The following is a 230,686-nucleotide window of genomic DNA, read 5'->3' as shown; positions in this document are numbered from 1 at the left end:
TTGGAAAACGAACCGCTGTATCGTTACAGCGGTTCGTTTTTTTCGTTTTATTTTGCAACTTTTGGCAGTTTGTTACGTCTAATAGATTACTAGATTGTCGAAGGAACGGGGGTTGTGCTGTCGGGAGAGTGATTTTTATTCATAATATTGACCTATTGCCGCTGAATTTAAATAATAGATTGCGAGTTTCACTTGAGAATCCACAATTCCGACATTACATAGAGGTGAATGATGAAATTTCCTGCATTTTGTTTGATTTTGTTAGTCTGTATGCTGCTGCTTCCATCTTACGCGCTTGGCGCAGAATCGCCTGCGGTTATCAAGCTGTTTATGAATGAGAAAAGATTGACTTCAACAGAGGTTGCCCCCCATGTCGTCAGTGGGAATACAATCGTTCCCGTGCGTATTATTGTTCAAGAAATCGGTGCCAAAGTAACCTGGAATGCAGCCGCTCGCCAAGTAACGATTGTCAAGGATGACGTGAATATCCAATTGGTGATCGATAGCAAAATGGCTGTCATTAACGGTGCAAAAGAACAGATGGAAGTAGCCCCAGTCATTGAGAATGGCAATACCATGCTTCCGCTAAGTTTCATCGGCAAAAGAATGGGTATAGAATTTAAATGGGATGCTGCGACTTCATCCGTTCATATGTTCAAGCCAGAGGATGGCGATTCCAAGCCGGTTACAGGACCCGTCGATAACGTCGATAAGCCTGAGAATGGCGGTGTAACAACGCCGAAACCGACCAAGCCAGGAACGGGGACAAATCCAAACCCAGGAACAGGCACGGACCCGACAACGCCTGATCAGAATGTGCATTTGCTTACGTCAATCTCACTTACTGACAAAGAATTGATCGTAAACGCCAAGGATGGCACGCTTGCTCCAATTATGATGAAGCTTGCTAATCCAAACAGACTTGTCTTTGATTTCCCCAATACGAAGTTGGATGAGTCACTCCAAAAATTGCTAGTTAACAACGCAGGGGAGCTGCCATCCAAGCATGCGCTTGTGCAGAAAATTCGCTTCTCCAACTTCGCGGATAATCCAGCTACGGTGCGAATTATCCTTGATTTAAAAGGCGCTGCGGACTATAAGACGCAAGTGTCGAAGCTTCCCAATCAGTGGTCGGCTTCCATTGTGGAGCACCAATTAACAGTGGTTATTGATGCTGGTCACGGTGACCAAGATCCAGGTGCTTTATCCATTACTGGGAAGCACGAGAAGGAATTCACACTTGCTACAGCGAAGAAGGTAGAGAAGCTGCTGGCTCAAGACAAGCGTGTGGTGGTCATGATGACAAGAGCGGATGACACTTTCATCCCGCTTGATGATCGTGTTTCTTTTGCCAATAACAACATGGTGGATCTGTTCTTATCCATTCATGGGAACAGTGCCAAAGCAACCGTATCAGGAACAGAAACGTACTATAACAGACCGGAAAGTATAGATTTTGCCAATGTCGTTCATGAGAAAGTGGTTGCTGCGACAGGATTTCCAGATCGTAAAGTGCGTCAAGCCGATTATCGTGTTATTACCAAAACGACGATGCCGGCTGTGCTCGTTGAGGTTGGCTACTTATCCAACAAGAATGACGAAACAGCGATGTACAAGGAAGCTTTTCAAGATAAGGTAGCAGCTTCAATCGCTGCAGCTATTAAGCAATATTTAGGCCTCAAATAAGAAAAGAAGCTGTCCCTTATGCTTCCAATGTTCATTTTGTCAGGCAAAACGTAAGGAGTGAGAGAGATGACGAAAACAAGTCGCCTATTACATGGGGTTCTGCTTGTAAGTGCCATCACGTTGACTTTAAGTGCCTGTGGTCAGAAACCTCAGCTCACAGGAGCAGCAACACCGCAACCTACAACGGCACCCATCTCGACACCGGTGACACCAAGTGCAACACCCATGCCTACACCAACACCTGATCCTTTGAAGCAAAAAAAGGTCAACGTTTTTTTTAGTGATCAAGACGAAATGAAGCTGATTGAAAAAGAAGTGACGATCAGCTACAAGCTGGATGCAGATGTGTATGAAGCAGCATTGAATGCGCTCAAGAAGTCTGACGATCCCAAAGCAGTTCCTTTGTTCGATGATTTGAAATTCACCAGTGTTGCATTTGACAAAGCCAAAGGTGAACTGAAATTGGATATGAAATTCGGTCCCAAAACGCAGCTTGGCGCGCCAGGTGAGGATTTATTTTTGCAAGCCCTCAAAAAAACCGTTTTTCAATTTCCGGAAGTGAAGTCTGTCTATGTGCTGAAAGATGGCAAACAAGTGGACAGCTTGATGGGACATCTGGAACTTCCATACCCGATTAAAAGACCTAACTAAATGGCGATGCAGAGGAGTTCATAACAACGATGAAAAATAAGAAATTGGCTAGTGCAATTGTAAGTTCATTAATCGTAACAAGCTTGGCGGGAACACCGGCATTGGCGGCAGAATCTACACAGACACCACAAACGAGTGCAACGACTGTTAAAACTTCATTTCCTGACGTAAGTACGGATTATTGGGGTATTCGTCATATATCCAAACTGGCTCTGGAAGGCATTATTGATGGATTTGAAGACGGTGCTTACCGTGCGGAGAATTCCGTTACACAGCAGGATGTATTGATTATGGCCACTCGGATGATGGGTCTGCAAGGCGAAGTCGATGCCATGACAACGTCAACAGTTTTCCCTGATTTCATGCTTGTAGATAATTATGCTCGTAATTATGTAGCTATTGCCCTTCAAAAGGGACTCATTTCCAATGAGGAAGAGAAAGAAAGAAGCGCAGGCGATAAGTCCAAGGACAAATGGGGACAAAGAAAAGCAACGAGAGAATGGGTTGCAGAAGTTGTCATCAAGGCGATTGGCAAAGCTTCCTTTGCGCAGAGTTTATCATCGACCACAACGGCGTTCAAAGATAACAGCACGATCAGCAGTACGACCCTCGGTTATGTCAATGCAGCCGTCGCACTCAAAATCGTTGACGGGTTTGAAGATGGCACTTTTCAACCCAAAGGGGCTGTGACACGCGCGCAGATGGCGGCATTTTTGAGCCGTTCGCAAAAGGAATTAGTGAATTTGCCTTCACGTGTCAAAAAAGGCTATTTGACTACTTTAACAAGCGGCAGCATTGGTCTGATGGATAAAGACGGCAATACGAGTACATATAAATTGTCCTCAAATGCTGTGTTCTATGGCAACAAGAATGATACAGCAATTGCAGCAAATACACTTGAAGAAACGTACGAAGTATCCATCGTTCAAGTCAATGGCACTGCATACTATGTTGAGATTCTAAGTGATCAATTGCAGTTGGATATTAAAGAAGGCAGCTTGCTAAAATTAAACCTGTCAACGATGAAAGCAACGTTGGATGATTATGAGAGTTATGACTTGGCATCGGATGTTAGTGTGACAGACGCTCAAGGGCGCGGGCTAAGTCTAGGGGATGTTGTTGCAGGCAGCAAGATTCAATTGCGCAAAAGCAAGATTGTAAAGACAGATAAATATACATCCATTATCGTGAAACAAGTTCCTGTAAACAAAACATCAACAGGTGCTATTCAAACAATAAACAAAGATGCCTTGCAAGTTACCATTTTGGAAACAGCATCGGGACAAGCGGAAACATATAGTTTCTCTAGCAGCCTGGTTGCAACTTTGGCGGATAACACGCTAGTGGATATCAATTCCCTGCATGTGGGAGATACCGTTGACTACACGGTGAAGAATAACGAAGTCGTGAAGGTCGTTGTCAAAAAGCAAGCGGATGTTGGCGTAAGCGTGGAGGGGACACTTAAGGGTTTAAGTGATGACAAGACCTATCTTACCATTACTAAGGCGACTGGCTCCGCATTAGCTGCTTATTTACTATCAGATAATGTTCGAGTTCAAATCAATGGTTTAGATACGGCGAGTATTTATGATATTGCGCCAGGAGATCAGCTGAAATTAGATGTGTTGAATAACAAAGTTACGTTAATTACTGTTACGAACCGTTCAATTGATAATCTCTACTTTGCTAAGATTGACAGCTATAATACTGTGTCAAAAGCATTAACTGTTATAGATAATAAAGGAGATCTACACGCTTATAAATTAACGGATACGGTTTCGATTTCTTATGCAGGAACTTCACTTCCTTTCTCAAGTTTCAGCGGAACATTTACTGCTGGGAAATATGTGGATTTATTAGTTTCCAAAAATACCGTGACGCAAATTAAAATGTCCGCCCAATTGGACGGGGCATTAACGCAATTGAATTTGCAAACGAATAATATCACTTTAAAAACGGACAGCGGTCAAAACTTAACGTTCAAGCTGACGTATGCGCCGCAAGTTGAGCTTGCCAATAAGCCGAATAGCACGCTGTCTGATTTAAAAGTGGGGGATAATGTTAGTTTGCTTCTCAGCTTCGATCAAGGGATTGTAACGAAAATTGTGACAAGCAAGACAGCCCTATACAAAACTGCAATTATTAATGTGAATAGCAAACAATTAACTGTCACCGATGAGGCTAATACGACTTTTGCCATTTCCTTAGATGGTGTACCGATTGTTAAAGCAGATCAAACCGTTGGAACACTGTCCGATTTTGCCATTGATGATTATGTGAAATTGACGTTCAAAGGGCTTGCCGTTTTGAAAGCTGAGATTATTTCTCCGGTTCGCGGTAAAGTCACAGCGGTGAATGCAGCGAGCACAAGTTTAACGATTCAGGACTTCTCTGGCAAGAATCAAGTTATTAATGCAGGCAGCAACTATGGAGTTAAATTGAATGGCGGCTTGGATTGGAGTTTCTCCTCTATCAAAGTGGGGGATCGTGTTCAAGTGATGAAAGATGCGAGCGATAAAGTGCTCATTCAAGTTGCCGTGGCTTCCAAACGCGAAGTGGACAACTACAACAATATCGTCAACCAATTTAACTTCAAAGCAACAACATCCAGTGATAAAACTACTTATAATATTTTCCCTCGAGCTTATTATCACAAAGGGACAGATCTCGTAGCGCCAACCTCTTTTGTGAGCGGTGATATTGTTACAATCTACGTCCTGGATAACAAACTTGTTGAGATTGAAAAATAGGTTTTGAACAAAACAGCATGCTCATCCGTCTGTAAGTTAGGAGCTTTTCTCCTGCTGCAGGCGGTTTTTTATTCATTTTAAAAATAAATATGGCAATTATTTAGAAAATGTTCGCATTTTGACGCTTTCAAGCATTGATTCTACCCGCACAATTCGCTAAACTGGAGAATATTACGTCCCTAAGGAAGTAAAGACATGACGCAGAAAATCGTAAGGCATATTTTGGATACCATAGCTGAACTTTTTCCGGATGCACATTGTGAGCTGCGCCATAGTAATCCGTTTGAACTCACGATTGCTGTTTTGTTGTCAGCGCAATGTACCGATGAAACCGTCAACAAGGTGACATTGGATTTATTTCAGAAATATAAGACACCTGAAGATTATTTGGCAGTTCCCTTGGGGGAGCTTGAGCAGGATATTCGTCGGATTGGACTATTTCGAAATAAGGCAAGCCATATTCAGAAATTGTGTCAGCTGTTACTGGACAAGTTTGATGGAGAAATTCCCCAGAAGCACGAGCAATTGGTCGAGCTCCCTGGTGTAGGCCGTAAAACGGCGAATGTCGTGGTATCGAACGCATTTGGTGTTCCTGCGATTGCCGTTGACACGCATGTCGAACGAGTCGCCAAACGATTAGGCCTGGTAGGTTGGGATGATTCGGTGCTAGAAGTTGAGAAGAAACTGATGAAGAAGGTGCCCAAGGAAGAATGGACGCTGACGCATCATCGTTTGATCTTCTTTGGCCGTTATCACTGCAAAGCACAAAACCCGATGTGCACGGTATGCCCGCTGTTGGATATATGCCGTGAAGGGAAGAAGCGTATGAAACCAGGCGCAATTAGGAAAACTATTACAAACAAATGATATGCAGACAAAGGATGGGATTTGAAATGAAATGCATCGCCGTATACACGAATAGCTTCGAATTGTTCTCTGATATTTTTGAGCAAGTGATTAATACACCATTAGCTGATAACGAAGAAAAAGTCATAGAAGGTGTTACTGTCAGTGAATCTGGTGAGGTTCCACAGAACTACATAGACAAAATGAAAACAAAAACTGAAGTTGTTGTTATGAAGGTCAAAGATTCCGATATCACGATCTTGCAGCACCGTGACGTTTTTGAAATTTTCTTGCCGGAAAAAGAAAAAGCCGTTATCTCCTAAATGACAAATCTCCCTCTGGGAGATTTTTTTCTGTACGTTAAGGGGTCGCAATAGGGTGAAATGTTGAATAAGGAGCGGAATGTACGAATGACGCAAGCGATAGATACAAGCATCTCGGTTATGCCGGATGCGATGAAGAAGATGCAGGTTGTTTTGCAAACGACCGGGGATCACGATAATGCGATCAAGTTAGGACAATTGCTCGATAAATTGCACACTGATCGAATGAACATTGCGTTCTGTGGCCATTTCTCAGCGGGGAAATCAACCTTGATTAACCAGCTTTGCGGGCATACCTTGCTGCCCTCAAGTCCCATTCCAACCAGTGCCAATATCGTAAGCATTCGCAACGGGGCACCTGGAGCGCACGTAAGTCATCGCGCAAAAGGCGAGGGCGCTGCTCAGCAAGAGAGACAAACAACCATCGCTTTGGATGAATTGGATGCCTATTGCGTGAACGGCACAGATATTGAAACCGTAGAAATTACATATCCAATCTCTTTTTTAGGTGAGCATACAGCGCTGTTGGATACGCCAGGTATTGATTCAACGGATGATGCGCATCACCAGTCTACGGAGTCGGCTTTGCATTTGGCTGACGTTGTTTTCTATGTGATGGATTACAATCATGTGCAGTCTGAAGTCAACCTTGCCTTCACGAAGAAAATGAAGGAGTGGGGCAAGCCGCTCTATCTTATTGTCAATATGATTGATAAGCACAAAGAGTGGGAGCTTCCCTTCGCACAGTATCAAGAAGGTACGAAGCAGGCGTTTCTTAGCTGGGGCATTGAACCGGACGGCCTGCTGTTCGTAACGATGAAGGAGCCGAGTCATCCGCATAATGAATATGCAAAGCTGCAATGGCTCCTCAGCCGTTTGATTGAGCGCGGTGATACGCTGCGCAGCTTCAGCATCGACGCCTCCGCGCGCTATCTGGCTGCTGAGCACGGCAAGTGGTTGGCTGAGCAGCATGAGCCGCAGAAAGATGAGCTCCTGGATAGGATCAGCCAAGAAGGCGACGTGCAAGAGGTTCAGGCAACAGCTGCTGCCAAGCAGGAGGAGCTGAAGGTACTGCAAGGCTTGCCGGAAGCATTGACGGCGAGCCTGCGCAAGGAAGTTGGCATGATCATTGAGAATGCCAACATTACGCCGGCCTTAACTCGGGATCAGGCTCACGCCTATTTGGAGAGCCGCAAGCCGGGGTTCAAGGTAGGTTTCTTCTCGCGGGCCGCACAGACGGCTGCAGAGACGGAGAAACGGCTAGCGGCGTTTCAGGCGGACTTGGCTGAACAGGTGGAAGCGCAGCTCGACTGGCATCTGCGCGATGCTTTGAAGAAGGCAGCGCAAAGCCAGGGGCAATACGATCCAGCGCTCATCGCGCAGATCGAAGCTTTACAGGTCGTTGTGACAACGCAATGGCTGGGTGCGCAAGTGAATGCCGGCGCTACCTTTGGCGGCGAATATACGTTGAATTACATGAAGCAGATTGCTGCTGATTTGAAACAGCAGTACCGCAAACTGGCGTTTGCGGTGATTGATCTGCTCGCGGCTGCTGTGCGCGAGGACTCCGTGCCAGCCGCAGCTTCGCTTGCGGCTGAGCTTGAGGCGCTTGGCATTCGCCTGAGCGCCTACAGGGAACTGCAGCGCCTCGAGGAATCCGAGGCGGAGGCAGAAGCCCAGCTGCTGCGCATGGCCAGCTGGCCTAGACCTCCTGCGCCGGCGCTGCCGGACGCGCAGCAGTTCACCCCCCTGGAGGAGACGGCAGCCGCCCCGCTGAGCGGGGCGCTGGCCGCGACCTCCCTGGATAAGATCCTGCAGGCCGCCGCCACAGCTTCGGCGGCCGCAGGCGTCAAGGCTGCCCCTGTGGAGGCAGCCGCGCCCGCGCCTGCCGCGTTCACCTCGGGTGAACACGGCAGGCGCATGGAGCGCAAGGCCGCCGACTTGCAGGCGGCCTCCACGCTCATCGACGGATTGCCGTCGATGCGGTCGATTGCGCGCGCCATGCGCGAGAAATCCGAACGTCTGCGGCAGCGGACGTTCACGATTGCGCTGTTCGGCGCCTTCAGTGCTGGCAAATCGTCATTCGCCAATGCGTTAATTGGCGAAAGAGTGCTGCCGGTCTCGCCGAACCCAACGACGGCGGCGATCAATAAGATCATGCCGCCGCAAGAAGGTTGGCCGCATGGCACAGCCAAAGTGAAGATGAAGAAAGCGGACGCTATTGAGCAAGATGTGCTCTATTCACTTGACATACTCGGCGTGCAAGCCGCAGATATGACATCCGCGTTGAAACGAATAAGCGCCCTATCTCCAACGGACGTTACAGCCAAAGGAAAGCCGCATTACTCCTTTTTGAAGGCGGTAGAGAAAGGCTGGTCACTTGCGCATAATCAGTTAGGCCAAGAGTTGCGGATTACCAAAGAAGATTTTCCAGGCTATGTTGCGGATGAATCCAAATCCTGTTTTGTTGAATTTATCGAATTATATTACTCCAATCCGTTAACCGATCAAGGGATCATCTTCGTGGATACACCGGGGGCAGACTCTATCAATGCTCGACATACAGGGGTAGCTTTTAATTATATTAAGAACGCCGATGCCATATTGTTCGTGACCTATTACAATCACGCGTTTTCACAAGCGGACCGTGAATTCCTTTTACAGCTTGGACGTGTGAAAGACAGCTTTGAAATGGATAAAATGTTTTTCATTGTGAATGCGGCCGATCTGGCGGCAAGCACGGAGGAGCTCGATGGCGTAATTAAGCACGTGGAAACGAATTTAGTCCAGCATGGCATTCGAAATCCGCGGATCTACCCTATTTCCAGTTACTTGGCGGCCGAAGGGAAAATAAAAGGGAATGAAGAACTGGTTGTCCAATCAGGGATTCAACCTTTTGAACAAGAATTTGTCAAGTTCACATTCAATGAACTTAGCGAAGTGGCGATTCATTCCGCCAATCTGGAGTTGAATCGAGCTATCGCTACCATGCAGCAATGGTTGGAACGCGCCCAATCCGGCGAGGAACAACGGAAAATGCAGTTGACTCAGCTGCAGAAGGATGAGCAAACCGGGGCTGATCTCGTGGCCGCAACTTGGTTTGATGCCGACATCAAAGAACTGAAAAAAGAAATCCAGGAGCTTTTATACTATGTGAAGCAGCGGACAACATATCGCTTTGGCGAGCTTTACAATTATGCTTTTAATCCGTCCACATTCCGTGATGAAGCCAGAGATCCCAAGCAAGCCCTTCAGTCCGCGTGGAATGAATTGCTGCGCATGATTGGGTACGATTTGTCGCAAGAAGTGTTGGCAACGACGCTTCGGGTTGAGAATCGCATGAATGCGATCAGCGGCAATCGAGTCAAACGCTGGGAAGAGCAGCTTCGCCAAGTCATGGATGGTTACGAAAGCGGCGTGTATGAATCAACAGCATTCGTTACACCTGAAATATCAGCGAAGCTGGAAGTCCCGGAGGTTACACTCAAGCTGCTGCAAAGTCATTTCAAAAATCCTAAGCAATTTTTCGAGGGCGATGGCAAAAGCAAATTGCGTGCAGATTTGGAAAATCGTGTTCAAGCGCCTGTCGCACACTTTATGGAACTCCGAACGTTGGAACTTGAAGAGGCTTATGCCAATCAATTGGACAACTGGCTGCTTGAGCAGAAGACGCGAATGCTTGGACAGTGGCAAGAGCATGCAGAGGGAATGCGTGATGCGCTTGAAATGAAGATCGATTTAGACGAACTTATATCCAAACAGCATCAATTAAAAGGCTTTGTATCTTGAAAAATCTAAAGGTTGGCTCTGTTCTTAGGAACTTGGCCAACCCTTTTTTTTGTATCGTCATGTAAGGGTTTACATTGGCGGTTATCGGGATGATTTTAAAGAATAGGGGGGATTCCTGCAAGATTTTGTGAAGTTATGGTCTATTAAGCGTATATATCCTGTTTTCCTCTGATTGCTCGCTCCTAGTGATGGTGTTAAGATTCATTAAGTATTAAAACGCTTACCTAGCTTTTCCAAATTATCCTTCTGAGGAGGGGACACCCGACGTGGATGTGTTCAGGCAACTGAAGCCGTATTTCTGGCCAGAAAGAAAGTTATTTTTCGGAGCAATTTTATGTTTAGCAACGGCAACTGCGCTTGGTCTCGTGTATCCGAATTTACTCAGGTATTTAATCGACAACGTAATTGCGAAGAAACAATTCGAGCTCGTTCCCAAGTTAGCCTTAGTGGTCGTGCTGGTTGTTTCAATGAAAGGAATTTTTCAATTTCTTCATGGATTATGCGGGGGAAGATTAGGCAATCGTGTTGCCTATCACTTACGGAATGCGCTCTACAACAAACTTCAGTACTTATCTTTTCAGTATTATGATCAGGCTAGAACCGGCGATTTGATGTCGCGGATGACAGCGGATTTAGAAGGCATTCGACAGTTTATCGGGTTTGGTTTTGCTCAGCTTTTGAACGTTGTCTTAATGCTTGTTTTCGGGATGGGCATGATGTTCTCGATCAACTGGAAACTAGCGCTTCTAACGATGATTACAATGCCTTTTCTGGCATTTACAGCTATTCGCTTCGAAGGTAAAATTCACCCGGCTTTCCGGATGGTCCGACAATCGCTGAGTACAATGACGACAGCGGTACAAGAAAATATCACAGGTGTGCGGACCGTCAAGTCATTTGCCCGCGAGTCGCATGAGGTAACGAAATTCTCAGCGCGAAATGAAGATTACAAAACGATGAACATCGAAACTTCCGGGATATGGGCCAAATATTTTCCGATTATGGAAGTCTTGGCGAATCTGAGTGTCGTCACCTTGCTTGGCGCAGGCGGATATATGGTCATTCAGGACACGATTACGCTAGGCGAATTGGTAGCCTGCTTCAGCTTAATCTGGTACATTATTGGACCGATGTGGGGATTGGGTTTTCATATCAATAACTTTACCCAAACGAAAGCTTCCGGTGAGAAAATTCTGGAAATTCTGCATCAGTACATGCATGTAAAAGATCAACAAGATGCCCTGGCTTTGCAAACGGAAGACGTTCAAGGACATGTGCGCTTCGATCATGTGACTTTCGCTTATCCGGAGAAACAGCCTGCGCTATATGATTTTACCGTAGACGCGCCTCCAGGATCGGTAATCGGTCTGCTGGGGAGTACGGGGTCAGGCAAAACGACAGTGATTTCCTTGCTCATGAGAGCGTATAACGTCAAAGAGGGTCAGGTTCAACTAGATGGTAAGGATATTCGTTCGTTGCAGCTAGAATCCTACCGCAATCAAATCGCAACAGTATTTCAAGAAACATTCTTATTTTCTTCGACAATTCGTAACAATATCGCCTATGGACGCAAAGAAGTGTCCATGGAAGAGATCGTCCGAGCGGCCAAATTATCCAAAGCTCATGATTTCATTATGGAACTTCCGGAAGGCTATGATACCGTTGTCGGCGAGCGTGGTTTGGGCTTGTCAGGGGGTCAGAAACAGCGGATAGCGATCGCCAGAGCCCTGCTCAAAGATCCGAAAATTCTTGTTCTGGATGACGCAACCAGTGCAGTCGACATGGAAACCGAACATGAAATTCAAGCTGGATTCGGGGAAGTTATGAAAGGGCGTACAACCTTCATTATTGCCCACCGGATTTCTTCTTTGAAACATGCGGATGAAATTATTGTGTTGGATAAGGGCCGCATTGTGCAAAGGGGCAAACATCTCGATCTGCTCCAACAGGAAGGTCTTTACCGCCAAACGTATCAAATTCAGTACGCAGATCAACCTCCCAAAGCTATTGGTGACGAGCAAGCTGCTGCCGCTAAGGAGATAGACACAGAGACAGAAGCTCATAATCAAGTCATTGCGCAAGAAAGAAGGTTAGCACATTGAGTACGCATGCTAAGCAAGCCGATGCTTCTGACAATCAGGAGCAGTCGCAAGATGGTCAACGCTTCGTCTATCAGGATGATGAATTGATTGACAAACCTTTTGATTGGGGTCAATTGAAACGTTTATTTAGCTACATGAAGCCTTACCGCAAGCAAATGCTGCCAATTATTATTGTGATGATGCTGGTTGGCGCGATTACCAAACTGACGGTTCCTTTGTTAATCCGTGAAGCGATTGATAAAGCGATCATCCCGAAAGATACCCATTTACTGCTCATCATCGTTGGTATCATGTTTGCTGTTTATATCATCCAATGGCTTGCTAATACGTTTCGTATCAAGTATACGAATATGATTGGACAACGGGTCATATACGATCTGCGTCATGATTTATTCAGCCATATTCAGAAGCTTTCGTTCCGATTCTTTGATACAAGGCCCGCTGGATCGGTACTTGTACGGGTTACGAACTATGTGAATTCTTTGCAGGATTTGTTTACGAACGGTGTCGTTAACTTATTGATCGATGTTGTTCAATTGTGCGGTATTATTATTATCCTATTGACTTATAATTTCAAGTTAGGCGCTGCCATCATCGTGACAGTACCGATTATGTTCTTGATTTCTACCAAGCTGCGCAAAAAGATTCGTCATGCCTGGCAGGACGTTACCATGAAGCAATCTCGCTTAAATGCGCATTTGAATGAGTGTATTCAAGGGATTCGGGTGACTCAAGCTTATAGTCAAGAGAAGGCGAATATTCATTTCTTTACCAAAATGAACATGGTCAATCGGTTGTCCTGGAACCGCGCTTCCATGCTCAACCAATCGTTCGGACCGTTGATTGAGATTACTGGGGCGATCGGTTATTGCATACTGTTCTGGCTAGGCGCGCATCTCATTCAAACCGAAGAAATATCTGTGGGCTTGTTAGTTGCCTTTGCTACATATATCGGCTATTTCTGGGAGCCTATCACACGTTTGGGGCAAATGTATTCGCAGCTGCTTATCGCAATGGCATCCGCGGAACGTATTTTTGAATTTATGGATGAACAGCCTAGTGTGGCTGAAATCGACAATGCCAAAGCTTTGCCAAGTATTCAAGGTCATGTGAAATTCGAAAATTTGGTTTTTGAATACGAACCTGGCCGCCCTGCGTTGAATGGCATTCAACTGGACGTACAGGCTGGTCAGTCCATAGCGCTCGTCGGACATACGGGGTCAGGCAAAAGTACCATTATGAACCTCTTGTGCCGCTTCTATGATCCGAATAAAGGAAGAGTCCTGATTGATGGTCAGGATATTCGCGAGGTAACGATTCAAAGTTTGCGCTCGCAAATCGGTGTTGTGCTGCAAGACACCTTTATTTTCTCGGGTACGATAAGAGAGAACATTCGTTTCGGACGTTTGGACGCAACAGACCGTGAGATTGAGGATGTAGCGAAGGCTGTGCATGCCCATGATTTCATTGCAGCGCTGCCGAGCGGCTATGATACGGAAGTTCAGGAGCGAGGTAATGTGCTGTCCATGGGGCAGCGGCAATTGATTTCATTCGCTAGAGCGCTGCTTGCCAATCCGCGAGTGCTGATTCTGGATGAAGCGACGGCGAGTATTGATACGGATACAGAGTTGAAAATTCAAGAAGCGCTCAAGACGCTTCTGGCAGGTCGGACATCGTTTATCGTGGCTCATCGCTTATCTACGATTCGCAATGCGGACAAAATCGTTGTGCTCGACCATGGTCGAATGATGGAGATCGGCAACCACGATGAGTTGATGAAAGAGCAGAAGATTTATTATGGCCTCATTCAAGCTCAGTATAAATTCCTGCAAGATGCGGTGTGAAGCAAGCGCAAGCCGGTTAACTGCTATGGCGGTTAATCGGCTTTTTTTAGCAAAATGTTTCAGGATAGCGAGTTTGAGGGAACTACAGGGCGCTATCACTCTGAAAACCGCCATATTCCACGCCAGAGGGAACTACGATCCGCTATGTATCCATTTCCCGGTTGGAATCGGCAGATTTGGCTTAAATAGCGGATCTCAGTTCCCTTTCATGCTACGTTTACCCCATTTCCCGCCATATAGAGGATCATAGTTCCTTTTCACACGACGCTCTTTGCCATTGCAGAGCCCAAAACAGGCATAAACACTTCTAGCGTTCCTAATTTATCCCCTCGCCAAAATGTCCAAGAACCTAGCCGCAGGCTAGGTTTAATAGGCATTGAATACGAACGAATGATCCCTTTTTGAACAGATCTGAATTGTAACGTTTGCAAAATTAGGCAAGAAGCTATACTCTTAGAGTGAATTATGCCATTTATTCGCAGGAGGGGACTTCATTGAGATCAACCCGTTACATCTGGGGGGCAATTGGCCTAACCGCATCCATTTCCACGATTGTTTTCGCTGTAGGTTTTGCATATGCGGCGAATCAGATATGGTTTCCGAAAGCATCCGGGGATCTTAACATTGTTACAGCAACTCCCAAAAAAGAAACGATGATTGAAAGTCGAAGCAAACTGCAAATTGTTGCACTCGGTGATTCTTTAACAGCTGGAACCGGCGATAATACTGGCAAAGGTTATGTAGGCCGTGTTCGCGAGAAGTTGGAGAAAGAAACCGGAAAACCGGTATTTGTGCTTAACAATTTAGCGATCCCGGGCTATAAGAGTGATCAGTTGTTGCAGGATCTTACGCTCAAAAAGACGCAAGATGCACTCGCTCAAGCGGATATTATTTTGCTGACGATCGGTGGGAATGATATTTTTGCCGGTGGGGAAGGTCTTTTTAGCGGTGAAAATCAAACTGAATTCAATCCTGAAGCGGCTGAGAAACGTTTGGGGCCTGCCTTACTCCAGATGGACAAGATCCTAAAGGCGATTAATCAAGCGAATCCTAAAGCTACCGTGCTCTATGTCGGTTTATATCATCCTTTCCTTGATTTGGATCCGAAAAAAGAAGGTTCGTTAATCGTACAGCGCTGGAATAACCGTGTATTCGAATTGACGAATCAATATCCACAAATGGTGATTGTCCCTACCTATGATTTATTTGAACAAAATTTGATCAAATATTTGTCATCGGCCGATCATTTTCATCCCAATGGTGACGGATATGAACGGATTGCTGATCGAATCGTACAAATTTTGAAATAGGGGGCGATGTAGATGAACGGATCAGGTGCGGCACCAACAACGGTTTTGTCGGTCAAGAATGTGAAGAAAAAGATCAAAAACAAAGAGATTATCAAAGGGATATCTTTTGATGTGTATGCGGGTGAGATTTTTGGTTTCTTAGGCCCGAATGGATCAGGCAAAACGACCACGATTCGAATGTTGGTTGATTTAATTCGTCCGACAGAGGGGTCGATCCAGATCTGCGGGTTTGACGTGCATAAGCAGCACGATCAAGCCATGCGTCAAGTGGGTTGTATTGTTGAGAATCCAGAGTTATATTCGTATCTAACCGGTTGGGAGAATTTAGAGCATTTCGCCAGAATGCTGCCGGATGTGGATCAGCAGCGAATCCAGGAGGTTGTCGAGATTGTCTCGATGGATCAACGAATTCATGATAAAGTACGCACTTACTCACTGGGCATGCGCCAGCGCTTGGGGATTGCCCAGGCACTGCTTGGGCGCCCCAGCTTATTGATATTGGACGAGCCTACGAATGGTCTGGATCCTCAAGGCATTAAGGAAATGAGGGAATTCATTCAGCGGCTGGCTGCAGATGGGCTGAGTTTGTTTGTGTCCAGCCATCTGCTCAGTGAAATTCAGCAAATGTGTGACCGGGTGGCGATTATTAGCCACGGCGAGGTAATTCAAGTCGGCGCAGTTCAGGATTTGATTGCACAAGGCGGTAAAGTGATCTGGACCGTGTCTCCGGCCGAACAAGCTGAGGGGCTTCTACTTGCGTCGCCGCTCGTACATGCGGTTGAGGGAATGGAACAGGACGCTTCCGCTCATGCACGAACTTTGGGCAAGCCAATCGTAACCCAGATGGATCAAGAACATGTTCCCGAGCTAAGTCGGCAATTGATGGAAGCAGGAATTAGCCTCTTTGCTGTAGAAATCAAAAATCCAACGCTGGAAGATCTGTTCTTGAGCCTAACCGAAGGTGAAACCATTCAATAGGGGAAGGTGAGAGAATTGCGTATTTTGGTGGATCTTGTCAAAAATGAATGTATAAAAATGATTAAGAAAAAACGCTTTTATGTCATCTTACTTATCCTGCTTGCGCTAATCCCTATGTTCACATATGCCCAGATGCGTGTGGCGCAAAATACACAAAAACAATTCGGGACGACCGATTGGAAAGCGGACCAACGCCAGAAAATTGCGGACTGGGAGAAGCGCTTAGGATCAGCAAGAACACCGGATGAGTGGAAGCAGCAGCTGCGTGTTCAGATTCAGGTAGCTAACTATTATTTAGATAAAAATGTCGATCCAAGTTCACCGAATGCGGTGACATTTACCCGTGAATTTGTGAAAAATGCTGTCGGATTATTCATTCCATTGATCATCATGGTGATTTCCGCAGACATCGTATCGTCGGAGCATTCTACGGGGACTATTAAATTATTGTTGACAAGACCCGTCCGGCGATGGAAAATCCTATTGAGTAAATTAATTACTGTCATCTTCTTTACTTCACTAACTGTCCTGTCCACGGGCGTGCTCAGTTACTTAATTTCGGGGGTTGTCTTTGGCTACAATGGCTGGACGATGCCTGTGTTTACCGGGATTCAGTTAACAGGATCAGATGTGGATTTCAGTCTGGTTCGTGCGGTAGATCAATGGTTCTTCCTTCTCATGGAGTTCGGGCTTGTCTGGTTCTCCGCTGTGGTGGTCGCCTTGATGTCTTTGATGCTTTCGGTCTTAATCCGTTCAACTGCCGCTGGTATGGGGGTCATGCTAGCCGTTCTAATTTCAGGTACGATCCTTTCGAACATGGTGTCTTCCTGGGAAACAGCGAAATATTTGTTTATGGTTAATTTGGACTTAACCAAGTATTTGACCGGAGGCTTGCCACCTATCAAAGGTATGGATTTAACGTTTTCCCTTAGTGTATTGAGCGTTTGGGCATTGGTTTCGCTAATTATTTCATTTACCGTTTTCTCACGCAAAGATGTATTGAATTAATGGATAAAAGAGGAGAGTCTTTGAATGGCTTCAAAGCTCCCTATATATAAAAAAGGAGGGCTTCAATGACTGAGCAGCTAGAATTTGCGAATGGAAAAGCCCCAACATCGGATTATGATGTGGATGATATACAGGTTCTCGAAGGTCTTGTCGCGGTTCGCAAAAGACCCGGAATGTATATCGGCAGTACCAGTGCTTCCGGCTTACATCATTTGATATGGGAGATCGTGGACAATGCCGTCGATGAGCATTTGGCTAAGCATTGCTCCAAAATTTCAGTCACGATACATAAAGATCAGTCCATTACGGTGCAGGATAATGGTCGTGGAATTCCCACAGGGATGCATAAAACAGGTGTTCCTACACCGCAGGTTGTCTACACCATTCTGCATGCTGGAGGTAAATTTGGCGGTTCCGGTTACAAGAAATCAGGTGGATTGCATGGCGTAGGTGCTTCCGTTACCAATGCATTGTCGGAGTGGCTTGAGGTGGAAATCTACCGGGATAGCAAAGTGCATAAAATGCGGTTTGAATACTGGGTTGATGATAAGGGAATCGAACATGTCGGGGAGCCCGTAACAGGCCTTGAAGTGATTGGGAATACGAACCGTACGGGAACCAAAGTAACGTTCAAGCCTGACAAGCGGGTATTCCAAGGCGGAACAACGATCAGTTACGATACGCTGGCAGAACGGTTGCAAGAGATCGCTTTCTTGAATTCAGGTCTTTTGGTCAATTTGAAGGACGAACGGACCGACAAGCTGGATTCTTTCCAGTATGAAGGCGGAGCAAGCCAATTCGTTGAGTTTTTGAATGAAGAGAAAACGGTGCTGCACCCTGTCATCCATTTTGCGTCTGAGAAAGATGAGATTGAAGTCGAAGTGGCCTTGCAGTACAACGATGGGTATACCGAAACGATTGCCTCTTTCGTGAATGCGATCCCGACCCGCGGCGGCGGTACGCACGAGACAGGATTCAAGACGGCTTATACGCGTGTCATGAATGAATATGCCCGTAAAGCAGGAATTCTCAAAGAAAAAGAGAAGAACTTGGATGGTACCGATCTTCGTGAAGGCATGATGGTTGTTATCAATATCAAGATGGGCGATGTCGAATTCGTTGGCCAGACCAAGGATCAGCTTGGAAGCGCTATTGCACGAAGTGTTGTAGATGCGATTGTGACAGACAAAATGACGGTGTTTCTGGAGGAGAATCCCCAGATCGCCCAAATGATGCTGCGCAAAGCGGTACAAGCGTCCAAGGCGCGGGAAGCAGCCCGCAAAGCCCGCGAAGAAATACGCAGCGGCAAGAAAGGCAAGAGCGAGAGCTCGAACCTGAACGGCAAGCTGACGCCAGCCCAGTCCAAGGATTTGCAGCGCAATGAACTGTTTGTCGTGGAAGGCGATTCTGCCGGCGGGTCTGCGAAGCAAGGACGTGATTCCAAGCATCAGGCGATCCTGCCGCTCAAAGGAAAACCGATGAATCCGGAGAAAGCCAAGCTGCTCGACATCATGAAAAATGAAGAGTACAAGGCCATTATTTCGGCCATAGGTGCTGGAGTCGGCTCTGAGTTTGAATTAGATGAGATGAATTACGGCAAGATTATTATTATGACGGATGCAGATACCGACGGAGCTCACATTCAAGTGCTGCTGTTGACGTTCTTCTACCGTTATATGAAGCCAATGATTGATGCCGGGAAAGTATATATTGCCCAGCCTCCTTTATTCAAAGTGACCCGAAAAGGCAAGAATGGCGGGCACCGATATGCATGGACAGATGAACAATTGCAAGTAGTTGTCAAAGAATTAGGCAAGAATACAGAATTACAGCGTTACAAGGGACTTGGCGAGATGAATCCCGAGCAGTTGTGGGAAACTACGATGAATCCCGAGAGCCGGACGCTCCTGCAGGTTCAAATTGAGGATGCAGCGAAAGCTGAGCGCCGTGTAACAACTTTGATGGGTGATAAAGTAGACCCGCGCAAGCGTTGGATTATCGAGAATGTCGATTTTACCGAATATGTAGAGTAGACCAAAAAGAGTGGTGACTGAAAGTTGAGCATGTTAGAAGAATTTTTACCAGCCTTTCTTGAGGAGATCGTTGGCGATCGCTTCGGGCGTTATTCCAAATATATTATTCAGGATCGTGCGATCCCGGATGTAAGGGACGGCTTGAAACCTGTACAACGACGCGTTCTATACGCGATGTATGATTCGGGGAATACCCCGGATAAACCGTATCGCAAATCGGCCAAAACGGTCGGTGATGTGATGGGGAACTACCATCCGCATGGCGATGCGTCCATTTATGACGGCATGGTGCGTATGGCTCAGCCATGGAAAATGGGGCATACGCTTGTCGACGGGCATGGCAACTGGGGTTCCCTCGATGACGATCCGCCGGCAGCCATGCGTTATACGGAGGCTCGTCTCTCGGAAATTGCGATGGAACTGCTGCGTGACATTGAGAAACGAACGGTAATGTTCAAAGATAATTTTGATAACTCGACGAAGGAGCCTGTCGTGCTCCCGGCACGTTATCCGAATTTGCTGGTTAACGGTGTGAGCGGCATTTCTGCTGGTTTTGCTACCGAAATTCCACCGCATAATCTGCGTGAAATTATCGATGCCTGCACAGCCATGATTGATAAACCGGAGATTACGGTTGAAGAGTTGATGGAGATCGTGAAGGGGCCTGACTTCCCGACTTCGGGTATTATCATGGGCGAAGAAGGCATTCGTGAAGCTTACCGCACAGGCAAAGGCCGGATTCATATTCGCTCCAAAACGGCGATTGAAGATATGCGCGGCGGCAGACAACAGCTTGTCATTACAGAGATTCCTTATCAAGTGGTCAAATCACGTCTTGTTACGGCGATGGAGAACATTCGACTTGAGAAGAAAATCGAAGGCATCGCAGAAGTCCGTGACGAGAGCGGTCGCAATGGACTGCGAATTGTTATTGAATTGAAGAAAGAAGCCGATGCGCAAGGGATTCTTGCTTATTTGCTGAAGAAAACAGATTTGCAAGTGACCTATAACTTCAATATGGTTGCGATTGTGAATAAAGCGCCGCGGCAATTGGGTTTCCGTGAGATTCTAGAAGCCTATATTGAGCATCAGAAGGAAGTTGTTACCTTCCGCTCACAGTATGAGCTTGAGAAAGCGGAAGACCGTGCGCATGTGCTGGAAGGGCTAGTGAAAGCACTTAATATTTTGGACGAAGTGATTGCCACCATTAAAGCCTCCAAGAACAGACAGGATGCTCAAAATAATCTCGTCGACAAGTTCGGGTTCTCGGAGCGTCAAGCGGATGCGATTCTGGTTTTGCAATTATATCGTTTAACGAATTTGGAAATAACAACGCTCGAAAAAGAGTTGAAGGATGTCGAGAAGACGATAGCTTATTTGCGCGGCATTCTTGGCAGCTTGAAGAAATTACTGGGCGTTATCAAAGACGAAATGGGCGAAGTTCGCAAGAAGTACGGGATTGAACGCCGCTCCGAAATTCAAGGGGAAGTCGAAGAACTGAAGGTGAATCTGGAAGTTCTGGTTAATTCCGAAGACGTCTTGGTTACACTGTCCAACGAAGGCTACTTGAAGCGGACGAGCAAGCTGTCATTCACGCGTTCGGGCGGGGAATTGGAGAACACGGGACTCAAAGAACGAGATTATCTCCGTTTCTTGCTGGATGTGAATACGATTGAGAATTTGCTGATCTTCACGAAGAAAGGGCAGTATTACCTATTGCCTGTCCATCAAGTGCCAGAGTACAAGTGGAAGGAAAACGGCACAGCGATCGTGAATGTCATCCCGATAGCCAAAGAGGATCGGATTGTGAATGTGATTCCGGTCAAAGGCTTGGATGATCCGACGAAGTCACTCGTGTTCGTGACGCGCAAAGGTCAAGTGAAGCGCACCGAGCTGAAAGAATACATGACGAATCGTTCTAACGGTATCGTAGCTTGCAAGATCGGTGAGAATGACGAAGTGCTGCATGTGCATCTAAGTGACAACACCAAAGAAATTTTGTTAGTCACGAAGCAAGGCATGAGCATCCGTTTCCGTGAGGAGGAAGTAAACCCGATGGGCCGTGCGGCCGCGGGTGTGCGCGGCATCCAGCTCAAGGATGACGACGAAGTCGTCGCTGCCGAGTGGATCTATGGGGATGAAGGGGAAGTACTCGTGATCTCGGACCTCGGGTATGCGAAGCGCTCCCTTGTTGTCGACTATCCGATTCAAGGACGCGGAGGGAAAGGTATTATGACCTTCGAATTTAAGGAAGGCAAGCGTGTTAGACCTAACGGTGCTGCTTTAATTCGGACGTTTATCGTCAAAATGGATTATCTGATTACAGCGATTATGAGCAATGGCGAGAAGCTGCGTTTCTCCACGGAAACAGCTCCTCTGGAAGATCGCAAGTCGCAAGGCAAACAAATGATTCCGGTAACCAAAACGGAATCGATCATTGAAGTCCTTCGTTTTCCTCAATCATAACTGACGGTAGGCGGATCAAGTTTCTCGATAAGTTGAAAAGCAATTTCCAATAGGACCCACAGAGGCATCGGTTCGTCCAATCGATCCAGCCACTGTGGGTCTTTCAGTATGCCGGCTGCCATGGCTTTTTGGCCTAGCTCCATTTTCCAAGTTTCCATCCTAATCACTCCTTTGTTCTGTATCCCGCTTATTACTATATGTCATTGCCCAGCAGGTTGTTAAAAGAAGTCGAAAGGCAGGAGGTCGCAGCGCAAGAAAGGACAAGGTTACCAAGGGCTCGACAACATGTCCCTTGAAGCCGCAGCATGTCCTACTTGGGCGCAGCTTTTGTCTGAAAATATTAATGGCATTAACCTTTAAACGAGCGAAAAGGCGTGCTATACTTGCATTAGGAGATGTTGGAAGCGAGTTGATGAGGATGTATTCCGATGAATTCGGAAAGCTATGGCTAAAATTATCCAAGGAATTAAAAAATCAAATGGAGGTAGGTTTAGCCCCTACCATTACAGAAGGGCAGCTGAATGTCCTGGAACTGTTGATGGCACACGAGCGGATGAAGCCTTCGGATTTAATCGAATATTTATCCACCACGCCTGCTGCTGTCACAACATTATTAGACCGGATGGAAAAGGGTGAATTGATTGCGAGGGAGCGGGATGAGAAAGACCGCAGAATCGTATGGGTCAATGTCACGGCAAAAGGAAAGACGGAATGCGAGCGAGGCACGTTAATCCGAGAACAACTGTTGGATTCGTACCTGAGTCGCGTTTCCGCCCATAACCAGAAATTGCTTATTTATTTGTTAGGGAAGGTTGCCAACTAATAGCGACCCTTCCCCTAAGAGGAATTTATCAATTTACAATTCCGGGATGGCAAATTCACTCCAAGGCCGCTGCACAGGCGGCAGCGACCGGAAGTTCATCAGCTCCTTGAGCGTTGGATGCTCGAAGGAAAGCGCCGTCGCCCACAGCGCGAGCTGCTGGCCGGGCTTGTTCACCGCGCTCCCGTAGCGCTGGTCGCCGTAGAGCGTGCAGCCGATGGCTGCCAGCTGCACACGGATTTGATGCGGCCGCCCGGTGTGAAGCTTGATCTGGATCAAGCTGAACCCGTCTTGGCTGCCGAGCAGCTTATAGTCCAGCACGGCCTCCTTGGCGTCCTGCTGGCCTTCTCTGACCACGCTAACGGTATTCGTGCGTGTGTCCTTCCATAGCCAGTGACGCAGCGTAGCGGACGGCTGTGGCGGCTTACCATGCACGACAGCGACATACGTCTTGTCGAGCTGTCGTGTTCTGACCGCGTCCGATAACCGTGACGCGGCTTTTGACGTTTTGGCGAAAACCATCACGCCGCCAACCGGACGATCAAGACGGTGTACAAGTCCGAGGTATACGTTTCCAGGCTTGTTGTAACGCTGCTTGATATCCTCTTTCAGCGCAGTCAGCAGATCCAGATCACGTGATTCATCTTCCTGCGTGGGCATGTTGACGGGCTTCTCAACCACAAGAATGTGGTTGTCTTCGAACAAGATCGGGATTTGAGATGCTCCCGTGACATCCTTCGATCGGCTCACGTTACGCCTCCCAGCGTCCCAGAATGCCGCACGGAAGCTTTAATCCGGAATTCGTAATCGGCAAGCCGATTTCTCCGCTGGAGATCGTGCCGCCATGCTTGGCTTTCATCGCCATGGTCAAGATATTTTCAAGTACGGTTGACGAAATGCCTGTTGTATACGAGTTGATCAACAGGAATAACGGATCGTCCGTCAGAATCGTCTTGCACGTTTGGATGAAAGGGAAGAGATCATCTTCCAGTTTCCAAGTCTCACCATTAGGGCCGCGTCCATAAGATGGCGGATCCATGATGATCGCATCGTATTTACTGCCGCGACGCTGCTCTCTTTGGACAAATTTGAACACGTCATCTGTAATGAAACGTACAGGGCGGCTGCCCAGTCCGCTAAGATGCAAATTCTCTTTGGCCCATTGAACGACGCCTTTGGAGGCATCCACATGACAGACCTCAGCCCCGGCATAAGCGCAAGCAAGCGAAGCACCGCCCGTGTAAGCAAACAGATTCAATACTTTGATCGGACGTCCAGCATTCTGGATCTTGTCGATCATCCATTTCCAGTTGACAGCTTGTTCCGGAAATAAGCCAGTATGCTTGAAGCTGGTTGGCTTAATATAGAACGACAGCTTCTGGTCGTAAGTAATCGTCCAACGCTCAGGAAGCTCCGCGTTTTGCTGCCATTGTCCGCCGCCGCTGGAACTGCGGTGATAATGGGCATCCGCTTCACGCCATTGCGGGGTTTCTTTTTCTAACGGCCATATAATTTGGGGGTCCGGTCTTCTCAGAACGATGGTTCCCCAACGCTCCAGCTTTTCGCCGCCGCCTGTATCGAGAAGCTCATAATCTACCCAATCTTTTGCATAAAACATTGCTGTAATCCATCCTTCAACTTGTATACTTTAACAAACATCCATTGTACACCATTTATTGACTTAAATCGATATTTTCAATCAAGTCTTTCATTTCTTTTTCCGAGAATTGTTGGAACTGTTCTTGCTCCAGCGCGGTTCTCAACTGCTCTTTGACCGCGTCAAAAGATTTCACGGATCTGCTGTCCACTTTGATCAGATGGTAGCCGAATTGCGATTCCACAGGTTCGCCAACAGTGCCAACCGGCTGCTCGATCGTGGCTTTCTTGAATTCAGGTACCCATTGATTCACATCAGCATCTGCGTACAAGCCGCCTGTATCTTTGGAACCTGGATCATCGGAATATTCTTTGGCCAGCTTCGCGAAGTCTTCCCCATTTTTAAGTTTTTGCTGGACGTCTTTGGCAATTTTAAGCGCTTCTTCTTTGGTACGCGTCTTGCTGGTTTCCGTTCCTGCGTTGAGACCAATCAGGATATGACGGACAGAAGCGATCGTGAATGCATTTTTATCCAGTTTGAGGGAATCCTCATATTTGGCTTTCAATTGTGCATCTGTGATGCTGGATTTGATCACATTTTGGGCAGTGAGGTTGCCTACCAAGAAGTACTGGAGCTGGGCTTCCGTGACATTGACCTTTTTCAAATCTTCCTGGAACTTCGCGTCACCGAATTGTGCTTTCCAAGCGCTGACTTGCTTCGCAGCACTATCTTTGGCCGCACTTTGATCAGCACCTGAAGATCTGCTGTACAGGATGCGATTTTGGATTAATTGGGTTACGATGCTTTTTTGATATTCGGGATCATCCTTGGCTGTACTGTGGTTGCTGTTAAAAAGCGCTTGCAATGCAAAAAAGGTATCAAAGTCGCCTTTCGTAACGTTGCCGCCTTTATATGTAGCAATAATGTGATTCGGATTGTTGCCTACCCAGATCGTTTCGTTTGCTTCGTCCCATTCGACTTTTTTGCCTAGTGCTTCACTTACGAAGCGAAGGGGTACATAGGTAGTGCCTTCATACACGAAAGATTTGCCGTCCGCAGGCGTTTTCTCAACACCATCGAACATGTACTTCAGGCTGCGGAAAGCCACTTCAATTTGACTGCTTGCGGCGAAGGCGACAGTCCCGCTTATGAGGGAACCGATTGTCAAACCTACGATAAGTCCTTTTACTTTATCTTTCATCATTTTATTTCCACCTTTCGATTGATTGTCATTCTACTAATTCACCTGCGGCTGCGTATTTTCCTTTTTTTAATCTGAGGGAATTGAAGGAATTCTTTGCCTGCTTGTTGTATTTGTAGAGTAAGCATTTCTTACTGCACAGAGATTGGAACCAAAACGTTTGATTCAGGGAGGTTAACATGGGGGCAAATGTTGGTATACCCAGCTCAGAAGACTTATTTCTGCTTCATGAAGGTTCCCTTTACCAAAGCTATCGCATCCTAGGGGCACATGTGAGCAAGCTAGAAGGCCATGCAGGAGTACGCTTTACCGTATGGGCACCGAATGCCAAACAAGTTCATGTGCTTGGCGATTTCAATCAGTGGCTGTCCGGGATGCATCCCATGGAGAAAGTAAGTACACTTGGCGTTTGGATGGTCTTCGTACCGGAAGCAAGTGAAGGTGATTACTATAAATACGAAATTCAAAGTGAGACGGGTCAGATCCTATTAAAAGCGGACCCTTATGCGTTCTGTTCGGAACTGCGACCAGCTACAGCATCGCGTGTTGTGGATTTGGATGGCTACGCATGGCAGGATCAGAATTGGCAAGCGCAGAAGAAAGAAGTGCGGGCTTATAATAAGCCGCTTTCGATCTACGAAGTTCATCTGGGAACTTGGCGCAAAAAAGATCGATATAATGTTGAAGAATTATATACCTATGATCAACTGGCAGACGAACTCGTGGATTATGCGGCTGAGATGGGCTACACACATATTGAGCTGATGCCGCTAGCGGAGCATCCATTTGATCGTTCTTGGGGCTATCAAGCAACGGGTTATTATTCAGTTACGAGCCGTCACGGTTCACCCAAAGCGTTCATGCGTTTCGTTGATCGCTGTCACGCCAAAGGAATCGGCGTTATCATGGACTGGGTACCCGGTCACTTCTGCAAAGACAGCCATGGACTTCGCCAATTTGACGGCAAGCCGCTTTACGAATATGAAGATCCACGCAAAGCCGAGAAGCTGGAATGGGGAACGCTGACGTTCGATTTCGGCAGACCAGAGGTTCAGAGCTTCCTCATCTCCAATGCCGTATTTTGGATGGATGTGTATCATATTGATGGGATAAGAGTTGATGCGGTTGCCTCCATGCTGCATTTGAATTTCGGAAGGTGGAATGAGGAGCCGCTGATCAATCAATGGGGCGGGGATGATAATCCGGAAGCGGTCGCTTTCCTGCGTAAATTGAATCAGGTCGTATTCTCCTACTTCCCCGATGCGCTGATGATGGCGGAAGATTCAACCGATTGGCCGCTGGTAACGGCGCCCGTTCATGATGGAGGACTTGGTTTCAACTATAAATGGAATATGGGTTGGATGAACGATATGCTTCGCTATATGAAGCTGGACCCCATCAACCGCAAATATCATCATAAGTTAATTACGTTTTCGTTCATGTACACATTTAGTGAGAATTACGTACTTCCTTTTTCACATGATGAAGTCGTACATGGCAAACGTTCACTCTTACATAAAATGCCTGGTGATTACTGGCAGAAATTCGCAAATCTTCGCGTCCTCTACGGTTATATGTCGGGGCATCCCGGTAAGAAGCTGCTGTTCATGGGCAGTGAATTCGGTCAATTCGACGAATGGAAGGATCTCGAGGAAGTGGACTGGTTCCTCCTGGAGGATTATGAGAAGCATCAACAAATGCATCATTATGTGAAATCGCTCAATCAGTTTTATTTAGGCGAACCAGCGCTCTGGGAACTGGATCATTCGCAGGATGGATTCCAGTGGATCAATCCGCACGATGAGAGTCAAAGTGTAGTGACCTTTATGCGCAAAGGGAAATCACCTGATGATGATGTCATACTGATCTGTAATTTTACACCTGTCGTTCATCCTGATTACCGGATTGGCGTACCCAAGCATGGCGTCTATGACGTTATTTTCAACAGTGACGCGCCTGAATATGGCGGCTCTGGACAAGGAAATAAACTGCCGATTACGAGTGAACCCCGTCCATGGCATGATCTGAGCTATAGTCTATCCCTGTGTATTCCGCCGCTTGCGGCTGTCTATATAAAATGTAGTAGTGAATTCCAAACTGTGATTGACGAAGTTGAAGGGGGAAATCAGATATGCGCAGTAAAGAGTGTGTTGCCATGCTCCTCGCTGGAGGAGAAGGACGAAGATTAGGCGTTCTGACGAACAATTTGGCCAAGCCAGCCGTTCATTTTGGCGGAAAGTATCGGATTATTGATTTCACCCTTAGCAATTGCACGAATTCAGGAATCGACACTGTCGGTGTCTTGACCCAGTATCAGCCACTCGTACTCAACACGTATATCGGTATCGGCAGTTCATGGGATTTGGATCGCAAGTATGGCGGTGTCACCGTATTGCCTCCGTTCATGGAGCAAAAAGGCGGCGATTGGTACAAAGGGACAGCGAACGCCATTTACCGTAATATTGGATTTATCGAGCAGTATGATCCCGAATATGTACTGGTCATTTCAGGTGATCACATCTATAAAATGGACTACGATCTCATGCTTTCTTATCACAAAGAAAAACAAGCGGATGCTTCCATTGCTGTAATTGAAGTGAAGTGGGAAGAAACGAGCCGTTTCGGCATTATGAGTGTCAATGATAAGCAAGAGATTACTGAATTTGCAGAAAAACCAAAAGAAGCGAACAGCAACTTGGCTTCGATGGGTATTTATATTTTTAATTGGAGCGTATTGAAAGCTTATTTGTTGGAAGACGAAGCGAATCCGAACTCCAGCAAAGATTTTGGCAAAGATATTATTCCTATGATGCTTAAGGATGAGGCCCGCATGTTCGCTTATCCATTCCAAGGCTACTGGAAAGATGTCGGTACGATTGACAGCCTCTGGGAAGCAAATATGGATCTGTTGGATGATGAGAATGAACTGAACTTGAATGATAAAGATTGGCGTGTCTATTCGCAGAATCCTTACCAACCGGCTCAGTATGTAGCCCCAACAGCGAACATTAAACGATCGCTTGTGAACGAAGGTTGTGCGATTTTTGGAGATGTCGATCATTCTGTTTTGTTTTTCGGTGTTCAAGTTGGCGAAGGCAGTCAAATCCGCGATTCCGTTATTATGCCTAATGCCAAAATCGGCAACAATGTAACAATCAACAAAGCGATTATCGGTGAAAATACGGTCGTTGAAGATGGTGCTGTCGTGGATGGCAACGGGGAAATAATACTCATTGGTGGCAATGAACGGGTTCCAGCGAATGCCATTCAGAAGGGATGATGTCAGATGAAACAAGTGATGGGTGTCATTAATTTGGTGAATGAACCGGATGATTTGGAGGAACTGACTTATTTCCGCTGCCCGGCTTCGGTGCCTTTCGGCGGTCGCTATCGGTTAATCGATTTTACACTTTCGAATATGGTGAATTCAGGCATTGATAATGTGGCGGTATTCACTCAGCACAAATATCGTTCCTTAATGGATCACTTGGGATCTGGAAAAGAATGGGACTTGGACAGAAAGCGCGGCGGATTGTTCGTGCTGCCATCCGTATTGGATGAGCCAACGGGCATATCCCGCGGTGATTTGTACCAATTCTACTCCCATCGCGACTATTTCTATCGCGGCAAAGAAGAACTGGTCATTATTTCGCGCAGCCATATGGTTTGCAATCTCGATTTGCGTGATGTTGTACGTTACCACGAAGATTCACAAGCCGACATTACGGTTATATATAAACAGACGGATGAAGAGATTCAAGGCAAGTTTCGTCGCCTGGCAGTGAAGGACAATGGGCAAGTAACCTTGATGGAAGATCACACGGGACGACTGCGGACGAACAATATTTCGATGGAAATGTATGTGATGAGCAAAGCGCTGCTTCTCGATATGGTGGAATCCTGCCTAGCGCAAGGTTACGATCATTTGGTTCGAGATGGGATCATGAAAAACATTGATAAGCTTAGCGTATTTGGCTACAAATTTGAAGGTCATGTCGGGATCGTGAATTCGATTCAAGGCTACTATAAGCACAGCATGCAGCTTCTGAACCCAGCGATTTGGCGTGAGTTGTTCTTCCAGAAAAATTTGATCTATACCAAGGTCAAAGATGAGCCGCCGGCCAAATACTCGGATTCGGCCGCGGCCAAAAATACGCTAATCGCCAACGGGTGCATCATCGAAGGCAAAGTCGAGAACAGCATCTTGTTCCGTGGTGTGAAAATCCGCAAGGGCGCCTATGTGAAGAACAGTATCATTCTTCAGAACTGTGAGATTGAGGAGAATGTCATTATCGAGAATGCGATTCTGGATAAGGATGTTTTCATCAGCCGCGGCCGCGTGTTAACAGGCGATAATAAAGCTCCGTTCATCGCGGCGAAAACGAAAGTGATCTAAAATTTACGATTTGAAAAGATAGCTTTCAAACAGCTAAGGGGCTTGAGCGATGCGCAGGTGGCGCGTCGCTCAAGCCTCGCCACTGACCAATTAACTGAATAGCTTCGTTATCCGGGTGGCTTTTCAAATATCCATTGGAGGAGTGGGAAGATTGAACATATTGTTTGCTGCATCAGAAGCTGTGCCGTTTATTAAGACCGGAGGTTTGGCTGATGTCATTGGGTCCTTGCCTAAGGAACTGACGCAACAGGGGATGGATGTCAGAGTCATTCTGCCCAAGTATGGGGACATCCCAGCCAAATACCGGGAAGCGATGACCAAGGTCGTTAGGTTTGATATCTATGTGGGTTGGCGCAAGCAATATATCGGAATTGATGTGCTAGAGCATGACGGCGTCACGTTTTACTTCGTGGACAATGAATTTTATTACAAACGGCCTGGCATCTATGGATACGGGGATGAAGCAGAACGTTTCGGATTTTTCTGCAGGGGTGTGATCGAGGCCTTGCCGCTGCTTGATTTCCGGCCGGATGTGATTCATTGCCATGATTGGCAAACCGGGATGATTCCGGTTTTGCTGAAAGCCCATTATCAGCATCTGCCATTCTTTAGCCAGATCAAAACGATTATGACCGTACATAACTTGAAATATCAAGGTGTGTTCGATCAGTCGCTCTTGAAAGATTTATTCGGTTTGTCTGACGATCATTTCTCGGGAACAGCGCTGGAACTGCACGGTGGGGCCAGTTTTCTCAAGGGCGGACTGCTGTATTCGGACCGATTGACTACCGTGAGCCAGACGTATGCGGAGGAAATCCAAACGCCATATTATGGGGAATATTTGGACAGCTTGCTGCGTCACCGCCATGATCAGCTGACAGGTATCGTGAACGGAATCGATTATGATATTTTCGATCCGATGACGGATCCTCATCTGGTTATGAATTACCGGGACTCCTTACCCAAGAAGCAGATGAATAAATTGGCTCTTCAGGAGCGCTTGGGTTTGCCAGTGAGTGGCGAAGTTCCGATGATCGCTTTAGTGACGCGGCTCGTGCAGCAGAAAGGGTTGGATCTCATCCAGCATGTACTTTCCGAGATCTTAGCGCTGGACATTCAACTTGTTGTTCTGGGCACCGGAGAAGCGGGCTATGAGCAAATGTTCCGTGACGCGGTGCAGAAGCATCCGGGCAAGGTGTCAGCCCTAATCAATTTCGATGAAGCTTTGGCGCATCAAATCTATGCGGCCTCGGATATGTTCCTGATGCCGTCTCAATTCGAGCCGTGCGGGATAGGTCAGTTAATAGCATTGAGATATCGTTCGGTACCTGTCGTGCGAGAAACCGGCGGACTCAAAGATACCGTACAGCCGTTCAATGAGTTCACGGGCGAGGGAACAGGCTTCTCATTCAGCCATTACAATGCACACGATATGCTGCATACGATTCGCCGCGCAGTATTTTTCTACAAGAATGACAGGGACTCGTGGTTGAAAATTCAGCAAAATATGAAAAAAGGCGATTTTAGCTGGAAAAAATCGGCCCAACAATATATCTCCCTGTATCGCGAAGTGTTGAAATAAATCACGGATTCTGGATGGACTGGAGGCTCATCGCTTCCAGTCTTTTCTTCATGTTTTCTCTTCATTAATTGAGCTCTCCTGACGATAAATGGAGTACCGGATGAAATTATTGAGGAGAGGCAGTTGTTCAGAATGAGCCGGACGGATGAATGTTTAACAGATGCGGATATGTACCTATGCATGCTATTTCAAAAGCCTGTAGAGGTTTGGTTTGACGGTGAACTGGAGGACTCTGGCACCTATATTGAAGCGTATTCCGACGAAGTTATTAAAGTGGGCGGAGTCTTCTATTTAAGGAAACTGTGCCTGATTAAAAAAATAGCATAACGCTGCTGCACCCCTTATTCACCTTCCGGTGTGTAAGGGTTTTTTCGTATTTGTCATATTTGAGGTATAATGGTCGTATTCGGACAATCTAGATGTGGAGTTGAGTTATGGACTGGATATCACACGCACTTACTTTCTTATTCGTCATTAATATTATTTTGGCCATAACCGTCGTTTTCCTGGAACGCCGCAATGTAGCCGCAACATGGTCATGGTTAATGGTTTTGCTGTTCATTCCGATTCTCGGATTCATTCTCTATGTGGTTTTTGGACAAAACTTAAGCCGCAGAAAGCTGTATAAGTGGAACCGCCTCATGCTGGAAAGAGTGCAGACCGTCATCTCGGAGCAGCGAGAACAGCTGATGGATGGGACTCTGCCGTATATTGACCCCATGGTAAGCGAATATCGAGATTTGATTTATTTGAATGTAGCCACGAATGATGCCTTCTTGACGCAGGATAACGGCGTGCATATTTTCACGGATGGTGTAGCTAAATTCAGTGATTTGCTTATGAAAATTGAGGCTGCTGAATCCCATATTCACATGCAATATTACATCGTCAAGAATGATTCGTTGGGTCAAAAGATTATGCAGGCGCTGACCAAGAAAGCGGAGCAGGGCGTCTCAGTCAAATTTCTGTACGATGATATTGGATCGAGATCGCTCAAAGATGCCTTTTTTCGTGATTTCCTGAAAGCTGGCGGGCAAAAGGCTGCTTTTTTTCCATCACGCATTCCTTATTTGAACTACCGAGTGAACTATCGAAATCATCGAAAACTTGTCATTATTGACGGTCAGATCGGATATATGGGCGGTTTTAATATCGGGAATGAATATCTGGGGCTGGATCCGAAATTTGGCTATTGGAGAGATACGCATCTGCGTCTAACGGGCAGTGTGGTGCGAGCCTTGCAGTCGAGATTTATACTGGATTGGAATTTGGCTTCTTCGACCATGATTGAAGTGGATTCTCATTATTTCCCTGAACCGAAAATTTCCGAAGAGACGTCCAATGTTCCCATGCAAATCGTCGCGAGCGGGCCGAACGAAGCTTGGCCTCATTTTGTTTATACGTTTCTGAAAATGATTCATATGGCGAAGAGTCGAATTCTTCTCCAAACGCCTTATTTCATACCGGAAGAGAGTATGCTGAATGCGCTTAGGATCGCCGCACTATCTGGCATCGATGTGCGAATTATGATCCCAGAAAAGGCCGATCATCTGTTTGTGCATTGGGCTTCGTTATACTACGTAGGTGAGCTGCTCCGTGCAGGAGTGAAATGCTATCTATACGATCAAGGCTTTTTACATGCCAAAACGATTATTGTTGATGGGAGAGTAGCTTCGGTTGGGACAGCTAATTTTGATATTCGCAGTCTGAGGCTGAACTTCGAAACGAATGCTCTGATGTATCATGCAGAGACAGCCAAAAAGCTGGAGAACACGTTTTGGAAGGACATGGAGGGATGCATGGAGTTGACGCTTGAGGAATATGACAAGCGTTCTCTGCGTATTCGTTTTCTGGAATCTGTTTCGAAATTGATATCGCCTATTTTGTAGCGGGGGGACAGTTGAGAGTGACGCGTTCCCAAGTTTGCGCTTTAGTTAAAAAAACGAGCCTCTAGAATCGCTTCTAGGGCTCGTTTTAATTTAAGTATGCTTAATAAGTTTCGCCGCTATCGAGGTTAAATTGCCATTGGATGCCGAATTTGTCTTCCAGGTTTCCGTAGCACTTGCTCCAAGAGGTTTCTTGCAGCTCCATACGTATGTTGCCGCCTTCTTTCAGCTTGTGAAAGGCAGATTGGACTTCAACTAAATTTGGGCTTACGAGCGAAAGACTGATATTGTTGCCAACAATATAAGGCATGCCTGGGAATGTATCCGAAAACATCAGCGTGCTGCCGCTGATCGAAAGTCGCGCATGCATGACCAAATTTTTGGCTTCCTCGGGTATCGGGTAATCAGGATTCTGCGGCCCGTCCCCAAAGGAGATAATGTGGGGTTTTTCTAAACCAAACACCTCTGCATAAAACTCAACAACTTCACGACAATTTCCGTTAAAATTTAAATAGGCATCTAAAGACATTCAATTCACTCCTCCGCTTGTTGGGTAGTCGTTTTACCTTTTAAATTGTAACATTTTATAGTTCTAAATCCAATTATTGAAGCATATGTACTGATGTTTTGCTGAGCATAGGTTTTGGGTCACTTATCATGATGACAATACGATGTAGTCATTTACTGTGGAGAGGGATGGTTTCTGCATGATCATTCAGAAGCTGCAGCAGTAAATCCCGCAACTGACTGCGTGACTCCGGTGATAGACAGCCTAGCACCGATGCCGAAGCTTCCTGCATGGCTGCCCGGGCTTGACTTAATAAAGGCGGCGCTAACTCCGTCAGCTGCAAATAAGTCGCGCGTCGATCATCAGGATCCGGCACGCGTCTAAGGAGGTCCTCCTGTTCCAGGGAATCGACGAACTGGGTAACTGTACGGGCTTTAATGCCTAATTTGGCAGCCAAATCACTCATCTTGATTCTGCCTGCCTCTGATACGACGATAAGCAGTCGCACCCTGGGACCTGTCAAGTAAGAAGGGATGCCAAGTGCTGTTAACTGGGCTTCGAATTGATGGTGCAGCTGATGGGTCGTTTGGATCAATATTTGCAGCACTTCTCCGGCAGAAGGAATGTTGGCGGAAGGAACTGTTGTGGACATGCGGATAGAATCCTCCTTGACACTTAAATATTTAGTGAGTATACTCACTATGAGTATTGGAACAAAATATCGATACTACTCATTGTAAGCTAAAGCTTAGCGATTGAAAAGTATTTGAATAAAGGATAAACAAGGAGGCGTGCCAATCATGTCAGGAAAAATGATGCAAGCGGTACGGTACCATCAATTTGGAGGTTCCGAGGTATTGCATGTAGAGGAAGTGACGATTCCAGAACCTTCGGAAAATGAAGTTCTTGTTCGCATTGTCGCCGCAGGTGTGCTGCCTGTCGATTGGAAAATTCGCAAGGGAAGGCTTCCTATGCCGATCCAATTTCCCTATCTTCCGGGGACCGCATTCTCAGGGGTAATTGCGGAAGTAGGGGCTGGTGTAACCGATTTTCAAATTGGGCAGCAAGTATTCGGAAGAAGCACGAAGGGAACCTACGCTCAATACACGACTGCTCCAACAGCAGCGATAGCGCTGAAACCTTATTCGCTTAGCTTTGACGAAGCAGCCGCTATATCTGGAGGAGCCACGACAGCTTGGCGAGCAATCGTTGAGGATGGAAATGTACAGGCAGGGGAGCGTGTGCTCATTCATGGTGCCGCAGGAGGCGTAGGGCAGTTTGCAATCCAATTCGCCAAATGGCGTGGTGCCTATGTAATAGGAACAGCTGGATCAGGCAATATTGAATTTGTACGATCTTTGGGCGCTGATGAAGTTATCGATTATAACGCTGCACGATTTGAAGAAACGGCGAATGAGATGGATCTCGTCTTGGACACGGTTGGCGGAGAAACACTTGAGCGATCTATGTCTGTTATTAAACGCGGAGGAAGATTAATTACGATTGCAGATCAGCCCTCCATGGAAAAGGCGAAGGAGTTGGGCATCAAGGTCGTGAGGGGGAGTCTCGCGACGAGCAAAGATTTAACAGCAATTGCCCGTTTGATCGACGAGGGGATCGTACGGACAACGATCGGTCCAGCCTATACGCTGCACGAAGTGCGTCAAGCCCATGAACGCAGCGAAACGGGACATGGGAGAGGAAGAATCGTCCTTCATATCGAAGAATAACAACGAAAAGACTAGTAGGAGTGAAACCGTGTCAAGCACGATCATATCGGCAATTACGAAAGCTAACAGCAGGAAATCGCTATTTCACTTCACGAGAACGACCAATTTGCCAGCTATTGCTTATTTGGATAAGTTATTGTCCAGTTATGCCTTATATCCTGAGTTTGCAGGGGAACGAAGAACAACTGCAAAGCAAGTCCGCTATCAAAATTATCAAGTGACAATCAATGCACATTTAAGGATTTCCGAAGAGATGATAGATCCTGCTAGCACATTGGAACAATTCCGTGCATGTTTAGATCAGCATGTCTTCTTCTGGCCTACGGCGAAGGATTGCCGGAAAATGGTGGAGACATATGCCGGAAGAGAACCGGAGCAAGGCTTTGCGGTCCTCGAATTTGATGCTATTTCCTTGTTAACCGCGTACTTCGGAAGAGTTAAGCTGTCCAAATATGATTCCGGAAGCTCGCCCCGATTCCCAAAAAGCTGCACATATAGGAAAAGTCCAGCGATGTTTCTGCCGCTTGGCCAATTCCAAACGATCAACAATAACCTAGTTCCAACCAAGCCTTCTGATATCAAAGAAGTATTAATTAAAGATCATGTCAGCGACGTGTCCCATTATTTGCGTACCCTTTATATGGATGATACGAGGAATGTGCCCCCACATTGGGGCGCTCAGACAATGCCCTTGGCAAGTTTGTGAAAAAAGCATAACATCGCACCTTTAACTTAAAGGTCGTGTTGTGCTTTTTTTATGTAGAATCCTATATGTTTTTGGGTGAACGCAGAGTTACTCCAGCTTCTTCACGGCGAGGGAGGGAACTACAACTACAGAGCGGTATTATAGCAAAAAGTGTTACTATAGCGAGGTTAGGGAACTACAGTACGCTATTATAGCAAAAAGTGGTATTTTCTCGAGCGGGAGGGAACTACAGTACGCTATTTTACTGTTTTCTGGGAAATTTAGCGCTTTTCGTGGAAATAAGGCCTTGTAGTTCCGCTACTACCCTTGCATTCCTGCTTTTTGCCTAAATAGGGTACTGTAGTTCCCTAACAGGATTTGTGCCTTTTAAGAGGCTGATATCACTAGGCACCGAAGCATAACGCATAGGGAGTTAGTTAGATTTTCAAAATGCCCGAAATTTGATCAAATAACGGTTATTGAGAGCAGTGTATGAAAGGATATTTGCCTGGGCCTGGGTAGATCGTTTATTTCGGAATTTCCGGACATTGTTTGAAACCTAGGAAGATTCAGCGTCGTAATACATACTAGTTATTTTTGAATAGGGGGATTATAGGCATGGCTTTTTTTAAGAAGATGTTAGCTCGCGTCGGTATTGGCAATATTGATCTGGATACACAGTTCCATACGGAAGAATTTATTCCCGGTGAAATTGTTGAAGGCGTCATTATTGCAAAAGGTGGAAGCGTCGAACAAAAGGTGGACCGCATTTATTTTCAAATTATGACGGAATATGTGAAGCCAGTAGAGACAGACTCGAATCGCGATGGCCGAGTAGAAGTGAGAATGCAAAAGGAGAACGTAGTCGTAGCTAATATTTTGCTTGGTGAGAGCCTTATTTTTGCGCCGGGCCAAACGATCGAAATCCCTTTTGATTTCGTCCTGCCGCATGAAACACCGATTTCAATCGGCGTCAGTCCGATCTGGGTTCGAACGGGAATGGATATTGACAATGCGATAGATCCTTCTGATCGTGATGATATAGAAGTTTTGGCGCATCCGCATGTGGCCGTTATTTTTGAAGCGCTGGAGGAACTAGGCTTTCATTTGCATAAAGCGGAGAATGAATATTATCCGCAGGCCAATTACCATCTGCCATTCATACAGAACTTTGAATTTATTCCATATCAAAATGGCGAGTATCGGAGCTCCGTGGATGAGGTTGAGCTTATTTTCTACCCGGATGAGGACGGGGTTGAAATCATCCTGGAATTCGACCGCAAAACGCGCGGTTTCAAGGGGCTAATGGCAGATATGCTGGATCTGGATGAGTCCCGTGAGCGCTACTATTTCGATGCAGAGGAGCTCGAAGAAGGAGCTGAATCTGTTGCGGATCGGTTTAGAGAGATTTTTGACGAGCTGCTGGAGGCATAGTGGAGTCTAGCATCGACCTTACATAGTGACGAAGTGAAGAGGCTGTCTCGAAAGGTTAATAACCTAGCGAGCAGCCTCTTGTTCATATAAGGAGGCGTTGTATCGCCACCGCATGGCGGCTGTTAGATCCTGAAGAGTCTAACAGGAATTCCTCCTGCTATTTATCTGTGAATTGCTATAAACTGCCATCTAGCGGGAAAACCTCCCTATAATTCGGGGGTAAATCGCTGTTCAGCGGGAAATCAGCCGAATTAGCTGGAGCTTTTCCATGCAACCCCGTTTTTTCGGACAGAAACGCTCGCAATAACGGTGGATTTTCCAGTTAGCGGGGAGAAGGACTGTGAAGTTCCCTCCCCGTTTACAGATGCAACCACCAGTAAACGGGAACAAACAACAGAGACGTGACGATGCCTGCGACGCCCATGGCAAAACCGCTCAGGCTGCCTTGCAGCTCCGAATCTTTGACAATCTTGGCGGTGCCGATGCCGTGCGCGGCGGTGCCAATGGCAATGCCGATGGAGATGCCATCCTTCACGCCAAGCCAGCGCAGGATCTGTTTGCCGAACATGCTGCCAAACAGCCCTGTAAGTACCGTCAACACGGAGGTGAGCTCCGGCAATGCGCCTAAGTGGCGCGATATTTCGATCGCGATAGGGGAGCTGACGGATTTGGGCATCATGCTGAGCATGATGTCGCGGCTGCCGCCCAACAGCCCAACGAGCAGAGCAGCGCTCACAATCCCGGTAAGTGATCCGATTGTGACGGAAATCAGAATGCCAGTCATATGTTTTTTGATCAAACCGGCATTTTTGTAGAGAGGAACTCCCAGTGCGACTGTCGCTGGTCCCAGCATAAGCGTCAAGACGTCGCCACCCGCTTTGTAAACGCCATAAGGGATGTGCAGCAAGAGCAATAAAATAATAATAAAGCCGGAACAGACGAATAGCGGATGAAGCCACCGCCAACGTTGGTAGATCAATTGCGCGCAGGCGTAGGCGATTACACTGAGTGCGATGCCAAATAAAGGTTGATTTAACCAAGTTTGCAGGCTCATGAGGACTCACCATCGGTGCTTTTGCGTTGTAACTTGGAAGTGAGAAAACCTGTGATAAGCAGAACCGCAAGCGAGCTTCCAATGAGGCTAATGCCGATGGACAGCCAGTTGGATGCGATCAATGGGAAGAAAGCCATCGTGCCCACGACAAATGGGATGAAGAATAGCATCATATGTCCCGTAAGCCAAGAGGCTGTCGATTCCACCCACGCCAGTTTAATCCATTTCGCGAATAAGCATATTGTAAATAGAATGAGTCCGATAACATTGCCAGGGAGCGGCACATGCAAGCTTAACTGCATCCAGATGCCAATCAAATTAAAGCTTAGTAAAATAGCAAATCCTAACATAAATTCTCCTATCACATGATGTAATGGCTTAAGCAGGGATACGGATGATAACGGTTGTTCCTTTGCCAAGTTGGCTATAAATGTCCAGGCCATATTGCTCTCCGAAATAGAACTTAATGCGATCATGCACATTCTTGATGCCAATATGCTCTTCGTCAAGAGTATCCGATGGCTGGAATAAGCGTAAGCGCGTCTGCTGAAGTTTCTCTTCTCCGATACCAACGCCATTATCTTTGATGATAATGAGCATGTCGTTCACCGATTTAACCGTAGATACCTCAAGTACGCCAGGTCCATTCAGACGTTCCAGGCCATGAACAATGGCATTTTCGATCAAAGGCTGTAAGGAGAAATGCATGACTTGCAGAGATTCGCTGCCCGCATCCAACCGCTCCGTATATTGAATTTTATCCCCAAATCGCAGCTGCTGTATTTTCACATAGAGCCGAATATGTTCAAGTTCTTCCCGCAAAGTAACCGTTTCTTTCCCGGTCTGAATGTGAGTGCGGAATAATCGGCCAATCATGCCAACCATGTCACTGATCTCACGTTGTCCATTGATGACAGCTTTCATTTGAATGGATTCGAGCACATTGGCTAGAAAATGCGGGTTGATTTGGCTTTTCAGCGCACCAAATTGGGCGACTTTCTGCTGGACCTTGGCTGTGGAGGAGCGCTCGATATAGATTTGCAGGTCTTCGACCATTTTGCGAATCCCCTGATACAGGACGCCGAATTCATCTTGCCGGTCGCTGCTCAGATCCACATCGAATTTCCCGAGACCGACCAATTTGACTTGCCTGCTCAACAAGATAATCGGCTTTGTCACACGGGCAGACAGAATAAACATGAACAATAATGCTGTACCTAAAGATAAAAATGCAAGGGTCAGAACAATTTTGATCAAAATATCGGCTTGTTTGGTCATTTCCTTCTCATCGATATATTGAATGACTTTCCACCCTGAATAGGGGGAAGTGACGAAATTGATAAAGGAGTCAGCTGCGGAAAAATGCGCATAAAAGCTGCCCGATTGCTCTTTTAAAACGTGTTGAATAGTTGGGTCCTGCAGGTTCGTCGAAATATTGGAAATCACCTGGTTGCGGTCAGAATTGTAAATGACGCCGCCCTTGTCATCGATGATAATAAAATTGCGTTTGCTATCTTCCGATAGTTTGAGGATTTCCCGCAAGGAATCCAGGCGGATGTCAATCAGCATAGTCCCGATAGGCTGTTTACTGCCTGCCTTGTTAATCACTCTTGCTATGGAAATGACGGATTCCTTCGCATTCACACGATGAAAAGGCACGTGGGCTCCGAAAAGCACGATGCCGCCATTTTTCTGCTGGGTCTGCACGTACCAATCCTCATTGGCGAAGTCTTTGACATCATAGTCGGAACGGTTGAAATTAGTCGAGTAGAAGACGCGTGAACCTGCGTAAATTTGCACGCTGTCTACATTCTTAATGGTCATTTCAATCGAACTAATGAAGTGTTCAATGATATTGCCATAGACGATTTTTTGATCGTTCCCATTGTCGGGATCTAACGTCCAATTCTCTAGAGCGCTTTGAAGCTGGCTGTCCGTCTGGGCATTGAGCGTGCCCTTTTCAATACTTTGCAAATATTGGTCAATGTTAAAGGATAAGTTCGTCAAGATTAAGTTAGAACTGCTTTGATACTCATTTTTAACAGCTTGGATCGAGAATAAATAAATAATAACCGAGATGAGCAAGAGTGGGACGGTAATAATCAAGATCATTAGAATGAAAATTTGATGATTGACATGCTTCATCCGCAGGCGCTTTCTCCAATGTTGCCATCTGGACACTTAGGACCATCCCCATTTTTTTCTGTAATCTGTTGGCGTCATTTGGGTAAGCAGACGAAAGGTTTTCACGAAATGCTTATAGCTTTTGTAGCCGCACATCGTACATACATCCGTTACTAAATACTCCGGTTTTTTCAAACATTCCTGGGCATAGGCAATTCTGATTTCGGTGACAAATCGCATGTAATTCTTGTCTAGCTTCCGCTTGAACAGCCTGCTCAAATAAGAAGGGTTGTAGAAGAAGCGATCAGCTACCATCTGCAAGGTGACGTCCTGATCAATATTTCGTTTAATAAATGATGCGATATGTTCGAAAATAAGCACATCTTGCTGATTGGTTAGCGAGGAGCCATGTTGGTAAATCGTTCCCAAATGAGACATCCAAGCCCCCAGCCAGTCGAACAAGGCGTCAAGTGTTGGGAAATCGTCGACACATGTAAGGTTCAAAAGCTTGTCACTGTATACGCCTTCAAAGGGAATACTGTTTTTATTGGCAAAACGGATTGCCGTGCTGATGATTTCCTGTAAGTAAGACAACCATTTGGCAGTTGCAATATGCGGCATCTGGTTTTGAATTTCTCCTGATAACCGTTTTAGCAGCTCTTTGATTTCAGCTTCGTTGGCATGTTCAATGCTTGTGAAAATTTGCTTTTTGTCATGATCATCAAGGAGCATGACGGGAGCTTTCCCGTTGCTTTCATTGTCATTAGCAGAAGTGATAAATAAGCAAAGATCTGGCCCGGCATATCGCCGCAATAGGGCTTTATCCGTTTGATGCAGGGAAGGGCGTATTTCGGATAAATCGTCTGTCGCCTTGCCAATAGCGAGAAACCAAGTCGTTGAAGTCGCTTTTCCAGCCTCACGGACAAGTTGTTCTACCTGCATAGTCAGGTTGTCATCCGCAAGCGAATCATTGGAGGCATCTGCAATGGCTATTGCATATAGTTTTGACCTGTACATATACGTTAAAAGTTGTCTTGTTGCTTGGCTGGGATGTAACAAGGCGAGCACAGCATCGATCAGCTGCAAGGCTTGTTGTTTCATTGTTTTTTGGGAATACGGGAAACTGGCATTAATCGGTAGACCAGTCAGCACATATGGCTGATAGACGTATTGGTTACTCTCGAATTCATAGAGCTGGCTCAGACTATCCTCATGAATGACGCTTTGTTCTTCTTCGTCCAGCAGTTGTTGAATCCATTCACTGCCTTGGAACTGCTTGCTTTCTTTGGACATTTGGGCGAATTCAACATAGGTTCGCAGATTTTGTTGATTCTCGGCAACTTGCTTCATACAGGCATGAATAGTGGCTACGCTTTCTTCGTATTCTAAAGGCTTCAACAGAAAGGCATGCACGCCGCCTAAGCGAATAGCCTTTTGGGCATACTCAAATTCATTAAAACCGGTCAAAATAATAAATACCGTATTCGGAAGCTTGGGACGAATCATTTCGATCATTTGGAGTCCGTCCATCTCTGGCATACGAATATCGGTTATCACGAGATCAGGCTGCTCCTGAAGAGCTGTAACCATGCCGCTCATCCCGTTGTCGGCTTCAACGATGTGGCTGACGCCAAGCGCCTGCCAATCAAAGTAATGTTTAAGACCTGTTCGAATAAGTGGTTCATCCTCGACAATCATCAGTTTATACATGAATTCCCCCAGAAGATTAAGACCTACTCTTTTCTTTACCTAAATTATAACCTAAAATCATCTTGCATCGAGGTTGTAAATGCTAGAAAAACAAATAGGTCAGAATACGACCATGGAAGTAAAGACACAGGGATTCTACCACATTTGAAATTACACTATGCTTATGGCAAGGGATGAGAGATTCCCTTTATTGCAAAAAAAATATCAGGGGGTACTTAGATGAGGGCTATGAAAAAAGGTTTAATGACTGTAGTAGGCGTCGCACTTGTAGGATCGCAATTGGTTGCATGTTCGAATAATGCCAATCAGAGCACACCAGCAGCTACGCCGGACGCTTCGAAGCCGGCAGCTACGCAAGCTGCTGCCAAACCGGCAGAAATTACATGGTGGAACTTTCCGAATTTCCAAACATTAGACGGCGAAGTCGGCAAATACGAAAAACAAATCATTGCTGCATTTAACCAAAAGCATCCTGAAATCAAGGTAAACTTGGAAATGATTACGTTCGATGGCGGCCCGCAGAAATTAAATGTGGCGATTGCCTCGAATACGGCGCCTGACGTCATCTATGATGCTCCTGGTCGGATTATTGATTGGGGCAAGAAAAAATTGCTGGCTCCTTTGAATGACATCGTTACAAGTGAAGTCAAAAATGATATTGCTCCAGCTTTTTGGAAGCAATCGATGGTTGGCGATCAAATCGTCATGTATCCATTGAATACAGGCCCCTTCATGATGGCGGTCAACAAAACCGTGTTTGAGAAAATTGGCGCTCTGGATTTGCTGCCATTAAGCAGGCCGGATCGTACTTGGACCGTGGCTGAATATGAGAAAGCGCTGCAAGCTGTGAAAGAGAAAGCACCGGAAATCATCCCAACTGGCTTCTTTGCCAAGAGTACAGCAGGTGATCAAGGTACACGTGCCTACCTAGCGAATATGGGGGTTTCACGATTCCTTTCAGAAGACAACTCCAAAGTTGCCATTAATACAGACAATGCAGGCAAGGCATTGGATTGGGTTGTAAAGGCTACCAAAGATAAAATCAGCGTTGCTGGTGCTGCTTCGCTGGCAGCTGCCGATGTCAATGATTTGTTCCTGCAAGGGAAATTGGCATTCACGCTGAATTACTCGCCAGTGCTGAAAGCGCAGAACGTTTCCAACAAAAAAGTGCAATTCGAAGATGTACTGCTGCCTTTCCCAACGCTGGATGGTTCCAAACCAAAGCTTGAGCCATTCCTTGGCGGTTTAGCTATTTTCAACAACGGCAATGCCGACAAAATTGCAGCATCGAAGAAATTCATTGATTTCGTTGTCAACGATCCAGAGTGGGGCAAGAAGAATGTGATTCAAACCGGCGGGTTGTCAGCACGTACGTCCGTAACAGGTTTATACAATGATCCTGAATACAAATACGCTGATCTGGCTCGTCAATTCATTACAGATCCTCCGACCATTGCTGACGGTTACGCGGAAATTCGTACGTTCTGGTTCCCTGAGCTTCAACGTGCATTGACTGGCGGAGCGACAGGCAAAGAAGCGCTGGATGCTTTTGCCGCCAAAGCCAATGAAGCGATTACGAAAGCCAAAGCGCAAGTTGCAAAGTAAACGAAATTTGGAGGGAGGAGTAGCGCAGGCAAGAAGCGCTGCTCCTTTCATTAAACGAAAGAAATGGGGAGAAGGAAATGGAAGCAGCGGTTAGCAAATCAAGAAAATTCGTCATACGCGACTGGCTGATGAGCTATATCTTTTTACTTCCGGCGTTTGGATTTTTTCTGGTTTTTGTCGCATATCCGATGCTAAGAGGGATCTATATTAGTTTTTTTGATTATTCATTGCGGAATTTTGATTTTATCGGATTCGATAATTATGTTTCCTTATTTCACAACGAAACATTTCTGAAATCGATGCGCAATACGATACTGCTGGTCGTTATCGCTGTGCCGATCGTCATCGTTTTTTCTATCTTTGTAGCTGTTAATATTTACAAAATGAAAGAGTTCTCCCGCTCCTTTTTCCGTGGCGTGTTTTATTTGCCCGCTGTCTCCTCCGTCGTTAGTATTACGGTAGTGTGGGGCTGGATCTATCATCCCAACTACGGAATTCTCAATTATCTGACTGGTATGCTAGGCTTTGAGCCGATATCTTGGCTGGGTGACACAAGAACAGCTCTATTAGCGATTATCGCCGTTCTAATCACAACATCCGTAGGTCAGCCTATCATCTTGTACGTAGCTTCGCTGGGCAACATTCCGACTTCTTATATCGAAGCAGCGGAAATTGACCGTGCGACGCCGTGGCAAATTTTCCTCAAAATCGTATGGCCGATGCTCATGCCGACCAACCTCTATGTGATTGTCATCACGACGATCAATACGTTCCAATGCTTTGCCCTCATTCAATTGCTGACTTCGGGCGGTCCTGTCTACAGTACCTCAACGGTTATGTACGGTGTGTATGAACAAGCATTCCTTCTCGGGCATTTTGGGCTCGCTTCCGCCATGGGCATCCTTCTGGCGATTGTTATCGGAATCATTTCAACGATTCAATTCAAATACTTTGGCAGCGATGTAGAGTACTAGGAGGCCAACATGACATCAAATGCACATTTGCAAAGACAGCCGACAATCATTCGACAAAAGAGTAAATCCAGTTTAAAACGAGAATGGACCCCGATGAAGGTGCTTTCCACCCTTCTTTTACTTATATCAACGCTCGTCTTTATTTTTCCGTTTTATTGGATTGTGACGGGAGCCTTCAAGATTCAAACTGTCGCTACGGCGATTCCGCCGGAATGGTTTCCCTTGAAACCAACCGTCAGCAATTGGCTTGAACTTTTCAAGAACCCCATTTGGCGCTGGACGCTGAATAGTTTCATCATCTCTGTCGTTGAAATGATCGCGGTATGCCTCGTTTCTTCAACAGCAGGGTATGTGCTTGCCAAGAAAGTATTTCCCGGAAGAAAGATCATCTTCACGATGTTCATTGCGGCTATGGCGCTGCCTAAGCAAGTCATCCTGGTTCCGCTCTTTACGATGTTGGCGGATTTCGGCTGGGTCAATACGTATCACGGGCTTATTCTTCCGGCTATCGGTTGGCCTTTCGGCGTGTTTCTGATGAAACAATTCTCGCAAACCATTCCGGGAGAGTTGATTGAAGCGGCGAAAATGGACGGATGCTCGGAAATCCGCTTATTTTCCACCATCATTTTACCATTATTGAAGCCCGCTCTAGGGGCGCTGGCTATCTTCACCTTCATCGCTTCATGGAATGATTATTTCAGTCAACTGATTATGGTTCGCTCCACGTCGATGATGACATTGCCTTTGGGCGTGTCAATGATGACCACGCAAAGTGAATTCATGACGAATTACGGGGTCCTGATGGCAGGCGCTGCGTTAGCTTCTGTACCGATGATTGCGATTTTTCTTATTTTCCAAAAGGCATTTACACAAGGAATCACGATGGGCGCTGTTAAAGGGTAATTGCGGCGTTAAACATGAAATTGGAGGTACTATCAGATATGTACACTTATGATTTGGATAGATTCAAAGGGATCACGATTGCGATGTATTCCTGTTACAACGAGCAAGGGGAGATTGATCAAGCAGCGGCGCGAGCTCTAGCTCGTTATTACGCCAATTCAGGCGTCAAAGGGCTGTATGTTGGCGGAAGTTCAGGCGAAGGCATGCTGCAATCCGTAGCTGAACGTAAACAAATGCTTGAAGCAGTAATCGCAGAAGTGGGCGAAGAACTGACCATTATTGCACATGTTGGCGCTCCTGCAACGCGTGACAGTGTTGAACTAGCCGTGCATGCTGAGCAAGTTGGCGCACATGCCGTATCTGCGGTGCCGGCGATTTATTATCGTTTATCTCCGCAAAGCGTGGAAGCGCATTGGCAAGCCATCGTCGATAGCACATCGTTGCCTTTTATTATTTATCATATTCCACAAACGACGGGCTTTCAGTTATCCAAAAGCCTCCTGAGCACAATGGCTCAGCAAGATAAAGTCATCGGTGTCAAAATATCGGCGGAGAGCACGTTTGAATTACAGCAGTTCAAAGCTGCCGGAGGCAAGGATTTCCTCGTGCTCAACGGTCCTGATGAACAGTACTTAGCTGGGAGAAGCATTGGCGCAGACGGCGGAATCGGTGGGACGTATGGCGTTATGCCGGAACTTTTCCTGAAGATTGAAAGCTGCTATGTGCAAGGCGACATGGCAGAGGCACAGAAATGGCAGTTTATTGTCAATGAACTCATTGTGGAATTATTATCCTTCCCATCTTTATACGGAGCTTGCAAAGCAATATTAAAACTGCGTGGCTATGACAACGGCGAGCCAAGGCTGCCGCTATTGCCTATCGCGAGCAGCGATTTGGAACGCATTCAGGCATTGAATGACCAAATTTTATCCTTTATTTCGCAAGCCAAAGGGATGAAATAATCATGGCCAGTTATCGTGAAATCTTTCCGGCCAAAGGCCTGATTGTATCCTGCCAGGCACTGCCGCATGAGCCGCTTCACGGCGGCGACACGATGGCCAAAATGGCCAGAGCAGCCGTAGGTGTCGGCGCCATCGGGATTCGCACCAATGGTGTAGCTGATATCCTCATGATTAAACAAGAGGTGAACGTGCCTGTCATCGGCCTCATTAAACGAGATATCGAAGGCTCTGAGATTTTTATTACGCCGACTTTGGATGAGGTGAAGGCAATTGTGATGGCTGGCGCAGACATCGTGGCCTTGGATGTAACGAATCGGGAAGGCCGCTTGGCAGCGGTCAAGCCGTTGATTGCTTGGGCGCATGAGATGGGTGTCGCTGTTATGGCCGATATTTCGACCTTCGAAGAGGGTGTGGCAGCGGAGGCATTAGGCGTTGATTATATCGGCACGACATTATCCGGTTATACCTCATATAGTCGGCAAGCGGAAGAGCCTGACTTTGAGCTGATTCGGCAATTAGCCGAAACCGTGAATGTGCCTGTTGTTGCTGAGGGGCGCATTTGGACGCCGGAGGAGGCAGTCAAAGCGATGAACTGCGGAGCAACTTACGTGGTTGTTGGCAGTGCGATCTCTCGGCCCCAGCTAATTACCGAGCGTTATATTCAAGCGTTGAACAAGCTTGAGGGATAGGAAGGGGATAGCGATGGAGTCAACCTTATATGATCCCACTTCCGATTATGCTATTGGCGTAGATATTGGAGGTACCAAAATCAATGCTGGTGTGGTGAACGCCAAAGGTGAAGTGCTCTATAATGTGAGCATGCCTACGGGCGCAGGCCAAGTGAAAACGGTGGATCGTGTTCAGATGACGCTGCAACAATTGTTGACTGAAGTTGAAATTAAGCAGCCGGGTTTGCGCTATAAGGGCATTGGCGTTGGTAGCGCTGGGCAAATTGATTGGCAGAAAGGGCAAGTTCGATCAGCCTCTGACATTATTCCCGGTTATGCTGGAACCCCATTAAGAAACTTACTCAGCCAGCAGTTTGGTCTTCCTACTTTCGTAGATAACGATGTGAATGTACTTGCGATAACAGAGAAGCACTTAGGATCGGGCCGTGGTGCCCAGTATTTCATTTGTCTGGCGCTCGGTACTGGAGTAGGCGGAGCTATCGTTGTTGGCGGGCAGCTCGTTCATGGCAGTTGGGGCGCTGGCGGTGAGCTTGGCCACGTAAGTGTAGACTTCAATGGCGTACCTTGTTTATGCGGAGGAATCGGCTGCCTCGAGCAGTATGCTTCAGGTACGAATATTGCCCGGCGTATGCGCGAGCTGCTGGCGGAGCAGGGAAGTCCTGATGAGCAGGTGGATTCCCGCGAGGTGTTTAAACGCTGGCATGCGGGAGATAAGCTTGCAACGAAGGTCATGGAGGAAACGATGGCAGCACTAGGGGCTGCCGTGGCTTCATTCATACATATCTTTAATCCCGATTTGATTGTGATCGGCGGCGGAGTTGCGGAAGCAGGAGATCGTCTAATGAATGGCGTCCGAAGCGAGGCAATTCGCAGAACAATGCCATCCATGCGCGAAGGTGTTCGCATGGAGCTGGCTTATCATGGCAATTGGAGCGGCATGATCGGTGCTGCTCTGCAGGTGTGGGAATATCCATCCCCAGCCTGATCACAACGAAGGCTATCCCTTTCTTTCACAAGGAAAGACGGGGATAGCCTTTTTATCTCCATAAATCGCTATACGAGAGCGAGATGTTTGACTTCCAATTTAACAGTCGTTAAATACGTCAGTTCGGGTGTGGAGAAGACAACGGCTAATCGGCGAAGCCGCATGTAAATGGTTCTCAACCGAACAGAATCCATTTCGGTAATCAAACTGCGGTTAGCCACGAAATCACGGATGCCAACCTTGATGAGATCATCGCTTTCACGCAAATCGGTCGTCATATGTTTGGCAGGATGTTCGTCATAGTTCACGATATACTTGGTTTGATCCAAGGCAAGCTGGAACAATTCCACACATCTTTTTGATATCTGTATTTGCTTTCTGGCCCCCAAAGAATCGGTCACGGTCAACAACTGCTTAGCTGCATCCAAAGCGCTTTTTTTCAAATAAACGATGTCATGCGCTTCAATTCCTTCAACAAGCAATCGAATAATAATAGCATCTTGCGGATTCAGGCAGTGTGCCTCAATTGAATGGATTTTTTCTAATGTAAGAATACGAAATCAGCTTCCCTTCACGTGGTCATGTGGATGTTTCTGCAAAACTTTCATCTCGCTTTCAGCAATAAGCAACTATAGAAGATATGCGGGTTGGGAAGGGGTTATGCCACATTATTGGAAAAACACAGATGATCCTTGGATTTCTACAATTATTTCTTGCCTTCCTATGATATTGTTTTCCAAACAATTCCATGTCTGGAGGGATAGCTAGTGAAGTTAAGCACAAACGTAGATGTCAGGAAAGAGCCCTTTCACTTGAACCATCATAAAGCAAGCCCGAAACCAATATGGGAAATTCATCATGCTCATTCATGCATGGAGTTCCTCTATGTGTATGAAGGGAGTGGCCAGGTGGAAGTGAATAAGCAGCTCTTTGATATCCAGCCAGGCACGTTGCTTGTATTTCAACCCTTTCAGATGCATCGTATTGTCGTACAGGGACCCTTCGTCCGTTCTGTGCTAATGTTTGATCCCTATTTGCTGGATGCTGGACTGACGCCTTTTAACGGAATGCGCAAATGGCTGCACATTTTATGGAAGCAGCCCTTGCGGAGCCAAGTCGTGCAGCAAATGCTCGGCATCGTTGGACCGCTGGAGCGATTGCATCAGAAGCTGACCCAATTACCTGTATCGAGACATCAGGAGTCGTTTATTTTGTGTTTGTTAGCGATTCTGCAACTGCTGGAGCCTTACGAAAACGAACTGTACAACAGGATGCTGAGCAAGCCTAGCCCGCGTTATTCTCATACGGCTTTGCAAATGATTGATTGGATTGAGCTTCACTATAAGGAGAAGTTTGATTTGACTCAAATGTCGGAGGATTTGCACTTGTCTACCTTCTATTTGTCACATGTATTTCGGGAATCCACGGGAAGCACGATTACGGAATTTATTATTTCCCGGAGACTTAAGGAAGCTTGTTTGCTTCTCGAAACTACGACCAAAACAGCGGGCTTCATCGCACAAGAGGTTGGTTTTCTGAATGCTTCTTATTTCTGTCGTGTTTTTAAATCTATTCTCGGGATGACTCCCATAGCCTATCGGCTTCAGGTGTGAAAGACCGCAACACAATGCAAATTCTGAACAATAGACTGGTACATGGAAGTGAATGGATCTCTTATACTTATCATTGTAAGCGCAATCAAAAAAGACGAGAGGATGATAATTATGTTTAAGCCTTTGAAGCGTCTGAGCAGCAAAGTGTGGACGATAGGGTTGATTTCAACGTTAATGGTGACGACTTTGCCGGTTCTTGCAGGAGCTGCTGCGACCTCGATGCTTAGTCCTTCGGACGATACCTACGTCTACCAGAGCAATCCATCAACAAATTTTGGAACAGCGACATCGCTTTTTGTGAAAAATGATGCCTCCGCCAGCCGATATGCTTTTCTCAAATTTGATCTGGCGGGCATAAGCGGTGTGACAAGCGCAAAATTACGCGTGTATGGAAGTGCCTCCTCAACGACAGTCCTTTCCGCCTATCAGACGACGGATAGCTGGACGCAGTCCGGACTGATCTGGACGAATAAACCAGCAGTTGGCAGCTCGGCAGGAAGTGTCTCGATCAATACAACCAACACGTATAATGAAATTGATGTGACCTCTTACGTGGCCGCTGAAGCTGGAAGCGATCATACGGTTTCATTTGCCCTGCAGGAAAGTGTTGGGAAATACACGACGCTAAACAGCAAGGAGAATGCGGTTAATAAACCGCAATTGGTTGTTGTCAGCGGAGGAGGAAGTCCGGGAGATACGCAGTCACCAACTGCGCCGACAGGTGTAACGGGAACAGCCGCATCGAGCAGTCAAATTAATATCAACTGGAACGCTTCTACGGACAATGTGGCTGTGACAGGGTATGAGGTGTATCGGAACGGCACGTTGATCACAAGTGTTGCCGGCATTTCCGCCATGGATACAGGGTTATCATCTTCCACCACATACAGTTACTATATCAAAGCGAAGGATGCCGCAGGCAATGCTTCCGCACAAAGCAGCACCATCACAGCCACGACGTTGGCAGGGTCAACGCCAAATGGCTGCACGAATGCACTGAATTCCACTACGGCTATTCAAAATGCAATGAAAAATGCTTCCGCCGGCACGGTCATTTCGATTGCTCCAGGTACTTATTATGGGGATCGCGCAACAAGTGGGGATCCAGGTGGACAGGGGCTGTTTTTCTCCGACAAAAACGGTACTGCTGCCAGTCCGATCATTCTGAAAAGCTGCGATGCTGCCAATCCTGCTGTACTCAAAGGGGCAGGTGTCAACGATGGTTCCTATGGCATTCATCTCACGGGAGATTATTGGCAATTGCGTGATATGGATGTGAATACAGCTCAAAAAGGGATTATTATCGATAATGGCAATAGGAATCTGCTGAATAATGTAAAAGTCCACAATGTGGGGGACGAAGGTGTTCATTTCCGTGATGGAAGCTCCTATAATACGTTGGAGTACTCCCTTATTTATGACACAGGAAAATATCAAGCAGGCTATGGCGAAGGCGCTTATGTCGGGTCGGATTCGAGCTCCAATTATGAACATGTCGTCACAGGCAATGTGATTAGCCATACGAATTTCAATGGTGGTATAACAGCTGAGCATATTGATGTCAAAGAAGGCGCAAGTGGTACGATTATCGAGTATTGTACTTTTAACGGTACTGGCATCAGTGGCGCGAACAGCGCAGACAGCTTCATTGATGTAAAAGGTGTCAATACGATAGTTCGTTATAATCAAGGCTACCGCAACGGAAATACGAATGTCGTAGATGCGTTTCAGGTTAGGACACACGGGACGGATTACGTAACGGGCACAAACAACTCCTTTGATCATAATACAGTTAATTTGGATAACTCCGCGGGGTACGTTGTTTATGCCACAAGCGCAGCAACAGGTACGACAGCCCAGAATGATACCCGAACAGGCGGCGGGAATCTTTACAATTCAAATGTGAATAAATAAGCAGTGAATAGGAGGAGCCCGTTCTTGGGCTTCTTTTCTTTGTATTTAAACGTTCTCTCTATATCGACATTCTGTAATGAATATGGGATTATGAAGGAAAGCGCGAGGAACTAGGGGGCAATTATGCATAAAAATACAAAACCAACTGCCTTGGTGACAGGAGCTTCAAGTGGGTTTGGGCTGCTTACTGCCATCACATTAGCGCAGAAAGGGTTCCAGGTAATCGCCTCTATGCGTGATCTGGGCAAAAAAGATCAGTTGCTTGAACGTGCCAAGCAGGCAGGTGTTCAAAGTGAATTAGATGTGGTAGCGCTGGATGTCACGAAACACGACTCGATTGAACAAGCGGTTTCTGCTATCATAAGTAAGTATGGAAGAATCGATGTGCTTATTAACAATGCAGGCTTTGCTGTTGGCGGTTATGTGGAAGATGTGCCGATGCATGCTTGGAGAGCGCAGTTGGAGACGAATGTGTTCGGCAGCATAGCCGCATCGCAGGCTGTGCTTCCCCATATGCGCAAGCAGCAATCAGGATGCATCGTTAATGTGAGCAGTGTAAGCGGGCTGTCCGCTTTTCCGGGCTATGCGCCATACAGCACATCGAAATTTGCAATCGAGGGTTTTAGTGAGTCACTTCGCTTGGAGATGAAGCCTTTTGGCGTACGGGTCGTGCTTGTCGAACCTGGAGCTTATAACACGGATATATGGCGAAAAGGGTTCGAGTCCATTCACACGACAGAGGAGTCCCCTTACTGGCTAAGGCTAAGCAAGATGCTGGACTACTCGCATAAAGTCTCGGCCTCAGCGCCTGATCCCCAAGAAGTAGCTGACAAGATCGCCTGGATCGTGGACAATCCACGTCCCAAGCTGCGCTATGCCATTGGTCGCGGAGTCAAGGCGGGGCTTTGGGCAAGGCAGCTTTTGCCATGGAAGTGGTATGAAGGCGTGCTCACTCGATTATTGAAATGAAGACAAGCAAAAGTGTTATTAACCTGAGGAGTGAAATGGATGTCTCGCAAGTGGGAACGAATGGTCAGCAAAAATGCTAAAAAAATTAACAAAGATCGATCCAAAAAAGGGATAGCTCCGATTTCAACAGACCCTGATCGAGCTGTAGTATTCAAGGGGAGAAGTATTATTTTGGCCGCATTTTTCGTCTTGGTTTCGCTCTTTCTATTAGCAACTTTAACGAAAACAGACGGTGACAAAATGTATTGGTACACGACTTGCAGCTACTTGATCGTTGGCTTGTTTATTTATTTCGTGCGACGTCCTTATTTGAAAGTCAGTAAGACAAGCCTTTCGAAGCGCGGGCTGGCGAGAGAACTTATCTTGACACCCGAGAATATTAAAGAAATCGTTTATTCCAAGGGACAAGTTATCATTGATCTGAATGGTAAATCACCGCGCTGGGTATATACGCAAATGCTGAATCGTTTTGATGTAGCGGCGATGGCGCAACGGTTGAAGAAGTTTGCTGAGCAGAATCAGGTTGCTTTTGTAGATAAAACGGTTTAATAATAACGGGCCTATAAAGGAGATCCTCTATGAAGGTTAAACGCATTGTGACCAATGTGCATACGCATGATATTGCTGCTGCCAAACGTTTCTATCAAGATATTCTTGGGCTTGATATCCAGATGGATCATGGCTGGATTGCGACATACGGCTCTTCGGAGGAAATGAATATCCAGATCAGTTTTGCTTCTCAGGGTGGCTCCGATACGGCGACACCGGATCTTTCTATTGAAGTAGATGATGTTGATACTGCTTTAGAGCGCATGGTGAATGCGGGATTCTCGATTGAATACGGACCGGTTGATGAAGTATGGGGCGTTCGGCGATTCTACGTGAGGGATCCATTTGGGCAACTTGTTAACATTTTGGCTCATGTGACAGTGGAGTAATTTCTGGAGAAAAATAGGAGTCTTTCGGGGCTTCTATTTGCTTCAAAAGTAGTGATTGAATGCTGATAAAAGTCTCTAGGAGTCTGTCCGACGAAAAGAATTAAAAGAGCACTCCATCGTGAAACTGAACGATGAGTGCTCTTTATGTGTAGCTTTGTAGCTTTTCCCTATTCAATCTGGTTTTTCCGTAGCCTACTCCCTCTCATCCAGCCACTCTTTGTTTACGGGCAGACCTCTCCCGTTTGTACAAAGTGGCTGGTTTGGGATACTTCGCCGCATGCAATTTGCGGATGTTGTGGCTTAGAGAGAGCAGTATGAACTCCCCAGATACTTTATCCTCGCCCCGCAAATGGAATTGACGAAATCCTTGAACCTCCTTCAACTGCCCCCATATCGGTTCAACGATCGCCTTACGCATTCGGTAAACGGCTGTTCCCTCATCACTTTGCACTTTCGTTCGCATTTCCTCTCGCAGGGGATCATGCTCGCTACGTGTGATGGAACGCTTCCCTGTTTTACTTTTTACACACTCGTCTCGAAAAGGACATTCGCTACAGACGCTGCATTCATAAACCCAAGTCGTTGGCTTATCTGCATCATTCGCATGCACGGTTCGTTTCCGTGTAAGCTCTTTGCCAGCAGGGCAGAGATAATAATCTAGCTCAGGTACATAAGTGAAGTTGGTCTTGTCGTAGGCATTATTCTTTTTTTTGTTTTCGCGATCGGCAGCAATGTAGGCATCCACTTCAGCCTCCAGCGCCGCTGCAATGTTGGACGCACTAAAATACCCTGCATCAGCACTCAGCTTCTGAGGCCTATCTCCTGTCATTGTTTTCATGGAATGAAGCACGTTTTCAAACTGCTGTTGATCGGTTGTTTGGTTACTCATTTGAAGTCCAACGATGAAGCCATGATCGCTGTCTACGGCAATTTGTGGATTGTAGCCTTGAATGACACCTTGGTTCCGCGTGCTCATGATGCGAGAGTCGGCATCGGTAAAATTAAATTGATCGCTCTGAGGAGATTCGGCCTGTTCCGCTGGCCGCTGTTCTTCCAAATTCTCCAGCGCAGATTTTATTTGCGCGATGCGGGCATAGCGTTCCTCCAACGATAGGGAAGGACTCGTCGGATGGGGTTCCTCCAACATTTCCTCGGTAGCAGAATACTCCAATGCTTGCCGGACTTCGTCTTCCAATTGAACGAGGCGTTTTTGCATACGCTCACGTGACATCGATTTATGTTTAGAGGCGCTTGCCTTTATTTTAGAACCGTCAATGCTCACATGCCCGAGCGAGATATAGCCCAGTTCCATAGCGATTTGTATGACTTGTTTGAATAAACCTGGAAGGGTATCCAGGTGGTTCTTCCGAAAGTCACTCAGCGTACGAAAATCTGGCAGGTATCCGCCACATAACCAGCGAAAAGGAATGCTTTCTTTCGTAGCTATTTGAAGTTTCCTAGACGTGAAGACGCCTGTCGCATACCCATAGAACCACAGTTTGAGCAGCATGGCAGGATGATAGGCTTCTTCTCCACGCTTGGAGTATTTGTTAGTAATGGCAGATAGGTCTAACTGCTCGACGATGTCGCTGACAAGTCTAACTTCATGATCATCTGTTACCCACTCGCTTAAATAGATAGGTAGAAGTTCACCTTGCTCTGTGGTATATGCTTTGAATTTAGCCATGCCTACGACACATCCTTTTACAGTCTTACTACTACTTATTCGGAATTGTTTGACTAATTCCTGTTTCGTCGGACAGACTCCTAGAGACTCTTAAACAAGAAATCATAGAAGAAAATGTCCTTCCCTGAGCAAATAAGGGTCTCCAGAAGCTTCTATTCACGTAAAATGAGGCGCTGAAAGGCAAATAAGAGCCTTTGGAGCATCCTATGTATGGGTGAGCAACAACGAGGCTGTCCAATCAAGGTAGTAACCTTGGGTGGACAGCCTTTTGGCGTTTTCTATCGGCAAATATGTAGCGGTTAATCATACTTGTCATCATCTGTTCGCTCAACATTATCGATGATCAATTCAGCCTCGGTTTCGAAATTCAAATGCAGCGGAGCGGGAAGCAGGTCGAGGATTTCTTGCACCATTTCCAAGCCCATCAAGGCTTCTAAGGTTTCGGGTTTCGAATCTAACCCGAGCACCCATGCGCGGAAGACATCGATAAATACGTAAAACGAGGATTGGAATTGATCGGCAACCGCTTCTTGCTCATCACTTTGGTAAGCGGTCATTGCTTGCCAATTGGCTAGCGTTGTTTGCAGGGCTTGTTCTACGTTTGGATCCATGGCTCCTCCTTCAGGGGTTGTGTCGATGTCCGAATTAGCAATTCGGAGGGGAAGATTATTTTGCGAATCTCTTGTGCCGGGTCCCCTTCAATCCGATCGATCAGCAGCTGCATGCCAAGCAAACCGAATTGGTAAGCCGGCTGCGACGCCACGGTTAAGAACGGATTAATGGCGCCGGCGGGGCCAAAATCGTCAAAGCAGACGACTGATAAATCGCCTGGCACTTGAAGCCCGCGCTGGCGCAGCGATTGAATAATGCCAACTGCGAGCATATTATTGGCCGCGAAGATAGCTGTTGGCGGATTTTCGTGAGACAGCAGCGCATCCAAGGCCGATTCATCGTGGAAATCGCGATAATTCAGATGCACGACTAAGGAATCCTCGATAGGGATGCCGCTCAGCAAATGAGCTTCGCGATAGCCAGTGTAACGCAGCCTTGCTGTGGATACATCAGGTGAACCATTGATTAGAGCGATCCGGCGGTGACCTAGGGCGATCAAATGGTCAACGAGCTTTCTGGCGCCTTCTTTGCTGTCTCCGAGAACGAGATCAGCTTCGATACCGGGAATTTCCCGATCCAGCACGACGAAAGGAATCTGATGCTTCTGCAACTGCTGCAGATTCTCTAGCGACTGATCTCCGGTCGGAGCGAAGAGGACTCCGTCGACACGCGTGGACAGAATCATATCCACATAATCTTTTTCTTTCGTGTAATCCTCGTCACTATTGGCAAAAAGCAGGCGGTAGCCGGCACGTAGCGCTGCATCCTCGGCACCGCGGGCAAGCGTGGTATAGAAAGGATTCGTAATATCCGTAATCAGCAGGGAGAGAATATTCGTCTTCTGCAGGACTAGACTGCGCGCCATAGAGTTCGGGATATAGTGAAGGTCTTCCATCACTTTGCGCACTCGTTTGCGGGTGGCTTCGCTGATGCGACCTGTGTTATTGATAACTCGTGAGACCGTCATGGCGGACACGCCGGCTTTTGCAGCTATATCATAAATTGTAATCATGATCTGTTCACCTTTACATCTCTTTCTATTTGTCTATTGTATAGAAAATAAGGATTGACAGCAAGGCTTAAAGTTGTTAGTTTTGAGTTATCGATAACACAACATATAACAAGGAGGTTTTGAATATGCTGAAAGGGATACCGTCCATCTTGTCGCCGGAGTTATTGAAGGTGCTGATGGAAATGGGACATGGGGATGAGCTGATTATTGCCGATGGCAATTTCCCTGCTGCAAGCCATGCGAATCGTTTGCTGCGCTGCGATGGGCATGGAGTACCAGAATTGTTGGAAGCGGTTTTATCCTTATATCCACTCGATACTTATAGTGAACAGCCTGTTGCTTTAATGGCTGTTGTTCCTGGAGATCAAGTTGAAACTCCGATTTGGAAGATGTATGAAGATCTGATTAGCAAGCACACCGCGCCTGCGATTGAATATGTGGAACGGTTCGCCTTCTATGAACGTGCCAAGAAAGCCTATGCAATTGTAGCTACGAGCGAGAAGGCGCTATATGCCAATGTTATTTTAAGAAAAGGTGTAATTTAGGCTCAATTGAATTATCGATAACTCTATTAATTTAATTTGGCAAGCGGATTTTCACTGTTAGAACAGGAAAATCCCTGATTTAAGGAGGATGAAGCAAGATGGCGAACAGTGATTACAGATGGAAGCAAGAGTTTCCTAAGATTGGCCTACCGTCCTTCCTCAGAAGTGCTTATGCATTTGTTTTGCTATCGCGTTAATCCAGCTATGAAAGCAATCGTACACACGCATCCGGCTTATTGCATTGCTCTAACGTTAGTTGATGATGAGCTTCCAATGCTGTTCCCGGATCAAGCCGCACTGGTCGGTGATGTAGCATTTGTACCGTATGTAGTTCCAACAACAGACAAACTTGCTAACCTCGTTGCCGAAAAAGCAGATCGGTACAGCTCGATTTTGCTCAAAAATCACGGGCTAGATTCAAGGTTTGGAAAGCGAAGCTTACCGTGTCAATTTATTGCAGCAAATGAAATAATCAGTCTTGCACCAGCTCTTATCGGCGACGATGGGAGCTTTTTTGTGTTTGAACGGATAAAGTGGGACGGGTATCCTCCAGTGCGCTGGTCAGGAGAGGGGCGTGGGTCCAACTTCGTGTTCGTGGCAAATAAGGCAGCGGCAGGTGCTTATTTGTTGGAAATGCTCCTTTTCTGGATGTTCATTAATTGTTCAGTTTAATTAAGTAGAGTGAATTCGAGGAAAAAAATGTCATTTGTCTAATCGAACGGCATATACTATTTCCTGGTTCATGTTCAAGTAGTGGAAACAATAAAAATTAGAGGAGGTTTACTTTGAATTCATCATTAAAGAAGTACACAGCAGAATTGTTGGGAACGTTTATTCTCGTGCTATTCGGGTGCGGCTCAGCTGCTACAGCTGGAGGGAATCTTGGTTACTTGGGGATTGCGTTTGCCTTCGGGTTATCGATTGTGGCTTTAGCTTATGTGATTGGCCCGATTTCGGGGTGTCACATTAATCCAGCCGTCTCCTTCGCTATGCTGCTTACCCGGAAGCTGTCTGGTAAGGATTTTATTGGTTATGTCATCTCGCAGCTTGTTGGTGGTTTTGCAGGGGCCGGGCTTCTGTACGGGATTATTCATTCAACAGGCAAATCTGTGACTAATCTGGGGCAAAATGGTTTTGGCGCGGGATACGGAATCGGAATTACCGATTTGATGGCCATCGTGGTGGAAATTGTGTTAACGTTTGTATTTATTTATACGATTCTGGGCGTTACTTCTTCCGCTAGCACTAGTGCGATTGCAGGACTTGTGATTGGTTTGACGCTTACTTTTGTACATATTCTCGGCATTGGCTTAACAGGAACATCGGTTAATCCAGCGAGAAGTCTTGGACCTGCGATAATCTTGGGCGGCACGGCTTTTAGTCAGGTGTGGGTATTCATTCTTGCGCCATTGATCGGTGCGGCACTTGCTGCCGGAGCCTATAAATGGTTAAACAGTGGTGTGAAAAACAGTTGAGTTAGCAAGGAGCGAAGAAGAGGGGCTGCCCTAAAGCATGAGGCATGCCCCTCCCTCTAACGAACTCCCCAACCGTTATTTGATCAAAATCGCTCGTTCTGAAAATCTAACGAATCCCCGAAGTGCTATTCCATCCAAATGATCTCCATTCCGCCTAAAATCTACTTGATAACGCCAACTCAGTTCATTAGATTTTCAAAGTAGCCATTTTCCCCTGTATAAGCATCATACAGTTCATTAGAAATATAGATGAGTTGGCGACGACTCGGCAGATTAATTGTGCGGGGAAGTGGCGCTGGGCGGAATGGAGGTTTGGTGTGTTGTCGTGCTGTGCTGTGGTGTCGGTGGCCACGGGAACTCGGAGACCGGTAGGCTAAGAACTGCCTGGAACTGCCTGGAACTGCCTGGAACTGCCTGGAACTGCCTGGAACTGCCTGGAACTGCCTGCAACTGCCTAGAACTGCCCAGAACAGCCTGTTAACGCTGTTATCCAACTTGCTGCTACCTCTCTAGCCACAGATATTGAAGCTGTCGTTTAAGTCAATGAACCATGAGGCAAGTCCCTCTAACGAACTCCCCAACCGTTATTTGATCAAAATCACTCGTTCTGAAAATCTAACTAATCCCCGAAGTGTTATTCCATCCAAATGATCTCCATTCCGCCTAAAATCTACTTGATAACGCCAACTCAGTTCATTAGATTTTCAAAGTAGCCATTTTCCCCTGTATAAGCATCATACAGTTCATTAAAAATACAGATGAGTTGGCGACGACTCAGCAGATTAATTGTGCGGGGAAGTGGCGCTGGGTGGAATGGAGGTTTGGTGTGTTGTCGTGCTGTGCTGTGCTGTGGTGACGGTGGCCACGGGAACTCGGAGACCCGAATGTACTCGGAGGCCGGTAGGCTAAGAACTGCCCAGAACTGCCCGGAACTGCCCGGAACTGCCCAGATCCGCCTGTTAACGTTGTTATCCAACTTGCTGTTACCTCTCTAGCCACAGATATTGAGGCCGTCGTATAAGTCAATGAACCATGAGGCAAGTCCCTCTAACGAACTCCACAACCGTTATTTGATCAAAATCGCTCGTTCTGAGAATCTAACGAATCCCCGAAGTGTTATTCCATCCAAATGATCTCCATTCCGCCTAAAATCTACTTGATAACGCCAACTCAGTTCATTAGATTTTCAAAGTAGCCATTTTCCCCTGTTTAAGCATCATACAGTTCATTAGAAATACAGATGAGCAGGCGACGACTCGGCAGATTAATTGTGCGGGGAAGTGGTGCTGGGCGGCATGGAAGTTTGGTGTGTTGTCGTGCTGTGCTGTGGTGACGGTGGCCACGGGAACTCGGAGACCCGAATGTACTCGGAGGTCGGTAGGCTAAGAACTGCCCGGAACTGCCCAGATCCGCCTAGATCCGCCCAGAACTGCCTGTTAACGCTGTTATCCAACTTGCTGCTACCTCTCTAGCCACAGATATTGAGGCCGTCGTATAAGTCAATGAACCATGAGGCAAGTCCCTCTATCGAACTCCACAACCGTTATTTGATCAAAATCGCTCGTTTTGAAAATCTAACGAATCCCCGAAGTGTTATTCCATCCAAATGATCTCCATTCCGCCTGAATACTACTCGATAACGTTAAATGAGTTCATTATTTCTTCAAAGTAGCCATTTTCCCCTGTATAAGCATCATACAGTTCATTAGAATTGCAGATGAGTTGGCTACGACTCAGCAGATTAATTGTGCGGGGAAGTGGCGCTGGGCGGCATGGAGGTTTGGTGTGTTGTCGTGCTGTGCTGTGGTGACGGTGGCCACGGGAACTCGGAGACCCGAATGTACTCGGAGGCCGGTAGGCTCAGAACTGCCTAGAACTTCCCATAAATGCTCAGAACTGCCTATATCCGCCCAGAACTGCCTAGAACTGCCCAGATCCGCCTGTTAACGCTGTTATCCAACTTGCTGCTACCTCTCTAGCCACAGATATTGAGGCCGTCGTATAAGTCAATGAACCATGAGGCAAGTCCCTCTAACGAACTCCACAACCGTTATTTGATCAAAATCGCTCGTTCTGAAAATCTAACGAATCCCTGAAGTGTTATTCCATCCAAATGATCTCCATTCCGCCTGAATTTTACTCGATAACGCCAACTCAGTTCATTAGATTTTCAAAGTAGCCATTTTCCCCTGTATAAGCATCATACAGTTCATTAGAAATACAGATGAGTTGGCGACGACTCAGCAGATTAATTGTGCGGGGAAGTGGCGCTGGGCGGCATGGAGGTTCAACGGTGTCCTGGCGCGAGCGCTTCTCAGCGACCCGGAGTTTCGGAGGTGCCCAGTGCCCGGAAGGCCCGATTGTTCTCAGTGTTGTCGTGCTGCGGGTGTAACCGTGGTACAGGTTGTCTCCGGAGGCCTAGTCCAGGCTCAGCACAACCCAGCACAACCCGCAAAGCTGTCATCCAGAGCCGCAGCCTCTTTAACCACTTTTGGTTTTGCCATCGTAGTGAAAGCAGTAAAGTTGAACATCATTTCCATAATATTACACATCGTCCTGCTGCAAGCGCCTCCATATACTGGAAGATAGCAACTCATTTTATCTATCCATTGGAGGTATGAAAGGGTTATGTTGAAGTTGAAACGTTTGCTTCTCATTTGGATGGCGATATTGCTCATGCTGCCTTTCCAGAGTCATGCTCACGCGGCGGAAGGGCCTGCTCGGAATGAAACAGGGGCTCTTGGTTCATCAGGTGGGGCGACAACTTATGTGAAAATAAAAAATAAATGGCAGAGCAATTATTTGTATGAAGACAGCGAAGGCGTGATTCGTTACGGGGTGACGAGTTTAGCGGATCAAAGCGCTCATTGGGTTATTGAAGATGTGCCTGGTAACAGCAGTTACAAACGGATTCAAAATCGTTCGACAGGTCATTATATTGTGATGGGAAATTCACCTGTCAGAAGAGATGCACTTCGCAGCGCAGCCGTATCCGTGAGCACAGCAGCTGATCAGTGGCAGTTCCGTAACGGGACTAGCGACCGATTTATCACGATGAGGAGTGTAACAGATCTTACGCAGGATTTTTTTATTCATGAAGAAGATCAGCTCGGATTTGCGCAAGTCAGCAGTGATATTAACGCGGCATTCGATAGTCCCCAGTGGCAGCTTGAACCGGTTACGGACGAGGTGCCTGTGAGAATTTCCAACTTGTACAGAGAAGGGCAATACCTGCTTGAGGATCAGGAAGGTACTATTAAATTTGCCAAGCTGCCCATGGAGGACAGAAGCAGCTACTGGATTGTGGAGCAAGTTCAGGATGGCGAAAGCGGCACGCGAATCGTCAGGTTGAGAAATCAGCAAACGGGACATTACATAACGCAAGGCACGCTATGGGCACCGATTAAAGGTCTTCCTTTGACCAACACGACTAAAAACCAATGGATAATGGCTCAGGGAACGTCGGAGGGCTTGCTGACCTTCAGTAATGTTTATGCCAAAGGAACCGATCGCATCCCCGGTGATACCGATGAGATTGATGCCGGCAGCCAAACTTATGTGTTGAACACACAATTCGAAGATACATCAGCGCGTTCGAACAATTGGTCTGTTCTGGACCGTGCCAACGCGCAGTGGCGCATCGAGCTGGTATCGGAGAACAAGCCCGTTCGTATTGCGAATTATACGTTGGAACAAGTGAGTGATAAATACCTTTTCGAAGAGCAAGGCATTGTGAAATACGGCGCTTTGGCAGCAGGAACCGTTACAGGCGCAGTGTACCAATGGGTTGTGGAAGATTTCAACGGAAAGAAGCGTATCCGCAATGTAGGCACCGGTCATTACATGACGGAAGCGAACGCTGCACTGCCTGGCAGTCCTTTGCAGAGCTTGGATGGCGCAAGCGGATTGGCGGTCGGTCAATGGTCCATAGCGGCGTCCAAACAATATGATGACTATGCGACGGTACAGAGTGCAGTTTATGCGAATAGTTATTTGCATGTCATGAATGGTCTTGGATTCGCGCAGTCCAGTCCAGTGAACCCGGATGCTGATGCCGCACAGTGGCTTTTCGAAGACCCATCGGTCATCGCTGGAGTTGAGCAGTTCGTGCAAATAACAAATGCCTGGAATTCCCTGACTTTATTCGAAGATCAAGATGGAAATTTGAAATACGGCAATGTCCAAGAGGACGATCAGCGCGCGCATTGGGTGATTGAGAAGTTCGCTGGACGCAAGCGGATCAAGAATCGGGCCACAGGCCATTTTATCAATATGGAACATCCGGTGAATGGTCATTTGCGGGTGACACCTGTAGAGGATGGCTGGAAGAGCGCGATTTGGGTCATTGAAACGATCAATGGAAATACGAAGCAGATTCACAGTGTAAGTGATCTAAATCAAGATCCCAATCATCAGAAATTTATCAATGTGCAAAATGTAATCAAATATGCGGAATACAGTGAAATCCCCGCTGCCTGGCAAAGCAAAAATTGGCGTTTCGTACCGGTCTCAGAGGGAGTTCCGAAACCAGTTCGCTTTAAAAATAAAGCAACAAATCAGTACCTCTATGAAGATGGCAATCATTCGCTTAAATACGGGGATAAACCCGCTAACAATCTAGCTTCCCTGTGGTTCCTGAATCCATCGCAGAATGACGCAACTTATAAATACTTGGTAAATGCCCAGACTGGATACGGGGTTACATTGGAAAATGTGGTTCCACATATTGACCAAGATTCGCCGCCTGACGCTTTGATTACTTATCAAACGATAGCGACTAATTGGGCAAGCGCGAATTGGAGTATTGAGCAGTCCAGTGTTCCTGGTTATGTAACTTTCAAAAGCGGATGGACGAAAGCCCATTACATCTATGCAGATGTGAACACGCAGGACTTCAAAGTAAGTAAAGTGAAGGGCAATGAGGATAGCGCCTTATTTGCTGTAGAAACCGTAACCTTGCCGCCACAGCTCCCAATCGGGCAGAAACGGATTAAGAATGTAGACAATGGGAAATATCTCTACGAAAACAACAGAGGGATTGTGATGTACGGCTCTCCTGCTGTGAACGATGGCTATTCATACTGGATCATCGAGTCTGCTAATGGGGTGCAGCGTTTCAAAAATGCGGTAACAGGTCACTATATGACCATGAATACAGCCTATGAATTCATTGCTTCCCAAGCCAGCGGCGACGTTCAAGCCTCGCAATGGATTATTGAAGACATCGCCGGAGCAGGCAAGTTCTGGATTCGCAGCAACAATGGGGCTTTCAGTGATGAGTATTTAAATGTGGTAAACAACGCAGGGTACCCGGAAAGAGGATTATTCGCCCGCAATGCCGGCGGCAATGAGAAGAAGCTGCAATGGATGTTCGAGGAGGCTAAACTGCCGTTCATTGTGCCGGATCAATCGGAGGTTCGCAATGACAACACAGCCACACCTGTTATCGACGATTCCAATTTTATTCGGATTCGCAATAAAGCGACACATCGACTTATTCAGGAATCACAGGGGGTATTGTCGACCGTTGCAACCGTTGATGGTGAGACATCTGTCAGCACTCAGTGGCTTCTTCAGGACTACAATGGACATAAACTGCTTAAGAACAGAGCAACAGGTCATTTGCTGCAAGCAATAAGCGGCACAGATGGCGTTGTAAGCAGTACCACGGATGTCCCGAATTTGAACAATCAATGGGTTGTAGACGATTTTCTTGGCTATAAGCAGATTAGAAATACTGGCAATGCGCACCATCTATTCGGTGAGGCATCGTCCGTCAAGCATGGCGAAATAGAGGGGCGGCTTGATTCCGCTCAATGGCTTTTTGAGCCCGTAATTGGTGATGCCGTCTATGAGGCTGAGAGTGCTTTTGTTGGCAGTGGCGTTGTGGTGGTAGCGGATGCTGCGTCTTTCGCTGGTACGGGATATCTCGACCAATTCGCGACTGTCGGGGCAAAAGCGATCTTGGCTGTGAATGCGCAAGAAACTGCAACATATCAAGCAACTATTCGGTTTGCAAATCCAACGGCTGCGAATCAAACACTAACGCTTGTGGTCAATGGTTTAAAAATCAAGCAGCTAATCTTGTCCGCGACATCCGGTTGGCAGGATATGGAAGTGGCGCTCCCTTTGCGTGCTGGTTACAACTCCGTTTCATTTGAATTTTTGGTTGGTGACAGCGGTCATGTGCTGCTGGATCGCTTGACTGTGCATAATGCTGTGAACAAACCTTATCGTGGGGCTATTGAACCTTACACGACGTATGAAGCTGAGTTTGCCCGGACAAACGGCAAGTTGATCGGACCATCCCGAGTCTACAGAGAACTCGCAACGGAAGCGTCAGGCCGACAAGCGGTGCAATTGGAGCAAAACGGACAGTTTGTCGAATTTCAATTAGCTCAAAAAGCCAACTCGCTCGTCCTGCGTTATTCGCTTCCCGATAGCGCGGATGGAGCGGGGATGGATGGCAAGCTGGGTCTTTACATCAACAATGTGAAAATAAAAGATTTGGGTTTAACTTCGCGTTATGCGTGGGAGTACGGCAACTATCCGTGGTCCAACGATCCAGGGCAAGGGAGTGCTCATCGCTTTTTTGATGAAATTCATGCTTTAATCGGTCAGGTACAGGCTGGTGACACAATTAAACTCCAGAAAGATGATGGCTCCAGTTTCATTCCCTATGTCATCGACTTGATTGAGATGGAGCAAGCGCCAGAGACGGCATATCCGATGCCAAATGGATTCCTCTCTATAACGGATTATGGCGCCGTAGCGAATGACGGACAGGACGATTCACAAGCCTTGAAGGATGCGATAACTGCTGGCAAGGCGCAGCACAAAGGCGTCTGGATACCTGCTGGTGTATTCAATCTCGCCAATGACCATGGCAGCATTGACGCTGCCCTAAAAGACGGCGAAGCAGATACCACCCAGTTATTCATCTTGGATGACGTTACCATTCGCGGTGCGGGGATGTGGTATACAACGCTGAAGGGCGCTAAGTTTTTCGCCAACGGGAGCCGCATCAGCGTGTATGATTTGACCATTGACGGTGAGCTTAATGTACGTAAGGATGATGCGCATACGAATGCTTTTGAAGGCGCGTTCGGCACCGGATCCACGGTTCAGCATGTCTGGATCGAACACACCAAAACAGGCATGTGGATTGCCAGACCTCAGCTTGCTTATGGGTTAAACAGCAATAACTACACCAATGAGTTCTATGTAGGCGGTTTAAGAATGCGCAATCTTATGGCAGATGGCATTAACTTTAGCACGAATACGAAGAACAGCATGGTGGAGCAGTCCAACGTGCGCTATGCCGGAGACGATGGACTGGCGATGTGGTCCACAGTCATCAAAGGCGCCTATCCGGATGATTTCACGGAAAATAATACATTCCGTTTTGACACTGTACAACTGCCTTGGTTGTCTAATAATATGGTCGTGTTCGGCGGTAAAGATAACAAAATGACAGATAATATTTTGAAAGATACCATTGGCTTAGGCGGCGGTATTGCCGTATCTACACGCTTTAGTCCGCTTACACCGTTCCGTGGAACAACCCGCGTGGAACGCAATACACTCATTCGCACAGGCAGCCGTGATGCAGGGCTGAACAGCAACTTTGGAGCGATTTGGGTCTATGCGGATACGAAAGCGATCGACAGCGATGTACTTATTCAAGACAATGTCATGCTGGATAACACCTACCAGGGCATTTCAATCCAAGGAACATCGCCGGTAAGCAAAGTGCTCTTCAAAAATAATGTGATCGATAAAGCAGGTACGAATGGATTGGAAGCAGCAAGTACGGTAACGGGATCTGTCCAAGTAGACAATGTCATTATTCGTGGTGCCGGAATTCAAGATGTGGCCAATAGTGCGGGGACGAATTTGACCCTTGTGGAAACAGGGAAAGGCTTTTCCAGCACACATCCTGAAACGCCGATCATTCCTAACCAACCGGGTCAAAGCTCTGGAGGTGGCGGATCAATAGCAGCGCCAATTGTCGTGAAGATCGACGACAAAGTGCTAAGTGACGCTATTGCGAATAAGCAACAATTAATCGAGATATCGAGTGGTTCGACCAATGCCACTGTAGAAATCGAAGTGACACTTGCTTCCTTGTTAAAAGCAGCAGCCAAGCTGCCAGGGGCTCATGTTATTTTCAAGCATTTGGATGTGAGTTACGAACTGCCTTTAGACATTTCCAAACTGCTAACTGTTGAACAGGTTAATTTGCTGCAATCAGCAGGCGGTATTCTCAGAGTGACGATAGAGAAGGTATCCAAGGAAGAGTTGAACAAGATCAAACAAAGCGCTATTGACCACAAGAGTCAACTGCTTGGCAATCCGGTTCGATTTGAAATAACCCTTGTGAGTGGTGGCCGAGAAATCTCATTGAATTATTTTGGGGATAGCTATGTCACACGTACCATGAAGCTTGAAGGTTCCATCGATGGGGCGACTACAACAGCGGCTATCTATGATCCTGGAAGCGGAGAGTTTCGCTACGTTCCTGCCGTATTCCGCGCGGATAACGGGCAAACGCTGGTTACCATTCACAGCACAAGCAACTCTATCTATGCCGTTATTCAGCAAAAGCGCTCTTTTGCCGATCTTGCCGGTCATTGGGCGCAAAAAGATATTGAGCTGCTTGCTTCGAAGCTAATCGTTAATGGCCAAACAGATGCGCTCTTTGCACCGGATCAGGCGGTTACGAGAGCCGAATTCTCGGCACTTCTAGTTCGTGCTCTTGGCTTGACGGTAAGTTCTGCTGGCAGTTCCCGTTTTGGTGATGTCAAGCCTACGGACTGGTATCATGAGGCCGTCCAATCAGCAGCCCAATTCAGACTTGTCAGCGGGTACGATGACGGCACTTTCCGGCCGAATCAATCCATTTCGCGTGAAGAGATGGCTGTCATGGTAACACGCGCCTGGAAGCTTCGAGAAGGAACGCCTGGAGATTTAGCGTCGCGGGATCTCTCCGCCTACACAGATGCCTGGGCTATCAGCACTTGGGCCAAGGAAGCTTTGGCCCAAGTCGTATCCAGCGGCATTATCCAAGGCAAATCAGCGACCATTCTTGATCCGGGCGCGAATGCCACTCGCGCAGAGGCGACTGTCATTTTGCAGCGTTTGCTGCTGCTTATGAAATTGATGTAATGTGCTTTCGAGTTCGAGTTCGAGTTCGAGTAATCATCCGAATTGAGAGTGAAACGTCGTAATAAGTGATCTACGTTTCCCCAAATGCGGATTCTCGCTGAATTTAACCCGAATAAGGTCTCTACGTTCCGCGAGACTGCGGCACAATGAGAGGAAAGGACCGTCAGGCTTGCCCTGGCGGTCCTTTTTCTATAGCATGCATCATATCTCCCAAGTCCTAAGGGAGTCTTTTTTGTGGTTTGATACGGTAAGTAAGGCGCTGAAAGTGCTTATTTGCATGAATGGCTCCTTTTCTGGATGCAAGCCTGGAGTACTTATTATTGGCTAATGTGCCCTGAATGCGACGTTGTGCTGCAGATAAGCACACCCAACCCAACCCAACCCAGCCCAGCCCAACCCAACCCAGCCCAGCCCAACCCAACCCAGCCCAGCCCAGCCCAACCCAACCCAGCCCAACCCACCCGCAGAAAATCTAGCTGCAGGCTGGGTTTTTCTTTGAAGACGAAGATAAGTGCTTCTCCTCCCCGCCACCAGCGGGGAAAGGAGCATAAGTAGCCAAAAAAGAGCAGAGATACCGGCAAAGCGACGCAAACGAACTGAAAACGAGCTCATTAATCCTAACGAACTGCAAACGCGCTAAATGCGAGAACAGCGAGCTCTTTGACCTAACGAACTGCAAACACGCTAAAAGCGAGAAAATGGCCTCGCAATTTTTCTAACGAACTCAAGCGGTGCTAAAGCGTTACTTAGGAGCGGAAAGATCAGCTTTTGCGTGGTATAGCGTTATTCCAGTTCGTAATTACTTTAAATGAGCCGAATTTGGTCATATAGGGGGTATTGAGTTCATTAGACGCGCCAGACACTAATTCAATAGAGCTTTCGGCACATTTGTCTGAACGCGGGCGCGGACTCCGCCAGCCCAAAAAGAGCAGAGATCCCGCCAAGGCGACGCTAACGAACTGAAAACGAGCTCATTGACCTAACGAACTGCACACACGCTAAAAGCGAGAAAATGGCCTCGCAATTTTTCTAACGAACTCAAGCGGTGCTAAAGCGTTATTTAGGAGCGGAAAGGTCAGCTTTTGCGTGGTATAGCGTTATTCCAGTTCGTAATTACTTTAAATGAGCCGAATTTGGTCATATAGGGGGTATTGAGTTCATTAGGCGTGCCAGACATCCATTCAATAGAGCTTACGGCACATTTGTCTGAACGCGGGCGCGGACTCCGCCAGCCAAAAAAGAGCAGAGATACCGGCAAAGCGACGCTAACGAACTGCAAACGCGCTAAGTGCGAGAACAGCGAGCTCATTGACTTAACGAACTGCAAACACGCTAAAAGCGAGAAAATGGCCACGCAATTTTTCTAACGAACTCAAGCAGTGCTAAAGCGTTACTTAGGAGCGGAAAGGTCAGCTTTTGCGTGGTATAGCGTTATTCCAGTTCGTAATTACTTTAAATGAGCCAAATTTGGTCATATAGGGGGTATTGAGTTCATTAGGCGCGCCAGACACCAATACCGTCACCTCCCATATATCAGACACAATAAACGTAATATTAAACCTGTTCAGCGCCACATGTTGTACACTAGAATAGGATTGATGCATAAAAGAATGACGAGGTGGCCGCATGGTTAATATTTTGGTTGTGGATGACGAACCGATGATTTGTAAAGGCGTTGCTACCATATTGAAGCAATCGAAGCTGGATATTGGGGAAGTATTCATCGCATATAACGGATTTGAGGCGTTGGATTTTATTCATTTAGAGAAGATTGATTTGGTGTTTACGGATATCCAAATGGAGAAAATGAATGGCATTGAGCTCATTGAAAATATATTTATGGAAGATCCGTCGATTCCGATTGTTATTTTATCCGCGCATGGGGAATTTGAATATGCCCAGAAGGCGATTCGTTTCGGCGCTAAGGAATATTTGGTTAAACCGATCACGCCGCCTCACTTGGTCAATGTAGCTGCGAAGCTGCTGAAGGAGAAGGAAGAGAAGCAGCAGCATTTCTCCAATTGGGAAGGCAGCGGCGGTCTGCCGGAGCATATTTCACTGGAGTTGAATTATTACCTGAATGAGCTTGTGACCAGCACCCTGCATGCCTCCGAAGTGCCGGCTATCATGGAAAAGCTGGGCAATCGCATGACAGGAAGCTTCTATAGCATGCTTGTGATCAAGTTATCGCTCAGCCGGGGCGGTATCCACGATGAGGAAATCGCCACGCTCAAGGATCGCAGTTTGTTGAAATATGCCGCTTTGAATATCATCGAAGAGACAGCCAAACAGTGGTGTCATCTCTTGTTCAACACGCATAATTCAACGTTTTCGCTGCTGATGCAAATTCCGCAAGAGGAGAATCGGGGTACCCAGAGCATTAATCAACTCCTGATGGTGGCCCAAATGATTCATACCAATTTGCAGAAATACGTCAACGTCAAATGTCAGATCGGGATTAGCCGCATTCGCGAGGGTGTGACGGAGTGGCCAGTTATCTATCAGGAAGCGACGGAGAGTTTGGCATGGAGTGAGACCAATAAAGGGCACTACATGTTCTACATTGACGATATTGGTAAAACAACGAATGAACAAAATTTATCCAACACGCAAGTGGATGAAGCGAACAATCGCATTGTTTATGAAACTAAAACCTATATTGAAGGTCACTTCAGCAACAAAGGCCTCAAGCTGCAAGATATTGCGGATGCGGTTCATTTGAGCCCGAATTATTTAAGCTATTTGTTTAAAAGAGTAATGGGGATCAACATTTGGGACTATGTTACCCAACTCCGCATGGAGAAAGGCAGACAATTAATTCTCACCACGGATAAGCGCAGATACGAAATTTCCGAGGAAATCGGTTACGAATCGCCGGAACATTTTAGCAAAATTTTTAAAAAGCATTTTGGCATGAATATTTCCGAAGTGAAGCAAACGGGACCGTAACATGTGACATGATTAGCGTAATACCGCACATCGCCTGTCAAGTCCGTTCCCTTTATAATCGAAATTGTAGCAGCAAACTTATAAGGTAACGATTGAAAGGGGAACTACACATGAGAAAAAGAAACGCTTCTGCACTAGGCGCAATTGCGCTCACGGTCCTATTGGCCGGATGCGGCACAAACTCAACTACCACGACAACAAGTCCTAGCCCGGCAACAACGGCGGGGAGCACAACCGCAGCTACAACCGTTCCTGCGGCAAAAAAGGTGACAATTACAGCACAAGGCTTCAAGCCGGATCAAAAGGAAAAAAATGATCAATTAGACCAGCGTATCACCCGCTTTAAAGCCAAGTTCCCGACGGTCGATTTCAAGAAGGACGACTGGCAGTACAATCCGCTGGAAATTGGTATCAAAATGGCCTCGAACAGCGCCCCAACGGAATATACAACGTATGCCACAGAGGGGAAAGTGCTTGTCGACAAGAAATGGGTAGCCGATATTACGGATTCCATCAACAGCTGGGAACACGCCAAGGATATGAATGATCTACTGTCAAAACCATTTGTCGTGAACGGTAAAACGTACGGTGTGCCGATCGATGGTTACGTGATGACGATTACGCTTAATAAGAAATTGTTCAAAGAAAAAGGCGTGGACCTTCCGCCTATGGATTGGACTTGGGACGATCTGTTGACGGCTGCCAGAAAAATCAATGATCCAGCCAAGGGCATTGCCGGTTTCATCCCAATGGGGAAAGGTCCTGAGGCAGGTTGGAACTGGACGAATTTCCTTTATGCCGCAGGCGGGGATGTTCAAAAGCTTGATAATGGCAAAGTCGTTGGACTATTCAATTCTGAAGCTGGTTTGAAAGCGCTCGAATTCTACAAAAAACTCAAGGATGAAAACTTGATCCCGCAAAACTGGGCGCTCGGCTACGGGGATGCTTTGAATGCCTTCTCGCAAGGTCGCGGTGCAATGGTCATGTGCGGAAGCGGCAACGCAGCAGATACAGCCATTAACGAGGGCGGCATCAGCAAAGAGGATCTTGTTGTCTACCCAATGCCTTCCATTACCAAAGGCGGTAAACATACTGGCGTGCTTGGCGGCAACTACCGTGTTATCAATCCAAAAAGTGATAAAGACCAACAGCAAGTCGCGTTCAAATGGATTACAGATGAGTACTTCACAGACGATTTCTTGAACTCCACGAAGAAGGAAATCGAAGATCGCAAAGGCAAGAATCGCGTTTACATTCCGCAACCGATCAACTACTGGAAGGATTCTTCCGATTTCGGTAAAAAATACACGGATTTGTTGGCTAAATACGATAACGTTTTCAAATATGATCCGCAATTGATCAGCCTTTGGGACGGTAAACCAGAAGCTCAGTACGAAGCGCAAAAGTACTACACAGAGCTTGCCAACGTGATTCAAAAAGTGTTCACAACTAAGGATGTTGATTTGAAAAAGACGTTGGAAGAAGCTTCCAACAAAGTTCAAACCGAAGTTTTTGATAAAGTGAAGGTCGAATAAGGACGGGAACATCGGATCTAAGCCGTTTACCGGTTTAGGTCCGATTTTATAAGGAGTGTTCAAGATGGAGACAGAGCTGAGCGTAAGACCAATTGCAGCCCAGCGTGCTGCCAAGAAGAAAATGAACTGGTATTTATGGGGAACGCTGTTTATCCTTCCGGAGATTGTGTTGTTTATTATTTTTCTATGGGTGCCTATTTTCAAAGGGATCTTTTACAGCTTTTACACGATTGATTTCGTGGATGGCAATCATTTTATTGGGCTGGACAATTACGTAAGCATCTTCAAAGACAGCCTTTTATTTACTTCGATAAAAAACACCCTGTATTATATGATTTTAGGTATTGTACTCGGTTTCTGGATACCACCATTAATTGCGATCATTATTACTGAATTAAAATGGTTTCAGGGAGCAGCTCGCATTATCGGTTATTTGCCAAGCGCGGTTCCGGCTATTGTGCTTTATGGGATGTGGCAGTGGTTTTTTGATGCTGTAGGCCCAATCAACAGTTTTTTGCAGACAATTGGCTTATCCAAAATTGAATTCTTCAGCCCCAAGATGGCTACGATTTCAATCGTTTTGTTGGAAACGTGGCAAAATTTCGGCTCAGCAACGCTGATCTATATTGCGGCTGTCGTCGGCATCCCGAGAGATGTCTACGAAGCGGCTGAGATTGACGGCGCCAGCGTGTGGCAGCGTATTCGCCACATTACTTTGCCAAGCATCAAAACGTTGATGCTGCTGCTTTTGCTGCTTCAAGTGATCACAACGTCGCAGAACTTCCAGGCGCAATTGTCCATGACGGACGGAGGACCTGACAACGCGACACTGACGTATCTGCTGTGGATGAACCATACCGCATTCCGCGATCTTGATTTTGGCAAAGCGAGCGCGATGGGAAGCTTAATGTTCTTCTTCCTAGTGTTGTTGTCCATTATCTACAACTTGATGCAGCGTAGGGGGGAAAAGGCATGAAGCCAGCAGAACGGGGCATTATTTCGAGTTATGATATGAAAAAGGGGACGGTCAGACTCGGCTACTTCTTGATGATTCTGATCATGATCGCGATTGCGATTACGACGCTGTATCCCTTCTTTAATACATTCTTTGGTTCTCTTAAAACGCGGGAAGAATTTTTCTCCTTTCCACCAACCTTTTTTCCGAAAAACTGGATTTGGACGAACTACAAAGATGCCTGGAGCGGGTTCGATCTGCCGCTGCTGACCTTCTTGAAAAACACCATCTTCATTTATGTGGGGAATGTTGTCTGCTCGCTGCTGCTGATCGGATTAGCCGCGTACGCGCTTTCTCATCTGCGGGTTCCTTTCAAGCGAGTCATCACGCTTTTCTTCTTCTCCACATTATTAATCCCGCCAGCAACCTATATCGTTCCTAACTTCCTGAATTTGCAAAGCTTGGGGATGATTAATACGTACTGGGCTTTCTGGCTGCCAGCCGCAGCGAATGCCTATTTCATGCTGCTGCTCAAAAACTTCTTCGATGGCATCCATAAAGAAATTCTGGAAGCCGCCCGAATCGATGGTGCAAGCGAGTTTAGTTCTTTTATCCGGATCGCAGTTCCGCTCTCTACGCCTATTATTGGGACGCTGTTGATGTTAACTTTTTCGACGACATGGAATGAGTTCTACTGGTCCAGTATTGTGATGACCGAGAAGAGCATGTATCCGCTTGCGACTGGGATTTACAGATATGTGATTTATTCTACGTCGGTCATTCCATGGAGTGTGCGATTCGCGATTTTGACCATGGCGATGGCGCCGCCGATCCTTTTTTTCCTTATTTTCCAAAAGTTTATTATTCGCGGTTTATCGGTATCAGGAGTGAAAGGGTAAGGCAAAGAACGCCCCTCAGAATATCTATTCTGATGGCGTTCTCTTTGGCGTAAAGGAGAATGCTTCCGTTATAGCGAAGCTAGATGTACAGGGCTTGGCACGGAGCGCCATCTCCGATGATTTGGTTTGAGAGGAAGGTATGCCCACATGCTGAACAGGCTGCGAAATATGAACCTGATGAAAAAGTTGATCGTTCTGCTGATTCTTTTCGTCGTTATTCCAATCTTGGTTCTGGATTTGCTTGTCGCCAAGAAATTGGAGTCGATTACCGAAGAACAAGTAGGCAATGCCTTGCTGCAATTGGTGGAGGGCAGTCATCTGACATTGGATCGTGAAAGCAGCGATTTTGATGAAAAAACAGAGAAAATTATGATCTCCCAGGAGATCCAGTCGCTGGTCAGCATTTCAACCTCGTCAGAGTACGAGCGTTTTGAGACGTTTAAGGCGCTGGACAAATACTTGAACAACTATTCGACGAATGCCGTGCGCTATTCGCTCTTTTTTTCAGATACCGATAAGCAGTACTCTTTTGTGCCTAATTCCGACTTGCTGAATAATGGTATTTTTTATTCGACGAATCTGAATGCGCTCTCTTGGTTTAAGGAAGTCAGTCAAGCCAAAGGCAAAGGGGTTATCAGCGTAATTGATAAATTCGGATATAATCCCTACAACCAACAAACGGTGGCTTATTTGCGGCAATTGAACAGCATATATAACGGCGAGGGCGTCATCGGCTATTTGGCTGTGTCCGGTATCGAAACGCCGCTGCAGATGGATTTTACTCCCTTCGATCGCTATGCGGATGGGGAAGTGATGATGCTGAAAAATGACAATACTGTCCTTGCCACGAACACGGATAAATTCCCGATAGGCGCCAAAGCCTTTGTGCCGGCTGACAAAACGGAAGGTGTGTATAAGCTCAAGGAGGCCGATGGCGTCGAATTCATGTGCGTGCTGCATACGAGCGAAAACACGAATACAAAGCTGCTTATGCGCGTGCCGGTTCAGTCTATTATCAGCGATCACATCAGTGTACAGCGTCTTGTTGATCTCATTATGTTTATCTATTTCTTGATTTTGATTTTGGCCAGCATGTATTTCATCCAGTCGATCCTGAAGCCGATTTCACGACTGGCGCGGATTACGAATTCGTATCATCCAGGCAGACCGCTGGCGATTGCCCTGCACTCAGATAGCAAGAATGAGATCGTGCTGCTGAATAATCAATTTATCCGCATGACGGATCGCTTGAATCAGACTATTTATGATCAATATGAGCTCGAATTGAAGCATAAGGAGATTGAATTATCAATACTCCACACGCAAATTAATCCTCATCTCCTGTACAACACGCTGGAATCGGTGTATTGGCATACCCTCATGGAAGGGGCCTCGGAGTCAGCGGAAATGATTAAAGATCTGTCGCTGATTATGCGCATCGGGCTTAGCAAAGGGAAGCTGCTCATCCCTGTTATGGAAGAAATGAATCATGCGGAGGCCTATGTTCGTTTGCAGCTGTTCCGGTACGAATATGCTTTTCAGGTGCATTGGGATATGCAAGAGGAGGCTAAATACTATTTAATTCCCAAAGTAATTCTCCAGCCGATTATCGAAAATGCCATTCTGCATGGCATTAAAAATATGAGTCAGGACGGAGAACTCTGGATAAAAGTGCGCAAAGCGGACGAGAAACTCATAATCAGCATTGAAGATAACGGATATCGCCAAGCGAATGTTGAGATGCTCAATGCAATCTTGAAAGGCAAGGAAAATAGTCGCGGCTTCGGTATTATTAATGTGCAAAAGCGGATTCAGCTGCACTTCGGCGAGCATTATGGCCTGCATTACTCCCTAAGGGAAGGGCAAGGCGTGCGGGCATGTCTTGAGCTTCCGGCTTTAACGGATGAGAGCGGACTGAAATAGCCCGTATGATCTGGGGCGCTGCCATTTCTTCCGGTAAGCAAGCGGCGTGTCGCCTGCGCGATCTTTGAACAAGTTGATGAAATGGCTGACATTGCCCACGCCGACGCTTGCAGCGATTTCGGAGACGGGCATATCCGAATATTTGAGTTTTTCCTTCGCATGCGTCATGCGAATTTGAATCAAGTACTCATGGGGGGGAATAGCCTGTAGCTCGTTTGAATTGCTTGGCCAAATGGTAAGACTTGCTGCGGCAATGAAAATCAGCGATATCCTGGGCGCCTGGCGGCAGCTTCTCCGAAATCGTCGTGGTGGATTACATCGACGAGACGATTCTGCTGGGCCATGACGGACCGTTCCATATCGCGATTTCCGAAGGAAAGCCGATTCTGCGCGGCATGGGGCTGTATCACGGGAAGCAAGGCACGGGCGTTTCCGTGGAGGCGAAGGTGAAGACCGGAGCCATCACCACGCTGAATGTGACGCAGACAGGTGACGGCAAGCTCAAGTTGATCTCCAGTGAAGGCCAATCCACGAATGGGCCGATTATGAAAATCGGCAATACGCAGACGCCGGTGAAGTTCCGTGATCATCCAGACGTGTACATGACGCGCTGGTTTGCCGAGGTGCCGACGCATCACTGCGCGATGTCGATCGGTCACAATGCATCCCAGTTTCAGAAGGTCGCAGAGCTGATGAAGCTGCATCATGTGAGCTTATAGGTTGCTGGGATCGTTGATGAAGCTTTCAAGAAGATAAGAGCCTTTCAAAGCTCTTAATCGCCTGATTTATGAACGTAGTTTGTAAATAGCGGTCAGGCCCCCTAATTCCGGAGAATCGGTTGTACAACAAGGTGTTATCTTCGTATTGCTTGTTTTTTGAAGCGCTGTCGGCTTCTTTTGCTAGTTAAATGGCGAGCACATAGCTGGACGTATCCATCGATGCTTTTTCTACCCACCTCATAAATGCGGCTGGCGATCGTTTACCGAGGCTTCTATGCATGCGACGATTATTATAAAAATCCATGTACGTATGAATAGCTCGATAAGCTTCTTCAAACGTTTCAAAGCTTTCTTTCCTCAATAAGTCACGCTCTAATGTGGCATGGAATGATTCGATATAGGCATTTTTATTGGGCGTTTTGGGTGGAATCCGCTCGTGAATCATCGTTTCATCCTCACACATGTCTCCAAAAGCCTTGCTAATAAACTGAGGACCGTTGTCTGTGCGAATAATCGGCTTGCTTGCACCTGATGCTATGCGTGAACGTAGAGCGTCTTTAACCGCTTGGCAAACATGCTTAGCTTCGCAGCTGGATCCAAGATGATAGCCGACGATGCTTCGATCAAATACATCGATAATATCCGCGAGATAAAAGAATTGATCATAGCCTGCTACGTACCCATATTTGATGTCTAATTGCCATAGTTGGTTGGACGCGTTAATGGTATGATTGCGGGCTAAACGTCTCGGATAATGAATCTTTTTGCGCCGCTGCGGATTTAAAATACCGAGCTTCTGACATAACCGATACACTTTCTTTTTGTTGATTACAAGGCTATGTTGAACGCGCAAACACTCCGTCAGTAGAACGTAACCATAACTATGCTCCTCACCCGAAACTAGCTCTAACAGCCATTCCTCAATCTGGGCATTGCTTACGATTTGACCCGTATGCGTCTTCGAGTGAAGTGTGGCTGGACGCCCCCTTCCAGGTGCTGAAGGGCGCTTTAGCGAAGAACGCATAACTTTGTGACGGTCGTAGTAGGTCGAAGAAGCCACATTAGTTAGGCGCAGTACAGTCGTTATGGGATGTCCCTGCTCGATGAACGTTTGGGCAATGTTGAGTTTATCTTCGAGGCAGGGCTGGACTTTTTTACAAGTTCTCTCAGAATATTGTTTTCCAACTCTTTCTCTCCGAGTGCTTTTAGCGCACAAGCATATTTTTCTTCCAGTTCAGCTAGGCGCTTGGATTCAGCCATACGTTCATCTAATGTTGGTAACGCATCATCCCCAAAGGTCTCTTGATATTCCTTTACCCAGTTACGGATGGTTTTTGGCGATACATCATATCTTCGCGAAAGAACACCCGTCTTAATTCCACCAAGCGCTTCTTGAGCTACCTTGAAACGCACTTCTTCAAACACCTTGTTACGTTGTTGCACGGTATTCGCCTCCCTAATAAAAAGTGTACCTTATTTCCCGTGGTATTCTCCAATCTAATTAGGGGGCTTAATAGATAGAAGCCTTCAAAGACTCGTATGAGCTGAAAAAATCGGCTATTCCGCTGAAATTGTTGGGATAAGAGTCTTTGAAGACTCCTAATCGCTTCGATATACGCTTTTTCATGGAGATAAGAGCCTCTGGAGGCTCTTATTCACATGAAAATTATTAATTCTGCGGCAACCCAGGCTCCGAATGATCCTCCGAACGCCTATTCTGGCTGTTTTCTGTGACCTCAACAAAATTATCGACGGTATCCAGAACCTGGCTTAACTGCCACCTGCTGAATACAATACGGTCGGAGAACTCGGCGTTATATATGCTTTCTTGTTTGCTGATTTTAAAACCACGGTAGTTTTCATAGATCGTTCTCATTCTGATCTCTCCCTCGCTTTGGTGTATCTCTTAAACTACCACCAATCGCTGCATTTTGGTAGAGGTGTAAAATGATAGAAATTGTCTTCTTTTGATGACGACAAATTAGTTCAGATTAGTTGATTTTCTGCATGGATGTCGATAGTTGGTGTGCGGAATGCTAAATAGAGGATTTGCACAATCCTCATCTTTCTCCATTTCCACGGTTGACAATTATTGGGCGGGGGTGCTACAATTCATTTACACTTATAAACCCAAGTAAACTCATTGGAATTTAACAATATTTAAATTAATCTAATTCTGACCGGAAAACCGGAAGCGTGGATGCTACTATCCATGCTTTTTTTATCTAAAAAAACGGAGGTGTAATTCATGGGACTCTTATTGGACTCCATAAAACTGCTTAATAAACAAGCCGTGATTACCGATTTGGCACTTGAACATACATTTATACAAAAGGAACTATTCCAAAAACGACAAGGCACAGCATCGGCAGTGTCAACGATTCCAAAAGGTGGTTATGCCAAATGAACAGTACGAACATTTCTTATAATGATGTTCCTGTTGTCGTAAACCTGATCGGTACGGATATGAAGCTGATCCCGTCCTTATTGTCCGCATTGAAACAAAATAAAATCACGTTATCCTCAATCCAGCATGCACCGCACCAAATTGATCTGTTTAGCTCGGAGGCGCTGCTGTACTCAGATGAGGGGGATACCTACCGGATTCCCATTTTTTAATAGAAATCATGGAACCATGCCATCTACAAAACCAGACAACTGGAGGTGCATTATCCTAAAAGGGATGGATGTGCCTCCTTTTTAATTGTGATTGTTTAATAGTAAAGGAGGAAATGTCATGAAAATCGAGTGGACTTTTTCAATGAATCAGCCTTGGACGATCGATCGCGTCTTGGATTTTGTGAGCATAGCCAATCGCTATTCGTGCCAAATTTATGTAGGGTCTCAGGGGAAAATGCTGAATGCCAAAGGCTTGTTGGGCATTGTTTCGCTAAGTTTGTCGCTTGGCGCCAAATCATCGATTCTGCTGCAGTTGGATGGAGCGGATGCACAGGAAGCTTTCGAACAAGTGTTCATTCACTTGCAAAGTGGAGAGCGCCTGAGCGCAAACGTCTTATCACATAGTTCGTAGTCGCTTAACCGAGAGAGGAAGATTAGCAGGCATGAACATCGAAAACATTGAAGCGTTCGTCTATGTCATCCATTTTAACAGCTTCAACAAGGCAGCGGACGCATTGTTCTTATCTCAGCCGTCGGTAACGGCCCGAATTCAATCCTTGGAGCGGGAATTAAATACACTGCTTTTTGAACGAGAAGGCAGGAACTTTTCGATTACGGACAAAGGCAAGCAGTTCTTGCCCTATGCGCAGCAAATTCTTCAAACGTATAAGAAGGGAAAACAGCAGCTGCTCAACTTGAATGCCGCCCCCAATGAGCTGAGAATAGGGAGCACGGTTTCGGTTTCCAACTATGTCATCCCCGATATTCTTCCGATTATCAAAAAAAAGTATCGCAACCTTCAAATTAAACTAACGACGGCGCCGACAGAGGTTATTCTAGAAAAGCTTCTGAATAAAGAACTGGATATTGGTTTTGTTCGTAATGTGACGCATCCGCATATCGATTGTACAGGATTCTATGAGGACCCGATCCGACTTTTCGTGCATCAAGGGCACCCCTTTGTGGGTAAAGAGCATATTACGATTGAAGACGTAAGCCGTGAAGCGCTTGTTTTTTTTGAATGCGGTTCATTGGACTGGATGAAAATTCACCGATTATTCGCGGCATTGGATCATCCGCCCAATATCGATTACCAGATCGATAATTTGGAGACCGCCAAGAAGCTGGTAGCCAAAGGAATGGGGATTTCATTTTTGCCTGATCTATGCGCGCGCAAAGAAGTAAAGGAAGGTTTGCTTGTGCCGATCCATGTTCCTGCGTTAGGCGGATTATCTTTGCGCACGAACCTTATTTCCCTAAAAGAATCAACCGTTGACTTCTCGCCGATCTGTTTGGACGCAGTCAAACAAATCATCTAGCCAAGAAAACTTGCATAGAACATTTCTATCTTACAATAGAACAACCTAATACCAAATTGACCGCACTTAGGAGCGGTGATACAGTAAGTAATAATACCGACAAAACCAATTGGAATTATAGTTTATTGTTTGTGAGGGGGCATAACGTGGGTATTCGATTAAGCATTCTGGATCAATCTCCAATCGCAGAACATCAAACGTCTGAGGAAGCTTTTCAACAGACGATAGAATTCGTGAAGCAAGCGGAAGCGCTCGGGTATCATCGATTCTGGGTGTCTGAGCATCATGACTCCGAGGCCGTTGCGGGCTCATCGCCAGAAGTGCTCATCTCCTACTTGTTAGCTCAGACACATCGTATTCGGATAGGCTCTGGCGGTGTCATGCTGCAGCACTACAGCCCCTATAAAGTGGCAGAGAACTTCAATGTGCTTGCTTCTCTAGCGCCTGGCAGAGTGGATTTGGGAATTGGCAGAGCACCGGGAGGGCTGCCCCGATCGACGCAGGCATTACAGCAAGAATTCACAGGCCAAGGTCCATCCCTCGCCGAGAAAATCGTGCTGTTAAATCAATATATCCATCATTCACTAGATGAAAATCATGAATTTTATGGCGTCAAAGCAGCGCCCCAACCTGATGAACCCGCCCAACTATTCTTGTTGGGCGGAGGGGGAACAAGCACGGAGCTCGCTGCCAGCCTCGGGATTCCTTATGTGTTCGCACAATTCATTACAGGGGACGAATCGATCATAGAACGATCCTTTACTTCGTACAGGGATCATTTCTCAGCTGATGCAGTCGTGAAGCCGCAGGCATTGCTAGCTGTATCGGTGATTATCTCAGATACCGATGAAGAAGCCGAGGCGCTTGCCGCAGGCATCGTTAATACGAAAGTTCATCTGGCAAGCGGTCGCAGCGTGACCGTCAAAACGGCCGAGCAAGCCGAGGAATTCGGCAAACAGTCCGGTGAGCCTTATACGATCGAGGAGAAACAAGCGAACATCATTCACGGCTCCAAGGAGACCGTTAGAAAGAAATTGCTCCATTTGCAAACGAAATATGAGTTGGATGAAGTGATTATTACGGTTGCCATGAAGGAATTCAAAGAGAGACTGCGTGCGATTGTTCTTTTGCAAGAAGCATTCTCGGAACAGACTGTCTAACCATTGAGGAGGAATTACCATGTCCAAAACGAAACAATTGAAACTCGGCGCCATTATTCATGGTGTTGGAGGTAATATGTCATCGTGGAAGCATCCTGAAGCTATTGTTGATGCCAGCGTGAACTTTCCCTATTACAAGCAGCAAGCCCAGAAAGCGGAAGCTGGTAAATTTGACCTCTTATTCATCGCAGATGGATTATTCATTAATGATAAATCGATTCCGCACTTTCTCAATCGGTTTGAACCGATCACTATTTTATCCGCATTAGCGGCTGTAACTTCCAAAATTGGGCTAGTCGGCACGTTATCGACTTCCTATAGCGAGCCTTTCACAGTGTCCAGACAGTTTTCATCCTTGGATCACATCAGCAGCGGCAGAGCTGGCTGGAATGTCGTGACTTCGCCGCTTGAAGGCTCTGCGCTCAATTACAATAAGAAGCTTGAGGAACATCCCGATCATCCGAAGCGCTACCGGATTGCTTCTGAATATTTGCAAGTAGCCAAAGGTTTATGGGATTCCTGGGAAGATGACGCATTTGTGCGAAATAAGGAGTCAGGCGTCTTCTTTGATCCTGAGAAGCTTCATCGCTTGGATCACAAAGGAGAGTTCTTCTCCGTACAAGGTCCGCTGAATATCGGAAGATCCAAACAGGGCAGACCGGTTATTTTCCAAGCAGGGTCTTCAGAAGATGGTAAAAATTTAGCAGCCAAAGAAGCTGACGCGATCTTTACCGGACATCCGACAGTGGATGACGCCAAGCGGTTCTATGACGATGTGAAAGGAAGAGCGGCAGGATTCGGCCGAAACCCGGATGAAATCGTTGTGATGCCTGGTATCGGACCTATCATCGGTGCAACGGAGGAGGAGGCGGAGCGCAAATATCAGGAAGTCGCCAATCTCGTGACGATTGAAGAAGCGCTTGCTTATCTCGGAAGATATTTCGAGCATCATGATTTTACGCAATATGAGGTCGATGCGCCATTCCCGGATCTAGGTGAGCTAGGGAAGAATAGTTTCCAGAGCACAACGGACCGCATTAAGCAAAATGCCAAAGAGCAAGGGCTGAGCTTGCGTCAAGTTGCCTTGCAAGCGGCAACGCCTCGTCCGCTTTTCATCGGCACGCCAATTCAAATTGCCGATCGCATTCAAGCGTGGTTTGAGAGCGGAGCAGCAGACGGCTTTATCGTGGGTTCAGGCGTTCCGAATGGGCTGAATGATTTCGTGGATTTGGTCATTCCGATCTTGCAAGAACGCGGCATTTATCGGACGGAGTATGAAGCCGATACGCTTCGCGGCAATCTAGGCCTGCCGTATCCAACGAACCGTTATGTGAAGGAAACAGTAACGCACTAATATTTTAATTCCGACTTATTCGATAAGCATAGTATTGAGGGGGAGTCAGCATGGGAAAACAAAGGAAATTAAAGCTAGGAGCTAATATAAGCGGTGTCGGAAACAGTATGTCACTGTGGAGACACCCCGACGTTGCGAATGATGCCAGCGTGAATCTGGCTTACTATCAGCAGCAAGCACAAATTGCAGAAGCGGGGAAATTGGATTTTGTGTTCATCGCTGATGGCTTGTATATCAATGAGCATTCGAATCCGCACTTTTTGAATCGCTTCGAACCGCTGACCATCCTGTCTGCACTAGGGGCGGTGACGTCCCATATCGGGTTGGTGGCTACGCTGTCGACTTCTTACAGTGAGCCTTTCACAGTTGCCAGGCAGTTCTCATCCCTGGACCATATCAGCGGAGGGCGTGCCGGATGGAATGTAGTTACATCTCCGCTGGAAGGCTCCGCCCAGAATTTCGGCAAAGGCAAGCACCCGGACCATGCGCTGCGTTACCGCATTGCTGAAGAATATGTGCAAGTAGTGAAAGGTTTGTGGGATTCGTGGGAAGATGATGCTTTCGTGCGGGATAAAGAATCCGGTGTTTTCTTCGATCCTGCCAAGCTGCATACATTGAATCACAAGGGAGAATTCTTTTCGATTCAGGGTCCATTGAATATTGCTCGTTCAAGGCAGGGGCATCCCGTTGTGTTTCAAGCGGGTTCTTCGGAATCCGGTAGAGATTTGGCGGCCAGAACTGCCGAAGTCATCTACACGGCACATGAAACTATTGAAGAAGCGCAGCTGTTTTATCAGGATATCAAAGGGCGGGCAGCCGCTTATGGGCGAAATCCGGATGAAATCCTGATCTTTCCAGCGTTTAATCCTGTTATCGGACGAACGCAGGAGGAGGCGGAACGCAAATATCAGGAGGTTGCGGATCTGGTCACGATCGAGAGTGCGCTCGCCTATTTGGGCCGCTATTTCGAGCATCACGACTTCTCGCAATATCCGCTGGATGAGCCGTTCCCTGACTTGGGCGACTTAGGAACGAACAGCTTCCGAGCCACGACGGATAAGATAAAAAGTGAAGCGAAGGAGCTTGGTCTGACGCTTCGCCAAGCAGCGCTTAGAGCGTCGACGCCAAGAGGTGCTTTTGTAGGCTCAGCGGAAACGATTGCCGACTTGGTGGAAAAGTGGTTCACGGAAGAAGCGGCAGATGGGCTGGTCATTCGTACGACGATTCCCCAAACCCTCAATGATTTCGTGGAGCTCGTCGTCCCGATTCTGCAAGAGCGGGGCATCTACCGTACGGAATACGAAGCAGATACGCTGAGAGGCAACTTAGGCATCTCTGTTCCTGCAAATCGCTATGCCAAAGAGACTGTTCAACAATAGAGGGTGTAAACCTACATAGGGGAGTGTTTGATTTTGAAGAGAGCAAAGGGTTGGGTCAAGGTAAGTACGTTTGCTTTAGCGATGATAATAGGATTAACGGGATGCGGTTCAACGAATAATGGCAATGGGAAGTCAGCTGAGCCAGGGAAACAAGAAGCCAAGCAAGCAGCAGTCGTAGGTGGGGATCTAACCTATGCGTTAGCCACTTCGCCGGATTCCTTGGATCCGCATCGCAGCGGTCTTGCCGTAGCGGTTCGGGTGCTTCGAACGATCTATGACAGCTTGGTAGTACAGCTTCCTGATGGTTCGATTAAACCATGGCTTGCCACGGAGTGGACGACAGCTCCAGATGGTCTCAGCTATACGTTCAAACTGCGCAAGGATGTGAAATTCCACGACGGGACGCCGTTTACAGCGGAAGCTGTTAAGTTCAGCTATGATCGTATCTTGGATCCGGCTACCAAAGCTGCTAATTCTGTAGCTCTGATCAAGCCGTACAAATCGTCCGAAATTATTGATGATTATACGATAAAAATTAACCTGGAAACGCCGTCCAGAGCCTTCCTCGGCAATTTAAGCCAAGCGCTGCTAGGGATTGTGTCCCCAACATCAGCCAAGAAGTTCGGCGACCAGTTTGGCAAAAACCCGGTGGGGTCAGGGCCGTTTACCTTTGTGAAATGGGAGGAAAATGCCACGATTCAAGTGAAGCGCAATCCAGATTATGCCTGGGCGCCTGAACTTGTAGAGAACAAAGGGAAGTCGTATTTGGATCAAATTACGTTCAGCATTGTGCCGGAAGAAGCAACACGAATCGGCAGTGTGCAAAGTAAACAAGTATTAGCCGGTGAGACCGTGCCTCCACAGAACATTGTTTCCTTGAAATCGGATACGAGTGTGCAGGTTCATCAAGTTAATACGACAGGATTACCGTACACCTTATTTATTAATCAACGTAAAACACCTTGGAATGATGTCAAAGCCAGACAAGCGCTGCAAGCGGCAATTGATGTAGATGCAATTGTGAAAACACTGTATTTGGGCACTTATCCGCGTTCTTGGTCACCCCTTACACCCGGAGTTATCGGTTATGATGCCTCATTGGAAAATGGTATTAAACCAGACGTAGCGAAAGCAAATAAGCTTCTCGATGAGCTTGGGTGGGTCAAAGGCACGGACGGCGTTCGTGTGAAAGACGGCAAGAAATTAACGCTGCACTATGTCGATGGCTCGCCGAATCGCGAGAAACGCAATGATATTGCCGTCATTATCCAACAACAATTGAAACAAATCGGCGTCGTCGTTGAAGTGGAAATTACCAAAGATACAGCCAATGTTGTTTACACCAAAGGGGACTATGACATTTATGGCAATAGTCAGGTCAACACGGATCCGAATGCGTTATATGCGTTTTATCATACTGGTGACCCCAAAGCCCGTCCAACGCTGCCAGGTCTCGCTGATCCGCAAGTGGACAAATGGCTGGAGCAAGGGGCTATTGAGCCTGACGATAAAAAGCGTGTAGACCTGTATAAACAAGTTCAAAAAGCGATTATTGATCAAGCGGTGATCATTCCGATCTATGTATTCCCGTATACCGTAGCCGCATCCAAAACAGTTAAAGGTCTGAAGTTTGATCCGCTCGGATATCCACTCTTCAATGATACGTTTATCCAAAAATAACGAAATGAGGCGTTTATCACGATGGCCAGGATCATAACAGAAAGGCTGATTGTTTCCTTGCTAGTCATTCTCGGTTCTTTAGTCCTTGTTTTCTGTATCCTCTATCTGCTTCCGGGAGATCCGGTTCTGTCTATGATTGATCCTTCATCTATGACGCCAGAGGCGATAGCGAATCTAAGGAACCAGCTAGGCTTGAATGAGCCGTTCTATGTCCAATTTGGCCATTATGTCTTCTCCATGCTGCATGGAGATTTCGGCAAGTCATTGCTGAATAGTGAACCTGTTTTGCCCAAAATACTCAAGCATCTGCCTGCGACTTTGGCCTTAACATTGGCTAGCACTTTGATATCCACTGTCTTAGGCGTCGGACTGGGTGTGCTGTCGGCCATTCACCGCAATCGTCTGATTGACGTTGTGGCGCGCATTGTTGGCTTGTTTGGGATCTCGATGCCGACTTTCTGGTCAGGGATTCTCTTGATTCTCATTTTCTCTGTTTCCTTGGGATGGTTTCCGGCGATGGGGTCCAAAGGGTTGATCACGCTCGTTCTTCCTTCTCTTGCTCTTGGCTTTGTCGGTGCGGGATTCATAGTTCGGATGGTGCGAAACTCGATGCTCGAGGTTATCAACGAACATTTCATTGTGACCCTGCGGGCCAAAGGGGTATCGGAGAAAATAGTGATGTACCGCCATGCGCTGCGCAATGCTTTAATTCCGGCGATCACGATTATCGGGATTCATATCGGTGATTTGTTGGCAGGTACGGTTGTCATTGAGACGGTGTTCTCTAGACAAGGGATCGGCCGAATCCTTGCGGATGCGATTATGTCCAAAGACTTGCCTGTTGTTCAAGGGGTTGTTTTTTTCTCAGCCATCATCTATGTCTTGGTAAATTTGTTAGTCGATATCTCCTATGTATTCATTGATCCTCGAGTTCGGAGAACACAGTAAGCATACACGGAACGGGACATGGTAAGACACAAGAGAGGAGAAAGAGGATGAAAGAAGCTGTTTCTACACGGGCTGTCTGGCAAAAGGGTCATTGGCAGCTTCGTTTTCCCAAATTGACCCGTAAATTGAATGCGACGGAAATACTCGTTTATTTGGCTGCTATCGTCACTTTATTCATTATTGGCTGTGCGATATTTCCGGGTTGGATTGCTCCCTATGCGCCAACGGCCATGATGACAGATCAAATCCTGCAGGCGCCGAGCAAAGCCCACTTATTCGGAACAGACTATTTTGGCCGAGATATATTTAGCGTCGTTGTGTTCGGCAGTCGGGACTCGTTGTTTATCGGTTTTGCGTCTGTGCTTGCAGGTGGGCTAGTTGGCGGGATCATTGGTTCAATTGCTGGCTACATTGGCGGTGTGCTTGACACGATCTTTATGCGGATCATCGATGTTCTGATGACGATACCGGGCATATTGCTGGCTTTGGCTATTGCTGCTGCACTCGGCCCTCATTTATTCAATCTGATTTTTGCTGTAGCTGCCGCCTCTGTTCCCCAATATGCCAGGGTTATGCGTGGGCAAATCTTGAGCATTAAAAACCGCTCTTTCATCACGGCTTCGCGCTCCATTGGCGCTTCAAGGGGGAGAATATTTTTCCGGCATGTGCTGACGAATGCTTGGTCTCCGCTGCTTGTGATGTCCACGATCGGACTCGGCTCCTCGATCTTGGTGGGCGCAGGTTTAAGTTTCCTCGGGTTAGGTGTGCTCAAAGAGGTTCCCGACTGGGGGACTTTATTATCCCAAGGCAGAGGTTACTTAACGGTTGCTTGGTGGATATGTACGTTTCCTGGCCTGGCGATTACTGCTTTTGTGCTATCGGTCAATTTAATCGGAGATAAGCTGCGCGACGCCTTGGATCCAAAACAGAGAAGGTCATAACTAGGGGGCGGGCAAGGTGAAGCAATTGCTGGAGATTGCGAATTTAAGTGTTGAATTTACTTCTCATTCCGGCGTTCTTAAGGCGATTGAGGACGTGTCTCTAACGATTGGGCAAGGGGAAACGGTTTGTCTTGTGGGCGAATCCGGCAGCGGCAAGTCGGTTACATCAAAGTCGGTCATGCGCTTGATTGATTATGAGAACGGCAAGATTTCCGAAGGTCAGATTTGGCTGGATGGGGATGAATTGACGCGATTGCCGCAGAAAGAACTGCGGGCGCTGCGTGGCAAGAAGATGGCTATGGTTTTTCAGGAGCCAATGGCAGCCTTCGATCCCGTGTTTACCATCGGGAGTCAAATTATTGAAGTGATCATTCAGCACAAGCAAGGGAATCGACATCAGGCTTGGGAGCGGGCTGTGCATTTATTGCAGCGTGTCGGCATCCCGGAACCGGAAATTCGGATGAAGCAATACCCCGGTGAAATGTCAGGCGGCATGCTGCAGCGCGCCATGATCGCTATGGCGCTTGCTTGCGGCCCGCAACTGCTTATTGCCGATGAGCCGACAACCGCGCTTGATGTGACGATTCAGGCACAAATTCTGCATTTGCTGCAGGAGCTCAAAGCGGAGTTTAATATGTCGATCCTGCTCATTACGCACGATATGGGGATTGCTGCCGAGATGGCCGATCGCATTATCGTGATGTATGCCGGGCAAATCGTGGAACAGGCTACTGTGCAGCAGTTGTTTACAACGCCTCATCATCCGTATACACGGGGCTTGCTGCGTTCCATTACAACGATAGACAGCGATCGTTCTTCGCGGTTGTTTTCCATTGAAGGGACCATTCCACCGTTATCGGAACTGCCATCGGGGTGCCGGTTTCATCCGCGCTGCCCTTATGCGTCAGATCATTGCAGGCAGGAAAGTCCACCGCTCCGTCAAGTGAATGACCGTTTAACCGCTTGTTGGCATGCGGAAGAATTCGTTCGGCTGGAGGAGTGGCAAGCTGATGGGAAGGCGTCAAGCGAAACGGTTCTCCTGGCCGATCATCCGCGCTCAGAAGGGCAAGAGACGGTAAAGGAGACTCTTTTCGAAGTCAAAGGGTTAAGTAAATTTTATCCGCTTGGCAAAGGGGCATTCAACCGTTCTCAAGCATCCATCCGAGCTGTGGAGGATGTCTCATTTACGATTAAGAAGGGGGAAACCTTCGGTCTGGTAGGTGAATCCGGTAGCGGCAAGTCCACACTGGGCAGGGTGCTGCTGCAGCTTGAGAAGGCCACGGAAGGCAAGGTGTTTTTCGGCGGACAGGATTTATCCGAGCTCTCTACCAAAGGGCTTCAGGAAGCAAGACGCGAGATGCAGGTCATCTTCCAAGACCCTTACGGTTCGGTGAACCCGCGATGGAAAGTCGGCGACATTATCGGAGAACCCTTTGATATTCATCATGCTCTGAGCCGTGCGGAGAAACGTGAGAAGGTCGAGCAATTATTGGAACTTGTCGGCTTAAACCGGACCAGCTACGATCGGTATCCGCATGAGTTTTCAGGCGGGCAGAGGCAGCGAATTGGCATCGCGCGGGCGATTGCGCTCAATCCGCAGTTTATTCTGGCCGATGAGGCGGTATCTGCTTTGGATGTATCGGTGCAAGCGCAGATTGTGAACTTGATGCAGGATTTGCAGAAAAAGCTTGGGCTGACGTATTTATTTATCGCGCATGGCTTAAATATTGTGCGGCATATCTCGGATCGCATCGGTGTCATGTACTTGGGCAAAATGGTCGAAATTGCACCGAGTGAGGCGCTATTTCTTCATCCCACGCATCACTATACCAAAGGATTGCTTTCCTCGATCCCTTCACCGGATCCAACCCGGAAACGGGAGTGGCTTGCGATTGAAGGTGAAATTCCATCCCCAGCGAATCCGCCATCCGGGTGCAGATTCCATACCCGCTGCCCGGCAGCTACAGCCAAATGCCAAGAGGAGCAGCCGGAATTGCGGCAAATCCGCGAAGAGCATTGGACGGCTTGTCATTACCCTTTGTAAGAGGCAGATCTTTCATATAACCGGGGAAACCGGTTTTCTTTTCGATTTAATACATAGTTTATCAATTGGAATAGTGTAGTATAAACATAACCCTTAGGAGGCAATCCACAATGAAAAAATTAACTATTCTTTCTTCCCTTATCCTTACCGCTGCTTTCGCTGCAGGCTGCGGTGCTCAAACGAAGACCGCCAACACGGCACCGTCAGCGGCGGCAGCCACGGCGGCTGCTGGAACGTCAGCGCCATCCACGCAAGCAACCGCTGCAGCAGCGGCGCCAAAAGCGGTGAAAAAGATTGTGGTGGGCACAGGAACACAGTTCCCCAATATTTGCTTTATTGATGATAAAGGCAATCTGACTGGTTATGATGTGGAGCTTGTCAAAGAAATTGACAAGCGGTTGCCCGAGTATGAATTTGAATTGAAAACGATGGAATTCAAAAATCTGCTGCTTAGTCTGGAGACGAATAAAATTGATTTCATTGCGCACCAAATGGAAGTGAACGACGAGCGCAAGCAGAAGTTCCTTTTCAACGATGAGGCCTACAATATTTTTCCGAATAAAATTATCGTTCACAAAGACAATAACGCGGTGAAATCAATTGATGATCTCAAAGGCAAAAAGCTGCTGGTCACCGCCACAAGCAATGCCGCTGTGTTGGCTGAAAAGTATAACAAGGAGCATAACACAGGCATTAACATCGTGTACACGGCAGCTGGTGAAGATGCGAAGACACTGATCAAGCAGGGGAGGGCCGATGCTTCGATCAGCACGCAATTTGCCATCGACTTCGTGAATAAATCCGTAGATGCCCAGTTAAAAACAGTTGGAGAGCCTTTATCCAACTCCAAAGTGTACTTTATTCTGCGCAAAGATGGCGATGAATTGAAGAAGAAAATCGATGAGGCCGTGAAAGCGATCAAAGCCGATGGGACATTAAGCAAACTGAGTACGCAGTGGCTGGGAGCCGACTACACTGTGGGGAATTAGATGGGAAAATCATTCGATATCACCCTAGTCGCGGATTTCCTGCCTAAGCTGTTGTATTATTTGCCCTTGACCTTGCTTATTTTAGCAGCTTCCCTTGCTTTGGGGCTTATTCTAGGAACACTTATAGCCATTACGCGTTTGTATCGAATTCCGGTGTTAAATGAAATCTCCATCGTGTATGTTTCCTTCATTCGGGGAACGCCGATTCTGATTCAATTGTTTCTTGTGTTTTACGGCTTGCCGATGCTGCTGGAAATTGTCCATATCAATATTTCCAGGTGGGACCCGATCTACTTCGTCATTATTACCTACGGGTTAAGCATTGCAGCGTTTAAATCGGAAAATATCCGGGCGGCGGTCAACGCCGTCGATCGGGGGCAGACGGAAGCCGCTTATGCGGTTGGCATGACGGGGACGCAGTCTTTTGCCCGGATCATAGCGCCCCAAGCGCTGTTGATTGCTTTTCCCAACTTTGCCAATTCTGTCATTGGCTTTCTGAAAGACACCTCGTTGGCTTTTTCCATCGGAGTCATGGATATGATGGGGCGCGGTCAAACCTTGATTGCGGCTACCGCTCATACGTTGGAAGTGTATATCAGCTTGACGATTATTTATTACGTGACCGTACTTGTGTTTGAGAAAGTGTTCCGGGTGACGGAATTCAGACTGCAAAGGCATGAACGTCCGCTAACGGGGTGAGGTAAGGGATATGAAAATTGATATTGTATTCATTTATACGGCTTTTTTTGAGATTCTCAAGGCGCTTCCGCTGACCCTTGTACTGACCTTCATTCCGCTTGTGATTGGCTTCGGTATTGGTTTATTAACCGCTTTCGCTCGCATATACAAAGTGAAATATATCTATAGGCTGCTGGATTTCTATGTTTCCTTTCTGCGGGGAACGCCGATCTTGCTGCACATCACGGTCATTTATTTCGGGCTGCCGCTCGTAATTGATCGATTGTCCGCTTATTACGGTTGGAGCTTCAAATCGTCCTCCGTGCCTTCCTTGCTGATTGTTCTGACGGCTTTCTCCATCACCGCCGGGGCGTATATGTCGGAAATCATTCGTTCTGGTATACTGTCGGTGGATCGCGGCCAGATTGAGGCGGCTCATTCCATTGGGATGTCGACGCCGCAGGCGCTTTGGCGTATTGTTGCGCCGCAAGCCATCGGGGTGATTTTACCGAATTTATGCAACATTTTTGTAGGCTTTCTGCATACGTCGTCGCTGGCCTTTACCGTATCTCAGATGGAACTTCTCGGCAAAGCAAGCGTTGTGGCGTCGGTCAGTTTAAAATTCTTGGAAGCCTATATTGCGGCAGCTTTTATTTATTGGGGTTTGACGCTGTTGGCTGAACGCTTGACGGCATTTTTGGAGAAAAAAGTCACCGTGTACAATCGAGGGGGTGTTGTATGATTCAGTTAACGAACATTCATAAGGCTTTTGGCAAAAATAAAGTGCTGAACGGTATTCATTTAACTGTTGAAAAAGGCGACGTTGTGGCGATCCTGGGGCCAAGCGGTTCCGGCAAAACAACGCTGCTGCGGTGCGTGAATTTCCTTGAGCGTCCAAATGAAGGCGAAATTTCGATTGGTGATTTTAAAATTAGCGGCAAACATCCAAGCAAGCAGGATATCCTCCAACTGCGGAAGAAAACCGCGATGGTGTTTCAGCATTATAATCTGTTTAAACATAAAACCGTCCTGGAAAATGTGATGGAAGGTCTTGTTATTGCTCAAAAACAGCCCAAAGAAGAAGCAAGGCGCACAAGTCTTGAGGTGCTGAACAAAGTCGGGCTCTCTGACAAAATTGATGCCTATCCGAGTCAGCTTTCTGGCGGCCAACAACAGCGTGTAGGCATTGCCCGCGCACTGGCGCTTAATCCAGAAGTCATTCTATTCGATGAACCGACCTCAGCACTGGATCCGGAATTGGTAGGCGAGGTGCTGTCGGTGATCCGCAAGATCGCGGATGATGGCGTCACGATGATTATTGTGACCCACGAAGTTAGCTTCGCGAGGGAAGTATCGAGCCATGTTGTGTTTATGGATGGCGGCGTGATCGTAGAGCAGGGAGAACCTGAGGATGTTTTTGTTAGACCTAGAGAGGAGAGAACGAGGCAGTTCTTGAAGCGTGTAACACCGGATTGGAGTTATGTGATATAAAGGAAAGCAACGAGTGGAATTAGAAAAGGGGTGAGGACGTATACCAACCTCATATGATGTCATTATCATTGGCGCAGGGTCCATGGGAATGAGTGCCGGATATCATTTGGCGAAAAATAATGTCAAAGTGCTGCTGATAGATAAATTTGATCCTCCGCACACCGCGGGCAGCCATCATGGGGAAACGCGGCTGATCCGTCATGCTTATTCAGGCAGTGGAACTTACACGGCAATGGCGCTTAGAGCGGATAAGCTGTGGACGGAACTGGAAGAAGACTGCGGACAGCAATTGTTGGTCCGCAGCGGTGTGCTCAATATGGGTGCCGCGGAATCCGCGAATTTGGAAGTCAAACGGCAGGCGGCAGTTGATTTCGGAATTCAGGTAGAGCAGCTGGCTGCGGATGAAATTCGCAAACGCTGGCCCGGAGTTCAGCCGCCTGACACTTATGTGGGCTTGTATGAATCGAAGGCAGGTTATCTGAACAGCGAGGCTTGTGTGCGTGCCTACCGTCAGCAAGCCTTAGCGGCAGGTGCGAGACTTCTGGTGAATACGCAAGTTACCAACATTCAGGTGCACACTAGCGGTGTTACCGTGCATACCTTGGATGGCGCTTATCACGCTGACCAGCTTGTTCTCTCTGCGGGAGCTTGGTTCGGAACATTGGAGGACATCGTTAAACTCCCCATTCGCTCTGTACGCAAAGCGGTAGCCTGGTTTCAATCGGATCAAGCGCTGTACGACGCCTCCGTCTTTCCAGGGTTTACTTTCGGGGCCGATCATGGCGGCTTCTACGGATTTCCGAGCATTAACGGCTCCGGCGTGAAAATCGGTCGGCATGATGCAGGCCAAGTGTGGAAGCCTGGGCAGTTGTTCGCGCCGTTTGGTGCGTATCCGGACGATGAACAGGATTTGCGCCGAGCGCTGGAAGCCTTTCTGCCGCAAGCAGCAGGGAGAGTGGTTCGCACGGCTGTATGCAAATATGAAATGACGCCAGATGAACACTTCATTATTGATCGTCATCCCGTACACAAGCATGTGCTGCTTGCGGGAGGTTTCTCTGGCCATGGCTTCAAATTTGCCAGTGTCGTCGGTGAAATGTTAAAGGATTTGATCCAGAAGGGTCAAACGAATTATGATATTTCCTCCTTTGCCTTATCCAGGTTTCAGAGTGCGGAAAGTGTCCAATAAATAGGAAGGTGATGACATGAGCGAGGTGTATCGTTTAGCAACGATTGACGATGCAGAAGAACAATTTCAAGTTATTCATCATGCGTATGCGTCTATCCGCGAGCTGGGCATTACGTTTCTTGCTGCGAATGCGGATATTGACCTCATTAGGGATAATTTGCTGAATAATACCAGCTATGTATTAGAGATTGATGGTGCTATTGCCGCTACACTTTCCTTAAAAAATTTGCCCGAACTGACTGAGCTGCCCTTCTTATATTGGTTTGCAGTTTCACCAGCTTACAAGAATCAAGGTATTGGCAACCGGCTGCTCGCGTATGTGGAGGAAGTGATTGTGCGCGATACACTGCTCGCAGACGGAGTCGTCCTTGCTACTTCCCAGAAACATCCGTGGCTGCTTACGATGTACCAAAGAAAGGGTTATGAAGCCTTCTTCCAAAGGCCGCTTGGGGATTCGGATACGTTAATCTATTTGAAGAAAAAGTTGTTAAAGCAGGCTAGTCTTGCCCAATAAAAGATGAAGTGAGCAGTCGTTAGCAAGGGGAACGGCTGCTTTTGCTATTCTGTGCTTATTTGTGTTACAGTTAGTTTAGAGGTGATGTAGATGTTGAAATTGGGGATTTTGGACCAATCACAAATAGGCGAAGGCCGTAATGCCGCAGAAACATTAGTTGAAACGACAGAACTGGCGCAAGAAGCAGATCAACTTGGTTATACACGTTATTGGGTATCCGAGCATCATGCCTCTCAAGCGCTGGCTCATTCCAGTCCAGAAGTGCTAATTGCTCATCTGGCGGCCAAAACGAAGCGGATTCGCTTAGGCTCCGGCGGTATTATGATGCCGCATTACAGTGCTTATAAAGTTGCAGAAAATTTCCGTTTGTTGGAGGCTCTTCATCCTGGACGAATCGATGTAGGTCTGGGGCGTGCGCCAGGCGGGATGCCGATTTCTACACGCGCTCTGCAAGAGGGCAAGTATACAGGCGTTGATCAGTACCCGCAGCAGGTGGCGGATTTGACGGGCTATCTCCATGATGCGCTGCCGGGGAATCACCGATTCGCCGGGCTTCATGCGTCGCCTGTCATCAACACAGCACCAGACATCTGGCTGCTAGGTTCCTCGTATGACAGTGCCCGAATTGCCGCGGATCAAGGTGCTGCTTTTGGTTTTGCGCAATTTTTCGGCAATGCAGATTGCGAACAAGCTTTGCGCATTTATCGGGAGCACTTTAAGCCATCGATCTTGAATGCACAAGCCCATTCTCTGGCGGCCATTCTGGTTATTTGCGCAGATACGGAAGAAGAGGCCAAGCGTTTGGCGACGAGCACGGACCTATTCTTTCTCTCGCTGGGCCGCGGCGCGCTGCTGCCATCTTTCCCTTCTGTAGAGACGGCGATGAACTATCCGTACACGGAATCAGATCTGCAACTGATCCGCGGCCGTCAGCACAAACGGGTTGTCGGAACGCCGGAGCAAGTGAAGGCGGAAATTCTCAAATTGAATGAAGCGTACCAAGCGGATGAAATTATGGTCGTTTCGCCGATACATGACGTGGCGGCACGTGTTCATTCTTATCGCTTACTGGCGAAAGCTTTCGAACTGCAAGGATAAACTTGTGTAGAGAGTTCACAATTTGCAGCAAATATTTGCGTTTTTCCGCGCCTGCCTTTACACTTAAAACAAAAATGGAGTGGTGAAATGAGTAAAGGCAGAGTGTGGAACAAAGGAAAACGCAATGGCGGCGGCGGACCTGCGCCGGGAACGAGCTACAAAGAAAAGCTTGAAGCTACCTTGAAAGAAGAAGGCAAGTTTGTTGAAGTTATTGATCTTAAAAATCCGATTAACCAAGTGAAGCGGATGAATCGTGACAATTGGGTGGAACGTCCTGTTCGTGTAATTGGGCAGAAGCCGAAAGTATAGGTACGGCAATTTACCAAAGAGCCTCAATTCATCCGTGATGATGATTGAGGTTTTTTTATATGTTTTGGAGTGAGCACGGAGTGACTCCGGCCGCCTTGTGCGAACAGAGGGAGGGAACCACAGTCCGCTATTCTAGCCAAAAGTATCCATATAGCGGGGGTGTGGGAACTATAGTCCGCTATTTTGCTGTTTCAAGGCAATTTCAGCGTTTTTCGTGGAAATAAGACCCTGAAGTTCCGCTAATACCCTAGCATCCCTACTATTTGCCTATATAGCGCCCTCTAGTTCCCTTAACAGGTTTTGTCGCTACGAAGAGGCTGATCTTTCAGGGCGGCGAAGCCGTTTTTCATTATCTGTTGCTGTGGAAAATGTCCATGTACATTGATTCCATATTACTTATAATTGGGGTAATGGAACCAATGCAGTAAATAATTAATAGAGGTGCTTACGATGGAGAATGGTGAGAGATGGTGTCAAATTGACAATAAGATTGATAGCAATTGTTCGCTAACGCTGGAATTGAATCATATGTATAAATCCTCTTGGTTTGATCAAATTGTCAAGCTGCCTGAACAGATGGGGCAAGGATATTGGCAGCGAGTGCAACCCAATTCATTTTTGGAATTGGTTATTTGTGATGTTTCCTTTCATGACAATATGAAAATGAGCAGCAAGGAAGGGGGAAACAGCTTAAACCTTGGATTTTGTCTAGGGGAGAGCATACATTGGAGCGTTGCTGGGCAGCCAGGGGAGTTTGGGCTGGAATCTGGCGGGGTATCGGTATATGGGGATAATGAAGCAAGCAATAATTGTCAGTATGAGCGAGACAGACGGTTTCAAGGATTGACGATTAAATTCAATCATACGGAGTCGAATGGCGCGCTGCAGCATCTTCCCCTGCACAAGCTGTCTGCGGTGTTAGCGGCTAATTGCGGACTGTATTATAACACGCAATCGACACCCGCTCTGAAGCGGGTTGTTCATGAGATCACGCATTGTCAGTACCACGGGGATATCAAACGTATTTATTTGGAAGGAAAAGTTATGGAGTTAGTTGCTATTTATTTAAGCGAATCTTTGATGGAGAAAAATCTTAGCAGCACGTCCACCTCAGGATTATCCCGAACAGATATAGCAAGCCTGCAACGTGCCAAAGACATCGTCGATGCCAATTTGATTTCTCCTCCTAGTCTGGCGGCGCTTGCCCAACGTGTTTGCCTTAACGAATTTAAGCTCAAGAAAGGGTTTAAGCTGTTATTTGGCCTGCCCGTTTATGCTTATGTAATCGATCAACGACTGGAAAGAGCTTTTGGATTGTTAAGAGAAAGCCACATGACGATTACGGAGGCAGCTTACGCCGTCGGTTTCGGTAAAGCGGGCCATTTTTCGGAACATTTCAAAAAGAAATTCGGTGTCAATCCTTCTGATTATTTCCGACATCTGAAGCGCTAATGAAGCATTCAATCCGTTTTCGTGTCTTAAAACTCCCGATTGGGGTATCTCCTTCCAGAACATCTGTGAGATAGTAGATTGCGACAACTGATCATGACGAATAGAGAATGAACTTTTTTTTGAGTTCCATTGATAATGATTATTATTATCTGTGAGTTGAGGATCAGAAAATGTTACAACTAGAGGAGATACAGGGAGGAGAAAGTCAATGAGAAACGTAATGAGATTGGCCATTGTATGTTGCATTCTGGTGTTGGCGGGATGCGGGATTACACAGACAAACGGAGGAAAGGAACCTTCCAAACAACAGGTAATTGTTAATCCGAACGGGCAGAAGGTCACGGTTCCGATAAATCCAAAGCGTATCGCCGATCTTTCGGGATCAACCGAGGAACTTTTGCTGCTCGGGATTAAACCCATTGCCTCAGCGAATGCGGATTATGGAGACCGGAAGGTATTTTCCCCTACAATTAAGGATCTTTTGGGGAAGGATACAGTTAATCTCGGATGGTATGGGGAAGCAATCAGTGTAGAGGCCGTGATGTCAGTTGAACCGGATTTAATTATTCTCGGCAGCTTGTTCAATCAGGAAATGTACGATCAGTTATCGAAAATCGCGCCTACCGTAATTGTCCCGTACCCTTATTATGAGTGGAGAAACCGATTGGATTTCCTAGCCAAGCTTCTTGGAGAAGTAGAAAAGAAAGACAAGTGGTTAGAAACCTACGAAAGCAAGGTCGCAGCATGGAAGAAGAAGTTGGAACCAATTCTTCAAGGTGAGACATTAGCCGTCATTGAAACTTATCCCAAAAATCTAGTCGTCTATTCTTCCACAGGAACGGCTGAGCTTGTTTACATGGATCTGGGCATCAAGAAGGCGACGGGAATTCCAGAACCAGAAGCTTGGGGAGGCATTCAAATCGCTCTGGAAGGATTATCTACGATCAACCCAGACCATTTGATTCTGATGGAGAACAGCGAGAACAAAATGAGTGACAGTCAGGTATGGACCAATATGAAGGCCGTACAGAAGAAGAACATCTACAAGATCACGAATGTTGATAACTATAATTATTCTTATACAGCGTTGGGTCGCATGGTTCTATTGGATAAGCTTGGACAGCTAATTCTGGATAAACATAAACAAAGCTAGGACGAACAGGGAGGATGAGAAATGGATTCGAAAGTTGAAATGAGGAGCTTACTGCAAATTGCCAGTGAGAAAAAAGGGCTGCTGATCGTGGCAAGCTTGTTTTCAGTCATTTCCAGTTTGCTGCAAATCGCTCCTTTTGTCTCTGTGTACATCATCGTTCAAGAGCTTCTGCAGCATGCTGGAGATCCAGCGGGCGCTGATCAGGCACTTATTCTGTATTGGGGTATCTTTGCCTTGGTGGCTTTGATTGGCGCTTTGGTCGCACTGTATATCGGGGGCATGTGTTCACATATCGCAGCCTTCCGTATTCTTTATGAGCTGAGAGTGCGGCTTACGGAGCATATTGCTAAGGTGCCCATGGGTTTTCATACCTCAACAGCAACAGGCGAATTGAAGAAGATTATCGAGGTAAGCGTTGAGAAAATCGAGAAATTTATTGCCCATCAATTGCCCGATATCGTTAGCGCAGTTATGATTCCAATTCTGTTGATTGGCTATTTGTTCTGGATGAATTGGAGTTTGGCGCTTGTGCTGCTGGTCCCCATCGGCATTGGCTTCTGGCTGCAAAGCAAGTTATTCGGCAGCGCGAGCGGTCAGCAAGCTTACCGCGAGTTTCAGCATGCTGTAGAAAACATGAATGCGACAGGCGTGGAATATATTCGGGGCATGCCTGTGGTGAAAATATTCGGGATCAAAGCAGATTCCTTTCTAACGTTCAAGCAAGCGGTTGTCGAGTATCGAAACATTTCGTTGCGAATAACGGATTTATATAAGATACCGTATGGTCTATTTTATGTGATTGTCAGTTCGTTATTCACTTTCGTCGTCCCTGTTGGCATTCTACTCTCAAGCGGCAATGCTGGCAGCCAATCGTTCGCTATTACTTTTCTGCTCTTCATTATTCTTACCCCCAGCTTATCAGTACCCTTGTTGAAATTAATGTTTGTGGGCAGCGGAATGAGAGAAGTGGTGGAGAACAACAAGCGGATCGAAGCGGTTTTCGCGGAATCTATCGTAATGGAGCCGGCTTCACCACAGATCCCAACTGCGTATGATATCACTTTCAAGAATGTCTCCTTCGCCTATGAACGCACAACCAGCAAGAATTTCAAACCGATCTTGAAGGATGTTCATTTTATGGCAAAAGCCGGCGAAATGACGGCCTTAGTTGGTCCTTCGGGCGGGGGCAAATCAACAATTGCCAGTCTATTGCTGCGCTTCTGGGACGTTCAGGAGGGAGAAATCGCAATAGGCGGCGTATCTCTTCGCGATATGGGTACGGAAATGTTGATGGATAAGGTTTCCTTTGTTTTCCAGGACGTGCATCTGTTCTATGATACGATCGAAGCGAATATTCGAATGGGCAATACGGATGCATCCGAAGAAGAAGTGATTGCGGCTGCCAAGACGGCCTGCTGTCATGAATTTATTACGAAGCTTGCTCAAGGTTACGCCACCAAGATCGGGGAAGGCGGCACCTACTTATCTGGTGGCGAGGCGCAGCGAATTGCTATTGCGCGGGCCTTGCTGAAGAATGCCCCCATTCTGGTGCTGGATGAAGCGACAGCCTATGCAGATGCAGAAAATGAAAAGAAGATCCAGCGTGCTCTGGTTGAACTTGTCAAAGGGAAAACGGTTATAATGATCGCGCACCGTTTGTCCACGATTCGTGCTGCCGAGCAGATACTGGTCGTGAAAAAAGGAGAAATCGTAGAGCGGGGAACACATGACGAACTACGGGCCTTGAGCGGATTATATGAACAGATGTGGCAAGCCCATATCAGCTCGGCTTCATGGAAGTTGGGCGTGAAAGAATCTACGCTGACGGATCGCAAGAAGGAGGGCTCAAGCCATGAATCGTTACTTTACTAACATTTCGGGAGGGAATATTCGAAGTTTGTGGCCTTCTGCCTTGGCCGCAATATTGGATGGGATCGTTAAAGTGATTCCAGCGGCGCTGTTAGTTGATCTTTTCAACACATACTACATTTTCATTGCTGATCCCAATAAAGCTTTAAATGTCAGCAGGCTTTGGATGGACTGTATTATTTTGTTCGTCTGGCTATTGGTATCGTATGCTACATTTGCGCTGCTGTACGATAAGTCGTATCGCGCAGCTTATACCTTAGCTGCCGAGGGAAGGCTTAAATTGGCCGAGTATCTGCGTCATTTATCCCTAGGCTACTTTGGCAAACGTGATCCCGGTGATTTAACGAATTTATTGTTAGGCGATTACGCGCAAGTGGAGCATACGATTTCTCATAATGTGCCGCAACTTATCACGGCCATTATGCTGCCAATCTTAGCGTTAGTTGGCTTGGTATTCCTCGATTGGCGAATGTCACTGGCCATGTTTATGGCTATACCGTTGGGCGTGCTGCTATTATGGCTGACAGACACGCTTCAGGCACAGCTCAGCAGGAATCATGTTCAAGCCAAGAATGAAGCAGCAAGTCGGATGCAAGAATATTTAACTGGCATTCGTGAAATTAAAGCACATAATCTGGGCGGGAAAAGATTCGAACGATTGCGTTTGTCCTTTGATCGCTTGATGCGTGCATCTATTCGCCTGGAAGGTATCATGGGACCCGTGATTATGGGAGCCATGCTGCTGACTCGGTCCGGGATGACAATTATGATTGTTGTCGGCAGTTATCTATTGGCAAGCGGAACACTTACACTTCCCGTCTTTCTCCTATTTTTGTTGGTGGGGAGCCGAATTTTTGAGCCATTGACCCTGGTGCTGATGAGCTATGGCGAAATGCGCTATTCCGCTTATAGTGCGCAGCGAATTATGGATGTGCACAGGGAACAGCCGATGCAGGGGACTTACAGCATAAAGCCGTATGGCTCGATTGTTTTCGATCGGGTAACCTTTGGTTATGATGCTCATTCGCCTGTGTTGAAAGACATGTCTTTCACCATTGAGCCCCGAACGATCACAGCCTTGGTGGGGCCTTCTGGCAGCGGGAAGAGTACCGTAACCCGCCTCATTGCCCGCTTCTGGGATGTAGATCAGGGGTCGATCAGCATTGGCGGGCAATCGCTCCGTGATGCCGATCCAGAGAAACTTTTCAAGCATATTTCGATGGTATTCCAAGATGTGTATCTGTTCCAGGATACCATCGGCAATAACATCCGAATCGGGAATATGGAAGCTACTCAGGAAGAGGTAGAAGAAGCAGCCAAGCGTACGTGCTGCCACGAATTCATCTCCCAATTGCCACAAGGTTATGACACGCCGGTGGGAGAAGGTGGCTCCACGCTATCAGGCGGGGAGAAGCAGCGACTTTCCATTGCGCGCGCATTATTGAAAGATGCCCCGATCGTGCTGCTTGACGAAGCGACGGCCTCGCTCGATCCCGAGAACGAATCCGCTGTGCAGCAGGCCATTAATGAGTTGGTTGCGAATAAAACTCTGATTATCATCGCCCACCGCCTAAAAACCATTCAAAACGCAGACAGCATTCTAGTGCTGGATCAAGGTCAGCTTGTTCAAAGAGGCACGCATAGCGAGCTAATCTCGCAGAATGGTATTTATGCGAATCTATGGAATTTGCAGCAGGATTCTGATGGTTGGCAAGTGAAGTAGCGGAAGATGTGCAGCTTTTTTGCTCCTCCTCCTAAGCTAAACAGGAAAAGCTCCTGCTATTTTATCGATTTCCGCCTGAAAAGTTGGATTACATGGAAAAGCTCCCTCTACTTCTGATGAATGCTCGCTGAATTGCGATATTCTCAGAAGATAGAGGGAGTTTTTCCCGTTAGATGGCGGAATAGAGTGGTTTTGACAAAAATAGCAGGAGGAATTCCTGTTAATAGTTTTGTAGATATCACAGAATATAGCCCTGCGCGATAGTAAGGATAGTCCATCTTCACTTGTACTTGCTGCACAAACCCGGAATCCGTAAGGGATTCAACGACAAACAAGCCTAAGTAGCGGAAGATGTGCAGTTTTTTTGCTTCTCCTCCTAAGCTAACAGGAAAAGCTCCCGCTATTTTATCGATTTCCGCCTGAAAAGTTGGATTAAATGGAAAAGCTCCCTCTACTTCTGATGAATGCTCGCTGAATTGCGATATTCTCAGAAAATAGAGGGAGTTTTTCCCGTTAGATGGCGGAATAGAGTGGTTTTGACAAAAATAGCAGGAGGAATTCCTGTTAAATTAGTTTTGTAGATATCACAGAATATTGCCCTGCGCGATAGTAGGGATAGTCCATCTTCACTTGTACTTGCTGCACGAACCCGGAATCCGTAAGGGATTCAACGACAAACAAGCCTAAGTCGAGCGAGGCCGAAACGCCGCCTCCGGTAAAGAGATTTCCGTCTTTGACAAGGCGTGTTTCGATAACCTCCGCACAGTAAGGGGCTAATAATTCATAAGCTGATGGATTGGTTGTGGCCTTCTTGCCTTTAAGAAAACCGGCTGCCCCAAGCAGCAATGCGCCTGTGCAGACAGAAACTTTGTAAGTCGCGGCAGATGCAGTTTGGAGCCATGCGATAAAGTCAGCATCATATCGTAGTTGACGGGTTGCAAATCCACCGGGGACAAATACCAAACCATAACCGGAAAGATCGGGAGAGACACGATTAGCTTTCATTGTTAACCCGCGATCATCGGTTATTTCCTCTTGCATGGCACAGAAGTCCCAGGAAACATCAGCTTTTGCCCCCAGTATCCGCAGCCAAGTAATTGCTTCATAGAACCCTGTGAAGTCTAGCGTTGTTACACCATCAAACAAAACGAAGGCAATTTTCATAGTGATGCACCTGACCTTTCTATTGTCCATAAAACAAAAAAAGCACTTGATCTGTGATCAAATACTTTGCCCAGGCGTACGGCTGTCTGCAATGTGCTCCCTCATGGTACCCCATGTTTACGCCAGTTACACATCGGTTCAATTACAAGTATTTTACAATTGTTATCCTAAAACTTCAATCTCATTTTTCGAACGAACAGCAAGACTTATTCCTGTGTTATCCCCATATGAATGGAAGAGGAGTTTGCACTCAGGCGAATAGGAGTTTACAGGGAGGAGGGGGTCCATGCATGAAATCCGTATTAAAATTGGAATTAGAAGAAGCGAAGGTCATGATAGAAGCGGGTATTGAAGCAGCAAGAGCGGCCGGCACAGCGGAGACGATCTGCATTGTCGATGATGGCGGGTACTTGATTGCGTTGGAACGAATGAATGGCGCTCGGAATACGAGTCCGGACATGGCGATTGCCAAAGCCTTCACCGCCAGCGGTCACAGGCGTTCGACGCATTTATTCACGCAGCCTGGGGGGCCGGCGACGATACATGGGGAAGCTTTTGGCATACATGCGATGATGCCGGGCAAGTTTGCTATTTTCGTTGGCGGCATTCCTATTGTGGTTAATGGAACTGTCATCGGGGGTGTCGGTGTCAGCGGAGGGGCCGGGGAAGATGATATTGCTGTTGGTGTTGCTGCACTGAAGGCGCTGCAGCGTCATTTGGGGAATTCTTATACGGTTCTAACGGAGCCGGATATCAAAAAGTAAGCGATTTAACGAGCCCCAAAGGGGCTGCTTTCAAGTAGATATAACTACTTAAAGGCAGCCCTGATTTTTATCCCAGTAGACCTCTTACATATTGAATGGTGGCATCCAAATTATCATCGGAGACCATCTCTAACGAAATATCAACGCCTGGCTTGGCTTGATGAAGCTTGTCCAGAAAGGATTTTGTTTGGAAAATACCATGCCCTGAGCGCACGGCCTCGAGTGTATCACTTTGCACGTTAACATCCTTCAAATGAGCAAGAACGATCCGGTCTCCGAAGGCAGCAAAAGCTTGATCGAGAAATGCTTCCTGCGATTCAATTGCCGCGATCGGGAGCAAGTTGACCGGATCAAAGACGACGCCCAGATTGCTGGAGGGAACTTCTTCCAGAATCCGTGCCATTTTTGCACTGCTGGACAGTGTATGTGTGGCAACAGGCTCCAAACCGATGAAAACACCCCAGCGTTCCGCTTCCTCTGCTAGTTCCTCGACGGTTTGTTTAAGTGTCGTCCAGCCAATATCTTCATAACGCTCAGCATCGTGAGCGAGATAAGTCGTTAATTCAGCGGTTTCTGTTGCGACGATGGAAGTCCCGAAATCTCGGGCAAATCGCAGATGCTCTTTGAACCGATTGATCTCAAGACGCCGCTGCTGCGGGTCTGGATGAATCGGATTGATATAGCAGCCGAGTACGCCGATACGTATGCCAGAACGATGAAACTGCTCGCCGATATGGTTCGCTAGTGCGGGACTGAGTTTGCCAATACTTGTGTCGATATCACGAATCGCTTTGCTGAGCGCCAATTGTACGAAGTCGACGCCTCGTCCGCTAAGCTTCTCCGTTAGTTGCTTCAGTGGCAGCTGTCCGACTGTATGAGCTAACGTGCCAATCCCCATTATCTCGCCATCCATCCGCCGTCCACGCAAAGCACGTGACCGTTCATATAGTCTGAAGCTGTGGAGGATAAGAAGACAACCGGACCTTTGAGATCCTCCGGAGATCCCCAACGACCTGCCGGAATACGATCGGTGATCGATTGTGTGCGTTTCTCGTCTTTTAGAATTGGTGCTGTGTTGTTCGTTGTCATATAACCAGGAGCAATCGCGTTGATCTGAATGCCTTTTCCAGCCCATTCGTTGGCTAGCGCTTTCGTCACGCCGGCAATCGCATGTTTGCTCGCTGTATAGCCAGGCACGTTAATACCGCCTTGATAAGTGAGCATGGAGGCGATATTGATGATTTTGCCGCTGCCGCGTTCAATCATATGGCGTCCAATCAATTGGCATAAGAAAAAGGCGGAGTTCAAGTTTAAGTCAATGACGTCATGCCAATCTTGACGGCCATGATCAACAGCTGGCGTACGGCGGATGATGCCCGCATTATTCACGAGAATGTCGATACTGCCATAGAAACCGATTGCTTTATTCACAACATCCTCCAGGATGTCTTCGTTGCTAAGATCTGCCGCTATCAGTTCGGCTTTGCCGCCCAACGCGCGGATAGCTTCTACAGTTTGTACGCTTTCGGAAGAGGAAACGGCAATCACATTCGCGCCAGCTTCAGCAAGTCCGATGGCCATCGCTTGACCAAGACCGCCGGAAGCGCCGGTTACGAAAGCTGTTTTGCCTGCTAAATTAAAAAGTGTCATGAACAATGCTCCTTATCACTAGTGAGTTACAATCGGAACGCCTGCTTCTGTAAACTGTTGGGCTGTTTCGGCGGGGAGCGAACGATCCGTTAGGATCATGGCTACCTCAGATAGCGCCGCAAAGGTTCGCAATGCGCATTGACCGAATTTGTAATGATCGACAACGCCATATACGATAGCACTGGACTTAATCAAGGCACGCTTATAATCGACAAGATCACTTGTATAGATCGTAAAGCCATGCTGCAAATGAACGCCAGTGGCAGAAATAAATGATTTCTGAATGTTGAGCTTGCTTATATACTCCGAAGCTTCAGGACCTGCAAGCATGTTGCGAAGCCGGTAGCCTCCCGGTACCACCAAGCGGATCTCATCTTTGTGGACAAGCTCTGAGATGATATAGAGATCATTGGTGACAACAGTAAGCGGCTGATTATCCAGCCGCCTAGCAATTTCTAATGTTGTGCCGCCGCCGTCGAGGGCAATAATGTCTCTGGGCTGAATGTAGCGCAGAGCGAGCGTGGCAATCTCCGATTTCTGATCGGCATGCTTGATATTCGGCTCTTTGGCCGAAAGGATGCCCAGCTGATCGCTCTGGGCTAGCATCGCGCCGCCGTGAATGCGGAGAAGCAGGCCTTTTTCCTCGAGTTTGGCGAGATCCTCGCGAATCGTTTTGCCTGTCACATCGAGTCGCTCGCTAAGCTCGTTAACGGTGACTTCTTTCTGTGACAGCAGGATTTCCATGATAGTTTCATACCTGCGTAATGGGTTCATTGGTTGTCTATTTAAGGTCTTTCATCGCGACTGGGTCCATATCGTCGAAAATTTGATTTTCGCCGGCCATACCCCAAATGAATGTGTAGTTATTCGTGCCTACACCGCTATGGATGGACCAGCTTGGGGAGATTACCGCTTGCTCATTGCGCATAACAACGTGGCGCGTTTGTTGCGGCTCGCCCATCATATGGAAAACAACCGCATCTTCCGGCATATCGAAGTAGAAGTACACTTCGGAACGGCGGTTATGCGTATGAGAAGGCATCGTGTTCCACATGTTGCCCGGTTTCAACAGCGTCATGCCCATAACGAGTTGACAGCTTTGTGCGCCGCCTGTGTGGATATATTTATAAATCGTGCGCTCATTGGACGTATTGATACTGCCTAAGTGAGCTGGTGTAGCTTCACTGATGGAGATTTTCACTGTTGGATACGTTTGGTGCGCTGGTGTAGAGTTGAAGTAGAATTTGGCTGGATCAGCGGCATTGTCACTTGCAAATGAGATTTCTTTGGAGCCAAGACCGATAAAGATGCCATCCTTGGATGCCATGTTGTATACGGTGCCGTCAACTGTAATTGTACCAGGACCGCCGACATTGATGATGCCGATCTCGCGGCGCTCCAGGAAGTAATCAGCGGCCATTTCTTTCTTGTCTGCTTGCAGTTGAAGCGAACCTGTAATCGGAAGAACACCACCGATAATGAAACGGTCTACGTGAGAGTATACAAGTGTAATCTCATTAGCTGTGAACAGCGAATTAATTTGAAACTCAGCTTGAAGGCGTTCCGTATCAAATTGTTTGACTTCATTAGGGTGGGATGCGTAGCGAATATCCATGGGTTAATCTCTCCTTAGGTTGGTTTATTTGTGTTGATATACGTTCATATAGGTTTAATTTACTCCAATCACCCAGATTAAGCAAGGGTTTTCCGTTTGTTGTTTCAAATCTTGCCTATTCGGTGAATAAAGGGGACAGAAGATGTAAACAACAACCTTACAGGAGGTTATTCTATGGATAAAAGTCATTATTTTGATCGTGTATGCAACGATACGATTCCAACTCAACCAGATGAAGAGGGTACGACATCCACGGATATGGTGAGTGAGGCTGTCGAGGAAATCATGGATAATGTAAAAAAAGCGTTCTCGACCGACGATCCTGAAGATCGTGATTAGAACGCGAATCGGAATAGGGACCGTCAGGGGTGACTTTCAACCTCCTGACGGTTTTTTATTTGCGGCTGCTCCAAATTATGGTTGAATAAATATACTTATAAATGTATAATTATGCAATGTTGTTTATAAATAAACATTCAGAAAGGTGATGTCAGCGTGGAAAATGTCAAAGAGCGTACAGAGGAACTTCTGCATGAAGCGAACTCATCAATTTTATTTGTAGCAAATCGGCCTCAGATCGTGATGGAGCATGGCGAAGGAATGTATGTCTGGGATACGGAAGGGAAGAAGTACTTGGATTTTATCGGCGGTTGGGCGGTCACTGCATTAGGGCATTCTCCCAAAGTCATTGCAGATGCCTTAGTGCAGCAAGCGGGCAAACTGGTTAATGTGAGTCCGGCTTTCTATAATAAGCCGATGATTGAGTTCGCCCAGTTGCTTACAGGGCTGAGCGGGTTAGAGCGTGTATTTTTTGGCAGCACGGGGGCTGAGGCCAATGAAAGTGCTATTAAGCTTGCACGCAAATATGGCTCCGTCCGTAAAGGCGGAGCGTATGAGGTAATCACAGCGAACCGCAGCTTCCATGGCAGAACACTGGCGATGATGGCGGCTACCGGCAAACCTCAGTGGGAGCAAAAGTTTACTCCGCAGATGCCTGGCTTCGTCAAGGTGCCTTTTAATGACATCGAAGCTGTCCGTTCAGCAATAACACCTAAGACATGTGCGGTTATGCTGGAACTTATCCAGGGAGAAGGCGGCGTTCATGAGGTCAGTCTGGACTATGTGAAGGAACTGCGCAGTCTCTGTGACGAGCAAGGAGTGCTGCTGATTTTCGATGAGATCCAAACCGGACTTGGTCGAACAGGCCGGATGTTCGCTTTCGAGCACTATGGTGTAACCCCGGATGTGCTAACTTTGGCCAAAGGAATTGGCGGCGGGTTCCCGCTTTCAGCAATGCTGGCCAAAGAAGCGTTTAATTTGTTCGAACCTGGGGATCAAGGCGGCACTTATACAGGGCAGCCGCTGGGGATGGCTGTAGGGTTGGCCGTTGTGGGCGAGTTGATCGAGCGTAAATTGCCAGCGCAAGCGGCCAAACAAGGTGCCTATTTGCAAACTAAGCTCCGTGAAGTTCAGGCCAAGTATGGCTTAAGCGGTATTCGCGGCAAAGGCTTGCTGCTTGCTTTTGATCTTCCAGAGCCTCGTGGTGAGGAATTGGTAGCAGCCTGTCTAGAGGCTGGATTATTAATTAATTCCTCAAGCCCGCAGACGATTCGCTTAATGCCAGCTCTTGTCGTTACCGATGAGGAGATCGATCGGATGATGAGCATTTTATGCGCTGTGATGGACCAGCTCATCTTGACATGAGAGTAAGAAAATCCCTTCCGTCGGAAGGGATTTTCTTTTTACCTAGGGGCAGTTACAATGGCTTTACTAATGTAGTGCAATGTGAACGCGATTGCAGGTGAAAGGAGCTCCTTATGACCGATAACGGAAAGCTTTTCCCGGCGCTGGAGTCAGCGGCGCCGAGCCATCCGCAAGTGATGGCGTACTATTTTAAACAATGGCTCGGCTTCGATATGCCTTTTCATCGGCATGATGCGGTTGAAATCATGTACACGATTCAAGGTTTCTGTGTCGTAGAAATTCAGACTAATGCCTCGCAGGTGGACAGTGTGAGTCTTAAAAAGGGCGAATTTATTATCATTAACGCAAATGTCCCGCATCGTTTGATCGTAGAAGAGGAGAATCCGTGCCGGATGCTCAATGTAGAGTTCCGCTTCATGGAACAGAAGGGCGTATTTCCTTCTATTCAGCAATTGGCATCGGAAGAGAGCTTATTGGCTGCTATTTTGGGCGTGGCTTCGCCCTATTTGGTGCTTCGTGACCCGGATGAAGTGTACCATATCATGAAAAGTTTGGTGCTCGAATTGGACAAATCGCCTGCGAAGAGTGACACGATGGTGCAATTGCTCATTGCACAGTTGTTGATTCGGATAGCGAGACTTTGGCGTGAAGCGACGTCCGGCGGTTTGGCGCAGAGCGAATGGTATGTGAAGCAAAGCCTGGATTATTTGCATCAAAATTATGACCGGGACATTCAGGTAAAGGATATTGCGGGCGCCGTTAATTTGCATCCAGGCTATTTGCAGCGCATTTTCAAATCGGTCACAGGGCAAACCTTGATGGCTTATTTAACAGGGATTCGGATGGAAAAAGCCAAGATGCTCCTGCTGGAAACCGATGTGCCAATCGCTGAAATCAGTGATTATATCGGGGTTGGCAGCCGGCAGTATTTCCATATGCTGTTCAAAGACTACACGAACAGTACACCGACAGAATTTCGCAAATCGATGAATACTCATCAAATGAATTATCCGAAAGAAAGTTAGAATTTTTGACAACTTTTAGCTGAGGAAGTTAGGAATTTGATAACGTTATCTCTTGGCCGCTTGCTACAATATGACTTGTAGAACAAACGACAGAGAGGACGATTCAGATGTCATTTAAAGTAGCTTTTATCGGTGCAGGCAGTATTGGTTTTACACGGGGACTATTGCGGGATTTGCTCGCAGTGCCAGAATTTCACGATGTACAAGTAGCGTTTACAGACATTAATCAACATAATTTAGATATGGTGACCGAGCTTTGCCAAAGGGATATCCGCGAGAATGGTTTGTCTATTAACATCCAAGCAACGACGGACCGCAAAGCAGCTTTGCAGGATGCGAAGTACGTATTATGTACAATTCGTGTGGGGGGCTTGGAAGCCTTCGCAACGGATGTGGATATCCCGCTGAAGTATGGCGTGGACCAATGTGTAGGCGATACGCTGTGTGCCGGCGGAATTATGTACGGGCAGCGCGGCATATCGGAAATGCTTCGCATTTGCCAGGATATCCGCGAGGTGGCTTCGCCTGATGTTCTGTTGTTGAATTATGCGAATCCGATGGCGATGCTCACTTGGGCTTGCAACAAATACGGTCAAGTGCGGACCATTGGCCTATGCCATGGCGTCCAGCATGGACATAAACAAATTGCCGAGGTATTCGGCTTGTCCCAAAAAGAAGTAGACATCATTTGCGCCGGGATCAATCACCAAACGTGGTATATCCAAGCTAGCCATAAGGGCAAGGATTTGACGGGCGATCTGTTGGAAGCTTTCGAGCAGCATCCGGAATTTGCCCGAACCGAAAAAGTGCGTATCGATATGCTGCGTCGCTTTGGCTACTACAGTACGGAATCGAATGGTCATTTGAGTGAATATGTGCCTTGGTACCGCAAGCGGGCGAGTGAAATCCCGGATTGGATTGATATGGGCAGCTGGATTAACGGAGAAACAGGCGGCTATTTGCGCGTTTGTACAGAGGGACGCAACTGGTTTGAAACCGATTTCCCGAATTGGATGAAAGATCCGGCCTATGTTTATGCAGCGGAGAAACGCAGTGAAGAGCACGGCTCCTATATCATTGAGGGACTGGAAACCGGCCGTGTGTATCGTGGACATTTCAACTTGGTCAATCGCGGAGTCATTGCCAATTTGCCGGATGACGCGATTATTGAAGCGCCAGGATATGTCGACCGGAACGGCATCTCGATGCCGCATGTAGGCGACCTGCCTCTTGGACCAGCTGCTGTCTGCAATGTCAGCATTTCTGTTCAGCGCCTGGCCGTTGAAGCGGCTGTGCATGGTGATGACAAGCTGCTGCGTCAAGCTTTTATGATGGACCCGCTCGTAGGCGCCGTGTGCAATCCCAAAGAAATTTGGCAGATGGTGGATGAAATGCTGGTTGCGCAGGAAGCATGGCTGCCTCTATACGGCTCTGCAATTTCCGAAGCCAAAGCACGCCTTGCCGCTGGAAATTTAGTGCCGACGCGCAGTTATGAAGGCGCCGCTCGCGTCAAAGTGAAAACCGTGGAAGAAATGCAGCAGGACCGTAACGCCGCGAACAAAAATGCTGGTGAAGCGGATAAGGGCAAGGATCGGGCGACAGTTAATTCGTAATCTGGATGTTCGTTTACATTCAAGTATGTTCATTTAGGTTCTTTTGAGGTATACTAGCTGGGTGAGTGAAGGACCGCTTGCGGTCCTTTTTTGTTTGGAACTAAGAAGTTGCTACAACGAAAGGGGAAAGTTAGATGTCTAATATTGGCGTATGGGAAGCAGCTGAGCCTGGCGTAACACGCTGCATTCTGAAAGCGGAAGTTGGTTTAATGATGATGGAAGTTCACTTCGAGCCCGGTGCCATCGGATACCAACACAGCCATGTCCATGAGCAAATGTCCTATTGTTTAAAAGGTAAAATAGAGTTTACCATAGATGGTGAAGTTACTGTCATTACACAAGGCCAGACCGCGTACATCCCGAGTGGAGCGAAGCACGGTGTTACTGCCTTGGAAGAATCCGCTTTGCTAGACGTATTTACTCCGATTCGTGAAGATTTGGTGAAACGCTAATCAGCTATGCGGAGATAAGCTCTTGCAGCTTTTGCAGATGGCGTATTCGCCATCGAACAGCCACTTTTAATATGAACCTAGCCTGTTGGCTGGGTTCTTTTTTTTGGCAAGAGTTACAACAATTGATAGCCCATATACAGCGCTACGCCCCAGATCAAGCAAGCCGATACTTTATTTAGTTTGGCGAGGAAAAGTCCGCTGAAATCCCGTTTCCCTACTACGCGCCCCGCAAAAGCCAAGCCGCAAAACCAAAGCCAAGAAACCAGAATGACGCTGAGTGTGAACAGCCATTTGTCGCTGCCGGTATAATGCAAAGAGTTCGTGCCTATGACACCGATCGTGTCCATAATGGCATGCGGATTCAGCAACGAAACGGAGGCGGCGAAGACGATTTGTTTGCCTGGTGTGCTGACTTGCTGAGCTGATGAGGCACCAGATTTGCTTTTCCACAACACCCACCCCATATACAACAAGAAAATGAATCCACAGCCGTAGAGTATGACTTGCAGCCAAGAAAAACTTAGCACTACGAAAGACATGCCCAGAACCGCAGCTAAAATGAGGCATGTATCGCAAATCGACGCTGTGAAAATAGCTGGCAATGCCCGGAAGTAAGTGCGCTGACTGGCCCCTTGATTGAAAATAAACACATTTTGTACGCCGACGGGTAAAATAAGCCCTATGCCCAGCATTAATCCATGTAATACGGTGGTTAACACGTGAAACGCTCCTTTACGTAAATCTTCAATAGCTCAAGTATAAAGGAGTTCGCCTGTTTGTCTCCCTCCAAATGGATGGTGAATGACCCAACCAAATGATATAGTAATGCAGGAAGGAGGGGTTCAAATGGATTGGAAGCCTGACTTCTCGTCAGAAATCCCATTATATGTGCAGATTAAGGATAGTATTAAACTTAAAATATCACTTGGCGAATGGGCGGTAGGAACCAAAATTCCATCGCAGCGGACATTGGCTGATCAGCTTGGAGTCAATCGCAGCACCGTAGTAACGGCACTGAGCGATTTGATAGCTGAGGGGTTATTGGAAGGCAACACCAAGGGCGGGACGAGAGTCGTCAGTAATGCTTGGAATTTGCTTGCCGCCTCGCCGCCGCCGGACTGGAGCTCCTATGTGCAGGCGGGAACTTACTATCCGAATCAGCCGGCCATCCAGCAGATCAATCGGGCAGAATTCCAAGAGGGGATTATTCGTCTGGGCACCGGCGAGCTTTCACCTGATTTGCTGCCATCCGCACAGATGAAAAAAATCTTTGAAGAAAGCTCGGTAAATCCCTTCGTTCTGGGCTATGAGGAGCCGAAGGGAAATTTGTATTTGAGGAAGCAGATCGCCGCATATTTGCAAGGAATCGGCATCCATACTTCGTCGTCCGCTATTTTGATCGTATCGGGAGCGCTTCAAGCGTTGCAGTTGATTTCGATCGGACTTTTGCAGCGAGGATCTTCCATTCTTCTGGAAAGTCCATCTTACTTGTACTCAGTACACGTGTTTCAATCCAGCGCTATGAAGCTGATCGGGTTGCCTATGGATGAAGAGGGCGTGCGAACCGATCACATCAGCCGCTACAAAAAAGGCCACAACGCTTCGCTGCTCTATACAATCCCTTCTTTTCATAATCCTACAGGCACCTTAATGACAGAAGCTAGGCGTCAAGATCTGATGACCATCTGCGCAGATGAAGGGCTGCCCATTATTGAAGATGATGCTTACCGGGAGTTGTGGTTCGATAACCCGCCACCATTGCCGCTCAAGGCCAGGGATCCTAATGCTTTGGTTCTCTATCTAGGGAGCTTGTCCAAGACATTGAGTCCAGGTTTGCGAATTGGCTGGGTGGTCGCTCCAGAGCCGGTAATTGAACGATTGGCCGATATCAAAATGCAAAATGATTACGGCTCAAGCTCCGTATCCCAGTGGGCTGCCGCAGAATGGCTGGGCAGAGGCCTCTATCAGGAGCATCTCGTATTTGTTCGGAAGCAGCTCCAAATAAGGCGTGATCATACGGTGCAACTGCTGCAAAAGCATTTCAAAGACATTGCCGAGTGGTCAGTCCCGGCAGGTGGTTTCTATATTTGGCTGCGCCTTACCTTAGACATTCCGATGCATATGTTGTTCGAGCGAGCTTGCAAAGAGGGGATATTGCTGAATCCCGGTTCCATTTATAGTCGGCATACGGGCAACTATTTGCGGATTTCATATGCCTATGCGAAACGAGAGGAGCTTGAAATAGGGTTAAAGCAGCTTGCTATATTAATCAAATTGCTGCACAGGGAGTGAGCGGGTTTCGTTATAGAAGAATATTGACGTGACGCTGCTGCCGCAGTAAAGTAACATTATTGAATTTTTGATTAAAATTCGAAATGGGGATATGGTGAGCAGATGACGAACAGTGGTAAATTCGCATGGACATGGACAATCCGAGAAGAAGATTTGGAAGAATACGTTCGCATGCATTTGGCTCCTTGGCCGGAAATTATGGAGGAACACAGCAAAGCTGGAATCAGAGATTATTCCATCTTCCAGAATGGCGCGCAGTTTTTCTACTGCTTCCTGTGTGATGATATCGAGGCCGCATTCGCCTATTTAGCGGAGAGTGACGCTTGCAGTCGCTGGAATGCGATTACGTCCAAAATGGTTGTCGGTTCCTTCGACTTCCGTGAAGCTGTGCCGATTCAACCGATGGCCGAGGTTTTTTATTTGAAATAAGGTAAGCCCAGGGAAGTGATTGCTTCCTTGGGCTTTTATGTTTTGGGAGTGACTCCTGGCTGTAGGCCCCCTAGCTGTGGGCCCCTTAGCTGTGGCCACCAGCCTCTGCCCTAGCCTAGCCCCTGGCCCCCCCGACCTCACCATTTTGGGCCTGACGCGTTGGAAATAAGGTAGCTGAACTTGCTTATTTGTAGCGGCAGACCGCAGGCTGGTTCTCTTTTAAGCAGGACCGTAAGAGTGAAAAACAGCGTTAAAGTCAGCGCTGAGCCTGAAAGCACCACTGTAAGACTGAAAAACAGTCTTATAGCAAAGGAAAAACCCTGCAAAGCAAAGCCAGCAGGGCAATAAGTGCAAACAGCAGCGTCGCTGCGCTCATCCTCCTAACTAGGCTGCGTGATTGTCCAATGCCTTCATCAACATTGGAATGTCGATCCACGCGGGTTCCAAAAACTATGAGCGCGCCAATTCAAACCGCTTCCTGCATCAGCCGATTTCCCGCCATCCGGAACAGATCCTTGGGGGCTGGAACTCGCTGAATGAACGTCTGGATTCTACGGTTGCTGCTGAAACGCAGAAATTCACAGAGGATTGGAAGAAATCCGTCACAGTGAATCATCCGTTGGAAACTTTCACATTTGATGATTCCAAGGTGAAGAATGAAGTGACTGCGGTCAGCAATGTGATGGATAGTTACGGGAAGCCGCTCTTCTATGGGGTGGTTGATCTATCGGCAAATGCAAAACGCACTACATCGCAACGCACACGGAGCAAGCTTTCCTGCATCAGTTCTAAAAGCAGGTTGCGTTGGAAGCGGGAATTGAACTAGCAATCACGCATTGCTGAACGATATAAGGATGTTCGGGAGTTGATTCCGGCATCCTTTTTCGTTACCCTTAGAGGATTAAGCGTCACTCATCACGAAGAAACCCTCCAATCCAGTCCTTATTCAGCCAAGAAATGTGGTGAAGCTCTCATGAGATCCGGTATCCGTCTGTGGTTTAATCAAATACGCAATTTACGCATCAAAGCGAAACTGTTTCTGTTGATAACAGTCTCCATGGCTGTCAGTTCAAGCATATCTCTGGTAGGGCTGCAGATCGCCTATTCAATATACGATCAGCAAATTTATGAGAAGTCAGCACAAGTGCTCAACCTTTCCTCAACATTGATCGAAAATGAATTGAACAAAGTGGAGAGACTAACCTTCAGCATCATGTCGGACGAACAGATTCAGCAGAATCTAGTCGTCATGAACACAAGCGAATCCGACTATACGCGGATACAATCACGGGCTAAACTTGTTGATCGATTGGTTCAATATATCAATTCCGAGACCTATATTACCGCTGCAGACATTGCGGATCTCCGGGGAAACAGCTATTCCAGCGGCAATTTGACAACGCTTTCTCCGGAGCGGCGCGCGCTCATTACGCGTGTTTCCGAACTGGGCGGCGGCAGTTTGGGCTGGGTCCCGCCTGACACGCTGGATTACAGTTTGATTGCTACCAGGCAAATTCGTTCCTTTGATAATCTGGATTTAAACAAACTAGGCACCTTGGTGCTGCATGTGAATTTAGATAAGATCGTCAATCAATATGCCAGAGAAGCTGTTACGCGGGATGGCGAGCTCCTCATTGTCTCTGAGGGAAACATGATTTATCCGCATACTGCCGCTATGAAATGGATGGTCAATGAGAAATTGTCAGTGGAGTCCGCTTCCAAGGGATTTCGCATCATGGAGCAAGATGGCGAGAAATATTTCGTGTCGCATATTCATTCCGACTATTTGGGGTGGACCTATTACAACACGCTGCCCTTCCAAACGATATTCAGCCATATTTTGCTGATGAAAAATTGGATGATCGCTGCCTTTCTGATTAGCTTTTTCCTCCTTGTAGGCTTCGGTATGACCGTAGCGCGCAGTGTGACACGGCCGATCGAAGGCTTGATCAGCAACATGCGTGGACTGCAAATCAGTGATCTGGAGAACTCCGAGCTGCCAACGTTAGCGCCACTGTCCCAGCAAATGGATGAAGTGGGGCTGCTCCAACGCACGTATCGGATGATGATTGTCCGTATTCAAGAATTAATTAAAGAGAATTACACGAAACAACTGATCATCAAAGAAACCGAATTCAGATCGCTGCAAGCACAGATTAATCCGCACTTTTTGTATAACACTTTGGAATCCATCAACTGGATTTCGAAGATGAATGGCCAAAAGCAAGTGTCCCAAATGGTAGAATCCCTCGGCTATTTGCTCCGCTCATCGATCAGCATGAAGCAGGATATGATTTCGGTGGAAGATGAGCTGCAGCTAGTCCAGCACTATATTACGATTCAACGCGTCAGATTTGAAGAACGGCTTGATTTCAGGCTGGATGTTAAGGCGGATTTATTAACGCAAAGCATTCCTAAGCTTACGCTCCAGCCGCTCTTGGAGAACGCGATTAAATATGCGGTAGAGGTGATGTTGGAACCTTGCGTAATTCGAATTAGCGGCCAAACGGAGGGGGACACGGTCCTGTTAGTCGTCGAGGATAACGGTCCTGGCATTGATGAAGCCTATTTGGAGCAAATATTGACCGGCGAGCGGAAATCCAAAGGCACGGGAATTGGTCTGAAAAATATTGATGAACGCATTAAATTGACCTTCGGAGATGAATTTGGATTACAGGTTGAAAATCGTTTGGACGGCGGGGCGCGTATCACAATCCGTCTGCCCATTATGAAAAGAGGATAATCGCTTATGTATAAAGTGCTGCTTGTTGATGATGAACGGATGATTCTGGAGGGGATATCGACGATTGTAGATTGGCCATCCGTCGATACGCAGTTGATCGGAACCGCGCGAAACGGTATTGAAGCGTATGCTTTTGTAGGTGAGCATGCACCAGACATTATTATCAGTGATATTCGAATGCCTGGCATGGATGGTTTGCAGTTGGTGGCCAAAGTGAAGGAAACCCACCCCCATACTCGTTTCATCATGCTATCCGGGTTTGACGAGTTTGAATATGCGCAAATTGCTATGCAGTATGGGGTGAAACATTATTTGCTGAAGCCTTGCAACGAGAACAGCATTCTGAATGCGCTGAGTGAAATTGTCGCGGAGTACAAGCAGGAGGAAAGTAAGGAAGGTTTCGTGCAATCGATGAAAGCGAATTTGCAGAAGGTGCTGCCGCATGTCAAAGAGCAGTTCCTCAAGGAGTTCGTGACGAATAAATCGTATGGTAGCCGCGACTGGGATTATTATCAGGATCTGTTTGGGCTGCAGGTTAGCGGGAGGAAAGTCCGGCTATTGCTGTTCCGATTGGACGGCAAGTTTGAATACGAGCATCTCTTTGCAGTGAAAAATATTGCCGAAGATTTGCTGGATGAGCCGCTGCTCAGTTCAACCATCGCTGAACAAATTCTCATTCTGATCGAGGATCAGGTAGGAATTGAGCGATTGCAAGAGCAAATCAAAGAGATTCGGCGTATTTTCACGCTATATTACAAAATGGATGCGACCGTAGCTCTCAGCGAAGCCGGAGAGATCGTGGAAGCGCGCCGTCTGTATCTGCAAGCGCTGGATTGTCTGAGCCATCGCTTCTATCTTGGCGAAGGCGGGTTGATTACGATGCGGGATATTCTGGATGCGAATATTCCCAGCAAAGTGGATTTCGTTTACGACGATGATCGGATTCTGCTGCCAATTCGGGCTGGCAACTGGGAGGAAGCTGAAGTCAGCATCGATGCTTTTCACGATCAACTGATCCATTCCAGACTTCCGATCCAGACAACCAAGTCGTATGTTATCCAGTTATTTATTTCGATTACACGGCTCTGCAGCGAGCAGCAAATGAATATTTATATGGGCCTTATTGGACAAATATCGCAAATGGAAACGATGCAGGCGATCATTCAGCAGCTCAAACAAATGGCCTCCGAAATTACCCAGACCAACTTTGAGCAAAATAAAAACAAACACTCGCAAGTGGTCCAGAAAGTGATCGATATTGTGAATACTGAGCTGGGCAATGCCGAGCTTTCCCTGAACTGGGTCGCGCATCGCATGCTGTATATGAATCCGGATTATCTCGGGAAATTGTTCAAGAAAGAAACCGGCGAGCGCTTCTCCAACTATGTCGTTACCGTAAGAATCAAGAAGGCGATGGAACTTATCAAGCAGAATGACGATGTGAAAATGTTTGAATTAGCCGAGCAGTTGGGCTTTGGCGACAATCCGCAATACTTCTCCCAAGTATTCAAAAAGATCGCGGGCTGCGCCCCCTCAGAGTATAAAAAGCTGTCGACGTAGACATGGTTTTCACTGTTTTTTAAACATTTATCGCGGTTAATTAGATTCAACTTTCGCTCCCGGAAGTAGATAATAAGACATGTGGAGCGCAGGTGACGCATAAGGGGAAACGAACTATGAAACGCATAATGATCTCAATTCTGCACCTCGCTCTTCTATTCACGACAGTTATAGGATGCAGCTCGAATGGGCAATCAGCGAATGGGGGAACAGGGACACCACGGACGATTGAAACGGGGAAAAGTGGAAGCAAACAGGAGGTCAAGCTGCGCATTGCCTGGTGGGGCGGTCAAGCACGGCATGACTATACGTTGAAGCTGATCGCGATGTATCAAGATTTGCATCCTGAGGTTCAGATAGATACGGAATATGCGGGCTTTGATGATTATTGGAAAAGGCTGGCTCCGCAAGCCGCGGCGAACCAACTTCCGGATCTGATCCAGATGGATATTTCGTACTTGACGCAATACGGCACGAAGGATCAATTGGAAGATTTAACGAGCCTGACGAGTAGTGGAACGATCAACGTTCGATCTGTTGAATCAGCTACGATCAATACCGGACGAGTCGGCGGCAAGCTCTATGGCATCCCACTTGGGATGAATGCGATGGGGGCGACCTTCGATGCTGCCATGCTGGAGAAAGCGGGCATTTCATCCATTCGACCGAATTGGACCTGGTCCGATTTGGAGCAAATTGCGAAGCGGATGAAGTCGCAAGGCAAGGTGCTCGACCATATGCGATTCGATCAGTTTTTTCCATACTACTTGCGAACGCAGAATCAGCACTATTTTAGCTCGGACGGTACGAGTCTTGGGTATAGCGATCCCCGCTATTTTATAGATTACTTCAAGATGTACCTTAGATGGTATGAGGCAGGGTATATGCGCGAGTGGGATAAAGAGGCATTATCCAAATTGACACCTGAAGAGAATCCGGTTGTACTGGGCGATGGGTTTATGACGATGGCTTGGTCCAATCAATTTGCTTCCTTGCAGGAGGCTGCTAAAAAACCGCTAACGCTGATCGGTCTTCCGGGACCTAATGAGAAGCTGGGGCTTTATTTGAAACCAACGATGCTGTTCTCCATTGCCAAAAGCTCCAAGCAAAAGGCAGAAGCAGCCAAATTCATTTCGTGGTTCCTGAATGATGTGGAAGCGAACAAACTCATTAAAGGTGATCGTGGTATTCCGATTTCCAAAGATGTGAAGGAAAGTTTGAAGCCTACATTATCAGAGGGAGATCAGAAAATCTATGACTACATGGCATGGGCGGAGCAAAACAGCAGCAGCATGGATCCACCAGATCCGATAGGTGCAGCGGAAGTTAGCAAACTGCTGCGGGATATGCAGGAGCAAATTTTGTACAAAAAGCTTTCAGTCGAAGAAGCAGCTGCCAAATTCTCCACAGAAGCGAGTGCGATACTGGTCAGAAACAAGAAATAAGGGTGTGAAGTGGGTGGTTTTCGGTTTTAAGCGAAGCCGCCTGCACCCAATAAACAGAATTTAACGAACGTGAGGGAGTGGAACTATGAAACTACGTGAAAATGATCACATAGTCGGTTATGTGTTTATATCACCTTTCATCCTGGGATTTCTGATTTTCACGCTGTTTCCGATGATTTCATCGTTATACTTTTCATTTACGGAGTATGATTTATTATCAGCCCCAAGGTGGGTTGGGTTCGCTAATTACGAGAAAATGTTCACGGATGATGATAAAATATGGGATTCGATCAGGGTGACGCTAACCTATGTATTGACTTCCGTTCCACTGCGATTGATTATCGCCTTGCTAGTCGCTATGCTGCTTAACCGCGCTGTGCGCGGCATCGGTCTTTACCGGGCTACCTACTACCTGCCTTCCTTAATAGGCGGAAGCGTCGCGGTATCCATCATGTGGCGTCAAATTTTCGGTGACAAAGGGCTGATCAATGCTTTTCTTGACAACATTGGCATTCACACGACGATCTCTTGGATCGGCTATCCGGCAACAGCACTTGGCACGTTAGTCTTGCTCTCCGTATGGCAGTTCGGTTCCTCCATGCTGATCTTCCTGGCTGGCCTCAAAAACATTCCAGGTACGTATTATGAGGCTGCAAGTGTAGACGGGGCAGGACCTATTCGCAAATTTTTTCACATCACACTGCCTTTGTTAAGTCCGATTATTCTTTTTAATCTCATCTTGCAAACGATTTCAGGTTTCCTGACGTTTACGCCTGCCTACATTATTTCCAATGGCGAAGGCGGGCCGCTGAACAATACGCTGCTGTACTCGCTCTATTTATTCCATCGGGCATTCGTTTTCTTCGAAATGGGTTATGCTTCAGCGATGGCTTGGTTCATGCTCATTTTAATCGGCGTCATTACATTGGTTATTTTCAAAACTTCGAAATATTGGGTTCATTACGAAAGCTAGGAGGGATCTGACATGGTGTTATCTAGGAAAAGTGTAAGAACGGTGCTGTACCATCTCCTTGTATGCTTGATCGCGATCACAGCGATTTATCCGATCCTATGGTTGGTTGCCAGCTCACTGAAACCGAATGAAGAAATCTATACGACAGCGACCAGTTTGATTCCGAGCCGACTGGAGTGGAACAATTATGTTTCAGGTTGGAAGGGTTTTGCCGGCATAACATTTGCAACTTTCATGAAAAATTCGTTCATTATCGTTATCCTTTCGACGATTGGTGCGGTCGTTTCCTCCGCCTTGGTCGGTTATGGCTTTGCCCGCATTAAATTTTTTGGTAGCAAATTCTGGTTCGGAGCGGTTATGCTGACGCTGCTGCTTCCGCAGGATGTCACGATCATTTCGCAATACATTTTATTTGCCAAAATTGGCTGGCTATCCAGCTTCAAACCGATTATTATCCCGCAGTTTTTCGGAATTCCGTTTTTCATCTTTCTGATCATGCAATTTATTCGCACCATTCCGCCGGAATTGGATGAGGCTGCCAAGATGGACGGATGCAGTAAATACAGTATCTTTTACAAAATCATCGTCCCGTTAATTGTACCTGCACTCGTGACCTCCGCAATTTTCTCCTTCTATTGGAGATGGGATGATTTCTACACGCCACTGCTGTATTTGAACAATCCAAGCTTGTATCCGGTTTCCTTGGCTTTGAAATTATTTTTGGATAGTGAATCCCTCAACAACTGGGGCGGCATGTTCGCCATGTCGACGTTATCTCTGGTTCCGATCTTCGTTGTGTTCATCATCTTCCAGAAGTATATTGTGGATGGGATTTCGACGAGCGGATTGAAAGGATAAGAAAGCATGCCTACGGATATAGACAATACGATGCAACAGGGAGGAAATGAAGAGATGCCAGCCTTACAATTTGATGCCGATGAAATTCGCAAAGTGATTGACCGCGTAGTGCGCAGAACGTTCCGTATGGACTTTAATTGGGATTGGCCGGGCGGTGTGGCTTTCTATGGCGTAACGGAAGCCTTCGAAGCGACGGGGAATGAGGAATATCTGCAATTATTGAAAGAATGGGTGGATGAGAAACTGGAGGATGGACTGCCTAAGCTGTCAGTTAACGGGATCTCGATCGGTCATTCGCTGCTCACCCTGTACAAAGAGACTGGTGAAGAGCGGTATATGGACATCGCGACCCAAATGGCTGAATTCCTCACGCATGAAGCTGAACGCTTCGGCGAAGGGATTTTCCAACACACCGTGAATTCGGAAACCTATAATTTTCCGGAGCAGGCTTGGGTGGACACGATGTTCATGGCTGGGTACTTTTTACTGCGGATTGGCGCCATGCTTAAGCGTGACGATTATTTCGAAGATGGACTGAAACAATATCATGGACATGAAAATTATTTGCAGGACCCTACGACGAATTTGTATTATCATGGTTGGGATAACCTCGCTCAGACTCATATGTCTGGCATGTTCTGGGCTCGCGGCAATGCTTGGGCAGCCATTACGATGGCACGCGCGCTGCGTTTGGTCCATGTAACGCATCCTTCTTTTATGATTCTGGAGGGCTCGCTGCGAGATCAATTAAGCGCTCTGGTTCGTTTGCAGGACGAAAGCGGTTTGTGGCATACCGTTGTTACGGACACATCGTCTTATCTGGAAACCTCAGGTTCCGCCGGAATCGCAGCGGCGCTGATCGGTTCAGGACCGCTGTACAACAAATATACGAATAAATCGATTCAAGGTATTCTTTCAAGGATTACGGATGATGGAACAGTAACCGGCGTTTCAGCAGGAACAGCTGTGATGAGAGATATTGACGGCTACAGAGGTGTGCCATACAAGCGTATTCAGGGCTGGGGACAAGGCCTGGGACTTACCTTCCTGTCTTCCTTGCTGAATCGCAAAGATTGGTAGGTCGATTCCGATGAGCGTACATTTGCGGTTTGATTTCGGCCCGGAAACGAGCGCTGCTAAGGAAGGCTATACCAAAGTAAGCTCCAGCACGGTCTATGACGAAGCCAGCGGCGATAGCTTTGGCTTCCTCTCTGGCAGCAATGTGTACGAGCGTGAAAGAGGCCGTCCGGAGGCGCTGCGGCAAGACTTCTGCATTCCGGTTGGCGCTGCTTTCATTGTGGATGTACCGAATGGGAATTACACGATCCATACGGTGATGGGCGACCAAATCACGGCCACATGTACAACGTTGAAGGCCGGATCCGGCCGCTTGCTGCTATCGGAATTCGTGACTGCTGCTGGTGAATTCGCCAGCAACAGCTTCACCATTCACGTGTCGGACGGGCGATTGCGTTTGGTTTTCTCTGGCGTAGCGCCGCGGATCAATGCGCTGGAGATTCTCGCTGCTCCGCAGGCAGCAACGCTGTACTTGGTCGGGGATTCCACCGTGACCGATCAGCCAGAGGACGGCTACCCCTACACGGGTTGGGGGCAAATGCTGCCTCTGTTTGTGAAAGCGGATGCTGCGGTAGCGAACTATGCCGTTTCCGGCCGCAGTTCAAAAAGTTTTTTGGACGAAGGGCGGCTAGCGCCAATTCTGGAAAACCTGAGTGCGAATGATTACTTGATCATCCAGTTCGGGCATAACGATCAGAAGCTGGACGCGGAGCGGGCGACGGCGCCATTTTCAACGTACAAAGAGCATTTGTCCATCTATCTTCATGAAGCTAGAAAACGTGGAGCCACTCCGATACTTGTCACTTCTGTCCAGCGAAGATCGTTTGACGCTTCGGGTAAGATCATAGATTCACACGGGGATTACCTGACGGCCATGAAACAGCTGGCTGAGGAAGAGGATGTAGCTCTAATTGATTTGGCCGAAGCAAGCAGACAATTGTTTGAAGCGCTCGGAGAAGAGGCGACGAAATCCTTGTTTATGTGGGCCTATCCCGGTGAATTCCTGAATTTCCCCAAGGGGGCTGAGGATAATACACATTTTCAAGAACTCGGTGGGATTGCCATCGCTAAGCTTGTTGCAGATGACATCAAGAAGCAGCAGATTGATCCGCTTGTACGTTATCTGCGTTAAAAGATTTTGTTTGCTTAACCAGTCAAATTCCGGTCTGTTTCCAGACTTGGAGGGGACTGGTTTTTCCTATTCTAGTGGCAATAGAATCGTCTTGAAACAGCTGGGTAACGTTCATCGGCGCAATTGCGGCCCATTTATTTCCCATATATGATCAATGATTTATGGGGTTTTCGCAATGGGAACGATACTGCTGCCAGAGAACAGCATCCACCATCAGGGGGAGTCGGGCACCTCCCAAGCCGCAGCTGCTCATAGGAATAAGAGTCTCCAGGAGCTTCTATTTGCGGGAAAATGGGGATTTTGGGCGGGATAGAAGTCTTTGGAGACTCGTATCTTGTCTCGGACAAGATAAATTGCAGCTACTCCAAGGAATAAGAGCCTCCAGAAGCTTCTATTTGCGGGAAAATGGGGGTTTTGAGTGGGATAGAAGTTTTTGGAGACTCCTATCTTGTCTCGGACAAGATAAATTGCTGCTACTCCAAGGAATAAGAGCCTCCAGAAGCTTCTATTTGCGGGAAAATGGGGATTTTGAGCGGGATAGAAGTCTTTGGAGACTCCTATCTTGTCTCGGACAAGATAAATTTCAGCTAATCCAAGTAATAAGAGCCTCCAGGAGTCTGTCCGACGAAACAGGAATTAGTCAAACAATTCCGAATAAGTAGTAATAAGACTTCAAAAGGATGTGTCGTAGGCATGGCTAAATTCAAAGCATATACCACAGAGCAAGGTGAACTTCTACCTATCTATTTAAGCGAGTGGGTAACAGATGATCATGAAGTTAGACTTGTCAGCGACATCGTCGAGCAGTTAGACCTATCTGCCATTACTAACAAATACTCCAAGCGTGGAGAAGAAGCCTATCATCCTGCCATGCTGCTCAAACTGTGGTTCTATGGGTATGCGACAGGCGTCTTCACGTCTAGGAAACTTCAAATAGCTACGAAAGAAAGCATTCCTTTTCGCTGGTTATGTGGCGGATACCTGCCAGATTTTCGTACGCTGAGTGACTTTCGGAAGAACCACCTGGATACCCTTCCAGGTTTATTCAAACAAGTCATACAAATCGCTATGGAACTGGGCTATATCTCGCTCGGGCATGTGAGCATTGACGGTTCTAAAATAAAGGCAAGCGCCTCTAAACATAAATCGATGTCACGTGAGCGTATGCAAAAACGCCTCGTTCAATTGGAAGACGAAGTCCGGCAAGCATTGGAGTATTCTGCTACCGAGGAAATGTTGGAGGAACCCCATCCGACGAGTCCTTCCCTATCGTTGGAGGAACGCTATGCCCGCATCGCGCAAATAAAATCTGCGCTGGAGAATTTGGAAGAACAGCGGCCAGCGGAACAGGCCGAATCTCCTCAGAGCGATCAATTTAATTTTACCGATGCCGACTCTCGCATCATGAGCACACGGAACCAAGGTGTCATTCAAGGCTACAATCCACAAATTGCCGTAGACAGCGATCATGGCTTCATCGTTGGACTTCAAATGAGTAACCAAACAACCGATCAACAGCAGTTTGAAAACGTGCTTCATTCCATGAAAACAATGACAGGAGATAGGCCTCAGAAGCTGAGTGCTGATGCAGGGTATTTTAGTGCGTCCAACATTGCAGCGGCGCTGGAGGCTGAAGTGGATGCCTACATTGCTGCCGATCGCGAAAACAAAAAAAAGAATAATGCCTACGACAAGACCAACTTCACTTATGTACCTGAGCTAGATTATTATCTCTGCCCTGCTGGCAAAGAGCTTACACGGAAACGAACCGTGCATGCGAATGATGCAGATAAGCCAACGACTTGGGTTTATGAATGCAGCGTCTGTAGCGAATGTCCTTTTCGAGACGAGTGTGTAAAAAGTAAAACAGGGAAGCGTTCCATCACACGTAGCGAGCATGATCCCCTGCGAGAGGAAATGCGAACGAAAGTGCAAAGTGATGAGGGAACAGCCGTTTACCGAATGCGTAAGGCGATCGTTGAACCGATATGGGGGCAGTTGAAGGAGGTTCAAGGATTTCGTCAATTCCATTTGCGGGGCGAGGATAAAGTATCTGGGGAGTTCATACTGCTCTCTCTAAGCCACAACATCCGCAAATTGCATGCGGCGAAGTATCCCAAACCAGCCACTTTGTACAAACGGGAGAGGTCTGCCCGTAAACAAAGAGTGGCTGGATGAGAGGGAGTAGGCTACGGAAAAACCAGATTGAACAGGGAAAAGCTACAAAGCTACACATAAAGAGCACTCATCGTTCAGTTTCACGATGGAGTGCTCTTTTAATTCTTTTCGTCGGACAGACTCCCAGAAGCTTCTATCCGTGGGAAAGCAACGCTTTCACGCGTAATAGCAGCCCTTGGAGACTCTTAATCTTACTCCATTCGCACGATCGATACATCATCAATCTGCAGCGAAGTCAGCCCGGGGGAATCGATATAGAAGCCGACATCCAGGCTGCCACTGATTACTTTAATGGTGGACTGGATCAGTTGATAACCGCTGCTTGGCAGAATGCTGTTGTACACGGCTTTCCCGCCATAGCCAGCTAGCTCCATGCGAACGGTGCTCGGTGTCTTCCCGTACACGGTTTCTTTGACCCATGCGCTGATTGTATAAGTGCCGCTGGGCAGTGCGCTTAATTTCTGGTGGACGCTCATCTTGTAAGCTTTCGGATCCCAGAAATAAAGTTTGAAGTTCCCGCTATGCACATCGTAGCTGTCGACACCATACTTGGCAGTTTGACCAGCAGGATGCCATTCTGTCCAACCCCCGATCGTGCCCTGCTCAAAGTTCCCATTCGCAATCAGCGGCGTTGCCGCATTCGTTAAACGATCAGTGTCCAAGACCATGCCATCCAAATGGATGTTGCCATTGTCCGAAGCGGTATGTTCCAACGTGATGAAGTTCACGCCTTTCTTCAAATGGATGCGATCCTTCTGACTCGCCCATGACTGCCATCCTGCGGTCGGGGCGAATGAAACCAGATGAGAGGGATCAGCCGTAACTCCTTTCCCATCGGTTGCGCTTGCATGAAGGCTGCCAGTTGCTCCTGACCCATTGGCATAACGGTAGGAGAGTGCGTAATCACCTTCCTCAATAGCTTGCACGGCATAAACAATTTTAGCGCCCGTAATTTGTAAGCCGTCGACAAACCCAAAACCTTCATAACCCGCATAGTTATTGTTAAAATGGGTGCCATTCATCCAAGTTGCGACTTCAGCCGCGTAGTTGACCTTGGTGCCAGCCGGTTCAATCTTGACCACCTTGGATGCATGCTTGGCAAGTGAAGGGCTGTAGGCAGATAAGCTGCCGAGATTTGCTCCCGTCCATAGCTCTGTCGTCTTCGCTGATCCGACAATTCCCAAATCATTCAAATAGTTCACCGCACGCACAGCGGTTTGATCCGAGCGGTTGAACAACCCGACAATCCAGCTTCCGTCCGCTGTTTGTCCCAGCCATTTCTCTGAATTCCTCGCGTTAGGGTCGCTGCTGAACGAATTCCCATTGTTATAGTATGGTTTTCCGACGAAGCCTTGATTGTGCAGTTCGAGCATATTTTTGTTGGTATAAAAGCTGCCGTTCTGTCCAATCGTGGAATATTGATCAGCAATCGCAATGGGCGATCCGGCCATCGTAAATAAATTAATGATCGTTTTGCGTTCTTCATTGGTTTTGAACGTATGCATGCGGATAAAATCGCCATCAAGAATCATGTTGGAGCCGCGTCCAGCAATATCCGAAAATCCGGTGAAGCCCTGGAAGGGGTTGGCCCATTGGGACCAGCTGTTCACCCAATTCTGCCGTTGACCGCTCAGATTTTCCCACCCGCCATGCGCCAGGTCTTCATTGATTCTAACCATATCGCCATAAGGCAGTTCACCAGCGCCATGGTTATTCAAATGCGGCATAACGAGACTTAGTTCCATATCATCGCCAGCAGCCTCCTGCATCCAGCGCAAAGCGGTTTGATAGTTCTCAGCACCATGATTAACGCCAATCGTTTTGCCTTTATCTGTGCCAGTTTCATACCAAGACAGAAAGTCTATGCGAAGATAAGGCACCCCGAGCTGTTTGAAAAAATTTACATACCCTTGGATATAGGCTTTAGCACCAGGCTTGGTCACGTCTACCCAATATAAATCATCATTGAATTTATCGGCAGAACTGGCAATATCACCGATTTTATATGTGGTTCCAATCACCGTTTTCGTTGGATCTTCAGCCGCGCTTCGTGTAACCCAAAGGGGATTATAGTAAACGCCCAGTTTCATGCCTTTATTATGGATATAGGTAGACCAGTAGGACCAATCATGCTGCCACCTATCGTTATGCGATAGAATGTAACCGTTATCATTTGTGCGCTGAGCACCCTCAATCCAGCCATCTGAAGCGATCATATCATAGCCGGAATTTTTGTAATCGCTTGCAATCCAGTCGATATTTTTTTCCCATTCGGCTTCATCCATAGGCGCGTTTCGCGTGTATTGATACTCATAAGTACTCCAATACAGAGGGCCTGTTCCATTTCGCGTATATTGACTTTCCCTTGCTTCTACGGTTTGTGCAGTGATTGTTGCTAGGAATAGAAGTGCACAGCTGAAAGCTAAGAAATGAACAAGTTTGTTTGGGCGCAAAGAGGTTATCATCATGGTCGTTGTTCCTCACTTTCCGTTGATCATTCGGTATATTCTCATCATAACGGAAAGCTGGCTAAGTAACTATGACCTGATTTAACCAGTATATTTTTTGAGAAAAAGATAGATGTCCGTGGCAATACTGAGAGATTTGCATACGTTGAACATAAAGATTATTTCATTTACTTGAGAGATGGTGAGAGGTTTGAAGATTCGAAAAGCGGTCATCCCAGCAGCAGGTTTGGGTACGCGATTCCTACCGGCGACCAAGGCATTGCCAAAGGAAATGCTGCCTATCATTGATAAGCCGACTATTCAATATATTGTTGAGGAAGCGGTAGCTTCAGGCATTGAGGAAATCATCATTGTAACAGGGAAAGGGAAACAAGCGATCGAGGATCATTTCGATAGTTCCTTTGAGTTGGAGAATCATCTGAAAGCAGCCGGAAAGCTTGAGCTGTTGCAGCGGGCACAGGAACCGACCCAGTTAGCCAAACTTCATTATATCAGGCAAACAGAGCCCTTAGGTTTGGGACATGCTATCTGGTGCGCTCGGGCGTTTATTCAAAATGAACCCTTTGCTGTGCTGCTCGGCGATACGTTTTTTGATGCACAAATACCGGCTTTGTCACAGTTGATTCAAACTTATGATCGCTATCAGACTTCTATTATCGGCGTGCAGGAAGTAGATGCACAACTAGCATCCAATTATGGTGTCGTCGAGGCGAAACTTCTAAATGAAGGAATTTACCTTGTTTCGAATTTGATAGAGAAACCAGCGCCAGAAGAAGCAGTATCGAATCTCGCCATTCTCGGGCGTTACATTCTGACACCGCGGATTTTTGACTTGTTAGCCAAGCAGCAAGCAGGCATTGGCAGCGAGATACAATTGACAGATGCCTTGCTGGCGCTTAACCAATTTGAAGCCATGTATGCGTGTAAGGTCCAGGGCGACTGGCACGATATTGGCAATCATCAAGGTTATATTGGAGCCATTCTAGCCGAAACAAACAAAAGACCTAAGCTCAAACAATGGCTTCATGAACGCCTGTCACATATGTTAAGAGAAACGGAGTGAACTCTAATGAAACGGCTTCATATTATTCAAGTTATCTCTAACTATCCGAATGCCCAGAAGCTACCTCCAACCAATCAGGGAGGAACGGAGAAGGTCGTCTATGAACTGACGGAAAATCTCGTGAAAAGAGGTCATCATGTGACGGTTTTCGCAACAAGGGGAAGCCGCACAAGAGCCAAATTGAAGCCATTCCCCAAAGGTCTTCGTGACAAAGGAATTGCCAAATATGTGATGGGCAACTTGCCGCGGCACGTAGATGTTATTCATGACCATACCTTCGGTTCTGCGCTTGGGAAGTTAAAACTGCGAATTCCAACCGTATGCACGCTCCATTTGCCAGTTAAACATCGTGTGAAGCATCCCGTTTATGTTTCCAAGCGAGCCAAACAAGTCATGGGGAAAAATCGCGGTGATTATGTGTATAACGGGATTAATCCGAGCGAGTATGAATTCAGTGACAAGAAGCACAATTATATGGCTTTTATGGGGCGGATTTTACCGGCAAAAGGTGTCCTGCAAGCGATAGAAATTGCGGAAAAAACGAATAAAAAACTGATTATCGCGGGTCCAATCAAAGATAAAGCATGGTTTCGCCGTGAATTGGCCCCTCGCATCCGGCGCAATCCCAATATCCATTTTGTCGGACCGATCGGCGGCCAGAAGAAGCAAAAACTTCTGAAATATGCGCACTGCGTCCTGTTTCCCTCTCTTTGGGAAGAGCCGTTTGGTTTAGTGATGATTGAAGCGATGGCTTGTGGAACGCCGGTCGTAGCGCTTAATCGCGGCGCTGTTCCCGAGGTGATGGCTGGTTTCCCACAGTTAATCTGTAGATCAGTTCCTGAAATGGTTGCCAAAGTCCGGCAAGGGAACTTCCCAAAACCACATGAGCTTAGACGCTATGTCATTCGTCGGTTTACAACCTCTCGAATGACCAAACGCTATGAATCTATTTATAGGCGAGTCATGAACAAATAAGGCAGCCTTAAGGTGCTTATTTGTTCAAATGGCTGCTGTTGAACCTAACCTAGCCTACGGCTAGGTTTTTTGGCACGCTCTTGCCCATGGGTGAATATACTGCCTTTAATTCCGTCACTAGGAATCGAGGGAGGTAACCGATGCGTATTTACAAAGTAAAACGAGATCAACGTGATTTTCGTGATTATTTTTATCGCAGTGCTAATTATGTTCATGAATCGCAACTGCCTCGGCAAATGGACTTGCGGAAGCAGTTATCACCTATCGTGAATCAAGGGCAGCTTGGCTCATGCACATCCAATGCCATTGTAAGTGGACTGCGTGAATATTGGCTGCGCCGCGAAAGCGATTCTAACATTCGGTTGTCTCGCTTATTCCATTATTGGCATGAACGGAAGCTCGAAGGCAGCGTCAATCAAGATGCCGGAGCAACTGTCCGTGACGGGATGAAGGTGCTGCACAAAGTAGGCGTGTGTCCTGAAACGGAGTGGCCATATCGCATAAACCAATATAAAGTGAAGCCGGATGAAGAAGCGGAGCAAGCGGCAAGCTCCTATCGTATCGGCAGTTACCATCGCATCCATGACTTGGCTGGCATCAAAGCGGCTCTAGCAGACGGGCAGCCTGTTGTATTTGGCATAAGGCTGTACGAATCTTTTGAAGGTGCTGCAGCGGCAAGAACGGGGAAAATTCCTTACCCTAATCGCAAGAAAGAACTGGTGCTAGGCGGACATGCGCTGTTGGCTGTCGGTTATAAAGACGGCAAGAGCAAAGGCAAGGGCTACATCATCGCTCGAAATTCTTGGGGGAAAGCTTGGGGAGACCACGGTTATTGTTACTTGCCTTATGCATTTTTCACAAACAAAGCGCTGACCTTTGATTACTGGACCGGCAAATAAGAAAGGGGATTGCTCCCATGTTAAGTGTAGAAGATGCGAACAAGGTGATTGCCTTTTTGTCAGCAGCTTATTTTGCAACGAATGACCAACAGGCAAGAGCGGAGTTTAATCGGTTGGCCAATGAGCTGAGAAAAGCATCCGGCCAGCCCGTGCAATAAGCAAGCAAATCACCCGGAAACGAGGGCGGCTTTTATGCCAGAAGAGTTGCAGAAAGAGGAACTCATTCTTCTAATCTTAGTTTTGTATGTCTTGCTTACTTTGTTGCTTATTTGTTTTTTATAAAATAACAATAAAAACAGCCGCTCGCGCATCTCGCGCAAGCGGCTGTTTTGGCTTGTTTAGAACCCTTTATATTGAGGTTCTTCATTTTCTAATTGCTGGACACGGGAAGAAACTTGAGTGACGATGTCTTGGGTGGATTTGGCCGCAGTTTCATACAACTGCTTAGCTTCTTGATTTTGTGTGCTGAGCGCGAATGTTTCTAAGCTAGCTTGTGCGCTTTTTAGAGAAGCCAACGTTGTTTTTACCTGTGCGGACACGGTCATGAAGGTTCACCTCGTAATAGAATTTTGCAGCAAGAATGATATCTGTGGTGTCAATCACCTTGTTTGCGCTATTTAATATGCCCCGATTTGCCTTTTACATAAATAACAAATAAACCCATTGCAAATTAATGATACTTGACCTCCAAAAAGCACATAATGACATGGATTGGAGTGATAGGTAAGGGAGGATACGGCGATGCCGGATTGGTTGCATATTGTAGTAAGAGCTACGTCAACTTTGGTTTTATTGTTTGTTTTAACGAGGATTTTAGGAAAAAAACAGATATCTCAATTAACGTTTTTCGAGTATGTGATCGGGATTACCCTTGGAGACCTGGCAGGGGTGATTTCCACGGATGTGGAAGCGAATTTCGGACATGGCGTTATCGCCATTCTTGTTTGGTGCTTCGTCCCCCTTGGAATGGAATTGCTCACGCTGAAAAGCAAAACCTTGCGCAACTGGGTTGATGGCAGAGGGACTGTCCTGATCAAAGAAGGGAAAGTACTGGAGGATAATTTGAAAAAAGAAAGGTTTACGGCGGACGAGCTGTTGGAACAATTGCGCACCAAGAGCGTCTTTCGCGTTGCGGATGTGGAGTTTGCCATGCTGGAAGCCAGTGGAGATATCAGTGTGCTCCTCAAAAGCGAGCTGCAGCCCTTGACACCGAAGCATTTGAACATGAAATTAGTAACGGAAAAGCCCACGCAAACGGTCGTGATAGATGGTGAAATTCAGAATGAGCCGCTCGCTGCGGCAGGCAAAGGTCGTGGATGGTTGCATGAGGAACTGGATAAAATAGGCGTAACCATAGAGAATGTTTTCCTTGGCCAAGTAGATACCCACGGGGAGCTCACCGTAGATTTATTTGATGACAAACTCCAGGTTCCGGCGCCAAGTGCAAGACCCATGCTGCTTGCCACCTTGAAAAAGTGTGAAGCGGATTTGGAGCTATTCTCACTTACGACGAAGCATGAGCAAGCCAAGATGATGTATGAGTCATGCTCCGAGCAGCTAACGAAAGTCATTCAATCAGTCACAACCATCTTGAGAAGCTAGGCACTTGGATGAATTGGAGGGAAAGGCATGGCGAACAACAAGAAAAAAACATTGACCATGACGCAGCAGGAATATCAGAAGTTGGCGAAGGAGCAAGAACCCAAACGCCCTGTTTTGAAAAATTGCGTGCGCGCCTTTTTGGTCGGAGGCGTTATTTGTTTAATTGGGGAATGCTTTATGCATATGTATGTCAGCTGGTTTGGCTTTACGGAGAAGACGGCCGGAAATCCGACGGTGGCTACCATGATCATCATTTCTGTCATTTTAACAAGCTTTGGCGTCTACGACAAAATTGCTCAATGGGCAGGGGCAGGCAGCGCGGTGCCTGTTACCGGTTTTGCAAACTCCCTATGCTCCGCAGCGATTGAGCACCGGGCAGAAGGGCTTGTTCTCGGGGTTGGCGGCAACATGTTCAAATTAGCGGGCTCAGTTATTGTATTTGGAACCGTTGCTGCTTTTTTCGTTGGCATTGTGCATCTCATTATTATGGGCGGGAGTTGACCATATGCTCAAGGGGCATCAAAGCTGGATTTTTCCAAATCGGCCCGTCATCCTATCGACGGGTACTGTTGTCGGGCCTGACGAGGGAAAAGGGCCAATCGCGGATGATTTTGATCTTGTGCATGACGATTTGACGATGGGCCAAAAAACATGGGAGAAAGCGGAAAAGGTCCTGCTGGAAGAAGCCGCACAGCGTGCATTGGATAACGCAGGGCTGACTGGCGGCCAGATTCAGTTCTATCTTGGAGGGGATCTGATGAACCAGATCATCTCCAACACGTTCGCTGCCCGCACACTGGGGATGCCGTATCTTGGCTTGTTCGGTGCTTGCTCGACCTCCATGGAAGGTCTGGCACTCGCCGCACAGCTGGTCGATTCAGGCGCCGCCAAGCATGTGATGGCAGGCACCTGCAGCCACAACTGCACGGCGGAGAAACAGTTCCGTTATCCGACGGAATACGGCTCTCAGAAGCCGCCGACGGCGCAGTACACCGTAACCGGCGCTGGTGTCGCCGTGCTGGGCACGTCCGGTGACGGACCTGTCGTCACCTCAGCTACGATCGGTCGGATCGTCGATATGGGCATCACCGATCCGTTCAACATGGGCGCGGCGATGGCGCCCGCAGCCGTGGATACGATCCAGGCGCATCTCCGCGATCTCGATCGCGAGCCTGGCTACTACGATCTGATCATCACCGGAGACCTGGCGGAGGTTGGGGTGAACATTGCGCGGGAGCTGTTCGCCAAGCACAAGGTGCCGATCGAGCAAACGACCTACAGCGACTGTGGTTTGCTCGTCTACGACAGGGAGAAGCAAAGCGTTCAAGCGGGGGGTAGCGGCTGCGGCTGCTCGGCAACCGTCACCTATGGGCATTTGCTCAAACGGATGAAGAAGGGCGAGCTCAAGCGTATTCTCGTCGTCGCGACGGGCGCATTGCTTTCTCCGCTTTCCTTCCAACAAGGGGAGAGCATTCCTTGTATAGCGCATGCAGTTTCTATTGAGTCTGGGGGGTTGTACGCATGAGTTTTGTATGGGCTTTTATTATCGGCGGCGCGATTTGCGTGTTCGGGCAATTGCTCATGGATGTAGGGAAACTGACACCTGCACATACGATGAGTACGCTCGTCGTTTTAGGAGCAATCGCGGATGGTTGCAACTTGTACGATCCTTTCATTGAATTCGCTGGTGCTGGCGCTACCGTTCCGATCACCAGCTTTGGCAATGCGCTCGTGCACGGCGCCCTTGAAGAGCTGCACAAAGATGGCTATATCGGCATCATTACCGGTATTTTCAAGGTCACAAGCGCGGGGATTTCGGCAGCCATTATCTTCTCTTTCATAGCTGCCGTCTTTGTGAAACCCAAAGGATAAATAAAGTGATAAACAAGCCCTTTTGGATCGAACCGAAAGGGCTTGTTTTGCGTCTAAACAGCATGGTTAATTTTAACAAATAAATTTAGAGGAATTACAAGTATACGGACGAAAAGCTTTGCTGTAAACTGGATTTACGCACTTTTTGTAGTTATTCCAACCTAATTTGGACATAAGGGCGGAAATTCGCCCAATGGCAACGCAAACTTTAAGGAGGATCAAGACATGGAAACTGCCACCCATCATCATGTAGAAGTTCTGGCTAGGCTGAAAGCGAATTTAGAATCCTGCATACTTGGCAAGAGCTCTGAGATTGAATTATTACTTACTGCGATGCTGGCCGGCGGACATGTTTTGCTGGAAGATGTTCCTGGAACAGGCAAGACAGTCCTTATCAAAGCACTGGCTCGCTCAATAGACGGTCAATTTCGCCGCATTCAATGCAATCCCGATTTACTACCTTCGGATATTACCGGTGTTTCTATATATCATCCCAAAGAAGAGAAGTTTCTGTTCCGTTCAGGACCGATTATGACGAATATTTTACTCGTCGATGAGATCAATCGGGCTACGACCAAAACCCAGTCAGCGCTTCTGGAAGCGATGGAAGAACAGCATATCACGGTTGACGGGGATATTCATGAACTTCCTTCGCCGTTTCTGATGCTCGCTACGCAGAATCCGATTGATTTCGAAGGCACATACATATTGCCGGAAGCACAGTTGGACCGTTTCATGATTAAGCTAAGTTTGGGATATCCGAGTGAAGCTGCCGAGAAGCTGATGATTGCTTCCCAGAGCAAATTGCACCCGATGGAGTCGCTGCAAGCTGTAATGAACACCGCGGAGGTGCTCTCGATTCAAGATCAGGTAAAGCATGTTCATCTGGATGAAGCTGTTGGCGATTATTTAGTGGCCATAGCTCGCAAAACACGCGATCATCAAGCTGTGTTCCTAGGAGCAAGTCCGCGAGCTACACTGTCGCTAGTGCTTGCTTCCAAATCATTTGCTTTTCTGCAAGGAAGAGATTATGTCATTCCGGATGATATTAAGTACCTTGCTCCCTATGTGCTCGGCCATCGGATGATTCTTCATACGGAAGCCCGCATGGACGGAGCCACGATCTCTTCCGTTCTCGGCGCGATTTTCGAGCAGGTCCGCGTGCCGGTACGATTGGAGAAGTGAGCCTATGAATCGACCGGTATTCAAACGATTCGGGGCGCGTCCCCGGTTTCCGGCACCTCTATGGCTTCTGATCGCCTGCTTCACCGCAAGCTTGTTCTTCCTGCTGTTCCAAGGCGGTAAGCTTGCTTCCATGCTTTTTATCATCATAACGCTCTTATCCATCTACCTGCTATCAGGCAATTGGAGCGGCATCAGACGCGCACAAGGAACTCGCAAAATTTCCAATTTAGGGCAGGAAGCCCAACTGGAAGCAGGGCAATCCTTGCAGATCGGAATTGGCGTGCAAATCCCCGGCTTTTGGCCGATCCCGTATATGATGATCAAGGACCAACTCATCCGTCTGAATGGCGAAGAAACCATTTTTGAAGGATCGCTTGTGCCAGATTGGAAAAGGAAGGGGGAATTGCTGTACAGCACACCGCCTTTGCGAAGAGGGTATTATAAGTTTGGCGCTACGGAGTGTTTGACAGAGGATATTTTTGGCTTCTTTCAGCATAAAGGCCGTTTGGATCTTACGCAGTCGCTAACGGTATATCCGCAAACCATCGTGATTCGGGAATGGGCGCAATTTCACCAAATGCTCAAAGGAATGCAGCATCACTCCACAACGACGAGAGCGCACCGCGAGACGACGCAAATCAACGGGGTGCGGGAATATATTTATGGGGACCGGCTATCGCGGATTCACTGGAATGCCACAGCCAAAACAGGGACATGGAAGTCCAAAGAGTTCGAGCGTGAATCGCTTCCCAAAACGATCATCTTGCTGGATCGCACCGCCCGTGCTTATGGGGATGTAGCTGAATTTGAGCTGGCAGTATCTGTAGCTGCTTCGTTATTTCGCTACGGTGCCAGTCGCGATTTGGCGTTAGGCTTACTTTCCATCGGCAAGGAATCCACGTTCTTTGAAGCGAAACAAAGCCAGAATCATCACAAACACATTCTCAAGCATTTAGTCGGTGTCGAAGCAGATGGCTATCGCCCTTTGAATCAGATCCTCAAGGAACATACACGTGAGCTGCCAGCTGGCTGTTTCTTCGTTATCATTTCTCCGCAAAAAGGAGCCGTGATGATGCAGGTATTAACGCATCTGGAGCATTTGCAAATGAATCCTTGTCATATCTGGGTCCATGATAGGTCTCCTCAAGCTTTCAAACCACTGGGTGCACAGCAGGATAAACAAGAAGATTGGATTAAAGCTATCCGTGCGCAGGGTTATATGGGGTATGAGGTCAACCAATTAACGGATTTGCCCAATCTGTTGGGAGGGGCGAAACGTTATGCCTAACTCCATCTGGAAAAAGTTTCTGTTTGCCGATTGGGAGCAGCGTGTCAGCGCCATTCTGACCGGGGTTTTCCTTTATCAATTCGTGATTTGGATTATGAAAGAGGATGGCTTGTGGCTTCCCCAAACCGTTTCTTTCGTCACAGCTTCATTATGCCTGATCGCGTTTACGTACTTCTTGCCTCGACTGCACGGCGTATGGCGTTTCATTCTGCAATTCCTGTTGATTGTATGGCTGCATGGCTGGGGAATGGGTTATCACTTCGTCGCTGTGCATGTGACATCATGGCATGAAACTTTGCGCTGGATTGCTTTAAATGCCGGGCAATTGGAACCTTTCATTTGGTTCAGCCTATCCGCTTGGGTCACGTATCAATTCGCCATGTGGTCTGTTCAATCCAGATTGCGGATCGTCGTGCTAATTTTCGTCAGTGTTATGTTTTTTGCCATCCGTGATTCCTTCAGCACGATTTTTCTATGGCCACAGGTTGCCATCGTTATTCTTTGCGGCTTTTCGCTGTTGATGCTTCGCCACATGGCCCGCTTGAAGGAACGCGCGCCTGTGATTTGGGAAACCATCACTGATTACCCGTCAGCGCTGATCGTACCCGTTGTTTTGATTGTTGGTGTAACCTTTCTGGTTGGACTTGTTGCCCCAACGGTGAGTCCGATTATCACCGACCCCTACACAGCCTGGAAGGTCAGCCGCGGAGAATCCGTTCCGCTCCTAGGCAAAGGCATCAGTGTTACAGCTTCTACGGCTGATGCTTCCTCTGGCTACAGCCGAGATGATAGCCGGCTGGGAGGCGGCTTCCGTTATGATTACACTCCGGTCATGACGGTTGAAACAACGAAGCGAACCTACTTCCGTGGAGAAACGCGTGCATTATATAATGGAAAAGGGTGGGAAGCTAGTCCTTCTGAGCGCAAACTTCCGGTTAATCGCGTTAATTTGAACCCGCTTCCGCTTGACCCGCGATTCGATCAGTCCTTGCTGCAAACGCAAGAGGTGAAACAGAAAGTTGTCATGCAGCGGGAAGAGGTATTTCCCGTGCTGTTCGGAGGATTTGCTATTCAGAAAATAGACGAAGTGAATCAAGGCGAGAATCCGTTTCAACGAATTTTATGGTCACCTCGTCAATCGGAGCTCCGTTTTACAGGCAAAAGCAATTATCCCAAAGATTATGTCATAACGACGCAAGAGCCGATTCTGGAAGAAGCCTTATTGCGCGAAGTGAAAGCCGATTATACGAACAAACCGGATTGGGCTGAGTATTTGCAAGTGCCGACTGATTTACCTGAACGTGTGAAGCAATTGGCACTTGATATTACCAAGTCGGCAACAAATCCGTATGATCAAGCCAAACTAATCGAAAAGTATTTGTCCGAGCACTATCCGTATACGAACACACCGGATGAAACAAAAGGCAAGAGCAAGGATTTCGTGGATCGCTTCTTGTTCGAAGTGAAGCAAGGCTACTGTGATTATTATTCAACCGCTATGGCTGTCCTTACGCGCTCGATCGGTCTTCCTACACGTTGGGTAAAAGGGTATTCATCGGGCGTCTCACCAGTACCTGACCAGATCAGGGACTTCGGTATTTTGGGTCAATTGGGAGCTGAAATCGATGCAAATGCTGAGGGGACGTACACGATCAGAAATTCAGATGCCCATTCGTGGGTAGAAGTTTATTTTGAAGGTTTCGGCTGGATTTCTTTTGAACCGACTTCAGGCTTCAAGTTGCCGAATCTATTCCCTGAGGTAACGCCGCCTCCTGTTCCGTTAACAACAGAAACGGACCCATTGCCTGAAGTAGAGTCAACAGAAGCGGCGCCAAGCTTTACATGGCTATGGCTAACTTTAAGCGGTATAGCAGCAGCTTTTGTGGTTGCTTCCGGCTTATACTTCGCAATGAGAAGCGAGGTCTGGAGCGCTTGGCGAACACGGCGCAAAGAATTACAAGTGATTAATTTTAATCAAAAAATTATTGTTGAATTTGAAAAACTGCTGCGATTAAGCCGCCGCAGAGGCTATTTGCGTCTGGAACATGAAACGATGAGAGAAGCGGCAACACGGTGGGCGAATCAAAGCAAGTGGATGAAAAAAGAGCTGGAAACGGTGATCGAGCTCTTTGAACGAGCCAAGTATAGTCAGTTGAGTTCTACAGAAACGGATTACCAAACGGTTAATCAGTCGATAAGCCGATTAAAAGAACAGATGAAATAGCAGTAGAAGCCACTTCCCTAATAGGGAGTGGCTTCCCTGTGAGAGGAGATATTCATATGGCGTTTATAGATTGTCACTTTTTTTCAGATTCTCTTGGTGTATCTGCATCGATGCACGTTATTTTACCGCAAGTGGCGAAAAGTCAAATTGGGTTGGCTTCATCTGTTTATGGGGACAAGCATCCGACACTTTATTTGCTCCACGGTTTGTCCGATGATCATACCATTTGGATGCGCAGAACGTCGATTGAACGATATGCTTCAGAGCTTGGCATTGCGGTTGTCATGCCTGCTGTGAATCGCAGCTTTTATGCCGATATGGCGTCGGGACCTAACTACTGGACGTTCATCAGTGAGGAGCTGCCTGCTCTCGCCCGTTCCTTTTTTCCATTAGCCGAAGAAAGAGAATTGAATTATGCGGCAGGACTTTCCATGGGCGGTTACGGAGCAATGAAGCTTGCGCTAACGCATCCAGATCGGTTTGCTGCAGCGGCTAGCTTATCCGGAGCTTTGGATATTTCCGGCCGGGCCATCAGTTTTCCGGATGATTTCAAACTGATCTATGGCGATGTTACGAAGATTAAAGGCAGCGGTGACGATTTATTTCATTTGGCAGATCAACTGTCGGTGTACCAAGGGGTTAAGCCTGAACTCTATCAATGCTGTGGCACGGAAGATTTCCTGTATGAAGATAATATCAGGTTCCGTGATTATTGCCGCGATTTGAAGCTGAACCTAACCTATGAAGAAGAGCCAGGCACACATGAATGGGGCTATTGGGATCGCAAAATTCAAAATGTATTGAACTGGCTGCCGCTTCCGGCGCGTTCCTAGAGCGAAAATATGTTCTTTTTCTTTTTGCAACAAACGGGTCACTATGGTATAGTTTCACGTATATGTCGAGGAAGCAGTTGGAGGGAAGTTGTTTGCTGAAAAAGCTCATACCCAGACAGTCCGTACATACAATCTATGATATTGATGCCAATCACCTTTGGGATTTTGGCGTTCGCGGAATCATTACAGATCTCGATAACACACTGGTAGGCGCGCGTGATCCGCATGCGACTCCTGAGTTAATAGAGTGGTTGAAACAGCTGCAGAAGATGGGCTTCAAGGTGGTCATTGTGTCCAACAACAACCATGGCCGCGTTTCCGCCTTTGCCGAGCCTCTGGGCATTTCGTTCATCCATCGTGCCAAGAAACCTACGAACGTCTCATTTCACAAGGCTATGAAGCTGCTTGGTACGAACGTTAGACAAACAGCGGTCATAGGCGATCAAATGTTAACAGACGTTCTTGGCGGCAATCGAATGGGGCTTTATACGATCCTGGTTCAGCCGATCTCCATAGCGGATGAAGGTTTTTTCACGAAAATTAATCGCCGTATTGAGAAGTGGGCATTGAAGAGGATGAAGAATTAGGAGGTTTCATGATTACAGAAACAGTGAATCGTTGTGCAGGCTGTGGTGTCCTTCTGCAAACGGAAGAAAAAGGCAAGCTCGGTTACATACCAGCCGAAGCGATGGACAAGGAGCCGCTGATTTGTCAGCGCTGCTATCGCATTAAACACTACAATGAATCTTCGAGTATCACTCTCCAGCAGGACGACTTCCTGAAATTGTTGGGACACGTCGGTCAAACCAAAGCGCTGGTTGTGAAAATCGTAGATATTTTTGACTTTGAAGGCAGTATGATCAGTGGTCTAGCCCGCTTTGTTGGCTCGAATCCGGTTCTGCTTGTCGTCAATAAAATCGATTTGCTGCCCAAAGTAACGAACGCCAACAAAATTATTAATTGGGTGCAGCGCAGAGCCAAGGAAGAGAATCTCAAGGTCGTGGATATTGTTCTTTGCAGCGCGAAGAAAAATATTGGCTTTGATCGTGTAATTACTGCTGTTCAAGAGTATCGCGGCAACATGGATGTCTATGTCGTTGGGGCCACGAATGTGGGCAAATCAACGTTGATTAACCGTTTGATCAGCGATTACAGCGACTTGGATTCGGAACTTACGACATCACAGTACCCAGGCACTACGCTGGATCTCGTGAAGATCCCGTTAGATGACGGGAAATTTATCGTGGATACGCCGGGGATTGTTCATAAGCACCGGTTAACAGAAGTGGTGAAGAAGCGCGACTTAGCCCGTATTATGCCGGATAAGCCGCTAAAACCGATGGTTTTTCAATTGAATGAAGCCCAAACATTATTTTTTGGCGCTTTAGCCAGATTTGACTTTATTAAAGGGGAGCATCAGTCCTTTACTTGCTATACGTCCAATGCGGTGCAAATTCACCGTACCAAATTAGAACGCGCGGATGAGTTGTATGAGGAGCACAAAGGTGTCATGCTGGCGCCTCCGAATCTAGCAGATCTGGAAGAACTGCCTAAGCTTGTGAAGCATCCGCTGCACATTCCTAAGGGGAAACAGATGGATGTGTTGATCTCAGGCTTGGGTTGGATTCGTGTCAACAGTATCGCTGGAGCAGATCTTGCCGTTCATGCACCTAAGGGGATTAAAGTTATCGCGCGTGAAGCATTGATATAGGGAGACCGGAGGAAACCATGGAGAAGAGCCGCACAATTGACAGTCATACGATTCTATACGGGGTATTCGGAGATCCGATTCGGCACTCCCGTTCCCCGATTATGTTAAATCGGGCTTTTCAAGAAGCCGGAATTAATGCGGTATACGCAGCTTTTCATGTTCGTCCTGATGAGTTGGGTAACGCGGTTCGTGGAATTCGGGCATTAGGCTATCGTGGAATCAATGTAACCATTCCACACAAAGTGGAAGTCATGTCATATCTCGATGAAATTGATGAAGGCGCCAGCATTGTTGGCGCGGTGAATACCATCGTGAATGAAGCTGGCAAGCTTGTCGGCTACAACACCGATGGCATCGGCTATGTAAGATCGCTTAAAGAAGAGACGGGTATTGTGCTGTCAGGTAAACGTGTGCTTCTCCTTGGGGCTGGCGGCGCGGCAAGAGGTGTTGCTTATGCGCTTGCCAAAGAAGGTGTAGCCTGTATTTATATAGCAAATCGCACCAAGGAACGTGCCATTGAACTTGCGGAAACAATCAGCGTCTATACAAAGACTGTTGGACTGGGACTTGATGAGCTTGGGGATATTGTGGATGAAGTTGATTTTGTACTCAATACAACATCAGCTGGCATGCATCCTCATGTCGATGAGCTTCCAATGCCGGTAGAGCTGCTGCGCGAACACCATTTAGTCAGTGATTTGATTTATAATCCGCGGATCACGCGGTTTTTGCGTGAAGCGGAAGCCAAAGGTGCCCGCATCCATGGCGGACTTGGCATGTTTATTTATCAAGGCGCATTTGCCTTCGAATATTGGACTGGTACTCCTGCGCCCGTAGCGGCGATGAGACAGGTGGTAGAACAGTCGTTAGCTGAATAAGAATGAATAGAGGGACATCGATGTTATCAGGCAAACAGAAACGTTATTTGCGCTCCATGGCGCACCATGTAGATCCAATTTTTCAAGTTGGCAAAGGCGGAGTGAACGAACATTTGATTCGTCATATCCAAGAAGCACTGGAAGTGCGTGAACTGATCAAAATTACCGTGCTCAACAACAGCGGCGAAGATCGCGATGAGGTAGGTACGGAGCTTGCGGAGAAATCCGGGGCTGAGCTTGTGCAGGTTATTGGCAAAATGGTTGTGCTCTACAAAGAATCGCGTGACAAGAAGAAGATCGAACTGCCGCGCTAAAGAGGTGGAAGCATGCTGGTCGGAATTATGGGAGGCACCTTCGATCCGATTCATACCGGGCATTTAATAGCCGCAGAGCGGGCGAGGGTGGAAGCAGGTTTGGATGAAGTTTGGCTGATGCCGGCTAATGTGCCTCCGCACAAGCCAAATGCCCCAAAGGCATCCATCCAGGAGCGTTGGGAAATGGTTTGCCTTGCCGCTGAAGGCAATCCTTTTTTTCGGCCGATTGATATCGAAATTACCAAAGGCGGCGTATCTTATAGTATCCAGACCATTGAGCTGCTGCTCAAGGAATATCCGGATACAGAATTTGCTTATATTATAGGTGCAGATATGGTTCAATATTTGCCGCAGTGGCATCGCATCGATGACATCGTGCGGCATATTCGTTTTATTGGTTTAGCAAGGCCTGGCTATGCACTCGATATGGAACAGCTTCCCCTGCCTATTCGTAGTCGGGTGTCGCTCGTTCCGATGCCGCAAGTAGATATTTCTTCAACGATTATTCGCGAGGAAAGGCAGCGCAAACGCTCTGTTCGCTACTTGGTTCCAGAGGCTGTGAATCGTTTCATGGAGGTGAACCGATTGTATGAATCGTGAGAAGCTGATTGCCGCTGTCAAGGAGCAAATGCCTGAAAGACGCTGGCTGCATACGCTTGGCGTCATGGAAACCAGTGTAATCTTAGCCAAGCGTTTTGGCGGAGATCCGGAAAAAGCGGACTTGGCGGCTATTTTGCACGATTATTGCAAGTATTGGCCTGTACAAGAGCAAGCTAAGATTATTAGGGACAACGCATTGCCGCAGGACTTGTTGCAGTTCGACAAAGAACTATGGCATTCCCATGCCGGAGCCTTTATCGCCAAATCCCAATTTGGGATCGTGGATGAAGAAGTTTTGGATGCCATTCGTTACCATACTTCCGGTCGTGAGGCGATGACATTGCTCGATAAAATCGTTTGTCTGGCAGACTATATGGAGCCAGGACGCGACTTTCCCAGTGTTGATCGTATTCGTGAACTTGCCGAGATCAGCTTAGAGCAAGCATTGATTGCCGGGTTTGATTCTACGATCGCTTTTTTACTTGCCAAAGGCAAGCGGATTTATCCATTGACCATTTTGACACGCAATGATTTGATTCAGCAAATAAACACTTAATATTTGGAGGATGATTGAATGAGTAAAAACCCAGAGGAAATATTGGCATTTGTCGTAGAAGCAGCCGAGGATAAGAAAGCGGCAGATGTTGTCACGCTTAATCTGCAAGGCGTATCGCCGATTGCGGATTACTTCGTTATTTGTCACGGCAACAGTGAGACACAAGTGCAAGCCATTGCTGGAGAAGCCCGCAAAAAAGCGCATGAACACGGTGTGAACATTCGCGGTTTCGAAGGTATTGATACAGCAAGATGGGTCCTGCTTGATCTGGGGGATGTTGTCCTTCATGTTTTCCATCGCGATGACCGGGAATATTACAATATCGAAAGACTTTGGTCCGATGCCAAGGTTGTGGAGCGCGTATGAGACTGGAAGCAGGATCCCTTGTTACCCTCGAGGTAGCAAGGGAAGTTCCGCCTAACGGTTACTTTCTGAGCGACGGCTATCAGGATGTGTTGCTGCCTTATGCGGAAATTGTAGGGAAGATTAAGCCTGGGGATCAAGTGGAAGCTTTCTTGTTCCACGATACACAGGATCGATTGATGGCGACTTTGAAGCGTCCGCTGATTCAAATGGGTGAAGTGGGCTTGCTTGAAGTTGTTGATATCCACCCGAGATTTGGTTATTTCCTCGAAATGGGTTTAGGCCGCAATCTGCTGCTTCCATATCGGAACGTGCCGGAACTGGAAGAACTGCGCCCACTCGTAGGGGACAAAGTATTTGCCACCCTGGCGCATGATCGGCAAGGGCGTCTAATTGCCAAATTAGCGCTGGAAGAGGATCTAGCACCTCTATGTGTGCGTGCTCCTTCGAGTTGGAGCAATCAGTGGGTCAAAGGGCGTGTATATCGGCCGCTGCAAATCGGTACGTTCGTCATTTGTGAAGCCGGTGTGCTTGGCTATGGGGTTATCGGCTTGATCGCTGCACCGGAACGCACACGCTTGCTGCGTGTGGGGGAACTGGTTGATCTGCGCGTTGCTTTTGTGCGGGAAGAAGATGGACGAGTGAACTTGTCGATGCGGCTTCCTAAGGAAAAAGGCCGTGATGAAGACGCAGACAAGATACTCAGTGTCCTGCGTGAGCGTCCAGGACATGCAATGCCCTTTTCCGATAAAACATCGGCTGACATCATCAAAGATCGATTTGGCCTTAGCAAAGCAGCTTTCAAACGCGCTCTGGGCAAGCTGATGAAGGATGGGCTCATTTATCAAGAAGAGGACTGGACCTATCTGAAGCCAGAGGAGACGCAAGGCTGATATGAGCTACCAAAAATTTGCCTATACGTATGACCGTTTAATGAATAATATGCCTTACGAGGATTGGCTTCGTTTCGCTAATGAAGGCTTCGAGCGGTTTGGTCTTCAGCCCTCAGTAATTGTCGATCTTGGATGCGGTACCGGCAATATCACGATTCCGTTAGCCGCAGCAGGCTATCAGATGACGGGCATTGATTTGTCAGAAGATATGCTGGCTGTCGCTGAGCAGAAGGCTGGAGAGCATAAAATGCCGTTTCGCGGCGGCGCGATTCGTTGGGTGCAGCAGGATTTGCGGGAATGGGATCTGGGCGAGCAAGCTGACGCGGCGCTTTCTTTCTGTGACAGCTTGAATTATTTGCTAGAGGAAGACGAGATTGTCGATGCATTTCGTCACACATACGAAGGACTTAAATCAGGCGGGTTGTTTCTTTTTGATGTGCATACGCCCGAGCAGTTGTTCGCTTATGCGGAATCTCAGCCTTTTTTCTTAAACGAAGAGGATGTTGCCTACATATGGACAAGCGAGCTCGACGAGGAAAGAGTCCAAATCGAACACGATTTGACCATCTTCGTCAAAGATGAAGGAAGCAAGGGAGCATTTCGAAGAATCGACGAAATCCATCAACAGCGAGCCTATCCTCTGGAATGGCTGCAACAAATGCTGCTGGAAGCCGGTTTTGCAGAGGTCCACTTAGCTGCTGACTTCACTTGGGAACAGCCGACCCGTGCGACGGAGCGCGCCTTCTTTATAGCCAAGAAATAAACCTGAGAAATCGGGCGCCGCTTGACATGACGGCATTATTTTACATATAATCAAAGCTAATCAGATGTGCTTAAAGCTAAGAAGAGGATCAGTAACTTGTACAACATCTCTCAGAGAATCGGTTAAAGGGTGGAAGCCGGTAGATGTTAGTCTTGTGAACTCGCCTTGGAGCTAGAAGGTGAACCACCAGCAGGCTTGGTGCTAGCCGGATCGTCTCACCCGCGTTAAGGGGCAGAGTGAACACAAGCAAAGTATGCTTCGTGTTAACTAGGGTGGTACCACGGGAATCTAACCTCTCGTCCCTAGCGATATCCGCTAGCGATGAGGGGTTTTTTGGTGCTTATAGCACTTTGAACTTAGGGAGGAATTCAGACATGACACAGGAAACCAAAGAAACGAGAGAGACGCAAGGCTATAATCCGCAAGCCGTGGAATCCAAATGGCAGGGTTATTGGGATACGAAGAAAACATTCAAAGTTTTGGAAAATTCGGATAAGCCGAAATTCTATGCACTGGATATGTTCCCATATCCGTCCGGGGCGGGTCTGCATGTCGGGCATCCGGAAGGCTACACGGCAACGGATATTGTTTCACGTTTTAAACGGATGAGAGGGTATAACGTGCTTCATCCTATGGGGTGGGACGCTTTCGGACTTCCTGCGGAGCAGTATGCGCTTGATACAGGGAATGATCCGCGCGAGTTCACCAAGAAGAATATTGACACGTTCCGCCGCCAAATTAAGTCACTCGGTTTCTCGTATGATTGGGATCGTGAAATCAGCACGACGGACCCGGAATACTACAAATGGACGCAGTGGATTTTCATCCAACTGTACAACAAAGGGCTTGCTTACGTAGATGAAGTTCCGGTCAACTGGTGTCCGGCTCTGGGCACGGTGCTTGCGAACGAGGAAGTCATTGATGGCCTGAGCGAGCGGGGCAACCACCCGGTTATTCGCAAACCGATGCGCCAGTGGATTCTGAGAATCACGGAATATGCGGAGCGGTTGCTGGAAGATCTGGAGGAGCTGGATTGGTCCGAAAGCATCAAGGATATGCAGCGCAACTGGATTGGGAAATCAACAGGGGCAGAAGTGCATTTTGCGATTGAAGGCCAGACAGAGCACAAGCTGACCGTGTTCACAACACGTCCGGATACGCTTTTCGGTGCAACGTATTGTGTATTGGCGCCGGAGCACGAACTGATTGCACGCATTACGACAGCCGATCAGGAAGCTGCGATCAAGGAGTACCAAGAGAAGGCATCCCGTAAGAGCGATCTTGAACGTACAGACCTTGCCAAGGATAAATCAGGCGTATTTACGGGCGCATATGCGATAAACCCTGTGAATGGCGCTAAGGTACCGATTTGGATTGCTGATTATGTCCTTGGCGGATATGGAACTGGCGCCATTATGGCTGTGCCAGGGCACGATCAACGTGACTGGGAGTTTGCTAAACAGTTTGATTTGCCGATTATTGAAGTTGTGCAAGGCGGAAACATTGAACAGGAAGCCTATACAGGCGATGGGGCTCATGTGAACTCCGAACCGATCAATGGCTTGAACATTGAGCAAGGAATCAGCCACATGATCGCTTGGCTGGAGCAACATGGCAAAGGACAAGGCAAAGTGACCTACCGCTTGCGCGACTGGCTGTTCAGCCGCCAACGCTACTGGGGAGAGCCGATTCCGATTCTCCATCTGGAAGATGGCACAATGAAGCCTGTTCCTGTGGATCAGCTTCCACTTTTGCTGCCGCAGGTTGACGAAATTAAGCCTTCAGGCACAGGAGAATCACCGCTGGCGAATGTTTCGGAGTGGGTGAATACGATTGATCCAGAAACAGGCATGAAAGCTCGCCGCGAGACGAATACGATGCCGCAATGGGCTGGAAGCTGCTGGTACTACCTGCGCTTCATCGATCCGCATAATGACAAGGAGTTCTGCTCGCACGAGCTGCAGCAGCAATGGCTGCCTGTCGATTTGTATATCGGGGGTGCGGAGCATGCCGTGCTTCACTTGCTGTATGCGCGTTTCTGGCACAAAGTGCTCTACGACCTTGGCTTCGTTCACACCAAAGAGCCATTCCATAAGCTTGTAAACCAAGGGATGATCCTTGGGGAAAATATGGAGAAAATGAGTAAATCCCGCGGCAATGTGGTGAATCCAGACGATATTGTCAGCGATCAAGGTGCGGATACCTTACGTATTTACGAAATGTTCATGGGACCTCTGGAAGCAACCAAGCCGTGGAACACGACGGGTGTAGATGGAATCTACCGTTATTTGAATCGTGTATGGCGTTTATTCGTAGATGAGAATGGGCAAGTTCAAGCCAAAATCAGTGCGGACGAACAGTTGGGCAGCGATAGCTTCAAACGTACATGGCACCGCAGCATCAAGAAAATTACCGAGGATTTCGAAGCTCTACGATTCAATACGGCAATCAGCCAAATGATGATTTTCGTCAATGAAGCGTACAAGACGGAGCGTTTGCCGCTTGAAGCAATGAAGAACTTCGTTCAAATGCTGTCGCCGCTTGCTCCGCATCTGGCTGAAGAGTTATGGGAGAAGCTGGGCGGTACAGAGTCCATTACGTATGAGCCTTGGCCAACATATGATGAGGCATGGACAGTGGATAATGAAATTGAGATCGTCGTTCAAGTTAACGGCAAGATCGTTGATCGTGTACTGATTTCCAAAGATACAGATGAAGCGGCGATGGAAAAAATTGCTTTTGATCTCGACAAAGTCAAAGAAGCGACCGCCGGAAAGGCCGTTCGCAAATTGATTGTCGTCAAAGGGAAGTTAGTTAATATCGTTGTAGGTTAATAGATCAAGATGACGACGGAGAAGGTTACTGCTTCAATGTAAAGCGATGCTCTGCCTTCTCCAAGTCTTCTTCATATTTGGAATGAGTTGCGAGGATGACACGTGAGAATACCCCGGCAAGTTCCTCCTCCAAGATGCGGAGGCCCTCTTCTGTAATACCCCCGGGAACGGAAACTCGCTTTTGCAAGGAAATAGGGTTAAAGCCCCCCGTTGTCAGTAATTTTCCTGTGCCCAACGTCATTTCACTCGCAAGCATTGTGGCTTCCTCATTAGAAATTCCTGTCGCTTCAACAGCGGCATCAATGAACGATTGCAGAAAATTGGCTAGAAAAGCCGGCCCGCAGCTCGATAGATCGGAAGATATGCGCGTATAATTTTCAGATACGGATATTGGCGAAGAGATGTGTGCAAAGAGGTTCTCAAGCCACTCTTTATCCTCTGGCTGCATGCGATTGCCATGAATGCACAAAGTAGCTCCACTAAGGACATAATTCGTAATGCTGGGTATAACTTTACTTATTTTCGCTGGAAGAAGACCTTCCAAATGCTTAATGAGGACAGGACTTGTGATGGATACAACAAATTGTGAGGGAAGCACGTCCTCTTTAATTTCATCAATAACCTTTTTAAATTCAGATGGCTTCACGCAAAGAAAGATCAGATCGCTCTCCTGCACAACTTCTCTATTCGAGCGGGCTACTTGAAGCCCAGGATATCTCTCCGCTAGCATCTCTACTTTATGAATCGTTCGATTCCCAGCAATAATTTGCTCCGGATTGAAAGCCCCAGAATGAATAAAAGCTTCAATTAGAATACTTCCCATACTCCCAGTGCCGATGAATCCTGCTTTCATCTAGTAATCCCTCCCGAAAAAATCAGTCACTTGTGTTCCTATTTATCGCTCTGAGTCCGTATTTATTGCCATTCGGATGCTTTTTCATATATATGTCTGCGGTTCCGCTATTATGCTGGGGGAGGATAATTCGTGGATTTATTTCGTTACAATAAATCGAGGCTTCTGCTGATTGTGGCTGCGATTAGTTTATTTATGTTTGTTGTGTGGCCTTTTATTCTTGGGGGCAGATCTCGCATCGAGACGAAGTTCGAACCGATGAATCGGCAGATGCAAGTTATGATTGACCAACAAGAAGAGGGGCCGGGCGCTTTGCCTGACGATCAGCCATCCAAATTACTGGAAGCTGCATCAACGGCTGTTTCAAGGAGCAAGCCTCAAACAGTTGCTCCGGATATCAAAGGCAAGCTGGATTTAAATATCATGACTTTCGAACAATTAAAGGATCTGCCGGGAATTGGCGATAGCAAAGCACAAGCTATTCTGGACTATCGTTCACAGAAAGGGAGTTTCACTCAGGTAGAGGAATTAATGGAAGTAAAAGGGATCGGGGAGAAGATGTTAGTTAAGTTAAAGCCATTGCTGTATGTGGGTTCACCGTAGTTCATCTTTTATTTTGAGGGGAAGTATGAGAGAATACTAGAAATGAAAAAAGGAATTCAATGTCAGTGTCATTGAAGATTTGAGGAGGAAATAGCTCCGTTATGAGCATTCGTAAAGATTGGGATACGTATTTTTTGGATATTGCCTATATGGCCTCTACACGTTCCAGGTGCAATCGACGTCATGTTGGCGCGGTGTTGGTACAAGGCAAGAAACTGCTGGGAACGGCCTACAATGGTGCTCCTATGGGGGTTGCGGATTGTACAGAAGCAGGTTGTATGCTGGTAGAAGAAATTGAACTGAAAGTCGTGGAAGAGATAGAAGAAGTGATTCGCAAGCAGCGCTGTATTCGAACGATTCATGCGGAACAGAATCTGCTGTTGTTTACGGATCGCGAAGATCGCGAAGGCTCTACCGTCTATGTCACGGATCAACCCTGTTGGACGTGTGCGAATATGCTGGCGAACAGCGGCGTAATGGAAATCGTGTTTCACCGGGGGTACCCCAAGGATCATGAGAAGGTCAGTCAGTTAATGGACGCCAGAGGGATAACTTTCCGGCGTATGGAAGCTTATGAGCCTCCGCCAGGTACGGTGTCTGAGGTCATTAATTAGAAATGCAATCCAATCATACAATTCAGTGATGAGGAAGAACCTCTTTCTCGCTTGTGCCTTCTTAGAAGGGTGAGCGGGAAAGAGGTTTTTCTACTTCTGGCCAGAGAGGGGGAAGAGCGATAGATATGTTATTGAAACGACCAGTTGTTCTAGGTTGCTGTCTGTGGATAACTGGTTATGTGATTGCGCTCTATAGTGAGCTGCGATGGTTGAACTTCACGACGAGCGCGCTGATGATTGGTGCGCTCATCGTAATTTCTGCGCTGCGCCTGCCCTTCAGGCAGCCGCTGTGCGCTCTGTTGCTGGTCGGTGCAGCCTATGGCTACTACCAAGGGGCCGACCAGCGCAACGTCACCCTGCTGCCGCTGGCGCAGCAGCAGCAAAGTCTTGACGGCAGCGAGGTCACGCTGCTCGGCCGGATTGGCAGCCCTGTCACCGTCGACGGCGACAGGGCCAGCTTCACTGTGGAAGCGGCGTCCGTCCGCTTCCAGGACACCGCTTTCCCGCTCGGCGGGGAAAGCGTGCAGGTCTCGCTGCGCCTGCTGGAGCAGGCGCAGCAGGGTGTGGCGTCGGGCTGGCGCCGAGGCGACGCCCTCACGCTGTCCGGGACGCTGCGCAGCCCGTCCCTGGCCCGCAATTTCGGCGGCTTCGACTACCGCCGATACCTGCGCCTTCACCACACCCATTGGCTGCTCTCAGCCAAAGGAGTGGATCAGGCGCAAGTGGAGCCTGCGGCTGCGCGCATTAGCGTCGTCCAGCTGCTGCGCTGGAACGACGAGTTGCGTGGCAACCTCAGCAGGCGCATGGACATGATCTTCCCCTCGCCGCAGGCGGGGTTTATGAAAAGCATGCTCATCGGGCTGACGGATGATCTCGATCCAGAGCGGTTTCAGCAGTTTTCGGAGCTGGGATTGACGCATATACTAGCGATTTCCGGTTTGAATATTGCCGTTTTTCTGGGGGTATGCATCTGGCTAATGCGCCGAATGAAGCTGACCAAAGAAACCTATCTGCTGATTTGCGTGGGCTTATTGCCCTTCTTTATTCTGCTGACAGGAGCATCTCCCTCTGTTATAAGGGCAGGGCTGATGTCGATCGTGGTTCTGCTGGCTGCCCGAAAAGGGCTGATCAAGGATATTTTGCACATCATGGCCCTAGTTGCTTGGATCATGCTGCTATGGAATCCGTATTTTCTGCTGGATGTCAGCTTTCAGCTGTCTTTTTTGGTCACCCTCGGTCTCATTCTTGGTGTACAGCGTATCAACGAGCTGCTTCTGCCCTGGCTGCCTTCTTCTTTGATACGAAACAGCGCCTCAATCACCTTGGTTTCTCAGTTGGTTTCTTTTCCTGCCTCGATTTATTATTTCAATCAGTTTTCTTTATTATCATGGCTGGCAAACGCTATTCTGGTTCCTGTGATCAGTATGGTTGTGTTTCCGGCTGGTCTGCTTGCTTTGGTTGTAGGTCTCGTATATGTTCCGGCAGGTCAAGTCATCGGTTGGTTGATTTCTTGGCTTAATGAACTGATATTTTGGTGCACGGACAAGCTCCAGCAGCTGCATGGCTTTAAGCTGATTTGGGCAACACCGAGCTTGGCTTGGATTGCCTTCTATTACGTGCTGCTAGTCTGGATCTATTGGTTGTGGTGGCGCTTGTCGCAAACGAGCTCGACGATGTTTCCGATTATGCTTGAAGTGATTCCAAACAGAAGGAAAATGAATCTGCCTCTATGGTTAGGCACAGCGCTGTTCAGCTTTCTTTCATTGCTTGTCATGGGGTATTATCCGGAACGATTCAGCCATACAGGGCTTGTGCAGTTTATTGATGTAGGTCAAGGAGATGCCATTCTGATTCGCACTCCAAATGGTAAACATATCTTGATTGACGGCGGGGGAACACTGACATTCCGAGAACCGGAGGATAGCTGGAAGGCGAGGAAAGATCCTTACGAAGTAGGGACTAAGCTGCTCGTACCGCTGCTCAAGAAACGTGGTGTTCATCAACTGGATCTTGTTGTGCTCTCCCATGAGGATGCCGACCATAGTGGAGGTTTGCAAGCCGTAGCCTCGCAGATTCCAGTCAAACAGTTTCTATTTAACGGCACTTTCAAACCAGGTGATCAAACAGCTAAGTTATTTAGAACCTTGTTAGCGCGCGATGTTCCGCTCTTGCCTGCGCATGTTAGCCATTGGATTCAGATCGATCCGCAAACGCGACTACAAGTGCTCTATCCGGTTGGAAGCAATGAGCAGAGGCTTAAGATTGTGAAAGAGCAGAATGCGCAATCGGTGGTCTTTTTATTAGAAATGCAAGGAACCCGCTGGTTGTTCACCGGGGATATGGAGATGGAATCCGAAGCGAAGGTGTTGGCGCAGCTGCGAGACCATCCAGATTTACTTGATTTGAATGTGAGCACGAGCGGCAGTAGGCCCAAGATTGATGTACTAAAAATTGCTCATCATGGCAGCAAGACATCAACCACGCAAGAGTGGTTAGATTATTGGAATCCCTCTTGGGCAGTGATTTCTGTTGGGGCCATGAACACGTACGGCCATCCCGCGCCTGCCGTTCTTGAGCGTCTGCTTAATGAGCAGATTGCCGTCTTTCGAACGGATCAGATGGGAGAGATTCAGGTGGATGTCCGCCCCAAAGGCCTCTTTTCACGGATGAAATTATCTGGGTCCTAAGACTTAGGTCATTTGGCGCACGTAACAAGGGATGTTACATAAAAATGATTGAAATGATCATTTTTGCAGAAGGGATTTATTGAAATATGTCGAAATTGTAAATTAGCTGTTAATTAATTACATTAATCGACTTGGTGGTGAAGTTGTTTATGTCAAAAAAATCCAATGCATGGCAGGCGAAATTGCAGTCAGTTGGGGTTAAGCTTAGTTTATCAATTATTGCCAGCAGTCTATTTTTTGTTATTTTTATGGGAATCACCTCTTACCAGATTTCTAAAAATGTGATGCAGACAAAAGTCACCGATGCTTCGCTGCAAACCATTGTGCAGGCCGGTCAAAAATTGGATTTTTTGTATCAATTGTATCAGAAGCTTGCCTTACAGCTTGTGATGGATGCTCCACTACACCAACAGGTGAGCAAGGCTTCGACATTAAGTAAAGATTCTCGGGAATACAATGAGAATATGTCTACGCTGGAAACAACGTTATCCGCTTACATTTACTCCAATGATGGTATTCAGTCGATGGAATTGTTCACACCTGCAGGAGATATCATCCAGACCAAATCAAGTTTGATGTCACAGAAAAACTATGCAGATCAGGACTGGTTCAAAGCTATTGTAGCCAAGGATGGAGACCCGGTGTGGCTGTCTTCGAAATTGAAGGATAATCGAATTTCATCACCTGTTATTACGGTTGGCAGCTTGATTCATCAAGCTAACTCCGAGGAATTTTATGTGGCACTTTTTGATGTCAGCCTAGACATTGTCAAAAATCAATTAACGCATATTCAACTCGGCGATACGGGGATTATTCAAGTGCTGGATGGATCAGGCTTGGTCATCTATAGTCAAAATGCGGCTCAAATGGGAGCAGCCACAGGGTATCCGTTAAGCGTGGAAAGCATGAGCAAGAAGAGTGATTCTTTCCTTTCGAGTGATGGGAATCAACAGATTGTTTTGTCCAAATCAGAAGCGACAGGTTGGTTTACCGTAGGTATAATTCCCATTGATGATCTAACCAAGGATATGAAAATTATTTATAATTTAACGATTATTGTCTCGTTATGCGCGCTTGTTCTGGCAGCTGGCATTGGTTATTTGGTCGCAAGAATGATTGGGAAACCGCTTAACCATATTCGGAATTTAATGGAGGATGGGGCTGGCGGTGATCTGCGAATTCGCGTGCAAACTAACGCTAAGGATGAGATTGGCCAGTTAGGAACGAGCTTGGATACCATGATGAAGCAAATTACAGAACTTTTCAAACAGACAACGCATTCATCAGAGGAAGTGTTGGTCACAGCCGCGGAATTATCCGCATCATCCAAACAAACAGCCGCATCTGCCAGCGAAATTGCAGTAGCCATCAATGAAATTTCCAGTGGCGCATCCGGCCTGGCTTCGCAATCGGAGCGCGGCAACGAGCTGACCATTCATATTGGACAACAAATCTCCAGTGTTGTGCAGGCAAACGGGGTGATGGGCATTGCGGCAGAGGAAATGCAAAGCTCAAGCCGTATCGGTACGCAGTATATGGAAGAGGTTATCGCCAAAACGAGCATGACGGAAGAAATCACGCGTTCTATGGTTGAGAAGGTTGATAAGCTCAAGGAGAGCACCCTTTCGATTCGCAAAGTGCTGGATATCCTAAGCCAGATGACGAAGCAGACCAACATTCTATCCCTGAATGCTACCATTGAGGCGGCACGCGCCGGAGAAGCAGGGAAAGGGTTCATGGTTGTCGCCGATGAAATTCGTAAGCTAGCTGATCAGTCCAGAAAGTCGATTGAGACGGTTGGTCAAATTACGGAAACGATTCAGAACGAGATTATAGATACAGTAGCCGTTCTCTCCGAGGCCTACCCGATCTTCCAGGAACAGATTCATTCTGTCAAAGAAGCCGACTTGCTATTCAAGCAAGTACAGGGCAGAACGGTCAGCTTCATCGAACAATTGGGCTCTGTCAGCCAAACGGTCTTGAAGTTGGAAGAATCGCAATTCGTGCTTAGTGATACGATGATGAACGTAAGTGCGGTCTCTGAGCAATCTCTGGCCAATTCGGAACAAGTGGCTTCCTTGAGTTCCGAGCAGTTAAGCATAAGCAAAGGCTTAGTTCAATTATCGGACAAATTAGAAAAGCTTTCCGTTGCTCTCCAGGATTCTCTATCCAAATTTAAAGTTTAAACCCTAGAATAGCCCCAGCTGCTAAATCCGTAAAGGATGATCCAGCTAGGGCTTTCGTGTATGCTCATTATTCATTTGTTTTTAAAGGCCCCTTACCGTCCGCATCTTTCTCATCTGTCTTTAGCTTCCAAGGTGGATCGCCATATTCATGGAGTTTTTGATTGAAGGTGTAGATGCCAAATGGAACAACAAAAGAGAGCAGGGCGCAAAGAATGACCAGCCCAGAGGGCATGGAACCAATAAATCTAGACCACATTTTGATTATCGCTCCTTTGAAGATTGGAAAATATTTCCTACTCTTCGTATCGTTACTTTCGCTTGCACTTCGATGTCTGTTTTGGCGAATATATTTGCGCCTTGATCCCAATTATCCGCGATTGGCTTCCATATTTTATAGTGATTTTGATAGAGAAAAGCACCCATTCCTAAGGCATCTTTTTTGTACGTATGCTGCATTCTGGTGATCGCTTTATTGGCATTTTTTACAATCAATTCTTCTAAGCTTTTTTGTAATTTATCGAGCGTTTCGGTTTCTGAAGGATCCCCGGCGGCTATGGATTTGTCTAGAACTCCCTCAGCACTCAACTTAACAATAAACTTAAAGTGATCTGGGCTTAGTTGTTCTACAATAAATTTGCGTTTTGTACCTTCAACTTTGAATCCTACAGTTTCCTTTTCGAAAATCGATTCTAAAACGCCTCCTTTTACCTGTTCCGTAATGAAATTAAGCCCTTGTGTTTCCTCCCCATTCAAGAATCCTAATAACTGATTGCTAACGCCATCGAACAAGGCGGCACCGTTTAATGTGATACCATCCTCGACCTTTTTTACAGTTTGTATGACAAAGCTTTCTGTTTGAATTAATTTTTCATGAACATCTCCAATGCGTGATTGGGGTAGCATGTAGTTGCTCTTTTTGATATTTTTGGCAATGGATGAAATATAATCGACGGGCGTTGCTTCATTATTGGGCGCGATGTTTAATATGTCAGAGGCTTGTCCATCTGCAATCAGGATTTGAACACCTCTGCGCATTTCACTGTTTCTAAGAAAAAAATCCATCATACTAGGGAAAATGTTTTTGCTTTTGGCGATTTCACTTGAAACAATGATGACTTTTAAATGTTCAAAATAGGGTGAACGACTAGTTCTTGAAGACATTCTGGCGGCTACAGCAGGCATTGAATTTTCCGTAGTAGCGATATTGAAAAAAGCTTGTCCGCCATGAGACATACTGCTGCTTTGCGCATTGCTTTGTTTCAAACCGGCTGGAACTATCACTTGATAAGTACCTTCATACTTATGCTTGTCATTCCCCTTATTAAAATCAATGGCAACCCCTACAACAAAGCCGCGTTCATTAATTTCTACGCGATCCCAACAGCCGGTGAGCAGGCATATTGTGAAGATGAGTACTAGCAGGCAGATTATCCTTTTAAACGACATCACTTTTCACTCCTCGAACCTTCGCTATCACATGAATGATAATGGGGAACAGGATGCTGACGACGACTCCAATATAACTGATGTACATGCTGTACTTACTGAAATCCGTCAAGTTTTTGGGAAACATGCAAGTCAGGTAAATAATAGGACTTAGAATGAAAATCCAAGTCACATGCTTTCGCTTCGGAAATACAGAGTAAAGCGCGTAAACAGCACAATCATACGCCATAAACGTTGTCGTAAACACAGCCATAATCCATATGGTGAAGAAGATGGACTCAAAACGCTCGAAGAACTCACCTGGAATTTGCATTTCCTTGGCCAATTCAACAGCCGGGTAAGTGATTTCTTGCAGTGCCATTTGTGAAAATACCCCAACGCATACCAGATAGATAGCTGTATATAAAATAACGGGCAGGAATACGCCGATCACCGCGGCTTTAGGAGCATGCTGCGGACGATTCATTAAAGAAATATAGAAGAGAATGACCTCGAATCCGAGGAATGAAAAGGTCGAATTTTTCATGCCAACGGTTAAAGATTTCAAATCAGTAATGAAAAATGGTTTTAAATCTTTGGAATCAGCTATGCCCAGACTAAACAAAAGGACGAGGATGGTAATGAAAATCACAATGGGGATGAATAAAATGTTTAACCGGATAAGACCAACACGACTGCCTGTTACCGCGTAAATTACGACAATTAAGAAGGTGAGGGAAATCACCTCTACAGGTGTATTTTCAAATAAATATTGCTTGGAAATATTAGCGATTGCCCTGATTTCAAATGCAGTAAAGAGAATAAAGTATAAAGCAAGTGAAAGTAAAGCGAAGATCGCGATAGGCTTTGTTACGGCTGCGGTGGCATAGCGATAATAGCCTTGTTTACTGAAATGGGTCGCTATGTAGGCAAGTGTCCACGCGCAGCCGGCTGCGATCAGACCGGCAAATAAGAGCGAAATCCAGCCATCCGAAGATTCCACGGTTTTGGCCAAGTCGCGTGGAAGTGTGATGACGCCAACCCCAATAATCATCGAGGAAATCGTGATCGTCATATCAAAAAAACCTATTTCACGATCTCCATACTCGAAATATTTCATCCTATTTTCTCCTTGGTTTCATACGTTCTTCATTTTTGGTTTGCAGCATTTGTGGTCGTTTTCTCAGAAAGAAAAGGGGGGCTCTGAGAATGAGATCCTTCCAGTCGCGAATGAACAATGGAGCGAACGGTGTCGAGTAAGGAATGCCGAAACTTTTAAGATTTACAATATGAATGTTGATCATAATATAGGCGAGAATAACGCCGTAAAGCCCTAGGAAAGCGGCGCAGAGCATAATGCCAAAGCGCATCATGCGAAGTGAAATGGCAAACGAGTAGGAGGGCAGTGAGAACGATGAAATGGCTGTAACCGCTACGACAATGACCATAACAGGGCTGACCATACCTGCCGCCACAGCTGATTCGCCAATGACTAAGCCTCCGACAATGCCAATTGTTTGACCAATCGGTTTGGGGAGTCGCAAGCCTGCTTCACGCAGCAGCTCTAAGGTGAATTCCATCACGAAAGCTTCGATAACAGCCGGGAAGGGGACTCCTTCTCGCGCGCCGGCAATGGAGAAAGCGAGTTTGGACGGTATCATTCCGTGATGAAATTCGAGTAAGGCAATATAGAGCGCTGGCAAAAAGGTCGCAATAAAAGCTGAGATTAAGCGTAAAACCCGGGTTAAGGTGCTAATCAGCCAATTTTGATAGAAGTCCTCGGGAGACTGCATGCTGGAGGCGAACGTAATCGGTAAAATAAGTGCGAATGGATCGCCGTCGATCATAACCGCCAGCCGTCCCTGGAGAAGGGAACCCGATACTTTATCGGGCCGCTCCGTATTCAAAATAACCGGGAAGGGACTCAGGTAGCTGTCTGTGATCCACTGTTCCAGAAAACCGGAGCCCTCAACATCATCGATATCAATGGTTTTAATTCTTCTGGTGACCTCTTTGACCAAATCGGGATGGACGATGTCCGCGATGTAAGCAATGATGACCTCTCGTTTGGATCTTCGTCCGATTTGATACGTGTCGAAAACAAGGTTAGTATCCTTGATCCTTCTGCGCAGCATAGCGGAGTTTGTGCGGATATCCTCGGTAAAACCTATTCGCGGCCCCCGTATAATCGATTCCGTTTGTGGTTCTTCAACCGCGCGTGCCTTCCATCCGCTGCTTGATATCAGAATGCCCTTGCTTATATCTTCCAATAGCAACAGGGTATTCCCAGACAGAAGCGCAGTTAAAACGTCCTCCAGCAAATTCTCGACTTCCAAATCATAAGTCGTTAAGATTTGCTGCGTCAAAATGGTCAAAAGCTCAGTTGGGGACTCCGCATTATGGTTGTAGGAATGCATCATTGGCTTGAGCAACTGTTCATTGATCAGGGTTGTGTCCACCAAACCGTCAAAACTAACCAACGCGCAAGGGTGCTGTTCCTCACCGATAGTGAATTTGCGAATCATTAAATCACTTGGATTATGCAATATTTGTTTAATTGTGGTTAGATTTTCTTCTATACTTACAGCTAAAGTCGGTTCAGGAGTGGAAGCGGGTGGTGTTGGTGCTGAAGCAGGCGCAGCTGCTCTTCTTATCGGTTTTCTGCCGAATAATTGTTTAAACATGATCTGCTTCCTCCTCCGCGTTGCAAACTACTAACCTCAATATTTACCGTTTTGCCCTAAATTAACCGAGAATGACATTTGTCATCCGAAATTGATGATAGCTGTGAATGAACAAGTAATTTTGATTGCGTTAAGATAAGACAATAACTAACACATAGCGAGGTGGAATATGAAGTCAATCATCCAAGTGGATCAAGTAACCAAAGAATTTAAAGGAAAACCAGCTGTAGATGATTTGTCTTTAACAATTAATGAGGGCAGTGTTGTTGCGCTACTGGGTCCCAATGGTGCTGGGAAAACGACCGCGGTTTCAATGATGCTGGGACTTCTGCAGCCTACTAAAGGAAAGATTCGTATTCTTGAGGGCCATCCTCAAGACAAAGCGGTTCGTAATCGTATGGGCGCCATGCTGCAAGAAGTCAATGTGATTGACGGTTTGACAGTCCTGGAGACGATTGATTTATTTCGGCATTATTACTCGAATCCGCTGCCGCTGCATCATCTGCTGCATATTTCTGGACTCGAGCCAGAGAAAAATAAAAGGGCTTCTGCGCTATCCGGGGGACAAAAGCGGAGACTGGGTTTTGCGCTTGCCTTAGCAGGGGACCCGGAATTGCTTTTTTTGGATGAGCCAACAGTCGGGATGGATATTACGGCGAGACAGCAATTCTGGGAAACGGTCCGGACCATGGCAGCTAAAGGCAGGACCATCATTCTGACTACCCATTATTTGGAAGAAGCGGACAGCATTGCAGATCGTATTGTCGTGATTAACAAAGGGAGATTAATTGCTGACGGCACTTCCGCAGAAATTAAAGCATCCACGAATCGGAAGACGATTCTGTTCACCGCAGGCGCAAATTTAACAGAGGACCAGCTCTCATCGCTCCCTTCCGTGGGGGAAATCGTGTGGAGCGGCCGAAAGGTCAAGATTACGAGTCCAGACACCGATGAAGTTATCTTCGCTATGATTCAAAGGCAGTTGGATATTAAAGATATTGAAATTCATGCTGGCGGATTAGAAGATGCCTTTCAATTTCTTGTTCAACAATAAACTTCCATGTAAGGAGATGACAATGCTATGCGAGCTATGATTGCACAGTGTAAAGCGGAACTTTTAAGAACCTTTCGGAATAAGCGTTTTTTCATGTTTTCTTTAATCATGCCAGCCATTTTTTACTTTATTTTCTCCTCGACAGTCGGGGATAATACAGAAGTTGGTGGGGTTTCCTGGAAGGCTTACTATTTGATGTCGATGACTGTTTTCGGGGTGGTCGGAGCCTGTGTGAATACGTTAAGCATTAAATTTGCCCAAGAAAGGACGCAGGGTTGGCTGCGTATGATAGAAATCACGCCGCTCCCTTCTAGCGCCTATGTGCTATCCAAAATTGTGTCGCATTCCATCATAAATCTGGTAACGATCATCTTTATGTTCTTGCTGGGCGGCATTGTCAAAGGAGTAGATCTTACTTTCATGCAATGGGTAGGTTGCGGCTTGTGGATATGGCTGGGCTCTCTTCCCTTTATGGCACTAGGGCTGCTGATCGGAACCTGCAAAAGTGTCGAGGTCACACAAGTCGTGGCGCAAATCATCTTCATGGGAACTTCCATACTTGGCGGACTGTGGTTCCCCACGCAAGCTATGCCCAAGATCATGCAAAACATTGCCCAGTTTGTGCCTACTTTCCGCTATGGTCAAGGAGCATGGAATATCATTTCGGGCGCCGGGCTTACTTGGAGTGGAGTACTGTTATTGAGCGTGTACGGGATTGTTTTTGTGGTATTATCTACGTATATCCTGCAAAAACAGAAAGCGGCCTAATGGATGAATAAATCTCCGGGTAATCGGAAAAAACCTTTTGACCTTTGGTATTTGTGGTTCTTTTATTTAATATTTCCCGTGATGTCTCTGTCGTCAACGCCGCTTCCACAAATGTGGATCGGCTTTGCTTTGTTAGCATTTTTTGCGCTTTGTGTCACACTTGGCTTCAAAGATGCAAAGCGAAGGTTGATTTATGTTGTGCTCATCTGTTTGTTGGTCATGTATTTTGCCACAAAGTATAGCCCCTATCTGATTTATATGTTTTTCTATGCGATACCTTTAATGGGGCTGCTACCGACAACAAGGCAGTTCATATCCACGCTCGTCACATTGGTGGCAACGGTCGTGTTTATAATCTTACTGGATTTCGATCAATTCTACGGAGATGGTCTTTGGTACTTCTTGCCTTCTCTCGTTGTTATGCTCGTACTTCCTTTCGGCATTCGTTCACGCATGAAAGCGACAGAATTGAAGATGAAGTTAACGGTAGCCAATGATGAGATTACCCGTCTGGCTATGCTGGATGAACGGCAGCGGATTTCCCGTGATTTGCATGATACACTGGGGCATACGCTTTCTTTGATTACATTAAAAAGTGAATTAGCAGAGAAGTTGATTTTCAAAAATCCAGAGAAGGCCCTGCTTGAAGTGAAAGATATTCAGGCTACATCCAGAGCTGCTTTGAGACAAGTGCGTGAATTGATATCCGGGATGAACACGGCCTCTGTTCTGGAAGAATTAAAGAAGTCGGAAGAGATTCTGCAAACCGCGGGAATTGTGTTAGTTCTTGACAATACGATGGACCTATCTGTCGTACCTCCAATCGTTCAAAACATTTTGGGAATGATCTTGCGTGAAGCGATAACGAATGTTATTAAACACACAGGAGCGACCAAGTGCACTTTGCGGTTATGGGAAGCAGCGGATATCTGGGGGATGAGCCTGTCTGACAATGGCCCTGCCTGCGGACAGTCCAAACCAGAGCAGCCTTCATCAGGGCGAGGACTTTTGGGCATGAAGGAACGTTTGGCATTCATTGAAGGAACGATGTCATTTCATAAAGGAATGGATATTGAAACGAAGCTTGTCGTTCAAATCCCTCGAATTATTAAACATTCATAAACGGAAGAGGAGAACATGAGTGAGAGTTATAGTTGCTGAAGATCAAGGAATGCTGCGAGGAGCTCTGAGTGCACTGCTGGATCTAGAAGAGGATATTGAAGTTGTCGGTCAAGCTGCGAATGGGGAGCAGGCACTGGACATGATTCAATCGCTGAAACCGGATCTGTGTATTATGGATATCGAAATGCCTAAACTGACAGGACTGGACGTGGCTGAGAAAATCAAACAAAACAATATGGCATGCCGCGTGGTCATTTTAACGACATTCTCTCGTTCCGGCTACTTTCAGCGAGCTATGAAAGCCGGCGTCCACGGATACCTATTGAAAGACGCGCCCATTCAGGAATTAAGCGAGGCGCTGCGCAAAGTAGAGCAAGGGGGCAGGGCCATTTCGGCTGAGCTTGCTTTGCAGTTCTGGGAAGCTGAGAATCCGTTAACCAGCAAGGAACAGGACATATTGAAGTTGATCGCACAGGGGTTATCAGCGGGCGAGATGGCTAAGCAGCTATTTCTTTCAAGCGGAACCATTCGCAATTATGTCTCGGAAATACTGCAAAAGTTGGAAGCCAAAAACCGGATCGATGCGATTGCGATTGCGGAGAAAAATGGTTGGCTTTCATGAGAAAAGCTCGTGACTCCGCGTTTGGAGTTCACGGGCTTTTTCAATATCGGTGGTACTAGATAAACATAGTACTATCCCAACTTTTAAAATGACTTACAATGAATAATAATTTGAGGTTTTAGAAAGGGAGGCGCGCAACGAGGAAAAAAGCCGAAACTTATCCGGCTGATTTACGTCTAACAGGTGTATTTATTTATGAAAGTTTGTTATTCTGGTAGTTGCAAGTCGCCATATTAAATTATTCTAAAAGATTTGCAACCTTATGAGCCGCAGCCGCGTCTGTAAGATTGCAAGAGGGAGGGATCCCAGTGGTAGCACCCGAACTGGTTAGATCAGCTCAAGCCGGTGATCGTGATGCTCTCATTACCCTATTGCGAGAAATTGAATCTCACGTCTATCGAACCGCTTATTATATTTTGAATAATGAACAGGATGCCCTTGATGCTTCACAGGAGGCGCTCCTTCGGATTTATACAAAAATTAATTCGTATGAAGAAAAAGCGTTATTCAAGACGTGGGTGCAGCGGATAGTTACCAATATCTGCATCGATAAATTTCGCAAGGCGAAACCTACGGTTTCTATTGATGAGCATGATATGACCTTTACTGCAGAGCATAATGTTGAATATGAAATTATGTCTGGCTATTTAGCCAAAGACATTCGAGAGGCAATTGATAAGCTTCCCGAACACCATCGTTCTGTCGTTGTTCTTCGTTATTTGCAGGACTTTTCGTATCATGAAATTGCAGAATCGCTGAACTTGCCACTGAATACGGTGAAGTCATACTTATTTCGAGCGAGACATCAGTTACAGTCGTTGCTCCAAGACTATCAGAAGGGAGGTGTTCGGGGATGAATTGTCAAGAGGTGATGGAACTTATGCAAAGACAGCTGGATGGTGATCTGGAAGCACATGAGCAAGATGAGCTGCACGCTCACTTAGCATACTGTTTGGACTGTGCACAGATGTTTGAACGTTTACAGAGATTGTCCGATGAGTTGACCCAATTACCCAAGGTTGTTCCTCCATACAGTTTAGTCGACGCTATTATGCCGCAAATATCCGAATTGGATAAGCTTGCCGCGGCATCCATTACCGACAAGGTGGCTGTCTTCAGCACGAATGCAAGTCAGATGGATCATGGACAGACCTCAAAACTCCCTAGGACACGCCGAGTTGGATCACAATTCTCATGGAAATTCGCAGGCGGGATCGTGGCCGCGGGCCTTATCCTTGGATTCTTCGCATTTAATATGCAGCATCCTGTCATAGATAATGCCGATGGACTTCTACCAGCAAGAAGCAGTGCAGAATCCAAAAGTTCAGAACAAGCAGCGGGAGCTGATCGCAAATCGGTAACGACCGATTCGGTGATCGAGAACAAAGATGCCAATCCAACCGATGTCGTGCCGGTTCCATCTAGTCAAGCACTGACGGATACGATGGAGAAGTCAGACAACAAACAAGCACCTGCTGCTTCTGGGGCAGGGGTGACAGGGCCTCAAGCAACGACGGACGCTAAGCTTGAGAAGCCGCAACCCATTACGCAAGACACAAACAGAAGCACGAATCAAATGAAGGTTGCTCCTTCGACATCCGAACCGGCACGTATGCAGGATCCTGCCCAATCTTCCGTTGGGGAGAAGAAGGACACAGAGACCAGCTTAACAAACCAGTCTACGTTAGGTGGCGCTGTTAATAGTCCTGAGAAACAGGTCGATCCCAAAGAAGCTGCTTCATCGAAAGCGGGAGAGCAATCCCCTCCGCCGCTTGCCAAGAAAGGGGCGGATTCCAGCGATGCAGTAGGATTCCAATCTTTGTACGCGGCTCCTGCGAATGAACTGCATTCCAAAACAGATGTTTATGTAGCGGTAGTTGAAAAGCAGCACGTCATTATTCGCAGCAGCAAGACTCTAGAAGTGGTATTTGAGTCCAAACAAATTTGGAAAACCGATGATCCCATCACGCTGGTGGAATGGTCTAAGGATGAGATCTTGTTCTATCAAGTAGAGAGCGGAGGCTCCCTACACACGAGTCGCATCGATCTCAAAAACAAAACAGAAGTGTCTCCATAAAACTTGTGATACGAATGCACCAGAAGAGTTACTTTTGCATATGCTGTAAGAAATCTAAGCAAGCAAAGCAAAATAACGGTTCGTCCACACGGTTTAAGGTTTCTAGAGCCTTTCGCCGGTGTTTAAATAGACTAACAAGGGGATTGCGGCAAAGTCTTAGGGCTTTGACGTAGTCCCTTTGTTGTTGGTAGAATGAAGGCAAGGAGTGGACGCTAGCCATGGACGCCAAAAGAGCATTAAAAGATATTCAAGCAGGCCGCCCTGCACCCGTTTATTTGTGCTATGGGCCTGAGAAATATAAAATGCGGGAATTTATTCAGGTATTAACCGATTTGCTTATTGAACCCGAACACAAGGAATTTGCTGTCAGCAAATTCGATCTAAGTGAAATCAGCCTTTCAGCCGTTCTGGAAGATGCTGAAACGCTTCCCTTTATGGTGCCCAAGAAGCTGGTTATAGCCAAGAACGCTTTGTTTTTTACAGGCGCCAAGGAGAGCACGAAGATTGAACATCATTTGGATCGCTTAATGGATTATTTGAAATCTCCGGCCGAGCATACCGTGGTCGTCTTCACAGTGGACGCTGACAAATTAGATGAGCGCAAGAAGATTGTCAAGGCGCTTAAGGAGCTGGAAGCTGCTGTTCCGTTCCTTTCCTTGAATGCAGATGAGCTGCAAGTCTGGGTGACGGGACAAGCCCGGCAGCGCGGCTTTACTTTCGTGAAGGAGGCGGCTGACCAGCTGATTCTCTATACTGGAGGCAATTTACAGTCTCTGTCTGCTGAGATTGAGAAGATCTCTTTGTATGTTGGAGCAGGCTCGGAGGCTACGGTTGAAATCATTGACCAACTTGTGGCGCGCAGTACGGAGCAGAACGTATTTATCCTTATTGAGGACATCGTAAATGTCCGTTTGGAACGGGCGTTTGTAATTCTGGAGGAATTGCTCAAGCAGCGTGAGGAGCCGATTAAGATCGCCTCGTTAATTGCGCGGCAATTTCGGATCATGCTCCAAGTCAAGGAGCTTGGCAAACAGGGGTATTCCCAGCAGCAGATGGCTTCGCAGATCGGTCTGCATCCTTTTGCGGTGAAGATCGCTGAAGGGCAAGCGAGGCGGTATGATATTCAAAAGCTGAGTGAGATTATGTCCCAGCTGGCCGATTTGGACTATCAGATGAAAACAGGCAGAATCGATAAAGTGTTAGGGTTGGAACTATTCCTTCTCAGGCTGGCCGCCTAAAATGGAATAATTGCCGAAATAGGGGATGACTCTCACATGGCTTTTAAAGCTTTGAGAGCATCCTCCTCTTCGGTATTCCCTAACCAACAGCGGACAAAACTTCTTCAGCGAACAAATAAGAGCCTCCAGAGGCTCTTATTTGCGCAAAAAGCAGCTGTTTCTCTAGAATAGAAGTCTTTGCAGACTCCTATCTGCAGCCAAACAAGTCCAAACTCCTCGGGACGAAGCAATAAGAGCCTCCAAAGGCTCCTATTTGCGCCAAAAGCAGCCGTTTTGCATTTAGACTTAACAGTGGACACAGCGAATTGGGAAATTAGATAATAGACCTATCTAAATGACGAGGTGTCCGAGATGAGTGAATTCCGCCAACGGTACAATCAAAAGTTCAAAGAAGAAACGGTTAAGTACATTCAACAACATAGTAAATCGATTCCGGATATTGCAAACGAACTGAACATTCCAGCGAAAACATTGAGCAGTTGGGTCAGTAAATATCGCCAATTTCCAGATGAGCCCTTCGTAGGAAGTGGCAATCTACGTAGCCATGACCAGATCATGAAAGACTTGGAACAACGCAACAAAGACCTAGAGGAAGAACTAGCTATCTTAAAAAAGGCGCTGCACATCTTCAGCAAAGACCCGAAGTGAGATTCAAGTTCATTGATGACCACCGTTCAACATTTCGAGTTGAGAAGATGTGCAGCGTACTAGGTGTATCCAAGAGCGGCTATTATAAATGGCGAACCACACCCCCAAGTGAGCGGAAAAAGTACCGCGAAGCGTTGGCTAAAGAGGTGGAAAAGGAGTACTTGGAATCGGATCGGAATTACGGGAGTCCGAAAATTACAAAGGAACTGAGAAAGAAAGGTTTCAAAGTCGCTGTCAAAACGGTTGGGCGTATCATGAAAAAGAAGGGTTTACGCTCACAAGCTATAGGGAAATTCAAGGTGCAAACAACGGATTCCAATCACAGCCACCCGATTGCGCCAAATTGGTTAAATCAGCATTTTGATGTGTGTACAAGACCGAATCAAGTATGGGTTACCGACATCACGTACATCCATACACGTCAAGGAAACCTTTATTTAGCAAGCGTTCTTGACTTGTTTACCCGCAAAATCGTTGGCTGGCAGCTGGGCAATCGCATGACCGTGGAACTGACGCTAGACGCCTTAAATCAAGCATACGAAGCCAAAAGGCCGCCTAAAGGCCTTATCCATCATTCAGACCGGGGATCGCAGTATGCATCTAATGAGTACCGTAAACAACTGAAAGAATACCATATGATTCGTAGTATGAGCCGTAAAGGCAATTGCTACGATAACGCTTGTATAGAGGCTTTTCACAGCATTCTCAAGCGGGAATTGGTGTACAGATATAAATTTCAAAGCCGCCAAGAAGCACACCAACGAATCTACTGGTACATTGAGTTTTTCTACAACAGGAAACGTACGCACAGCAAGCTTGGCTATTTGTCTCCAGACAAGTTTGAATCCCAGTACTACAAGCAAATAAAACTGATTTCTTAGCTCTTTTTTTTGTGTCCACTCTATTGACTCAGATACATTTCTCTAGAATAGAAGTCTTTGCAGACTCCTATCTGCAGCCAAACAAGTCCAAACTCCTCGGAACGAGGGATTAAGAGCCTCCAGAGGCTCCTATTTGCGCCAAAAGCAGCCGTTTCTCTAGAATAGAAGTCTTTGCAGACTCCTAATCTGCAGCCAAACAAGTCCAAACTCCTCGGAACGAAGCAATAAGAGCCTCCAGAGGCTCCTATTTGCGCCAAAAGCAGCCGTTTCTCTGAAATAGAAGTCTTTGCAGACTCCTATCTGCAACCAAACAAGTCCAAACTCCTTGGAACGAAGCAATAAGAGCCTCCAGAGGCTCTTATTTGCGCCAAAAGCAGCCGTTTCTCTAGAATAGAAGTCTGAAGTCTTTGCAGACTCCTATCTGCAACCAAACAAGTCCAAACTCCTTGGAACGAAGCAATAAGAGCCTCCAAAGGCTCTTATTTGCGCCAAAAGCAGCCGTTTCTCTAGAATAGAAGTCTTTGCAGACTCCTATCCGTAAGAGTACGGCCAAATAAATGCAAAAGAGGTTGCCCTCAAGTAGAATGATCTACATTGAAGGCAGCCTCTTTGTTTTTATGTCCTTGTATTACGCTTGGGCCGTAAGAGCGTTTAGCTTTTTAGCCAGACGGGACTTCTTGCGGTTAGCGGCATTTTTATGGATTAAACCTTTAGAAGCAGCTTTGTCTAATTTCTTAGAAGCAAAAACTAGAGCCTCAGGGGTTACAGCAGTTTCGAAAGCTTTCACCGCAGTACGCAGAGCGGACTTTTGGGAAGCGTTACGAAGACGGCGCTTTTCGCTAACTTTTACTCGTTTAATAGCGGATTTAATGTTTGGCATGAAATTCACCTCCTACTTACAAAACACGGTTCAACGTTACATTTGTATGTTTGCTGACAACTTTAAGTATTCTACCATGCAACAAGTGAAAATGCAAGACCTGCCAATAGCTTTTAAGAGGGTATCGTTTTTGCATAAGGGCCCAAAATTCATCACACAATATAGGATGCAAGGCACCTGAGAAAGGGGAACTTCTATGGACTTAGGCTCATTTACAACACATACCGATCTCGCGCTCGACGCAAGGGACATGGCGCATGCCGCCAATCAGGGGCAGCCCATTCCCGGCATTCAACAAGAATCCTCCCGTGAGAATGGTGTCAGGGTTACCAAGATCAACGTTCTGAACGAAGAAGGCTCCAAAGCGCTTGGTAAGCTTCTCGGTCACTATATAACAATAGAAGTACCTGCTCTTCGGGAGAAGGACAGCCAATTGCAGGACCGCGTCGCCACGAAACTAGCCCAGGAGTTCGAACAATTTCTGCGTGAAATCGGGATTCCCAAGAATGCCAAAGCCCTCATCATCGGGTTGGGCAATGCCAATGTAACACCCGATGCGCTAGGCCCCTTGGTGGTCGAGAATGTGATGGTAACGAGGCATTACTTCGAATTAGTTCCAGAGGATGTGAGTCCCGGCTACAGAGCCGTCAGCGCCGTAGCGCCCGGGGTGCTGGGAACGACAGGTATAGAAAGCAGTGATATTGTACAAGGGATTGTAGATATGTCTAAGCCTGATTTCATTATTGCCATTGACGCATTGGCTTCCAGATCCTTGGATAGAGTCAATACGACGATTCAAATTGCTGACACAGGCATTCACCCAGGTTCCGGCATCGGGAATAAACGCAAGGGATTAACCAAAGAAAATCTAGGCATTCCCGTTATCGCAATCGGGGTTCCAACCGTTGTGTATGCCTCAACGATAGTGAATAATGCCTTTGACCTTATGCATAAGCATTTTAGCGAGCAGACAAGCAACACAGGGCAAATTCTCGGCCTTCTGGACAATATCCATGAGGATGAGCGATTGCAGCTTGTAAAAGAGGTGCTAAACCCAGTAGGGCACGACTTGCTCGTTACGCCTAAGGAAATTGACCAATTTATTGAAGACATTGCCAATATTATTGCAAGTGGCTTGAATGCCGCCTTGCATGATGCGGTAAGTGTTGAGAATGTTGCCGCATATACGCACTGAAAATGACGGAGAACGGTGTCCACGGTTGTGGTGGATGCCGTTCTTTCTTTTTGTCCAATTTCAGAAAATATGGAAGGAGATAGGAGGTCTGCGTCGAAATAACTGACGATGATCTCTATGTTAGGAAGTGATTCTATTGAGCAGTGCGCAGCGAGCGAAGCTATTTATCGGGTCATCTGCGGAAAGTATTGAAGTGGCAGAGGCCTTGCAGTCTAATTTACATTTTACATTCGATGTTACGATTTGGAGTCAGCTCCTTTTTCCGCCTTCACATACCACACTCGCTCCGCTAATTAAGCAAGCGAAAGCCAGCGATTTCGCCGTGTTTGTTTTTCAACCGAACGATTTGACCTTATTGCGAGATTCACTGGTCAGTTCGGTGCGGGACAACGTCATCCTTGAGCTCGGTTTATTTATTGGTCAAATTGGTTTGGAAAGAACCTATTTTCTCATTCCCGAAAAAGAGGAACTGCATATTGCTACAGATTTGATCGGATTGACACCGCTTACTTATCATGCGAACCACCCCTCTGGGTTAATGGCTGGTCTTGGTCCAGCATCCTACACAGTGAAGCAAATGTTGGGGGAGTTAGGATTGAGGGCAAAATGAAACCTAAATTGTTCATTGGCTGCTCCCAAGCGGGCACACTTTGGGGGGAATTCTTTCAATCGCAACTGACAGCAGTCTCGGAAGTCACACTGATTAATCAGGGGGTATTGACGGCTTCCCAGCAAAAATTAAAGATGCTTAAGAGACATATTGAAGAGTGTGATTTCGCCCTGTTGGTTGTAACGAACACAGATCGTCATGATCCTCCGAACTATGCGAATATACTCGTATTGATCGGTCTGTGCATCGGTGAATTGGGTCATAGCCGGACGTTCATTCTCCAATCACAAGGTAGTCAACTGCCTGACTACTTGGAAGGGTTCACGCCTTTGCTCGTGGATGACGGTCAGGACGCAGCGCCGCTTGCCGAACTGGCAGGGCCTCATCTGTATCCGATTAAACTTAGCATGAGTCAGCAGAAGAAACGCTTCAAAGCGTCTGATATGAGAAAAAATGAGGCGATCCGCAGTTTTTTGTTTGATGCTTTGGATTCGCTTAGTGTATCCAGTGTAGATTATGACCGTGTGTTGGATAAATTCCATAAGACATTTGATACCAATTGTGGTATAATCGAGCTTCAAGAAGTGACTGCAGCAACGCTCTTTGAACTTCGGGATGACGGAGTGACCTTACAGCAGTTCGGTCGAGCCGGTCAGGTAAGCAATAATCACAGTTTCCACGTGAACGACGCCAACAGTTACCTAGCCGAATGTTACCGCAGCCAAGATACGAACATCATCTTAGGCCGTGCCAAAGACAAAGAGGATGGGGAGTTTGAATATATCTACTGCGTGAAGCTGCATCCAACGATTGTTTCCTCCATCCATTTCAAGACGAGAACGGATATTCCGCCGCGCAATCATCATCAGGTGATGATGGAACTATCGGAAAAAAATGCGAAGCTCGTGTCTTCACTTAAATCCATTGTGAAAGGAAGGATGCTTTATGCTGAAGCACATGAAGAAAGTTCGTAACCGATTAACCCCCAAGAAAGAACATCAAACCAGTGACAAGTCACTGCTGAAACTATACACAGGACCAACCGTATTAAACAAAACAAGCGGGGTAACGATCGTAGCCAAAGGCTCCTTCGATTTTGAATCTCTCGCGTAATCATAGGCTCGAACAAGATTAGGTCGTCCACAGGTTATTAACCTGAAGGGCGGCCTTTTTTGTGCGCAACCGTATTCCCCAGGTACAAAATTTTATGTTTTGGAGTGAACGAGTAGCTACCCAAGCTGTCTTGCTCAGAGGTATGGGAAACGCCAGGCCTCTATTCTAGCAAAAAGTGTCATTACAGCGGGTAGTATCCCTGCTATTTGCCCAATTAGCGCCCTGGTGTTCCCTTATCAGGATTTCTCGCTTTGAAGAAGCTGAATTTCTCCTATCTCTATTAGAAATTTTCTAGTGTTTTGGGTTCTATCGAAGAGGCCCGATTCATAGATTAAAGTAAGATAGATTAGGAGGAATCAAACTATGAAATGGACATCAGCTACATTGAATCTCAGCCATGTTCGAAAAACGTTTCAGAGCGCAAGTTCCGTCGGAAAAACCTTTTTCATATTAAGTTCAGCCACCCTCGCCATTTTTGTGCTTATCGGTCTAGGAGGGGTCCTGCAAAATAGATTTATGACGACCTCGCCTGTTTCCTCTATGAAAAGTCTTGCTGCTTCGGTCACGAATCAATTTTTCATCGATATGCTGGGCATGGAAGTGCCTCATCTAAATAAAGAACAGAAGAAATTCACCTTTTCCCAGCACAATGTTTTTCATTTTGCTTTTCAGTTCATGACGGACATCAATCCCAACGATCCGAGAAGTTTAGTCGCGAGTGAAGTGCCGGGCATGGACGCGACGAAATCGACCGTATTGGTGAGAGGGAGCGAAACCAATTCCAGCGATCCGATTGATTATACGCCAATTACGCAGGATTTGGAGGCGGAGGCAATCAACGGCCATACGGCGCCGACACCTCAACCATCAGCGTCAGCAAGCCCTTCGCCAGTGGCGAATCCGCTGGGGCAGCCGCCGAAATCAGCTGGTGACAATGTAGCCTTCATTTATCAGACACATAGTAATGAATCCTTTTTGCCCGAGCTCAAAGGCGTCACGAATCCTGATAAAGCATACAGTGATAAAGTGAATATTATTTCTGTAGGTCAACGCCTAGCGCAAAATCTAGAGAAGGATGGCATCGGAGCTGTTCATTCTCAAACGGTATATCCGAGCACGGTGAAAAATTTCGACTATCCTTACTCGTACAAGTATTCCTTAAAGACGCTGCAAGAAGCTTCTGTTGCTCACCCGGATCTGCAATATTTCTTTGATATTCACCGGGATTCAGCCGTCCGCAACAAAACGACAACGACGATAGACGGCAAGGATTATGCGCAGGTGTACTTCATCATTGGCGGCAAAAATCCAAACTGGAAAAAGAATGAGGAATTCGCAAGCAAAATTCATCAAGTCTTGGAAGCGAAGCATCCCGGTATCTCCAAAGGGATTCATGCGAAGGAAGCAACAGAAGGGAATAACGGGTTATATAATCAAAACTTTTCGGAGAATTCGATCTTGATTGAAGTAGGCGGTCCTTACAATACGCTCGAGGAGTGCTACAGAACGACGGATTGGTTAGCGGAAGCGATATCTGAAGTGATTTTGAACGCCAAAAAAGTGGATGCACCGATAACAACGCCCAAACAGTCTTAATTTTTTGGAAATTTGGAGGAGGTTGGTCTGATGAGGGTGAGGCGATTTTATCTCAAAATGGGACTGTTCGGACTATTGCTGTTGTTCTGTATCTTGTTCGGCGTCAGTTTGGCATCCAGCGGTATGGATCGCATTCAAGGTCCGCAGCCTTCATCCAAAGCTGGACAAGTGGTTTCGAGCCCATCTCCGGGCAAAGCGGCAGACTTGAAGACATCGCCAGCACCAACCGCCAAAACCAAGGGAGAGCAACCGACGAAAGGGCAATCTGTCGCGGCACCAGTGCCTACGACCAAATCGGTGCCTGTCGCGGATCACGATAATTCTTTGAATCATGTCGGCAATAAATTGGGTGATCTTTTGCAGATTGCGTCACATCATGGCATCCGCTTATTTGTATCCCTATTTGATGCTTTACTGGGTAAAGGATAGAACGTACATTGCTGCAACTTCACACAACTGCTATAATGAAAATTATTTGCATGTAGTGGGGGTTAGTACTTTAGCATGACAGACATTCGAGCAAGACAACAACGAATTCGCAACTTTTCAATTATCGCCCATATTGATCACGGCAAATCTACACTTGCCGACCGCATCTTGGAATATACAGGCGCACTCTCTTCTCGTGAGATGCAGGAGCAGGTGCTTGACCAGATGGATTTGGAGCGGGAACGCGGGATTACGATTAAGCTGCAGGCGGTTCGGCTAGCTTACCGCGCAGACGATGGCATCGATTATATCCTCAATTTGATCGATACACCGGGGCATGTCGACTTTACATACGAGGTTTCTCGAAGCCTTGCGGCATGTGAAGGCGCATTGCTGGTCGTGGACGCGGCTCAAGGCATTGAAGCGCAAACATTGGCTAACGTGTACTTGGCGCTAGAAAATAACTTGGAAATTTTACCTGTTATTAATAAAATTGATTTGCCGAGCGCTGATCCGGATAAGGTGAAGCAGGAAATCGAGGACGTGATCGGACTGGATGCAAGCGAAGCGGTTCATGCTTCCGCCAAGGCCGGGATCGGGATCAAAGAAATCATCGAGCAAATCTGTCAAAAAGTGCCGGCGCCACAAGGCAATCCGGACAATCCGCTGCAAGCCCTAATTTTCGACTCCCATTATGACAGCTACAAAGGTGTAATCGTGTATGTGCGTGTCATGGATGGATCGATCAAAGCGGGCTCCAAGATTAAAATGATGGCGACCAATAAAGTTTTTGAAGTTATTGAAGTCGGCGCTTTCATGCCGAGAATGTCTTCCGTTCCTTCACTTGAGGTTGGAGATGTAGGTTTCGTAGTAGCGGGCATCAAAAATGTCGGAGATACGCGGGTTGGGGATACAGTGACCGAGGCGAATCGCCCGGCGCCTGAAGCGCTGCCTGGATATCGCCGGATTAACCCGATGGTGTTCTGCGGACTGTATCCGATCGAAACGACGGATTACAACGATCTGCGCGAAGCTTTGCAGAAGCTGGAACTTAACGATGCATCCCTTCGTTTTGAACCGGAAACATCGACAGCTCTAGGCTTTGGTTTCCGCTGCGGATTCTTAGGACTTCTGCATATGGAAATTATTCAGGAACGTATTGAGCGTGAGTTCAACATTCCGTTGATTACGACGGCACCAAGCGTTATCTATCGCATTACGTTGACGAATGGTGATACGATGGAAATTGACAACCCATCGAATTATCCGGATCCGCAGCGTATCGATTTTGTGGAAGAGCCTTATGTGAAAGCTTCGGTTATTGTTCCCAATGATTATGTAGGAACGATTATGGAACTTTGTCAGGGGAAACGCGGCGAGTATTTGAACATGGAATATCTGGATACGAACCGGGTAACTTTGACGTATGAAATTCCGTTATCCGAAATCGTTTATGATTTCTTTGATATGCTGAAATCAAGAACCAAAGGATATGCTTCGTTTGATTACGAAGTTTCCGGTTACAAGAGATCCAATCTTGTGAAGATGGACATTCTGCTGAATGCGGAGCAAGTCGATGCGCTTTCCTTCATTGTTCACCGGGATACAGCCTATCACCGCGGCAAAATCATTTGCGATAAGTTGAAAGAACTGATTCCGCGGCAAATGTTCGAAGTGCCGATTCAAGCGGCCATCGGACAAAAGATTGTGGCTCGTGAGACGGTAAAAGCGATGCGCAAAAACGTTCTCGCCAAGTGTTACGGCGGTGACATTTCCCGGAAACGCAAATTGCTCGACAAGCAAAAAGAAGGTAAAAAACGGATGAAACAGGTGGGCAGCGTGGAAGTGCCGCAAGAAGCCTTCATGGCCGTTCTCAAAATTGACGAATAGATGCAAATGAATGAGAAGCTGGGGTGGCAGAGTACTCTGCCCTTCGGCTTTTTCTCAATAGAAAGGAAATACCCCTTATGTTAGTAACCTATGCAGCCCCGACAGCTGTGTATATCCATATCCCCTTTTGCACAAACAAATGCCATTATTGTGATTTCAACTCCTACGTCCTCAAAGGCCAGCCTGTCATGGAGTATCTGGACGCGCTGGAACGCGAAATGGAACTGACGGTGCGCCAGCATCCCCCTGCGAAGGTAGAAACGATTTTCGTTGGCGGGGGAACGCCGACCGTGCTACTGCCTGATCAAATGGAGCGGTTCCTGCGCATCGTCCGAACTTATTTTCCAGCGGACCCCGCAGAGGTTGAATTCTCGATGGAAGCTAATCCGGGAACGACGGATGAAGATAAGCTCGCTGTTATGAAAGCAGGCGGTGTCAATCGAGTCAGCTTCGGTGTCCAATCGTTTAATAACGAGATTCTCGCGACCATCGGACGCATTCACAATACAGACGATGTGCATCGCAGTATCCAGAATGCCAAAAAGTTGGGGTTTGACAATCTGTCGATTGATCTGATGTTCGGACTTCCGAAGCAAACCGTAGACATTATGCAGGCTACATTGGATGAGGCGCTCTCGCTGGATCTACAGCATTACTCGATCTACAGTTTGAAAGTAGAAGAAAACACCTTATTTCATACCTTGTTCAACAAAAATCAGCTGCCACTTCCAAGTGAAGATGAAGAAGTAGATATGTATGAACTGATCATGAAACGATTGGAAGCAGCCGGTTACAAGCAATATGAAATCAGCAACTTTGCCAAACCGGGCCGTGAGAGCAGACACAATTCGATGTATTGGCGCAATCGTTCCTATTACGGACTTGGCGCTGGCGCGCACGGCTATATGAATCGTCAGCGGCATGTCAATGTGAAGGGGATTCAACCTTATATTGACGCTACGAAGGCAGGCTTGCCGATCATGGAGCAGTTTGAGGTGACACAGCAGGAAGCGATGGAAGATTTCATGATGGTTGGTCTACGCCTGCTGGAAGGCGTAAGGAACAGCGATTTCATGGATCAATTTGGGATTACCATCGAATCGCAATTCGGAGAAACCTTAAAAGGGTGGCTGCAAAAGCAACTGTTGGAGCAAACGCCGGATGGCTACCGACTATCCAAACAGGGAATCTTACTTGGCAATGAAGTTTTCGCTTCCTTCCTAACCTAGCTGGCAGCGAAGCGATTCCTGTATACGGGACAAAAAAACCTTGTGCAAATATACGGTTTGATGTATATTTATACATGAATCCACAAGCGATAGAGCGGTAAAGCCGCGAGGACGCTAGCGTGGGTTTTATGCATTTTTGTAACGATTGGTGGGATAACCGTGAATTCATCAACGACTGTATCCGTAAGAAAAGCTTCAATCCGTGATATTGAGAAGCTTTATGATATTATACAAGGCTATGCCAAGCAGGGAATCATGCTGCCGCGTACCAGAGAGATGCTGGAGGATCAGATCGATACCTTCGTTGTCGCTGAATACGACGGTCTCTTGATAGGCTGCGGTTCCTTGACAAGGCTTGGACCTGATCTAGTCGAGATTCGCTCGCTGGGCATGACTCCAGGGTACAAAGGTCAAGGAATTGGCGGCAAGCTTGTTAATTTTCTGGTCGAAGAGGCCAGAAGCCAAGGGATCAAGAAAGTGATGGCGCTGACGTACGAGGTCGCCTTCTTCCAAAAAAACGGCTTTACCCTAGTGCCAAAAGAGATTTTTCCCGAGAAGGTTTGGAAAGATTGCATGCATTGCAAAAAACAGTATTGCTGCGACGAAATCGCCGTACTTAAACGTTTGGATTGACTTGACAACAGACCTTAGGGTCTGTTATTTTTGTATTAGGATTTAGCACTCACTAAATACGAGTGCTAACGAAAGTGAGAAACAGCGATTGTGAAGAGGAGGGGTACTTGTGCTGACAGAACGCCAGCGTATGATTTTAAGTGCTATCATTGATGATTATGTTCGTTCAGCTGAACCGATCGGTTCACGAAGTATTTCAAAGCGGGGGAATGTTGGATTCAGTCCGGCTACCATTCGTAATGAAATGTCCGATCTCGAAGAGATGGGTTACCTGGAGCAGCCCCATACGTCCGCAGGCCGTATACCCTCGCACAAAGGTTATCGCTATTACGTCGATCACTTGATGCAGCACGGCGCTTTGCATGAGAATGATTTGGACTCTATGAAGGGCGCATTTGCGGAACGGATTCAAGAGATGGAAGGTGTCATCCAGCATGTTGCCGGTATGCTCTCCAGTCTTACGAATTACACATCCATCGTGCTTGGTCCCGAGGTGTTCAGTACGACGCTGAAGCATCTGCAGATTATCCCGCTTTCGGACACGACGGCAGTGGCGATTATTGTCATGAATACGGGACATGTCGAAAATAAGACGGTCACGATTCCGGAAGGCATTAAAATGTCGGAAATTGAAAAGGTCGTTAACATTTTAAATGCAAGACTTAAGAATGTGCCGCTGATTCAGTTCAAGTCCAGACTTTACAATGAGATTTCCGAGGAATTAAGCAAGTATGTGAATGGGTATCAAGAACTGCTTTCGGTCGTTGAAAGTGTGTTGCAAAGCGATGAGAAGGATCGGGTGTTCCTGAGCGGGATGACGAATATGTTGACTCAGCCGGAATTTAAGGATGTGGAGAAGGTTAAGAGCATTTTTGACCTCTTCGAAGAAGCACCGACTCTGATCAAGTTGTTTACACCATCAAATGAAGGCATTGAGATTAAAATTGGTGCTGAAAATAGTATTGAAGCAATTAGTAATTGCAGCTTAATAACAGCTTCCTATTCGATCAGCGGGCAGCCGCTCGGGACGATTGGAATTCTAGGGCCAACACGAATGGAATATGGCAGGGTTATTAATTTAATGGAGCACTTGTCCAAGCATCTCGAGGTCGTACTCGGACGTTGGTATGGCAAATGAGCGTGAACAAGGCGGTTCACAGTGAAGGTGAAGAGCGTTATTCCACGCTTGTGAATAATGCGGCGGCTGTAAGAGCAATTTGCTCTGCCGTTGAAGGAACATTAGGCCCCAAAGGACTCGATACGATGCTCGTAGGCGGCCAGGGCGAAGTGATTATTACCAATGATGGAGTGACCATCTTGGAGAAAATGGATGTTACTCATCCTGCTGCGCGGCTGATGATTCAGGTAGCTCGCAGCCAGCAACGCCAAATTGGCGATGGCACGACGACAGCAACGGTACTTGCCGGAGCGTTGGTGCAGGAAGGCGTAGCTCAGGTCACACGAGGCGTACCTGTCGCGAAGGTTGTAAGCGGGATGCTGCAAGGGATCGAGTTGGCTGTGACAAGTTTGCAAGGGCGCAGCCGCGCCATTGCAGGCCTGGATGACAGCGCCCTGAAGCGGATTGCAATTACGGCAGGCAGAGAGCAGGCGGATATCGCCGGTCTCATCATTCAAGCTGCCGAAGCGGTCGGCGAGCCGAAGCTTCGCGAAGAAGGCTATCGCTTCGCGGACAGCGTGCTCGCCCACGAAGCGGCGAGCAGTGAGGTGTGGACCGGCATTCTGCTGAATCAGAAGCCGATGAACTTGCATCTCGAAGATGAGGCGCGCCGAGATCTGCGCATTCTCGTGCTGCATGATGCTCTGGAGCCTGAGGCTGTCAGCGAGGAATCGCTGGTCACCGAGGCAGGCTTCCAGCGCTACATGCAGCTGCGAGAGCAGTTCCGCAGCAGCTTCAGCATGCTGCTTGAACTTGGCGTCGGACTGATTGCCAGCGACCGCGGTGTTGACCCGGAGGCGGAGCAGTTCTGCTCCGACCATGGCATTCTCGTGCTGCAGCGGCTGTCCCGCCGGGACTTGCAGCTGCTGAGCGAGCACACCGGCGCTAGGCCGGTGCGGCGCACCGCGCTGCGCAAGAGCGCGCCGGAGCTTGGCGCCGCGCTCGGGCACGCCGGCTACGCCGCGTACGACGAGCGCCTCGAGCGCGTGCGCGTCGCGGGGGGCCGAGGCGATCAGCACGTGACCGTGATCGTCGGCGCCGCGACACGCGAAGCGGCGCATGAACGTTCGCGCATCGCGAAGGACGCAGCCTCGGCCGTGCAAGCTGCCGTGCGCGGCGGGTACTTGCCCGGGGGCGGCGCTGCCGAGATGGCCGTCGCCCATGATCTGGACCGCGCCCGCGAGACGATGAAGGGCATGGAAGGCTTCGGTGTTGCCGCTGTCGCGGGAGCTCTGCGCAAGCCATTGGCTCAGATTGTTGTGAACGCAGGCTACAATCCGCTGGAGAAGGTCGAGGAGCTGAAGGCGGCTCAGCTAGCGCTGGAAACGGACAGTCTCGGCATTGACTGCGATACCGGGCAAGTGACAGATTTCGTCCAAGTCGGTATTGTAGATCCCGCTGACGTTAAGATTCACGCATTGCAAGCAGCTGGGGAAGTTGCTGCTGCTGTCCTGCGTATTCATACAGTAATCAAGATGAAACAGCCTTTTGAAGAGGCCTAAAGCTGGGCAAACTGACGTTAGAGCGAATATATTGTATTATGTTTAGGAGGTGAAGGACAATTGAGTACAGGAAATAACAAAACAGAAGAGCAAGATGTGAACACTACATACGCAGCTGAAGGCGAGCAAGCCGCAGATCAGCAAGAAGCGGCAAGTCAAGATTCGCAAGGCGAGGTTTCGGAAGAAGCCAAAGAAGTTAGCGAATTGGAAACAGCGCGTATGCAAGCAGAAGAAAACTATCAGCGTTTATTGCGCGTTCAAGCGGACTTCGACAACTTCCGCCGCCGCGCAAGAGCGGAGAAGGAAGATTTCGCGAAATACGCTTCGCTTAAATTGATTGAACAGCTTTTACCGATTGTGGATAACTTCGATCGCGCGCTGTCTTCAAGCAAAGAGACGAAGGATTTCGATGCGCTGGTGAAAGGTTTGGATATGACTTACCGCGGTATCGATCAACTGCTTACAGCAGAAGGGCTTAAACCGATTGAATCCGTTGGTCACCCGTTCAACCCGGAATATCATCAAGCGGTTATGCAAGTTGAATCCGACGAACACGAAGAAGGTATCGTTGTTGAGGAATTGCAAAAGGGATATATTCTCAAAGATAAAGTCATCCGCCCAGCAATGGTTAAGGTAAGTGTGTAAGGATCTTATTAATCTAAAATTCCAATAAACCAATATGTTCCCCAGGAGCAAAAGGAGGCAGCTTTAACATGAGTAAAGTAATTGGTATTGACTTAGGTACAACAAATTCTTGCGTTGCCGTAATGGAAGGCGGCGAAGCCGTCGTAATTCCGAACCCGGAAGGTAATCGTACAACCCCTTCTGTCGTTGGTTTCAAAAAAGATGGCGAGCGCGTTGTCGGTGAAACAGCCAAACGTCAAGCGATCACAAATCCAGATAAAACAATTAGCTCCATCAAGCGTCACATTGGTACGAACCACAAAGAAAACATTGATGGCAAAGATTACACGCCACAAGAGATTTCTGCGATCATCCTGCAAAAGCTGAAAGCTGATGCTGAAGCTTACCTTGGCCAAACAGTTACGCAAGCCGTTATCACGGTTCCAGCTTATTTCAATGACAGCCAACGTCAAGCAACCAAAGATGCTGGTAAAATTGCCGGTCTGGAAGTTCTTCGTATTGTCAATGAGCCGACAGCAGCAGCGCTTGCTTACGGTTTGGAGAAAACAGAAGACCAAACAATTCTTGTTTATGACCTTGGTGGCGGTACATTCGACGTATCCATCCTTGAACTTGGCGATGGCTTCTTCGAAGTTAAAGCGACAAGCGGAGACAACAAACTAGGAGGAGACGATTTTGACCAAGTCATCATCGATTACCTCGTAGCTGAATTCAAAAAAGAACAAGGCATTGACCTTAGCAAAGATAAGGCAGCTGTACAACGTTTGAAAGATGCTGCGGAAAAAGCGAAAAAAGAACTTTCCGGTGTTCTGACAACGACGGTTTCCCTGCCGTTCATTACTGTAGCTGACGGCGTTCCTCAGCATTTGGAGCTTAATCTGACTCGCGCGAAATTCGAAGAGATTTCCGCTGGACTTGTAGAAAGAACTCTTGGACCAACTCGCCAAGCGTTGACGGATTCCGGCTTGTCCACAAGCCAAATCGACAAAGTTGTTCTTGTTGGTGGATCCACACGTATTCCGGCTGTTGTTGAAGCGATCAAAAAATTGATCGGCAAAGAGCCGCACAAAGGCGTTAACCCGGATGAAGTTGTTGCCCTTGGTGCAGCTGTTCAAGCGGGTGTATTAACAGGTGAAGTGAAAGACGTTGTTCTTCTTGACGTAACGCCACTTTCCCTTGGTATCGAAACTGCAGGCGGCGTATTCACGAAAATGATCGACCGCAACACAACTATTCCTACAACCAAATCACAAGTGTACTCCACTTATGCAGATAACCAAACAAGCGTTGAGATTCACGTGCTTCAAGGTGAGCGCTCCATGGCTAGCGGCAACAAAACACTGGGCCGTTTCATGCTTGGTGATATTCCTCCGGCTCCACGCGGCGTACCGCAAATCGAAGTTAGCTTCGATATCGATGCCAACGGTATCGTTAACGTATCCGCTTTGGATAAAGGAACTGGCAAAAGCCAAAAAATCACGATCACTTCTTCTAGCGGTTTGAGCGATGCAGAAGTCGAGCAAATGGTGAAAGACGCAGAAGCGCATGCCGAGGAAGACCGCGTTCGCAAAGAGCTTGTAGAAGCTCGCAACGAAGCTGACCAACTCGTGTACTCTGTTGACAAAACGATCAAAGATCTTGGCGATAAAGTAGACCAAGGCGAGATCGACAAAGCGAATGCAGCCAAAGAGAAAGTGACAGCAGCACTGGCTGGCAACGAACTCGAAACGATCAAAAAAGCGACAGAAGAGTTGACAGAAGTCATTCAACAACTTTCCGTGAAGCTGTATGAGCAAGCGTCTGCAGCGCAAGGTCCTGATGGTGATGCTGGCGGAAACGATGCTCCTAAAGGCAGAGAAAATGTTGTTGACGCTGACTACGAAGTAGTTGACGATCAAAAGAAATAAACATATCCTAACTTAATAGGAAGTGTAACAAGCTGACTAGTCAAAGCCGTCCGGAACTGTTCCGTGGCTTTGACTTTCCGTTTGTAGTCTTGAACATGGGAGTGGAACAATGAGTAAACGTGATTATTATGAGGTCCTTGGTTTAGGCAAGGATGCTTCGCCAGATGATATCAAGAAGGCTTATCGTAAAATGGCGCGTCAATATCACCCTGACGTGAACAAAGCCGCGGATGCGGAAGATAAATTCAAAGAAGCGAAAGACGCTTATGATGTACTCAGCGATGATCAGAAGAAAGCCCAATACGACCGCTTTGGTCACGTAGATCCGAATCAGGGCATGGGTGGTCAAGATTTCGGCGGCGGTTTTGGCGATATTTTTGATATGTTCTTCGGTGGCGGCGGCGGTGGAAACCGTCGTAACCCGAATGCTCCACAACGTGGGAACGACTTGCAATACACGATGACCATTGAGTTCAAGGAAGCAATTTTCGGGAAAGAAACCGATATTCATATTCCTCGCACAGAAAATTGTGATACGTGCAGCGGAAGCGGCGCTAAGCCAGGCACGAAACCGGAAACTTGCGGAACATGTCATGGCAGCGGTCAGCAAGAAGTCGTACAGAACACAGCTTTTGGCCGTATCGTCAACCGTCGTGTTTGTTCGACATGTAACGGTCAAGGGAAAATCATCAAAGAGAAATGCGGAACGTGTCATGGCGCCGGTAAGGTGAAGAAACAACGGACCATTCACATCAAGATTCCAGCAGGCGTCGATGATGGTGCTCAACTTCGTGTATCTGGCGAAGGGGAAGGCGGTACGCGCGGAGGCCCGGCAGGTGATCTCTACGTTGTTATTCGCGTGAAATCGCATGAGTTCTTCGAACGTGAAGGAAACGATGTGTACTGCGAAGTTCCATTAACGTTTATGCAGGCAGCGCTAGGTGATGAGATCGAGATCCCTACGCTGACAGAGAAAGTGAAACTCAAAATTCCTGCGGGCACACAAACCGACACCTATTTCCGCTTGAAAGGGAAAGGCGTGCCTCATCTTCGCGGATTCGGCCAAGGGGATCAGCACGTCAAAGTGATCGTGATGACGCCTACGAATCTAAGCGATGAGCAGAAGGATCTGCTTCGTCAATTTGGGAAGCAGAGCGGCGAGCATACCCATGAGCAAAATCAATCGATTTTTGAACGTATGAAAAGAGCCTTCTTAGGCGATTAATTAAATAAGGTTCCTTCTGAGCACTCCGCTATAAGCATGTACAGATTCTCATCTGTATGTGCCTAAGCGGGGTGTTTTTTTTTGATATAGAGCCCCCCTAGCCAAGCAGGCACCAGTCCTATGACGGAGAATGCGTCATGTTCAGTGTTCAGCTACCATGATAAAACAAGACTTCTTTGCTGCGGTGGTTTTCGGTCTCAAAAAGCATCTAATGAATTGTAGGATGCTTAAAGACGAGAAAATGGCCGCTTTGGCGATTTAATGAACTGAATTGGCGTTATCGAGCAGATTTTAGGCGGAAAGGTGATCGTTTGCTTGAAATAGCGCAACTGGGATTCATTAGATTTTCAGAATGAGCGATTTTGGTCGAATAAAGGGTATTGAGTTCGTAAGGGGGCTTGAGCTTGCCTCAAGGTTCATTGACTTGGTGCCTAGCCGCAGGCTAAGTGTTTTTTTTGTTTTTTTATTTTAACATTCCGCAAATAAACGTCGAAATATTTTACATAGCGTAGATGTTCCTATGACTTTCTCTTAATCTCTGAGGCTTATGCTAGTTAAGGTGAAATACTATTTTTGGAGGGAATACATTTTGAAGAAAAGTCTAAAACAAATCGTGGGTTCCGGTTTATCTGTTTCATTACTGGCTCTAAGTGTTGCAGGCGCAGCATCAGCTGCTGAGACCACTACAACGGCAACAACGCCTACAACGCCAGCAGCACAATCCAAAAATTTAATTGTTCTCATCGGCGACGGCATGGGCCCTGCTGAAGTAACGGCAGCCAGATATTATTCCAAAAAGTTTTTAAATAAAGATCGACTAGAGCTTGATGGCGGCTATTACGTCGGCAAAGCAACTACATATTCGCAAGCAGGTCCGTATACATCAGAATCAGGAGCTGTAACTGACTCAGCAGCAGCTGGAACTGCTTTCTCGACAGGCAATAAAACCTATAATAACGCAATCAGCGTATCCAATGGAGAAGTAGCTAAACCATTTGCTTCCGTCATTGAAGCGGCTATGAAGCAAGGCAAAGCTACAGGACTTGTGACAACAGACAGCATTGTTGGCGCAACACCAGCGGTATGGGCTTCACATGTTCGTCAACGCAGCAACCAGAACGCGATCGCAAGCCAATACCTGACGAGCGGTGTAAATGTCTTGTTCGGTGGCGGTAAAGTCAATTTCGTAACCAAGGATGAAAAGGGCAAACGGACAGACAAGAACCTCATTCCTGATTTTGAGGCCAAAGGATTCAAAACCGCTTATGATAAAAATGGATTGGATGCTATCCCGGCTACAGCAGGCAATGCTCTTGGACTTTTTGCAATGAACGAAATTCCTTATGTGCTTGATCGTGATGCAAGTACGCCAAGCTTACCGCAATTATCCCAAAAAGCGCTTGAACTTTTATCCCAAAATAAGAATGGTTTCGTCTTGCTGGTAGAGCAAGGCCGGATCGACCACGCAGGTCATGCGAACGATCTTCCGTCTAACATCCAAGAATTGTTGGAGCTCGACGCTACGTTCAAAACACTCGTTGATTTCGCGAAAAAAGACGGCAATACGTCTGTTGTCGTAACAGCGGACCATGAAACGGGCGGATTGTCCCTGGGGATTAACAATGTGTACGAGTTGAACGTGGATCTGTTCAACAAACAGAAACATTCTTACGAGTATTTGGATGGTATCCTAAAAACAGCGCAAACGGCTGATGATGTTCGTAAAATTGTCGCTGACAACATTGGTTTCACCGATTTGTCCGACGAGGAAATTGCTTTGATTTTGAAAGGTGACGGTTCTTCATATGGGCGTTCCGGCGGTTATAACGCGGTAATTTCCAAACGTCTTGCTGTAGGTTGGACAGGACATGGTCATACTGGTGTTGACGTAGGCGTATGGGCTTACGGTCCGATTGCTTCCCTAGTCAAAGGGGATATCGACAATACGGATGTTGCCAAAAGTGGAGCTAAAGTAATTGGCGCTGACTTGGCAGCTGCAACGAAAGAGCTGCAAGACAAATACTTGTACCCTCTTTTCAAAGTTACCCGCGATAATAAAACATTGTTCACAGCGAAATCCTTGGCTGAGGCTTTGGATATCAAAGTAACATGGGATGAAGCAACGAAATCCGTTGTTTTGGCAAAAGACAGCCAAAAATTAACGGTGCTTGTGGAAACAGGCGCAATTACCGACAATGGAGCTGCTAGCGCGTTGGTTGGCAATGTCGACAACGGCAAGCTTTACTTGCCGCTGGATGCTTTCACGAAATTGACTGGCAAAAGCTTGACTTGGGATGCGGTTAACGAGCGTATCGTTAAAAACTAAAAAGCCAGAGGAACAGCATGGACAGGGGATTATAATGCCCTTGTCCTCTTTTCCTTTTTAAGACAGTTGATGTTGGAGGACCATTATGATTGCAATTAAGGGTGTTACTAAATCGTTTGCGATGCATGGCAAAAGCTTGCCGATTCTGAGCGTTTCGGATTGGCAGGTTGAACAGGGTGAGCGAATAGCGCTCACAGGACCTAGTGGAAGTGGGAAGAGCACACTTCTGCATTTACTTAGCGGCGTAATGACGCCTGATCAGGGTGAAATTTGGGTACACGGTTTGCCAATACACCAATTATCGGAAAGCAAGCGAGATCGCTACAGAGCGGAGCATGTCGGTTATATTTTTCAAGATTTCCATCTTATTGCGTCGCTGACAGCAAGGCAGAATGTGGAACTTATTGTGCCGCACAATTGGACGAAAAAGCAGGCTAAAGTTCAAGTGGATGACTGGTTTGAACGCGTCGGCTTGCAAGATCGCCAGCATCATCGCCCTGCGGAATTGTCACGCGGTCAACAGCAACGCGCGGCGATCATACGCGCTATTATAGCTAAGCCGCAGCTGATTTTGGCGGATGAGCCAACGGGCAGCTTGGATTGGGAAACAGCAGGAGACATCATGTCTTTGCTGCTGGAGATATGTGAAGCGGAGAAGCTCACTTTGCTGACGGTTACACATGATTTGCATTTAGCTGATATGTACCCTAAACGGGTTCATATTCAAGAGATTAATGAACTGCCAAGGAGAGAAGCGGGATGAACTTAATTTCTTTATTGTGGCGTAATGTGCTTCATCGCAAAACGCTCTCCCTCCTTACGGTTATGTCGGTTGCTGTCACAGTCGCCTTGGTTGTTTTTCTGCTGCTCTGCAGCGACGGTATCGAGAAAGGCGCCGAGAAAGGGTATGGTCCCTTTGAAGTGACGATTGGCGCCAAAGGCAGCGCCACGCAGCTTGCACTGAATACCTATTATCATATCGGCGCTCCGACAGGAAATGTGCCTTTTAGTTTGCTGGACGAGGTTCGTAAAGATGCGGCAGTCGATAAGGCTTTTGCGATGACAACTGGCGATAATTACAATGGTTTTCCGATAGTCGGCATGGAAGTCGATTATTTCTTAACTCGGTATGGGACCGATAAACATATGGCGAAAGGCAAATTGTATGAGAAACTTGGCGATACGATCGTCGGTTCTCACGTAGCCAGTGAATTGGGGCTTCATGTGGGTGATAAATTTCAAGGCGCGCATGGTTTGGTCAAAGGTGCAGTAGATGACGATGGAGATCATCATGAGGGGGAAGAGGAGGAAGCTGATCATCATCATCAGTTTACATATACCATCGTCGGTATTTTGCCGCCACTGCTTACCTCAGATGATCGGGCAATCTTTACGACACTGGATTATGCTTGGGCGGTTCATGAGAATCAGCAGTCGGCTGCAAAGGAAATTACAACTATTCTGGTTAAGCCCAAAACCTTGCTAGGGGCGCAATCGGTTAAAACCAAATTTGGACAAATGAACAATGTCCAAGCGATTTATACAAGCAAGGCTGTAGCCGATGTTGTCAATGTGGTAGACAAAGGCACGCAAGCGCTTAGTGTTGTGACAGTTATTTGCATATTCCTGGCAGCTGGTTCAATTCTGCTCTCCCTAATTGCCGCCGTCAATGAGCGGAAGAAGGATGTAGGATTACTACGGCTTATTGGCAAATCCAAAAGTTATGTGTGGTTTTCATTGATAGGCGAAGGTGTTCTTCTCACCTTCATTGGTCTTATAGGCGGGTTAGTCATAGGCCATGCTGGCGGATATTTGAGCCGTGAAGCTGTGTTTGAGTATTCAGGCTTGCAAATCCAGAGCTGGCATTACATGCCTGGCGAGGGCTGGCTGGTCTTAGGCACATTGTTGATTGGTGTTTTGGCTTCCATCGGTCCTGCTTTGCAGGCTTATCGCGTGGACCCCTTGCAATTATTTAAATCTTGAGGTGAACCAGATGAGAAAAAAGTTATCGATCGCAGGACTGAGCCTTCTCATGGGCGTTGTCATCATAACCGGCTGTGGTCAAAAGAAAACGGAGATGGCTGGCCAGTCCTTTGGCAGCGTCTCCCATACGGGAACCGTGTCAGCCGAGCCTTCTGTCAGTCCTAGCCCTATGGCTGTTTCAGAAGCATCGCCTTCACCGTCGCTTTCACCGTCGCCGTCCCCATCTCCAGCACCGAAGACGGAAGTTGAAACAGTAGCGACGCCAACTCCAGCAGCTAAAATAGCGGATAAGCCTCAACCTGAGCCGCTTTCGTCGAAAGCGCCCAAGGAGGCAGTTAGGGAAGCTGTACTAGCAACAGAGGCGCCGAAGCAGGAATCCAAGCTTAACGATGAGAAGCCGCAAAGTGACAAACCGCTGAGTGACAAGCAGAAGCCGGCAATCTCATCCAATTTGATTCATTGGGACCAATTCTTCGATGACGATAAGCAGGATAAGCCGTCCAATGCATTCTGGGATAAAAGTGGGAAAACCGTGCAGATCAAAGGGTTTATGGGGGAAGTGCTGTCATTCGATAAGCACTGGTTCCTGCTTATTCCGCAGCCGGGCGCGGAATGTCCTTTTGATAATGGGGATGAAACCTACTGGAATAAAATCATGATCGTTTTCGTTCCGGATTCGGTGAAGCTTCGCTATACTTCTGGGCCGCTGCTTATTACAGGGAAATTGGATGTTGGCATTAAGCTGGATGAATCAGGCTATAAAACGATGTTCCGCCTCTACGATGCCTCCTTTGAGAAGATCAAGGAATAATCGCAGACTGGAATAGGTATAAAAAGCATTGTTTATCGCAAACTAAAAACTGGATTTTACTATAGAAGGTTTTTTAGGAGGGAAAGCAATGAGCAACGTTAACGAGCAGCAAGAGCAGCAAAGTCAACTGCCTGTAGTTAAAAATGAAGATGTTGAATTCGCGGCAGAGTCGGCTGATCAGGATGATTTCGAAGCGGCTGAACGCGCCCAAGCGGCAGATCACAGACAGGAAGACAACTAAGATGGCGGAGAAAGCGATTCTCGCGTATTTTCACTCCCCGGAGCAGGCCCATGGTGCGGCAGCCAAGCTGAAAGCGTTAAGAGCGGAAGATGTGCAAGTGGATCGTTTTACTAATGATATCGGCCATGGATTGGAATCGGCGATGGCCGATAGCATGCTGAGCGACAAAGGGGATTTGGGTGCAGTTGGACTTGATATCATCCTTGCGGCAGTGATTGATGACAGCGTGTATGAACAAGCAGTACGTGTCATAGAGAGCGCTGGCGGCACGATATAAAGAGCTTATTACAGCAGCGAATACGAAAAACAAAGGAGCTAAGCCACTTGTATGTGTGCTTTGCTCCTTTGTTTTTTGGCAACTTGGAACTCTCTCAGTTATGCTCGTTCATAATTTGAACAAGCTGATCCGGTGAGTTGGTAATGATGCTTGACACTCCGAGAGTCAACATTTGTCTCATCATGGATTTGTCATTCACCGTCCAGACGTAGACTTCCTTATTATGCTGAGAAGCCTGTTTCATGAACTCTTCATTAACCATGGGGTAGGCAGCGGAAACGACATCATAGTCTTGGTTTGTCCAAAGCGTGTCCGGTTCTGATTTTTGACTTACGATGAGCCCTGTTTTAATCTGCGGGTTGAGCTTTTTGACCGTGTGGAGCAAATTAACATCAAAGGACGTGACGGTGCACTGTTTCACAAATCCATGATTCTGTATGATGGCGACGGTTTTCTCGGCAAGCTGCTTGCCGTGACCATTATTTTTCATTTCAATATTCAGTTTGATATAGTCTTGTGCGATCTCGATCACTTCATCTAAAGTAGGGACGCGTTCGTCCTTAAATTTGGCGTTGTACCATGATCCGGCATTTGCAGTTTTAAGTTCATCGGATGCAGCTTCCCACATATTTTTATTAAGGCCAGTGGTGCGCAGGGCGTTGTCATCATGCATGACCATAACGGCGCCGTCGGCTGTTTCTTGGACATCGAGCTCCGCATACCCAGCCTTGTCAAGGATGGCTTGTCGAAACGCGCTTAATGTATTTTCAGGCATGTGAGCCGAACTGCCTCGATGTGCCGTGACCTGGCTGTAATTGTCAGCGTGCAAGGTTGTCGTTGTGAAGGGAGCGACGAGTTCGAAGGAAAGAATGACAAGGAAGACAAGGAGCGTTCGGATCATAGTAAAACTCCATTCTGGATTGATGTAGGACTTGCTCATAACAGCTAGGAATGACTACTTTTTTAAATTATCACGAAGTTATTAAGAAGGTGTTAGGTTTTCAAAAATAGTTTATAGCGCTTTCAAAAGGGCGGCTATTTTACCCATGAAGCGAAGTGTAGTACAATAAACATTGTGAAAATAGCCCTCTAGGGCTTTTTTTAGGCAAAGGTGATAACCGACAGGAGGAGCACGAGGAATGCTTTGGCAAGAAGTAACTGTACATACGACAGAAGAAGCAATAGAAATGATTACGAATTTTGTTCATGAATTGGGTGCCGGGGGCGTATCGATTGAGGAATCAGGTACGTTAAATAAAGAGAGAGACACCTCTTTTGGCCAATTGTACGAGACGCCGTTTAACGATATTCCGGAAGGAAGAGCCGTGATTAAAGGTTATTTCTACCATGGTATAGATATGGAACCGATTATGGCTGATCTGAAGGCGTCCGTAGCACAGTTGACCGAGTTCGATATTGATACGGGCAATCCGACTTTTGAACTGCGAGAAGTAGATGATGAAGATTGGGCGCACGCGTGGAAACAATACTTCAAACCCATTCGGGTAACCGATCGTTTGACGATCAAGCCGACATGGGAGGATTACACAGCTTCGCCTGGTGAGTTGATTTTGGAACTTGATCCTGGGATGGCGTTCGGTACGGGGACTCATGCGACAACGTCACTGTGTCTAAAAACATTAGAGCAAGTTATGAAGCCTGGGGACGATGTCATTGATGTTGGAACCGGATCAGGCATACTGTCCATCGCAGCTGCGAAGTTAGGCGCGAAACACGTGCTGGCTGTGGATTTGGATCCTGTCGCTGTTACAAGCGCGCTGGATAATACCAAACAGAACGAACTGGAAGACAAAATTACGGTAAAATTGAGTGATTTGCTAGGCGTATTGAAAGAAAGTGAAACCGAAGATGCGGCTCAGCTTGGTGTTGCCATTCCAGTGCAACTGGTTGTGGCTAATATTCTGGCGGAAGTGATCGTGCTTTTCGTGGATGATGTGTATGAAGTGCTGGAACAAGGCGGGTATTACATCACGTCAGGAATTATTACCAATAAGGAAGCAGATGTAGAAAAAGCGCTGACTGCAGCTAAATTCACAATTGTAGAGAAAAACTATGATTCGAATTGGGTTGTGATCGTAGCTAGAAAGCTGTAGGTGCCACGCTATGGGCGGATTATTATTTTATGATTGGAGTACACTGCCGTTTGTCATTCTTGTTCTCGTGATTTCCTTTACGGTTCATGAGTTTGCGCATGCTTACAGTGCTTACAAGTTAGGAGATTCCACTGCATACCAGTTTGGAAGAGTTTCCTTGAATCCGATGGTTCACTTGGATTTGTTCGGAACGATCATGCTGTTAATTGCTGGATTTGGTTGGGCGAAGCCTGTTCCTGTCAATCGCGGGAATTTCAAAAATCCTCGTTTGATGGGGATTATCGTAACGGCAGCAGGACCGATAAGCAACTTGATTTTGGCATTTATCACGATATTTGTTGCAGTTTTGCTACAAAAATATGGTTGGCTGGAAGGCATATCCAGTGGCAGTTTGAAAGCGATTATTCTTTTTTTGCAACTGATGTTAAGCATTAATATCACCTTGTTTCTGTTTAACTTGATTCCAATTCCGCCATTAGACGGCTATCGGATTATTCAAGATTTAGTCGATCTGAGATATAGTGAATCCTTGCAAAAGTTCGAACAGTGGGCATCCGTTATTTTTCTTCTGGTTGTGTTTGTAAGACCTCTGCGACAAGTGACGCTGGATCCCTATTTAAGCTTAGGTTCAGATATTATTCGTTTATTATCAATGCCCATTAATTGGATTCTAGGTATGTAAGCTCACAATAAACCAAGGTAGATTTTCATGACCAAAAAAGGTATGATGGTGAGTGGAACTTTCCATTAATCACAGACATGAACGTAGATAGAGAGGCTTTAACTATGCAGCGATATTTTCTCCCGCCTGAGCAGTTTCATCTGACAACACAGACCGTCACCATCGAGGGCGACGACGCCCATCATTTGGCGAGAGTCATGCGCGCAGAAATCGGCGACAAAGTCATATGCAGCAATGGTGTGGACCGTGAGGTGCTTGTGCGTATTGCGGAGCTGGACAAAGGACGTGTCACCGCAGAAATCGTGGAAGAGCTGACGATGGACGCGGAAGCGGCCGTTCAGGTGTGGATTGCGCAGAGCTTGCCGAAAGGCGACAAAATGGAAGTGATTATTCAAAAAGGGACCGAGATCGGGGCAGCCCGGTTTCTTCCTTTTTTATCAGATCGAACGATTGTACAGTATGATGCCAAGAAAGAAGCCAAGCGTTCGGAACGTTGGCAAAAAATTGCCAAGGAAGCTGCCGAACAAGCGCATCGGAATCGCGTTCCGCAAGTCGAGTCGGTGCATTCATGGAAGCAGCTGCTGCAGCGGGCGAAGGAAGCCGATGTGGCTTGGATTTGTTACGAGAAAGAAGATGGACAGCAACTAAGGCCGGCCATTCAACAGGCGCTAGCCCAAGGCAAATTGGGAGCAGGACAACAAGTCGTGATCGCAGTAGGGCCGGAAGGCGGATTTACCGAACAGGAAATCGTGCAAGCTGAAGAGGCGGGATTTCAATCGGTGTCGCTGGGATCACGTATTTTACGCACGGAGACTGCTGCAATGGTAGGGCTTACGTGTCTTTTCTATGAAACCGGAGAGATGGGAGGATAAGCGTTATGGCAACGGTAGCGTTTCATACACTAGGATGCAAAGTAAATTTCTATGATACAGAGGCCATTTGGCAGTTATTCAAAAATGAGGGTTATGAGCAGGTTGACTTCGAACAGACCGCGGATGTGTATGTCGTTAACACATGTACCGTTACAAATACAGGTGACAAGAAGAGCAGACAGATGATTCGTCGGGCAATTCGCCGGAATCCGGAAGCGATTGTTGCGGTAACTGGCTGTTATGCACAGACGTCACCTGCGGAAATTATGGCGATTCCGGGCGTAGATATGGTCATTGGGACACAGGATCGCGAGAAAATTCTTCCTTTGATCAAGCAATTCGAGCAGGATCGTCAGCCGATTAATGCGGTTCGCAATATCATGAAAACACGTCAGTTTGAGGAATTGGATGTACCTGATTTCGCAGATCGGACGAGGGCGTTTCTGAAAATTCAAGAAGGCTGCAACAATTTCTGCACCTTCTGCATTATTCCATGGTCGCGGGGTCTGATGCGCAGCCGTGAGCCTCAAAGCGTCATAGCGCAAGCTAGACAGTTAGTGGCGGCAGGATATCAGGAGATCGTCCTGACGGGTATCCATACAGGCGGTTATGGCGAAGATATTGAGGATTACAGCTTGGCGAAGCTGCTTTGGGATCTGGATAAAGTCGAAGGATTGAAACGAATTCGAATTTCGTCCATCGAAGCCAGCCAAATTACAGATGAAGTCATTGAAGTTTTGAAGTCGTCGGACAAAATGTGCCGTCATCTCCATATCCCGCTGCAAGCAGGGGACGATCAAGTTCTGGCTCGTATGCGCAGAAAGTATACAACGGCTGAATTTGCCGGGAAAATTGAGCGTCTGCACGAAATTATGCCGGATGTTGCGATTACAACAGACGTCATTGTCGGGTTCCCTGGCGAGACAGAGGAAATGTTCCGCGAGGGCTTAGCTTTCATGGAACGTATGAAATTCTCTGAGATGCATGTATTCCCTTATTCCAAGCGGACAGGCACACCTGCTGCTCGTATGGAAGATCAAGTTGATGAAGAGATCAAGAATGCTCGCGTTCATGAGTTGATTGATCTTTCAGAGAAGATGCAGTTGGCTTATGCGCAGAAGTTCGTGGGTGACGTGCTGGAAGTTATCCCAGAACGTGCTTACAAAGGTGCTCCTGACAGTGGTTTATTCAGCGGATATTCGGATAACTATGTTCAGCTAGTATTCGAAGGTTCTGAAGACATGATCGGTCAAGTATGCAGAGTGAAAGTTACAGAAGCCGGCGTTAATGAAAGCAAGGGGCAGTTGGTTCGCGTGATGGAAACAGCTGCAGTTGTTAATTTATAAAATATTTTCAGCGATAAAACCTACCTCTAAGCGTGGTCGCTCATTCCCGAATGACTACGATAGAGGTTTTCTACTTGAAGGATGACCCTAATCAAACCAATATACGTAAAGAGGTGCTTTTCCATGGCTACATTAAGCGCAAAGGAAATTGCAAAATATATTGATCATACGTTGTTAAAACCGGATGCAAGTACAGCTGCCATTCATACATTGTGCGAGGAAGCTGCGCAGCATCAATTTTTTAGCGTTTGTGTAAATTCACAGTTCGTTGCGACAGCGGCCAAAGCGCTCGAAGGCACAGGAGTGAAAGTTGCTGCTGTCGTTGGATTTCCGCTTGGCGCAAGCTTAAGTGAAGTGAAAGCTTACGAAGCGGCCAAGGCTGTGGAGCAAGGTGCTGCTGAAATCGATACGGTATTGCCGATCGGATTGCTTCTTGAAGGCGACTTCGAGGCTGTTCGATCCGATATTCAGCAAGTGGTTGAAGCCGTTAAAGGCAAAGCGATCGTGAAAGTTATTATGGAAACCGGATTCTTGAATGACGAGCAAAAAAGGGCGGCTTGCCGTCTTTCCGAAGAAGCAGGCGCTCATTTCGTGAAAACGTCGACGGGCTTTGGTCCAGGCGGAGCGACAGTGGAAGACGTTCGCTTGATGCGTAACAACGTATCCGATACGATTGGTGTCAAAGCATCCGGTGGCGTCAGAGATTTGCAAACTGCTATCGCGATGATCGAAGCCGGTGCAACAAGATTAGGAACCAGCTCCGGTGTAGCTATTGTGAACGGAACTCAAGGCGCTTCCACATATTAAGATAACAGAGCGGCAGGGCTAGCAAAGAGCAAGCGACATTGAAGATCGTTTGAGATCTGGCGATTTGTTCGGACGGATCATTGGCGAGCAGGGCTGAAAGGCTGACCAGTTGGTGGATGAACGGGTAGAAGAGCACTGCGCCTCCGACATTCAGGAGGATATGCGACCAGGCGACGTATCGTCCGGCGCGTGAACTGCTCATCCCGGCGATCAGCGCCGTTACACAGGTGCCTACATTGGCACCGATGGTAATGGCAACGCCAAGTTCGACGGGGATGCCTTGCACCGCGGCGAGGCCCATAGCCATCGCAATGACCGCAGCGCTGCTGTGGACTAGCGCGGTGACCGCAGCGCCGGCGATGATGCCCCACAGCAGACTGGTTTGCGCTTCCTGCACGAACCAGGCGAAGAGCCCGCGGGACTGCAGCGCAGGCCCGATGGTTTGCATGATCTCGATGCCGAGCAGCACGAGAGCAAAGCCAGAGACCGCCAGCGATCCGTAGCGGATGCTGCGCAAAGGTCCTTGCGTCGCAGAAGGGCGCAAGGGTCCGGCAAGCCAGCTGGCGAGCCAGACGCCAGCACTTGCGAGCAGGATCGGCACGCCGATGCCTCCGAGGCTGAGTCCGATCAGCTCGGTGGTGAGGCACGTGCCGATGTTCGTGCCGAGAATGACGCCGAGCGTTCTCGGGAAGGTCAGGACGCCAGCGCCGACGAGGCCGATGGCTATTACGGTAATGGCGGTGCTGCTCTGCAGCGCCGCCGTGAGCACGGTGCCCGTGGCGAGGCCGCGCACCGGCGTACGGGTAAATCGCTCCAGCCACAGCTGGAGGCGTGGGCCTGCCCAGGATTGAAGCGCGCTTTCCATCAGCTTCATTCCAAAAAGAAACAAAGCTAAGCCTGTTAACACAGGCACGATAATCGTATTTAACATCGTAGAGGTCTCCTTCGTGGGCGAACTACTTTTTTCAACCAATATATGTGACCGTACAGACAAGCATGACAAGCAAGCTAGCGAGAGTGAACGGGTTCACGCAAAGGACGGCTAAGATCACCATGGCAGCAGTATTTCTATTTAAAAAACGCAAACCCCGTTTGGAGCAAGGTCATCCCTGGGTGTACAAAAGTGAAATCGAACGCGTGGACGGAGAAATTGAGCCTGGGCAACTTGTCCCGGTTCAAACGCATCAAGGGCAATATTTGGCAACTGGTTATTTTAACGAGGCATCGCAAATTACAGTTCGAATCGTCTCTTATAAACCACTTGAAGCGATGACAACTGAGTTTTTCGTGGAGAGATTCACTCGCTGCTATCAGCATCGCTCCCGGTTCGTGAAAGGCGCGCAGTCGTATCGATTGGTGTATGGGGAAGCGGACTTTTTGCCGGGACTGATCGTTGATAAATTCGAGGATACCCTGGTTGTTCAGATTCTGACGATGGGGATGGATCGCTGCAGAGAGCAGATCGTTAATGCTTTAATTCAAGTCATGAATCCTAAAGGCATCTATGAGCGCAGCGACGTGCCGATCCGTGAGCTTGAAGGGCTGAAACAGATCAAGGGTTTACTTTATGGCGAGTGCTCCAAGCATGTGGATATTTGGGAGAACGGCCTGCGTATTCGTGTCGATATCGAAGAAGGTCAGAAAACCGGCTATTTCTTTGATCAAAGAGAGAATCGGGCAGCAATAGCTCCTTTGATGACAGGATGGGGCCATCGCAGTGGGATCGCCCTGCAAGACATCGAGGAAAATGGCACTAAACAGACACTTCCGGTTAACGCCAATGGCAAAGTCGTTACATTCCAGCATTGGGATGGCGCGTCCGTCTTGGAATGCTTCTCCCATACGGGAAGCTTCACGCTCAATGCCTGTAAATTCGGCGCGAAAAAAGTGACGTGCTTGGATATCTCTGAGCATGCCATCGAAAGCGCGCGAACGAATGTGGCTCTGAATGGCTTTGAAGACCGCGTGGAGTTCGTGGTCGCCGATGCCTTTGAATATTTGCGCACACAGGTTAAAGGTCTAGATGAGCGCAAAGTTCGTGCGAACGCGGGCAGTGGCGCAGCCAAAGTGGACACATCAAAACCGGTGGCCGCAGGTGGCCGCACTTGGGATGTCGTCATCTTGGATCCACCGGCTTTCGCCAAAACGAAAAGCGCCGTCGAAGGCGCGTGCCGCGGCTACAAAGATATTAACTTGCACGGGATGAAGCTAGTGAATGAAGGCGGCTATCTGGTCACCGCCAGCTGCTCGTACCACATGCATCCAGAATTGTTTCTGGAGACGATTCATGCGGCTGCAACAGATGCAGGCAAACTTTTGCGCCTCATCGAATTCCGCGAAGCCGGTATGGATCATCCCCGTATTCTCGGTGTGGATGAGGGACATTATTTGAAATTCGCAATCTTTGAGGTGCGGAGCAAATAATCTCCCGATCCTGCTGAAAGTGGAACGACGATCCCTATGGAGCGGATCTGTAGCCGAATTTGTGCTATTGGTGGAGCTGGATAGAGGGTTGGGAGAGCGCATAGAGTAGGTGTACGGAAAAGTAGCTGATTAGATTGGACGGTGCGGCAGCACGTCCAGCTTAGAGGAACGACGATGCCGCGGAAGCTTTGTTTTGCATGGCTGCAACCGAAATAGAGGAACGACGATCCCTTAGGGGCGGATCTGTAGTCGAATTTGCTCTGTTGGTGGAGCTGGATAGAGGGTTGGGAGAGCGCATAGAGTAGGTGTACGGAAAAGTAGCTGATTAGATTGGACGGTGCGGCAGCACGTCCAGCTAAGAGGAACGACGCTCGAGTATCTCACGCAAATCGGCCGATTTCGAAGCCGGAAGAGTGAAATAAGAGTCTTTGAAGGCTTCTATCCGCGCCAAAAACGGGAGTTTGATCAGAATAAGAGCCTCCAGGGGCTCTTATTTGCCGTGTTGCACCCGAAAAGCCCGCCGGCTGCTCAGCGAAATAAGAGCCCTCAAAGGCTTCTATCCGCACCAAAAGCGGCAGTTTGATCAGAATAAGAGCCTCCAGGGGCTCTTATTTGCTGTGAAACACCCGAAAAGCCGGCTGCTCAGCGAAATAAGAGCCCTCAAAGGCTTCTATCCTATTAAGCCCCCTAATTAGATTGGAGAATACCACGGGAAATAAGGTACACTTTTTATTAGGGAGGCGAATACCGTGCAACAACGTAACAAGGTGTTTGAAGAAGTGCGTTTCAAGGTAGCTCAAGAAGCGCTTGGTGGAATTAAGACGGGTGTTCTTTCGCGAAGATATGATGTATCGCCAAAAACCATCCGTAACTGGGTAAAGGAATATCAAGAGACCTTTGGGGATGATGCGTTACCAACATTAGATGAACGTATGGCTGAATCCAAGCGCCTAGCTGAACTGGAAGAAAAATATGCTTGTGCGCTAAAAGCACTCGGAGAGAAAGAGTTGGAAAACAATATTCTGAGAGAACTTGTAAAAAAGTCCAGCCCTGCCTCGAAGATAAACTCAACATTGCCCAAACGTTCATCGAGCAGGGACATCCCATAACGACTGTACTGCGCCTAACTAATGTGGCTTCTTCGACCTACTACGACCGTCACAAAGTTATGCGTTCTTCGCTAAAGCGCCCTTCAGCACCTGGAAGGGGGCGTCCAGCCACACTTCACTCGAAGACGCATACGGGTCAAATCGTAAGCAATGCCCAGATTGAGGAATGGCTGTTAGAGCTAGTTTCGGGTGAGGAGCATAGTTATGGTTACGTTCTACTGACGGAGTGTTTGCGCGTTCAACATAGCCTTGTAATCAACAAAAAGAAAGTGTATCGGTTATGTCAGAAGCTCGGTATTTTAAATCCGCAGCGGCGCAAAAAGATTCATTATCCGAGACGTTTAGCCCGCAATCATACCATTAACGCGTCCAACCAACTATGGCAATTAGACATCAAATATGGGTACGTAGCAGGCTATGATCAATTCTTTTATCTCGCGGATATTATCGATGTATTTGATCGAAGCATCGTCGGCTATCATCTTGGATCCAGCTGCGAAGCTAAGCATGTTTGCCAAGCGGTTAAAGACGCTCTACGTTCACGCATAGCATCAGGTGCAAGCAAGCCGATTATTCGCACAGACAACGGTCCTCAGTTTATTAGCAAGGCTTTTGGAGACATGTGTGAGGATGAAACGATGATTCACGAGCGGATTCCACCCAAAACGCCCAATAAAAATGCCTATATCGAATCATTCCATGCCACATTAGAGCGTGACTTATTGAGGAAAGAAAGCTTTGAAACGTTTGAAGAAGCTTATCGAGCTATTCATACGTACATGGATTTTTATAATAATCGTCGCATGCATAGAAGCCTCGGTAAACGATCGCCAGCCGCATTTATGAGGTGGGTAGAAAAAGCATCGATGGATACGTCCAGCTATGTGCTCGCCATTTAACTAGCAAAAGAAGCCGACAGCGCTTCAAAAAACAAGCAATACGAAGATAACACCTTGTTGTACAACCGATTCTCCGGAATTAGGGGGCCTGACCGCTAGCGGCAGTTTGATCAGAATAAGAGCCTCCAGAGGCGCTTATTCGCATTACATCCATATCTATAAAATTATATGATCAATAAATTATATTTATTAAATTTAATTTATCGAACTGAGAAGAAACGCCAATTGGATGATTCAGCGCTAACCGACTATGATGAGAAAAAGAGAAATCTCTTCTCATCGAAAGGAAGGAAACGCGTATGGCTTCAGTAACCGGTTTGGAAGGTGTAATAGCAGCAGAAACAGAAATTTCCTTGGTGGATGGACAAAAAGGATATCTGGTCTATCGCGGGTATGAGGCGAAACAGTTGGCGCTTCAAGCGAGCTTTGAAGAAGCGGCTTATTTGCTATGGCAAGGGAAGCTCCCAACGCCGGAAGTACTTCAAATATTCAAAAAAAGGTGGAGCCCATTGCGTGTTATCCCTGAAACGCTGAAAGCAGTAGTGGATCTGCTTCCGCCTCAGAGTAATATGATGAGCGTACTGCGTACTGCAATTTCTGCTAAAGGGGCTGAACAGCATAAAGCGTGGCCCCCAAGTGAAGATGATGTTTTGGCTTACACGGCTATGCTGCCTACGCTGATCACTTATCATTACCGGAAATCGCTAGGTCTCGAGCCTGTCGACCCTCATCCCGATTTGGATCATGTAGCCAACTATTTGTATATGCTGACAGGTGCAGTCCCTCAACCAGCGCATGTGAAGGTACTGACGGCTTACTTTGTGTTGGCAATGGAGCATGGTATGAATGCTTCTACTTTTGCGGGACGAGTAGTTCTTTCTACACAGTCTGACCTTGCTTCAGCGCTCTGCGCCTCGATTGGCGCGATGAAAGGCCCGCTGCACGGAGGAGCCCCGTCTGAAGTGCTCGATATGCTGGATCAAATAAGCAGCAAAGATCGTGCTGTATCTTGGTTGACCGAAGAGTTGGCATCGGGTAAACGGCTTATGGGCTTCGGACATCGGATTTACAAAACAAACGACCCCAGAGCAGAAGCCTTGAGGCAAATCATGACGGAACTAGCTTCCGCAGATCCCTGGTTTGAGCTAGCTGTGCATGTTGAAAAGGTCGCTGTCGATCTCTTGGCTGAATATAAGCCTGGCAGAAAATTATATGTCAATGTGGAGTTCTATGCCGCAGCGGTGATGCGCGCTATATCTTTGCCGCCGAGTCTATTTACGCCAAGCTTTACGGTTAGCCGGATGGTTGGCTGGACGGCACATCTGCTGGAACAAGCAAGCTGTAATCGAATCTTTCGGCCGCAATCCGTGTATGTGGGTGAGCTGCCAACTACACTTTCATAAATTGTATTTGCAATAGATAGCTGCATGTCAACTCAATACACGGAGTTGGATGCAGCTTTTTGGTCTGCAAGCCCATCATCTGCCACGCCTCTTTTCTACCAAAAGTATGATAGAATAGGAAAGATAGAGAAGTAACAATGAGGAGGCCCTGTATGTCTATTCGATTCGTAATCGGCAGAGCCGGTAGTGGCAAAAGTGAACGTTGCTTAATAGAAATGAAACAGCAGCTGGCGGCGGAGCCAGAGGGCAATCCGCTCGTTTTATTGGTGCCTGAGCAGGCAACTTTTCAAGCGGAGCATGCGCTAGTCTCGGATCCCGGGATTCGCGGGATGATTCGCGCCCAAGTGCTAAGTTTTCACCGACTCGCTTGGCGGGTCATGCAGGAAGAGGGTGGCACAGCCAGATTGCCGATTGATGATACGGGTAAGAAACTGCTGTTAACAAGCATTTTACATAAATACAAAGAAAAGCTTCGACTGTTTGGACATTCGGCTGAACAGATGGGCTTTGTGGATAGACTTAATCAAATTTTTACGGAAATGAAGCGCTATTGCGTCACAGCCGAACAACTCATGAATCATGAAAATAAGCGCATAGCTGCACTTGGAGAAAGTGGGTTGCTGCGGGATAAAATGCATGATATTCAACTGGTTTATCGCCAGTTTGAAGCGGAATTAGCACGTCAATATCTGGATGGCGAAGATTATCTGACACTGCTCGCTGAGCAGATTCCGAACTCGGTCTATTTGAAGTCAGCTTCGATCTGGATTGACGGCTTTCATGGCTTCACACCTCAGGAGTTTGCTGTTCTTGGCGCTTTGTTCGCCAATTGCAAGCAGGTGACCGTGACGCTTTGTGTAGACCGTGAATGGCAAGCTGGTGATTCGCCGGATGAGCTGGATCTCTTTCATCCTACGGCAACAACGATGGTCCGCATGCAGAATCTCATCTGGCAATTAGGCCTAGAAGCAGCAGAGGTACATCATCTGGCCCCAGAGAATTCCCCGCGATATGAGGATAGCCCGGCGCTTGGTTATTTGGAGCGTCATTTCGACCGCCGAATTGGCGGGGCCGCACAGCGGTACCAACCAGCAGCTCTGGAGAAGTTAAGCGATCAACTTGTCATCAAAGAAGCGGTGCACCGCCGTGCAGAAGTGGAAGGCGCGATCCGCGACATGCTGCTGCTCGTCCGCGAGCAAGGTGTTCGCTGGCGGGAGATTGCCGTCATGGTGCGCAATATGGAAGGCTATCAGGACTTGTTGAGAGCGATTCTGACTGACCATGAGATTCCTCACTTTTTTGACCAAAAGAGGTCAGTCCTGCATCATCCGTTGGTTGAATTTATTCGTTCAGCGCTGGAAGTCGTGCTCCATAATTGGCACTATGATGCTGTATTTCGCTGTGTCAAAACCGACCTTTTAATCCCGGCAGATGCAGCCTACCAGCGAACAGAGCTGGATAAACTGGAGAATTATGTGCTGGCGTTCGGTATCCAGGGTTATCGCTGGACAGATGGCAAGCCTTGGACATTTAAGTTTCGAGCTAACTTGGAGCAAGCGGAAGATCAGCTGCTGGAGCCAACTGACGAGCTGGATGCGCTAAATACGAGCAAATCATGGGTTGTAAAGCCGCTGCTTGCTTTTGCCAAACGTTTGCAGCAAGCCACAACGGTTAGAGATCAAGTCACTGCGTTGTATGATCTGCTGGTAACGGTGCAAGCACCGGAGAAGCTGGAGGCATGGAGTCAGCAAGCGATTCATGAAGGCAAACCGGAAAAAGCCCGCGAGCATGGCCAAATGTGGGACAGCGTGATGGACATGCTGGACCAACTGGTGGAGACGATGGGTGAGGACGGCTTGTCTTTGGAACTGTTTAACGGTCTTATTGAGACTGGGATGGAAAGTATGAAGCTTGGACTGGTACCGCCTTCGATGGATCAATTGTTAATCGGAAGCATGGACCGCACTCGCTCGAGCGGCATCCGGTACGCCTATATACTTGGTGTCAATGATGGGGTAATCCCGGCTCAAATGGCAGAGAAAGGTGTTCTGACGGAAGCGGAAAGAACCGTTCTGACAGACTCTGGATTACCGATGGCAGACGGCAGCCGCCGCAAGCTGCTGGATGAGCAGTTTATTGTTTATACCTCTTTAACGGTGCCGGGCAAAAGGTTGTGGCTGAGCTATCCACTAGCCGATGAAGAAGGGAAATCGCTGCTGCCTTCGGAGCTTATCAAGCAGATTCGCCAGCTTTTCCCAGGAACAGAAGCGCCGCTCTTGCTCGCAGAGCCATCCAATGAAACGCCAGCGCAGGAGCAAGCTGCTTACATTGCCCATCCGAATCAAACGATTTCCTATCTGGCAGTCCGCATGAAGCACTGGATGTTGGGAGGGCGAATCGATGACCTCTGGTGGGAGACGTATAATTGGTACGCGAATAAGCCGATCTGGCATATGAAACTGCAATCCGTCGTTCAGGCTTTACAATATACGAATAAAGAAAAGGGTCTTAGTCCCCGAACTAGCAAATTACTGTATGGTCAAAATTTGCGGGCGAGTGTTTCCAGAATGGAGAAGTATGTGGCCTGTCCATTCTCGCATTTTGTATCCCATGGGTTAAGGCTGCAGGAAAGAAGAGTATACCGGCTTGATGCTCCGGACATTGGACAGCTGTTCCACGCGGCATTGAATCAATTTGTGCAAAAGCTTCAGCAGGATCAACTTGATTGGGGTTCGTTGACGGCTGAGCAGTGCATGGAGCGTTCCGCTCAGGTGGTGGATGAGCTTGCGCCAAGGCTGCAAGGGGAAATCTTGCTCAGTTCCAGCCGGTATGCCTATATCGCGAGGAAATTGAAGCAGGTTGTAGGCAGAGCGGCTGTCGTGCTTGGCGAACATGCGAAGCATGGGCAGTTTGAACCGCTAGGTCTGGAAATTGATTTTGGACCAGGCAAAGACTTGCCGCCACTTACCTTTGAACTGGAAAATGGCTGTACGATGGAAATTATCGGACGAATTGACCGTGTTGATCGTGCAGAAGGCGAGCAGGGCGTTCTTTTACGGGTGATTGATTATAAATCGAGTTCAACTTCTTTGCAGTTGTCAGAAGTGTATTATGGGCTGTCGCTACAAATGTTGACGTATCTGGACGTTATTATTACGCATGCGGAGCAGTGGCTGGGAATTGCGGCCAAGCCGGCAGGCGTCCTGTATTTCCATGTACATAATCCGATGCTGCAGCAAAAAAATGCGCTCGATTTGGATCAAATTGAAAAAGAGCTGCGCAAACGTTATAAAATGAAAGGCTTAATTACTGCGGACGCGGAAGTTGCCGGTTTGATGGATGATGAATTGCTGAAAAGCGCCGGCCACTCGCAGTTGATTCCGGTTGCCTTGAAGAAAGACGGCAGCTTCTATTCGACTTCGTCAGTCGCTACAGATGAACAGTGGGACACACTGCGCAAATATGTACGCAAACAAGTGAAGCAGATCGGCACGGATATCACGGATGGCCATGTGGACATCAATCCTTACCGTTTGGGCAAAAAAACCGCTTGTCTGCACTGCTCTTATAAATCGATTTGTCAGTTCGATCCCTTATTTGAGGGCAATGAAGTACACGTATTGAAACAGCGGGCCAAAGACCAGCTCTGGTCCGAATTGGAGCAGAATGTCAAGGCCTAATCAAGCCGGAAAGGAGATCTCTTCATGAATAAACAACAGCCTAAGCCTCTCGGAAGTACATGGACGGACGATCAATGGGACGCCATTACACTAAAGGGTCAAAATATGTTGGTCGCAGCAGCTGCGGGTTCCGGTAAAACGGCCGTCCTCGTGGAGCGGATTATCCGCCGAATTTCGGATGAATGGGAGCCTGTGGACGTGGATCGGCTGCTAGTCGCAACCTTCACCAAAGCGGCTGCCTCGGAGATGAAGCATCGGATTCGCGAAGCGCTGGAGAAAGAACTGATGAAGCAGCCGCATTCGCAGCATCTGCGCAAGCAGCTTGCCTTAATGGGACGCGCTTCGATTACGACGCTGCACTCCTTCTGTTTGGAAGTCGTGCAGCGCTACTTCAGTCTCATTCGTTTGGATCCCGGCTTCCGGATCGCGAATGAAACGGAAGCCGAGCTGTTGCGCCAAGACTTGCTTGGCGACATGCTCGAGGAATATTACGCCGCAAGCGGAGAGAACAGCGCCTTCTGGAGGCTGGTCGATTCGTTCAGCGGCGAGCGCAACGACGACGCCATCATGCAGCTTATTCAGAAGCTGTATGATGTGTCGCGCAGCCACCCGTGGCCGGAGCATTGGCTAAGGGCTACGGCTTCGATGTTTGGTCCTCCTGCACCGAAGATGCAGGAGGGAATGGAAGAAAGTGCCTTCATCTTCGAAGAGGCACTGCCTTATGTTGCGGCTGCCGCTGCGCCGGTCGATTATTCTCGCTGGGAGCAGAGTTTGATTCGCGACCTGACGCTCGATTTGGAAGGCACTGCGGACTTGCTGCGTCAAGCAATCGTCATTGCGGAATCGCCTGGCGGGCCGGCCCCGTACTTGGACAATTTGCAAGAGGATTTATTGCTCGTGAATAATTTACTCGAAACTACTACCTATCCATGGGAAGTTCTGTATCGAGGTTTTCAAACTGTTGAATTCGGGAAGCTCAAAGCTTGCCGAGGCGATGATTATGACAAAGGCATGCAAGAGGAAGTCAAAGAGCTTCGGAATAAAGCCAAGGACCAGATCAATACAATCCAGGAAGAACTGTTCGGCCGAACTCCGGAACAATTTCATCAGGAGATTGCTGAGATGGCGCCGCTGCTGCATACGCTAGTAGACTTGGTGGTTGATTTTGGAGAACGATACCAAGTAGGCAAGCGAGCTAAAGGCTTAATTGATTTTGCCGATCTGGAGCATTATTGTCTGCAAATTCTAAGCGCTCCGGGTTCGATCCCGGGAGAACTCGTGCCTTCTGAAGCGGCTAACTCGTATCGGCAGCAATTTGTGGAAGTGCTTTTGGATGAGTATCAAGATACGAATCGCGTGCAGGAAGCAATTGTTGAATTAATCTCGCAGGCGAAGCCAGGCAACCGATTTATGGTTGGCGACGTGAAACAAAGTATTTACCGGTTCCGCCTTGCTGAGCCAGGACTTTTTCTGGAGAAATACAAGGCTTACCGTTCCAATAAAGCTGAACCTACGTTAAACACATCCCCGGGCGGGCGCATCGATTTGGCGCGGAACTTCCGGAGCCGTCTGCAAGTGGTTGATGCGGTGAATTTTGTGTTCAAACAAATCATGAATGAATCTGTCGGTGAAATCGCCTATGACGAGCGGGCAGAACTTGTATACGGAGCGGGATACCCGCCATCTGCCTCAGATTGTTCGGTCGAAATGCTGCTTATTGACCGCGCAGCGGATGCACCCGACAAGACGGAATCATACGCTTCGGGAGATGAGGATGAAGAGCTGAGTGCGGACTTGGGAGCTCAGGGGGAAGCGCTGCCTCCAGACCCTGTTCTGGAAGCGCAAGAGCTTGAAACAGCCCAGTTGGAAGCCCGAACCATCGCGCGGCAAATCAGAGGATTGTTGGGTGCAGGGGGACAGGAAGTTTTTCAGGTTTTTGATAAAAGAACTGGAGGAGATCGGCCTGCCACGTACCGGGACATCGTGATTCTGCTGCGGGCAACACAGATGTGGTCGCCGATTCTTATCGAGGAGCTCAAGAAGCAGGGGATACCCGCGTATGCGGAGCTAAGCACGGGCTATTTCTCGGCAACGGAAGTGGAAGTGATGCTTTCGTTATTGAAGGTCATCGATAACCCGTATCAGGATGTCCCTTTGGCAGCGGTGCTTCGATCGCCAGTTGTTCAATTAACGGCTGAAGATCTGGCGCAAATTCGTGTCGCGGACAAAACCTTGCCATTTTATGAGTCCGTACTACAACTGGTTAGTGGTGAAAGGCTGCCTGGCAATGAAGTCTTATTCGGGAAGCTAAGTTACTTCTTGACCTTGCTGGAAAAATGGCGAAATGAGGCAAGACAGGGCTCGTTGGCTGATTTAATCTGGTTGATTTATCGAGAAACGGGCTACTACGATTTCGCAGGCGGTTTGCCGGGGGGCATGCAAAGACAAGCGAACTTGAGGGCGCTGTATGACCGGGCTCGGCAATATGAAAGCACATCCTTGCGCGGATTATTTCGATTCCTTCGTTTTATTGAACGTATGAAAGAAAGCGGCGGCGATCTGGGAACAGCGCGAGCGCTCGGCGAGCAAGAGGATGTTGTGCGGATTATGTCTATTCACAAAAGCAAAGGGCTGGAATTTCCTGTTGTATTCGTCGCTGGCATGGCCAAAATGTTTAACCAGCGAGATTTGAATGAAGCGTTTCTGCTGCACAAAGAGCTTGGTTTTGGGCCGCGATTTGTCGATACCGCACTGCGGGTTAGTTATCCGACATTGCCTTCGCTGGCGATCAAGAGACGCATGAAGCTGGAGCTATTGGCTGAAGAAATGCGAGTACTGTATGTCGCCTTAACCAGAGCGAGAGAGAAGCTTTATTTACTGGGAACGGTGAAGTCGCTGGACAAGCTGCTGCGTGGCTGGGGACGTCATCTTGCCAGAACAGAATGGTATTTGCCTGACTTTGAACTAGCCAAAGCCAAAAGCTATCTGGACTGGGTAGGTCCTGCCTTGCTTCGTCACCCGGATAGTACGCTATGGAGAGAGCGGCTAGGGATTAGCGAATCCTCCTCGGGTGTGCGGCTTCTAGCTGATTCTTCCAGGTGGAAACTTACGGTTATTGTGCCTGAGGACTTGCAGGACGTTGAATTGCTGGAAGAAGAAAGCTATATTCCCGACGGGAATCGGATGGAAAGTATCCGTCAGCTGGAGCCTGTGGCTGCATCAGGAGTTTGGAAAAGTTGGTTGGAAGACAAGCTTTCGTGGGATTATGCCTACCCGGATGCTCCCAAACTTTTTGCCAAAACAACGGTTTCCGAAATCAAAAGGTTGTCGGAGATGAATCGGATTGCCGATGAAATGGAGCTTCCTTTTGGCGGCGATGTGGCGTCATTGGAAGGGGAGGCTGCTGTCGTAGGGACCAGTAAAACGGCTTCTGCCTTGTGGCGCAGACCTAGGTTTATGGAAGAAAAGAAGCTGACCGCAGCCGAAAAAGGAACGATTGTTCATGCGGTCATGCAAAACCTGTCTTTGCAGGAAGCGCCGACAGAGGCTAGCATTCGAGCTACTTTAGCAGAGATGCTTGACAAGATGACGCTAACTTTGGAGCAAAGTGAAGTCGTAGACATTCCCGTTATGCTGCAATTTTTTCAGACCGAGGTTGGAAAACGGATGGTCCGGGCTGCGAATGTGCAGCGTGAGGTGCCGTTCAGCTATGGGTTGCCTGCCGAAGAAGTGTATGCCGGCATTGATCGTTCCACGACAGGTGAGACCGTATTGATCCAAGGGGTTATCGATTGTTTATTTGAAGATGAACTCGGGCTTGTGCTTGTTGATTATAAAACTGATGCCGTCAAGGGCAGCAGTGATGCGGAGCTTCAATTGCGTTATGAGAAGCAAATATCGCTGTATTCGCGGGCTGTGGAACATATCTGGAAGCGGCCGTTAAGCGGCAAGTTCCTGTATTTTTTTGACGGAGCCAAATTGCTGGAGATGTAGAGCGGGGGTTGAGGTATGCGGATTTTACACACGGGGGATTGGCATTTTGGGCGATCCCTTGAAGGACGAAGCCGTTTGGAGGAACAGACGGCTTTTGTGGATGAGCTTGTGCGTATCGTTCAGGATGAGGCGATTGATTTGGTATTAATTGCAGGGGATATCTACGATAGTGTGAATCCGCCTGCGGCTGCTGAGCAGCTCTTTTATGAAGGTATCGCGCGCTTGGCAGAAGGCGGGAAGCGGCATGTAGCGATTATTTCCGGAAATCATGATCACCCGGATCGGCTTGCCGCCGCAGGTCCACTTGCCGCCAAACAAGGGATAACGATTATTGGACTTCCGATACCTGAAATTCAGTCGATTGGCATAGCTAAGACTGGCGAAATGGCGCGCTTAATTGCGCTGCCCTATCCTTCGGAATCCCGTTTGAAGGAGCTGCTGTCCGACATCGCCGAAGAAGAGGTACTGCGCAGCAAGTATTCGGAGCGGGTTGGAGCGCTGATTCGCAAACAGGCCCAATTTTTCCAGACGGATACGGTGAATTTGATTATGAGTCATTTGTATGTACTTGGCGGTCATGAGACGGAATCTGAGCGGCCAATTCAAGTAGGCGGAGCTTATACGGTGGATACGAATGCACTGACGGCAGGCGCCCAGTACGTGGCCTTGGGGCATTTGCACAGACCGCAGAATGTAAAAGCGGCCTCCCCCATCCGCTATTGCGGATCACCGCTCGCCTACAGCTTCTCGGAAGCTGGACAAGCGAAGTCCGTTACGATCCTGGATCTGGCTCCCGGACAAGCTGCTGAGCCGAAGGAAATTTATCTGACTTCCGGCCGGCCGCTCGTAAGCTGGAAAGCCAAAGATGGCATCGGTCAGGTGCATCAATGGCTGGAAGAGGGGCGAGATGCTTCAGCATGGATCGATCTGGAAATTACGATGACTTCAGCAATGTCTATTGAGCAGATTCAAACGCTGCGCAAAGCCTATGAGGGCTTTATTCACATTCGTCCGATATATCCAGAGATGGAAACGGCTCGGGCAGCTGTAGCCAAAGCTGATTTAACGATGGAGGAGCATTTTACCCGGTTCTATGCGCGTCAAACCGGTGGTGCGCAGCCTGAACCGGAATTAGTGCGGTTGTTTCTGGAATTAGTGCAGGAGAAAGATCTGACTGATTCATTCGGGGATTAGGAAACTAGAAGGATGAAAGGAGATCTTCGATTTGCGTCCAATTCAGTTGCAAATGTCAGGGCTTCAAAGTTATCGCGAAATGCAGACGATTCAGTTTGGCCAGTTAGTGGACGCGGGCGTTTTTGGCATATTCGGGCCGACGGGCAGCGGGAAATCATCGATTTTGGATGCGATCACACTAGCCTTATACGGTAAGGTTGAGAGAGCCAGCGGTGGCACGCAAGCCATTATGAATCATGCGGAACAAACGTTATTCGTTTCCTTTACATTTGAACTTACGAATGCGATCGGCACAGAACGATACCATGTAGAGCGGCAATTCAAGCGTGGGACGGAAATGTCCATCAATGGCACGATAACACGCCTTTTACATATGAAAGAGCAGGAAACGATTGTACTTGCCGACAAATCAGGTGAAGTGAATCAGCAGGTACAGATGATATTGGGGCTGTCGATGCAGGATTTTACGAGAGCGGTCGTGCTTCCGCAGGGGAAATTCGCTGAATTCCTCACGTTGACGGGGAAAGATCGACGGCAAATGCTGCAGCGATTATTTCATTTAGAACCATATGGCGATCATTTAAGCGCCAAAGTCAGCTCCAGGGTGAAGGAAACCGATAGTTCCGTGAAACAGCTCGCTGCTGAGCAAATGGGCCTTGGGGATGCTTCGGAGCAAGCTTTGCAGGAAGCTAGTGAAAGACTTGCACAAGCGGAGGAGGAAGCCGTTCGCAGTCGATTGCATCTTGCCCAGCAGGAAGCGAACTACGAGCAGTACAAACAGCTGTTTGAGTGGCAGCAGGAGAAAGAGAAGCTGGAGCTAGACGCGCAAAAGCAGCAAGAGCAGGAATCAGCGATTCGGGAGAAAGAGCATCTGCTCCAAAAAGCTGAGCAAGCTGATCGCGTTAAGCCTTATTTGGATCAGCACAGTCTCGCTCTCGATGACGTTCGAACGAGCGGGATTCAGTTGGAGCAAATGACAGCCCATCAGCAGGCAGCGGAAATCACGCATCAAACTGCAGCCGAGAAATCCGAGCATGCCCAGCAGGAATTAGCGCGGGAAGAAGGTCCGCTCATGCTGCGGCTTGACCAATTGGAGCAAGCGCTTGTTATCGAGCAGGAGTTGAATCAGGTGCAAACGCAGATTCAAACGGCTCGGCAGCAAGAGGGTGAGGCCCAATCGAATATAGCAAGGCTGCAGGCTGAAATCACGAAACAGGAAGAAACGAAGCAAAAAGCGATTTTGAAACAAACGGATCTCAAAGAAAAACTAAAAACGGTAGAGACGAGTGCGGCAACCAGGCAACTTCTGCAAGGTGCGGTTCATGAGAAGAAGACGTTTGAACAGCTTCAATTGCAAGGGGCGGAAGCTCATAAAAGTAAAGCGGATAAAGCTGATGCAGTGGCGGTTCTGGAACGGAGCAAGCAGCAAGTGCTAGCTCTTCAAGAGAAATTGCAAAGCGAGTTAGCCGTATGGCTGAAGCAATCCGCGCAGACTGGGGCAGAAATTCAGAACCAACTCAAACAATTCTCGGCGTTCATTCCGAATCTGCAAGATGTGCTGGACGTTCAGAAAAGACGGATGAAATTGGAAGAACGTCATGCCTTGGCTGCCATTTTGGCCAATGATTTGCAAGAAGGTGAACTTTGTCCTGTTTGTGGTTCCACGGAACATCCTTTTAGTCACGCAAAGGGAGGGCAAGCAACCGCAACTGAGGCGGGCAAGCCGGATTCAGCAGAAGACCAAATTCATCAATCCGAACTCCTGTTCCAGCTAGTGAAGGAGCATGTATTTACACATAATCAACTGCTGCGCAAATGGGAAGCTGTTCATCAGCAAGCTTGGGATATGTCATCTTCTCCTCATTCAACAACGGTAGAGCAAGCATCTCTTACTTGGGAGCAAGTTGCTGCGGCAGCGACAGTACCCTCAGCAGGAAGATGGGCTGACGCGCAAGCAGGTATAACATTAGAGGTGCTTTTGCTGCAATGGAAGGAAATGGCGTCGTTTGCGCAACAGCAGCAGTCGGCTTTTGATGAATTGGAAAGCATCTATGCCCGTCTTCATAAAGATCAGGTTCGCTATGACCAGCAGCTGGTGCAAGTGAACGCTCAATTGGAAGCGGCTGGAAATCTGTGGCAGGAAGCGGACGGCAAGCTGAAACTTTTTCAGATTGCTTTGGATGATCAGCGGAAGAGATGGCAAGAGACCTATGCTGAGTTGGTTTGGGAAAAGGTTGAGCAGCAGCTTGACTTGCTTCTGGCGGATGAGCGTCTTGCCGATGAACTTCGCAGCCGGATTGAGAAGAGCATTCCATTCCTTGAGGAATTGATGAGCACGATGCAAGGGCTCCAGCGCGAGCTGTTGGAGCAGGATCGAACGGCGCTGCAGCTGCACGAGCGGCTGCAGGGTTTAGCGCAGCTCGCCGCCGACAAGTCGCGGCAGCTCGCTTTGCGCGCGCCAGGCGCGGCTGTGCCGCAGCTCATCGCGGAGGCGACCTCCGCGCTTGCGCGGCTGCGGCAGCTCGCGCAGCAGACCAAGCTCGCGCATGCGCAGGCGCAGCGCGAGCAGCTCCAGGCGGCGCAGCGCTACAGCGCCGCCGCCGAAGCCGCTGCCGCCGCGGCGCGGCAGCTCGCCCAGACCGAGCGCGCGCTGCATAGCGCGCTCGCAGAGAACGGCTTCGCGTCGCGCGAAGCCGCAGCGGCTGCGGCGCTGGCGCCTGAGCAGCGCCGCCAATGGGCGCTGCTCGCGGCGGAGCATCGCGAGCGCGAGCAGGCGCTGCGCGCCCAGCTGGCGCAGCTAGCAGCGAAGCTGCAGGGCCGCGTGCTGAGCGCGGCCGAGTGGGCGCTCACGCAGGCGCAGCTGAGCGCCGCCAAGGCCGCTGCCGAGGCTGCGCTGGAGGCGCGGGCCACAGCGGCGCAGGGCGCCAGCGAGCTCGCTGCGCGGCATACGCGTTGGCGTGAGCTCGAATCGCGCCGTCTCGAGCAGGCGGCGCAGCTGGAACGGCTTGGCAAGCTGCAAGCCGTGCTCAAAGCCAATGCCTTCGTCGAATACCTGGCCGAAGAGCAGCTCATGCAAGTCAGCCGCGCGGCATCGGAGCGGCTCGGTGAACTGACGCGTCGACGCTATGCGATTGAAGTCGACTCAGGCGGCGGCTTTGTCATCCGCGATGATGCCAATGGCGGGGTGAAACGGCCGGTCAGCACATTGTCCGGAGGGGAAACATTCCTTACCTCCCTGGCGCTGGCGCTCGCTCTTTCGGCGCAAATTCAGCTGAAAGGGGAATACCCGCTGGAGTTCTTCTTCCTCGATGAAGGCTTCGGAACGCTGGATCAAGATCTGCTCGATATGGTGATCGGGGCGCTGGAGAAGCTGCATATGGACAGCTTGGCTGTAGGTGTTATCTCCCATGTGCCTGAGCTGCGAGCTCGACTGACGCGCAAATTAATCGTCCATCCTGCCGAACCATCCGGTCGCGGCAGCCGTATCGTTTTAGAAGAATTATAGATTTCTATACCAAGGTTAACGTCGCATCAGCGTCGTTAGCCTTTTTTGCTCTCTATCACTCTCTTTAGGTGAACGCATCACGCCAATTCGTACAAGTTGGCATAGACTGCAACATCTTTAAAAAAGAGGAGAATGCAAATGGCTACTTTTCACGAGGCTCTAAAACATAAGAATAGAATTTCGCCCGTCCTGTTAAAAAGAGCTGAGGTTACGGCCGTAGGAGTAGGTTATGCCGACCCTAATAAACCGGCTCTGGGGGCAGGCGTGATCGTTTATACGCATCAGAAGATCGTCCCTTCCAGTATGAACAGCCTCAAAGGGACATTAGCCAAAGCAGGAAGTGCAGTTCCCATACGTTTCGTGCATGCCGGCAAATTCAATTCCCATGCGCAGAGTGCCAAACCTAAGGGAGCGAAAGCTAAGTTGTTCACAAGTCGAGTGCGTCCTGTTCCCGGAGGCGTAAGTATTGGCAGAGTGAATCCAGCTGCTACAGGAACAGCGGGTCTCATCGTGATTAAAAATAATCAACTGTATGTGCTCAGCAATAACCATGTGTTAATCAGAGACAATTCCACTTCCTTCACATCTACGCTGCAGCCTGGTCCAGCTGATGGCGGCGTTGCAAGCAGAGATACAATTGGCAGAGCCTTTCAATTCGTTCGATTAATTCCGGGAGGCGTTAATTTTCAGGATTCAGCCATAGCGATCCCGAATGCCAATAGTTTGTTAAATCCCCGTTACCAAATTAGCTCATCTGGACAACTGATTACAGTTCCAGGTCATCTGCTCAGCTACCCCGTTGGTCTGCAAGTGATGAAGTCAGGCCGGACAACCGGTTTCGTCAGAGGAACGGTTGAAGCCAATAATGTGGATATTCGGGTTTCCTACGGAGGCACTTTGGGTGATTTGCTATTCCGCAATCAATCTGTCATTCGCGGTAATAACGGACCTGTGTCGCTTCCCGGGGATTCCGGCTCCGTATGGCTCCGGGCAAGCGATCGGTTCGCAGCCGCACTTAATTTCGCGGGAACACCAGACGGTGTCCGTTCGATCAGTAATCCGATTGGCTTGGTCATGTCCACGTATGGGTTGCGTGTGGCGATCCCTGCAGCAGGTCAATCGTACAAGGGGGGGCTGATTCGCGGTGCGGCGCCTATCGGAAATCATGCTTATGTACAGCCGTTAACACAGCAACAACGAAAACGAATAAGAGCTATCCTGGTGAAATCCAGATAACGATTAATAGGAGGGCTGTTCGCTAGGTTGTTAACCTGGTGAGACAGCCTCTCTTTTTTGTATTTTTATGAAAAGTGCTACTTTCGAGAGTTCTTGACGTATTCACTTAATGACAACTCACAGACAACACAGAAGAAGGGAGTCAATTGATTTGAAAAAAGCAACAAGAAAAGTAAGCATTCTAACATTAGCTGTTGGTTTATTGGCTGCTAGTATCGCAGTTTCACCAGCGCCTGTACACGCCGACATCGTGTGGGATCATTGGCAGAAAGCGGAGTCGCTTCGCGCAGAAGGCAATCAAGCCGAGGCCGTTCCACATTGGCAGTTCCTTGCTAATCATTATGCAAGCATAGGGGAATGGGAAAATGCCGCACTCTTTTGCGGGAAATTGGATGCTTACTATGATGCAATTGGGAACTATGACCAAGCGATTTATTACTATGAGTTAGAGAATCAATATTGGGTGAAAGCAGGAAGAGATTGGGGAGCCGTCAAACTGCAGCGCGCGGATCAAATTCGAACGACGATTGAATTATATAGAACGGAACGTGATCCCTCTGAGCTTAAACGGCAGGCTTTGCCGCAAAGCGGTCGTCTCGCCAAATTTGAGCCCGCCTATGGGACGTACCTGGGTATGTATTCGGAGCAGGATCCTAAAGTAGGGAACCTTTTTACGAAAACAGAATCCGTTTATGGTAAAAATCATGCGATTTACTTGGCTTACGCTCATTGGGGGCAAGGCTTCCCTGCTACTTATGCGAAGCGGGCGAAAGAGGCTGGCGGAGCCTTGCAGATCGCTTGGGAACCGGATGATGGTCTGGATCCTGTGGCGGACGGAACGTATTTGCGCAAATGGGCACAGGATGCCAAGGCTGCGGGTATCCCCATTTTCCTGCGTTTTGCAGGTGAGATGAATGGCGCTTGGGTCAAATGGCACGGCAACCCTGCGCAGTACATCGCCAAATTCCGCATGCTGCATGATGTATTTGCCTCAGAAGCGCCTAACGTTGCCATGGTTTGGAGCCCAGGCGATGTGCCTGCGAACGATATCGACCCTTACTATCCTGGAGACGATTATGTAGATTGGGTCGGGGTTAGTTTGTACATAGAACCTTACGAAAACGGGGATCCATCTCTGCCGACAATGATTTCTACGAGCAACGTCGAAAGGCTCACGAGACTATATAACACCTATTCGGACCGAAAGCCTTTGATGCTCAGCGAAACGGGAGTTCCGCATTATTCACATGCTGCTGACGAGGACTTTACAGAATGGGCCAAGCTTAACCTGCAGCGTCTATATGAAATTATGCCGTACAAATATCCGAGATTAAAAGCGATTACTTATTTTAATGTGGATCAAAAAATGACGAATGCGAAGAACGACTACTCATTGTCGGACTCTTCAGAAATTCAGGCGTACTATAGCAAGCTTATTGCGAATCCTTACTTGCTGTCCAAGGTTGCCGATGGTGCTCAACCGTCAGATAAGCTGGGCTATGTACCAGTAAATGCCAATCACCAAGCGTTCACTAAACAAGCCGAATTCATTCCGTTCGTCAAAATTCCTGACGTTTATATAGGCAAAGTGGATTATGTCTTGAATGGACGGGTTATTGCCTCACAGACAGACTTGCCCTATGGGCTCACGCTGAAAGCAGGTGAAGTGCCCGAAGGCTCTGTCATGCAGATCAAAGTTTACAACAAAGCGGGAGCTCAGGTTGCTTTGCGTACGTATGGCATCTCGTCGCAAGTATCCGTCGAATTAGACGGCAAGGAACTGACTTTTGAGCAAGCGCCTGTTATTAGGAATGGCTCAACGCTGACACCGCTTCGGGCTATATTTGAAGCGATGGGAGCGACCGTTGAATACGAGGCGGCAACGAGATCGGTTACAGCCAAAAAGGGCGGCACGACAGTGAAGTTGACCCTTGATCAGAAGACGGTTTATGTGAATGGCCAAGCCCGGCAGTTAGACGAAGCTGCCCAGTTAGTTAACGGCTATACGTTAGCACCAGCTAGGTTTGTAGGTGAAACCTTCGGAGGAACGGTAGGTTGGGACGGGTCAAGCAGAACCGTAACGATTTCTAAAAAATAGTGAATTAGTGAAACCGCTCCATGATCTGACTTGATGTCAGGGATTGGGGCGGTTTGCGTTTTTGCCAGGTTATCGAAATAGACATTAAACTTTATTTAGTTAAACGCATAACTTATAAATGAATTTAATGGGCAAAAGATAGCGTTATCATATTGTAATTTCAGGAATTCCGTCTTATAATCTAGTTAAACGTGTAACTAAAGAGGGGAACTCATGAAAAAACCAACAATCAAAGATGTGGCAAAAGTCGCAGGCGTTTCAGCAGCCGCAGTTTCCTATGCATTGAATGGCAGGACGGATAAGGTCTCCAATGAAACGATCGAGCGCATTAAGAAGATTATTGACACAATGAACTACATACCTGATTTCTCGGCGAGAAGCTTGGTCAAGAACCAATCTAAGCTGATTGGCATTGTGATACCACAGACGGAATCTCATAAGCAGCTTATCCTTGAAAACCCTTTCTATAGTGAAATGATCAGCGGGATAGAGGGCAAGCTGCGCGAGTACGGTTATCATCTTTTGTTATCAGGGGTGAATCAAGGCGAGAGCTATCTGGATTTATCCGTTCAGCGGAATCTGGATGGCGCCATCATGATGGGGATATATCCGGAACAATTTTATGATGGCTTTAAGAAAATTAACATTCCGATTGTGCTGATCGACAGCTACATTAACGATAGTTACTTTAAGCGGATTGGCATTGATGATGAGTATGGCGGCTATTTGGCGACAAAGTACTTGATCGATAAGGGCCACTCGAACATTGGACTGGTGACAGGAGCGATTCGCAAGGATGGCGTCGTCGAGAAAAGGTTTCTCGGCTACAAGCGAGCGATTCGCGAGGCGAATTTCTTTTATAATCCGGACTATGTGTTTGAAGAATCTATGAGTTACGAGCATGGCGTGGCGGCGGGTCAATTGATAGCCAAGAAATTCCCGGAAATTACGGCTGTGTTTGCAACTGGCGATATGGTGGCATTCGGAGCGATTCGGAGTTTGGTGGATCAAGGCAAAAAGGTGCCGGAAGATATTTCAGTTATTGGCTTTGATGACATCACCATGTCCAAAATGTTTATTCCGCCACTCACCACGGTCCGCCAAAATATTACGGAAAAAGGTGCAATTGCTGCTGAGCATCTCATTCATATGATTCAAGGCGGTGTGGAACAAGAAGCGAATGAAATTATGCTGCCGCTCACGATTGTGGAGAGAGCCACAGTGAGAGTCAAGGACTAACCATCATGTGGGGAACCGGAAAAGGAGATTGTTGTCATGGTAGGACAAAATAAACTATCCAAAGTGGTTGTTATTATCGGATTTTTACTTCCAAGCTTAGCTGGGCTGCTGCTCTTCCAACTCGTGCCGATGCTCTCGTCGGCCGTTATCAGCTTTACGAATTGGGATTTGCTAACGCCGGCAAAGTTCGTTGGGATCGATAATTACAGCGAAGCTTTGCAAGACGAGAAAACGCTTACATCCTTGCTGAACATTTTACAATATATCGTTGGTTACATCCCTTCTGTCTTGATCTTTGGCTTGCTGTTTGCTGTTCTATTGAATAGAAAGCTGACGGGGATAAAGCTGTATCGCATATTTATCTTTGTGCCAGTAATTACCTCATGGGTAGCTGTTTCCATTGTCTGGCGCTGGTTATTGAACGGACAAAGCGGACTGATTAACTACTTATTGTCACTTATCGGCGTTCAGGGCCCCGTTTGGCTGCAAGATTTCGGGTGGGCGATGCCTTCGATTATTGCCGTGAGCGTGTGGAAAGATATCGGTTATGTAACGGTCATTCTTCTCGCTGGGCTGCAGGACATTTCGGAAGACTATTACGAAGCGGCGACGATCGATGGCGCTGGCGGTTTTCAACAATTTTTCCGTGTTACACTCCCGCTGCTGACACCCAGTATATTTTTCGTGCTCGTTATTTCGCTGATCAATGGCTTCCAGTTGTTCGATCAAGTGCTTGTCATGACAGGCGGCGGACCGGCAGGGCAAACGAGTACACTTGTGCAGCAAATTTATGGGAACGCTTTTCAAAGCTATAAGATGGGCTTTGCTTCCGCGCAGTCCTGGATCTTGTTTGTAATCATTTTCGTTGTGACGATCATTCAGCAGCAGCTTCAGAAAAGGTGGGTTACTTATGACAGATAAATATATGCCGTATCGCAACCTGCTTTCACATCTCATCTTGATCGTGGCGGCTGTTGTCCTCATGTTTCCTTTTGTTTGGATGCTTTCAGGCTCCTTCAAAGATAACCTGGAAGTCGTCCGGATGCCGCCGAATTTGATACCTGACACGTTTAAGTTCAGCAATTATGTGGAAATCACCAAATACTTTCCAATCTATCGATTTTTGGGCAATAGTGTAGCCGTTTCATTCGTAACGACAATTGCACAAATCGTTGTATGCGCGATGGCGGCGTTTGTTTTCGCGAAAATTCCTTTTCGAGGGAGGGAGACGTTATTCGTTCTGTATCTCATTACGATGATGATTCCGATGCAGGTCACGATGACACCGCTCTTTATCGTGTTTCAGAAGCTGCATTTAACCAATACGTATTTGGGACTCATTTTACCTGGTATCTTCAGTGCTTACGGTACTTTCCTGCTTAGACAGCATATCATGACGATTCCCGATCCGTTGATTGAGGCGGCCAGAATGGATGGAGCTTCTTATGTGAGAGTGTTTGCAAGTGTCATACTTCCGTTAAGCAAACCTGCGCTCGCGACTTTGGCAATCTTTGCTTTCATGGCTTCTTGGAACAATTTTTTGTGGCCGCTGATTATTACAAGCGATAAGGAGTTGATGACGCTTCCTATTGGGCTCAGTAAACTTCAGGGCAGATGGGCGACAGAATGGAACATTTTGATGGCGGGCAATGTGATTAGTTTTATTCCGATATTCATCGTGTTTTTGTTTGCATCCAGATACTTCATTAAGGGAATGACCATGAGCGGTGTCAAAGGTTAAGGAGAGGGGTGATGTGCGGCAGAAGATGAGAATTGCCATCGTGTAAGGAATTGTCGAAGAAAATTTGAGATGAAAAGAGGGTTTATACATGGTAGTGAAAAAAGCGGGATGGGTCGTAGCATTAAGTGTTGTCGTTACTCTTGCGGCAACGGGGTGTGGATCGGACAAAAAGCCTGGGGAAGCATCAGCAGCGCCTAAGCAAGAGCCAACGTCCGCAGCAACAGCAGCGGCAACTCCGGAGACAAAGAAAGATCCGGTTACACTCAAGTTCATGCAGTATACCGCAAGCGGCTCACAAGAGCAGACATTAAGCGATATGGTGAAAGCGTTCGAGACGGCCAATCCTGACGTGAAGGTCAAAGTGGATATCGTCGACTACAATAACTACTACACGAAACTCAATACGCAGCTTGCATCGGGGGATGCGCCTGACGTATTTGAGGTCGGATATGAAAACTTTGTCTCTTATGCTGCAAAAAATACATTGAAAGACTTGACGCCGATCATTGCGAAGGACACGACGTTCAAGCCAGAAATCTACAAAGGTCTTGCCTATGACTCATTCAAATATCAAAACAAGCAATATGGCGTCGTAGAGTCATTTTCGGACGTAGTTCTTTTCTATAATAAGGACTTGTTTGACAAAAAGCAAGTTGAGTACCCGAAGGCCGATTGGACGTGGAAGCAGGAGCTTGAAGCGGCTCAGAAGCTGACAGATGCCAAAAGCGGTGTCTGGGGAACGTACTCGCCGATTCAATTCTATGAGTTTTATAAGACCATTGCTCAGAACGGCGGCGGGATTTGGAGTGCTGACGGAAAACCGACCGTAAACAGTAAAGAAAATATCGAAGCTTTGAACTGGATGCTCGATAAAGCAAAGAAATACAAAGTCTCACCTGCGCTTAACGATGATACGTTTAACCAACCGGACGCTGACTTGAACGCGTTCAAAGCCGGCAAAATCGCGATGCTTCGTGGCGGGATCTGGAACTTCAGCCGCTTTGCGGATGCACCCTTCAAATGGGATATTGCCCTGGAACCAGGCAACACGAAGAAAGCTCACCATTTCTTTGCCGATGGATTAGTCGTATCTGACAAAACGAAAAATGCCGACGCGGCATGGAAATTTATTAAATTCATGTCCTCAGATCCTGCGGTTGTCAGCAAGCGGATTGAGAAAGGTTGGAGCGTGCCGGCTGTCTCCGATGAAAAAGTGATGGAAGCTTATTTCAAACAAACGCCACCTGAATCAAAGAAAGTCGTTCTTGAAGCCTTGAATTCTCTTGTATTGACCCCTGTTGGGCCAATTCCGGACAAATGGAATGATTTGACGAAAGCAATCGGTGATGAATTGGATAAAGCGAAGCTGAAATCCGACTACACAGCAGAAAAAGCGCTGAATGAAGCGCAGGCCAAAATTGAGAAGCTAGTAGCTAAATAGAAGAAAAGCAGGCGTAGAGTCAGCAAAAAAAGGGGCATTGTTGCGGCAAGAGCCCCTTTATTTAAATATAAGAGTTTATATGGTTTTGGAGTGAACGCGGAGTTATTCCAACAGTCTCTCGCGGAAATAAAGGAACTACGATGCGCTATTCATGCTAAAAGTGTCATTTTCGGGAGGGTGAGGGAACTACAGTACGCTATTTTGCCGTTTCATGGGAATTTTCAACGTTTTCGTGGAAATAAGACCCTGTAGTTCCGCTATTACCCACGCATCCCTACTTTTTGCCTAATTAGCGTCCTCTAGTTCCCTTACAAGGTTTTGCCGCTAAGAAGAGACTGATCTATCAGGGCGGCGAAGCCGTTTTTCTTATTTAACTTTTAAGTGAAACAGGAGGCTTATTGTGCAAACACAACATACACAATCTAATCTGGATTTCGTTCTGGATGAACATACAGGTCAAGTAACTATAACTGGGCACAGGGCTGCCAATCGCGATCTGGTGTTTTTGAGCTATGCGCTCATTCAGCGAGGCGAGGCTGATCGTGCCTTGCCGCTGCTTCGGTTGTTGCAAAGCAGATCAGGTCAAAAGGAAGATCGAGATCATGTTCTACCGACAGATGCTGCGCTCGTTCTATGGGTGGTTGGAGAATATGTGAAGGCGACGGATGATCTGGCTTTTAAAGCGGAACTGGGCAGTTATGCGGCGGCAACGACGCTTTATTTGGAGGCGAACTGGCAGAGGCCGCAGACTCATTGGCTCAAGGATGAAAGCGAGGGTATTTATTTAAGCCACCTGGCCATATATTTCGCTGCGCTGCAAGTCAATGTTCAGAACGGCATTGGTGAACGTGGCGTGCGTCTGCTCAAAGCGATTCGTGAACGCCTGTTTGCCAGCATGATTAAAGACGGACGAGTAATCAGTCAATTGGGGGATACCGCAATTCATGGCGATATTGTCACTGCAGCTATTCCATTCGGATTACTGGGCATTGAAGATCGAATATTAATTGAAGCGTTGTACGAATTGGAAGAGACGTTAGTTGAACAAGGCGTGAGATTTAAAGTAGGCGACACGTCATACGGCGGTTGTGAGCGACCGGATCTGACCTGTTTGCTCGCTTGGTACTACGCCAAGAAAGGGGATACCGTAAGGGCCAAGGAACTGCTTGCGCACGTAGAGAACTTACTTGATAAGATGGGGTGGCTGCCTGAAGTGGATATCGCCACAGCCAAGGAGTCTTTGCTTCTGACGCATTCACTAGAACGCTATGGTGAGCCTGATGTAAGCGTCTGGAGCTCTATCTTGGTGACACTTACGCAGGCTTCGCTGCTTTCTGGCAAGTCCAACAAGGAGGAACTGGACAGTGTTCGTTTGATTCATCAACCAACGGGTTACGATGATCCGTATGTCATCTTGCCTTATGAGCGTTTTCCCCGGGAACCCCAAGCGGGGGATACGGTGATTGTGCGATTGCTGACTCAGCCTTTTCAGGCGAGTCAGATCGTATCTGTGCAGGCTGCCGTGAATGGCGTTCCGGCAGCTGAGGCCGTTCCCGCCGTCATGAAAGTGATGGATGGCGGAGAAAAGGTCTGGGAAGCGCAGTTGGGCCCATACCTCGCAGGTGACGAGGTGAGCTATGCTTTCGCGCTTCAACAGGGAGGCAAGTCGCAGCGATCGGCGACTTACAGCTTTCACGTGCGGGCTTGGGTGCCGCTGGCGCACGTCCGTGCATTGGAGACGACGGAGGACGGCTTCGTCGCCTTGTTGGCCTACGGCGCGGAGGCTTCGCGCACCGCTGCCTTGACGTTCCGCGCCGACGCGAGCGGCGCTGTGCAGGTGACGTTCGCCGCAGATGGCGAACCGGCGAATGGTCAGCCGGCGCAGCAGGCGGCTGTTGCGGTTGGGCGCGCACGGCTGGAAGCCAGCGTGCGCGAGGGCAAGCTGGCGCTGGTGCTGCGCAGCGCAGAGAGCGAGCTCATGGAGGGCTTCGCCGCCGAAGGGAAGCCTCTCGTTGAGGCGCTGATCGACGGCGCGGGCTTGCTCCATAAGCTGCGGCTGAACTTCCGGACGAAGCCGGAGCATCGTTGGTTCGGGATGGGGGAGCGCTTCTCTCACTACGAATACTCAGGTCAAGAAGTGGACCAATATGTGTACAATCAGTACCGGGATCAAGGTTTGAAAACGTACATGCCGGTTCCGTTTGCGATATCCTCCGGCGGGTATGCTCTCTTCGTGGATACGCCGCTTTACTCGACATTCCGTTTTCATACACGGCTATCTGATTTGGTTGAAGTGGAAGTCGATGTATCAAGCGCCACGCAGCAAGTCGTGGCTTACCTATTTGCCGATGAACCGCTGGCTATGGTTGGGCAATTTACACAGCTATCCGGAAGGCCGATGCTGCCGCCAAAATGGTCATTTGGCCCTTGGATGTCCAGCAATAACTGGGACTCTCAAGCTGAGGTTCTGAAGCAAGCGGAGCTGACCGCCCGATATCAAATTCCGTCTACGGTGCTTGTTATTGAGCAATGGAGTGACGAGGCGACCTTTTATATTTTCAACGATGCGCAGTACGAGGTCAAAGATGGCAGTGAGCCTTTCCGCTATGACGATTTCGAGTTTCCGGAGTGGGGGCGTTGGCCGAGCCCCAAAACGATGGTTGATGAGCTGCATAACCAGGGCTTGAAAGTGCTGTTATGGCAAATTCCGATCCACAAACATATGTATGGTGTTGCGCATGCTCAGCGCGATCAGGATGAAATAACCCTCCTGAAACAAGGGTATGAGGTAAAGACAGCAGCAGGTGAAGCATACACATTACCGTACAACTGGTTTAAGGATAGTCATATTATCGACTTTACGAACCCGGAAGCGTCGAAGTGGTGGTTTGATAAACGCCAGTATCTTGCAGAAGAAATCGGTGTGGATGGCTTCAAAACCGATGGCGGTGAATTTGTTTTCGGTCATGATTTGCAGTTTTTTGACGGTTCGACGGGCCGTGAAATGCGCAATTTATATCCCAATTTGTATGTGGGCAGCTACTACGATTTCATTGGGAAATATGCCCGGGATGGCGGCATTACATTCAGTCGAGCGGGCTACACGGGCGCGCAGCGGTACCCCTTGCATTGGGCTGGAGATGAGCGTTCAACCTTCGAGGCCTTCAGATCCTCTATGATCGCCGGTCTATCCAGCAGTATGTCGGGGATTCCGTTCTGGGGTTGGGATTTGGGCGGCTTTCATGGAGATATTCCGACGGCAGAGCTGTTTGTGAGATCCACGCAAATGGCTGCGTTTTGCCCAGTGATGCAGTATCATGCCGAGACCAAGGGGGAGTTCAACCAAGACAGGACGCCTTGGAACATCGCAGAACGTACGGGGCAGCCGCTCGTGATCGATTTGTATAAGAAATACGCCGATATTCGGATGAATCTCTTGCCGTATATTTACGAGCAGGCGATCCGTACCAGCCGAACTGGACTACCGATGATGCGGGCAATGTCGCTGCAATATCCTGCGGATCCGCATTGTACAGAGCTGATCAGCCAGTACATGTTTGGCGAAAGTTTGCTGGTGGCTCCTGTCATGGAAGAAGGACATTTCTCCAAGGAGGTTTATTTTCCTGAGGGGATGTGGCTTTCCCTGCAAGAGCAGGAAGAGATTCAGGGGGCATGTTTGTTGAAAGTAGCTGCTCCTCTAGCGAACATTCCTGTATATCAGAAGCAAAATAGTGTGATTGCCCTTCATTTGGGGGACGATTATTCGCTGGGCGATCATGTCGGCAATCGGGTTGATCGCTATGAGCATTTGTGTTTGCGAATTTATGTGACTTCAGAACTGGAAACGGAGTTCGAGGATGACTTGGGTAACCATTTGGTTATGACGGCGAAGCGCGATCATGCTAAGGTTCAGCTGCAATGGTCCGGCCAAATTAATCAAGCGGTTACGTTCATGCTGTACCAACCGGATGGGGTATCACATGTGACGTCATCTGGAACTGAGTTATCCACAGTGGATAATGTCGAACAATTAAAGCCGGGACAGTATGTCTTTTTCCGTAAAGATGTGGTCATTGCGACGGAGGAATCGGCAGGAAGTCTGGTGATAGAAGGGTGATTCTATTCGGTTTTCCTCACTGTGGTGATTTCTCGGAGTCCTATCATGCTTGGAGCAGCGAATTGCCTGCGAGCATAAGATTCCATGGTGTGGAGCTGCTGCAAACCGGATTGTCCATGCGTGAGGTGTACTCTGCCCGCTGGGAACAAGCGCTGGAAGAAGCTGTGCTATCCATTAACAAGCAGTTGGTGCCTAATGAAGAATATGTCTTCGTAGGCCATTGCTGGGGGAGTTTACTTGCCTTTGAGGTTAGCCATCGCTTAAGGGGGGCTGGTTTGAGGGAACCGAGCCACTTGTTTCTGTCTGGATGCAGCGCTCCGCATCTGCTGCGAACCCGCAGTGAAGCAGGCGGGCTTCATAAGGAGGATTTTGGCTGCCAGCCTATGGGGGAATATCGTCCGCCGGTCGATCGTGAGCAGCTTCGTTCGAGAATAAGTGTGTTCACTGGGAATAAGGATGAACATGCGATGATTGATCAACTATCGGAGTGGAGTCGTTATACGTCCAAAATCTGCGACGTGCATGTCTGTGAAGGGAATCATGCCTTCTGGCAAGCAGATGCTATCCGGTGGCTGCAGGTAACCCAAACGATTGTGGAAAGAGAATACATGGCATAAAGAATCGGCGGTTCCAAGCATGGAGACTCGGAACCGCTATACACGTGAAAGGGGTGATGCCTGGAGCTGCGCATAGATGACGAGTAGGCAAGTCGGTTGGTGACTCATCGTGGTGCCCGTTCAGAGGAACAAAATTTGAGTGCGAAAGGGGAAAAAATTATGCATGTAAGAAAGCTGCCTGCACTGATGCGATTTGGATTTTCGTTTTTGCTTTGTTTTTTCTTGGTCGTCCCGTCGATCTACGCTATCGATGGTGTGTATCATGCTCCGTATGGTATTGATGATTTGTATGAGATTCAGGCTACGGAACGAAGTCCAAGGGATCCTGTCGCAGGTGATACGGTTTATATCAAAATAACGACTTGGCCTATTGAATCCGGACAGAGCGTGTGGGTAACCTGGACCAAAAATAGTGTCAGTCAAACGGCGGTCGGAGCGGCATATAAATACAACAGCGGCAACAATACGTATTGGGAGGCCAATCTCGGCAGTTTTGCCAAAGGGGATGTGATCAGCTATACCGTTCATGGCAACAAGGATGGCGCGAATGAAAAGACCAATGGCCCCTATACGTTCACTGTGACTGGCTGGGAGTCGGTCAGCAGTGTAAGCTCGATCACGAACAATACGAATCGTGTTGTGCTGAATGCAGTTGCAAATACAGGCACAATGACGCCTAAGATCAATCTTTCCTTTGCAGCGGATGATGTGCTGCGAGTGCAGGTTTCACCGACGGGTACCGGCACTCTAAACACTGGTCTTAGCAACTATACGGTTTCAGATACGGTCTCAACGACTTGGCTTACAACGTCCAAATTGAAGGTGAAGGTGGATAAGAATCCATTCAAGCTTAGTGTGTATAAACCGGATGGGACTACGCTGATTGCCCGTCAGTATGACAGCACCACGAATCGCAACATTGCTTGGCTGACCAATGGCAGCACCGTCATCAACAAGCTGGAAGATCATTTTTATTCCCCGGCAGCCGAGGAGTTTTTCGGCTTTGGCGAGCACTACAACAACTTTCGCAAACGGGGTACGGATGTAGACACCTATGTATACAATCAATACAAAAATCAGAATGACCGAACGTACATGGCGATTCCTTTTATGCTTAACAGCAGTGGTTATGGCATCTTCGTTAATTCAACGTATTACTCCAAATTCCGCTTGGCTACAGAACGAACCGATATGTTCAGCTTTACAGCTGATACAGGGGGCAGCGCAGCCTCTACACTGGATTATTATTTCATTTACGGAAATGATTTGAATAATGTGGTAGGCAACTATGCCAATATTACAGGCAAGCCGACGGCATTGCCGAAATGGGCTTTCGGTTTATGGATGTCAGCCAATGAATGGGATCGTCAGTCCAAGGTGTCGACAGCCATTACCAATGCGAATACCAACAATATTCCTGCAACGGCTGTGGTTCTTGAACAATGGAGTGATGAGAACACATTTTACATTTTTAATGATGCAACATATACACCTAAGACGGGCAGCGCTGCGCATGCCTACACGGATTTCACGTTCAATGGCAAATGGACGGATCCTAAAGCCATGGCCGACAACGTGCATAATAATGGG

At 47.5% G+C, this 230,686-nt stretch carries 193 protein-coding genes, 1 pseudogene, 1 riboswitch and 1 other annotated feature (1 of these 196 running past the window's edge); of the genes and pseudogenes, 160 read left to right on the top strand and 34 right to left on the bottom strand.

Annotation, left to right across the window (positions count from 1 at the left end; genetic code table 11):
• Positions 1–228 precede the first annotated feature (228 nt).
• The 13 genes from LOZ80_RS16945 to gyrA all read left to right on the top strand — a co-directional run bounded on the left by LOZ80_RS16945 (position 229) and on the right by gyrA (position 21,786).
• Positions 229–1,686, top strand: a complete 1,458-nt coding sequence (locus LOZ80_RS16945; RefSeq protein WP_238172469.1) for an N-acetylmuramoyl-L-alanine amidase family protein — start codon at positions 229–231, stop codon at positions 1,684–1,686.
• 66 nt (positions 1,687–1,752) lie between these two features.
• Positions 1,753–2,337, top strand: a complete 585-nt coding sequence (locus LOZ80_RS16940) for a GerMN domain-containing protein (RefSeq protein ID WP_238172468.1) — start codon at positions 1,753–1,755, stop codon at positions 2,335–2,337.
• Positions 2,338–2,366: 29 nt separating this feature from the next.
• On the top strand, positions 2,367–5,087 hold the full coding sequence (locus LOZ80_RS16935; protein ID WP_238172467.1) for an S-layer homology domain-containing protein: 2,721 nt from the start codon (positions 2,367–2,369) through the stop codon (positions 5,085–5,087).
• A gap of 195 nt (positions 5,088–5,282) precedes the next feature.
• The gene (nth, locus tag LOZ80_RS16930) at positions 5,283–5,954 is read left to right on the top strand and encodes an endonuclease III (protein ID WP_189017763.1); all 672 of its coding nucleotides are present in this window, start codon (positions 5,283–5,285) and stop codon (positions 5,952–5,954) included.
• Positions 5,955–5,980: 26 nt separating this feature from the next.
• Positions 5,981–6,256 carry an NAD/NADP transhydrogenase alpha subunit gene (locus tag LOZ80_RS16925; protein WP_189017760.1) on the top strand — a complete coding sequence of 92 codons (276 nt, stop codon included), beginning with the start codon at positions 5,981–5,983 and terminating at the stop codon, positions 6,254–6,256.
• Between the two features lie 87 nt (positions 6,257–6,343).
• Complete coding sequence (locus LOZ80_RS16920) at positions 6,344–10,045, top strand: dynamin family protein (protein WP_238172466.1); 3,702 nt, start codon at positions 6,344–6,346, stop codon at positions 10,043–10,045.
• 266 nt (positions 10,046–10,311) lie between these two features.
• Positions 10,312–12,147 (top strand): ABC transporter ATP-binding protein, encoded by a 1,836-nt coding sequence (locus LOZ80_RS16915; protein ID WP_238172465.1) that lies wholly within the window; start codon positions 10,312–10,314, stop codon positions 12,145–12,147.
• Positions 12,144–13,991, top strand: coding sequence for an ABC transporter ATP-binding protein (locus tag LOZ80_RS16910; protein ID WP_238172464.1), 1,848 nt, complete (start codon positions 12,144–12,146; stop codon positions 13,989–13,991). The genes LOZ80_RS16915 and LOZ80_RS16910 overlap by 4 nt, the downstream gene beginning before the upstream one ends.
• 494 nt (positions 13,992–14,485) lie before the next feature.
• A complete protein-coding gene (locus LOZ80_RS16905; RefSeq protein ID WP_238172463.1) occupies positions 14,486–15,301 on the top strand; it encodes a GDSL-type esterase/lipase family protein in 816 nt (271 codons plus the stop codon).
• Positions 15,302–15,313: 12 nt separating this feature from the next.
• Positions 15,314–16,279, top strand: coding sequence for an ABC transporter ATP-binding protein (locus LOZ80_RS16900; protein WP_238172462.1), 966 nt, complete (start codon positions 15,314–15,316; stop codon positions 16,277–16,279).
• Positions 16,280–16,294: 15 nt separating this feature from the next.
• Positions 16,295–17,287: a DUF2705 family protein gene (locus LOZ80_RS16895; RefSeq protein WP_283214770.1), complete on the top strand. Its 993-nt coding sequence runs from the start codon at positions 16,295–16,297 to the stop codon at positions 17,285–17,287.
• 65 nt (positions 17,288–17,352) lie between these two features.
• Positions 17,353–19,320: a DNA topoisomerase IV subunit B gene (gene parE, locus LOZ80_RS16890; RefSeq protein ID WP_238172460.1), complete on the top strand. Its 1,968-nt coding sequence runs from the start codon at positions 17,353–17,355 to the stop codon at positions 19,318–19,320.
• A 24-nt stretch (positions 19,321–19,344) separates the two neighbouring features.
• A complete protein-coding gene (gene gyrA / locus LOZ80_RS16885) occupies positions 19,345–21,786 on the top strand; it encodes a DNA gyrase subunit A (protein ID WP_238172459.1) in 2,442 nt (813 codons plus the stop codon).
• Here the strand turns inward: gyrA and LOZ80_RS16880 are convergent.
• Complete coding sequence (locus LOZ80_RS16880) at positions 21,777–21,944, bottom strand: hypothetical protein (protein WP_189017738.1); 168 nt, start codon at positions 21,942–21,944, stop codon at positions 21,777–21,779. The genes gyrA and LOZ80_RS16880 overlap by 10 nt on opposite strands.
• A 260-nt stretch (positions 21,945–22,204) precedes the next feature.
• Here LOZ80_RS16880 and LOZ80_RS16875 point away from each other — a divergent pair, with 260 nt between their 5' ends.
• On the top strand, positions 22,205–22,609 hold the full coding sequence (locus LOZ80_RS16875; protein ID WP_238173009.1) for a MarR family winged helix-turn-helix transcriptional regulator: 405 nt from the start codon (positions 22,205–22,207) through the stop codon (positions 22,607–22,609).
• Between the two features lie 33 nt (positions 22,610–22,642).
• Here the strand turns inward: LOZ80_RS16875 and LOZ80_RS16870 are convergent, their stop codons facing one another.
• From LOZ80_RS16870 to LOZ80_RS16860, 3 genes are read right to left on the bottom strand one after another with little or no spacing between them, the layout of a single operon-like run.
• Positions 22,643–23,356: an RluA family pseudouridine synthase gene (locus LOZ80_RS16870; RefSeq protein ID WP_283214769.1), complete on the bottom strand. Its 714-nt coding sequence runs from the start codon at positions 23,354–23,356 to the stop codon at positions 22,643–22,645.
• 1 nt (position 23,357) lies between these two features.
• Entirely contained in the window at positions 23,358–24,224 is an 867-nt protein-coding gene (locus tag LOZ80_RS16865) for a class I SAM-dependent methyltransferase (protein WP_238172458.1), read from the bottom strand.
• Positions 24,225–24,279: 55 nt separating this feature from the next.
• On the bottom strand, positions 24,280–25,407 hold the full coding sequence (locus LOZ80_RS16860; protein ID WP_238172457.1) for a peptidylprolyl isomerase: 1,128 nt from the start codon (positions 25,405–25,407) through the stop codon (positions 24,280–24,282).
• A 176-nt stretch (positions 25,408–25,583) separates the two neighbouring features.
• On the opposite strand from LOZ80_RS16860, the gene glgB reads away from it, so the two are divergent.
• From glgB to cls, 6 genes are all read left to right on the top strand, one after another.
• Positions 25,584–27,593 (top strand): 1,4-alpha-glucan branching protein GlgB, encoded by a 2,010-nt coding sequence (gene glgB / locus LOZ80_RS16855; RefSeq protein WP_238172456.1) that lies wholly within the window; start codon positions 25,584–25,586, stop codon positions 27,591–27,593.
• Positions 27,536–28,684, top strand: coding sequence for a glucose-1-phosphate adenylyltransferase (locus tag LOZ80_RS16850; protein WP_238172455.1), 1,149 nt, complete (start codon positions 27,536–27,538; stop codon positions 28,682–28,684). Before glgB ends, LOZ80_RS16850 begins: the two co-directional genes overlap by 58 nt.
• Positions 28,685–28,690: 6 nt before the next feature.
• Positions 28,691–29,800, top strand: a complete 1,110-nt coding sequence (gene glgD / locus LOZ80_RS16845; protein WP_238172454.1) for a glucose-1-phosphate adenylyltransferase subunit GlgD — start codon at positions 28,691–28,693, stop codon at positions 29,798–29,800.
• 151 nt (positions 29,801–29,951) lie between these two features.
• Positions 29,952–31,382 (top strand): glycogen synthase GlgA, encoded by a 1,431-nt coding sequence (glgA, locus tag LOZ80_RS16840; protein ID WP_238172453.1) that lies wholly within the window; start codon positions 29,952–29,954, stop codon positions 31,380–31,382.
• A 123-nt stretch (positions 31,383–31,505) separates the two neighbouring features.
• Positions 31,506–31,709, top strand: a complete 204-nt coding sequence (locus LOZ80_RS16835; RefSeq protein ID WP_238172452.1) for a hypothetical protein — start codon at positions 31,506–31,508, stop codon at positions 31,707–31,709.
• Between the two features lie 107 nt (positions 31,710–31,816).
• Positions 31,817–33,271, top strand: coding sequence for a cardiolipin synthase (gene cls / locus LOZ80_RS16830; RefSeq protein ID WP_238172451.1), 1,455 nt, complete (start codon positions 31,817–31,819; stop codon positions 33,269–33,271).
• Between the two features lie 100 nt (positions 33,272–33,371).
• Here cls and LOZ80_RS16825 read toward each other — a convergent pair whose 3' ends face one another.
• Positions 33,372–33,797, bottom strand: coding sequence for a VOC family protein (locus LOZ80_RS16825; RefSeq protein ID WP_189017713.1), 426 nt, complete (start codon positions 33,795–33,797; stop codon positions 33,372–33,374).
• Between the two features lie 148 nt (positions 33,798–33,945).
• Positions 33,946–34,428, bottom strand: coding sequence for a MarR family winged helix-turn-helix transcriptional regulator (locus tag LOZ80_RS16820; protein ID WP_238172450.1), 483 nt, complete (start codon positions 34,426–34,428; stop codon positions 33,946–33,948).
• A 148-nt stretch (positions 34,429–34,576) separates the two neighbouring features.
• Here LOZ80_RS16820 and LOZ80_RS16815 point away from each other — a divergent pair, with 148 nt between their 5' ends.
• The 3 genes from LOZ80_RS16815 (at position 34,577) to LOZ80_RS16805 (ending at position 37,625) form a co-directional block, all read left to right on the top strand.
• Positions 34,577–35,506 (top strand): NADP-dependent oxidoreductase, encoded by a 930-nt coding sequence (locus LOZ80_RS16815; protein WP_238172449.1) that lies wholly within the window; start codon positions 34,577–34,579, stop codon positions 35,504–35,506.
• Positions 35,507–35,534: 28 nt separating this feature from the next.
• Entirely contained in the window at positions 35,535–36,212 is a 678-nt protein-coding gene (locus tag LOZ80_RS16810) for a DUF7002 family protein (RefSeq protein WP_238172448.1), read from the top strand.
• 597 nt (positions 36,213–36,809) lie between these two features.
• Entirely contained in the window at positions 36,810–37,625 is an 816-nt protein-coding gene (locus LOZ80_RS16805; protein ID WP_238172447.1) for a sporulation protein, read from the top strand.
• A 358-nt stretch (positions 37,626–37,983) separates the two neighbouring features.
• On the opposite strand, the gene LOZ80_RS16800 is transcribed toward LOZ80_RS16805, so the two are convergent.
• From LOZ80_RS16800 to LOZ80_RS16785, 4 genes are read right to left on the bottom strand one after another with little or no spacing between them, the layout of a single operon-like run.
• Positions 37,984–38,679, bottom strand: a complete 696-nt coding sequence (locus tag LOZ80_RS16800) for an LrgB family protein (protein ID WP_238172446.1) — start codon at positions 38,677–38,679, stop codon at positions 37,984–37,986.
• Positions 38,676–39,029: a CidA/LrgA family protein gene (locus LOZ80_RS16795; RefSeq protein ID WP_238172445.1), complete on the bottom strand. Its 354-nt coding sequence runs from the start codon at positions 39,027–39,029 to the stop codon at positions 38,676–38,678. Before LOZ80_RS16795 ends, LOZ80_RS16800 begins: the two co-directional genes overlap by 4 nt.
• A gap of 28 nt (positions 39,030–39,057) precedes the next feature.
• On the bottom strand, positions 39,058–40,860 hold the full coding sequence (locus tag LOZ80_RS16790; protein WP_238172444.1) for a cache domain-containing sensor histidine kinase: 1,803 nt from the start codon (positions 40,858–40,860) through the stop codon (positions 39,058–39,060).
• Entirely contained in the window at positions 40,861–42,513 is a 1,653-nt protein-coding gene (locus LOZ80_RS16785) for a response regulator transcription factor (RefSeq protein ID WP_238172443.1), read from the bottom strand.
• A 219-nt stretch (positions 42,514–42,732) separates the two neighbouring features.
• Here LOZ80_RS16785 and LOZ80_RS16780 point away from each other — a divergent pair, with 219 nt between their 5' ends.
• The 6 genes from LOZ80_RS16780 to LOZ80_RS16755 all read left to right on the top strand — a co-directional run bounded on the left by LOZ80_RS16780 (position 42,733) and on the right by LOZ80_RS16755 (position 48,631).
• Entirely contained in the window at positions 42,733–44,118 is a 1,386-nt protein-coding gene (locus LOZ80_RS16780) for an extracellular solute-binding protein (RefSeq protein ID WP_238172442.1), read from the top strand.
• Positions 44,119–44,195: 77 nt separating this feature from the next.
• Positions 44,196–45,092 carry a carbohydrate ABC transporter permease gene (locus LOZ80_RS16775; protein ID WP_238172441.1) on the top strand — a complete coding sequence of 299 codons (897 nt, stop codon included), beginning with the start codon at positions 44,196–44,198 and terminating at the stop codon, positions 45,090–45,092.
• A gap of 9 nt (positions 45,093–45,101) precedes the next feature.
• A complete protein-coding gene (locus LOZ80_RS16770) occupies positions 45,102–45,995 on the top strand; it encodes a carbohydrate ABC transporter permease (protein ID WP_238172440.1) in 894 nt (297 codons plus the stop codon).
• A 38-nt stretch (positions 45,996–46,033) separates the two neighbouring features.
• Positions 46,034–46,957: a dihydrodipicolinate synthase family protein gene (locus tag LOZ80_RS16765; RefSeq protein WP_238172439.1), complete on the top strand. Its 924-nt coding sequence runs from the start codon at positions 46,034–46,036 to the stop codon at positions 46,955–46,957.
• 2 nt (positions 46,958–46,959) lie between these two features.
• Positions 46,960–47,646: an N-acetylmannosamine-6-phosphate 2-epimerase gene (locus LOZ80_RS16760; protein ID WP_238172438.1), complete on the top strand. Its 687-nt coding sequence runs from the start codon at positions 46,960–46,962 to the stop codon at positions 47,644–47,646.
• Positions 47,647–47,659: 13 nt separating this feature from the next.
• Positions 47,660–48,631, top strand: a complete 972-nt coding sequence (locus LOZ80_RS16755) for an ROK family protein (RefSeq protein WP_238172437.1) — start codon at positions 47,660–47,662, stop codon at positions 48,629–48,631.
• 68 nt (positions 48,632–48,699) lie between these two features.
• Here the strand turns inward: LOZ80_RS16755 and LOZ80_RS16750 are convergent, their stop codons facing one another.
• Positions 48,700–49,113 carry a phage lytic cycle repressor MrpR family protein gene (locus LOZ80_RS16750; RefSeq protein ID WP_238172436.1) on the bottom strand — a complete coding sequence of 138 codons (414 nt, stop codon included), beginning with the start codon at positions 49,111–49,113 and terminating at the stop codon, positions 48,700–48,702.
• 285 nt (positions 49,114–49,398) lie between these two features.
• Here LOZ80_RS16750 and LOZ80_RS16745 point away from each other — a divergent pair, with 285 nt between their 5' ends.
• From LOZ80_RS16745 to LOZ80_RS16725, 5 genes are all read left to right on the top strand, one after another.
• Positions 49,399–50,244 carry a helix-turn-helix domain-containing protein gene (locus LOZ80_RS16745; protein WP_238172435.1) on the top strand — a complete coding sequence of 282 codons (846 nt, stop codon included), beginning with the start codon at positions 49,399–49,401 and terminating at the stop codon, positions 50,242–50,244.
• Positions 50,245–50,355: 111 nt separating this feature from the next.
• Complete coding sequence (locus tag LOZ80_RS16740) at positions 50,356–52,158, top strand: CBM96 family carbohydrate-binding protein (protein ID WP_238172434.1); 1,803 nt, start codon at positions 50,356–50,358, stop codon at positions 52,156–52,158.
• 123 nt (positions 52,159–52,281) lie between these two features.
• Positions 52,282–53,127, top strand: coding sequence for an SDR family oxidoreductase (locus LOZ80_RS16735; RefSeq protein ID WP_238172433.1), 846 nt, complete (start codon positions 52,282–52,284; stop codon positions 53,125–53,127).
• 39 nt (positions 53,128–53,166) lie between these two features.
• Complete coding sequence (locus LOZ80_RS16730) at positions 53,167–53,676, top strand: hypothetical protein (protein ID WP_238172432.1); 510 nt, start codon at positions 53,167–53,169, stop codon at positions 53,674–53,676.
• A gap of 29 nt (positions 53,677–53,705) precedes the next feature.
• Positions 53,706–54,065: a VOC family protein gene (locus tag LOZ80_RS16725; protein WP_238172431.1), complete on the top strand. Its 360-nt coding sequence runs from the start codon at positions 53,706–53,708 to the stop codon at positions 54,063–54,065.
• Positions 54,066–54,267: 202 nt separating this feature from the next.
• Here LOZ80_RS16725 and LOZ80_RS16720 read toward each other — a convergent pair whose 3' ends face one another.
• The 3 genes from LOZ80_RS16720 to LOZ80_RS16710 form a co-directional block, all read right to left on the bottom strand.
• Positions 54,268–55,752, bottom strand: coding sequence for an IS1182 family transposase (locus LOZ80_RS16720; protein ID WP_238166762.1), 1,485 nt, complete (start codon positions 55,750–55,752; stop codon positions 54,268–54,270).
• 299 nt (positions 55,753–56,051) lie between these two features.
• The gene (locus LOZ80_RS16715; RefSeq protein ID WP_238172430.1) at positions 56,052–56,363 is read right to left on the bottom strand and encodes a hypothetical protein; all 312 of its coding nucleotides are present in this window, start codon (positions 56,361–56,363) and stop codon (positions 56,052–56,054) included.
• Positions 56,348–57,376, bottom strand: coding sequence for a LacI family DNA-binding transcriptional regulator (locus tag LOZ80_RS16710; RefSeq protein ID WP_238172429.1), 1,029 nt, complete (start codon positions 57,374–57,376; stop codon positions 56,348–56,350). The genes LOZ80_RS16715 and LOZ80_RS16710 overlap by 16 nt, the downstream gene beginning before the upstream one ends.
• Before the next feature lie 125 nt (positions 57,377–57,501).
• Between LOZ80_RS16710 and fucU the strand changes: the two genes are divergently transcribed.
• The 9 genes from fucU (at position 57,502) to LOZ80_RS16665 (ending at position 76,825) form a co-directional block, all read left to right on the top strand.
• On the top strand, positions 57,502–57,921 hold the full coding sequence (gene fucU, locus LOZ80_RS16705; protein WP_238172428.1) for an L-fucose mutarotase: 420 nt from the start codon (positions 57,502–57,504) through the stop codon (positions 57,919–57,921).
• Between the two features lie 108 nt (positions 57,922–58,029).
• Positions 58,030–58,593, top strand: coding sequence for a class II aldolase/adducin family protein (locus tag LOZ80_RS39520; protein ID WP_443147036.1), 564 nt, complete (start codon positions 58,030–58,032; stop codon positions 58,591–58,593).
• Positions 58,594–58,706: 113 nt separating this feature from the next.
• Positions 58,707–59,396 carry an MIP/aquaporin family protein gene (locus LOZ80_RS16695; protein ID WP_238172427.1) on the top strand — a complete coding sequence of 230 codons (690 nt, stop codon included), beginning with the start codon at positions 58,707–58,709 and terminating at the stop codon, positions 59,394–59,396.
• A gap of 2,628 nt (positions 59,397–62,024) precedes the next feature.
• Positions 62,025–68,564: an S-layer homology domain-containing protein gene (locus LOZ80_RS16690; RefSeq protein ID WP_238172426.1), complete on the top strand. Its 6,540-nt coding sequence runs from the start codon at positions 62,025–62,027 to the stop codon at positions 68,562–68,564.
• 1,626 nt (positions 68,565–70,190) lie between these two features.
• Entirely contained in the window at positions 70,191–71,513 is a 1,323-nt protein-coding gene (locus LOZ80_RS16685) for a response regulator transcription factor (protein WP_238172425.1), read from the top strand.
• A 110-nt stretch (positions 71,514–71,623) separates the two neighbouring features.
• Positions 71,624–73,048: an ABC transporter substrate-binding protein gene (locus LOZ80_RS16680; protein WP_238172424.1), complete on the top strand. Its 1,425-nt coding sequence runs from the start codon at positions 71,624–71,626 to the stop codon at positions 73,046–73,048.
• A gap of 64 nt (positions 73,049–73,112) precedes the next feature.
• Positions 73,113–74,024 (top strand): carbohydrate ABC transporter permease, encoded by a 912-nt coding sequence (locus LOZ80_RS16675; protein WP_238172423.1) that lies wholly within the window; start codon positions 73,113–73,115, stop codon positions 74,022–74,024.
• The gene (locus LOZ80_RS16670) at positions 74,021–74,902 is read left to right on the top strand and encodes a carbohydrate ABC transporter permease (protein ID WP_238172422.1); all 882 of its coding nucleotides are present in this window, start codon (positions 74,021–74,023) and stop codon (positions 74,900–74,902) included. Before LOZ80_RS16675 ends, LOZ80_RS16670 begins: the two co-directional genes overlap by 4 nt.
• Positions 74,903–75,049: 147 nt before the next feature.
• Complete coding sequence (locus LOZ80_RS16665) at positions 75,050–76,825, top strand: sensor histidine kinase (RefSeq protein ID WP_238172421.1); 1,776 nt, start codon at positions 75,050–75,052, stop codon at positions 76,823–76,825.
• Here LOZ80_RS16665 and LOZ80_RS16660 read toward each other — a convergent pair.
• Positions 76,799–77,026: a helix-turn-helix domain-containing protein gene (locus LOZ80_RS16660; protein ID WP_283214792.1), complete on the bottom strand. Its 228-nt coding sequence runs from the start codon at positions 77,024–77,026 to the stop codon at positions 76,799–76,801. The two genes, LOZ80_RS16665 and LOZ80_RS16660, sit on opposite strands and share 27 nt — an antisense overlap.
• 194 nt (positions 77,027–77,220) lie before the next feature.
• Between LOZ80_RS16660 and LOZ80_RS16655 the strand changes: the two genes are divergently transcribed.
• Entirely contained in the window at positions 77,221–77,544 is a 324-nt protein-coding gene (locus LOZ80_RS16655) for a hypothetical protein (protein WP_238172419.1), read from the top strand.
• 184 nt (positions 77,545–77,728) lie between these two features.
• On the opposite strand, the gene LOZ80_RS16650 is transcribed toward LOZ80_RS16655, so the two are convergent.
• The 3 genes from LOZ80_RS16650 to LOZ80_RS16640 all read right to left on the bottom strand — a co-directional run bounded on the left by LOZ80_RS16650 (position 77,729) and on the right by LOZ80_RS16640 (position 79,420).
• Positions 77,729–78,604 (bottom strand): IS3 family transposase, encoded by an 876-nt coding sequence (locus LOZ80_RS16650; RefSeq protein WP_238168157.1) that lies wholly within the window; start codon positions 78,602–78,604, stop codon positions 77,729–77,731.
• 23 nt (positions 78,605–78,627) lie between these two features.
• Positions 78,628–78,987: a transposase gene (locus tag LOZ80_RS16645; protein WP_238167655.1), complete on the bottom strand. Its 360-nt coding sequence runs from the start codon at positions 78,985–78,987 to the stop codon at positions 78,628–78,630.
• A gap of 226 nt (positions 78,988–79,213) precedes the next feature.
• On the bottom strand, positions 79,214–79,420 hold the full coding sequence (locus LOZ80_RS16640) for a hypothetical protein (protein WP_238172418.1): 207 nt from the start codon (positions 79,418–79,420) through the stop codon (positions 79,214–79,216).
• 372 nt (positions 79,421–79,792) lie between these two features.
• On the opposite strand from LOZ80_RS16640, the gene LOZ80_RS16635 reads away from it, so the two are divergent.
• From LOZ80_RS16635 to LOZ80_RS16525, 23 genes are all read left to right on the top strand, one after another.
• Positions 79,793–79,951, top strand: coding sequence for a hypothetical protein (locus LOZ80_RS16635; RefSeq protein WP_238172417.1), 159 nt, complete (start codon positions 79,793–79,795; stop codon positions 79,949–79,951).
• Positions 79,948–80,163 carry a hypothetical protein gene (locus LOZ80_RS16630; protein ID WP_238172416.1) on the top strand — a complete coding sequence of 72 codons (216 nt, stop codon included), beginning with the start codon at positions 79,948–79,950 and terminating at the stop codon, positions 80,161–80,163. Before LOZ80_RS16635 ends, LOZ80_RS16630 begins: the two co-directional genes overlap by 4 nt.
• 118 nt (positions 80,164–80,281) lie before the next feature.
• Entirely contained in the window at positions 80,282–80,575 is a 294-nt protein-coding gene (locus tag LOZ80_RS16625) for an HPr family phosphocarrier protein (RefSeq protein WP_238172415.1), read from the top strand.
• Between the two features lie 31 nt (positions 80,576–80,606).
• Positions 80,607–81,482, top strand: coding sequence for a LysR family transcriptional regulator (locus tag LOZ80_RS16620; protein ID WP_238172414.1), 876 nt, complete (start codon positions 80,607–80,609; stop codon positions 81,480–81,482).
• A 146-nt stretch (positions 81,483–81,628) separates the two neighbouring features.
• Entirely contained in the window at positions 81,629–82,642 is a 1,014-nt protein-coding gene (locus LOZ80_RS16615; protein WP_238172413.1) for an LLM class flavin-dependent oxidoreductase, read from the top strand.
• 19 nt (positions 82,643–82,661) lie between these two features.
• Positions 82,662–83,996: an LLM class flavin-dependent oxidoreductase gene (locus tag LOZ80_RS16610; protein ID WP_238172412.1), complete on the top strand. Its 1,335-nt coding sequence runs from the start codon at positions 82,662–82,664 to the stop codon at positions 83,994–83,996.
• Between the two features lie 50 nt (positions 83,997–84,046).
• Positions 84,047–85,375: an LLM class flavin-dependent oxidoreductase gene (locus LOZ80_RS16605; RefSeq protein ID WP_238172411.1), complete on the top strand. Its 1,329-nt coding sequence runs from the start codon at positions 84,047–84,049 to the stop codon at positions 85,373–85,375.
• 81 nt (positions 85,376–85,456) lie between these two features.
• On the top strand, positions 85,457–87,055 hold the full coding sequence (locus LOZ80_RS16600) for an ABC transporter substrate-binding protein (RefSeq protein ID WP_238173007.1): 1,599 nt from the start codon (positions 85,457–85,459) through the stop codon (positions 87,053–87,055).
• 21 nt (positions 87,056–87,076) lie between these two features.
• Entirely contained in the window at positions 87,077–88,003 is a 927-nt protein-coding gene (locus LOZ80_RS16595; RefSeq protein WP_238172410.1) for an ABC transporter permease, read from the top strand.
• A 47-nt stretch (positions 88,004–88,050) separates the two neighbouring features.
• Positions 88,051–88,944, top strand: coding sequence for an ABC transporter permease (locus tag LOZ80_RS16590; RefSeq protein WP_238172409.1), 894 nt, complete (start codon positions 88,051–88,053; stop codon positions 88,942–88,944).
• 16 nt (positions 88,945–88,960) lie between these two features.
• A complete protein-coding gene (locus LOZ80_RS16585; protein WP_238172408.1) occupies positions 88,961–90,988 on the top strand; it encodes an ABC transporter ATP-binding protein in 2,028 nt (675 codons plus the stop codon).
• A gap of 110 nt (positions 90,989–91,098) precedes the next feature.
• Positions 91,099–91,977, top strand: coding sequence for a transporter substrate-binding domain-containing protein (locus tag LOZ80_RS16580; RefSeq protein ID WP_238172407.1), 879 nt, complete (start codon positions 91,099–91,101; stop codon positions 91,975–91,977).
• Entirely contained in the window at positions 91,978–92,676 is a 699-nt protein-coding gene (locus tag LOZ80_RS16575) for an amino acid ABC transporter permease (RefSeq protein ID WP_238172406.1), read from the top strand.
• A gap of 10 nt (positions 92,677–92,686) precedes the next feature.
• Positions 92,687–93,397 carry an amino acid ABC transporter permease gene (locus tag LOZ80_RS16570; RefSeq protein ID WP_189006680.1) on the top strand — a complete coding sequence of 237 codons (711 nt, stop codon included), beginning with the start codon at positions 92,687–92,689 and terminating at the stop codon, positions 93,395–93,397.
• Complete coding sequence (locus LOZ80_RS16565; RefSeq protein WP_189006678.1) at positions 93,394–94,146, top strand: amino acid ABC transporter ATP-binding protein; 753 nt, start codon at positions 93,394–93,396, stop codon at positions 94,144–94,146. The genes LOZ80_RS16570 and LOZ80_RS16565 overlap by 4 nt, the downstream gene beginning before the upstream one ends.
• A gap of 40 nt (positions 94,147–94,186) precedes the next feature.
• Complete coding sequence (gene solA, locus LOZ80_RS16560; RefSeq protein WP_283214791.1) at positions 94,187–95,335, top strand: N-methyl-L-tryptophan oxidase; 1,149 nt, start codon at positions 94,187–94,189, stop codon at positions 95,333–95,335.
• A 16-nt stretch (positions 95,336–95,351) separates the two neighbouring features.
• Positions 95,352–95,849 (top strand): GNAT family N-acetyltransferase, encoded by a 498-nt coding sequence (locus LOZ80_RS16555; RefSeq protein WP_238172404.1) that lies wholly within the window; start codon positions 95,352–95,354, stop codon positions 95,847–95,849.
• Positions 95,850–95,939: 90 nt separating this feature from the next.
• The gene (locus LOZ80_RS16550; protein WP_238172403.1) at positions 95,940–96,947 is read left to right on the top strand and encodes an LLM class flavin-dependent oxidoreductase; all 1,008 of its coding nucleotides are present in this window, start codon (positions 95,940–95,942) and stop codon (positions 96,945–96,947) included.
• A gap of 87 nt (positions 96,948–97,034) precedes the next feature.
• Complete coding sequence (locus tag LOZ80_RS16545) at positions 97,035–97,256, top strand: hypothetical protein (protein ID WP_238172402.1); 222 nt, start codon at positions 97,035–97,037, stop codon at positions 97,254–97,256.
• Between the two features lie 450 nt (positions 97,257–97,706).
• Positions 97,707–98,708 (top strand): helix-turn-helix domain-containing protein, encoded by a 1,002-nt coding sequence (locus tag LOZ80_RS16540; protein WP_238172401.1) that lies wholly within the window; start codon positions 97,707–97,709, stop codon positions 98,706–98,708.
• Positions 98,709–98,916: 208 nt separating this feature from the next.
• Positions 98,917–99,861 carry an ABC transporter substrate-binding protein gene (locus LOZ80_RS16535; RefSeq protein WP_238172400.1) on the top strand — a complete coding sequence of 315 codons (945 nt, stop codon included), beginning with the start codon at positions 98,917–98,919 and terminating at the stop codon, positions 99,859–99,861.
• A 21-nt stretch (positions 99,862–99,882) separates the two neighbouring features.
• Entirely contained in the window at positions 99,883–101,733 is a 1,851-nt protein-coding gene (locus LOZ80_RS16530) for an ABC transporter ATP-binding protein (RefSeq protein ID WP_238172399.1), read from the top strand.
• Positions 101,714–103,453: an ABC transporter ATP-binding protein gene (locus tag LOZ80_RS16525; RefSeq protein WP_238172398.1), complete on the top strand. Its 1,740-nt coding sequence runs from the start codon at positions 101,714–101,716 to the stop codon at positions 103,451–103,453. The genes LOZ80_RS16530 and LOZ80_RS16525 overlap by 20 nt, the downstream gene beginning before the upstream one ends.
• A 564-nt stretch (positions 103,454–104,017) precedes the next feature.
• Here LOZ80_RS16525 and LOZ80_RS16520 read toward each other — a convergent pair.
• On the bottom strand, positions 104,018–104,617 hold the full coding sequence (locus tag LOZ80_RS16520; RefSeq protein ID WP_238172397.1) for a DJ-1/PfpI family protein: 600 nt from the start codon (positions 104,615–104,617) through the stop codon (positions 104,018–104,020).
• 61 nt (positions 104,618–104,678) lie between these two features.
• Positions 104,679–104,757, bottom strand: a riboswitch (ZMP/ZTP riboswitch).
• 150 nt (positions 104,758–104,907) lie between these two features.
• Here LOZ80_RS16520 and LOZ80_RS16515 point away from each other — a divergent pair.
• On the top strand, positions 104,908–105,381 hold the full coding sequence (locus tag LOZ80_RS16515; RefSeq protein WP_238172396.1) for a GlcG/HbpS family heme-binding protein: 474 nt from the start codon (positions 104,908–104,910) through the stop codon (positions 105,379–105,381).
• A gap of 67 nt (positions 105,382–105,448) precedes the next feature.
• On the opposite strand, the gene LOZ80_RS16510 is transcribed toward LOZ80_RS16515, so the two are convergent.
• From LOZ80_RS16510 to kduI, 4 genes are read right to left on the bottom strand one after another with little or no spacing between them, the layout of a single operon-like run.
• Entirely contained in the window at positions 105,449–106,294 is an 846-nt protein-coding gene (locus LOZ80_RS16510; RefSeq protein WP_238172395.1) for a sugar phosphate isomerase/epimerase family protein, read from the bottom strand.
• On the bottom strand, positions 106,279–107,031 hold the full coding sequence (kduD, locus tag LOZ80_RS16505; RefSeq protein ID WP_238172394.1) for a 2-dehydro-3-deoxy-D-gluconate 5-dehydrogenase KduD: 753 nt from the start codon (positions 107,029–107,031) through the stop codon (positions 106,279–106,281). The genes LOZ80_RS16510 and kduD overlap by 16 nt, the downstream gene beginning before the upstream one ends.
• 18 nt (positions 107,032–107,049) lie before the next feature.
• Positions 107,050–107,805 carry a DeoR/GlpR family DNA-binding transcription regulator gene (locus tag LOZ80_RS16500; protein WP_238172393.1) on the bottom strand — a complete coding sequence of 252 codons (756 nt, stop codon included), beginning with the start codon at positions 107,803–107,805 and terminating at the stop codon, positions 107,050–107,052.
• Between the two features lie 7 nt (positions 107,806–107,812).
• A complete protein-coding gene (kduI, locus tag LOZ80_RS16495; RefSeq protein ID WP_238172392.1) occupies positions 107,813–108,646 on the bottom strand; it encodes a 5-dehydro-4-deoxy-D-glucuronate isomerase in 834 nt (277 codons plus the stop codon).
• 174 nt (positions 108,647–108,820) lie between these two features.
• Here kduI and LOZ80_RS16490 point away from each other — a divergent pair, with 174 nt between their 5' ends.
• From LOZ80_RS16490 to LOZ80_RS16470, 5 genes are all read left to right on the top strand, one after another.
• Positions 108,821–108,985 (top strand): hypothetical protein, encoded by a 165-nt coding sequence (locus LOZ80_RS16490; RefSeq protein ID WP_238172391.1) that lies wholly within the window; start codon positions 108,821–108,823, stop codon positions 108,983–108,985.
• Positions 108,986–109,141: 156 nt separating this feature from the next.
• Positions 109,142–110,350 (top strand): aspartate aminotransferase family protein, encoded by a 1,209-nt coding sequence (locus LOZ80_RS16485; RefSeq protein WP_238172390.1) that lies wholly within the window; start codon positions 109,142–109,144, stop codon positions 110,348–110,350.
• A 113-nt stretch (positions 110,351–110,463) separates the two neighbouring features.
• The gene (locus LOZ80_RS16480; protein ID WP_238172389.1) at positions 110,464–111,375 is read left to right on the top strand and encodes an AraC family transcriptional regulator; all 912 of its coding nucleotides are present in this window, start codon (positions 110,464–110,466) and stop codon (positions 111,373–111,375) included.
• Between the two features lie 107 nt (positions 111,376–111,482).
• Complete coding sequence (locus tag LOZ80_RS16475; RefSeq protein ID WP_238172388.1) at positions 111,483–112,988, top strand: alpha-glucosidase/alpha-galactosidase; 1,506 nt, start codon at positions 111,483–111,485, stop codon at positions 112,986–112,988.
• 134 nt (positions 112,989–113,122) lie between these two features.
• Entirely contained in the window at positions 113,123–113,440 is a 318-nt protein-coding gene (locus tag LOZ80_RS16470; RefSeq protein ID WP_189006632.1) for a cupin domain-containing protein, read from the top strand.
• 113 nt (positions 113,441–113,553) lie between these two features.
• Here LOZ80_RS16470 and LOZ80_RS16465 read toward each other — a convergent pair whose 3' ends face one another.
• Positions 113,554–114,159 carry a LysE/ArgO family amino acid transporter gene (locus LOZ80_RS16465; RefSeq protein ID WP_238172387.1) on the bottom strand — a complete coding sequence of 202 codons (606 nt, stop codon included), beginning with the start codon at positions 114,157–114,159 and terminating at the stop codon, positions 113,554–113,556.
• A gap of 127 nt (positions 114,160–114,286) precedes the next feature.
• On the opposite strand from LOZ80_RS16465, the gene LOZ80_RS16460 reads away from it, so the two are divergent.
• The 11 genes from LOZ80_RS16460 (at position 114,287) to LOZ80_RS16410 (ending at position 128,127) form a co-directional block, all read left to right on the top strand.
• The gene (locus tag LOZ80_RS16460) at positions 114,287–115,732 is read left to right on the top strand and encodes an aminotransferase-like domain-containing protein (RefSeq protein ID WP_238172386.1); all 1,446 of its coding nucleotides are present in this window, start codon (positions 114,287–114,289) and stop codon (positions 115,730–115,732) included.
• A 102-nt stretch (positions 115,733–115,834) separates the two neighbouring features.
• Positions 115,835–116,161, top strand: coding sequence for an L-rhamnose mutarotase (locus tag LOZ80_RS16455; protein WP_189006626.1), 327 nt, complete (start codon positions 115,835–115,837; stop codon positions 116,159–116,161).
• Positions 116,162–116,558: 397 nt separating this feature from the next.
• Positions 116,559–116,987, top strand: coding sequence for a DUF3502 domain-containing protein (locus LOZ80_RS16450; RefSeq protein WP_238172385.1), 429 nt, complete (start codon positions 116,559–116,561; stop codon positions 116,985–116,987).
• A 147-nt stretch (positions 116,988–117,134) separates the two neighbouring features.
• Positions 117,135–118,904, top strand: coding sequence for a cache domain-containing sensor histidine kinase (locus tag LOZ80_RS16445; protein WP_238172384.1), 1,770 nt, complete (start codon positions 117,135–117,137; stop codon positions 118,902–118,904).
• A gap of 6 nt (positions 118,905–118,910) precedes the next feature.
• On the top strand, positions 118,911–120,464 hold the full coding sequence (locus tag LOZ80_RS16440) for a response regulator transcription factor (RefSeq protein ID WP_238172383.1): 1,554 nt from the start codon (positions 118,911–118,913) through the stop codon (positions 120,462–120,464).
• Between the two features lie 116 nt (positions 120,465–120,580).
• A complete protein-coding gene (locus LOZ80_RS16435) occupies positions 120,581–121,909 on the top strand; it encodes an ABC transporter substrate-binding protein (protein WP_238172382.1) in 1,329 nt (442 codons plus the stop codon).
• 85 nt (positions 121,910–121,994) lie between these two features.
• Complete coding sequence (locus LOZ80_RS16430; RefSeq protein ID WP_238172381.1) at positions 121,995–122,882, top strand: carbohydrate ABC transporter permease; 888 nt, start codon at positions 121,995–121,997, stop codon at positions 122,880–122,882.
• A gap of 12 nt (positions 122,883–122,894) precedes the next feature.
• The gene (locus LOZ80_RS16425) at positions 122,895–123,740 is read left to right on the top strand and encodes a carbohydrate ABC transporter permease (RefSeq protein ID WP_238172380.1); all 846 of its coding nucleotides are present in this window, start codon (positions 122,895–122,897) and stop codon (positions 123,738–123,740) included.
• A 54-nt stretch (positions 123,741–123,794) separates the two neighbouring features.
• Positions 123,795–124,820, top strand: a complete 1,026-nt coding sequence (locus LOZ80_RS16420; protein ID WP_238173006.1) for a glycoside hydrolase family 88/105 protein — start codon at positions 123,795–123,797, stop codon at positions 124,818–124,820.
• Between the two features lie 10 nt (positions 124,821–124,830).
• Positions 124,831–125,949, top strand: a complete 1,119-nt coding sequence (locus tag LOZ80_RS16415; protein WP_238172379.1) for a rhamnogalacturonan acetylesterase — start codon at positions 124,831–124,833, stop codon at positions 125,947–125,949.
• A 693-nt stretch (positions 125,950–126,642) separates the two neighbouring features.
• Positions 126,643–128,127 (top strand): IS1182 family transposase, encoded by a 1,485-nt coding sequence (locus LOZ80_RS16410; protein ID WP_238166762.1) that lies wholly within the window; start codon positions 126,643–126,645, stop codon positions 128,125–128,127.
• 191 nt (positions 128,128–128,318) lie between these two features.
• Here LOZ80_RS16410 and LOZ80_RS16405 read toward each other — a convergent pair whose 3' ends face one another.
• Positions 128,319–130,595 carry a hypothetical protein gene (locus tag LOZ80_RS16405; RefSeq protein WP_238172378.1) on the bottom strand — a complete coding sequence of 759 codons (2,277 nt, stop codon included), beginning with the start codon at positions 130,593–130,595 and terminating at the stop codon, positions 128,319–128,321.
• 190 nt (positions 130,596–130,785) lie between these two features.
• Between LOZ80_RS16405 and galU the strand changes: the two genes are divergently transcribed.
• From galU to LOZ80_RS16385, 4 genes are all read left to right on the top strand, one after another.
• Positions 130,786–131,658, top strand: coding sequence for a UTP--glucose-1-phosphate uridylyltransferase GalU (galU, locus tag LOZ80_RS16400; RefSeq protein ID WP_238172377.1), 873 nt, complete (start codon positions 130,786–130,788; stop codon positions 131,656–131,658).
• 6 nt (positions 131,659–131,664) lie between these two features.
• Positions 131,665–132,633, top strand: coding sequence for a glycosyltransferase family 4 protein (locus LOZ80_RS16395; RefSeq protein ID WP_238172376.1), 969 nt, complete (start codon positions 131,665–131,667; stop codon positions 132,631–132,633).
• 140 nt (positions 132,634–132,773) lie between these two features.
• Positions 132,774–133,532 (top strand): C1 family peptidase, encoded by a 759-nt coding sequence (locus LOZ80_RS16390; protein WP_238172375.1) that lies wholly within the window; start codon positions 132,774–132,776, stop codon positions 133,530–133,532.
• 17 nt (positions 133,533–133,549) lie between these two features.
• Positions 133,550–133,690, top strand: a complete 141-nt coding sequence (locus LOZ80_RS16385; protein WP_189006588.1) for an N-acetylmuramoyl-L-alanine amidase — start codon at positions 133,550–133,552, stop codon at positions 133,688–133,690.
• Between the two features lie 180 nt (positions 133,691–133,870).
• Here the strand turns inward: LOZ80_RS16385 and LOZ80_RS16380 are convergent, their stop codons facing one another.
• Positions 133,871–134,077: a DUF1657 domain-containing protein gene (locus LOZ80_RS16380; protein ID WP_079411817.1), complete on the bottom strand. Its 207-nt coding sequence runs from the start codon at positions 134,075–134,077 to the stop codon at positions 133,871–133,873.
• Positions 134,078–134,273: 196 nt separating this feature from the next.
• On the opposite strand from LOZ80_RS16380, the gene LOZ80_RS16375 reads away from it, so the two are divergent.
• The 18 genes from LOZ80_RS16375 (at position 134,274) to leuS (ending at position 151,448) form a co-directional block, all read left to right on the top strand.
• Positions 134,274–135,134 carry a DUF421 domain-containing protein gene (locus LOZ80_RS16375; protein WP_238172374.1) on the top strand — a complete coding sequence of 287 codons (861 nt, stop codon included), beginning with the start codon at positions 134,274–134,276 and terminating at the stop codon, positions 135,132–135,134.
• A 27-nt stretch (positions 135,135–135,161) separates the two neighbouring features.
• Positions 135,162–135,635, top strand: coding sequence for a stage V sporulation protein AC (gene spoVAC / locus LOZ80_RS16370; RefSeq protein ID WP_238172373.1), 474 nt, complete (start codon positions 135,162–135,164; stop codon positions 135,633–135,635).
• 4 nt (positions 135,636–135,639) lie between these two features.
• Positions 135,640–136,659 carry a stage V sporulation protein AD gene (gene spoVAD, locus LOZ80_RS16365; protein WP_238172372.1) on the top strand — a complete coding sequence of 340 codons (1,020 nt, stop codon included), beginning with the start codon at positions 135,640–135,642 and terminating at the stop codon, positions 136,657–136,659.
• The gene (gene spoVAE / locus LOZ80_RS16360; RefSeq protein WP_189006577.1) at positions 136,656–137,006 is read left to right on the top strand and encodes a stage V sporulation protein AE; all 351 of its coding nucleotides are present in this window, start codon (positions 136,656–136,658) and stop codon (positions 137,004–137,006) included. Before spoVAD ends, spoVAE begins: the two co-directional genes overlap by 4 nt.
• A gap of 225 nt (positions 137,007–137,231) precedes the next feature.
• Complete coding sequence (locus tag LOZ80_RS16355) at positions 137,232–138,191, top strand: AAA family ATPase (RefSeq protein ID WP_238172371.1); 960 nt, start codon at positions 137,232–137,234, stop codon at positions 138,189–138,191.
• Between the two features lie 4 nt (positions 138,192–138,195).
• The gene (locus LOZ80_RS16350; RefSeq protein ID WP_238172370.1) at positions 138,196–139,479 is read left to right on the top strand and encodes a DUF58 domain-containing protein; all 1,284 of its coding nucleotides are present in this window, start codon (positions 138,196–138,198) and stop codon (positions 139,477–139,479) included.
• The gene (locus LOZ80_RS16345) at positions 139,472–141,703 is read left to right on the top strand and encodes a transglutaminase TgpA family protein (RefSeq protein ID WP_238172369.1); all 2,232 of its coding nucleotides are present in this window, start codon (positions 139,472–139,474) and stop codon (positions 141,701–141,703) included. Before LOZ80_RS16350 ends, LOZ80_RS16345 begins: the two co-directional genes overlap by 8 nt.
• 56 nt (positions 141,704–141,759) lie before the next feature.
• Complete coding sequence (locus LOZ80_RS16340) at positions 141,760–142,536, top strand: alpha/beta hydrolase (protein WP_238172368.1); 777 nt, start codon at positions 141,760–141,762, stop codon at positions 142,534–142,536.
• 92 nt (positions 142,537–142,628) lie between these two features.
• Positions 142,629–143,123, top strand: coding sequence for a YqeG family HAD IIIA-type phosphatase (locus LOZ80_RS16335; protein WP_238172367.1), 495 nt, complete (start codon positions 142,629–142,631; stop codon positions 143,121–143,123).
• A gap of 8 nt (positions 143,124–143,131) precedes the next feature.
• Positions 143,132–144,247 (top strand): ribosome biogenesis GTPase YqeH, encoded by a 1,116-nt coding sequence (gene yqeH, locus LOZ80_RS16330; RefSeq protein WP_238172366.1) that lies wholly within the window; start codon positions 143,132–143,134, stop codon positions 144,245–144,247.
• Positions 144,248–144,264: 17 nt separating this feature from the next.
• Positions 144,265–145,125, top strand: coding sequence for a shikimate dehydrogenase (aroE, locus tag LOZ80_RS16325; protein ID WP_238172365.1), 861 nt, complete (start codon positions 144,265–144,267; stop codon positions 145,123–145,125).
• A 20-nt stretch (positions 145,126–145,145) separates the two neighbouring features.
• A complete protein-coding gene (gene yhbY / locus LOZ80_RS16320; RefSeq protein ID WP_189006555.1) occupies positions 145,146–145,439 on the top strand; it encodes a ribosome assembly RNA-binding protein YhbY in 294 nt (97 codons plus the stop codon).
• Between the two features lie 12 nt (positions 145,440–145,451).
• The gene (locus LOZ80_RS16315; RefSeq protein ID WP_238172364.1) at positions 145,452–146,039 is read left to right on the top strand and encodes a nicotinate-nucleotide adenylyltransferase; all 588 of its coding nucleotides are present in this window, start codon (positions 145,452–145,454) and stop codon (positions 146,037–146,039) included.
• Positions 146,029–146,595: a bis(5'-nucleosyl)-tetraphosphatase (symmetrical) YqeK gene (gene yqeK, locus LOZ80_RS16310; protein ID WP_238172363.1), complete on the top strand. Its 567-nt coding sequence runs from the start codon at positions 146,029–146,031 to the stop codon at positions 146,593–146,595. Before LOZ80_RS16315 ends, yqeK begins: the two co-directional genes overlap by 11 nt.
• 18 nt (positions 146,596–146,613) lie before the next feature.
• Positions 146,614–146,961: a ribosome silencing factor gene (gene rsfS / locus LOZ80_RS16305; protein ID WP_238172362.1), complete on the top strand. Its 348-nt coding sequence runs from the start codon at positions 146,614–146,616 to the stop codon at positions 146,959–146,961.
• A complete protein-coding gene (locus LOZ80_RS16300) occupies positions 146,958–147,851 on the top strand; it encodes a CvfB family protein (protein ID WP_238172361.1) in 894 nt (297 codons plus the stop codon). The genes rsfS and LOZ80_RS16300 overlap by 4 nt, the downstream gene beginning before the upstream one ends.
• 1 nt (position 147,852) lies before the next feature.
• Positions 147,853–148,614, top strand: a complete 762-nt coding sequence (locus LOZ80_RS16295) for a class I SAM-dependent DNA methyltransferase (RefSeq protein WP_238172360.1) — start codon at positions 147,853–147,855, stop codon at positions 148,612–148,614.
• Positions 148,615–148,683: 69 nt separating this feature from the next.
• Positions 148,684–148,921: a binding site (T-box leader), on the top strand.
• A gap of 67 nt (positions 148,922–148,988) precedes the next feature.
• A complete protein-coding gene (leuS, locus tag LOZ80_RS16290; protein ID WP_238172359.1) occupies positions 148,989–151,448 on the top strand; it encodes a leucine--tRNA ligase in 2,460 nt (819 codons plus the stop codon).
• 25 nt (positions 151,449–151,473) lie between these two features.
• On the opposite strand, the gene comER is transcribed toward leuS, so the two are convergent.
• Positions 151,474–152,301 carry a late competence protein ComER gene (gene comER / locus LOZ80_RS16285; RefSeq protein WP_238172358.1) on the bottom strand — a complete coding sequence of 276 codons (828 nt, stop codon included), beginning with the start codon at positions 152,299–152,301 and terminating at the stop codon, positions 151,474–151,476.
• Between the two features lie 132 nt (positions 152,302–152,433).
• On the opposite strand from comER, the gene LOZ80_RS16280 reads away from it, so the two are divergent.
• The 4 genes from LOZ80_RS16280 (at position 152,434) to LOZ80_RS16265 (ending at position 158,391) form a co-directional block, all read left to right on the top strand.
• Positions 152,434–152,904, top strand: a complete 471-nt coding sequence (locus LOZ80_RS16280; RefSeq protein ID WP_238172357.1) for a ComEA family DNA-binding protein — start codon at positions 152,434–152,436, stop codon at positions 152,902–152,904.
• Between the two features lie 101 nt (positions 152,905–153,005).
• Positions 153,006–153,518 carry a deoxycytidylate deaminase gene (locus tag LOZ80_RS16275; protein ID WP_238172356.1) on the top strand — a complete coding sequence of 171 codons (513 nt, stop codon included), beginning with the start codon at positions 153,006–153,008 and terminating at the stop codon, positions 153,516–153,518.
• Positions 153,519–153,643: 125 nt separating this feature from the next.
• On the top strand, positions 153,644–156,205 hold the full coding sequence (locus LOZ80_RS16270) for a DNA internalization-related competence protein ComEC/Rec2 (protein WP_238172355.1): 2,562 nt from the start codon (positions 153,644–153,646) through the stop codon (positions 156,203–156,205).
• 149 nt (positions 156,206–156,354) lie between these two features.
• Positions 156,355–158,391 (top strand): methyl-accepting chemotaxis protein, encoded by a 2,037-nt coding sequence (locus LOZ80_RS16265; RefSeq protein ID WP_238172354.1) that lies wholly within the window; start codon positions 156,355–156,357, stop codon positions 158,389–158,391.
• 67 nt (positions 158,392–158,458) lie between these two features.
• Here LOZ80_RS16265 and LOZ80_RS16260 read toward each other — a convergent pair whose 3' ends face one another.
• The 4 genes from LOZ80_RS16260 to LOZ80_RS16245 are packed head-to-tail and all read right to left on the bottom strand — an operon-like array spanning position 158,459 to position 162,500.
• Positions 158,459–158,647 carry a hypothetical protein gene (locus LOZ80_RS16260; protein ID WP_238172353.1) on the bottom strand — a complete coding sequence of 63 codons (189 nt, stop codon included), beginning with the start codon at positions 158,645–158,647 and terminating at the stop codon, positions 158,459–158,461.
• A 5-nt stretch (positions 158,648–158,652) separates the two neighbouring features.
• Positions 158,653–159,837, bottom strand: coding sequence for a Ger(x)C family spore germination protein (locus LOZ80_RS16255; protein ID WP_238172352.1), 1,185 nt, complete (start codon positions 159,835–159,837; stop codon positions 158,653–158,655).
• Positions 159,827–160,936 (bottom strand): GerAB/ArcD/ProY family transporter, encoded by a 1,110-nt coding sequence (locus LOZ80_RS16250; protein WP_238172351.1) that lies wholly within the window; start codon positions 160,934–160,936, stop codon positions 159,827–159,829. Before LOZ80_RS16250 ends, LOZ80_RS16255 begins: the two co-directional genes overlap by 11 nt.
• A 1-nt stretch (position 160,937) precedes the next feature.
• Positions 160,938–162,500: a spore germination protein gene (locus LOZ80_RS16245; RefSeq protein ID WP_238172350.1), complete on the bottom strand. Its 1,563-nt coding sequence runs from the start codon at positions 162,498–162,500 to the stop codon at positions 160,938–160,940.
• A 169-nt stretch (positions 162,501–162,669) separates the two neighbouring features.
• Between LOZ80_RS16245 and LOZ80_RS16240 the strand changes: the two genes are divergently transcribed.
• From LOZ80_RS16240 to LOZ80_RS16200, 8 genes and pseudogenes are all read left to right on the top strand, one after another.
• A complete protein-coding gene (locus tag LOZ80_RS16240) occupies positions 162,670–163,554 on the top strand; it encodes an ABC transporter ATP-binding protein (RefSeq protein ID WP_238172349.1) in 885 nt (294 codons plus the stop codon).
• Between the two features lie 27 nt (positions 163,555–163,581).
• A complete protein-coding gene (locus LOZ80_RS16235; RefSeq protein WP_238172348.1) occupies positions 163,582–164,322 on the top strand; it encodes an ABC transporter permease in 741 nt (246 codons plus the stop codon).
• A 3-nt stretch (positions 164,323–164,325) separates the two neighbouring features.
• Positions 164,326–165,444: a sensor histidine kinase gene (locus tag LOZ80_RS16230; protein WP_238172347.1), complete on the top strand. Its 1,119-nt coding sequence runs from the start codon at positions 164,326–164,328 to the stop codon at positions 165,442–165,444.
• A 19-nt stretch (positions 165,445–165,463) separates the two neighbouring features.
• Positions 165,464–166,066 carry a response regulator transcription factor gene (locus LOZ80_RS16225; RefSeq protein WP_283214768.1) on the top strand — a complete coding sequence of 201 codons (603 nt, stop codon included), beginning with the start codon at positions 165,464–165,466 and terminating at the stop codon, positions 166,064–166,066.
• A 308-nt stretch (positions 166,067–166,374) separates the two neighbouring features.
• Positions 166,375–166,923: an RNA polymerase sigma factor gene (locus LOZ80_RS16220; RefSeq protein ID WP_189006510.1), complete on the top strand. Its 549-nt coding sequence runs from the start codon at positions 166,375–166,377 to the stop codon at positions 166,921–166,923.
• Positions 166,920–168,143 carry an anti-sigma factor family protein gene (locus LOZ80_RS16215; RefSeq protein WP_238172346.1) on the top strand — a complete coding sequence of 408 codons (1,224 nt, stop codon included), beginning with the start codon at positions 166,920–166,922 and terminating at the stop codon, positions 168,141–168,143. Before LOZ80_RS16220 ends, LOZ80_RS16215 begins: the two co-directional genes overlap by 4 nt.
• 218 nt (positions 168,144–168,361) lie before the next feature.
• Positions 168,362–169,381 (top strand): DNA polymerase III subunit delta, encoded by a 1,020-nt coding sequence (holA, locus tag LOZ80_RS16210; protein WP_238172345.1) that lies wholly within the window; start codon positions 168,362–168,364, stop codon positions 169,379–169,381.
• A gap of 351 nt (positions 169,382–169,732) precedes the next feature.
• Positions 169,733–170,910, top strand: a pseudogene (locus tag LOZ80_RS16200) (IS3 family transposase).
• A gap of 628 nt (positions 170,911–171,538) precedes the next feature.
• On the opposite strand, the gene rpsT reads toward LOZ80_RS16200, so the two are convergent.
• Positions 171,539–171,790, bottom strand: a complete 252-nt coding sequence (rpsT, locus tag LOZ80_RS16195) for a 30S ribosomal protein S20 (RefSeq protein WP_189006501.1) — start codon at positions 171,788–171,790, stop codon at positions 171,539–171,541.
• A 196-nt stretch (positions 171,791–171,986) separates the two neighbouring features.
• Here rpsT and gpr point away from each other — a divergent pair, with 196 nt between their 5' ends.
• The 20 genes from gpr (at position 171,987) to LOZ80_RS16095 (ending at position 192,579) form a co-directional block, all read left to right on the top strand.
• Entirely contained in the window at positions 171,987–172,985 is a 999-nt protein-coding gene (gpr, locus tag LOZ80_RS16190; RefSeq protein ID WP_189006498.1) for a GPR endopeptidase, read from the top strand.
• A gap of 136 nt (positions 172,986–173,121) precedes the next feature.
• On the top strand, positions 173,122–173,595 hold the full coding sequence (locus LOZ80_RS16185; protein WP_238172344.1) for a TIR domain-containing protein: 474 nt from the start codon (positions 173,122–173,124) through the stop codon (positions 173,593–173,595).
• The gene (locus LOZ80_RS16180; protein WP_238172343.1) at positions 173,592–174,569 is read left to right on the top strand and encodes a TIR domain-containing protein; all 978 of its coding nucleotides are present in this window, start codon (positions 173,592–173,594) and stop codon (positions 174,567–174,569) included. The genes LOZ80_RS16185 and LOZ80_RS16180 overlap by 4 nt, the downstream gene beginning before the upstream one ends.
• Entirely contained in the window at positions 174,541–174,708 is a 168-nt protein-coding gene (locus LOZ80_RS16175) for a hypothetical protein (protein WP_238172342.1), read from the top strand. Before LOZ80_RS16180 ends, LOZ80_RS16175 begins: the two co-directional genes overlap by 29 nt.
• 363 nt (positions 174,709–175,071) lie before the next feature.
• On the top strand, positions 175,072–176,304 hold the full coding sequence (gene spoIIP, locus LOZ80_RS16170) for a stage II sporulation protein P (protein ID WP_238172341.1): 1,233 nt from the start codon (positions 175,072–175,074) through the stop codon (positions 176,302–176,304).
• Between the two features lie 30 nt (positions 176,305–176,334).
• Positions 176,335–176,733, top strand: a complete 399-nt coding sequence (locus tag LOZ80_RS16165) for a DUF3679 domain-containing protein (protein WP_238172340.1) — start codon at positions 176,335–176,337, stop codon at positions 176,731–176,733.
• Positions 176,734–176,808: 75 nt separating this feature from the next.
• Positions 176,809–178,623: a translation elongation factor 4 gene (gene lepA / locus LOZ80_RS16160; protein WP_238172339.1), complete on the top strand. Its 1,815-nt coding sequence runs from the start codon at positions 176,809–176,811 to the stop codon at positions 178,621–178,623.
• 77 nt (positions 178,624–178,700) lie between these two features.
• Positions 178,701–179,852, top strand: a complete 1,152-nt coding sequence (gene hemW / locus LOZ80_RS16155; protein WP_238172338.1) for a radical SAM family heme chaperone HemW — start codon at positions 178,701–178,703, stop codon at positions 179,850–179,852.
• 153 nt (positions 179,853–180,005) lie between these two features.
• On the top strand, positions 180,006–180,485 hold the full coding sequence (locus LOZ80_RS16150; protein ID WP_443147068.1) for an N-acetyltransferase: 480 nt from the start codon (positions 180,006–180,008) through the stop codon (positions 180,483–180,485).
• Positions 180,486–180,594: 109 nt separating this feature from the next.
• Positions 180,595–181,623, top strand: a complete 1,029-nt coding sequence (hrcA, locus tag LOZ80_RS16145; protein WP_238172337.1) for a heat-inducible transcriptional repressor HrcA — start codon at positions 180,595–180,597, stop codon at positions 181,621–181,623.
• Positions 181,620–183,164, top strand: a complete 1,545-nt coding sequence (locus LOZ80_RS16140) for a TCP-1/cpn60 chaperonin family protein (RefSeq protein WP_238172336.1) — start codon at positions 181,620–181,622, stop codon at positions 183,162–183,164. Before hrcA ends, LOZ80_RS16140 begins: the two co-directional genes overlap by 4 nt.
• Before the next feature lie 60 nt (positions 183,165–183,224).
• Positions 183,225–183,809 carry a nucleotide exchange factor GrpE gene (gene grpE, locus LOZ80_RS16135; RefSeq protein ID WP_238172335.1) on the top strand — a complete coding sequence of 195 codons (585 nt, stop codon included), beginning with the start codon at positions 183,225–183,227 and terminating at the stop codon, positions 183,807–183,809.
• Between the two features lie 68 nt (positions 183,810–183,877).
• A complete protein-coding gene (gene dnaK / locus LOZ80_RS16130; protein WP_238172334.1) occupies positions 183,878–185,716 on the top strand; it encodes a molecular chaperone DnaK in 1,839 nt (612 codons plus the stop codon).
• 109 nt (positions 185,717–185,825) lie between these two features.
• Positions 185,826–186,941 (top strand): molecular chaperone DnaJ, encoded by a 1,116-nt coding sequence (gene dnaJ, locus LOZ80_RS16125; protein ID WP_238172333.1) that lies wholly within the window; start codon positions 185,826–185,828, stop codon positions 186,939–186,941.
• Positions 186,942–187,530: 589 nt separating this feature from the next.
• The gene (locus LOZ80_RS16120) at positions 187,531–189,267 is read left to right on the top strand and encodes an alkaline phosphatase (protein ID WP_238172332.1); all 1,737 of its coding nucleotides are present in this window, start codon (positions 187,531–187,533) and stop codon (positions 189,265–189,267) included.
• An 85-nt stretch (positions 189,268–189,352) separates the two neighbouring features.
• Positions 189,353–190,030 (top strand): ABC transporter ATP-binding protein, encoded by a 678-nt coding sequence (locus LOZ80_RS16115; protein ID WP_238172331.1) that lies wholly within the window; start codon positions 189,353–189,355, stop codon positions 190,028–190,030.
• The gene (locus LOZ80_RS16110; RefSeq protein ID WP_238172330.1) at positions 190,027–191,250 is read left to right on the top strand and encodes an ABC transporter permease; all 1,224 of its coding nucleotides are present in this window, start codon (positions 190,027–190,029) and stop codon (positions 191,248–191,250) included. Before LOZ80_RS16115 ends, LOZ80_RS16110 begins: the two co-directional genes overlap by 4 nt.
• Positions 191,251–191,260: 10 nt before the next feature.
• The gene (locus tag LOZ80_RS16105) at positions 191,261–192,061 is read left to right on the top strand and encodes a hypothetical protein (protein WP_238172329.1); all 801 of its coding nucleotides are present in this window, start codon (positions 191,261–191,263) and stop codon (positions 192,059–192,061) included.
• 88 nt (positions 192,062–192,149) lie between these two features.
• Positions 192,150–192,302, top strand: a complete 153-nt coding sequence (locus tag LOZ80_RS16100) for a YfhD family protein (RefSeq protein WP_189006450.1) — start codon at positions 192,150–192,152, stop codon at positions 192,300–192,302.
• Between the two features lies 1 nt (position 192,303).
• On the top strand, positions 192,304–192,579 hold the full coding sequence (locus LOZ80_RS16095) for a hypothetical protein (RefSeq protein ID WP_189006449.1): 276 nt from the start codon (positions 192,304–192,306) through the stop codon (positions 192,577–192,579).
• Between the two features lie 94 nt (positions 192,580–192,673).
• Here the strand turns inward: LOZ80_RS16095 and LOZ80_RS16090 are convergent, their stop codons facing one another.
• Positions 192,674–193,480 (bottom strand): glycerophosphodiester phosphodiesterase, encoded by an 807-nt coding sequence (locus LOZ80_RS16090; RefSeq protein ID WP_238172328.1) that lies wholly within the window; start codon positions 193,478–193,480, stop codon positions 192,674–192,676.
• 238 nt (positions 193,481–193,718) lie between these two features.
• Here LOZ80_RS16090 and prmA point away from each other — a divergent pair, with 238 nt between their 5' ends.
• The 5 genes from prmA (at position 193,719) to deoC (ending at position 198,400) form a co-directional block, all read left to right on the top strand.
• On the top strand, positions 193,719–194,693 hold the full coding sequence (prmA, locus tag LOZ80_RS16085; RefSeq protein ID WP_238172327.1) for a 50S ribosomal protein L11 methyltransferase: 975 nt from the start codon (positions 193,719–193,721) through the stop codon (positions 194,691–194,693).
• Between the two features lie 10 nt (positions 194,694–194,703).
• Positions 194,704–195,375, top strand: coding sequence for a site-2 protease family protein (locus LOZ80_RS16080; protein ID WP_238172326.1), 672 nt, complete (start codon positions 194,704–194,706; stop codon positions 195,373–195,375).
• Between the two features lie 104 nt (positions 195,376–195,479).
• Positions 195,480–196,247, top strand: coding sequence for a 16S rRNA (uracil(1498)-N(3))-methyltransferase (locus tag LOZ80_RS16075; RefSeq protein WP_238172325.1), 768 nt, complete (start codon positions 195,480–195,482; stop codon positions 196,245–196,247).
• 5 nt (positions 196,248–196,252) lie between these two features.
• Positions 196,253–197,593, top strand: a complete 1,341-nt coding sequence (mtaB, locus tag LOZ80_RS16070; RefSeq protein WP_238172324.1) for a tRNA (N(6)-L-threonylcarbamoyladenosine(37)-C(2))-methylthiotransferase MtaB — start codon at positions 196,253–196,255, stop codon at positions 197,591–197,593.
• 123 nt (positions 197,594–197,716) lie between these two features.
• A complete protein-coding gene (gene deoC / locus LOZ80_RS16065) occupies positions 197,717–198,400 on the top strand; it encodes a deoxyribose-phosphate aldolase (RefSeq protein WP_238172323.1) in 684 nt (227 codons plus the stop codon).
• On the opposite strand, the gene LOZ80_RS16060 is transcribed toward deoC, so the two are convergent.
• Positions 198,363–199,331, bottom strand: coding sequence for a Na/Pi cotransporter family protein (locus LOZ80_RS16060; RefSeq protein ID WP_238172322.1), 969 nt, complete (start codon positions 199,329–199,331; stop codon positions 198,363–198,365). The genes deoC and LOZ80_RS16060 overlap by 38 nt on opposite strands.
• A 122-nt stretch (positions 199,332–199,453) precedes the next feature.
• On the opposite strand from LOZ80_RS16060, the gene LOZ80_RS16055 reads away from it, so the two are divergent.
• From LOZ80_RS16055 to LOZ80_RS15975, 17 genes are all read left to right on the top strand, one after another.
• On the top strand, positions 199,454–200,824 hold the full coding sequence (locus LOZ80_RS16055; RefSeq protein WP_238172321.1) for a class I SAM-dependent rRNA methyltransferase: 1,371 nt from the start codon (positions 199,454–199,456) through the stop codon (positions 200,822–200,824).
• Between the two features lie 749 nt (positions 200,825–201,573).
• A complete protein-coding gene (locus LOZ80_RS16050; RefSeq protein WP_238167655.1) occupies positions 201,574–201,933 on the top strand; it encodes a transposase in 360 nt (119 codons plus the stop codon).
• A gap of 23 nt (positions 201,934–201,956) precedes the next feature.
• Positions 201,957–202,832, top strand: coding sequence for an IS3 family transposase (locus LOZ80_RS16045; protein ID WP_238168157.1), 876 nt, complete (start codon positions 201,957–201,959; stop codon positions 202,830–202,832).
• Between the two features lie 299 nt (positions 202,833–203,131).
• Complete coding sequence (locus LOZ80_RS16040) at positions 203,132–204,235, top strand: citrate synthase/methylcitrate synthase (RefSeq protein ID WP_238172320.1); 1,104 nt, start codon at positions 203,132–203,134, stop codon at positions 204,233–204,235.
• Positions 204,236–204,387: 152 nt separating this feature from the next.
• Positions 204,388–207,915 (top strand): helicase-exonuclease AddAB subunit AddB, encoded by a 3,528-nt coding sequence (gene addB, locus LOZ80_RS16035; RefSeq protein WP_238172319.1) that lies wholly within the window; start codon positions 204,388–204,390, stop codon positions 207,913–207,915.
• Positions 207,916–207,939: 24 nt separating this feature from the next.
• The gene (gene addA, locus LOZ80_RS16030) at positions 207,940–211,908 is read left to right on the top strand and encodes a helicase-exonuclease AddAB subunit AddA (protein ID WP_238172318.1); all 3,969 of its coding nucleotides are present in this window, start codon (positions 207,940–207,942) and stop codon (positions 211,906–211,908) included.
• Between the two features lie 15 nt (positions 211,909–211,923).
• Positions 211,924–213,102: an exonuclease SbcCD subunit D gene (locus LOZ80_RS16025; protein WP_238172317.1), complete on the top strand. Its 1,179-nt coding sequence runs from the start codon at positions 211,924–211,926 to the stop codon at positions 213,100–213,102.
• 31 nt (positions 213,103–213,133) lie between these two features.
• Positions 213,134–216,607 carry an AAA family ATPase gene (locus tag LOZ80_RS16020; RefSeq protein ID WP_238172316.1) on the top strand — a complete coding sequence of 1,158 codons (3,474 nt, stop codon included), beginning with the start codon at positions 213,134–213,136 and terminating at the stop codon, positions 216,605–216,607.
• Between the two features lie 138 nt (positions 216,608–216,745).
• On the top strand, positions 216,746–217,843 hold the full coding sequence (locus tag LOZ80_RS16015; protein ID WP_238172315.1) for a S1 family peptidase: 1,098 nt from the start codon (positions 216,746–216,748) through the stop codon (positions 217,841–217,843).
• Positions 217,844–217,994: 151 nt separating this feature from the next.
• Entirely contained in the window at positions 217,995–219,941 is a 1,947-nt protein-coding gene (locus LOZ80_RS16010) for a stalk domain-containing protein (RefSeq protein WP_238172314.1), read from the top strand.
• Between the two features lie 213 nt (positions 219,942–220,154).
• Positions 220,155–221,180 (top strand): LacI family DNA-binding transcriptional regulator, encoded by a 1,026-nt coding sequence (locus LOZ80_RS16005; RefSeq protein WP_189006408.1) that lies wholly within the window; start codon positions 220,155–220,157, stop codon positions 221,178–221,180.
• Between the two features lie 36 nt (positions 221,181–221,216).
• Positions 221,217–222,101: a carbohydrate ABC transporter permease gene (locus LOZ80_RS16000; RefSeq protein WP_238172313.1), complete on the top strand. Its 885-nt coding sequence runs from the start codon at positions 221,217–221,219 to the stop codon at positions 222,099–222,101.
• The gene (locus LOZ80_RS15995; protein ID WP_189006402.1) at positions 222,091–222,921 is read left to right on the top strand and encodes a carbohydrate ABC transporter permease; all 831 of its coding nucleotides are present in this window, start codon (positions 222,091–222,093) and stop codon (positions 222,919–222,921) included. Before LOZ80_RS16000 ends, LOZ80_RS15995 begins: the two co-directional genes overlap by 11 nt.
• Before the next feature lie 88 nt (positions 222,922–223,009).
• Positions 223,010–224,362: an ABC transporter substrate-binding protein gene (locus LOZ80_RS15990; RefSeq protein WP_238172312.1), complete on the top strand. Its 1,353-nt coding sequence runs from the start codon at positions 223,010–223,012 to the stop codon at positions 224,360–224,362.
• Positions 224,363–224,762: 400 nt separating this feature from the next.
• Positions 224,763–228,479, top strand: coding sequence for a glycoside hydrolase family 31 protein (locus tag LOZ80_RS15985; protein WP_238172311.1), 3,717 nt, complete (start codon positions 224,763–224,765; stop codon positions 228,477–228,479).
• On the top strand, positions 228,476–229,096 hold the full coding sequence (locus LOZ80_RS15980; RefSeq protein ID WP_238172310.1) for a thioesterase II family protein: 621 nt from the start codon (positions 228,476–228,478) through the stop codon (positions 229,094–229,096). The genes LOZ80_RS15985 and LOZ80_RS15980 overlap by 4 nt, the downstream gene beginning before the upstream one ends.
• 159 nt (positions 229,097–229,255) lie before the next feature.
• On the top strand, positions 229,256–230,686 hold the 5' end (the start) of the coding sequence (locus LOZ80_RS15975) for a TIM-barrel domain-containing protein (protein ID WP_238172309.1). The gene runs 1,845 nt beyond the window's last position; 1,431 of the gene's 3,276 nt are visible here — the first part of the coding sequence; its start codon is at positions 229,256–229,258; its stop codon lies beyond the right edge, outside the window.

This window comes from Paenibacillus sp. HWE-109 (genome assembly GCF_022163125.1).
Taxonomy (GTDB): Bacteria; Bacillota; Bacilli; order Paenibacillales; family NBRC-103111; genus Paenibacillus_E.
Note: the sequence above shows the minus strand (reverse complement) of the source record. Positions and strands in the feature narration are given on the sequence as shown.

Bases quoted from the DNA above. Each gene is read 5' to 3' on its own strand.
- LOZ80_RS16945 (WP_238172469.1), top strand. From the start codon at position 229: ATGATGAAATTTCCTGCATTTTGTTTGATTTTGTTAGTCTGTATGCTG.
- LOZ80_RS16940 (WP_238172468.1), top strand. From the start codon at position 1,753: ATGACGAAAACAAGTCGCCTATTACATGGGGTTCTGCTTGTAAGTGCC.
- LOZ80_RS16935 (WP_238172467.1), top strand. From the start codon at position 2,367: ATGAAAAATAAGAAATTGGCTAGTGCAATTGTAAGTTCATTAATCGTA.
- nth (WP_189017763.1), top strand. From the start codon at position 5,283: ATGACGCAGAAAATCGTAAGGCATATTTTGGATACCATAGCTGAACTT.
- LOZ80_RS16925 (WP_189017760.1), top strand. From the start codon at position 5,981: ATGAAATGCATCGCCGTATACACGAATAGCTTCGAATTGTTCTCTGAT.
- LOZ80_RS16920 (WP_238172466.1), top strand. From the start codon at position 6,344: ATGACGCAAGCGATAGATACAAGCATCTCGGTTATGCCGGATGCGATG.
- LOZ80_RS16900 (WP_238172462.1), top strand. From the start codon at position 15,314: ATGAACGGATCAGGTGCGGCACCAACAACGGTTTTGTCGGTCAAGAAT.
- parE (WP_238172460.1), top strand. From the start codon at position 17,353: ATGACTGAGCAGCTAGAATTTGCGAATGGAAAAGCCCCAACATCGGAT.
- LOZ80_RS16880 (WP_189017738.1), bottom strand. From the start codon at position 21,944: ATGGAAACTTGGAAAATGGAGCTAGGCCAAAAAGCCATGGCAGCCGGC.
- LOZ80_RS16875 (WP_238173009.1), top strand. From the start codon at position 22,205: ATGTATTCCGATGAATTCGGAAAGCTATGGCTAAAATTATCCAAGGAA.
- LOZ80_RS16865 (WP_238172458.1), bottom strand. From the start codon at position 24,224: ATGTTTTATGCAAAAGATTGGGTAGATTATGAGCTTCTCGATACAGGC.
- LOZ80_RS16860 (WP_238172457.1), bottom strand. From the start codon at position 25,407: ATGATGAAAGATAAAGTAAAAGGACTTATCGTAGGTTTGACAATCGGT.
- glgB (WP_238172456.1), top strand. From the start codon at position 25,584: ATGGGGGCAAATGTTGGTATACCCAGCTCAGAAGACTTATTTCTGCTT.
- LOZ80_RS16850 (WP_238172455.1), top strand. From the start codon at position 27,536: ATGCGCAGTAAAGAGTGTGTTGCCATGCTCCTCGCTGGAGGAGAAGGA.
- glgD (WP_238172454.1), top strand. From the start codon at position 28,691: ATGAAACAAGTGATGGGTGTCATTAATTTGGTGAATGAACCGGATGAT.
- cls (WP_238172451.1), top strand. From the start codon at position 31,817: ATGGACTGGATATCACACGCACTTACTTTCTTATTCGTCATTAATATT.
- LOZ80_RS16825 (WP_189017713.1), bottom strand. From the start codon at position 33,797: ATGTCTTTAGATGCCTATTTAAATTTTAACGGAAATTGTCGTGAAGTT.
- LOZ80_RS16820 (WP_238172450.1), bottom strand. From the start codon at position 34,428: ATGTCCACAACAGTTCCTTCCGCCAACATTCCTTCTGCCGGAGAAGTG.
- LOZ80_RS16815 (WP_238172449.1), top strand. From the start codon at position 34,577: ATGTCAGGAAAAATGATGCAAGCGGTACGGTACCATCAATTTGGAGGT.
- LOZ80_RS16805 (WP_238172447.1), top strand. From the start codon at position 36,810: ATGGCTTTTTTTAAGAAGATGTTAGCTCGCGTCGGTATTGGCAATATT.
- LOZ80_RS16800 (WP_238172446.1), bottom strand. From the start codon at position 38,679: ATGAGCCTGCAAACTTGGTTAAATCAACCTTTATTTGGCATCGCACTC.
- LOZ80_RS16795 (WP_238172445.1), bottom strand. From the start codon at position 39,029: ATGTTAGGATTTGCTATTTTACTAAGCTTTAATTTGATTGGCATCTGG.
- LOZ80_RS16785 (WP_238172443.1), bottom strand. From the start codon at position 42,513: ATGTATAAACTGATGATTGTCGAGGATGAACCACTTATTCGAACAGGT.
- LOZ80_RS16780 (WP_238172442.1), top strand. From the start codon at position 42,733: ATGAGGGCTATGAAAAAAGGTTTAATGACTGTAGTAGGCGTCGCACTT.
- LOZ80_RS16775 (WP_238172441.1), top strand. From the start codon at position 44,196: ATGGAAGCAGCGGTTAGCAAATCAAGAAAATTCGTCATACGCGACTGG.
- LOZ80_RS16770 (WP_238172440.1), top strand. From the start codon at position 45,102: ATGACATCAAATGCACATTTGCAAAGACAGCCGACAATCATTCGACAA.
- LOZ80_RS16765 (WP_238172439.1), top strand. From the start codon at position 46,034: ATGTACACTTATGATTTGGATAGATTCAAAGGGATCACGATTGCGATG.
- LOZ80_RS16760 (WP_238172438.1), top strand. From the start codon at position 46,960: ATGGCCAGTTATCGTGAAATCTTTCCGGCCAAAGGCCTGATTGTATCC.
- LOZ80_RS16755 (WP_238172437.1), top strand. From the start codon at position 47,660: ATGGAGTCAACCTTATATGATCCCACTTCCGATTATGCTATTGGCGTA.
- LOZ80_RS16740 (WP_238172434.1), top strand. From the start codon at position 50,356: ATGTTTAAGCCTTTGAAGCGTCTGAGCAGCAAAGTGTGGACGATAGGG.
- LOZ80_RS16735 (WP_238172433.1), top strand. From the start codon at position 52,282: ATGCATAAAAATACAAAACCAACTGCCTTGGTGACAGGAGCTTCAAGT.
- LOZ80_RS16730 (WP_238172432.1), top strand. From the start codon at position 53,167: ATGTCTCGCAAGTGGGAACGAATGGTCAGCAAAAATGCTAAAAAAATT.
- LOZ80_RS16725 (WP_238172431.1), top strand. From the start codon at position 53,706: ATGAAGGTTAAACGCATTGTGACCAATGTGCATACGCATGATATTGCT.
- LOZ80_RS16720 (WP_238166762.1), bottom strand. From the start codon at position 55,752: ATGGCTAAATTCAAAGCATATACCACAGAGCAAGGTGAACTTCTACCT.
- LOZ80_RS16715 (WP_238172430.1), bottom strand. From the start codon at position 56,363: ATGGATCCAAACGTAGAACAAGCCCTGCAAACAACGCTAGCCAATTGG.
- LOZ80_RS16710 (WP_238172429.1), bottom strand. From the start codon at position 57,376: ATGATTACAATTTATGATATAGCTGCAAAAGCCGGCGTGTCCGCCATG.
- fucU (WP_238172428.1), top strand. From the start codon at position 57,502: ATGCTGAAAGGGATACCGTCCATCTTGTCGCCGGAGTTATTGAAGGTG.
- LOZ80_RS16690 (WP_238172426.1), top strand. From the start codon at position 62,025: ATGTTGAAGTTGAAACGTTTGCTTCTCATTTGGATGGCGATATTGCTC.
- LOZ80_RS16685 (WP_238172425.1), top strand. From the start codon at position 70,191: ATGGTTAATATTTTGGTTGTGGATGACGAACCGATGATTTGTAAAGGC.
- LOZ80_RS16680 (WP_238172424.1), top strand. From the start codon at position 71,624: ATGAGAAAAAGAAACGCTTCTGCACTAGGCGCAATTGCGCTCACGGTC.
- LOZ80_RS16675 (WP_238172423.1), top strand. From the start codon at position 73,113: ATGGAGACAGAGCTGAGCGTAAGACCAATTGCAGCCCAGCGTGCTGCC.
- LOZ80_RS16670 (WP_238172422.1), top strand. From the start codon at position 74,021: ATGAAGCCAGCAGAACGGGGCATTATTTCGAGTTATGATATGAAAAAG.
- LOZ80_RS16665 (WP_238172421.1), top strand. From the start codon at position 75,050: ATGCTGAACAGGCTGCGAAATATGAACCTGATGAAAAAGTTGATCGTT.
- LOZ80_RS16655 (WP_238172419.1), top strand. From the start codon at position 77,221: ATGGGGCTGTATCACGGGAAGCAAGGCACGGGCGTTTCCGTGGAGGCG.
- LOZ80_RS16640 (WP_238172418.1), bottom strand. From the start codon at position 79,420: ATGAGAACGATCTATGAAAACTACCGTGGTTTTAAAATCAGCAAACAA.
- LOZ80_RS16635 (WP_238172417.1), top strand. From the start codon at position 79,793: ATGGGACTCTTATTGGACTCCATAAAACTGCTTAATAAACAAGCCGTG.
- LOZ80_RS16630 (WP_238172416.1), top strand. From the start codon at position 79,948: ATGAACAGTACGAACATTTCTTATAATGATGTTCCTGTTGTCGTAAAC.
- LOZ80_RS16625 (WP_238172415.1), top strand. From the start codon at position 80,282: ATGAAAATCGAGTGGACTTTTTCAATGAATCAGCCTTGGACGATCGAT.
- LOZ80_RS16620 (WP_238172414.1), top strand. From the start codon at position 80,607: ATGAACATCGAAAACATTGAAGCGTTCGTCTATGTCATCCATTTTAAC.
- LOZ80_RS16610 (WP_238172412.1), top strand. From the start codon at position 82,662: ATGTCCAAAACGAAACAATTGAAACTCGGCGCCATTATTCATGGTGTT.
- LOZ80_RS16605 (WP_238172411.1), top strand. From the start codon at position 84,047: ATGGGAAAACAAAGGAAATTAAAGCTAGGAGCTAATATAAGCGGTGTC.
- LOZ80_RS16600 (WP_238173007.1), top strand. From the start codon at position 85,457: ATGATAATAGGATTAACGGGATGCGGTTCAACGAATAATGGCAATGGG.
- LOZ80_RS16595 (WP_238172410.1), top strand. From the start codon at position 87,077: ATGGCCAGGATCATAACAGAAAGGCTGATTGTTTCCTTGCTAGTCATT.
- LOZ80_RS16590 (WP_238172409.1), top strand. From the start codon at position 88,051: ATGAAAGAAGCTGTTTCTACACGGGCTGTCTGGCAAAAGGGTCATTGG.
- LOZ80_RS16580 (WP_238172407.1), top strand. From the start codon at position 91,099: ATGAAAAAATTAACTATTCTTTCTTCCCTTATCCTTACCGCTGCTTTC.
- LOZ80_RS16575 (WP_238172406.1), top strand. From the start codon at position 91,978: ATGGGAAAATCATTCGATATCACCCTAGTCGCGGATTTCCTGCCTAAG.
- LOZ80_RS16570 (WP_189006680.1), top strand. From the start codon at position 92,687: ATGAAAATTGATATTGTATTCATTTATACGGCTTTTTTTGAGATTCTC.
- LOZ80_RS16565 (WP_189006678.1), top strand. From the start codon at position 93,394: ATGATTCAGTTAACGAACATTCATAAGGCTTTTGGCAAAAATAAAGTG.
- LOZ80_RS16555 (WP_238172404.1), top strand. From the start codon at position 95,352: ATGAGCGAGGTGTATCGTTTAGCAACGATTGACGATGCAGAAGAACAA.
- LOZ80_RS16550 (WP_238172403.1), top strand. From the start codon at position 95,940: ATGTTGAAATTGGGGATTTTGGACCAATCACAAATAGGCGAAGGCCGT.
- LOZ80_RS16545 (WP_238172402.1), top strand. From the start codon at position 97,035: ATGAGTAAAGGCAGAGTGTGGAACAAAGGAAAACGCAATGGCGGCGGC.
- LOZ80_RS16540 (WP_238172401.1), top strand. From the start codon at position 97,707: ATGGAGAATGGTGAGAGATGGTGTCAAATTGACAATAAGATTGATAGC.
- LOZ80_RS16535 (WP_238172400.1), top strand. From the start codon at position 98,917: ATGAGAAACGTAATGAGATTGGCCATTGTATGTTGCATTCTGGTGTTG.
- LOZ80_RS16530 (WP_238172399.1), top strand. From the start codon at position 99,883: ATGGATTCGAAAGTTGAAATGAGGAGCTTACTGCAAATTGCCAGTGAG.
- LOZ80_RS16525 (WP_238172398.1), top strand. From the start codon at position 101,714: ATGAATCGTTACTTTACTAACATTTCGGGAGGGAATATTCGAAGTTTG.
- LOZ80_RS16520 (WP_238172397.1), bottom strand. From the start codon at position 104,617: ATGAAAATTGCCTTCGTTTTGTTTGATGGTGTAACAACGCTAGACTTC.
- LOZ80_RS16515 (WP_238172396.1), top strand. From the start codon at position 104,908: ATGAAATCCGTATTAAAATTGGAATTAGAAGAAGCGAAGGTCATGATA.
- LOZ80_RS16510 (WP_238172395.1), bottom strand. From the start codon at position 106,294: ATGGATGGCGAGATAATGGGGATTGGCACGTTAGCTCATACAGTCGGA.
- kduD (WP_238172394.1), bottom strand. From the start codon at position 107,031: ATGACACTTTTTAATTTAGCAGGCAAAACAGCTTTCGTAACCGGCGCT.
- LOZ80_RS16500 (WP_238172393.1), bottom strand. From the start codon at position 107,805: ATGAACCCATTACGCAGGTATGAAACTATCATGGAAATCCTGCTGTCA.
- kduI (WP_238172392.1), bottom strand. From the start codon at position 108,646: ATGGATATTCGCTACGCATCCCACCCTAATGAAGTCAAACAATTTGAT.
- LOZ80_RS16490 (WP_238172391.1), top strand. From the start codon at position 108,821: ATGGATAAAAGTCATTATTTTGATCGTGTATGCAACGATACGATTCCA.
- LOZ80_RS16480 (WP_238172389.1), top strand. From the start codon at position 110,464: ATGACCGATAACGGAAAGCTTTTCCCGGCGCTGGAGTCAGCGGCGCCG.
- LOZ80_RS16475 (WP_238172388.1), top strand. From the start codon at position 111,483: ATGTCATTTAAAGTAGCTTTTATCGGTGCAGGCAGTATTGGTTTTACA.
- LOZ80_RS16470 (WP_189006632.1), top strand. From the start codon at position 113,123: ATGTCTAATATTGGCGTATGGGAAGCAGCTGAGCCTGGCGTAACACGC.
- LOZ80_RS16460 (WP_238172386.1), top strand. From the start codon at position 114,287: ATGGATTGGAAGCCTGACTTCTCGTCAGAAATCCCATTATATGTGCAG.
- LOZ80_RS16455 (WP_189006626.1), top strand. From the start codon at position 115,835: ATGACGAACAGTGGTAAATTCGCATGGACATGGACAATCCGAGAAGAA.
- LOZ80_RS16445 (WP_238172384.1), top strand. From the start codon at position 117,135: ATGAGATCCGGTATCCGTCTGTGGTTTAATCAAATACGCAATTTACGC.
- LOZ80_RS16440 (WP_238172383.1), top strand. From the start codon at position 118,911: ATGTATAAAGTGCTGCTTGTTGATGATGAACGGATGATTCTGGAGGGG.
- LOZ80_RS16435 (WP_238172382.1), top strand. From the start codon at position 120,581: ATGAAACGCATAATGATCTCAATTCTGCACCTCGCTCTTCTATTCACG.
- LOZ80_RS16430 (WP_238172381.1), top strand. From the start codon at position 121,995: ATGAAACTACGTGAAAATGATCACATAGTCGGTTATGTGTTTATATCA.
- LOZ80_RS16425 (WP_238172380.1), top strand. From the start codon at position 122,895: ATGGTGTTATCTAGGAAAAGTGTAAGAACGGTGCTGTACCATCTCCTT.
- LOZ80_RS16420 (WP_238173006.1), top strand. From the start codon at position 123,795: ATGCCAGCCTTACAATTTGATGCCGATGAAATTCGCAAAGTGATTGAC.
- LOZ80_RS16415 (WP_238172379.1), top strand. From the start codon at position 124,831: ATGAGCGTACATTTGCGGTTTGATTTCGGCCCGGAAACGAGCGCTGCT.
- LOZ80_RS16410 (WP_238166762.1), top strand. From the start codon at position 126,643: ATGGCTAAATTCAAAGCATATACCACAGAGCAAGGTGAACTTCTACCT.
- LOZ80_RS16405 (WP_238172378.1), bottom strand. From the start codon at position 130,595: ATGATGATAACCTCTTTGCGCCCAAACAAACTTGTTCATTTCTTAGCT.
- LOZ80_RS16395 (WP_238172376.1), top strand. From the start codon at position 131,665: ATGAAACGGCTTCATATTATTCAAGTTATCTCTAACTATCCGAATGCC.
- LOZ80_RS16390 (WP_238172375.1), top strand. From the start codon at position 132,774: ATGCGTATTTACAAAGTAAAACGAGATCAACGTGATTTTCGTGATTAT.
- LOZ80_RS16385 (WP_189006588.1), top strand. From the start codon at position 133,550: ATGTTAAGTGTAGAAGATGCGAACAAGGTGATTGCCTTTTTGTCAGCA.
- LOZ80_RS16380 (WP_079411817.1), bottom strand. From the start codon at position 134,077: ATGACCGTGTCCGCACAGGTAAAAACAACGTTGGCTTCTCTAAAAAGC.
- LOZ80_RS16375 (WP_238172374.1), top strand. From the start codon at position 134,274: ATGCCGGATTGGTTGCATATTGTAGTAAGAGCTACGTCAACTTTGGTT.
- spoVAC (WP_238172373.1), top strand. From the start codon at position 135,162: ATGGCGAACAACAAGAAAAAAACATTGACCATGACGCAGCAGGAATAT.
- spoVAD (WP_238172372.1), top strand. From the start codon at position 135,640: ATGCTCAAGGGGCATCAAAGCTGGATTTTTCCAAATCGGCCCGTCATC.
- spoVAE (WP_189006577.1), top strand. From the start codon at position 136,656: ATGAGTTTTGTATGGGCTTTTATTATCGGCGGCGCGATTTGCGTGTTC.
- LOZ80_RS16355 (WP_238172371.1), top strand. From the start codon at position 137,232: ATGGAAACTGCCACCCATCATCATGTAGAAGTTCTGGCTAGGCTGAAA.
- LOZ80_RS16350 (WP_238172370.1), top strand. From the start codon at position 138,196: ATGAATCGACCGGTATTCAAACGATTCGGGGCGCGTCCCCGGTTTCCG.
- LOZ80_RS16345 (WP_238172369.1), top strand. From the start codon at position 139,472: ATGCCTAACTCCATCTGGAAAAAGTTTCTGTTTGCCGATTGGGAGCAG.
- LOZ80_RS16340 (WP_238172368.1), top strand. From the start codon at position 141,760: ATGGCGTTTATAGATTGTCACTTTTTTTCAGATTCTCTTGGTGTATCT.
- yqeH (WP_238172366.1), top strand. From the start codon at position 143,132: ATGATTACAGAAACAGTGAATCGTTGTGCAGGCTGTGGTGTCCTTCTG.
- aroE (WP_238172365.1), top strand. From the start codon at position 144,265: ATGGAGAAGAGCCGCACAATTGACAGTCATACGATTCTATACGGGGTA.
- yhbY (WP_189006555.1), top strand. From the start codon at position 145,146: ATGTTATCAGGCAAACAGAAACGTTATTTGCGCTCCATGGCGCACCAT.
- LOZ80_RS16315 (WP_238172364.1), top strand. From the start codon at position 145,452: ATGCTGGTCGGAATTATGGGAGGCACCTTCGATCCGATTCATACCGGG.
- yqeK (WP_238172363.1), top strand. From the start codon at position 146,029: ATGAATCGTGAGAAGCTGATTGCCGCTGTCAAGGAGCAAATGCCTGAA.
- rsfS (WP_238172362.1), top strand. From the start codon at position 146,614: ATGAGTAAAAACCCAGAGGAAATATTGGCATTTGTCGTAGAAGCAGCC.
- LOZ80_RS16300 (WP_238172361.1), top strand. From the start codon at position 146,958: ATGAGACTGGAAGCAGGATCCCTTGTTACCCTCGAGGTAGCAAGGGAA.
- LOZ80_RS16295 (WP_238172360.1), top strand. From the start codon at position 147,853: ATGAGCTACCAAAAATTTGCCTATACGTATGACCGTTTAATGAATAAT.
- leuS (WP_238172359.1), top strand. From the start codon at position 148,989: ATGACACAGGAAACCAAAGAAACGAGAGAGACGCAAGGCTATAATCCG.
- comER (WP_238172358.1), bottom strand. From the start codon at position 152,301: ATGAAAGCAGGATTCATCGGCACTGGGAGTATGGGAAGTATTCTAATT.
- LOZ80_RS16275 (WP_238172356.1), top strand. From the start codon at position 153,006: ATGAGCATTCGTAAAGATTGGGATACGTATTTTTTGGATATTGCCTAT.
- LOZ80_RS16270 (WP_238172355.1), top strand. From the start codon at position 153,644: ATGTTATTGAAACGACCAGTTGTTCTAGGTTGCTGTCTGTGGATAACT.
- LOZ80_RS16265 (WP_238172354.1), top strand. From the start codon at position 156,355: ATGTCAAAAAAATCCAATGCATGGCAGGCGAAATTGCAGTCAGTTGGG.
- LOZ80_RS16260 (WP_238172353.1), bottom strand. From the start codon at position 158,647: ATGTGGTCTAGATTTATTGGTTCCATGCCCTCTGGGCTGGTCATTCTT.
- LOZ80_RS16255 (WP_238172352.1), bottom strand. From the start codon at position 159,837: ATGTCGTTTAAAAGGATAATCTGCCTGCTAGTACTCATCTTCACAATA.
- LOZ80_RS16250 (WP_238172351.1), bottom strand. From the start codon at position 160,936: ATGAAATATTTCGAGTATGGAGATCGTGAAATAGGTTTTTTTGATATG.
- LOZ80_RS16245 (WP_238172350.1), bottom strand. From the start codon at position 162,500: ATGTTTAAACAATTATTCGGCAGAAAACCGATAAGAAGAGCAGCTGCG.
- LOZ80_RS16240 (WP_238172349.1), top strand. From the start codon at position 162,670: ATGAAGTCAATCATCCAAGTGGATCAAGTAACCAAAGAATTTAAAGGA.
- LOZ80_RS16235 (WP_238172348.1), top strand. From the start codon at position 163,582: ATGCGAGCTATGATTGCACAGTGTAAAGCGGAACTTTTAAGAACCTTT.
- LOZ80_RS16230 (WP_238172347.1), top strand. From the start codon at position 164,326: ATGAATAAATCTCCGGGTAATCGGAAAAAACCTTTTGACCTTTGGTAT.
- LOZ80_RS16215 (WP_238172346.1), top strand. From the start codon at position 166,920: ATGAATTGTCAAGAGGTGATGGAACTTATGCAAAGACAGCTGGATGGT.
- holA (WP_238172345.1), top strand. From the start codon at position 168,362: ATGGACGCCAAAAGAGCATTAAAAGATATTCAAGCAGGCCGCCCTGCA.
- rpsT (WP_189006501.1), bottom strand. From the start codon at position 171,790: ATGCCAAACATTAAATCCGCTATTAAACGAGTAAAAGTTAGCGAAAAG.
- gpr (WP_189006498.1), top strand. From the start codon at position 171,987: ATGGACTTAGGCTCATTTACAACACATACCGATCTCGCGCTCGACGCA.
- LOZ80_RS16180 (WP_238172343.1), top strand. From the start codon at position 173,592: ATGAAACCTAAATTGTTCATTGGCTGCTCCCAAGCGGGCACACTTTGG.
- LOZ80_RS16175 (WP_238172342.1), top strand. From the start codon at position 174,541: ATGCTGAAGCACATGAAGAAAGTTCGTAACCGATTAACCCCCAAGAAA.
- spoIIP (WP_238172341.1), top strand. From the start codon at position 175,072: ATGAAATGGACATCAGCTACATTGAATCTCAGCCATGTTCGAAAAACG.
- LOZ80_RS16165 (WP_238172340.1), top strand. From the start codon at position 176,335: ATGAGGGTGAGGCGATTTTATCTCAAAATGGGACTGTTCGGACTATTG.
- lepA (WP_238172339.1), top strand. From the start codon at position 176,809: ATGACAGACATTCGAGCAAGACAACAACGAATTCGCAACTTTTCAATT.
- hemW (WP_238172338.1), top strand. From the start codon at position 178,701: ATGTTAGTAACCTATGCAGCCCCGACAGCTGTGTATATCCATATCCCC.
- LOZ80_RS16140 (WP_238172336.1), top strand. From the start codon at position 181,620: ATGAGCGTGAACAAGGCGGTTCACAGTGAAGGTGAAGAGCGTTATTCC.
- dnaK (WP_238172334.1), top strand. From the start codon at position 183,878: ATGAGTAAAGTAATTGGTATTGACTTAGGTACAACAAATTCTTGCGTT.
- dnaJ (WP_238172333.1), top strand. From the start codon at position 185,826: ATGAGTAAACGTGATTATTATGAGGTCCTTGGTTTAGGCAAGGATGCT.
- LOZ80_RS16115 (WP_238172331.1), top strand. From the start codon at position 189,353: ATGATTGCAATTAAGGGTGTTACTAAATCGTTTGCGATGCATGGCAAA.
- LOZ80_RS16110 (WP_238172330.1), top strand. From the start codon at position 190,027: ATGAACTTAATTTCTTTATTGTGGCGTAATGTGCTTCATCGCAAAACG.
- LOZ80_RS16105 (WP_238172329.1), top strand. From the start codon at position 191,261: ATGAGAAAAAAGTTATCGATCGCAGGACTGAGCCTTCTCATGGGCGTT.
- LOZ80_RS16100 (WP_189006450.1), top strand. From the start codon at position 192,150: ATGAGCAACGTTAACGAGCAGCAAGAGCAGCAAAGTCAACTGCCTGTA.
- LOZ80_RS16095 (WP_189006449.1), top strand. From the start codon at position 192,304: ATGGCGGAGAAAGCGATTCTCGCGTATTTTCACTCCCCGGAGCAGGCC.
- LOZ80_RS16090 (WP_238172328.1), bottom strand. From the start codon at position 193,480: ATGATCCGAACGCTCCTTGTCTTCCTTGTCATTCTTTCCTTCGAACTC.
- prmA (WP_238172327.1), top strand. From the start codon at position 193,719: ATGCTTTGGCAAGAAGTAACTGTACATACGACAGAAGAAGCAATAGAA.
- LOZ80_RS16080 (WP_238172326.1), top strand. From the start codon at position 194,704: ATGGGCGGATTATTATTTTATGATTGGAGTACACTGCCGTTTGTCATT.
- LOZ80_RS16075 (WP_238172325.1), top strand. From the start codon at position 195,480: ATGCAGCGATATTTTCTCCCGCCTGAGCAGTTTCATCTGACAACACAG.
- mtaB (WP_238172324.1), top strand. From the start codon at position 196,253: ATGGCAACGGTAGCGTTTCATACACTAGGATGCAAAGTAAATTTCTAT.
- deoC (WP_238172323.1), top strand. From the start codon at position 197,717: ATGGCTACATTAAGCGCAAAGGAAATTGCAAAATATATTGATCATACG.
- LOZ80_RS16060 (WP_238172322.1), bottom strand. From the start codon at position 199,331: ATGTTAAATACGATTATCGTGCCTGTGTTAACAGGCTTAGCTTTGTTT.
- LOZ80_RS16055 (WP_238172321.1), top strand. From the start codon at position 199,454: ATGGCAGCAGTATTTCTATTTAAAAAACGCAAACCCCGTTTGGAGCAA.
- LOZ80_RS16040 (WP_238172320.1), top strand. From the start codon at position 203,132: ATGGCTTCAGTAACCGGTTTGGAAGGTGTAATAGCAGCAGAAACAGAA.
- addB (WP_238172319.1), top strand. From the start codon at position 204,388: ATGTCTATTCGATTCGTAATCGGCAGAGCCGGTAGTGGCAAAAGTGAA.
- addA (WP_238172318.1), top strand. From the start codon at position 207,940: ATGAATAAACAACAGCCTAAGCCTCTCGGAAGTACATGGACGGACGAT.
- LOZ80_RS16025 (WP_238172317.1), top strand. From the start codon at position 211,924: ATGCGGATTTTACACACGGGGGATTGGCATTTTGGGCGATCCCTTGAA.
- LOZ80_RS16015 (WP_238172315.1), top strand. From the start codon at position 216,746: ATGGCTACTTTTCACGAGGCTCTAAAACATAAGAATAGAATTTCGCCC.
- LOZ80_RS16005 (WP_189006408.1), top strand. From the start codon at position 220,155: ATGAAAAAACCAACAATCAAAGATGTGGCAAAAGTCGCAGGCGTTTCA.
- LOZ80_RS16000 (WP_238172313.1), top strand. From the start codon at position 221,217: ATGGTAGGACAAAATAAACTATCCAAAGTGGTTGTTATTATCGGATTT.
- LOZ80_RS15995 (WP_189006402.1), top strand. From the start codon at position 222,091: ATGACAGATAAATATATGCCGTATCGCAACCTGCTTTCACATCTCATC.
- LOZ80_RS15990 (WP_238172312.1), top strand. From the start codon at position 223,010: ATGGTAGTGAAAAAAGCGGGATGGGTCGTAGCATTAAGTGTTGTCGTT.